This window comes from Citromicrobium sp. JLT1363, from assembly GCF_000186705.1.
In the GTDB taxonomy this organism is placed as follows: domain Bacteria; phylum Pseudomonadota; class Alphaproteobacteria; order Sphingomonadales; family Sphingomonadaceae; genus Alteriqipengyuania.
On sequence record NZ_AEUE01000006.1, the window covers coordinates 112,396 to 318,117 of the forward strand.

206 protein-coding genes, 5 tRNA genes, 1 other RNA gene and 1 pseudogene (1 of these 213 only partly in view) are annotated in these 205,722 nt (G+C 64.6%); 113 read left to right on the plus strand and 100 right to left on the minus strand.

The window, feature by feature from the left end; translation table 11 throughout:
- Nucleotides 1-1,046, plus strand: partial view of a hypothetical protein gene (locus ADAD_RS0110330; protein WP_010413452.1) — the 3' portion only. 223 nt of this gene lie to the left of the window's left edge; the window shows 1,046 of its 1,269 coding nt (coding positions 224-1,269); its start codon lies beyond the left edge, outside the window; the stop codon is at nucleotides 1,044-1,046.
- 100 nt (nucleotides 1,047-1,146) lie between these two features.
- On the opposite strand, the gene ADAD_RS0110335 is transcribed toward ADAD_RS0110330, so the two are convergent.
- Nucleotides 1,147-1,863: an NYN domain-containing protein gene (locus tag ADAD_RS0110335; RefSeq protein ID WP_029140067.1), complete on the minus strand. Its 717-nt coding sequence runs from the start codon at nucleotides 1,861-1,863 to the stop codon at nucleotides 1,147-1,149.
- An 80-nt stretch (nucleotides 1,864-1,943) separates the two neighbouring features.
- Between ADAD_RS0110335 and lipA the strand changes: the two genes are divergently transcribed.
- The gene (gene lipA, locus ADAD_RS0110340) at nucleotides 1,944-2,900 is read left to right on the plus strand and encodes a lipoyl synthase (protein WP_010413454.1); all 957 of its coding nucleotides are present in this window, start codon (nucleotides 1,944-1,946) and stop codon (nucleotides 2,898-2,900) included.
- Complete coding sequence (locus ADAD_RS0110345) at nucleotides 2,900-3,358, plus strand: type II toxin-antitoxin system RatA family toxin (protein ID WP_010413455.1); 459 nt, start codon at nucleotides 2,900-2,902, stop codon at nucleotides 3,356-3,358. Before lipA ends, ADAD_RS0110345 begins: the two co-directional genes overlap by 1 nt.
- On the opposite strand, the gene ADAD_RS0110350 is transcribed toward ADAD_RS0110345, so the two are convergent.
- Genes ADAD_RS0110350 through ADAD_RS0110360 form a run of 3 tightly spaced genes read right to left on the minus strand, consistent with a single transcriptional unit; the run spans nucleotide 3,319 to nucleotide 5,542 of the window.
- A complete protein-coding gene (locus ADAD_RS0110350; protein WP_010413456.1) occupies nucleotides 3,319-3,819 on the minus strand; it encodes a CinA family protein in 501 nt (166 codons plus the stop codon). The two genes, ADAD_RS0110345 and ADAD_RS0110350, sit on opposite strands and share 40 nt — an antisense overlap.
- Nucleotides 3,816-4,388, minus strand: coding sequence for a hypothetical protein (locus ADAD_RS0110355; RefSeq protein WP_010413457.1), 573 nt, complete (start codon nucleotides 4,386-4,388; stop codon nucleotides 3,816-3,818). Before ADAD_RS0110355 ends, ADAD_RS0110350 begins: the two co-directional genes overlap by 4 nt.
- On the minus strand, nucleotides 4,385-5,542 hold the full coding sequence (locus ADAD_RS0110360; protein ID WP_010413458.1) for a bifunctional 2-C-methyl-D-erythritol 4-phosphate cytidylyltransferase/2-C-methyl-D-erythritol 2,4-cyclodiphosphate synthase: 1,158 nt from the start codon (nucleotides 5,540-5,542) through the stop codon (nucleotides 4,385-4,387). Before ADAD_RS0110360 ends, ADAD_RS0110355 begins: the two co-directional genes overlap by 4 nt.
- Before the next feature lie 61 nt (nucleotides 5,543-5,603).
- Here ADAD_RS0110360 and dusB point away from each other — a divergent pair, with 61 nt between their 5' ends.
- The 5 genes and pseudogenes from dusB (at nucleotide 5,604) to hflX (ending at nucleotide 12,511) form a co-directional block, all read left to right on the plus strand.
- Nucleotides 5,604-6,623 carry a tRNA dihydrouridine synthase DusB gene (gene dusB / locus ADAD_RS0110365; protein ID WP_010413460.1) on the plus strand — a complete coding sequence of 340 codons (1,020 nt, stop codon included), beginning with the start codon at nucleotides 5,604-5,606 and terminating at the stop codon, nucleotides 6,621-6,623.
- Between the two features lie 118 nt (nucleotides 6,624-6,741).
- Nucleotides 6,742-8,970: a sensor histidine kinase gene (locus ADAD_RS0110370; protein WP_443101002.1), complete on the plus strand. Its 2,229-nt coding sequence runs from the start codon at nucleotides 6,742-6,744 to the stop codon at nucleotides 8,968-8,970.
- Between the two features lie 28 nt (nucleotides 8,971-8,998).
- Nucleotides 8,999-10,377, plus strand: a pseudogene (ntrX, locus tag ADAD_RS16205) (nitrogen assimilation response regulator NtrX).
- Between the two features lie 155 nt (nucleotides 10,378-10,532).
- Nucleotides 10,533-11,153 carry an RNA chaperone Hfq gene (hfq, locus tag ADAD_RS0110380; protein WP_010413462.1) on the plus strand — a complete coding sequence of 207 codons (621 nt, stop codon included), beginning with the start codon at nucleotides 10,533-10,535 and terminating at the stop codon, nucleotides 11,151-11,153.
- A gap of 41 nt (nucleotides 11,154-11,194) precedes the next feature.
- Nucleotides 11,195-12,511 (plus strand): GTPase HflX, encoded by a 1,317-nt coding sequence (gene hflX / locus ADAD_RS0110385; protein WP_010413465.1) that lies wholly within the window; start codon nucleotides 11,195-11,197, stop codon nucleotides 12,509-12,511.
- Here the strand turns inward: hflX and mazG are convergent.
- From mazG to ADAD_RS0110435, 10 genes are all read right to left on the minus strand, one after another.
- Complete coding sequence (gene mazG / locus ADAD_RS0110390) at nucleotides 12,503-13,282, minus strand: nucleoside triphosphate pyrophosphohydrolase (RefSeq protein WP_010413467.1); 780 nt, start codon at nucleotides 13,280-13,282, stop codon at nucleotides 12,503-12,505. The two genes, hflX and mazG, sit on opposite strands and share 9 nt — an antisense overlap.
- Before the next feature lie 115 nt (nucleotides 13,283-13,397).
- Entirely contained in the window at nucleotides 13,398-13,565 is a 168-nt protein-coding gene (locus ADAD_RS17130) for a hypothetical protein (protein ID WP_010413469.1), read from the minus strand.
- Complete coding sequence (locus tag ADAD_RS0110400; protein WP_010413470.1) at nucleotides 13,562-14,329, minus strand: MBL fold metallo-hydrolase; 768 nt, start codon at nucleotides 14,327-14,329, stop codon at nucleotides 13,562-13,564. Before ADAD_RS0110400 ends, ADAD_RS17130 begins: the two co-directional genes overlap by 4 nt.
- Entirely contained in the window at nucleotides 14,326-15,108 is a 783-nt protein-coding gene (locus tag ADAD_RS0110405; protein WP_010413471.1) for a TatD family hydrolase, read from the minus strand. Before ADAD_RS0110405 ends, ADAD_RS0110400 begins: the two co-directional genes overlap by 4 nt.
- Nucleotides 15,108-16,670 carry a methionine--tRNA ligase gene (gene metG, locus ADAD_RS0110410; RefSeq protein WP_010413472.1) on the minus strand — a complete coding sequence of 521 codons (1,563 nt, stop codon included), beginning with the start codon at nucleotides 16,668-16,670 and terminating at the stop codon, nucleotides 15,108-15,110. The genes ADAD_RS0110405 and metG overlap by 1 nt, the downstream gene beginning before the upstream one ends.
- Nucleotides 16,671-16,674: 4 nt before the next feature.
- A complete protein-coding gene (locus tag ADAD_RS0110415; RefSeq protein ID WP_010413475.1) occupies nucleotides 16,675-17,637 on the minus strand; it encodes a hypothetical protein in 963 nt (320 codons plus the stop codon).
- On the minus strand, nucleotides 17,634-18,281 hold the full coding sequence (tmk, locus tag ADAD_RS0110420) for a dTMP kinase (protein ID WP_010413476.1): 648 nt from the start codon (nucleotides 18,279-18,281) through the stop codon (nucleotides 17,634-17,636). Before tmk ends, ADAD_RS0110415 begins: the two co-directional genes overlap by 4 nt.
- Complete coding sequence (locus ADAD_RS0110425; protein WP_010413477.1) at nucleotides 18,278-19,444, minus strand: D-alanyl-D-alanine carboxypeptidase family protein; 1,167 nt, start codon at nucleotides 19,442-19,444, stop codon at nucleotides 18,278-18,280. Before ADAD_RS0110425 ends, tmk begins: the two co-directional genes overlap by 4 nt.
- 61 nt (nucleotides 19,445-19,505) lie before the next feature.
- Complete coding sequence (locus ADAD_RS0110430; protein WP_010413479.1) at nucleotides 19,506-20,636, minus strand: SPOR domain-containing protein; 1,131 nt, start codon at nucleotides 20,634-20,636, stop codon at nucleotides 19,506-19,508.
- Between the two features lie 28 nt (nucleotides 20,637-20,664).
- Nucleotides 20,665-21,684 (minus strand): lytic murein transglycosylase, encoded by a 1,020-nt coding sequence (locus ADAD_RS0110435; protein ID WP_010413480.1) that lies wholly within the window; start codon nucleotides 21,682-21,684, stop codon nucleotides 20,665-20,667.
- A 117-nt stretch (nucleotides 21,685-21,801) separates the two neighbouring features.
- Between ADAD_RS0110435 and ADAD_RS0110440 the strand changes: the two genes are divergently transcribed.
- Together ADAD_RS0110440 and ADAD_RS16675 are read left to right on the plus strand one after the other, a co-directional pair.
- Nucleotides 21,802-21,891: transfer RNA gene (locus ADAD_RS0110440), tRNA-Ser, on the plus strand.
- An 87-nt stretch (nucleotides 21,892-21,978) separates the two neighbouring features.
- Nucleotides 21,979-22,134: a DUF1328 domain-containing protein gene (locus ADAD_RS16675; protein WP_010413486.1), complete on the plus strand. Its 156-nt coding sequence runs from the start codon at nucleotides 21,979-21,981 to the stop codon at nucleotides 22,132-22,134.
- Between the two features lie 32 nt (nucleotides 22,135-22,166).
- Here ADAD_RS16675 and ADAD_RS0110450 read toward each other — a convergent pair whose 3' ends face one another.
- From ADAD_RS0110450 to ADAD_RS0110475, 6 genes are all read right to left on the minus strand, one after another.
- Nucleotides 22,167-22,352 carry a hypothetical protein gene (locus tag ADAD_RS0110450; RefSeq protein ID WP_010413487.1) on the minus strand — a complete coding sequence of 62 codons (186 nt, stop codon included), beginning with the start codon at nucleotides 22,350-22,352 and terminating at the stop codon, nucleotides 22,167-22,169.
- A gap of 31 nt (nucleotides 22,353-22,383) precedes the next feature.
- Complete coding sequence (gene lpdA, locus ADAD_RS0110455) at nucleotides 22,384-23,796, minus strand: dihydrolipoyl dehydrogenase (RefSeq protein ID WP_010413488.1); 1,413 nt, start codon at nucleotides 23,794-23,796, stop codon at nucleotides 22,384-22,386.
- A gap of 158 nt (nucleotides 23,797-23,954) precedes the next feature.
- On the minus strand, nucleotides 23,955-24,362 hold the full coding sequence (locus ADAD_RS0110460; RefSeq protein ID WP_010413489.1) for an acyl-CoA thioesterase: 408 nt from the start codon (nucleotides 24,360-24,362) through the stop codon (nucleotides 23,955-23,957).
- Nucleotides 24,359-24,799, minus strand: coding sequence for a hypothetical protein (locus ADAD_RS0110465; RefSeq protein WP_010413490.1), 441 nt, complete (start codon nucleotides 24,797-24,799; stop codon nucleotides 24,359-24,361). Before ADAD_RS0110465 ends, ADAD_RS0110460 begins: the two co-directional genes overlap by 4 nt.
- On the minus strand, nucleotides 24,799-25,338 hold the full coding sequence (locus tag ADAD_RS0110470) for a hypothetical protein (RefSeq protein ID WP_010413492.1): 540 nt from the start codon (nucleotides 25,336-25,338) through the stop codon (nucleotides 24,799-24,801). Before ADAD_RS0110470 ends, ADAD_RS0110465 begins: the two co-directional genes overlap by 1 nt.
- Complete coding sequence (locus tag ADAD_RS0110475; protein ID WP_029140071.1) at nucleotides 25,335-26,639, minus strand: pyruvate dehydrogenase complex dihydrolipoamide acetyltransferase; 1,305 nt, start codon at nucleotides 26,637-26,639, stop codon at nucleotides 25,335-25,337. Before ADAD_RS0110475 ends, ADAD_RS0110470 begins: the two co-directional genes overlap by 4 nt.
- A gap of 154 nt (nucleotides 26,640-26,793) precedes the next feature.
- Here ADAD_RS0110475 and ADAD_RS0110480 point away from each other — a divergent pair, with 154 nt between their 5' ends.
- Nucleotides 26,794-27,252: a universal stress protein gene (locus ADAD_RS0110480; RefSeq protein WP_010413495.1), complete on the plus strand. Its 459-nt coding sequence runs from the start codon at nucleotides 26,794-26,796 to the stop codon at nucleotides 27,250-27,252.
- A gap of 24 nt (nucleotides 27,253-27,276) precedes the next feature.
- Here the strand turns inward: ADAD_RS0110480 and ADAD_RS0110485 are convergent, their stop codons facing one another.
- The 10 genes from ADAD_RS0110485 to radA form a co-directional block, all read right to left on the minus strand.
- A complete protein-coding gene (locus ADAD_RS0110485) occupies nucleotides 27,277-27,795 on the minus strand; it encodes a peroxiredoxin-like family protein (RefSeq protein WP_010413496.1) in 519 nt (172 codons plus the stop codon).
- A 66-nt stretch (nucleotides 27,796-27,861) separates the two neighbouring features.
- Nucleotides 27,862-30,243 carry a ribonuclease R gene (gene rnr / locus ADAD_RS0110490; RefSeq protein ID WP_010413500.1) on the minus strand — a complete coding sequence of 794 codons (2,382 nt, stop codon included), beginning with the start codon at nucleotides 30,241-30,243 and terminating at the stop codon, nucleotides 27,862-27,864.
- Nucleotides 30,244-30,334: 91 nt separating this feature from the next.
- Nucleotides 30,335-30,880, minus strand: coding sequence for a DUF805 domain-containing protein (locus tag ADAD_RS0110495; protein WP_010413501.1), 546 nt, complete (start codon nucleotides 30,878-30,880; stop codon nucleotides 30,335-30,337).
- A gap of 19 nt (nucleotides 30,881-30,899) precedes the next feature.
- Nucleotides 30,900-32,450: a proline--tRNA ligase gene (gene proS, locus ADAD_RS0110500; RefSeq protein ID WP_033193326.1), complete on the minus strand. Its 1,551-nt coding sequence runs from the start codon at nucleotides 32,448-32,450 to the stop codon at nucleotides 30,900-30,902.
- A 111-nt stretch (nucleotides 32,451-32,561) separates the two neighbouring features.
- Nucleotides 32,562-33,143, minus strand: coding sequence for a polyhydroxyalkanoate synthesis repressor PhaR (phaR, locus tag ADAD_RS0110505; protein ID WP_010413509.1), 582 nt, complete (start codon nucleotides 33,141-33,143; stop codon nucleotides 32,562-32,564).
- A 19-nt stretch (nucleotides 33,144-33,162) separates the two neighbouring features.
- Nucleotides 33,163-34,269, minus strand: coding sequence for an alanine racemase (locus ADAD_RS0110510; protein ID WP_010413510.1), 1,107 nt, complete (start codon nucleotides 34,267-34,269; stop codon nucleotides 33,163-33,165).
- On the minus strand, nucleotides 34,266-35,909 hold the full coding sequence (locus tag ADAD_RS0110515) for an MFS transporter (RefSeq protein WP_010413511.1): 1,644 nt from the start codon (nucleotides 35,907-35,909) through the stop codon (nucleotides 34,266-34,268). The genes ADAD_RS0110510 and ADAD_RS0110515 overlap by 4 nt, the downstream gene beginning before the upstream one ends.
- A 30-nt stretch (nucleotides 35,910-35,939) precedes the next feature.
- On the minus strand, nucleotides 35,940-36,371 hold the full coding sequence (locus ADAD_RS0110520; protein ID WP_010413512.1) for an iron-sulfur cluster assembly scaffold protein: 432 nt from the start codon (nucleotides 36,369-36,371) through the stop codon (nucleotides 35,940-35,942).
- Nucleotides 36,372-36,379: 8 nt separating this feature from the next.
- On the minus strand, nucleotides 36,380-36,949 hold the full coding sequence (locus ADAD_RS0110525) for a CvpA family protein (RefSeq protein WP_010413513.1): 570 nt from the start codon (nucleotides 36,947-36,949) through the stop codon (nucleotides 36,380-36,382).
- A gap of 24 nt (nucleotides 36,950-36,973) precedes the next feature.
- Nucleotides 36,974-38,335: a DNA repair protein RadA gene (radA, locus tag ADAD_RS0110530; protein WP_010413514.1), complete on the minus strand. Its 1,362-nt coding sequence runs from the start codon at nucleotides 38,333-38,335 to the stop codon at nucleotides 36,974-36,976.
- A gap of 73 nt (nucleotides 38,336-38,408) precedes the next feature.
- Between radA and ADAD_RS0110535 the strand changes: the two genes are divergently transcribed.
- Nucleotides 38,409-40,724 carry a patatin-like protein gene (locus ADAD_RS0110535; protein WP_010413515.1) on the plus strand — a complete coding sequence of 772 codons (2,316 nt, stop codon included), beginning with the start codon at nucleotides 38,409-38,411 and terminating at the stop codon, nucleotides 40,722-40,724.
- A gap of 87 nt (nucleotides 40,725-40,811) precedes the next feature.
- Nucleotides 40,812-42,119 carry a tetratricopeptide repeat protein gene (locus ADAD_RS0110540; protein ID WP_010413516.1) on the plus strand — a complete coding sequence of 436 codons (1,308 nt, stop codon included), beginning with the start codon at nucleotides 40,812-40,814 and terminating at the stop codon, nucleotides 42,117-42,119.
- 13 nt (nucleotides 42,120-42,132) lie between these two features.
- Here ADAD_RS0110540 and dnaJ read toward each other — a convergent pair whose 3' ends face one another.
- Complete coding sequence (dnaJ, locus tag ADAD_RS0110545) at nucleotides 42,133-43,245, minus strand: molecular chaperone DnaJ (protein ID WP_010413517.1); 1,113 nt, start codon at nucleotides 43,243-43,245, stop codon at nucleotides 42,133-42,135.
- A gap of 84 nt (nucleotides 43,246-43,329) precedes the next feature.
- Nucleotides 43,330-45,288, minus strand: coding sequence for a molecular chaperone DnaK (gene dnaK / locus ADAD_RS15850; protein WP_033193317.1), 1,959 nt, complete (start codon nucleotides 45,286-45,288; stop codon nucleotides 43,330-43,332).
- Nucleotides 45,289-45,460: 172 nt separating this feature from the next.
- On the opposite strand from dnaK, the gene ADAD_RS0110555 reads away from it, so the two are divergent.
- From ADAD_RS0110555 to ADAD_RS0110565, 3 genes are read left to right on the plus strand one after another with little or no spacing between them, the layout of a single operon-like run.
- Nucleotides 45,461-45,925 carry a copper chaperone PCu(A)C gene (locus ADAD_RS0110555; RefSeq protein WP_029140073.1) on the plus strand — a complete coding sequence of 155 codons (465 nt, stop codon included), beginning with the start codon at nucleotides 45,461-45,463 and terminating at the stop codon, nucleotides 45,923-45,925.
- A gap of 37 nt (nucleotides 45,926-45,962) precedes the next feature.
- Entirely contained in the window at nucleotides 45,963-46,490 is a 528-nt protein-coding gene (locus ADAD_RS0110560) for a hypothetical protein (protein WP_010413520.1), read from the plus strand.
- Complete coding sequence (locus ADAD_RS0110565; protein ID WP_010413521.1) at nucleotides 46,487-47,068, plus strand: hypothetical protein; 582 nt, start codon at nucleotides 46,487-46,489, stop codon at nucleotides 47,066-47,068. Before ADAD_RS0110560 ends, ADAD_RS0110565 begins: the two co-directional genes overlap by 4 nt.
- A 99-nt stretch (nucleotides 47,069-47,167) precedes the next feature.
- On the opposite strand, the gene ADAD_RS0110570 is transcribed toward ADAD_RS0110565, so the two are convergent.
- The 4 genes from ADAD_RS0110570 to ADAD_RS15855 form a co-directional block, all read right to left on the minus strand.
- Complete coding sequence (locus ADAD_RS0110570; protein ID WP_029140074.1) at nucleotides 47,168-47,458, minus strand: glycine zipper domain-containing protein; 291 nt, start codon at nucleotides 47,456-47,458, stop codon at nucleotides 47,168-47,170.
- Nucleotides 47,459-47,526: 68 nt separating this feature from the next.
- A complete protein-coding gene (gene grpE, locus ADAD_RS0110575) occupies nucleotides 47,527-48,156 on the minus strand; it encodes a nucleotide exchange factor GrpE (RefSeq protein WP_010413523.1) in 630 nt (209 codons plus the stop codon).
- Nucleotides 48,157-48,178: 22 nt separating this feature from the next.
- Nucleotides 48,179-49,219, minus strand: coding sequence for a heat-inducible transcriptional repressor HrcA (hrcA, locus tag ADAD_RS0110580; RefSeq protein ID WP_010413525.1), 1,041 nt, complete (start codon nucleotides 49,217-49,219; stop codon nucleotides 48,179-48,181).
- Nucleotides 49,220-49,244: 25 nt separating this feature from the next.
- Complete coding sequence (locus ADAD_RS15855; protein ID WP_139020416.1) at nucleotides 49,245-49,763, minus strand: DUF6438 domain-containing protein; 519 nt, start codon at nucleotides 49,761-49,763, stop codon at nucleotides 49,245-49,247.
- Nucleotides 49,764-49,873: 110 nt separating this feature from the next.
- Here ADAD_RS15855 and rph point away from each other — a divergent pair, with 110 nt between their 5' ends.
- From rph to ADAD_RS0110605, 4 genes are read left to right on the plus strand one after another with little or no spacing between them, the layout of a single operon-like run.
- Nucleotides 49,874-50,587: a ribonuclease PH gene (gene rph / locus ADAD_RS0110590; RefSeq protein ID WP_010413529.1), complete on the plus strand. Its 714-nt coding sequence runs from the start codon at nucleotides 49,874-49,876 to the stop codon at nucleotides 50,585-50,587.
- The gene (gene rdgB / locus ADAD_RS0110595) at nucleotides 50,584-51,219 is read left to right on the plus strand and encodes an RdgB/HAM1 family non-canonical purine NTP pyrophosphatase (protein WP_010413531.1); all 636 of its coding nucleotides are present in this window, start codon (nucleotides 50,584-50,586) and stop codon (nucleotides 51,217-51,219) included. Before rph ends, rdgB begins: the two co-directional genes overlap by 4 nt.
- 43 nt (nucleotides 51,220-51,262) lie before the next feature.
- Nucleotides 51,263-52,426 carry a radical SAM family heme chaperone HemW gene (hemW, locus tag ADAD_RS0110600; protein ID WP_010413536.1) on the plus strand — a complete coding sequence of 388 codons (1,164 nt, stop codon included), beginning with the start codon at nucleotides 51,263-51,265 and terminating at the stop codon, nucleotides 52,424-52,426.
- Nucleotides 52,423-53,319, plus strand: a complete 897-nt coding sequence (locus ADAD_RS0110605) for a tyrosine recombinase XerC (RefSeq protein ID WP_010413538.1) — start codon at nucleotides 52,423-52,425, stop codon at nucleotides 53,317-53,319. Before hemW ends, ADAD_RS0110605 begins: the two co-directional genes overlap by 4 nt.
- On the opposite strand, the gene ADAD_RS0110610 is transcribed toward ADAD_RS0110605, so the two are convergent.
- The 4 genes from ADAD_RS0110610 to rsmI all read right to left on the minus strand — a co-directional run bounded on the left by ADAD_RS0110610 (nucleotide 53,316) and on the right by rsmI (nucleotide 56,351).
- Nucleotides 53,316-53,921 (minus strand): DedA family protein, encoded by a 606-nt coding sequence (locus tag ADAD_RS0110610; protein ID WP_010413540.1) that lies wholly within the window; start codon nucleotides 53,919-53,921, stop codon nucleotides 53,316-53,318. The two genes, ADAD_RS0110605 and ADAD_RS0110610, sit on opposite strands and share 4 nt — an antisense overlap.
- 115 nt (nucleotides 53,922-54,036) lie before the next feature.
- Nucleotides 54,037-55,020 (minus strand): glutathione synthase, encoded by a 984-nt coding sequence (gene gshB / locus ADAD_RS0110615; RefSeq protein WP_010413542.1) that lies wholly within the window; start codon nucleotides 55,018-55,020, stop codon nucleotides 54,037-54,039.
- 108 nt (nucleotides 55,021-55,128) lie between these two features.
- Nucleotides 55,129-55,488: a YraN family protein gene (locus ADAD_RS0110620; RefSeq protein WP_010413544.1), complete on the minus strand. Its 360-nt coding sequence runs from the start codon at nucleotides 55,486-55,488 to the stop codon at nucleotides 55,129-55,131.
- A complete protein-coding gene (rsmI, locus tag ADAD_RS0110625; protein WP_010413546.1) occupies nucleotides 55,485-56,351 on the minus strand; it encodes a 16S rRNA (cytidine(1402)-2'-O)-methyltransferase in 867 nt (288 codons plus the stop codon). Before rsmI ends, ADAD_RS0110620 begins: the two co-directional genes overlap by 4 nt.
- A 27-nt stretch (nucleotides 56,352-56,378) precedes the next feature.
- On the opposite strand from rsmI, the gene ADAD_RS0110630 reads away from it, so the two are divergent.
- The 5 genes from ADAD_RS0110630 to ADAD_RS0110650 all read left to right on the plus strand — a co-directional run bounded on the left by ADAD_RS0110630 (nucleotide 56,379) and on the right by ADAD_RS0110650 (nucleotide 62,159).
- Nucleotides 56,379-57,614, plus strand: coding sequence for a penicillin-binding protein activator (locus ADAD_RS0110630; protein ID WP_010413549.1), 1,236 nt, complete (start codon nucleotides 56,379-56,381; stop codon nucleotides 57,612-57,614).
- 71 nt (nucleotides 57,615-57,685) lie between these two features.
- On the plus strand, nucleotides 57,686-59,674 hold the full coding sequence (gene parE / locus ADAD_RS0110635; protein WP_010413557.1) for a DNA topoisomerase IV subunit B: 1,989 nt from the start codon (nucleotides 57,686-57,688) through the stop codon (nucleotides 59,672-59,674).
- A 236-nt stretch (nucleotides 59,675-59,910) separates the two neighbouring features.
- A complete protein-coding gene (locus ADAD_RS0110640) occupies nucleotides 59,911-60,987 on the plus strand; it encodes an alpha/beta hydrolase (protein WP_083825607.1) in 1,077 nt (358 codons plus the stop codon).
- Between the two features lie 88 nt (nucleotides 60,988-61,075).
- Entirely contained in the window at nucleotides 61,076-61,597 is a 522-nt protein-coding gene (locus ADAD_RS0110645; RefSeq protein ID WP_029140076.1) for an RNA polymerase sigma factor, read from the plus strand.
- On the plus strand, nucleotides 61,587-62,159 hold the full coding sequence (locus tag ADAD_RS0110650) for a hypothetical protein (RefSeq protein WP_010413560.1): 573 nt from the start codon (nucleotides 61,587-61,589) through the stop codon (nucleotides 62,157-62,159). Before ADAD_RS0110645 ends, ADAD_RS0110650 begins: the two co-directional genes overlap by 11 nt.
- Nucleotides 62,160-62,173: 14 nt before the next feature.
- On the opposite strand, the gene ADAD_RS0110655 is transcribed toward ADAD_RS0110650, so the two are convergent.
- Complete coding sequence (locus ADAD_RS0110655) at nucleotides 62,174-63,388, minus strand: bifunctional alpha/beta hydrolase/OsmC family protein (RefSeq protein ID WP_033193329.1); 1,215 nt, start codon at nucleotides 63,386-63,388, stop codon at nucleotides 62,174-62,176.
- Between the two features lie 116 nt (nucleotides 63,389-63,504).
- Here ADAD_RS0110655 and ADAD_RS0110660 point away from each other — a divergent pair, with 116 nt between their 5' ends.
- From ADAD_RS0110660 to ADAD_RS0110670, 3 genes are all read left to right on the plus strand, one after another.
- Entirely contained in the window at nucleotides 63,505-64,794 is a 1,290-nt protein-coding gene (locus ADAD_RS0110660) for a serine hydrolase (RefSeq protein ID WP_010413562.1), read from the plus strand.
- Between the two features lie 77 nt (nucleotides 64,795-64,871).
- On the plus strand, nucleotides 64,872-65,720 hold the full coding sequence (locus ADAD_RS0110665) for an AAA family ATPase (protein ID WP_010413563.1): 849 nt from the start codon (nucleotides 64,872-64,874) through the stop codon (nucleotides 65,718-65,720).
- Between the two features lie 76 nt (nucleotides 65,721-65,796).
- A complete protein-coding gene (locus ADAD_RS0110670) occupies nucleotides 65,797-66,852 on the plus strand; it encodes a hypothetical protein (protein ID WP_010413567.1) in 1,056 nt (351 codons plus the stop codon).
- Between the two features lie 58 nt (nucleotides 66,853-66,910).
- On the opposite strand, the gene ADAD_RS0110675 is transcribed toward ADAD_RS0110670, so the two are convergent.
- Nucleotides 66,911-67,990, minus strand: a complete 1,080-nt coding sequence (locus ADAD_RS0110675; protein ID WP_083825608.1) for a L,D-transpeptidase family protein — start codon at nucleotides 67,988-67,990, stop codon at nucleotides 66,911-66,913.
- Between the two features lie 132 nt (nucleotides 67,991-68,122).
- On the opposite strand from ADAD_RS0110675, the gene ADAD_RS0110680 reads away from it, so the two are divergent.
- Genes ADAD_RS0110680 through ADAD_RS0110695 form a run of 4 tightly spaced genes read left to right on the plus strand, consistent with a single transcriptional unit; the run spans nucleotide 68,123 to nucleotide 71,171 of the window.
- On the plus strand, nucleotides 68,123-69,304 hold the full coding sequence (locus ADAD_RS0110680) for a vWA domain-containing protein (protein ID WP_010413576.1): 1,182 nt from the start codon (nucleotides 68,123-68,125) through the stop codon (nucleotides 69,302-69,304).
- 29 nt (nucleotides 69,305-69,333) lie between these two features.
- Nucleotides 69,334-69,714 carry a hypothetical protein gene (locus ADAD_RS0110685; RefSeq protein WP_033193318.1) on the plus strand — a complete coding sequence of 127 codons (381 nt, stop codon included), beginning with the start codon at nucleotides 69,334-69,336 and terminating at the stop codon, nucleotides 69,712-69,714.
- A 34-nt stretch (nucleotides 69,715-69,748) separates the two neighbouring features.
- Nucleotides 69,749-70,330 carry a hypothetical protein gene (locus ADAD_RS0110690; protein ID WP_010413580.1) on the plus strand — a complete coding sequence of 194 codons (582 nt, stop codon included), beginning with the start codon at nucleotides 69,749-69,751 and terminating at the stop codon, nucleotides 70,328-70,330.
- Entirely contained in the window at nucleotides 70,323-71,171 is an 849-nt protein-coding gene (locus ADAD_RS0110695) for a DUF817 domain-containing protein (protein WP_010413582.1), read from the plus strand. The genes ADAD_RS0110690 and ADAD_RS0110695 overlap by 8 nt, the downstream gene beginning before the upstream one ends.
- Here ADAD_RS0110695 and ADAD_RS0110700 read toward each other — a convergent pair.
- Together ADAD_RS0110700 and ADAD_RS0110705 are read right to left on the minus strand one after the other, a co-directional pair.
- Nucleotides 71,165-72,361 carry an exo-beta-N-acetylmuramidase NamZ family protein gene (locus ADAD_RS0110700; protein ID WP_010413584.1) on the minus strand — a complete coding sequence of 399 codons (1,197 nt, stop codon included), beginning with the start codon at nucleotides 72,359-72,361 and terminating at the stop codon, nucleotides 71,165-71,167. The genes ADAD_RS0110695 and ADAD_RS0110700 overlap by 7 nt on opposite strands.
- Nucleotides 72,358-72,906: a DOMON-like domain-containing protein gene (locus ADAD_RS0110705; RefSeq protein WP_010413586.1), complete on the minus strand. Its 549-nt coding sequence runs from the start codon at nucleotides 72,904-72,906 to the stop codon at nucleotides 72,358-72,360. Before ADAD_RS0110705 ends, ADAD_RS0110700 begins: the two co-directional genes overlap by 4 nt.
- Before the next feature lie 64 nt (nucleotides 72,907-72,970).
- On the opposite strand from ADAD_RS0110705, the gene tyrS reads away from it, so the two are divergent.
- From tyrS to cysK, 4 genes are all read left to right on the plus strand, one after another.
- A complete protein-coding gene (gene tyrS, locus ADAD_RS0110710) occupies nucleotides 72,971-74,194 on the plus strand; it encodes a tyrosine--tRNA ligase (protein WP_010413588.1) in 1,224 nt (407 codons plus the stop codon).
- Between the two features lie 121 nt (nucleotides 74,195-74,315).
- A complete protein-coding gene (locus ADAD_RS0110715) occupies nucleotides 74,316-74,648 on the plus strand; it encodes a PilZ domain-containing protein (RefSeq protein WP_010413589.1) in 333 nt (110 codons plus the stop codon).
- A gap of 72 nt (nucleotides 74,649-74,720) precedes the next feature.
- On the plus strand, nucleotides 74,721-76,040 hold the full coding sequence (locus tag ADAD_RS0110720) for an MFS transporter (protein ID WP_029140077.1): 1,320 nt from the start codon (nucleotides 74,721-74,723) through the stop codon (nucleotides 76,038-76,040).
- The gene (gene cysK, locus ADAD_RS0110725) at nucleotides 76,037-76,957 is read left to right on the plus strand and encodes a cysteine synthase A (protein ID WP_010413591.1); all 921 of its coding nucleotides are present in this window, start codon (nucleotides 76,037-76,039) and stop codon (nucleotides 76,955-76,957) included. The genes ADAD_RS0110720 and cysK overlap by 4 nt, the downstream gene beginning before the upstream one ends.
- 87 nt (nucleotides 76,958-77,044) lie before the next feature.
- Here the strand turns inward: cysK and ADAD_RS0110730 are convergent, their stop codons facing one another.
- The 4 genes from ADAD_RS0110730 to ADAD_RS0110745 form a co-directional block, all read right to left on the minus strand.
- Nucleotides 77,045-78,850 carry an acyl-CoA dehydrogenase C-terminal domain-containing protein gene (locus ADAD_RS0110730; RefSeq protein WP_010413592.1) on the minus strand — a complete coding sequence of 602 codons (1,806 nt, stop codon included), beginning with the start codon at nucleotides 78,848-78,850 and terminating at the stop codon, nucleotides 77,045-77,047.
- A gap of 39 nt (nucleotides 78,851-78,889) precedes the next feature.
- Nucleotides 78,890-79,330 carry a MerR family transcriptional regulator gene (locus ADAD_RS0110735; protein WP_010413593.1) on the minus strand — a complete coding sequence of 147 codons (441 nt, stop codon included), beginning with the start codon at nucleotides 79,328-79,330 and terminating at the stop codon, nucleotides 78,890-78,892.
- Nucleotides 79,331-79,361: 31 nt separating this feature from the next.
- Nucleotides 79,362-79,733: a phosphoribosyl-AMP cyclohydrolase gene (gene hisI / locus ADAD_RS0110740; RefSeq protein ID WP_010413596.1), complete on the minus strand. Its 372-nt coding sequence runs from the start codon at nucleotides 79,731-79,733 to the stop codon at nucleotides 79,362-79,364.
- A gap of 296 nt (nucleotides 79,734-80,029) precedes the next feature.
- On the minus strand, nucleotides 80,030-80,824 hold the full coding sequence (locus ADAD_RS0110745) for a ComF family protein (RefSeq protein WP_010413597.1): 795 nt from the start codon (nucleotides 80,822-80,824) through the stop codon (nucleotides 80,030-80,032).
- Between the two features lie 123 nt (nucleotides 80,825-80,947).
- Here ADAD_RS0110745 and ADAD_RS15860 point away from each other — a divergent pair, with 123 nt between their 5' ends.
- Nucleotides 80,948-81,676: a hypothetical protein gene (locus ADAD_RS15860; RefSeq protein WP_010413599.1), complete on the plus strand. Its 729-nt coding sequence runs from the start codon at nucleotides 80,948-80,950 to the stop codon at nucleotides 81,674-81,676.
- Here ADAD_RS15860 and ppdK read toward each other — a convergent pair whose 3' ends face one another.
- Genes ppdK through ADAD_RS0110765 form a run of 3 tightly spaced genes read right to left on the minus strand, consistent with a single transcriptional unit; the run spans nucleotide 81,677 to nucleotide 87,735 of the window.
- Nucleotides 81,677-84,343 (minus strand): pyruvate, phosphate dikinase, encoded by a 2,667-nt coding sequence (gene ppdK, locus ADAD_RS0110755; RefSeq protein WP_010413601.1) that lies wholly within the window; start codon nucleotides 84,341-84,343, stop codon nucleotides 81,677-81,679. It lies immediately after the preceding gene.
- 57 nt (nucleotides 84,344-84,400) lie between these two features.
- Complete coding sequence (gene glyS / locus ADAD_RS0110760; RefSeq protein WP_050803741.1) at nucleotides 84,401-86,869, minus strand: glycine--tRNA ligase subunit beta; 2,469 nt, start codon at nucleotides 86,867-86,869, stop codon at nucleotides 84,401-84,403.
- On the minus strand, nucleotides 86,836-87,735 hold the full coding sequence (locus ADAD_RS0110765) for a glycine--tRNA ligase subunit alpha (protein WP_029140078.1): 900 nt from the start codon (nucleotides 87,733-87,735) through the stop codon (nucleotides 86,836-86,838). Before ADAD_RS0110765 ends, glyS begins: the two co-directional genes overlap by 34 nt.
- Nucleotides 87,736-88,041: 306 nt before the next feature.
- On the opposite strand from ADAD_RS0110765, the gene ADAD_RS17310 reads away from it, so the two are divergent.
- From ADAD_RS17310 to ADAD_RS0110855, 15 genes are all read left to right on the plus strand, one after another.
- Nucleotides 88,042-88,164, plus strand: a complete 123-nt coding sequence (locus tag ADAD_RS17310; protein WP_010413610.1) for a hypothetical protein — start codon at nucleotides 88,042-88,044, stop codon at nucleotides 88,162-88,164.
- 220 nt (nucleotides 88,165-88,384) lie between these two features.
- On the plus strand, nucleotides 88,385-88,579 hold the full coding sequence (locus ADAD_RS0110790) for a helix-turn-helix transcriptional regulator (RefSeq protein WP_010413616.1): 195 nt from the start codon (nucleotides 88,385-88,387) through the stop codon (nucleotides 88,577-88,579).
- On the plus strand, nucleotides 88,566-88,991 hold the full coding sequence (locus tag ADAD_RS0110795) for a hypothetical protein (RefSeq protein ID WP_010413618.1): 426 nt from the start codon (nucleotides 88,566-88,568) through the stop codon (nucleotides 88,989-88,991). Before ADAD_RS0110790 ends, ADAD_RS0110795 begins: the two co-directional genes overlap by 14 nt.
- A 72-nt stretch (nucleotides 88,992-89,063) precedes the next feature.
- On the plus strand, nucleotides 89,064-90,011 hold the full coding sequence (locus ADAD_RS0110800) for a TraB/GumN family protein (RefSeq protein WP_010413620.1): 948 nt from the start codon (nucleotides 89,064-89,066) through the stop codon (nucleotides 90,009-90,011).
- A 5-nt stretch (nucleotides 90,012-90,016) separates the two neighbouring features.
- Nucleotides 90,017-90,910 carry a TraB/GumN family protein gene (locus ADAD_RS0110805; protein WP_033193319.1) on the plus strand — a complete coding sequence of 298 codons (894 nt, stop codon included), beginning with the start codon at nucleotides 90,017-90,019 and terminating at the stop codon, nucleotides 90,908-90,910.
- A 130-nt stretch (nucleotides 90,911-91,040) separates the two neighbouring features.
- Nucleotides 91,041-91,721 carry a 50S ribosomal protein L25/general stress protein Ctc gene (locus ADAD_RS0110810; RefSeq protein WP_010413624.1) on the plus strand — a complete coding sequence of 227 codons (681 nt, stop codon included), beginning with the start codon at nucleotides 91,041-91,043 and terminating at the stop codon, nucleotides 91,719-91,721.
- Between the two features lie 90 nt (nucleotides 91,722-91,811).
- Nucleotides 91,812-92,381, plus strand: a complete 570-nt coding sequence (pth, locus tag ADAD_RS0110815; RefSeq protein ID WP_010413626.1) for an aminoacyl-tRNA hydrolase — start codon at nucleotides 91,812-91,814, stop codon at nucleotides 92,379-92,381.
- A gap of 8 nt (nucleotides 92,382-92,389) precedes the next feature.
- Nucleotides 92,390-93,004 carry a CPBP family intramembrane glutamic endopeptidase gene (locus tag ADAD_RS16395; protein WP_010413628.1) on the plus strand — a complete coding sequence of 205 codons (615 nt, stop codon included), beginning with the start codon at nucleotides 92,390-92,392 and terminating at the stop codon, nucleotides 93,002-93,004.
- 3 nt (nucleotides 93,005-93,007) lie between these two features.
- Entirely contained in the window at nucleotides 93,008-94,006 is a 999-nt protein-coding gene (locus tag ADAD_RS0110825) for an SDR family oxidoreductase (protein WP_010413630.1), read from the plus strand.
- Nucleotides 93,996-94,370 (plus strand): DUF4087 domain-containing protein, encoded by a 375-nt coding sequence (locus ADAD_RS0110830; RefSeq protein ID WP_029140079.1) that lies wholly within the window; start codon nucleotides 93,996-93,998, stop codon nucleotides 94,368-94,370. The genes ADAD_RS0110825 and ADAD_RS0110830 overlap by 11 nt, the downstream gene beginning before the upstream one ends.
- Nucleotides 94,371-94,397: 27 nt before the next feature.
- Nucleotides 94,398-95,498 carry a redox-regulated ATPase YchF gene (gene ychF / locus ADAD_RS0110835; RefSeq protein ID WP_010413634.1) on the plus strand — a complete coding sequence of 367 codons (1,101 nt, stop codon included), beginning with the start codon at nucleotides 94,398-94,400 and terminating at the stop codon, nucleotides 95,496-95,498.
- A 69-nt stretch (nucleotides 95,499-95,567) separates the two neighbouring features.
- Entirely contained in the window at nucleotides 95,568-96,371 is an 804-nt protein-coding gene (locus ADAD_RS0110840) for a DUF1206 domain-containing protein (protein ID WP_010413635.1), read from the plus strand.
- A 31-nt stretch (nucleotides 96,372-96,402) separates the two neighbouring features.
- The gene (locus ADAD_RS0110845; protein WP_010413637.1) at nucleotides 96,403-97,140 is read left to right on the plus strand and encodes a MauE/DoxX family redox-associated membrane protein; all 738 of its coding nucleotides are present in this window, start codon (nucleotides 96,403-96,405) and stop codon (nucleotides 97,138-97,140) included.
- A gap of 19 nt (nucleotides 97,141-97,159) precedes the next feature.
- Entirely contained in the window at nucleotides 97,160-97,624 is a 465-nt protein-coding gene (locus ADAD_RS0110850; RefSeq protein WP_010413640.1) for a MaoC family dehydratase, read from the plus strand.
- Nucleotides 97,625-97,641: 17 nt separating this feature from the next.
- Nucleotides 97,642-98,391, plus strand: a complete 750-nt coding sequence (locus tag ADAD_RS0110855) for a GDSL-type esterase/lipase family protein (protein WP_010413642.1) — start codon at nucleotides 97,642-97,644, stop codon at nucleotides 98,389-98,391.
- 8 nt (nucleotides 98,392-98,399) lie between these two features.
- Here the strand turns inward: ADAD_RS0110855 and mutL are convergent, their stop codons facing one another.
- Nucleotides 98,400-100,259, minus strand: a complete 1,860-nt coding sequence (gene mutL, locus ADAD_RS0110860; RefSeq protein WP_010413644.1) for a DNA mismatch repair endonuclease MutL — start codon at nucleotides 100,257-100,259, stop codon at nucleotides 98,400-98,402.
- Between the two features lie 192 nt (nucleotides 100,260-100,451).
- On the opposite strand from mutL, the gene ADAD_RS0110865 reads away from it, so the two are divergent.
- The 6 genes from ADAD_RS0110865 (at nucleotide 100,452) to ADAD_RS0110890 (ending at nucleotide 106,448) form a co-directional block, all read left to right on the plus strand.
- Nucleotides 100,452-101,495, plus strand: a complete 1,044-nt coding sequence (locus ADAD_RS0110865; protein WP_010413645.1) for a rod shape-determining protein — start codon at nucleotides 100,452-100,454, stop codon at nucleotides 101,493-101,495.
- Between the two features lie 31 nt (nucleotides 101,496-101,526).
- Nucleotides 101,527-102,495 carry a rod shape-determining protein MreC gene (gene mreC, locus ADAD_RS15870; RefSeq protein ID WP_050803743.1) on the plus strand — a complete coding sequence of 323 codons (969 nt, stop codon included), beginning with the start codon at nucleotides 101,527-101,529 and terminating at the stop codon, nucleotides 102,493-102,495.
- Nucleotides 102,492-103,049, plus strand: coding sequence for a rod shape-determining protein MreD (gene mreD / locus ADAD_RS0110875; RefSeq protein ID WP_010413650.1), 558 nt, complete (start codon nucleotides 102,492-102,494; stop codon nucleotides 103,047-103,049). The genes mreC and mreD overlap by 4 nt, the downstream gene beginning before the upstream one ends.
- Nucleotides 103,049-105,136, plus strand: a complete 2,088-nt coding sequence (gene mrdA / locus ADAD_RS0110880; RefSeq protein WP_010413652.1) for a penicillin-binding protein 2 — start codon at nucleotides 103,049-103,051, stop codon at nucleotides 105,134-105,136. The genes mreD and mrdA overlap by 1 nt, the downstream gene beginning before the upstream one ends.
- Nucleotides 105,133-106,254, plus strand: coding sequence for a rod shape-determining protein RodA (gene rodA / locus ADAD_RS0110885; RefSeq protein ID WP_029140080.1), 1,122 nt, complete (start codon nucleotides 105,133-105,135; stop codon nucleotides 106,252-106,254). The genes mrdA and rodA overlap by 4 nt, the downstream gene beginning before the upstream one ends.
- 118 nt (nucleotides 106,255-106,372) lie before the next feature.
- Nucleotides 106,373-106,448: transfer RNA gene (locus tag ADAD_RS0110890), tRNA-Lys, on the plus strand.
- Here the strand turns inward: ADAD_RS0110890 and ADAD_RS0110895 are convergent.
- Nucleotides 106,449-107,207, minus strand: coding sequence for a hypothetical protein (locus tag ADAD_RS0110895; RefSeq protein ID WP_010413656.1), 759 nt, complete (start codon nucleotides 107,205-107,207; stop codon nucleotides 106,449-106,451).
- A 111-nt stretch (nucleotides 107,208-107,318) separates the two neighbouring features.
- On the opposite strand from ADAD_RS0110895, the gene ribB reads away from it, so the two are divergent.
- The 3 genes from ribB to ADAD_RS0110910 are packed head-to-tail and all read left to right on the plus strand — an operon-like array spanning nucleotide 107,319 to nucleotide 109,343.
- Entirely contained in the window at nucleotides 107,319-108,584 is a 1,266-nt protein-coding gene (gene ribB, locus ADAD_RS0110900) for a 3,4-dihydroxy-2-butanone-4-phosphate synthase (protein ID WP_010413658.1), read from the plus strand.
- A gap of 4 nt (nucleotides 108,585-108,588) precedes the next feature.
- Entirely contained in the window at nucleotides 108,589-109,011 is a 423-nt protein-coding gene (gene ribH, locus ADAD_RS0110905) for a 6,7-dimethyl-8-ribityllumazine synthase (protein WP_010413660.1), read from the plus strand.
- Between the two features lie 56 nt (nucleotides 109,012-109,067).
- On the plus strand, nucleotides 109,068-109,343 hold the full coding sequence (locus ADAD_RS0110910) for a hypothetical protein (protein WP_010413661.1): 276 nt from the start codon (nucleotides 109,068-109,070) through the stop codon (nucleotides 109,341-109,343).
- On the opposite strand, the gene eno is transcribed toward ADAD_RS0110910, so the two are convergent.
- Nucleotides 109,340-110,626, minus strand: a complete 1,287-nt coding sequence (gene eno, locus ADAD_RS0110915) for a phosphopyruvate hydratase (RefSeq protein WP_010413663.1) — start codon at nucleotides 110,624-110,626, stop codon at nucleotides 109,340-109,342. The genes ADAD_RS0110910 and eno overlap by 4 nt on opposite strands.
- A 167-nt stretch (nucleotides 110,627-110,793) precedes the next feature.
- On the opposite strand from eno, the gene ADAD_RS0110920 reads away from it, so the two are divergent.
- The 6 genes from ADAD_RS0110920 (at nucleotide 110,794) to ADAD_RS0110945 (ending at nucleotide 113,537) form a co-directional block, all read left to right on the plus strand.
- Entirely contained in the window at nucleotides 110,794-111,339 is a 546-nt protein-coding gene (locus tag ADAD_RS0110920) for a hypothetical protein (RefSeq protein WP_010413666.1), read from the plus strand.
- A 23-nt stretch (nucleotides 111,340-111,362) separates the two neighbouring features.
- Complete coding sequence (locus ADAD_RS0110925) at nucleotides 111,363-111,803, plus strand: phage holin family protein (protein WP_010413668.1); 441 nt, start codon at nucleotides 111,363-111,365, stop codon at nucleotides 111,801-111,803.
- Nucleotides 111,800-112,108, plus strand: coding sequence for a hypothetical protein (locus ADAD_RS0110930; RefSeq protein WP_010413669.1), 309 nt, complete (start codon nucleotides 111,800-111,802; stop codon nucleotides 112,106-112,108). Before ADAD_RS0110925 ends, ADAD_RS0110930 begins: the two co-directional genes overlap by 4 nt.
- Nucleotides 112,109-112,181: 73 nt before the next feature.
- Complete coding sequence (locus ADAD_RS0110935) at nucleotides 112,182-112,661, plus strand: hypothetical protein (RefSeq protein WP_010413671.1); 480 nt, start codon at nucleotides 112,182-112,184, stop codon at nucleotides 112,659-112,661.
- A gap of 134 nt (nucleotides 112,662-112,795) precedes the next feature.
- A complete protein-coding gene (locus tag ADAD_RS0110940; protein ID WP_010413673.1) occupies nucleotides 112,796-113,053 on the plus strand; it encodes a DUF4170 domain-containing protein in 258 nt (85 codons plus the stop codon).
- 7 nt (nucleotides 113,054-113,060) lie between these two features.
- Nucleotides 113,061-113,537 carry a GNAT family N-acetyltransferase gene (locus ADAD_RS0110945; RefSeq protein ID WP_010413675.1) on the plus strand — a complete coding sequence of 159 codons (477 nt, stop codon included), beginning with the start codon at nucleotides 113,061-113,063 and terminating at the stop codon, nucleotides 113,535-113,537.
- A gap of 29 nt (nucleotides 113,538-113,566) precedes the next feature.
- Here the strand turns inward: ADAD_RS0110945 and greA are convergent, their stop codons facing one another.
- Together greA and carB are read right to left on the minus strand one after the other, a co-directional pair.
- Nucleotides 113,567-114,034 carry a transcription elongation factor GreA gene (gene greA / locus ADAD_RS0110950; RefSeq protein WP_010413677.1) on the minus strand — a complete coding sequence of 156 codons (468 nt, stop codon included), beginning with the start codon at nucleotides 114,032-114,034 and terminating at the stop codon, nucleotides 113,567-113,569.
- 117 nt (nucleotides 114,035-114,151) lie between these two features.
- Nucleotides 114,152-117,607: a carbamoyl-phosphate synthase large subunit gene (carB, locus tag ADAD_RS0110955; RefSeq protein ID WP_010413678.1), complete on the minus strand. Its 3,456-nt coding sequence runs from the start codon at nucleotides 117,605-117,607 to the stop codon at nucleotides 114,152-114,154.
- A 62-nt stretch (nucleotides 117,608-117,669) separates the two neighbouring features.
- Between carB and ADAD_RS0110960 the strand changes: the two genes are divergently transcribed.
- Nucleotides 117,670-118,014, plus strand: a complete 345-nt coding sequence (locus ADAD_RS0110960; RefSeq protein WP_237700812.1) for an endonuclease domain-containing protein — start codon at nucleotides 117,670-117,672, stop codon at nucleotides 118,012-118,014.
- Between the two features lie 130 nt (nucleotides 118,015-118,144).
- Here the strand turns inward: ADAD_RS0110960 and ADAD_RS16855 are convergent, their stop codons facing one another.
- Together ADAD_RS16855 and carA are read right to left on the minus strand one after the other, a co-directional pair.
- The gene (locus ADAD_RS16855; protein WP_139020417.1) at nucleotides 118,145-118,423 is read right to left on the minus strand and encodes a hypothetical protein; all 279 of its coding nucleotides are present in this window, start codon (nucleotides 118,421-118,423) and stop codon (nucleotides 118,145-118,147) included.
- Nucleotides 118,420-119,598 (minus strand): glutamine-hydrolyzing carbamoyl-phosphate synthase small subunit, encoded by a 1,179-nt coding sequence (gene carA, locus ADAD_RS0110965; protein WP_010413682.1) that lies wholly within the window; start codon nucleotides 119,596-119,598, stop codon nucleotides 118,420-118,422. The genes ADAD_RS16855 and carA overlap by 4 nt, the downstream gene beginning before the upstream one ends.
- 174 nt (nucleotides 119,599-119,772) lie before the next feature.
- On the opposite strand from carA, the gene ADAD_RS0110970 reads away from it, so the two are divergent.
- From ADAD_RS0110970 to ADAD_RS0111020, 10 genes are all read left to right on the plus strand, one after another.
- Nucleotides 119,773-120,225 (plus strand): GatB/YqeY domain-containing protein, encoded by a 453-nt coding sequence (locus tag ADAD_RS0110970; RefSeq protein ID WP_010413684.1) that lies wholly within the window; start codon nucleotides 119,773-119,775, stop codon nucleotides 120,223-120,225.
- Nucleotides 120,222-120,935, plus strand: coding sequence for a hypothetical protein (locus ADAD_RS0110975; RefSeq protein ID WP_237700813.1), 714 nt, complete (start codon nucleotides 120,222-120,224; stop codon nucleotides 120,933-120,935). The genes ADAD_RS0110970 and ADAD_RS0110975 overlap by 4 nt, the downstream gene beginning before the upstream one ends.
- A 35-nt stretch (nucleotides 120,936-120,970) precedes the next feature.
- Nucleotides 120,971-122,899: a DNA primase gene (gene dnaG, locus ADAD_RS0110980; protein WP_010413687.1), complete on the plus strand. Its 1,929-nt coding sequence runs from the start codon at nucleotides 120,971-120,973 to the stop codon at nucleotides 122,897-122,899.
- A 3-nt stretch (nucleotides 122,900-122,902) separates the two neighbouring features.
- Complete coding sequence (gene rpoD / locus ADAD_RS0110985) at nucleotides 122,903-124,909, plus strand: RNA polymerase sigma factor RpoD (protein ID WP_010413690.1); 2,007 nt, start codon at nucleotides 122,903-122,905, stop codon at nucleotides 124,907-124,909.
- A gap of 6 nt (nucleotides 124,910-124,915) precedes the next feature.
- Nucleotides 124,916-124,986: transfer RNA gene (locus tag ADAD_RS0110990), tRNA-Gln, on the plus strand.
- Between the two features lie 152 nt (nucleotides 124,987-125,138).
- Nucleotides 125,139-125,714, plus strand: coding sequence for an NAD(P)H-dependent oxidoreductase (locus ADAD_RS0111000; protein WP_010413693.1), 576 nt, complete (start codon nucleotides 125,139-125,141; stop codon nucleotides 125,712-125,714).
- Nucleotides 125,715-125,804: 90 nt separating this feature from the next.
- Nucleotides 125,805-126,254, plus strand: a complete 450-nt coding sequence (gene rpiB / locus ADAD_RS0111005; protein WP_010413695.1) for a ribose 5-phosphate isomerase B — start codon at nucleotides 125,805-125,807, stop codon at nucleotides 126,252-126,254.
- 4 nt (nucleotides 126,255-126,258) lie between these two features.
- Nucleotides 126,259-127,590 carry a serine hydroxymethyltransferase gene (glyA, locus tag ADAD_RS0111010; protein WP_010413699.1) on the plus strand — a complete coding sequence of 444 codons (1,332 nt, stop codon included), beginning with the start codon at nucleotides 126,259-126,261 and terminating at the stop codon, nucleotides 127,588-127,590.
- Nucleotides 127,591-127,594: 4 nt separating this feature from the next.
- Nucleotides 127,595-127,816: a hypothetical protein gene (locus ADAD_RS0111015; RefSeq protein ID WP_010413701.1), complete on the plus strand. Its 222-nt coding sequence runs from the start codon at nucleotides 127,595-127,597 to the stop codon at nucleotides 127,814-127,816.
- Between the two features lie 14 nt (nucleotides 127,817-127,830).
- Nucleotides 127,831-128,529, plus strand: a complete 699-nt coding sequence (locus ADAD_RS0111020) for an RNA methyltransferase (protein ID WP_192807585.1) — start codon at nucleotides 127,831-127,833, stop codon at nucleotides 128,527-128,529.
- On the opposite strand, the gene ADAD_RS0111025 is transcribed toward ADAD_RS0111020, so the two are convergent.
- Nucleotides 128,526-128,837 (minus strand): chorismate mutase, encoded by a 312-nt coding sequence (locus ADAD_RS0111025; RefSeq protein WP_010413705.1) that lies wholly within the window; start codon nucleotides 128,835-128,837, stop codon nucleotides 128,526-128,528. The genes ADAD_RS0111020 and ADAD_RS0111025 overlap by 4 nt on opposite strands.
- A 232-nt stretch (nucleotides 128,838-129,069) precedes the next feature.
- On the opposite strand from ADAD_RS0111025, the gene rpsD reads away from it, so the two are divergent.
- On the plus strand, nucleotides 129,070-129,684 hold the full coding sequence (gene rpsD, locus ADAD_RS0111030) for a 30S ribosomal protein S4 (protein WP_010413707.1): 615 nt from the start codon (nucleotides 129,070-129,072) through the stop codon (nucleotides 129,682-129,684).
- A 79-nt stretch (nucleotides 129,685-129,763) separates the two neighbouring features.
- Here rpsD and ADAD_RS0111035 read toward each other — a convergent pair whose 3' ends face one another.
- Nucleotides 129,764-131,740, minus strand: a complete 1,977-nt coding sequence (locus tag ADAD_RS0111035; protein ID WP_010413709.1) for an alpha/beta hydrolase family protein — start codon at nucleotides 131,738-131,740, stop codon at nucleotides 129,764-129,766.
- A 195-nt stretch (nucleotides 131,741-131,935) separates the two neighbouring features.
- Here ADAD_RS0111035 and ADAD_RS15875 point away from each other — a divergent pair, with 195 nt between their 5' ends.
- Nucleotides 131,936-134,506, plus strand: coding sequence for a sensor domain-containing phosphodiesterase (locus ADAD_RS15875; protein WP_010413711.1), 2,571 nt, complete (start codon nucleotides 131,936-131,938; stop codon nucleotides 134,504-134,506).
- Here the strand turns inward: ADAD_RS15875 and ADAD_RS0111045 are convergent.
- Nucleotides 134,503-135,219, minus strand: coding sequence for a M50 family metallopeptidase (locus ADAD_RS0111045; protein WP_010413713.1), 717 nt, complete (start codon nucleotides 135,217-135,219; stop codon nucleotides 134,503-134,505). The genes ADAD_RS15875 and ADAD_RS0111045 overlap by 4 nt on opposite strands.
- On the minus strand, nucleotides 135,216-136,346 hold the full coding sequence (gene tgt, locus ADAD_RS0111050; RefSeq protein ID WP_010413715.1) for a tRNA guanosine(34) transglycosylase Tgt: 1,131 nt from the start codon (nucleotides 136,344-136,346) through the stop codon (nucleotides 135,216-135,218). The genes ADAD_RS0111045 and tgt overlap by 4 nt, the downstream gene beginning before the upstream one ends.
- A gap of 119 nt (nucleotides 136,347-136,465) precedes the next feature.
- On the opposite strand from tgt, the gene ADAD_RS0111055 reads away from it, so the two are divergent.
- The gene (locus ADAD_RS0111055; protein WP_237700814.1) at nucleotides 136,466-136,984 is read left to right on the plus strand and encodes a hypothetical protein; all 519 of its coding nucleotides are present in this window, start codon (nucleotides 136,466-136,468) and stop codon (nucleotides 136,982-136,984) included.
- 4 nt (nucleotides 136,985-136,988) lie between these two features.
- Here ADAD_RS0111055 and ADAD_RS0111060 read toward each other — a convergent pair whose 3' ends face one another.
- From ADAD_RS0111060 to ADAD_RS0111095, 8 genes are all read right to left on the minus strand, one after another.
- Complete coding sequence (locus ADAD_RS0111060; protein ID WP_010413720.1) at nucleotides 136,989-137,936, minus strand: DUF481 domain-containing protein; 948 nt, start codon at nucleotides 137,934-137,936, stop codon at nucleotides 136,989-136,991.
- Between the two features lie 19 nt (nucleotides 137,937-137,955).
- On the minus strand, nucleotides 137,956-138,723 hold the full coding sequence (locus ADAD_RS0111065) for an ABC transporter permease (protein ID WP_010413722.1): 768 nt from the start codon (nucleotides 138,721-138,723) through the stop codon (nucleotides 137,956-137,958).
- Nucleotides 138,720-139,667, minus strand: coding sequence for an ABC transporter ATP-binding protein (locus ADAD_RS0111070; RefSeq protein ID WP_010413723.1), 948 nt, complete (start codon nucleotides 139,665-139,667; stop codon nucleotides 138,720-138,722). The genes ADAD_RS0111065 and ADAD_RS0111070 overlap by 4 nt, the downstream gene beginning before the upstream one ends.
- 9 nt (nucleotides 139,668-139,676) lie before the next feature.
- Complete coding sequence (queA, locus tag ADAD_RS0111075) at nucleotides 139,677-140,720, minus strand: tRNA preQ1(34) S-adenosylmethionine ribosyltransferase-isomerase QueA (RefSeq protein ID WP_010413725.1); 1,044 nt, start codon at nucleotides 140,718-140,720, stop codon at nucleotides 139,677-139,679.
- 77 nt (nucleotides 140,721-140,797) lie between these two features.
- A complete protein-coding gene (locus ADAD_RS0111080; RefSeq protein ID WP_010413727.1) occupies nucleotides 140,798-141,481 on the minus strand; it encodes a peptidylprolyl isomerase in 684 nt (227 codons plus the stop codon).
- Between the two features lie 91 nt (nucleotides 141,482-141,572).
- Entirely contained in the window at nucleotides 141,573-142,085 is a 513-nt protein-coding gene (gene coaD, locus ADAD_RS0111085; RefSeq protein WP_010413729.1) for a pantetheine-phosphate adenylyltransferase, read from the minus strand.
- Nucleotides 142,082-142,990: a polyprenyl synthetase family protein gene (locus tag ADAD_RS0111090; RefSeq protein ID WP_010413731.1), complete on the minus strand. Its 909-nt coding sequence runs from the start codon at nucleotides 142,988-142,990 to the stop codon at nucleotides 142,082-142,084. Before ADAD_RS0111090 ends, coaD begins: the two co-directional genes overlap by 4 nt.
- Nucleotides 142,991-143,004: 14 nt before the next feature.
- On the minus strand, nucleotides 143,005-143,256 hold the full coding sequence (locus ADAD_RS0111095; RefSeq protein WP_010413733.1) for an exodeoxyribonuclease VII small subunit: 252 nt from the start codon (nucleotides 143,254-143,256) through the stop codon (nucleotides 143,005-143,007).
- 81 nt (nucleotides 143,257-143,337) lie between these two features.
- Here ADAD_RS0111095 and ADAD_RS0111100 point away from each other — a divergent pair, with 81 nt between their 5' ends.
- The 4 genes from ADAD_RS0111100 to ADAD_RS0111115 are packed head-to-tail and all read left to right on the plus strand — an operon-like array spanning nucleotide 143,338 to nucleotide 147,370.
- Entirely contained in the window at nucleotides 143,338-144,021 is a 684-nt protein-coding gene (locus tag ADAD_RS0111100) for a membrane protein (RefSeq protein WP_010413735.1), read from the plus strand.
- A 10-nt stretch (nucleotides 144,022-144,031) separates the two neighbouring features.
- Nucleotides 144,032-146,284, plus strand: a complete 2,253-nt coding sequence (purL, locus tag ADAD_RS0111105; RefSeq protein ID WP_010413736.1) for a phosphoribosylformylglycinamidine synthase subunit PurL — start codon at nucleotides 144,032-144,034, stop codon at nucleotides 146,282-146,284.
- A 1-nt stretch (nucleotide 146,285) separates the two neighbouring features.
- A complete protein-coding gene (locus ADAD_RS0111110) occupies nucleotides 146,286-146,693 on the plus strand; it encodes a DUF3052 family protein (RefSeq protein ID WP_010413738.1) in 408 nt (135 codons plus the stop codon).
- Nucleotides 146,690-147,370: a nitroreductase family protein gene (locus ADAD_RS0111115; protein WP_010413740.1), complete on the plus strand. Its 681-nt coding sequence runs from the start codon at nucleotides 146,690-146,692 to the stop codon at nucleotides 147,368-147,370. Before ADAD_RS0111110 ends, ADAD_RS0111115 begins: the two co-directional genes overlap by 4 nt.
- 3 nt (nucleotides 147,371-147,373) lie before the next feature.
- Here the strand turns inward: ADAD_RS0111115 and ADAD_RS0111120 are convergent, their stop codons facing one another.
- On the minus strand, nucleotides 147,374-148,225 hold the full coding sequence (locus ADAD_RS0111120) for a Coq4 family protein (protein ID WP_010413742.1): 852 nt from the start codon (nucleotides 148,223-148,225) through the stop codon (nucleotides 147,374-147,376).
- 58 nt (nucleotides 148,226-148,283) lie between these two features.
- The gene (serB, locus tag ADAD_RS0111125; RefSeq protein WP_083825611.1) at nucleotides 148,284-149,063 is read right to left on the minus strand and encodes a phosphoserine phosphatase SerB; all 780 of its coding nucleotides are present in this window, start codon (nucleotides 149,061-149,063) and stop codon (nucleotides 148,284-148,286) included.
- Between the two features lie 97 nt (nucleotides 149,064-149,160).
- Here serB and miaA point away from each other — a divergent pair, with 97 nt between their 5' ends.
- The 3 genes from miaA to ADAD_RS0111140 all read left to right on the plus strand — a co-directional run bounded on the left by miaA (nucleotide 149,161) and on the right by ADAD_RS0111140 (nucleotide 152,234).
- A complete protein-coding gene (miaA, locus tag ADAD_RS15880; RefSeq protein ID WP_010413746.1) occupies nucleotides 149,161-150,132 on the plus strand; it encodes a tRNA (adenosine(37)-N6)-dimethylallyltransferase MiaA in 972 nt (323 codons plus the stop codon).
- A 2-nt stretch (nucleotides 150,133-150,134) separates the two neighbouring features.
- Nucleotides 150,135-151,190 carry an amidohydrolase family protein gene (locus tag ADAD_RS0111135; protein ID WP_033193338.1) on the plus strand — a complete coding sequence of 352 codons (1,056 nt, stop codon included), beginning with the start codon at nucleotides 150,135-150,137 and terminating at the stop codon, nucleotides 151,188-151,190.
- 69 nt (nucleotides 151,191-151,259) lie between these two features.
- Nucleotides 151,260-152,234: an NAD(P)H-dependent flavin oxidoreductase gene (locus tag ADAD_RS0111140; RefSeq protein ID WP_010413749.1), complete on the plus strand. Its 975-nt coding sequence runs from the start codon at nucleotides 151,260-151,262 to the stop codon at nucleotides 152,232-152,234.
- A gap of 3 nt (nucleotides 152,235-152,237) precedes the next feature.
- Here ADAD_RS0111140 and ADAD_RS0111145 read toward each other — a convergent pair whose 3' ends face one another.
- Both ADAD_RS0111145 and ADAD_RS0111150 read right to left on the minus strand, forming a co-directional pair.
- Nucleotides 152,238-153,014, minus strand: a complete 777-nt coding sequence (locus tag ADAD_RS0111145; protein WP_139020418.1) for a hypothetical protein — start codon at nucleotides 153,012-153,014, stop codon at nucleotides 152,238-152,240.
- A 122-nt stretch (nucleotides 153,015-153,136) separates the two neighbouring features.
- Entirely contained in the window at nucleotides 153,137-153,622 is a 486-nt protein-coding gene (locus ADAD_RS0111150; RefSeq protein WP_010413753.1) for a flavodoxin family protein, read from the minus strand.
- An 80-nt stretch (nucleotides 153,623-153,702) separates the two neighbouring features.
- On the opposite strand from ADAD_RS0111150, the gene recJ reads away from it, so the two are divergent.
- The 9 genes from recJ (at nucleotide 153,703) to ADAD_RS0111195 (ending at nucleotide 162,510) form a co-directional block, all read left to right on the plus strand.
- A complete protein-coding gene (gene recJ, locus ADAD_RS0111155; RefSeq protein WP_010413755.1) occupies nucleotides 153,703-155,505 on the plus strand; it encodes a single-stranded-DNA-specific exonuclease RecJ in 1,803 nt (600 codons plus the stop codon).
- A 107-nt stretch (nucleotides 155,506-155,612) separates the two neighbouring features.
- A tRNA-Glu gene (locus ADAD_RS0111160) sits at nucleotides 155,613-155,687 on the plus strand.
- A 130-nt stretch (nucleotides 155,688-155,817) separates the two neighbouring features.
- Nucleotides 155,818-157,089, plus strand: coding sequence for an ATP-binding protein (locus tag ADAD_RS0111165; protein WP_010413757.1), 1,272 nt, complete (start codon nucleotides 155,818-155,820; stop codon nucleotides 157,087-157,089).
- A gap of 145 nt (nucleotides 157,090-157,234) precedes the next feature.
- Nucleotides 157,235-158,620 (plus strand): phosphate ABC transporter permease subunit PstC, encoded by a 1,386-nt coding sequence (pstC, locus tag ADAD_RS0111170; RefSeq protein WP_010413759.1) that lies wholly within the window; start codon nucleotides 157,235-157,237, stop codon nucleotides 158,618-158,620.
- Nucleotides 158,613-159,878, plus strand: a complete 1,266-nt coding sequence (gene pstA, locus ADAD_RS0111175) for a phosphate ABC transporter permease PstA (RefSeq protein WP_010413761.1) — start codon at nucleotides 158,613-158,615, stop codon at nucleotides 159,876-159,878. Before pstC ends, pstA begins: the two co-directional genes overlap by 8 nt.
- A gap of 14 nt (nucleotides 159,879-159,892) precedes the next feature.
- The gene (gene pstB / locus ADAD_RS0111180; RefSeq protein WP_010413763.1) at nucleotides 159,893-160,663 is read left to right on the plus strand and encodes a phosphate ABC transporter ATP-binding protein PstB; all 771 of its coding nucleotides are present in this window, start codon (nucleotides 159,893-159,895) and stop codon (nucleotides 160,661-160,663) included.
- Complete coding sequence (gene phoU, locus ADAD_RS0111185; protein ID WP_010413764.1) at nucleotides 160,660-161,331, plus strand: phosphate signaling complex protein PhoU; 672 nt, start codon at nucleotides 160,660-160,662, stop codon at nucleotides 161,329-161,331. The genes pstB and phoU overlap by 4 nt, the downstream gene beginning before the upstream one ends.
- 55 nt (nucleotides 161,332-161,386) lie before the next feature.
- Nucleotides 161,387-162,076, plus strand: coding sequence for a phosphate regulon transcriptional regulator PhoB (gene phoB / locus ADAD_RS0111190; RefSeq protein WP_010413766.1), 690 nt, complete (start codon nucleotides 161,387-161,389; stop codon nucleotides 162,074-162,076).
- Nucleotides 162,077-162,078: 2 nt separating this feature from the next.
- Nucleotides 162,079-162,510, plus strand: a complete 432-nt coding sequence (locus tag ADAD_RS0111195) for a hypothetical protein (protein WP_010413769.1) — start codon at nucleotides 162,079-162,081, stop codon at nucleotides 162,508-162,510.
- Here ADAD_RS0111195 and ADAD_RS0111200 read toward each other — a convergent pair.
- The 4 genes from ADAD_RS0111200 to ADAD_RS0111215 form a co-directional block, all read right to left on the minus strand.
- Entirely contained in the window at nucleotides 162,507-163,223 is a 717-nt protein-coding gene (locus ADAD_RS0111200) for an extensin-like domain-containing protein (protein ID WP_029140083.1), read from the minus strand. The genes ADAD_RS0111195 and ADAD_RS0111200 overlap by 4 nt on opposite strands.
- A gap of 50 nt (nucleotides 163,224-163,273) precedes the next feature.
- Nucleotides 163,274-167,005, minus strand: a complete 3,732-nt coding sequence (locus ADAD_RS0111205) for an error-prone DNA polymerase (protein ID WP_010413773.1) — start codon at nucleotides 167,003-167,005, stop codon at nucleotides 163,274-163,276.
- A gap of 134 nt (nucleotides 167,006-167,139) precedes the next feature.
- On the minus strand, nucleotides 167,140-168,585 hold the full coding sequence (locus ADAD_RS0111210) for a UdgX family uracil-DNA binding protein (protein WP_010413775.1): 1,446 nt from the start codon (nucleotides 168,583-168,585) through the stop codon (nucleotides 167,140-167,142).
- A gap of 115 nt (nucleotides 168,586-168,700) precedes the next feature.
- Nucleotides 168,701-169,942, minus strand: coding sequence for a putative DNA modification/repair radical SAM protein (locus tag ADAD_RS0111215; RefSeq protein WP_010413777.1), 1,242 nt, complete (start codon nucleotides 169,940-169,942; stop codon nucleotides 168,701-168,703).
- A gap of 158 nt (nucleotides 169,943-170,100) precedes the next feature.
- Between ADAD_RS0111215 and ADAD_RS0111220 the strand changes: the two genes are divergently transcribed.
- The gene (locus tag ADAD_RS0111220; RefSeq protein WP_010413779.1) at nucleotides 170,101-170,415 is read left to right on the plus strand and encodes a hypothetical protein; all 315 of its coding nucleotides are present in this window, start codon (nucleotides 170,101-170,103) and stop codon (nucleotides 170,413-170,415) included.
- 22 nt (nucleotides 170,416-170,437) lie between these two features.
- On the opposite strand, the gene ADAD_RS0111225 is transcribed toward ADAD_RS0111220, so the two are convergent.
- Together ADAD_RS0111225 and ADAD_RS15885 are read right to left on the minus strand one after the other, a co-directional pair.
- Entirely contained in the window at nucleotides 170,438-171,994 is a 1,557-nt protein-coding gene (locus ADAD_RS0111225) for a DUF6504 family protein (protein WP_010413781.1), read from the minus strand.
- Between the two features lie 2 nt (nucleotides 171,995-171,996).
- Nucleotides 171,997-172,863 carry an ImuA family protein gene (locus ADAD_RS15885; protein ID WP_010413783.1) on the minus strand — a complete coding sequence of 289 codons (867 nt, stop codon included), beginning with the start codon at nucleotides 172,861-172,863 and terminating at the stop codon, nucleotides 171,997-171,999.
- Nucleotides 172,864-172,980: 117 nt separating this feature from the next.
- On the opposite strand from ADAD_RS15885, the gene ADAD_RS0111235 reads away from it, so the two are divergent.
- Entirely contained in the window at nucleotides 172,981-173,466 is a 486-nt protein-coding gene (locus ADAD_RS0111235) for a pyridoxamine 5'-phosphate oxidase family protein (RefSeq protein ID WP_010413785.1), read from the plus strand.
- Between the two features lie 61 nt (nucleotides 173,467-173,527).
- Here ADAD_RS0111235 and ADAD_RS0111240 read toward each other — a convergent pair whose 3' ends face one another.
- The gene (locus tag ADAD_RS0111240) at nucleotides 173,528-174,997 is read right to left on the minus strand and encodes a sodium-dependent transporter (protein WP_010413787.1); all 1,470 of its coding nucleotides are present in this window, start codon (nucleotides 174,995-174,997) and stop codon (nucleotides 173,528-173,530) included.
- 134 nt (nucleotides 174,998-175,131) lie between these two features.
- Between ADAD_RS0111240 and panB the strand changes: the two genes are divergently transcribed.
- Nucleotides 175,132-176,001 carry a 3-methyl-2-oxobutanoate hydroxymethyltransferase gene (gene panB, locus ADAD_RS0111245; protein WP_010413789.1) on the plus strand — a complete coding sequence of 290 codons (870 nt, stop codon included), beginning with the start codon at nucleotides 175,132-175,134 and terminating at the stop codon, nucleotides 175,999-176,001.
- A 39-nt stretch (nucleotides 176,002-176,040) separates the two neighbouring features.
- Nucleotides 176,041-177,099, plus strand: a complete 1,059-nt coding sequence (locus ADAD_RS0111250; protein WP_010413791.1) for a DUF475 domain-containing protein — start codon at nucleotides 176,041-176,043, stop codon at nucleotides 177,097-177,099.
- Here the strand turns inward: ADAD_RS0111250 and prsR are convergent.
- From prsR to ADAD_RS0111275, 5 genes are all read right to left on the minus strand, one after another.
- Nucleotides 177,096-178,472: a PEP-CTERM-box response regulator transcription factor gene (prsR, locus tag ADAD_RS0111255; protein WP_010413793.1), complete on the minus strand. Its 1,377-nt coding sequence runs from the start codon at nucleotides 178,470-178,472 to the stop codon at nucleotides 177,096-177,098. The genes ADAD_RS0111250 and prsR overlap by 4 nt on opposite strands.
- Nucleotides 178,472-180,583, minus strand: a complete 2,112-nt coding sequence (prsK, locus tag ADAD_RS0111260) for an XrtA/PEP-CTERM system histidine kinase PrsK (protein ID WP_010413795.1) — start codon at nucleotides 180,581-180,583, stop codon at nucleotides 178,472-178,474. Before prsK ends, prsR begins: the two co-directional genes overlap by 1 nt.
- Nucleotides 180,580-181,965, minus strand: a complete 1,386-nt coding sequence (locus tag ADAD_RS0111265; RefSeq protein WP_010413797.1) for a TIGR03013 family XrtA/PEP-CTERM system glycosyltransferase — start codon at nucleotides 181,963-181,965, stop codon at nucleotides 180,580-180,582. Before ADAD_RS0111265 ends, prsK begins: the two co-directional genes overlap by 4 nt.
- Nucleotides 181,966-182,073: 108 nt before the next feature.
- Nucleotides 182,074-182,364 (minus strand): hypothetical protein, encoded by a 291-nt coding sequence (locus tag ADAD_RS0111270; protein WP_010413799.1) that lies wholly within the window; start codon nucleotides 182,362-182,364, stop codon nucleotides 182,074-182,076.
- A gap of 72 nt (nucleotides 182,365-182,436) precedes the next feature.
- A complete protein-coding gene (locus tag ADAD_RS0111275; protein WP_010413801.1) occupies nucleotides 182,437-183,759 on the minus strand; it encodes a helix-turn-helix domain-containing protein in 1,323 nt (440 codons plus the stop codon).
- A gap of 162 nt (nucleotides 183,760-183,921) precedes the next feature.
- On the opposite strand from ADAD_RS0111275, the gene ADAD_RS0111280 reads away from it, so the two are divergent.
- The 3 genes from ADAD_RS0111280 to ADAD_RS0111290 all read left to right on the plus strand — a co-directional run bounded on the left by ADAD_RS0111280 (nucleotide 183,922) and on the right by ADAD_RS0111290 (nucleotide 186,565).
- Nucleotides 183,922-185,517, plus strand: a complete 1,596-nt coding sequence (locus tag ADAD_RS0111280) for an isocitrate lyase (RefSeq protein ID WP_010413803.1) — start codon at nucleotides 183,922-183,924, stop codon at nucleotides 185,515-185,517.
- A 115-nt stretch (nucleotides 185,518-185,632) separates the two neighbouring features.
- Nucleotides 185,633-185,812 carry a hypothetical protein gene (locus ADAD_RS0111285; RefSeq protein ID WP_010237780.1) on the plus strand — a complete coding sequence of 60 codons (180 nt, stop codon included), beginning with the start codon at nucleotides 185,633-185,635 and terminating at the stop codon, nucleotides 185,810-185,812.
- Between the two features lie 111 nt (nucleotides 185,813-185,923).
- Nucleotides 185,924-186,565: a carbonic anhydrase gene (locus tag ADAD_RS0111290; protein WP_010413805.1), complete on the plus strand. Its 642-nt coding sequence runs from the start codon at nucleotides 185,924-185,926 to the stop codon at nucleotides 186,563-186,565.
- Between the two features lie 3 nt (nucleotides 186,566-186,568).
- Here the strand turns inward: ADAD_RS0111290 and ADAD_RS0111295 are convergent, their stop codons facing one another.
- The 6 genes from ADAD_RS0111295 to efp form a co-directional block, all read right to left on the minus strand.
- Nucleotides 186,569-187,918 carry an amidohydrolase gene (locus tag ADAD_RS0111295; RefSeq protein WP_010413807.1) on the minus strand — a complete coding sequence of 450 codons (1,350 nt, stop codon included), beginning with the start codon at nucleotides 187,916-187,918 and terminating at the stop codon, nucleotides 186,569-186,571.
- Between the two features lie 168 nt (nucleotides 187,919-188,086).
- The gene (locus ADAD_RS0111300) at nucleotides 188,087-189,892 is read right to left on the minus strand and encodes an SLC13 family permease (protein WP_010413809.1); all 1,806 of its coding nucleotides are present in this window, start codon (nucleotides 189,890-189,892) and stop codon (nucleotides 188,087-188,089) included.
- Nucleotides 189,893-189,974: 82 nt separating this feature from the next.
- Nucleotides 189,975-190,059 (minus strand) — tRNA-Leu (locus tag ADAD_RS0111305).
- 169 nt (nucleotides 190,060-190,228) lie between these two features.
- The gene (locus ADAD_RS15890) at nucleotides 190,229-191,806 is read right to left on the minus strand and encodes a putative bifunctional diguanylate cyclase/phosphodiesterase (protein WP_010413810.1); all 1,578 of its coding nucleotides are present in this window, start codon (nucleotides 191,804-191,806) and stop codon (nucleotides 190,229-190,231) included.
- Between the two features lie 85 nt (nucleotides 191,807-191,891).
- Nucleotides 191,892-192,710, minus strand: coding sequence for an inositol monophosphatase family protein (locus ADAD_RS0111315; RefSeq protein WP_029140084.1), 819 nt, complete (start codon nucleotides 192,708-192,710; stop codon nucleotides 191,892-191,894).
- A 6-nt stretch (nucleotides 192,711-192,716) separates the two neighbouring features.
- The gene (gene efp, locus ADAD_RS0111320; protein ID WP_010413814.1) at nucleotides 192,717-193,280 is read right to left on the minus strand and encodes an elongation factor P; all 564 of its coding nucleotides are present in this window, start codon (nucleotides 193,278-193,280) and stop codon (nucleotides 192,717-192,719) included.
- Between the two features lie 183 nt (nucleotides 193,281-193,463).
- Here efp and ADAD_RS0111325 point away from each other — a divergent pair, with 183 nt between their 5' ends.
- Nucleotides 193,464-193,826 (plus strand): hypothetical protein, encoded by a 363-nt coding sequence (locus tag ADAD_RS0111325; protein ID WP_010413816.1) that lies wholly within the window; start codon nucleotides 193,464-193,466, stop codon nucleotides 193,824-193,826.
- A gap of 24 nt (nucleotides 193,827-193,850) precedes the next feature.
- Here ADAD_RS0111325 and ADAD_RS0111330 read toward each other — a convergent pair whose 3' ends face one another.
- Entirely contained in the window at nucleotides 193,851-194,582 is a 732-nt protein-coding gene (locus ADAD_RS0111330) for a M23 family metallopeptidase (RefSeq protein ID WP_010413818.1), read from the minus strand.
- A 37-nt stretch (nucleotides 194,583-194,619) separates the two neighbouring features.
- Complete coding sequence (thiE, locus tag ADAD_RS0111335) at nucleotides 194,620-195,276, minus strand: thiamine phosphate synthase (protein WP_010413819.1); 657 nt, start codon at nucleotides 195,274-195,276, stop codon at nucleotides 194,620-194,622.
- 80 nt (nucleotides 195,277-195,356) lie between these two features.
- On the opposite strand from thiE, the gene ADAD_RS0111340 reads away from it, so the two are divergent.
- The gene (locus tag ADAD_RS0111340; protein ID WP_033193344.1) at nucleotides 195,357-195,752 is read left to right on the plus strand and encodes a hypothetical protein; all 396 of its coding nucleotides are present in this window, start codon (nucleotides 195,357-195,359) and stop codon (nucleotides 195,750-195,752) included.
- A gap of 2 nt (nucleotides 195,753-195,754) precedes the next feature.
- Here ADAD_RS0111340 and ADAD_RS0111345 read toward each other — a convergent pair whose 3' ends face one another.
- Complete coding sequence (locus ADAD_RS0111345; protein WP_010413821.1) at nucleotides 195,755-196,648, minus strand: fructose bisphosphate aldolase; 894 nt, start codon at nucleotides 196,646-196,648, stop codon at nucleotides 195,755-195,757.
- 86 nt (nucleotides 196,649-196,734) lie between these two features.
- Here ADAD_RS0111345 and ADAD_RS0111350 point away from each other — a divergent pair, with 86 nt between their 5' ends.
- Nucleotides 196,735-197,493, plus strand: coding sequence for a flavodoxin family protein (locus tag ADAD_RS0111350; RefSeq protein ID WP_010413822.1), 759 nt, complete (start codon nucleotides 196,735-196,737; stop codon nucleotides 197,491-197,493).
- Nucleotides 197,494-197,502: 9 nt separating this feature from the next.
- Here the strand turns inward: ADAD_RS0111350 and ADAD_RS0111355 are convergent, their stop codons facing one another.
- The 4 genes from ADAD_RS0111355 to tkt form a co-directional block, all read right to left on the minus strand.
- Nucleotides 197,503-197,967, minus strand: coding sequence for a PaaI family thioesterase (locus tag ADAD_RS0111355; RefSeq protein ID WP_010413823.1), 465 nt, complete (start codon nucleotides 197,965-197,967; stop codon nucleotides 197,503-197,505).
- 4 nt (nucleotides 197,968-197,971) lie between these two features.
- The gene (locus ADAD_RS0111360) at nucleotides 197,972-199,186 is read right to left on the minus strand and encodes a phosphoglycerate kinase (protein ID WP_010413824.1); all 1,215 of its coding nucleotides are present in this window, start codon (nucleotides 199,184-199,186) and stop codon (nucleotides 197,972-197,974) included.
- 117 nt (nucleotides 199,187-199,303) lie between these two features.
- Nucleotides 199,304-200,311: a type I glyceraldehyde-3-phosphate dehydrogenase gene (gene gap / locus ADAD_RS0111365; protein WP_010413825.1), complete on the minus strand. Its 1,008-nt coding sequence runs from the start codon at nucleotides 200,309-200,311 to the stop codon at nucleotides 199,304-199,306.
- A 17-nt stretch (nucleotides 200,312-200,328) separates the two neighbouring features.
- Nucleotides 200,329-202,320, minus strand: coding sequence for a transketolase (tkt, locus tag ADAD_RS0111370; RefSeq protein ID WP_029140085.1), 1,992 nt, complete (start codon nucleotides 202,318-202,320; stop codon nucleotides 200,329-200,331).
- A gap of 191 nt (nucleotides 202,321-202,511) precedes the next feature.
- Between tkt and ADAD_RS0111375 the strand changes: the two genes are divergently transcribed.
- From ADAD_RS0111375 to ADAD_RS0111395, 6 genes are all read left to right on the plus strand, one after another.
- Nucleotides 202,512-202,706 (plus strand): hypothetical protein, encoded by a 195-nt coding sequence (locus ADAD_RS0111375; RefSeq protein WP_010413827.1) that lies wholly within the window; start codon nucleotides 202,512-202,514, stop codon nucleotides 202,704-202,706.
- A complete protein-coding gene (zapA, locus tag ADAD_RS0111380) occupies nucleotides 202,703-203,275 on the plus strand; it encodes a cell division protein ZapA (RefSeq protein WP_010413828.1) in 573 nt (190 codons plus the stop codon). Before ADAD_RS0111375 ends, zapA begins: the two co-directional genes overlap by 4 nt.
- 10 nt (nucleotides 203,276-203,285) lie before the next feature.
- Nucleotides 203,286-203,454: non-coding RNA, 6S RNA (ssrS, locus tag ADAD_RS17360), on the plus strand.
- A gap of 31 nt (nucleotides 203,455-203,485) precedes the next feature.
- Nucleotides 203,486-204,082, plus strand: coding sequence for a 5-formyltetrahydrofolate cyclo-ligase (locus tag ADAD_RS0111385; protein WP_010413829.1), 597 nt, complete (start codon nucleotides 203,486-203,488; stop codon nucleotides 204,080-204,082).
- On the plus strand, nucleotides 204,079-204,294 hold the full coding sequence (locus tag ADAD_RS0111390; RefSeq protein ID WP_010413830.1) for a DUF2842 domain-containing protein: 216 nt from the start codon (nucleotides 204,079-204,081) through the stop codon (nucleotides 204,292-204,294). The genes ADAD_RS0111385 and ADAD_RS0111390 overlap by 4 nt, the downstream gene beginning before the upstream one ends.
- Nucleotides 204,295-204,331: 37 nt before the next feature.
- Nucleotides 204,332-205,114, plus strand: coding sequence for a DNA-formamidopyrimidine glycosylase family protein (locus ADAD_RS0111395; protein WP_010413831.1), 783 nt, complete (start codon nucleotides 204,332-204,334; stop codon nucleotides 205,112-205,114).
- Between the two features lie 37 nt (nucleotides 205,115-205,151).
- Here ADAD_RS0111395 and ADAD_RS0111400 read toward each other — a convergent pair.
- A partial coding sequence (locus ADAD_RS0111400; RefSeq protein ID WP_010413832.1) for a glutathione S-transferase family protein occupies nucleotides 205,152-205,722 on the minus strand: 571 nt, incomplete at its 5' end.

Sequence of the window (205,722 nt, forward strand, 5' to 3'; positions counted from 1 at the left end):
CCGAGGTGCGCGAATCGGTCAAGAGCGACGATGATCGGCTGGCCTACGGCGGGGCGCTGTATAACCTTGGTCGTCAGCTGGAAGATCTGAACCTGCAGCGTACCGGCATCGAACTGATGCTGAACAGCGGCAAGGTGACAGAGGCGGACCTGCCGCAATATACCTTCGTGGCGGGAACGATCGCCTACGATCTGAACGATTACGCGGCCGCCCGCACCTACCTGGAGAAGGCTGCATCGCTGGGCTACAAGGCCGACACGGCACAGTCGCTCATCGCGCAGGCTGCCGCGCTGGAGAACAACGAAGCCGGTTCGATCGGATACTTCGATACCCTGATCCAGCAGAACATCGATGCGGGCACCAAGCCTGCGAAGGAACTGCTGCAGCAGGCTGTCAGGACAGCATACCAGAGCGAGCAGTACGAACCCTCCACGAAGTACAGCATCCTCCTCGCGCGGTATTACCCGGACGCGGTGACCTGGGGCGATGCGGTCAACATCCAGCGTAATTTCAAAAAGTATGGCGACGAGGAAACGCTGGATCTCATGCGACTTCTGCGTGCGGCCGATGCCCTCGATTCCGGCGCCGAGTATGAGAAATACATCGAAGTCGCGGGCGTCCGGCAGCTGCCGGGCGAAGTGCTGGCCGTGACGCAGGAAGGGCTTGCCGCCGGTCTGATCTCGCGCGACGTCTCCTTCGTGGCCAATGCGCTGTCCGAAGCGACCAACCGTTCGGAGATCGTGCGCGAAGACCTGTCCGCGCTTGCCAGCGAAGCACGCGCTTCCGGCGCGACTGCGAAGCGCGCGACGCTGGCTGGCGACGCCCATTTCAGTCTGGACCGGTTCGCGGAAGCGGCTGAATTGTATCAGTTGGCGCTAACGCGCTCCGATGTGGATCGCGAGACCGTGCTGACCCGACTCGGGATCGCCCAGGTGATGGCCGGCGATTATGCGAACGCCCAGGAAACCTTCGCCAAGGTGCAGGGCGAGCGGCAGGGCATCACTCGCCTCTGGTCGGCCTACGCCGAACAGCGGGCGCAGGGCTGAACGACGACCGCCAGCCGACACCAGTCTGGCACTATAAGGCAAGAGGCGGCGCGGGAAGGGAGGCCTTTCCGCGCCGTTTCTTATCCGCGCCGGGAGCAGCTTACCTGAGGCGACGCACGTAGAGCTGATCGTCCTGGCCACGCTTCATCTCGAACCGGTCGAGCGAAGCGATCAGTTCGGACAGGCGCTTGAATCCGTAGTTGCGCACATCGAAGCTCGACCGGTTGCCCGCGATCTGGCCGACCTCGTGCAGGCGGGCGAAGCCATTGTCGTCGCGGCTGGACGCTTTCCACGCATCGCCCAGAAGCTGGATCAGCTCTTCGTCGATATCGACCTTCTCGGACTTGCTATCGGTCCCGGCATCGCGTGATTGGCCGCGAACCAGCTTGGCGGTGTCGATGAAGCGCGTGCAGGCGCGCTGCAGCGCCTGCGGCGTCTTCGCGTCGCCGAAGCAATAGACCGGCAGACCATCCTGCCTCAGCCGGGTGACCAGCGGGGTAAAGTCGCTGTCCGAACTCATGATGCCGAAGCCATCGACCTTGCCCTGGTACAACAGATCGACCGCGTCGATCGTCATCGCCATGTCGGTGGCGTTCTTTCCGCGTGTCAGGTCGAACTGCTGGTGCGGGCGAATGCCGTAGCGATTGGTGATGTCGCCCCAGCGCTTGAGCGCGTCCTTCGCCCAGTTGCCGTAGGCACGGCGGATGTTCACCTGACCCAGCTCGGCGAGCACGGTCAGTACCGAGTCGATCCCGTTGGGGTCGACATTGTCGGCATCGATGAGGAGGGCGATGTTGTGAGCCTGCATTTCTGACATGCGCTGCCACATGGGCGAGCAGAGCGGCGCTGGCAAGGCGCGGCATTGCCTCGAACGGGTGAGGCTCCTAGATGGCGGGCATGAACGACCTCTCCTCCGCCCCGAACCCCGAAGAACAACGCACCCCGCGGGCCCGCAAGCCGGACTGGATCCGGGTGAAGGCCCCGGTGAGCAAGGGGTACCAGGAAACGCGCCGCCTGATGCGCGACCTCGGCCTCAATACGGTGTGCGAAGAGGCGGCATGCCCCAATATCGGCGAGTGTTGGGAGAAGAAGCACGCCACCGTGATGATCCTGGGCGATGTCTGCACGCGCGCCTGCGCGTTCTGCAACGTCAAGACCGGGATGCCGCGTCTGGTCGATCCGATGGAGCCCGAAAACGTCGCCATCGCGGCGGGCAAGATGGGGCTGGAACACATCGTCATCACCTCGGTCGATCGCGACGATCTGCCCGATGGCGGGGCGGGGCAGTTCGTGAAGGTGATCGAGGCGCTGCGGCGCGAGACGCCGGACACCACGATCGAGATTCTGACGCCCGATTTCCGTGGCAAGATGCGCCCTGCGATCGAGGCGATCTGCGAAGCGGGCCCGGACGTGTTCAATCACAATCTTGAAACCGTGCCGCGGCTCTACCCCACTATTCGCCCCGGAGCGCGCTACTACGCCTCGCTCCGCCTGCTGGAGGAGGTGAAGAGCCACGATCCGACCATCTTCACCAAGTCGGGCATGATGCTGGGCTTGGGCGAACAGCGGCTGGAAGTGCACCAGGTCATGGATGACATGCGCAGCGCGGATGTCGATTTCGTCACGCTGGGGCAGTATCTCCAGCCCACGCCCAAGCACGCGAAGGTCGAGGATTTCGTTACGCCCAAGGCCTTCGATGCCTATGGCGCAATCGCGCGGGCCAAGGGCTTCCTGCAGGTCGCATCGAGCCCGCTGACCCGTTCCAGCTACCACGCGGGGGACGACTTCGCCCAGATGAAGGCCGCCCGCGAAGAGCGCCTGGCCCGCGAGGCTGCGCGCACCGGAAACGCCTGATGCCCGGCATCCACCAGAAGCGCGTCCTGCCCTACTCGCCCGAGCAGATGTTCGATCTGGTCGCGGACGTGAAGAGCTATCCGAAATTCCTGCCCTGGGTGATCGCGACGCGGATCCAGTCCGACAGCGAGACCGAGATGGTTGCGGACATGGTCGTGGGCTTCAAGGCGATCCGCGAGAAGTTTACCTCACGCGTCGAGAAGAAGCGGCCCAGGAGCATTCGGGTTCACTACGTCGACGGCCCGCTGAGCGATCTGCAGAACGACTGGCAGTTCGAACCGGCGGAGGGCGGGTGCGAGATCGATTTCTGTGTCGATTTCACTTTCAAGAGCAAGATCTTCGAAACGCTGGCCGGGGCCTATTTCGACCGTGCCTTCCGGCGCATGATGACCGCGTTCGAGGAACGCGCCCACGAGCTTTACGGCAACAGCAGTTCCAGCGCGCAGAGCGTGGCCTGACGGCGGATTTCCGCGCGGCCTAGATCGCCAAAGCTCTTCAGTTCGCCTTCGGGCTCGCTCCCGTAGCCGCGGATGGCGCGTGCGAACACCACCGTGCCCACCGGCTTGGTTGCCGTGCCGCCGCCGGGCCCGGCAACGCCACTGATCGCAACCGCCACATCGGCATCGCTATTGGCGAGCGCGCCCTGAGCCATCGCCCAGACGCAGGCGATGGAGACCGCGCCGAAGGTCTCGATAATATCCTGCGAAACGCCCAGCAGCTCCATCTTCGCTTCGTTGGAATAGGTCACGAAACCACGGTCGAGCACGGTCGAAGATCCCGCGATCTCGGTTATCGCGGCCGAGACGAGCCCTCCGGTGCAACTTTCGGCCAGAGCGACCTTGCGCGATGCGGAGCGGTTTTCCTCGACCACGCGCCGGGCGAGGTCGAGAACATCGGACGGGAGCAGCGCGCTGGTCATTCCGATGCGGCTGCGCAGACGAAGCCGTCGCTCTCACCCTCGGACACGAGGCCGAAGATGGCCGCCACCAGCCCGCCATAGTTCTGCGGGGGGAGGGGGGCGAGCAGCGGGAGAACCTTCTCTATGTCTCCGCAGGTCGCAGGCTTGATCTCCTCGGCGATCAGCTGGACGCCGATCCCGTCGACGAAGGGACGCATTTCGTCGCCATCAAGCGATGAGAGCATCTGCACGAAGCCCGCAGTGGCCGCGTCCGCGCCTTCGCTATCCTCCGCCGCCGCAGCTTCGCTCTCGATGAAGCGCATCAGGGTGCGACGCGCGCCGGGCCATGCTTCGTCCCGCAGCGGCTCGAACGACTGCGCGAAGGATTCGCCCTGCGAGAGGATGAAGCTGTCGGCAGGAAGCGCGGTCGCGCACTTGGACTGCAGGCCCTGGAGGAACAAAGGCATCGCATACGTCACGGTGTCGGCCAGGTCCTCGGGCTGGACGCAGGCTGAGCTCTGGGCCGCGAGAGGTTGGCCCAGCGAGGCAAGCGCTGCTGCCACCGCGATGGTCCGGAAACGAAAGGTCACTGGAAGTCCTCCCTGATGAGTGTGGCGGCAGCCTGCGCGGCGATCCCTTCGCCGCGGCCGGTAAAGCCGAGCTTCTCCGTCGTGGTCGCTTTTACGCTGACAGCATCTATCTGAATACCCGCCAATTCGGCGATCTTTTCGCGCATGGTATCCTTGTGCGGGCCGATTTTGGGCGCCTCGCAAATGATTGTCAGGTCCAGATTGCCGACACGGTATCCGGCCTCGCTCGCCAGGGATACCGCGTGTTGCAGGAACTGGCCCGAGGATGCACCCTTCCACCGCGCATCGCTGGGTGGGAAGTGCGTGCCGATATCGCCGTTGCCGATCGCACCGAGAATGGCATCGACCAGCGCGTGCAGCGCGACGTCGGCGTCGCTGTGCCCGGCAAGTCCCTTGTCGTGATCGATCTTGCACCCGCCCAGCCACAGGTCCTCACCTTCGGCCAGGGCGTGGACGTCGAAACCTGTGCCGGTGCGAACGGGTGGTGCCTGCATTGCAAAATCCTGTGCGAACGTAAGTTTGGCGAGGCGCTCGTCACCCGCGACGACGGCGACCTCCTTGCCTTCCGCACGCAGCACCTGCGCATCGTCGGTCGGCTCTTCGTCCCCATCCCATGCGCGATGGGCGCTCAGGATATCGGCGTAGCGAAACCCTTGCGGGGTCTGCACGCGGGCGAGGGCGGTGCGATCCTCCTGCCCTGTCATGATGCCATCTTTCGTGCGCGCGATGGTGTCGACCACAGGCAGGGCGGGGATCGCGCCCGGATGATCGTCAAGCGCGGCCAGGACGCGGGCGATAACTGGCTGGGGCAGGGTGGGGCGCGCGGCGTCGTGGATGAGCACATGTTCCGGTCGCTCGCCTGCCAATGCCTCCAGCCCCGCGGCAACCGACGCGCGCCGCGTCGCGCCGCCATCGACAAGGATGATGCTGTCGAGCCCGGCCAGCGCCTCGCGCGCCAGGTCCGCCGCATCGGGCGCGATGGCGACCGCCAGCGGCTGCGCTCCTGCAGCCAGCAGCGTTTCGGCGCTGTGGCGCAACACCGGCTTGCCGCGCCAGCGGACATATTGCTTGGGAAGCGATTGGCCGGCGCGCGAGCCCGTACCCGCCGCGACGATGATCGCGGCAAAACGGGGCGTGTCGGCGAACTGTGGCATCGGTCGGAGGGGCTACGCGCTTGCGATAGCGGCGGCAATCCACTATTTGCCGCGCTTCCCCATGATTGAAGTGCCAACCCCTCCCTCGGCCCCGAAGCCGATCGCCATCGGCGACGTGCGCGTCGAAACGCCGGTGATTCTCGCGCCCATGACGGGCGTGACGGACATGCCGTTCCGCACGCTGGTGCGCCGCTATGGCTCGGGCCTCAACGTGACCGAGATGATCGCGAGCGAAGCGGCGATCCGCGAGACGCGCCAGAGCGTGCAGAAAGCCGCGTGGGACCGGATCGAGGAGCCGGTCAGCATGCAGCTGGTCGGCTGCGATCCGGTGAGCATGGCCGAGGCTGCCAAATTGCAGGAAGGCAATGGCGCGGCGATCATCGACATCAATTTCGGCTGCCCGGTGCGCAAGGTCGTCGGCCAGCTGGCGGGCAGCGCGCTGATGCGCGAGGTGCCGCTGGCGACCAAGCTGATGGAAGCGACGGTCAAGGCGGTCGATGTGCCGGTGACCGTAAAGATGCGGATGGGGTGGGACCACGCCAGCCTCAACGCGCCCGAACTCGCGCGGATTGCCGAGGATCTGGGGGTGAAGATGATCACCGTTCACGGTCGCACCCGCAACCAGATGTACAAGGGCAGCGCCGACTGGTCGTTTATCCGCAAGGTGAAGGACGCGGTGAACATTCCCGTGATCGTCAACGGCGATATCTGCTCGATCGACGATGCGGCCAAGGCGCTGGAGCAATCGGGTGCGGATGGGCTGATGATCGGGCGCGGGGCCTACGGCCGCCCCTGGCTGCTCGGCCAGGTGATGCACTGGTGGCAGACCGGCGAGAAGCGCGCCGATCCTCCTTTGAACGAGCAATATGCCGTGGTGGTGGAGCATTTCCGCCGCATGCTCGACCACTACACCCCCGAAGTCGGCGTGAAGATCGCGCGCAAGCATCTCGGCTGGTATGTGAAGGGGCTCTATGGTTCATCCGAGTTCCGCAAGGCGGTGAACTTCATCGACGATCCGGCGCAGGTGCTGGGGGAGATCGAACGCTTCTACGAGCCATTCCTCGTCCGCAGCGCGGCCTGACCGACGCGGCGGTTCTGGCACGCGAATCCACCAGCCGTGGCCATATTGCGGTGCAAGGTGGGACGAACGGCTATTGTAACTTGTAATGCCGCAACAGTGATGTTGTAAGTTGGCAACGATGATGGCGACTTCCAGCAGACCAAGAAGCGGTTCACGCCTCGCGCGGCGGCTGGTCGTGGTGTCGCGGCGGGCGAACCTTTTCGGTTGGCTCGAGATCGGCGCGGCCACCGCGCTGGCCATCATGATCCTCGCCACCTGGACGGCCTTTTCGAACCAGCCGAACGATACCCAGTTGCTGCCGACGCGGCAGATATCGATCCTGCTGGTTGGCACGCTGGTTCCGGCCATGGCCCTGCTGGTCCTGCTGGGCAGACGGCTTGCGCTGCGCCGCGCGGCAGGGAGCACCGCGCGGCTGCACGTGCGCCTGGTCTTCCTGTTTTCCCTGATCGCGGCGGTTCCCACGCTGCTGGTGGCGGTGTTTGCCGCCGTGCTGTTCCAGTCGGGTGTCGATTTCTGGTTTTCGAGCGATTCGCGCGGCCTGTTCGAAAGCACCAACGAGTTTGCGGAAAGCTATTTCGAACAGAACCAGTTCGACCTCGCGCAGGAAACCACGACAATGGCGGGCGACGTGTTCTACCTGCTGCAGAGGCGCGATGCGAACGATCTGACCAGCCGCGAATTTCAGGAAGACTATCTCTATCAGATGCAGGCGCGCGACATCAGCGAAAGCGCGATCCTGCAGGCATTCCCCAATGGCACGGTCACGACCGCGGTGGCGGCGGGGATCGTCGAGGGGAACAAGCCGGCGGAAACCGGTGCCCGCGCCCTGAAGCGGATCGAAGCCGGCGAAACGGAGGTGGTCTACGCCGACCAGGAGAGGATCGAGGCGGTCACCCCGATCGACCGGACGGCGGGCATCTACCTCTACAATGCGCGCAACACGACCGCGCTTTCCTTCACCGACTTCCAGCGCGCGACCGATATCATGGTCCAGTATCGAGAGCTGACGCAGAGAGCGCGTGCGATCCAGCTGCGGTTCAATCTGGCGCTGTTCTTCGTGTCGCTGGCGCTGGTGGGTTTTGCCGTCTGGTTCGCGTTGAGGTTCGCCGACCGCCAGGTGGAGCCGCTGACGGACCTTGTCGCTGCCGCGCGAAAGGTGGGGGCGGGCAACTTCGCGATGCGGATCGAAGGGCGCACCGGGGCCGACGAGATCGGCCTGCTCAACCGTGCGTTCAACCGCATGACCGCGCAGCTCGAGATGCAGACCGACGATCTGATGCGGGCCAACCGCGAACTCGATGAACGGCGCGCCTTCATCGAAGCGGTGCTCGAATCGATGAGCGCGGGGATCGTCTCGATCGACGAAGGCGGTGACATTCAGCTGATGAACACATCGGCCCGCGCGCTCCTGTTCGAAGAGCCGGAGATGGACGGGCGGGGCATGTCCTTCGCGCAGGTTACCCCGCAGATCGCGGACCTGCTGGCACAGGGGGTCAGCAGCGGGATCGTAACCATCAACAAGGGCGGCGAGCTGCTGACTCTCGCGGTCCGCATGGCGCCCGCCACCGGCGGCCATGTGATTACCTTCGAGGATATCACCCGCCAGCTTATCGACCAGCGCCGGGCCGCCTGGTCCGACGTGGCGCGGCGGATCGCGCACGAAATCAAGAACCCTCTCACGCCTATCCAGCTGGCGACCGAGCGCCTGAACCGGCGCTACGCCCGGCAGGTGGGCGAGGACGACCCGCTGTTCGACGAGCTGACCAGTACGATCGTGCGGCAGGTCGGGGCTCTGCGCACGATGGTCGACGAATTCTCGTCCTTTGCGCGGCTGCCAAAACCGGTATTCCGCGACGAGGACGCGCTCGACCTGGTGCGCCAGGCGGTGTTCCTGCAGGAAGTCGCGCATCAGGACATCGGGTTCGAACTGAACGCGCCGGAGGGCACGGTTTCGCTGATGTGCGATCGCCACCAGTTCGGCCAGGCGATGACCAACGTGCTCAAGAACGCGGTCGAGGCCGTGCAGGCGCGCGCTGCCGAGGACGAGCCGGACTATGCCGGCCACATCGCGGTAGCCATCGAACCGTCGGAAGAGATGATCGACGTGATCGTGTCGGACAATGGCGTGGGCCTCCCCGCAGATCGCGACCGGATCGCAGAGCCTTATGTCACGACGCGCGAGAAGGGCACCGGCCTGGGTCTCGCGATCGTGAGCAAGATCGTGGAAGAGCATGGCGGGAAGATGAGCTTCGCGCCGGGGCCATCCCGGGGCACCCAGGTTATCCTGAGCTTCGCACGCACGCCCGAATCCACGCCCCCAACCGCTTCGGAGGAGCAAGCCGCATGAGCGCGCAATCAACCGGGAGTACGAGCTGATGGCCGTCGACATTCTGGTGGTCGATGACGAACGCGATATTCGTGAACTCGTTTCGGGCGTCCTGAGCGATGAGGGATACGAATGCCGGGTGGCAGGCGACAGTGGCAGCGCGTTGCGCATGGTCGACGAACGGCGGCCCAGCCTCGTCCTGCTCGATGTGTGGCTGCACGGGAGCCCGATGGACGGGCTCGAAGTGCTCGATGCGATCAAGGCGCGTGAGCCGGAACTGCCGGTCATCATCTTTTCCGGGCACGGCAACATCGACACAGCCGTCTCCGCCGTCAGCCGTGGTGCGATGGACTTCATCGAGAAGCCTTTCGAGACGGAGCGGCTTCTGCTGCTGGTGGAACGGGCAACCGAAACCGAGCGCCTGCGGCGCGAGAATACCCGTCTGAAGCAGGATAACGGGGGCGGGGGGAAGAGTTCACCGGCAACTCCGCCGCCGTGAACCAGGTCCGCGCGACGCTGAAGCGGGTCGCCAATACCGGCAGCCGCGTGCTCATCAGCGGCCCTGCCGGAAGCGGCAAGGAAGTGGCCGCCCGCCTGCTCCACAGCTGGAGCCCGAGGGCCTCCAATGCGTTCGTGATCGTCAATTCCGCGCGCATCACCTCGGAACGGTTCGAACAGGAGCTGTTCGGCGAGGAACAGGACGGCAAGCTGATCCGTCCCGGCCTGCTCGAAACCGCCGATGGTGGCACGCTCTACCTGGACGAGGTGGCGGACATGCCGCTGTCCACACAGGCGCGCATCCTGCGCGTGCTGACCGAACAGAGCTTCGTGCGGGTGGGGGGCAATCGCCAGATCGGCGTCGACATGCGCGTGGTTTCCTCCACCTCGCGCGATCTGCAGAAGGAAATCGAGGAGAAGCGCTTCCGCGAGGACCTGTTCTATCGTCTGAACGTCGTGCCGGTCGAAATCCCGTCGCTGGCCGACCGGCGCGACGATATCCCCGCGCTCGCCACGCACTTCTTCGCCCGTTACGCGGCCGAGCAGGGCCTGCCGCCACCCGAGGTCAGCGAGGACGCGCTGGCCACGCTGCAGGCCTACGACTGGCCGGGCAACGTGCGCGAACTGCGCAATGTGGTGGAACGAACGGTGATCCTGTCTCCGCGCGACAAGATGCAGGTGATCGAGCCCGACATGCTGCCCGCCGAGATTACCGAGGGCGGGGTGAAGGGCGGTATCGGCCTCTCCAGCCTGATGGGGGTGCCCCTGCGCGAGGCTCGCGAGGAATTCGAACGCGAGTATCTGACGATCCAGATCCGCCGGTTTTCGGGCAATATCTCGAAAACGGCGAGCTTCATCGGAATGGAACGCTCTGCCCTGCATCGAAAACTGAAGATTCTCGGCATGACCGAAAGGAAGGATGAGGACTGACCCCGGTCTGGCTCTGCCCGCGCGGATAGGGCGGAACGCAACCGCGAGGCGCGCATTTTTTCCCTAAAGGGTCTGCCCTCGGGTGCGAAGGGCGGGCATAAGGAGCGACGCGGGGGCCGCGCGATTGAGCCTCCGCCAAGAACAGGAACAGGGTCATGCCCGAAGGAAAAACCCTCTCGATACGGACGAAATCGGCGGCAGAAACCGACGTGGTCGCCAATGAACCCCCGATCGAAGGCGCCCCCGCGAAAACACGTGCGGAAAAGCCACGGCCCGAGCGTCAATCGAACGAGAGGCAGTCTAACGACAAGCAGCCCGATCTGCAGGACGCGCTGCTCAACAGCCTTCGGCGCGACAAGGCGCCGGTTACGGTGTTTCTCGTCAAGGGCGTGAAGCTGCAGGGCATCATCACCTGGTTCGACAATTTCTCGCTGCTCTTGCGGCGCGACGGACAGTCGCAGCTGGTCTACAAGCATGCGATCAGCACGATCATGCCCGCACAGGCGATGGACGCGGAACAGTTTTCCAGCCGGGAGGGCAACCGCAAGCAGCGTCAGTTGCAGGACGTCTTTCTCGGCCGTGTCAGCGAGTCTGAAGTCCAGGTGACGATGTTCCTGGTCAATGGTGTGATGCTGCAGGGCCGGATCGCAGCCTACGACCTGTTCTGCACGCTGCTCGAACGTGACGGTTACGTCCAGCTCGCATACAAGCACGCCGTTTCGACCATTCAGCCTGCCGAGCCGGTCGACCTGAGCGACTGGGAAGACGACGATTGACGGGATTATTCTAGATTTTCGAAGATGAACTTGAAGGCGAGGTGACGCGCGGCGCGCGCGCCCTCGTGGTTTGCCCCGACATTCGCGGACAATCGAACGAGCTGCCCGCCGAAGAGCGTCTGGCCGAGGCCATCGGCCTGGCCAATGCCATCGGCATCGTGGTGGCCGAAAGCTATGTCCAGCCCGTACGCGACGTACGTCCGGCGACCTTGTTCGGGGCGGGGCAGGTCGAAAAGATCGGCACCGATGCCGAACTCGCTGAAGCCGAGCTGATTATCGTCGACGGGGCGCTGTCGGCCATTCAGCAGCGCACGCTGGAAGAACAGCTCAAGCGCAAGGTGATCGACCGGACGGGCCTGATCCTGGAGATTTTCGGCGAGCGTGCAGCGACCGCCGAAGGCCGCCTGCAGGTAGAACTCGCGCACCTCGACTACCAGGCCAGCCGTCTCGTGCGCAGCTGGACCCACCTTGAACGTCAGCGCGGCGGCTACGGCTTCCTTGGCGGGCCGGGTGAAACGCAGATCGAAGCCGACAGGCGGATGATCCGCACCCGCATGAGCCGCCTTCGCAAGGAACTGGAACAGGTCCGCAAGACCCGCGCGTTGCACCGCGAACGCCGGACGCGCGCCCCGTGGCCGGTGATCGCGCTGGTCGGCTACACCAACGCCGGAAAGTCCACCATTTTCAATCGCTTGACCGGTGCCGACGTAATGGCCGAGGATTTGCTCTTCGCCACACTCGACCCGACGATGCGCGCGATCGGCCTGCCGGGCGTGGAAAAGGCGATCCTCTCCGACACGGTCGGGTTCATTTCCGACCTGCCGACCCAGCTGGTCGCCGCTTTCCGCGCGACTCTGGAGGAAGTGACGAACGCCGACCTGATCCTGCACGTGCGCGACATTGCCAATCCTTCCAGCGCGGCGCAGAAAACGCAGGTTCTCGATGTGTTGCGCGGCCTGGGTGTCGTGGGCGCGCCGGAGGAAGGTGCCGAGGAAGCCAGCGTCATCCCGATTCTGGAAGTCTGGAACAAGTGGGACTTGCTGCCCGACGATATGCGCACCGATCTGGCTGCGCGCGCGGAAGACGACGAAGGCGTCGTTCCGCTTTCGGCGGAAACAGGCTTCAATCTCGAAGCGCTCGAGGCGCGGATAGCGCAAGTGCTGACGCGCGGTGCCAGCCTGCGCGAGTTCGTGCTTCCGACCTCTGCGGGACGCGAGATCGCGTGGCTCCACGCGCATGGCGACGTGCTGGAGGAAGAGGAGCTTCCTGCCGGGGAGGGCGGTGCACCTCGCCATCGGGTGCTGGTGCGCCTCGGCCCCAAGGAGCTTGGCCAGTTCGAAAGCTTCGAGTTAGGCTGACGCGTTCTTTTCGCCGCGCTTCACGGCCTGCCACAGCGCTTCCTGATTATCGAGATCAAGGCTGGCGAAGTCGCCTTCGGCCAGTCTTTCCATACCGCGATAGCGGCGTTCGAACTTGTCGTTTGCGGCGCGTAGCGCGGCTTCCGGCGCTATGCCGTGAGCGCGGACGAGATTGACCGCGGCGAAGAGCAAATCACCAGCTTCCTCTTCGCGCGTTGCATCGTCCGCCTCTGCCAGTTCGCGTGCTTCTTCGGCGACCTTCGCGGCCGCGCCTGAAGGATCGGGCCAGTCGAATCCATCGCGTGCGGCACGCTTCTGCAGTTTTTCGGCGCGGAGCAGGGCGGGCAGGGCACGCGCCACGCCGTCCATTGCGCTCTGCTGCCCCTTCGCCTCACGTTCCTTTGCCTTGAGCGATTCCCACCGGGTCTCGTCCATCGTGCCGGTTGAGTCGCCGAAGATATGCGGGTGACGGGCTTCCATCTTGTCGGAGATCGATCGCGCGACGTCCTCGAAACCGAACAGGCCGCGTTCCTCGGCCATGCGCGCGTGGAACACGACCTGGAACAGCAGGTCACCCAGTTCCTCGCGCAGCTCCGTCATGGCGTCGCGCTCGATGGCGTCCGCGACCTCGTAGGCTTCCTCGATCGTGTACGGTGCGATGCTGGCAAAATCCTGCGCCAGGTCCCATTCGCAGCCATGCCGCGGGTCACGCAGTCGCGCCATGATGGCGATGAGTCGGTCGATCTGGTTTTCCGATGCAGGTTCGCTCATGGCGGCAGGGCATAGGGCCTCCGTGTGCCGCCGTCAGCATCAGCATAAGACGGATAATATATATTATGTAAAATAATAGGTGGGCTGACGGGGCACCCAATGGCCGATTGCGGCCCTACCGGATCATCGTGACCAGAAGCATCAGGCCGGTAATGATGACCGCCCAGATCAAAGCGTGACGCAGCGAAGTCTTCCAGTTGAGGCCATGCGCCGCAAAAGCGCTGACGGCGAGTACGAGCCAGCCGACCACTGCCACCACTTGCACGATCTCGAATTGCGTCATGCCGCCACCTGCAACCCGTCATACCCAACGATGACATCTGCTGGAACTTCGCCGCATAAAGTCCTGTAATCCATGCTCTTATCAAGATGGGTCAGAACAAGTTTGCGCACGCCGCAGCGTTTGCCCAGCTCAAGCGCCATTGCCAGGTTCGCATGGGTCGGATGTTCCTCGCGCCGCAAGCAGTCGCACACCAGCACGTCGACGCCGTCGAAAAGGTCCAGCATACCGTCGGTTATTTCACTAAAATCAGTGGCATAGCCGATAGAGCTCTTGTCGCTTCCGAAGCGGAAACCGGTGCTCCTGGCAGGTCCATGCGGCATCACGCACCATTCGACCGTCAAACCTGCGAAGAGCCGCAGCCGGTCGAGCGCTTCCAGCTTCACGATCGTCGGGTAGCCGTGCTCTCCGGCGAAAACGTAGCTGAAGCGTGCGCGCAGGCGGCGGACGGTTTCCTCCACGCCATAGCCCGGGATCGGCCCGCTGCGGCCGTAGCGCAGCGCTCGCAGATCATCGATCCCGTGGCAGTGATCTGCATGGTCGTGGGTCCAGAAAACCCCGTCTATGCTGTCGATACCGCAGCGCAGAAACTGCTCGCGCAGGTCCGGCGGGGTGTCGACCAGCAGGCGCGCCCCCTCCTCGCTTTCGACCAGGATTGCTACGCGCGTGCGCCGGTTGCGCGGCTCCTGAGGGTCACACGCGCCCCAGTCACCATTGATGCGCGGAACGCCTGTCGACGTGCCCGAGCCTAGAAGCGTGACCTTCACGCTGCCTCTTTCGTCTTTGAAAACAGTGCGTGGAAATTCTCGGTCGTCTGCGCGGCCAGCGAGTCGATGCTCGTGCCGCGAAGATCCGCGACGAACTGCGCGGTATTGGCCACGTAGGCGGGCTCGCAGGTCTTCCCGCGATGCGGAACGGGCGCGAGGAATGGGCTGTCGGTTTCGACCAGCAGCCGGTCGGCCGGAACGACCTTGGCGACCTCCTGTAGATCTTTCGCGTTCTTGAAGGTGACAATGCCAGAGAGCGAGATCGACAGGCCGAGATCCAGCACCTTGCGTCCGAACTCGGCGGAGGCAGTGAAGCAGTGGATCAGGGCGGGGTAGCCCCCCTTCCCCATCTCCTCCTCCAGGATCGCGGCGGTATCCTCTTCGGCGTCGCGCGTATGGATAATCAGCGGCAGCCCGGTCTCGCGCGCGACATCGATGTGCATGCGAAACAGCTTCTGCTGCGTCTCGCGATCGGACTTGTCGTAATAGTAATCGAGGCCCGTTTCGCCGATCCCGACCACCTTGGGATGCCGCGTCGCTTCCAGCAGGCTTTCGCGCGCAAGATCGGCATGCGCGTCCGCATTGTGCGGGTGAATGCCCACGCTGGCCCAGACATCGGGTTCGCGCGCCGCAGTGCCGACGACCTGATCCCACTCGGCCTGCTTGGTCGAGATGTTGAGGAAGCCCTTCACGCCAGCTTCGCGCGCCCGGGCGAGGACGGCGTCCTGATCTTCGACCAGGCCTTCGTATTCGAGATGGCAGTGGCTATCGATCAGCATCAGCTGGCGTCCTCTGCTTCGGGTAGCTCAAGCCGGGGGAACAGCGGATCGGGTTTGGGGACGCGATAGCCGGTCTTGATCAGCGCGCCATACCAGCCCTCGTCGGCCAGATTCTCATAGGTGCGTGCATCTTCGGCAATTCCCAGCATGGTCAGCAGCTGGCCCGCTTTTTCGGGAATCACAGGCTGGATCGCGATGGCGAGGTCTCGCAACGAGATGAACAGCGTTTGCAGCACGGTGCGCATCCGCTCCGGGTCGGTTTTCTTGAGCGCCCAGGGCGCCTGTTCGTCGACATACTGGTTGCAGGCGTAAACCGCCTTCATCCACGCGTCGATCCCGACGGAAAATGCCAGTTTTTCGAATTCTTTCGGCAAGGAATGGCGAACCGCGTCCTGCACCGTGGTGAGCAGGGCCTTGTCGTCGCCGTTCGGATCGTATGCGCCCAGGTGCCCATCGAGGTTCTTGGCGATCATCGACAAGGTGCGCTGCGCCAGATTGCCGAAGCTGTTGGCCAGTTCCGCATTGGCGCGCGTCACGATGGCCTCGGGCGAATAGCTGCCGTCCTGCCCGAAGGCGATTTCGCGCATGAGGAAATAGCGCAAGGCATCGACGCCGAACTGGTCCGCCAGCACGGTCGGATCGGTCACATTGCCGAGAGACTTGCTCTCCTTCTGCCCGCGGTTGAGCAGGAAGCCGTGGCCGAACACCTGCTTGGGCAGCTCCACCCCCGCGCTCATCAGGAAGGCGGGCCAGTAGACCGTGTGGAACCGGATAATGTCCTTGCCGATCAGGTGGAGGTCGGCGGGCCAGTATTTCCAGTTCGCCCCCTCTTCCGGATAGCCGAGCCCGCTGATGTAGTTGGTCAGCGCGTCGACCCACACGTACATCACGTGGTCTTCGGCACCGGGCACCTGCACGCCCCAGTCGAAGCTGGTGCGGCTGACCGAAAGATCGCGCAGTCCCCCCTCGACGAAGCGCATCACTTCGTTCCGGCGGCTGTCGGGCTGGATGAAGTCTGGCTGGCGGTTGTAGAGGTCCAGCAGCTTGTCCTGGTATTTTGAAAGGCGGAAGAACCAGCTCTCCTCGACCGTCCATTCGACCGGGGTACCCTGAGGGGAGAGCTTCTCGCCCCCTTCCCCTTCGACCAGCTCCTTCTCGTCGTAGAAGGCCTCGTCGCGCACCGAATACCAGCCCTCGTACCGGTCCAGATAGAGGTCGCCATTGGCCTCCATCTTGCGCCACAGCGCCTGGCTCGCGGCATGGTGATCGGCCTCGGTGGTGCGAATGAAGCGATCGTAGGAAATGTTCAGCAGGTCGAAAAGATCGCGGAAATGGCCGCTCATCTCGTCGGCGAGTTCACGCGGGGTCTTGCCCTGCTCCTCCGCCTTGCGCGCCATCTTCAGCCCGTGTTCGTCGGTGCCGGTCTGGAAGCGCACGTCGCGCCCCTTCAGGCGCTGGAAGCGGGCGATAACGTCTGCAGCCACCGTCTCATAGGCGTGGCCGATATGCGGCTTGCCATTGGGATAGTGGATCGCGGTGGTGATATAGTAAGGGTCAGCCATTGGCCTAGGCTCTAAGCGGGGCAGCCGAGGCGAGCAAGGTGCCGATTTCCATTGCGAGGAAGCCGGGATCGAAGTTGTAGCTTTTCGCCTGGCCGGAAATGGTCACCAGGCGCGAGTGGGCATCGACCAGCGCAGGAATGTCCAGCGTGTCCGGGTTCTCCAGCTTCTGGGCCAGCACCGTGCGCGCGAGGTCCAGCGTGGCGGAAAGCCGCGCGCGATCCGGCCTTGCCCCGATTTCCTCGCCCAGCTTGCCCCGCAACACGAAATCGGGGTCGCCCTCGGCGGCGATGCGCCGCATCAGTGCCTCGGCCGGGCCCAGCTCTTGCGCCAGAAACGCGAGCCCTGCGCCCGGCGCCCCGCCCGAAGCCCTTGCCGCCAGTGCAATGTCGGCCGGATCGGCCATGTCGTTCGCGGCCCGCAGCGCCTTTTCGACATCGCCCGAGGGCAGCGGGTTGAAGCGCAGGATGCGCGCGCGCGAGCGGATCGTTGGCAGCAGCAGCCCCGGCCGGTGCGTCACCAGCAGGAAGAAGGTGCCCGCAGGCGGCTCTTCCAGGCTCTTGAGCAATGCGTTGGCGGCATTACGCTCCAGATCGTCTGCGGGATTGATGATGATCGCGCGGCGCGGGCCGAGCGTGGGCCGGGTATTGAGGCGCGCCTGCATGCCGCGGATCTGCTCGATCGCAATATTGCGCTTGGTCTCGAAGGGCTCGCCCTTGTCCGCCTTCTTCGCTTCCTTGTCGTCCTTGGGCAGATGGGTCAGCAGGTGAATATCGGGGTCGTTCTCCGCCACCGGCGTCTCGCGGCCGATGGCCACGATCTCCCGCGCGGCGGCCAGCGCGAAGTCATGCTTGCCCAGGCCCCTGCGGCCGGCGAGAATCCACGCATGGTGCATTCGCGGGCTGCCGATTGCCGCGCGCCATTCGCGCCACTGGGCGGCATGAAGGTTGGCTGCGTCCGCCTCGCTCACGATGCCTCTTCGAGGAGAGGCTCGACTTCGCGCATCACGGCGGCGTGAACATCTTCGGCGCTGCCCGAGGCGTCTATCTGGACGATGGTGTCGTCCCCCTGCGCCAGCCCGGCGAACCCGCGCGCCACGTCGGCATGGTAGCGTTCGTTGCGCCCGCCGATCGCATCCGCCTCGTCCCCGTCGCGCATTCGCAGCCGCTTGGCGACATCGTCGACCGGCGCTTCCAGCAGCAAGGTACGGCACGGCATCAGTCCGCCGCTGCCGATCCGGTGGAGCGCGAGCACCTCTTCATCGCCCAGCCCCCCGGCCAGGCCCTGGTAGGCGCGGCTCGACAGGACGAAGCGGTCGCACACCACCCAGCTTCCAGAGATCAGCGCCGGCTTGATGGCCTTTGCCACATGGTCGGACCGTGCGGCGGCGAACAGCAAGGCTTCAGCTTGCACCCCCCACCCCGTGCCGGGCGGCGCGAGGAGCAATTTGCGGATCATCTCCGCGCCAGTGGTGCCGCCAGGTTCCCGGGTGAGCAAGGCGTCTATTCCCCGCTCGGCCAGCGCCTCGACCAGCAGCTTGGCCTGCGTGGACTTGCCGACGCCCTCGCCGCCTTCGAAGGCGATGAAGCGGGCTCTTTTCGGATGGGTGCTCATCGGAACAATCCCGCAAAACCATTGGCTATGCGGCGCAAGACGCCCGCTTCTTCGACTTCGTCCGCCGCATAAAGCGGCAAGGTGGAGGGTTCCATGCCCGGCACGGCTATCTCCAGCGTCGCCACCGCCTCGCCCTTGGCAATCGGCGCGCGCAATGGTCCGTCGTAGCGAACCGTGAGTTCCGGCTTCGCACGGTTTCCGCGCGGCATGGCCACGCGCACATCCTGCGCGGCGACAAGCGACACCTCGCCCTGCGCGCCGTTCTGCACAATGGCGGTTGCGGCGGGCTTGCCCTTCTTCGCGAGCAGGCGGCTGTCGAATGCTTCGAAGCCCCACTCCATGAAGTTGCGCGAAGCCTGGTTGCGCACGCTTCCCCTGTCTGCTCCGGCGACCACCATCACGAGCCGTCGCCCGTCGCGTTCCGCAGTGCCGAGAAAACCATAGCCTGCCTGGTCGGTGTAGCCGGTCTTCATCCCGTCGGCCCCTTCCACCCTGCCGGTGATGGGGTCGTGATTGTCCTGCGCGATGCCATAGGCCTTCAGGCCGCTGCGCCCGTAGTAGAATTCGAACTTGTCCGGATGCCGCCGCACGATGCGTTCCGCCAGCAGCGCCAGATCGCGTGCACTGGTGAAGGTGCGGCCCTCGTCCGGCCAGCCATTGGGCGTCGAGAAATGGCTGTCATGCATGCCGATGGCCCGCGCGGTCGCGTTCATGCGCTCTGTCCATTTCTCCACGCTCCCCGTCGCACCTTCGGCCAGAACGACAGAGGCATCGTTTGCCGAAACGGTCGTGATGCCGATCAGCAGTTCGCGCAAGGTCGGCCGCGCGCGCGCAGGAAGGAACAGGGTGGAACCCTTCTGGTGCCACTCATCGAAGGTCTCGTCGCGGTAGGGCATGCGCTGGTCGGGGCGCAGCTTGCCCGCGGCCAGCATGTCGAACGCGACCAGCGTGGTCATCACCTTCGTGATCGAGGCTGGCACGAAGCGCCGGTCGATATCGCGGGCATAGAGGGTCTGCCCGCTCGACAGATCGACGAGGTAGGCGATCGGCGCCTGCTCCGGCGTAGGTGGAGCGACCGGGGATACGGTCTGCGCGCCAAGCGTGGCCGGCAGCGCGAGTGCCAGTGCGGCAAGCACGCCTGCCGCGCGGAACCGCTTTACCAATCGTACCGGCAATGTTGCTGCTCCTGCCCGGGCGCCGCCCGTGCATAGCGGACGCGTCGCCCTAGTCGCTCGTGTCTACAAAGGCGTCCGTATAACCGGCCTTGCGTGCCTTGGCGAGGGCAGCATTGGCTTCTCCACGGTCGGCGTATGGCCCGGTGCGGACGCGATAATAGCCGTTGGAAACCACCACGAATCCGGCCAGATCGTCGGCCGCGCGGATTGCGTTGTTCTTGCTGGAGAAGGTGGCGACCTGAACGACGTAGCGGCCCTGACGCACTGCCGTTTGCCGTGCGGGCTGATCGACGGTGGCTGGCGCAGTTGCAGGGGACGGCGGAGCGGTGCGCGAGGGCGTTGGTGTGGGCGCGGCTCGATATCTGTCGGGCAGGCGCGCCACCTCCACCGGTCCCGGGCGCGGTGCCGAACCCGTCGGCGCTTCACCGATCGGCGCGAGGGCGTAGGTTGTCGACCGGCTCGTCGTTTCGTCCTGCGGTGTCGCACGGTAGTCATCGAAGGTGTCCGCCACTGCGGTCGAGGGACCCGGTTCGATCTCGGCAAATGCCTGGTCGAAATCATCTTTCTGGCCGCCCACCGCTCGCCCGCCAGCAGCTGCGCGAACGCTGGTGCCGGTCGGAGCCAGGCTGTTCGAACCGGACGCGGGCAACTGCTTGCGCAGAACCGCCAGCAGCGTGTCCGGGGTATCGAGCCGATTGCCCGCAGGCTGCCCCGCCCGCAGCTTCGCGCGTTCGTATTCCGGGGCATTGACCCGGCGCATGCGCACGGGCGCGCCCTCCCCCACGCCAAGCTCGCGCGCGGCGCCTTGCGACAGGCCCACCAGGCGGCTCACGGTCATGGGGCCGCGCCGTTCGACCCGGGCGAGGATCGTCTTGCCGGTATCAAGCGCGGTCAGTTCGACGTAGCTCGGCAGAGGCAGCGTCTTGTGAGAGACGGTGACACCGGTGCTATCCACCATGTCGAGCGTGGCATAGCCGACCGCATCGTAGCTGAGCACGTCCGCCGGGGTGTAGGTTTGCCCGTCGACCACGAAAGGCTCGCCCAGCACTTGCGGGTAATCCGCCTGCGGTCCGGTCAGCCCCGCCCCTTGCGTTGGTGAGGCGCGGTCGACTGCGTAGTAATCGGCATTGGGCGCAAGTTCGTCGCCTCCGCCGCCGCAGGCGGAAAGCGTCGCGATCAATCCAATCGCAATTCCCAATTTCCGGACATTACCGGGCAATCTCATCGGCTAGCAGCCCCACACTCATCGCATAGTAGTTGGAGCAGTTATATTCGAGGATGACGCGATAATTTGAGGTTAACAGCCAGGCAGGGCTTCCCGGCCCATCGGGCTGGAACAGGCTGACCAGCGTATCGGGCGGCAGGCTGGTATAGGGCGTGACGCCCAGCTCACGCCATTCGGCCACGGTCATCCACTGGCTGTGCCGCTCGTGCACGCGCGGGCATACCGGCGCGACCAGCTTCGTGCGGTAGGCATCGACGTCGAAGCCGGATGGAATGCTCGCCCGCACGCCCCAGGGGATACCGGGCCGCCAACCCGCATCCTGGAAGTAGCGCGCGATAGACGCCATCGTGTCGGCCTGGTTGGTGAAGATGTTCGCCATCCCGTCGCCGTCGCCGTCGGTGGCGAGGCGCAGGTAAACGCTCGGCAGGAATTGCGGATTGCCGAAGGCGCCAGCCCAGCTGCCGACCAGGCGATCGCGCGAATAGCCTTTCTCGGCCACCTTCAGCAGGGCGAGGAACTCTTTCTCGAACAGCGCGCGTCGCCGCCCTTCCCATGCCAGCGTGGCCAGTGACTGGGCGAGATCGAAATTGCCACGGTAACCGCCGTAATTCGTCTCGTGCCCCCAGATCGCGATGATGATCTCTGCGGGTACGCCGTATTCGGAACGAATCGGACCGTGCAGCCGCGCGGTTTCGTTATAGACAGCCCGCCCGCCGCTGATCCGGGCCGCGTCGACATGCCGGTCGAGATAGGGCTGCAGCGGTGGATAGCCGGGTGAGGAAGAGGATCCGGGCTGCGACTGGTCGAGCTCGATCACACGCATGTTGGGCGTAAGATCGTAGGTCATGCGCCGGATCGTATCCTCGCTGATGCCTTCGGCCCGCGCCTTGGCGATGACCAGCTGCATATAGGCATCGAAGGGCATGTCCTGCGCTGCGGCAGGGCTGGCGAAGCCAGCGGCGAGAGTGGCGGCGAGCGCGAGAAGCGGGCGGGGAAGATTCATGTCATGCTGTTTGTCACACGGGACATGACTCGCCAATGACTTAGATGCGCTGCCATTCGAACACGTGTCGGAGAGTGACAAATCCCGGCCAAAGCGTTAGCGGGCGCATCGCGAGTAGGACAGGTGGCCGAGTGGTTTAAGGCAGCGGTCTTGAAAACCGCCGTGGGTTCACGCTCACCGTGGGTTCGAATCCCACCCTGTCCGCCAACTCGCCTGCCCAACATAACAAAGGTTTGTAACGAACCCGCTTTGGTTCGCGCGGGATATCCCGGTGGCAACTAGGGGAGAAAACCAGTGCTTAAATGGGCTATCATATTCCTGATCATCGCGCTCGTGGCTGCGGTGCTCGGCTTCGGCGGGATTGCCGGGGGCGCGACCAACATTGCCTATATCCTGTTCGCGGTGTTCCTGGTGCTGGCGATCATCGCCTTCCTGCGCCGCAACGTCTGAACCCAGACGCAGAACGCAAGCTGGCGGCGCGATCAGTCCGACTGATCGCGCCGTTTGCTTTTGTCGACCAGCGACTGCGCGGCACGCTCTTCCTCGGGATATTCCTGAGGATCGGTCGAGCTCTGGTTCATCAGCGCGCGGTGTTCGCGCGTGACTTCGCTGTCGTTGGCATCGTCGGGCTTGTCGCCGCGGGGCGGCGTCTTCTTCTCTTCGCTCATGCAACCCTAACGTGCGGAACGCCCGCTTGTTTCAGATGTGGATCACCCGCCCGTAGCTCGCCAGCACGCTCTCGTGCATGGACTCGCTGATGGTGGGGTGCGGGAACACGCTCTGCATCAGTTCGGCTTCGGTGGTCTCCAGCGTCTTGCCGATCACGAAACCCTGGATCATCTCGGTGACTTCGGCGCCGACCATATGGGCGCCCAGCAGCTCACCCGTCTTGGCGTCGAACACGGTCTTGGTGAAGCCCTCGGCCTCGCCCAGCGCGATCGCCTTGCCGTTGCCGATGAAGGGGAAGGTGCCGGCCTTCACATCGTAGCCCGCTTCCTTGGCCTGCGCCTCGGTCATGCCGACGGATGCGATCTGCGGGTGGCAGTAGGTGCAACCCGGGATGTTGTTGCGATCGAGCGGGTGCGGATGGACATCCTTGTTGCCCAGTTCCTGCGCGATGGCTTCGGCAGCGGTAACGCCCTCGTGGCTCGCCTTGTGCGCCAGCCACGGGCCCGGAGTGCAGTCGCCGATCGCCCACAGCCCCTTGCTCTTGGTGCGGCCATAGGGGTCGATCTGGATGAAGCCCTTCTCCATCTCGGCCAGCTTTTCCAGGCCGATATCCTCGGTATTGGGGACGATGCCGATGGCGACGATGCAGTGCGAGAATTCGCTTTCGTCCACATTGCCCTTGGCGTCCTTGATCTTGGCCCGCACGCCCTTGGCGTCCGCCTTCAGCTCCTCGACCCCGGCGCCGGTCATCACCTTGATGCCCTGCTTGGTGAGCGACTTCTGCAGGAAGGCGGAGACGTCCTTGTCTTCCACCGGCACGATCCGGTCGAGCATTTCGACCACGGTCACTTCGCAGCCCATATCGTTGTAGAAGCTGGCGAATTCGATCCCGATGGCGCCGCTGCCGATCACGAGCAGCTTCTTGGGCATCTCCTTCGGCGTCATTGCGTGGCGATAGGTCCAGATACGCTTGCCGTCCGCTTTGGCGAAGGGCAGATCGCGCGCACGGGCACCGGTGGCGACGATGATGTGCTTTGCCTCCAGCTTCTCCTCGCCCTTCTCGCCCTTCACGGTGAGGCTGGTGGGGCCGGTCAGCTTCCCCTCCCCCATATGCACGGCGATCTTGTTCTTCTTCATCAGGCCGGTGACGCCCTTGTTGAGCTGCGCCGCGACCCCGCGGCTGCGCTTCACCACCGCTTCCAGATCGGCCTCGATCTCACCCGCGATCTTGAGCCCGTAATCCTTCGCGTGCTGCGCATAGTGCAGGATTTCCGCCGAGCGCAGCAGTGCCTTGGTCGGGATGCAGCCCCAGTTGAGGCAGATCCCGCCGAGCAGTTCGCGCTCCACGATGGCGACCTTCAGCCCCAGCTGCGCCCCGCGAATCGCAGCGACGTAGCCACCCGGTCCGCTACCCAGAACGATAAGGTCGTATTTCTCAGCCATTGAAGCCTCTTGCTGGTTTGTCTGACACACCTGACACAGTGTTCAGGGGCTAAAAACTTGCCGCCCGACTGGCGGCGGAAAACGGGCGGCAGTGCAGGACGGAGCGAGCGATCGGCATCGCGCCATCATGGCCGGTCCGGTGGATGTGGGAAAGCGGCTCAGCCATCATTGTCCGACTGGTGCTTCGCTGCGGCGGCCTGGATGCGCACGGGGCGCGGATTGCCATCATCGTCGGCCAGCACGAACACGAAGGTGCCCTTGCACACCAGTTTGGTCTCCTCGCCATGGCGCGCTCGGGCGATCCCTTCGGCGGCGATGGTGATCGAGGTGTTTCCCTCTTTCACGATCTCGCAGTAGATGTTCAGCTCGTCGCCCAGCGCCATCGCGGCGGGGAAGCCGAAATCGCTCGCCGCGACCACGTTCGCGCGGCCCTGCCCTTCCCGGCTTGCCAGCGATCCCGCGCCGAGCGCCATCTGGCTCATCAGCCACCCGCCGAACACGCCCCCGTAGGGATTCATGTCGGTCGGCATCGCGGTCACGCGGATCTGGGGCTGTCTGTCCGTCATCTTTTCCACATTCCCCTTCGGCTAGGCCGAAGAACATTCAAAAATATATGGCGTATTGCGAGAATAGTCGGCGCCGCGGCGACGATAATGAGATTTTCGTCGTAGTCGAAACCAAGCGCCTCGTTTTCGGAATACAGCACGAGATAGACCGCGGCGACCGTGAGGAGCGAGAAAAAAACCTTCGCCACATCATTTTGCATTATGAAAGCCAGCAGGATCGGAATGGCAACTGCGGTTATTCTTCCGGCTATATAGAAAAGCATGATCGGGATCGCCACAACCGCGAAGAAACTCTCCATCTCCGATCTTGGGCGTTCTGTGGGATACAGAATGATAACAAGGGTGGCGATTGCACTCAGGCAGGCGACCCACGTGATGGAGCCCAATACTTCGGTGACGACGACCGAATTATCCTGTCTCTTGGGTGCGTCGGCCATCACCCCGCCGTAACTGTCACGAACTTCTTGCTCACCCAGCCCTGCGCGCAGGGCCCCGTGTAGTTGCGCGGCTTGTCGACCGGGCTGTCGACTTCGCAATCGATCCCGCTGTCGCCTTCGATATCGTAGACGATGCCATACCAGCCATTGCTCTCGGCACAGATATGGACCTTGTGGCCCGTGCCGATCCGGTCGCGTTCCTTCACATTGCTGCTCGGAGCATCGCGGACGGACAGGTAGTTGTCGCCATCGGGGTTCAGGCCGGAAACCTCGCCGTAGCTGGCGCAGGAATCCATGTCCGGGCCGTTGGTGCCCACGCGGATCGGCTTGGGGATCGGGCCTGCGTAGCCCAGGTCGGGCGATCCTGCCGCTTCGGGCACTTCTGGCCGTGTCTCGGCCGGGGCGACGATATCGCTCGGCGCCTCGGCGGCGGTCTGCGCGGGTTCGGGCGTCTCGGACGTGCCATCCGCCGGGGCGCGCTCACACGACGACAGCGCAAGCGCGCTTGCGAGGGTTACAACAACGATCCCTGTTCTCATAACATCATCCCCATCGGTTGTTCGCACATCTGCTTGAAGGCTTCCATCAGCTGCGCCCCTTCCGCACCGTCGATGGCGCGGTGGTCGAACGAACCGGACGCCGTCATCACGGTGGCAGGCGCGATCTGGCCGTCGATCACCCACGGGCGCTGCTCGCCCGCGCCGACCGCCATGATCATGCCCTGCGGCGGGTTGATGACCGCATCGAACTGCTTGATCCCGAACATGCCGAGGTTGGAGATGCTGGCGGTGCCGCCCTGGTATTCGTGCGGTTGCAGCTTGCCCTCGCGCGCCTTGCCCGCGAGTTCCTTCATCTCGGTCGCGATTTCGGCCAGGCTCTTGCGATCGGCACCGCGAATGATCGGAGTGATCAGCCCCTTGGGCGAGGCGACCGCAACGCTGATGTCGGCGCGCTGGTAGCGGTGGAGCGTGTCGCCCTGGAAGCTGACATGCGCCTGCGGGGTGCGCATCAGCGCCTTGGCCAGCGCCTTGATCAGCAGATCGTTGACCGACAGCTTCACGCCCTCGGCCTCCAGCATCGCGTTCAGATCCTTGCGCGCGGCGAGCAGCGCGTCGAGCCGGATATCCACGCTGAGGTAGTAGTGCGGGACTTCCTGCTTGGCGGAGGTGAGCCGCTTGGCGACGACCTTGCGCACGCCGGAGACCTTCTCCTCCTCGAACGGCGCATCGCCGTCGAGCCCGGCATCGACCGGACCTGCAACCGCGCCGCGCTTGGCTTCGTTCGCCGGGCGGCCGGCTTTCGCGTCTTCCACGTCCGCCTTGACGATTCTCCCCTTCGGCCCGCTGCCCTCCATTTCGGAGAGGTCCAGGCCCTTCTGCTCCGCTATCCGGCGTGCAAGCGGCGATGCGAAGATGCGATCCCCATCCTTCCGGGGCGCGGGCTTCGCCTTGGCGGGGGCCTTCTGCGGCTCTGCGCTCTCGCGCGGCTTGGCCTTGGCAGGTTCTGCCTTGGCTTCGCCGTCGTCCTTCTTCGGCTCGGGCTTTTCCGCCTTGGCCGTATCGTCCGGCGCGGCCTTGGCGGCGTCTTCCACGCTCTCGCCCTCGCCCGCCAGCATCGCGATCACGGTGCCGACCGCGACGCCTTCGGTACCCTCGTCGATCTCGATCGAGGCGATGGTGCCTTCGTCGACCGCTTCGAATTCCATCGTCGCCTTGTCAGTCTCGATCTCGGCGAGGAGATCGCCTGCCGAAACCTTGTCACCCGCCTTCACCAGCCATTTGGCGAGGGTGCCCTCCTCCATTGTCGGGGATAGAGCGGGCATCTTGATCGGCGTTGGCATAGGGCAGTTCCTGCGTTGGCATCAGCTTCGACGGCGGCCCCGCCGTAGCGGCACCGCCCGAGTCCCGCGCCGCTTTGGCCAATTTGCCTTCGCGGGGCAAGCGCCTTGCCAGCGAGGGGTGTTTGCGTCGATAGCGCGCGAAGGAGATAGAACCTTGGGCAAATATCTGGTCATCATCGACGAAACCGACGAAGCGCGCAAAGCCTTGCGCTTCGCGATGCGCTGGGCGCAGGCGAGCAGCGGGTCCGTGCAGATCCTCGCCATCGTCCAGCCGCAGAACTTCAACGCCTTCGGCGGTGTGCAGGCCACGATCGAGCAGGAAGCGCGCGACCGTGCGGAGGCCATCGCCACCAGCGCGGCGGGCAATGTCTATTCCGAAAGCGGCAAGATGCCGAACATCGCGGTGAAGGTGGGCGAGGCGAGCCGGATCGTGCGCCACTATCTGACAGAGCACCCCGATGTGCTCGCGCTGGTGCTTGGCGCCGCATCGGAAGGCCCACCGGGCCCGCTCGTATCGCATTTCTCCGCCCACACCGGCAGCCTGCCCTGCCCGCTGGTCATCCTGCCCGGCAGCATGGCGGTAGAGGACGTCGATCGCATTGCGGGCGCCTGATTGTCGGGTGTTTGATGGAGGGTCCTAGCCCTCCACCGTGCCGCGCACCGGGTAATCGTTTTCCAGCACGAATTCGATTGCGCTGAGCAGTTCGTCCAGCGGCGGGCGCGTGAAGGGTGCGCTCTGCACTTCCTCGAAATACAGCGTGCCGTCCGGCTTGATCAGGAACAGGCCGGGTTCGGAAAACCGGTCCGGCTCTTCGCTGTCGGGGCGCTTTTCGGAGATGAAGAGGCCCCATTCGCGGGCCTGATCTTCGGGCAGATCGTAGACCAGCGGCAGGTCGTGCGTGTCCCACCCCTCATGCGTCACCATCGCGCGATCCTCGCTATCCATGGAGATGGCGAAGGGAGAGACGCCCAGCTTGGTGAACTTCTCCAGCTTGCTGCCCAGTTCCTCCAGATAGCGCTTGCAGATCGGGCAATGCTTGCCGCGATAGAACACCAGCATGGTGAAATTGTCGGGCTGCTGTTTGGCGAGTTCGAAACGCGCCTTGATGGTGAGCGGAAGGTCGATATCGGGGACCTTCTGGCCGGGGGTAAGCATGGGGGAATCTCCTTTCCCCACAGAACGATGCTTGGCTGGCCCGCGTTCCCTTCCCTTTGGCCGGTACTACTTCTTCTTGCGGCCCTGGTGCCGGATATTACCCGGCCGGCCGCGCTTGCCGACCTGATGCTTGCCCGCCTTGTCCTTCCTGGCGCCGTCCTTGCGCGGTCCGTCTTTCCGGGGGCCGCCCTTCTTCTGACCGCCACCCTTGGGGCCATCATTGCGCGGCCTGCCCTGGCCGCCCCGCGGACGACCTTCCTTCGCCTTCGATGCATCGCCGCCGGGCACTTCGAACCGGAGCGCGCCGGTGAGCGGGTTCGCTTCGACCAGCTTCATTTCCAGCTTCTGTCCGGTTTCGTAGCGGGTGCCCGTATCCGAACCGATCAGCGCCTTGGCCGCTTCGTCGAAATGGAAATATTCGTCGCCGATCGTGGAAATCGGCACGAGGCCATCGCCGCCAAGCCCGACAATGGTGGCGAAGAAGCCGAAGTTCTGGACTCCGGTGATGCGCGTGTCGAAGGTTTCCCCCACACGGCCTGCCAGCCATGCGGCGACGTAGCGGTCGATCGTATCGCGTTCCGCCTCCATCGCCCGGCGTTCGGTACGGCTGATCGCTTCGCTGATCTTGCCGAGGTCATCGCGGTCGACATCGCTCAGCCCGCTATGCTCGGGCAACTTCGACTTGGGCTTCGCCTGTTCGAGCTTGAAGGTATCCACCAGCGCGCGGTGGACCAGCAGATCGGCATAGCGGCGGATGGGCGAGGTGAAGTGCGCGTAGCTGCCGAGCGCGAGGCCGAAATGGCCCTGGTTATCCGGCCCGTAATAGGCCTGGGTCTGCGTGCGAAGCACCGCCTCCATCAGCAGCGCCTTTTCCTGTTCGTCCGAAACATCCTTCAGGAAGCGGTTGAACAGCGTCGGCGTGATGACCTGACCCATCGCCAGTTTCTTGTCCTGCGTGCCGAGATATTCCTTGAGCGCGAGCAGCTTTTCCCGGCTCGGCTGCTCATGGACCCGGTAGACGACCGGTGAGTTCTTGGATTCGAGCGCCTTTGCCGCCGCGACATTGGCCGCGATCATGAAATCCTCGACCACGCGGTGCGCATTGAGCCTTTCGTGAACGCGGATTTCGGCGATGCCGCCTTCCTCGTCCAGGATCACGCGGCGTTCGGGCAGGTCGAGGTCCAGCGGGTCGCGCGCCTCGCGTGCTTTCCACAAGAGTCCCCAGGCTTTCCACAGGTTGCCAAGCGCTTCATCCGCCTCGCCAGTATCGATCCGCCTCTGCGCTTCCTCGTAGGCGACATTCTCCGCCAACCGCACCACGGCGCGGGTGAAACGCCACTTGAGCAATTCACCCTCGGGGGAGATTTTCAGGTGGCAGACCATCGCCGCGCGATCCTCGCCCGCCTTGAGCGAGCAGACGTCGGCGGAGAGGATCTCGGGCAGCATGGGGATGACACGGTCGGGGAAATAGACCGAATTGCCTCGCTTCCTCGCCTCCCGGTCGAGCGCGCCGCCGGGCCGCACGTAATGCGAAACGTCGGCGATGGCGACGATGGCGCGAAAGCCGCCCTTGTTGTCCTCGCTATCGTCGGGCGCAGCCCAGATCGCATCGTCATGGTCGCGTGCGTCTGCCGGGTCGATGGCGATGATCGGCACATCGCGCAGGTCCTCGCGCTTGTCCGTCGTGACCGGCAGCTTGGCCGCGAGCTCGGCCTCGTTCAGCACCGCCTCCGGGAAGACGTGCGGGATGCCATGCTTTTCGATGGCGATCAGGCTGAAGCTCTTGGGGGCGAGCGGGTCGCCCAGCACTTCGGTAACGCGTACGCCCGCGCGCGGGCCACGCCCGGTCGGCTCGGCGGACACCAGCTGGCCTTCTTCGGCGGTGCCGACATCGGAAATGGGCGAGGAATTGCGGACCTTCTTGTCCACGGGAGCGAGCCAGAACTTTCCGCGCCCGTCCTTCTCGACAACGCCGATCAGCCCTTCGGTGCGCTGGGGAAGCTTCTTCATGGGGTGCGCGCGCCAGCCCTTGGGCGTCTCTTCGGTCCGCGAGAGAATGCGGTCGCCCACCTTGAGCGCGGGCATGCCCTTTGAACCACGCCCGCGCGATTTCTCGATCACGGTCAGGCGTGGCGGCGCGGCGCCATCGTCCGGCTCCCAGTTCTCCGGGACGGCGATGGGCTCGCCATCGTCGATTTCGGTCACGCGTAGAACGGTGACCTTGGGCAAGCCGCCCATGCGGTGGAAAGCGCTCTTCTTGCCGTCGATCAGGCCGTCCTCGGCCATGTCCTTCAGCAGCTTCTTGAGCGCGATCTTCTCCTGCCCCTTCAGCCCGAAGGCCTTGGCAATCTCGCGCTTGCCTACCCTCGTGTCCGAAGTCTGGATCAAGTCGAGGACCTGCTTTTGCGTGGGCAGGCCTTTGGGGTGATTGTTTGCGCGCTTTGCCATGTCAGAGCTGTAAACGCACGGGATGCCCTCGGCTATCCCGATAGCTTGCGCAGCCCCCCGATAGATGGGGTGTTTCGCGCCCCGATACGCGTCAGCCCGCCTTCTTGCTCGGGATCAGGCCGCACACGATCACCACGAGGTATCCCGCATAGGCGATCAGGCCGAGGCCGGCATTGGCCGCAGCCGCTTCGTTGACCGCCTGCGCGCTGCCATTGGCCATGACCTCGCGAAGCTCGTCGATCGCGCTGATGTTCACATAGGCGGATACCAGTGTCGTGATGACCGGAACGAGGGCGATCAGCGTGGGCAGCCCGGCATCGCGCAGCCGCCGGACAAAGGACGCGATCACCAGCAGAAGGCCGATCACGGAGATAGCCACGCCGACCCAGGCTTGCGTGCCAAGGTTTTCGGCCATGCTGCGCATCATCTGCGCCTGGATCTGTTCCTGATCGACCCCCGCCGCACCGGCCTGAAACGCGCTGCTCATCGAACCTGCGGCGAAGACGATGCCCGAGACGAAGCTGAGGGCGAAGGTGACGAGCACGACCAGCAGCACCCACCACCAGAACAGCGGGCGGCTGTCCCGGCCCGAAAAGTTTATCAGGTTCGCAAACCCGTGCCTTACTGCTTTGCCCATGCAAGCCCTTCCCGAAAGTTCAGTATGCGCGCGCGACGTAGACCCGCTCTACCGCCGGTTCGCCCGTAAAGATGCAGGTGCCGTCCGCAGGCACGGCATCGCGCGGCACGTTGCGCACCGTCAGCTTTTCGGCCTTCAGTTTCTCGACCACCTGTTCAAGCGCGTCGCCGGTCGGCTTGGCCCACTGGACCTCGACCCAGCCGGGGTACTTGCCGTTGCTGGCGAAGAAGTCGACCACGCCATCCCAGCTGTCGATCCCGGTCGCGATATTCGCATCGCGGCGTTCGGCGGCCTGCGCAAACAGGGCCTGCTGGATGTCGCCAAGGACACCGCCGATGGTCTGGCCTGCGACTTCGCGCGTCGGGGCCTGCGACTTGAGCTTGCCAGTTTCCAGATCCCACAGATCGTCGCGGCGGATCATGGTGACGACGCCATTGTCCATGTCGCGTCCGCCCACCTCGATGATGATCGGGGCACCCTTGCGCACCCAGTCCCACCGCTTGGCCGCCGGCTTGCCCGGCTTGGTGTCGAGCAGCACGCGGATCGGTTCGCCCAAAGCGTGTTGCCCGACGAGCGTGGCGCGAAGGCCGTCGCAGTATTCGATCAGTGCAGCATCGTCGTCGTTACCGCGCAGCATGGGCAGGATCACCACCTGCCACGGAGCGATCCGGGGCGGCACGCGCAGGCCATCGTCGTCGCCATGGGCCATGATGACACCGCCGATCAGCCGGGTCGAAACACCCCAGCTCGTCGTGTGCGCGAACTGCTCGCCGCCTTCCTGCGCCTGATACTTGATGCCCGAGGCCTTGGCGAAATTGGTGCCGAGATAGTGGCTGGTGCCCGCCTGCAGCGCCTTGCCATCCTGCATCATCGCCTCGATCGACCAGGTCTCGACCGCGCCGGGGAAGCGCTCATGCTCGGGCTTTTCGCCCGCGATCACCGGCAGCGCGAGGTCTTCCTCGGCCATCGCACGGTAAACCTCGAGCATGGTGAGGGTGTGATCTTTCGCCTCTTCGGCGGTGGCATGCGCGGTGTGCCCTTCCTGCCAGAGGAATTCGCTGGTGCGCAGGAACATGCGGGTGCGCATTTCCCAGCGCACGACGTTGGCCCACTGGTTGAGCTTCAGCGGCAGGTCGCGCCAGCTCTGCACCCAGCGCGCCATCGCATCGCCGATGATCGTTTCGGAGGTCGGCCGCACCACCAGCGGCTCTTCCAGCTTCGCGTCGGGATCGGGGATCAGCCCGCCCTTCCCGTCCGCGATCAGGCGGTGGTGCGTGACGACCGCCATTTCCTTGGCAAAACCTTCGACGTGATCGGCCTCACGCTCGAAATTGGAGAGCGGGATGAACAGCGGGAAATAGGCGTTGTCGTGGCCCGTCGCCTTGATCCGGTCGTCCAGCAGGCGCTGGATGCGTTCCCAGATGCCGTAGCCCCACGGCTTGATGACCATGCACCCGCGCACGCCGGACTCTTCGGCCATCTGCCCTTCGGCAATGGCGGCCTGATACCAGGCTGCGAAATCGTCTTCGCGTTTGACGGAGAGGGCGTGGCGGATGTTGGACACGGGCATGATCTTTCGAGGATGGGATTTGCGCGCCATTAGCCTTGCGTCCCGAGCGAAGTCGAGAGACGTTGGCGCTGCGGTACAGACCTGGTTTGCCAGAACCGAAGCTGGCGGCGGCTACTTGCCCAGCTCGTCGAGCTTTTTCTGCATCGCGGCCATCTGTTCGCGCATGGAGGCAAGCTCCTGCGCGGTCTCGTCCGCCGTGCTTTCCGCACGTGCTGCGGACTTGCCGGCTTCGCGATCGGCGGCGCCCTGCCCGGTGAACGCATTGGTCGCCGCGCGCATCATGGCGAGGTTGGTCTCCGCCATCTTGGCGAGGGGATTGCCTGCCATGCCGCTCTGCCATGCCTCGGCGATCTTGGCCTGGTTGGCGCGGAAGTTCGCCATGCTCGCTTCGAGGTAGCTGGGCATCATCGCCTGCATCGAATTGCCGTACATCGAGATCAGATCGCGCAGGAAGCTGACGGGCAGCATCTGTTCGCCGTTGGTTTCTTCCTCGACGATGATCTGAGTCAGGATCGCATGGGTGATGTCGTCCCCGCTCTTGGCGTCGACCACGGTGAAATCCACACCCTCGCGCGTCATCTGCGCCAGATCGTCGAGCGTGATGTAGCTGGAGGAATGCGTGTTGTAGAGGCGCCGGTTGGCGTATTTCTTGATGACGATCGGGTCGCCTTCGACATGCTTCTTGTTGGCCATGGGGGTGTGCGGCTCCGGATTAATGCTGCGCAGCATTGGGCTTAGCATCCGCAGCATTGGCAAGGCAATCCGCCTTGACGCTACGTCCGAACCGATGGCCGAGGAGGGTCAGCAATTCGTACTGCGAAAGGCCGGTGTGCCGTGCGGCATCGGGCAGGTGGTAGGGCACGTCGAGCCAGTCTCCGATGCCGATCTCCGGTGCATCCGTCAGGTCGACCACCACCATGTCCATCGAAACCTTGCCGAGCAGGCGCAGCCTCCTGCCGTCATGCAGCAGGAAGCCCCCTCCCCAGCTGCGCAGGAACCCGTCGGCATAGCCGAGCGAGACGGTGCCCACGCGCATCGGGCCCGACGCGGTAAATTCGCGATTATAGCCGACCGTATCTCCCGCCCCGATTTCGGCGATGTGGATGATCGATGCCTGCAGGTATGCGACCTGCCGGATATGCTGCGCAAGAGCGGGCGAGGGAACGCCGCCGTAAAGCGCGATGCCGGGCCGCGTCAGATCGCAGTGGTAGGCGGAGCCCAGCGCGATGCCCGCGCTGTTGGAAAGGCTTGTCTCGCGGTGTGCGATGCGTCTCTTGGCCTCTCCGAATATCGCCAGCTGCTGCGCGTTCGCAGGCGCATCCTCGTCGGCCGAAGAAAGGTGCGAGAGCAGCACGTGCACGTCCAGCGCGCGGATATCGTCCTCACCCAGCTGCGATGGCGCGACCCCGAGCCGGTTGATTCCTGTGTCGACCATCAGGTCGCATGGCCCGCCGCCGCCTTCGGTCCAGACGCGCGCCTGGTGCAGCGAATTGATGACCGGGCGCACGCCAAGCGCCCTAGCATAATCGGCTTCGGCCGCATTCACCGGACCATGCAGGACAGAAAGCCGGCCCGGCGCGACGTGCCTGAGCGCGGGCGCAACCTCGCTCCAGTGCGCTACGAAGAAATCGCGGCATCCAGCATCGCGCAGCACGGGCACGCAGATATCCGCGCCCAGGCCGTAGCAATCGGCCTTCACCGCAGCGCCCGCGCGGGCCGGTGAGGAAAGGTCGTTCAGCGCCCGCCAGTTCGCGGCAAGCGCGTCTGTATCAATGGCAAGGCGCAGAGTCGGCGGGGGAGGATCGGGGAGCGTGTTCACCGATCCTCGAAATCACGCGGCGGCCCTCCGGGCAAGCCCCACCATGCGACGACGACGCCAAAAGCGACCACGATCCACGTATACCACAGCCCGGCGTAGATATCGCCGCTGCGCGCCACGATGATCCCTGCGATCAGCGGCAGGAACCCCCCGAGGTAGCCTGCGCCGATATGATAGGGAATGGACATGGAGGAATAGCGGATCTGCGGCGGAAACATCTCCGCCAGCAGCGCCGCGACCGATCCGTAGGTCAGCGCGGAAAGCACGCCCATCACGAGCAGCAGGCCCACGATGCCGAGGATGTTCGCCAGCGGCGGAACCTGCGTGCCGAAGTCGAAGCCGCGCTGCGTCAACGCGCCGCGCATGCCCTCGCGCAGCCCTGCATCGTCACCGAACCAGCCATCGGCCAGCGCAATTCGCTCGCCGCCAACGCTCACCGCAAGGGTATCGCCTTCCTGCAGGTCGTAGCGCACGCCACTGGAGGTCAGCACGTCGAGCACCTTGCCACAGTCGCTCTGCTCGCGCCCGAACAGTTCGGCAAAGGGATCGGGCGTGCAGTCCTGCCCCGTAACTAGAACGGGGGTCCGTTCCGCCGCCGCCGCCAGGCCCGGGTTGGCAAGTGCGCCCATGCCCCAGAATATCGGGAACAGCAGGATCAGCGAAAGCCCGGCACCAAGGATGATCGGCAGCTTGCGTCCGATCCTGTCGGACCAGCGACCGATCAGGATGTAGAAGCTCATCGAGATCACGCCCGCGGCCAGCAGCATCCATTCGACCAGGCTTTCTTCGACACGCATGGGACCGCGCAGGAAAGACAGGCCGCTGAAGAAGGCGGTGTACCAGATGGTGGTGAGGACGCCCGTTATGCCGAACAGCGCGACGAATATGCGCTTCCTGTTTCCCGGATAGGTAAAGCTCTCGATGAAGGGATTGCCGCTTGTCTTCCCCTCTGCCTTCATCGCCTTGAAGACCGGGCTTTCGGACAGGCGCAGGCGCATCCACAGCGAAATCCCCAGCAGGATGATCGACAGCAAGAACGGGATGCGCCAGCCCCATGCCGCGAATTCATCCGCCGGGATCAGCGCGCGACAGGTGATCACCACCGCGATCGACAGCGCGAAGCCGCCGACCACGCTCGCCTGGATGAAGCTGGTGTAGAAGCCGCGCTTTTCCGGCGGCGCATGTTCGGCCACGTAGATTGCCGCGCCGCCGTATTCTCCGCCCAGCGCCAGCCCCTGCAGGATGCGCAGGGAGATGACGATGATCGGCGCGGCGATGCCGATGCTCGCCGCGCTGGGGATCAGGCCGACGCCAGCGGTGGCGATGCCCATCAGTGTTACGGTGACCAGGAAGGTATACTTGCGCCCCAGCCTGTCGCCCAGAAAGCCGAACAGGATCGCACCCAGCGGGCGGAAACCGAAGCCGACCGCGAAGCCGGCCCAGACCAGAAGGATTTGCAGGGTCTCGTTGCCCGCAGGAAAGAACGCCGCGCCGATCAACCCGGCAAGCGTGCCGTAGATGAAGAAATCGTACCATTCGAAGATGGTGCCGGCGGAACTCGCCGCGATGACGAGACGGATTTCCCTATCGGTCGGCTCACGCGTAGTGGCAGCCGCCGCGGCAGCGCTGGTTTCGGACATGTCCCCCCCTTCCGTTTTTTGCGGAGGGTTTTAGCGCGCGTGCGGCGCCTTGCAAAGCGCGTCCACCGCCGCCTTCCAGGGCATGAGGATCGCGCCGTGGCGCGCGGGATAGGCCCGTGCGGGCGCCAGCACCGCGATACCCGGCCAGCGTGGCTGCGCGCCCTCGCCTTCCTCACCCAGCCAGGTCTCTATTTCTCCGAGAGCGGCGAGCATTTCTTCCGCGCCGCGTCCCCGCGCCTCGCGCGCGAACACCGCTGCGGATGCCTGGCCGATGGCACAGGCGGACAGCGCAAGACCCAGCGCGTCCACCCTGTCCGCCGGATCCAGCGACAGGTCGAGCGTGAGCGTGCTGCCACAGGTGGCCGAGCGCGCCTCTGCGCTGATCTGCGGCGACGGCAGGCGCGGGTAATCTGCCAGCTCGACCGCAAGCGCGAGAATTTCAGGGGTATAGAGCTTGCTCACGCGGGCGCTTACTCGGATGCCGATTCGCCGGTGACGGCCCCGTCCTCGGCCCCGTCTTCAACCCCGGCATCATCCCCGGCTCTCAGCGCTCTCCGGCTGTCGCGGATATAGCCGACCAGTTGTTCGCTTCCGGCATTGATGGACGGGTAGGTGCGCGCGTTCTGAATCCAGCTTGGCCGGCCTTCGTACCCCCACACCGTATCGTAGCCGAGTACCAGCAGGGAGAAGCCGATCACCACGATGATCGCGCCCTTGATCGCGCCGAAGCCGAAGCCCAGCACCCGGTCGAGCGGGCCGAGCAGCGAATCGCGTGCCTTGGTTCCGATCAGCGATGCGATCAGCCGCATTGCACCGTACGGGATCAGCAGCAGCAGCGCGAAGGCGAGGATGGCCGATGTGGTGGGCGTGCCGAAGCGCGGCTCGATGAATTGCTGCAGCGGCGTATGCAGCTGCTGGATGGCAAGGATCGCCAGCACCCATGCCGCAAGCGAGAGGATTTCCTGCACGAAGCCACGCATGAAGCCGCCGACGGCGGCGATTGCCACGATCAGCAACACGATGATGTCGAACCCGGTCATTGCCTTCCGTTTACCACGCTTTTGTTATCGCATCACGCGATCGACAAGTTGGCCGAGCTGCCTAAATCCACCGAATTGAATGTCCAGTGAAGCCTTTTCTTCGCGCAAGGGCCCGTACGCGCTTTCGAACCCCAGCTTGGCGGCCTCGCGCAACCGCAGGCCTGAGTGGGCGACGGGACGGATCTCTCCCGCCAGGGACACCTCGCCGAACCATACCGACCGGTCGGGCAGCGGCCTGTCCGCCAGCGCGGAAACCAGCGCTGCGGCCACCGCAAGGTCTGCCGCAGGGTCTGCCAGTCGATAGCCGCCGGCCACGTTGAGATAGACCTCCGCCGAGCTGAAATTCAGCCCGCAGCGCGACTCGAGCACCGCGAGCAGCATGGCCAGGCGGCCATTGTCCCACCCCACCACCGCACGGCGCGGGGTGGCGCCCGATTGCAGCTTCACGATCAGGGCCTGAATCTCGACCAGCACGGGCCGCGTGCCCTCCATCGCCGGGAACACCGCGCTGCCCGCCAGCGGCGCGTCGCGTCCGGACAGGAACAGCATCGACGGGTTCTCCACCTCCTCCAGCCCCTCGGTCGCCATGGCGAAGACGCCGATCTCGTCCACGGCGCCGAACCGGTTCTTGAGAGCGCGCAGGATGCGGTACTGGTGGCTGCGCTCCCCCTCGAAGCTCATCACCACGTCGACCATGTGTTCCAGGACGCGCGGCCCGGCGATATTGCCGTCCTTGGTGACGTGGCCGACCAGCACCAGCGCGGTGCCCCGCTCCTTGGCATATCTGATCAGCTCGAACGCGCAGCCGCGCACCTGGCTTACCGTGCCCGGCGCACCCTCGATCGTGTCGGAATACATCGTCTGGATCGAATCGACGACCAGCAGGTCCGGTGGCTCACCCGCGCCCAGAGTGGTCAGGATATCGCGGACATTGGTGCTGGAAGCGAGGCGTACCGGCTCGTTCGCCAGGCCGAGCCGTTCCGCGCGCAGCCGGACCTGAGCCGAAGCCTCTTCCCCGCTGACATAGACCACATCGCCGCCCTTGCGCGCGATCGATCCGGCCGTCTGCAACAGCAGCGTGGACTTGCCGATGCCCGGATCGCCGCCGATCAGGATCGCGGCGCCCGGCACCAGCCCGCCGCCCAGCGCGCGATCGAATTCCTTGAGGCCGGTGGTGGCGCGCTTGGGCGGCTCCACCGGATCGCTCAGCGAGACGAATTCGAGCCGTCGCCCGCCGCCCGAAAGATCGTGCTTCTGGCTGAAGACAGTCGCGGGCGCATCCTCGACCAGAGTGTTCCATTCCGCGCAGTCGGCGCACTGCCCCTGCCAGCGCGGGGAGACCGCGCCGCAAGCCTGGCAGACATAGCGTTTCTTCGGTTTGGCCATAAGCGTGGACCTAAGCAGAACATTTACGGAACGCAAGTTGCCTTCGAGCCTCCTGCCCCGCTAGAATACAAGCATGCGCCAGAAGGAACTGAGGATCGGACTCGTCTGCTACGGCGGCGTGAGCCTTGCGGTGTACATGCACGGCGTCACCAAGGAGGTCTGGAACCTCGCCCGCGCCAGTCGCAGCTTTCATTCCGGCGCGCCCACAGGCAGCGGCGTGGCCGCGATCTATCGCGAGTTGCTGGAAACGCTGGTCGACAAGCACGAGTTGCGGCTGCGGGTTCTGCCCGACATCCTGAGCGGGGCGAGCGCAGGCGGCATAAACGCGGTGTTCCTGGCGCAGGCGATTCACTCGGGCCGCTCGCTCGAACCGCTGACCGATCTGTGGCTCGACAATGCGGATATCGACCGGCTGACGGCCGAAGACGCGCGAATGGGCTGGCGCTTCGCCAAGGTCTGGGCGCAGCCGATCGCCAATTTCGTGCTCAAGCGGCCGGGCAATCTGGTGTCCGAAAGCGTGGCGCCCGAAACGCGGGCCGAGGTGCGCGAAAAGGTGTCGAAGCTGGTTCGCGGGCGCTGGTTCGCCCCGCCCTTTTCGGGTGAGAGCATGTCCGGCATGCTGATCGAGGCATTGGAAGCGATGGATGGCGCTCTGGCCGACGGGCCGCTGCTGCCGCCCGATCACCCTATCGACCTCTACGTGCCGACCACGGATTTCCACGGCTATCTCGCGCGACTGCGCCTGAACAGCCCGCCGGTGGTGCAGGAAAGCGAGCATCGCATGCCGATTTCCTTCACCGCGAGGACGCCGAATGTTGCAGGCGCGTGGCTTGCCGACCCGCTGGAACTCGTGTTCGCCGCGCGCGCCACCGCGAGCTTCCCGGGGGCCTTCCCGCCCTTGCAGGTGAGCGAGATCGACACGCTGGCCGAGGATTTCGACCGCTCGTGGTCCAACCGCGACGCCTTCCTGCGGCGGATCATGCCGGCCCATTTCGAAGATGACTCGGTCAACGGCGTGTCGCTGATCGACGGGTCGGTGCTGGTCAACCGCCCCTTCGAAGGCGCGATCGAGGCATTGCGCGGTCGCCCCGCCGTACGCGAGGTGGAGCGCCGCTTCGTCTACATCGATCCCCGGCCAGACAGGTATCAGCGCGACGAGGATCGCAAGCACGCCGCCGTCGGCTTTTTCGAGAACATCTTCGGCTCGCTCTCCACGCTCCCGCGTGAACAGCCGATCCGCGATAACCTGGAACTGATTGCCGAACAGTCCCGCCATGCGGCGCGCCTCCAGTCGATGATCGTCGAGCTGCGTCCGCAAGTGGAAGCGGCGGTCGAGAAGCTGTTCGACCGCACGGTGTTCTTCGACCGGCCCACGCCCAAACGCCTCGCCAACTGGCGCCAGAAAGCGCAGCAGGCGGCGGCCGAGCAGGCGGGCTACACCTTCGCGGGCTATGCCGAACTGAAGTTCGTGGGTATTCTGGAACGGCTCGCGGAGCTGGTGCGCAAGGCTGCGCCGAAGGATGCCGAGGCCGATACGCAGGTGATAGCCTCGCGCCTGCGCGATGCCCTGCGCGAACGCGGGCTCGAAAGCCTGGTCGGGCCTAGTGGTGGCGCCAGCGAGGAAGCCATAAGCTTCTTCCGCAGCTTCGACCTAGCGTTCCGCATCCGGCGCCTGCGCCTGCTCGCCCGGCGTACCGCGCGCGACTGGGAAGCCGACCCCGAAATTCCCAACGACGCGCTCGATCTGGCGCGCGAGGGCATCTACGCGGTTCTCGCCGACTATTTCGAGCGCGATGGGATCGAACCGCTGGGCGCAGAATTCGTCCGCCTCTCGCGCGATGCGATGGAAAACCCCGGCGCCGTCCTCGATCACGTGGCCCAGGTCCGTAACCTGCAGGAGCTGGATCTCAAGGCAGAGGCCGCCCTTTCGAATGCGCTGAGCGACATGCCGCGCAACCTGCGCCGCCGCATGATGTATGCCTATCTCGGCTTCCCGTTCTACGACGTCGCCACGCTGCCGATTTTGGGCACGCAGGGGATGAACGAGTTCGAACCTGTCAAGGTCGACCGGATCAGCCCCGAGGATGCGCAGGCGATCCGCGAAGGCGGAGCGAGCGCAACCTTGCGCGGTATCGAGTTCTACGATTTCGGCGCATTCTTCAGCCGCGCCTACCGCGAGAACGACTATCTGTGGGGTCGGCTCCATGGGGCCGAACGGATGATCGACCTGATCTGGTCCACCGTCGATGCGCCGACCGATGGCGGCCTTTCGAAGCAGTTCAAGCGTCAGGCGTTCCTCGCCATTCTGGACGAGGAGGAGGATCGGCTCACCGCTGACAAGGGGCTGCTGAAACGGATCAGGGGCGAGATAGCCGAACGGCTCGGCTAACGGCAATTGTCATCCCTGCGCGCGATGACGGCGCTATATTTGCGGGAAATCCATGCGCATTGCGCACTAACCAGAGGGTTTCCTGCTGTGCGAAAATTCCTGTTTGCCGCCGCCGCGTGTCTGGCCCTTTCCGCCCCGGACGCGGTCTTTGCGCAGGAACCGCTCAACCTGACCGAACAGGCGATCGCGGATTTCTTCGCCCAGCGCGATGTGAAGCGAAAGCAGGTGAGTGCCGAGAACGGCGATCCCTACTCGATGGTCTGGCTGGCCGACGAGATCCAGAAGCAGACGGGCGGTGACTGGATCACGGCAAAGGAAATCGTGCCCTTCCGGGTGAAGATGTACATGGGCGCAATCCAAGCGGGGTATGCTCCGGCCTATGATCGCATGGCGAAGATGGTGCTGGAAGGGCACCTGCCGGAAGGCACCAAGATGGATGCGCTGGATTTCTACCGCCAGGGTGCGGAGCTTGGCGATGTCGACAGCATCATCGGTTACGCCAGGATGGCGCAGGACGCGTCCATCTGCTCGATCTGCAGCAAGGACGACGAGGGCGAATTGCTGCTCGCCTACGACGACCAGGCCGATGGCGAGAAGCGGACCCTGATGGAACTCGCCGCCGCTTCGAGGGACAAGCGCGAAGCAGCGGCAAGGGCCTACGAAAGGGAGCGTTTCGAGTTCGCGAACACGGCAATCGCGCTGCTTTCCTCCGATGCCGCCGCTGACGAATCCGCCGCTCAGGACCGGCTGGCGCGCATCTACCTCAACGGGATCAAGCGCCCGGCGCTGACCCGCTATGCTTCGTACGAGAGCGGGGATCGGGAATACTACATCCTCCGTCCGGAACCGGCCAAGGCGAAGCCGATACTGGAGCGAATGGCGGCGAAGAACGACCGACCCGCGCTTCAGCTGCTAGCCGACCTGTACCTCGTCGGAAGCTATGACGGATTTCCGCAGGACCGTGCCCGGTTCATCAAATACGCCAGCCAGGCCGCCGACGGGGGCGACATGGCATTCGCTTACAAGCTTGGGCATACGATGGTCGCCGGGCAGCCTTTCGGGACCGATTTCGATGTTGGCGCCAAGTATCTGTACATGGCGCATCAGGCCGGGCGCGCCGATGCGACGCTGGATCTGGCCTTCATGTTTTCCGAAGGGCGCGGCGTGCCCCAGAACATGACGACGAGCCTGGCCCTGTTCGAAGAGGCGGCCAATCGCGGTTCTGCAAAAGCGGCCCAGTTCCTCGCCGATTACTGGCGCGAGGGAATGGGGGGGACGATCAATCCCCTGAGAGCCAGCGTATGGCAGAAGAAAGCGGACGAGCTGAAGGCCAACGAAGCGCGCGGTGCGGAGACGATGGAGCTGATGAAGCAGATCACGAACAGCGGGTCCTAACGCAGACCCCGACCTAGCCGCCGAAAGCATCCTTGATCCGGTCGAAGAAACCGCGACTCTCCGGGCACTCCTCGCCCGTTTCGGTTTCGCGGAATTCCTCGAGGATCTCGCGCTGCTTCTTGGAAAGCTTGGTCGGCGTTTCCACGGTGATCTCCGCCACCAGGTCGCCCCGCCCGCGCCCTTGCAGCACGGGCATGCCCGCACCGCGGCGGCGCAGCTGCTTGCCCGACTGGATGCCCGCAGGAATGTCCACCGTGTTGCTCGACCCGTCGAGATCGGGAATCTCGATCCTGCCGCCAAGCGCGGCGGTGGTGAAGCTGATCGGCACCCGCGCGATCAGGTTCGATCCCTCCCGCGCGAAGACGGCGTGCTGGCGAACGTGGATGAAAATGTAGAGGTCGCCCGAAGGCGCGCCGCGCGGGCCCGCCTCGCCCTTGCCGGACAGGCGGATGCGCGTGCCCGTATCGACGCCGGGCGGAATATCGACCGAAAGCGATTGCGGCGCATCGACCCGCCCGTCGCCGCGGCAATTGTGGCACGGCGTCTCGATCACCTCGCCGCGTCCGTGGCAGTTGGGGCATGGCCGCTCGACCACGAACAGGCCCTGCTGCGCGCGCACCTTGCCGTAACCCGCGCAGACATTGCAGGCGCGCGTGCCCGTGCCAGGCTCTGCGCCGGTGCCGGTGCACACTTCGCACTGCTGCGAAACCTCGATCTCGATCGTGGTGGACTTGCCGTGAAACGCTTCTTCCAGCGTGATTTCCAGATCGTAGCGCAGATCCGCCCCGCGCCGCGCATTCTGGCGCATGCCGCCGAAGGCGCTGCCGAAGATGGTTTCGAAGATATCGCCGATATCGCCGAAATCGGCATGATGGCCGCTGCCACCTCCACCGCCCTGCTGAAAGGCGGCATGGCCGTACTGATCGTAAGCCGCGCGCTTCTGCGGGTCCTTCAGCACCTCGTAGGCCGCGCCCACCGCCTTGAAGCGGGCTTCCGCCTCGGCATCGCCGGGATTGCGATCAGGGTGATACTGCATCGCCATCTTGCGATAGGCGGATTTGATTTCGGCCGCGTCCGCACCGCGGGACACGCCGAGCAATTCGTAAAGATCGGTTTCGGAAGCCATTACCTAGAAAATCGCCGCAACCCATAAAGGAGGTGCCGCGCAAACCCTGAAAGTCTGCGCGGCACCATTATTCAACACGCCCGATCAGGCCCGGCCAGCGTCGCCGCTGTCGCCTTCGCTACCCGCGCTGTCGTCGACTTCGGAGAATTCGGCGTCGACCACGTCGTCATCCTGCGAGGCGGCTGCTGCGCCCTCGCCGCTGGCTGCATCGCCCGCGCCGGTCGCCTGTTCCTTCTCGTAGATCTGCTGGCCCATCTTCATGGCGACTTCGGTGAGCGCCTGAGCCTTCGCGTTGATGGCGTCGACATCGTCGCTTTCCAGCGCGGTCTTCGTCTCGGCGATAGCCGCTTCGACATCGGACTTGAGGCCGGCGTCGATCTTGTCGCCGTTCTCTTCCAGCTGCTTCTGCGTCGCGTGGACGAGGTTGTCCGCCTGGTTGCGCGCTTCGGCAGCTTCGCGCCGCTTCTTGTCCTCTTCGGCGAACTTTTCGGCATCCTTGACCATCGATTCGATGTCATTGTCCGAAAGGCCGCCAGAGGCCTGGATGCGGATCTGCTGTTCCTTGCCCGTGCCCTTGTCCTTTGCGGACACGTTCACGATGCCGTTCGCATCGATGTCGAACGTGACTTCCACCTGCGGCACGCCGCGCGGAGCGGGCGGAATGCCGACGAGGTCGAACTGGCCGAGCAGCTTGTTGTCGGCCGCCATCTCGCGTTCGCCCTGGAACACGCGGATCGTAACCGCCTGCTGGTTGTCCTCGGCGGTCGAGTAGGTCTGCGTCTTCTTGGTCGGGATCGTGGTGTTGCGGTCGATCATCTTGGTCATGATCCCGCCCAGCGTTTCGATACCCAGCGAAAGCGGGGTGACGTCGAGCAGCAGCACGTCCTTGACGTCGCCCTGCAGGACGCCCGCCTGAATGGCGGCACCCATCGCCACGACTTCGTCCGGGTTCACGCCGGTATGCGGCTTCTTGCCGAAGAACTGCTCAACCGTCTCGCGGACCTTGGGCATGCGGGTCATCCCGCCGACCAGGATCACCTCGTCGATGCCATCGGCCTTGAGCCCGGCATCTTCGAGCGCCTTCTTGCACGGCTCCAGCGTGCGCTTCACCAGATCGCCCACCAGCTGCTCCAGCTTGGAGCGGGTCAGCGTTTCGACGAGATGCAGCGGGGTGGAACTGCCGCCTTCCATGCGCGCGGTGATGAAGGGCAGGTTCACTTCGGTCTGCTGCGCGCTCGAAAGCTCGATCTTCGCCTTTTCGGCGGATTCCTTGAGACGCTGCAGGGCCAGCTTGTCCTGCCGAAGGTCCATGTTTTCCTTCTGCTGGAACTGGTCGGCCAGATATTCGACGATCGCGGAGTCGAAGTCTTCACCGCCCAGGAAGGTGTCGCCGTTGGTCGACTTCACTTCGAACACGCCGTCGCCGACTTCGAGGATCGAAATATCGAACGTACCGCCGCCAAGGTCGTAGACCGCGATGGTCTTGTTCTCATCCTTGTCGAGCCCGTAGGCGAGCGCGGCCGCAGTCGGCTCGTTGATGATGCGCAGGACTTCCAGCCCCGCGATCTGGCCGGCGTCCTTGGTCGCCTGACGCTGCGCGTCGTTGAAGTACGCAGGCACGGTGATGACGGCCTGCTTCACGTCTTCGCCAAGATAGCTCTCGGCGGTTTCCTTCATCTTCTGCAGGATGAAGGCGGAAATCTGGCTCGGCGAATATTCGTTGCCGCCCGCTTCGACCCATGCATCGCCGTTGTTGCCCTTGACGATGTCGTAGGGGACGAGCTCCATGTCCTTCTTGGTCATGGGATCTTCGAACCGGCGCCCGATCAGGCGCTTGACGGCGAAGACGGTGTTGTCCGGGTTGGTGACGGCCTGGCGCTTGGCAGGCTGACCGATCAGCCGCTCGTTATCCTTGGTGAAGGCCACGATCGACGGCGTGGTGCGCGCACCTTCCGCATTCTCGATGACCTTGGGCTTGCCGCCATCCATGACCGCGACACACGAATTGGTCGTACCGAGGTCGATACCGATTACTTTTGCCATGATACCCCGCATCCTATTGGCTTCGTTGGACACTGCCCCTCGCACCGCCCCGTCCAAGGGCGCGGTGCTCGGCAGCTCAGTTCAGGTCGCGGATATAGGTGCGCTTGTTCTTGGCACAAGAGAGCGTTGCGCCTAGTCGTGAAGCGGGACGACACGACAGGGAGAGCGTGAAATGAAATCCGTTATCGCAGCAGCCGCACTGGGCATGGCCACCATCGCACTGGCCGCATGCTCCGAAGAGCCCGCCGAAACCGAGGAAGCGGCCGCGCCGCTCGTCGCGACCGAGGGCCGCCTGTTCCTGCCCGCGGTCGAGGGCAATCCGGGCGTGGTCTATTTCGAGCTTGAGAACACCAGCGACCGGGCCATCTCGGTCCGCCGCGCGGACGTGGAAGGCGCGGCCAGCGCCGAATTGCACGATTACATGGAATACGACGATTCCGAGATGGGATCGATCGGCATCGTGACCGTACAGCCGGGCGAAACCACCAGCTTCACGCCGGGCGATCTGCACGTGATGGCGTTCGAGCTCGATCCCTCGCTGGAGGCGGGCAACACCACCAAGGTCACGCTGACCATGGCGGGCGGATCGACGATGGACTTCGACGCGGAGATCATGCCCGCCGACGCGGAACGCTGAGCGGTCCGATCGAAAGCACGGCGATTCGACGAGCGACATGAAGCACCCGATCGACGCCGATACGCAGCAAAAGCCGGTCGCTCCCTGCCCCGCTGGCGGGGAGCGTCCGCTGACCGAAGGCGAGGTCGCTCTGGCGCAGAGCGTGTTCGGCAACGCCATCGATTATCGCAAGGTCACGATCCGGCGGCGCAAATGGGCGTTCTTTCAGCCCAGGAACACCACCATGGCTCCGCGCGGCCACCTGCATTTTCACCCGGACGCGGCAGGCTATTGCGACGATTTTGCGAAGGGCAACCACCAGCGGCAGGGGCACTTCATTCACGAGATGACGCATGTGTGGCAGACGCAGACCAGGGGCGAATGGTATCTGCCACTGCATCGCCACCCATGGTGCCGCTACGATTACAGCCTGAAGCCGGGCTGGAGCCTCGAAAAATATGGCATCGAACAGCAGGCCGAAATCGTGAAACACGCCTTCTGGCTGCGCAACGGCGTGCGCGTTGCGGGCATCGCCAACCGCGAGGCATATGATCTGCTGGTGCGGTTTCCGGGTGCCAACCCGTGACCGAGTTCGAATTCATCTTCGCGCTCTATGCGCTGCTTCTGGGCCTTTCGCTGGTCGAGGTTCTGTCCGGGCTGGGCCGCACGCTGGAACTGCGCTTCGCCAGGGATGCGGGCGATACCGGCGGAGAGAGTTTCTCGATCGGCTGGCTTACTCCGCTGCTCGCCGTGTTCGTCATCCTCGACCTGCTGTCGTTCTGGATGTTCTCCTGGAGCGTACAGCCTCTGGTGAAGGTCGATGCCCGGACGCTTCTTGGCGTGGTGTGTTTCGCAAGCGCCTATTATCTTGCGGCGCGGCTCGTCTTCCCGACCGATCCGGAGCGATTCCGCAATCTGGACACGCACTACTTCCGCGTGTGCCGCACGGTTCTGGGGATGCTCATCGCGCTCGTGTTCGTGCAATGGGCCTACCTGCTCAGCATCGAGCAGGTCCGCGATCAGATCATGACGGCCACATCGATCGTCCTGACGTTGGTGCTGCTGGGCCTGATGGGAATCCTGATGGTCGTGAGGAACCAGCGCGTTCATGCCATCGTGCTGGTCGCGCTCTGCGTGCGCTACGTGGTGGTGTACCTGCAATAGAACGCCAGATCGGCAGCTTGGACGAAACCCGCTGCCCGCACGAAAAAGGGCCGCCCCACACTTGGGACGGCCCTTTTCTCGAATTGCTGAACCGCGTGGTTAGCGCGGGTCGGCGGGATAGCCGCGCGTACCGAAGCAATCCTCGTCCAGATAACCGTCGCGGTCATAGCCATCGCAGCCATCGTTCTTGTCGACGAAATAGCCGGCCAGCGCGCCCGCTGCCGCACCCGCGAGTGCGTAGCGCGTGATATCACCACCGGTGACGGCCGCCACACCGGCGCCAAGAGCCGCACCGCCAAGGCCGCCCTCGGCCGAATAATTCTCGGCACAGGCACCAAGCGCAAGCGCGGAAATCATGGCGACGGGGATTAGGGCGAGACGATTCTTCATCGGTGGTACTCCTTTGAACCTGATGAAGTCTCAAAGGATAAGCGGCTGCCCGGTTCCTGATTTGTGAGTCAGTCCGGCTTTTTTGCCACACCGACCAGCGCAGGGCGCAGAAGGCGATCCTTGATGAGATAGCCTGCCTGCATCTCCTGAATCACGGTGCCCGGGTCCGCATCCTCGCTGGGAATCTCCATCATCGCCTGATGCACATTGGGATCCAGCGGCAGGCCCATGGCCGCCACACGCGTGACCCCGTGCTGGCTGAAGACACGCTCCAGTTCGCGCTGGGTCGCCTCGATCCCGGCCACCAGGCTCTTGAATTTGTCGTCCTCGCGCAGCTCCTGCGGGATGGATTCGATCGCCCGGACCAGATTGTCCGACACCGACAGGATATCGCGGGCAAAGCCGGTCGCGGCGTAGGAGCGCGTATCGGCGATGTCCTTTTCCATGCGCCGCCGCACGTTCTGCGTCTCGGCGCGCGCGTACAGGACTTCCTGCCGCGCGGTATCCAGATCGCCCTTCAGCTTGCCGATCGTCTCGGCCAGCTTCGCCGTATCGTCCGAGCCAGCCTCGTCCTCGGCGTCGTCGTCGCTCTGGTCGCGCAGATGCTCGGGGACCCCGGCCAATTGCTTTTCGGCTTCCTCGTCCAGCATTTCGCGGCCCTCTGCGGGCTCTTCTTTCGGGTTCTTCTCGTCTTGCATAGGTCTCGTGAAAACTGCCCTGTTAGCCGGTCAATCTCCCCAGGGATTGCGCGGTGAAATCGACCATGGGAACGATGCGTGCGTAGTTCAAGCGCGTGGGGCCGATAACCCCTAGAACGCCCACTATGTTCCCGTCGCGGTCGTGGAAGGGCGAGGCGATAACAGAGGAACCGCTGAGCGCGAAGAGGCGATTTTCGCTGCCTATGTATATCCGCGTAGCCCGCGCCTTGCGCGCCCGTTCCAGCACATCGGCGACCGCCCGCTTGTTCTCCAGTTCGTCCAGCAATTGCCGCACGCGTTCCACATCGCCGACGGCTTCGTCGTCGAGCAGCTTGGCCTGGCCTCGCACGATCAGCACGGAACTGCGATCGGGCGTCTCGCTCCACATCGCGATGCCGCGGCGGACCAGATCCTTGCTCGCTTCGTCCAGCTCGCTGCGCCCACCGGCGATCTCCGCCTCGATATCCTTCAGCGCCTCGCCGAGGCTGCGATTGGCCATGCGGGCGGAAAGATAGTTGGAGGCCTGCGAGAGTGCGCTCGCATCCATGCCCTCCATCTCGATCAGGCGATTTTCGATCTGGCCGTTCTGGTCGACCAGCACAGCCAGCGCGCGGTTCGCGTCGAGCGGCAGGAAATTCATCTGCGCCAGCCGTCGTTCGGACGTCGGGACGAAGACCATGCCCGCCGCACCGGACAGGTCGGACAGCATGGCGCTCGCCGCCTCGAGCCGGGCTTCCAGCGGACCGGGATCGCCCAGCTTCGCCTCGATCGCGTGGCGCTCCTGCTCGCTGGGCTGGGTAATCTGCATCATCCCGTCGACGAACAGGCGCAGGCCGCTCTCTGTGGGCTTGCGCCCGGCGGACACATGCGGCGCGGCCAGCAGGCCCAGCTTTTCGAGGTCCGCCAGCACGCTGCGGATCGAGGCGGGCGAGAGGTCCACCGCCCCGCCCTCGGCCAGTGTCTTAGAGCCGACCGGCTGCCCCGTCGCCAGATACTGTTCCACCACCACGCGGAAGATGTCGCGCGTGCGGGCGGTCAGTTCGGTCAGCGGCGGGGTGCTCATCCTTGGTGATCCATGATTGCTCGGCTCACTTGAGCCGGTCGTAAATCTGGCGGTTCTCGGCCGTGCCGACAAGATCGTCCACCGGCAGTTCCTGCCACGCCTGGTAGAGCGCATCGCGGTTTTCGACGAGACCGGGCTGGCGGCAGCCGAGATACCAGTCGAGTGTGACCGGCTCCCGGCCAGCTTCGTGCCAGGTGATCTTTACCGAGGGGGAATCTGTCGCCACGGGCCCGTCGCAATTCTCATACCCGTATGCGACCGAGCTTTCCGGACGGAAGGGCGCGAGCCGTTCGGCAAAGGCCTCGAATTCTCTCTGGCTTGCGGTGAATGCGGCGGTTCCCTTTTGCTGCACGAAACGCTCGCCGTGGTATGTCCCGGCCCCATTCCGGGCCACGGAGAGCCTGAAGGACGGGCAGAATCCGAAGCACGGTGTCAAGCTGTACTCGATCGCCTCGGCAGACGCCGCGCTGTCCGGCGCCTGGCCGGGTGTGACGCAGCCTGCAACGGCAAAAGGCAGTGCGCAAATCGTGAGAATTCGGATCATGACCGAGGCCTTTCGTAACGGGGGGCGTTCGTGATGGAGCATGTCCACTGGCCACGTGATGAATAGGCGGCTAGGGCGCGTGCGACCAGTCAGACCAAAGGATTTCCCCCATGCGACCTTCAGGCCGCGCGCCCGACCAGATGCGCGCCATTTCCATCGAAACCGGTTTCACCAAGCATGCCGAGGGCAGCTGTCTGATCAGTTTCGGCGATACGCGCGTGCTGTGCACCGCCAGCGTGGAAAACTCCGTCCCGCCGTGGATGCGCGGCAAGGGTGCCGGGTGGGTCACCGGCGAATATTCGATGCTGCCCCGTGCCACCCACACCCGCGGCAGCCGTGAGGCGGCGCGCGGCAAGCAGTCGGGCAGGACGCAGGAAATTCAGCGGCTTATCGGGCGCAGCTTGCGCGCGGTCGTAGACATGAAGAAGCTCGGCGAACGCCAGATCACGCTCGATTGCGACGTGATCCAGGCCGATGGCGGCACGCGCACCGCAGCGATTTCGGGCGCGTGGGTCGCGCTCAAGCTGGCGATCGACGGGCTCAAGAAGTCTGGAGCGATCGTGGAAGACCCGATCACGGGCAAGATCGCGGCGATTTCCTGCGGCGTCTACAAGGGCACACCGGTGCTGGACCTCGATTACGACGAGGATTCGAGCGCGGATGCCGACGCCAACTTCGTGCTGATCGAAGGCGGCAAGATCGCCGAGGTTCAGGCCACCGCCGAAGGCGCAGCCTACGACGAAGAAGCGCTGCTGCGCCTGCTGCGCCTCGCGCAGATGGGCTGCGGCGAGATCTTCAAGGCTCAGGACGCGGCGGTGAAATGACCCGCCGTATCGGCTCGGGCAAGCTCGTCATTGCGACGCACAATGCGGGCAAGCTGAAAGAGATTTCGGCCCTGCTCGCCCCCTATGGGGTCGAGTGCCTGTCCGCAGGATCGCTCGGCCTGCCCGAGCCGGAGGAAACCGGCACCACCTTCGTCGACAATGCGCTGCTCAAGGCGCGCGCGGCGGCGGAGGGGTCGGGCATCGTCAGCCTTGCCGACGACAGCGGGCTTTCGGTCGCTGCACTGAATGGTCGCCCCGGCGTCTACACCGCCGACTGGGCCGAGCGGCAGTGGTTCGAGGGCGAACCGGGCCGCGACTGGTACATGGCGATGGGCAAGGTCGAAGGCCTGCTCGCGCAGCAGGGCGCGGACGTGGATCGCAGCGCAGCGTTCCACTGCACGCTGGCGCTGGCATGGCCCGATGGCGAATATGCGGTCTACGAAGGTATTGCGCCCGGATCGCTCACCTGGCCGCCGCGTGGACAACTGGGCTTCGGCTACGATCCGGTGTTCGTGCCCGAAGGCCGCGAGCAGACCTTTGCCGAGATCGACCCTGCGGAAAAGCACAAGATCAGCCATCGCGCGGATGCCTTCGCCAAGCTGGTCGCAAAGCAGTTCGGTCAACAGGGATAGGCGCGCGCTGGCCTTTGCGGCCTGCGCCCCCTAGATTCCGCCCATGCCCGCAGCGGACGATCTTGCGCTTTATATCCACTGGCCCTTCTGCCTGAAGAAGTGCCCCTATTGCGACTTCAACAGCCATGTGCGCGATTCTGTCGATGCCGCAGCCTGGCAGTCCGGGCTTCTGGCGGATCTGGCGCATGAGCACGCCCTGACGCAGGGCCGCCGCGTCGGCTCGATCTTCTTCGGCGGCGGCACGCCTTCGCTGATGCCCCCTGCCCTCGCCGGTGCGCTGATTGACGAGGCGACCCGGTTGTGGGGGCTTGCCCCCGATTGCGAGATTACGCTGGAGGCCAACCCGACCTCCTACGAAGCGCGCAAGTTTGCAGACTTCCGCGCCGCCGGGGTCAACCGCGTCTCTCTGGGCGTGCAATCGCTGCATGACGATGCGCTGGCCTTCCTGGGGCGCGAGCATAGCGCCGCGGAAGCCGTGCAAGCGCTCGAGAATGCGCAAGGCCTCTTCCGCCGTGTCACTTTCGACCTGATCTATGCCCGGCCCCGCCAGACGGCGAAGGAGTGGGAGGCGGAACTGGGGCGCGCTCTCGCCTTCGGGACCGAGCATCTCTCGCTCTACCAGCTGACCATCGAACCGGGCACCGGGTTTGCCGGGGCCGTGGCGCGCGGTCGGCTGACCCCGATGGATGCGGATGAAGCCGGCGACCTGTTCGTACAGACGCAGGATCAGACAGCGGCGGCAGGCCTGCCCGCCTACGAGATCAGCAACCACGCAAAGCCCGGCGCGCAGAGCCATCACAACCTGACCTACTGGCGCTATCGCGATTACGCGGGGATCGGCCCGGGAGCGCACGGTCGGCGCTGCGGCACGGCGACGGTCCGGCACAAGAAGCCAGAGGCATTCCTGCGCCGCGTCGCAGAGAACGGGCACGGCATTGCGGAGGAACGCGCGCTGGGACGCGAGGAAGCTTTGGGCGAGGCGCTGCTGATGGGCCTGCGGCTCGCCGAAGGTGTCGATCTTGCGGCGCTGGCGCAGCGGTTCGGCACCATGCCCGATGCGCTGATCGATGCAGGACGCTCGGATTTCTATGCCGATCTCGGCTTCGTCACGCGCGCGGGCGATCATCTCACGATCACGCCGCAGGGCATGCCGCTGCTCGACGCCTTGCTGGCAGAGCTGGTTGCCGCCGATTTGTGCACAGCATGAGCGGCAGCGTGCTGTCGCGGTGGGAGAGCCACCTTGCGACGGAGCGTCGCCTCTCGCCGCACACCGTGCGCGCCTATGTCCGCGCGGCGGAACGCTTGCTTGAGGCGACCGGACTTCAGGACTGGACGGCGATAGCCGCGCTCGATGCGCCTGCCCTGCGCGCCCAGCTTGCCCGCCGCCGCGCCGATGGGCTGAGCAACCGTTCGGCTGCGCGCGAGCTTTCTTCGCTGCGCGCCTTCCTCGCTTTCGCGCGGGCCGAGACCGGGGCCTCGGATGCCCAGGCTCCGCGCCTGCGCGGACCGCGGATAAAGCGCACCCTGCCCCGCCCGGTCACGCCCGACGAGGCGGTTCACATGGCGCAGACCATCGGCGAGAGACGGCGCGAAGAATGGACGGGTCTGCGCGACCGCGCCGTGCTGCTGCTGCTCTACGGCGCCGGAATGCGGCTGGGAGAGGCGCTTTCGCTGACCGGGGCGGATGCGGAGATGGGCGAAACGCTCCGCGTCACCGGCAAGGGCGGCAAGACGCGCGTGGTGCCGATCCTCCCCGCAATCCGCACGGCCGTCCGGGAATATGTCTCCGCCTGCCCGCACGATCTCACGCCGGAGCAGCCGCTGTTTCGGGGATCGCGCGGCGGACCGCTCTCTGCAGGCCTCGTCCAGCGCGCGGTGGCGGAGGCGCGGGCCGAGATCGGCCTGCCCGCCAATGCTACGCCTCATGCGCTGCGCCACTCCTTCGCTTCGCACCTGCTTGGCGCGGGCGCGGACCTGCGCAGCCTGCAGGAACTGCTGGGCCATGCGAGCCTTGGCTCGACCCAGATCTACACGGAGGTCGATGCAGCACGCCTGCTCGAAACCTATCGCAGCGCGCATCCTCGCGAGAGGAACGACTAGCGCTCTGCGCGCGGCTTCCAGCTGTAAAGACGCCAGCAGTACCCCGCGACCGCCAGCACCAGCGATGCGATGACGATCCACCCGACCAGATCCTGAACATCGGAGAAGGTCCCGACCAGCCATTGGGCGCCCAGAATCAGGATCACGTTCCAGATCGCCGCGCCCGCCGTGGTGAAGATCAGGAACCGCCACAGATTCATGTGCGCGAGGCCCGCCGGTAGCGAGATCATGGTCCGCATCACGGGGAAGAACCGGAGAAAGAAGACCGCCCAGCCCCCGTGTTTCTTGAAGAATTCGGACGCCCGCTCGATATCTTCCCATTCGAGGGTGAGCCATCGGCCCCACCTGTCAATGAACGGACCGAGCTTTTCGTATCCCACCCGGTCGCCGAACCAGTACCAGGCGTAATTGCCTGCGACCGTGCCGATCGTTCCGAAGATCAGCAGGGGCCAGAAGCTCATCCGGTCTTGCGTCACGGCGAGCGCGCCCGCCCCCATAATCGCCTCCGAGGGTAGCGGGGGGAAGATGTTCTCCAGCGCCATGAGCAGCGCGATACCGAGATAGCCGAGCCGCCCGATAATGCTGACAATCATTTCGTCCATGGCGCACCAATGCGCAGGACAGCTGATCGGGGCCGAAAAACGTGGCGAGAACCAAGATCGGAGAAGGGGTGAACCGAAGCCGCAGGGGATCAGACCGCCTTCGCACGCCAGCGCGTCAGCCGGCGGCTTCCATCTCCCTATGCCGGCGCTCGGTCGCGTCCCACAGCGCGCCGGCCGTATCGGTGCCATTGAAGCGGTCGATCGCGACGATGCCGGTGGGCGAGGTCACGTTGATCTCGGTCAGCCACTCGCCGCCGATCACGTCGATCCCCACGAACACGAGGCCGCGCCGCTTCAGCTCGGGGCCCATGGCAGCGCAGATTTCCGCCTCGCGGTCGGTCAGCTGCGCGGCTTCGGCAGATCCGCCCTGCGCCAGATTGCTGCGGAACTCGCCCTCGCCCGGCTTGCGGTTGATCGCGCCCGCAACCTCGCCATCGACCAGCACGATGCGTTTGTCTCCCTCGCTCACCGTGGGCAGGAAGGCCTGCACCATGTGCGCCTCGGGCCATTGCCTGTCAAAGACTTCGGACAACGCAGAGAGGTTCGTACCGTCACGATCGATCTTGAAGATCGCCTTGCCGCCATTTCCATGCAGCGGCTTCACCACCACCGCGCCGTGCTTTTTCTGGAAGGCCTGAATGTCCTCCAGCCGCCGCGCGATCAGCGTGGGCGGCATGAAGCGCGCGAAATCGAGCACGAACATCTTTTCGGGCGCGTTCACCACTTCGCGCGGGTCGTTGACCACCAGCGTGGTGCCCTTCAATCGGTCGAGCAGGAACGCGGCGGTGATATAGCCCAGGTCGAAGGGCGGATCCTGCCGCAGCCACACGACGTCGATATCCTGTGCCAGGTCGATCACGCGGCGCTCGCCCGTCCATTCGAAATGGTCGCCTTCCTTGCGGCGGACCCTGACCGGCCGCGCATGGGCGGTGATTTTCCCCGCCGGGGTGCCATCGCTTTCCCAGGCGAGGCTCTTCACATCATAGTGCCAGACTTCATGGCCACGCTCCTGCGCCGAGAGCATCAGCGCGAAGCTGCTATCGCCCGCGATCTTGACGCTTTCGATGGGGTCCATCTGGAAGGCGGTGCGTAGGGTCATAATTGCTCCATTCGTCACCCCCGCGAAGGCAGGGGTCCAGACAAGCTGCCCGGTTGCGCATCCGGCAAGGTCGGCTGGGCTCCTGCCTCCGCAGGGGTGACAGGCCGGTTACGGCATCCAGGCATTGGCGATGTGGCGAGGCTGTGCGCCGGGCGCAAGCAGGATCACGTCGATCCGGATATCCTCTCCACCGGTGGCATATTCATGCGCGACCGCGCCGACTGCCGCTGCAACCCGCGAGAGCCTTTTCTCGTCTATAGCCAGATCGAGGTCGGGTACGCTGCGTCGCCATTTGACCTCGACGAAAGCGATCAGACCGTCCTTTCGCGCAACAAGGTCGATTTCGCCCAGCTTCGTCTTGCGGCGCCGGTCGACTATCTCCCACCCCGCGCTCTCGAGCCAGCGGGCGGCTTCTTCCTCACCGCCTCTACCCGCCTTCTCTGCCCGTTCGCGTTTCTGGCTGCTCACTCACGCAGCTCCAGTGCGCGCGCATAGAGTGCCTTGCGATCCGCGCCGGTCGCCCTGGCGACCTTCGCCGCTGCCTGTGACGGCTTTTCGGTCTTCAGGGCATCGCGCAAAAGCGCATCGACATCCTCGGCACTGGCATCGGTCTCCTGCGGCGGTTCGACCAGCAGCACGATCTCGCCCTTGGGCGGTTTCGCCTCGTAATGGGCGATCAGCTCCACCGCGCTGCCAAGCCGGCATTCCTCGTGCAGCTTGGTAATCTCCCGCGCCACCGCGACCCGGCGCCCAAGCAATCTATCCTCTATCGCGCCCAGCGTCTTGGTCAGCCGGGGCCCGCTTTCGTAGAAGACCAGCGTTGCATCCACCATTGCGAACTCGGCCAGCATGTCGGCCCGCGCCTTCTCCTTCACCGGCAGGAAACCTGCGAACAGGAACCGGTCGCTCGGCAGGCCGGCCAGCGTGATCGCGGCGATGGCGGCGCAGGGCCCGGGAATGGTCTGCACCTCCACCCCTGCATCGCGCGCAGCGTTGACCAGGCGGTACCCGGGATCGGAGATCAGCGGCGTGCCCGCATCGCTCACCAGAGCGACTGCACGTGTGGCCATGCTGTCCACCAACCGCGCGCGGTCACGCTCGTCCGCATGGTCGTTGTAGCGCCACAGGGGTTTGCTCAGCCCCAGGTGCTTCATCAGCTTGCCGGTCACCCGCGTGTCCTCGCAGGCGACACCGTCACACCGCGAAAGCACGTCGACTGCCCGCAAGGTAATGTCGTTCAGATTGCCAATCGGCGTCGCCACGATATACAGGCCGGGCGCAAGGGCGGCGTTCGAAGGGGCGTCGCTGGAACTGGTCACGAGACGGGCCATGAACCAATGCAAGGGATATCCGCAAGCATGATGGGCCCCACCAGGATCAACCTCGCCCATTGCCGACGCCTGATCGTCGCTCTGGGGGCTGGCTTGCTGCTCGCAGGCTGCCAGATCATTCCGGATGTGGGTGGAGATGCGCGCACGCCTCCGCCGCCGACCTCGCAGCCAGGTTCGCAGCCCGGCCCCGTCACCGGCGATTCGCGGACTCCGCCGCCGATCCCGCGCGACCGGCCGGTGCCGCTGCCGCAGGATGAATCGCGCCACCGCGTGGCGCTGCTGGTGCCGACCAGCGGCGGCAACGCGCGCGTGGGCGAATCCATCGCCAATGCGACCACGATGGCGCTGCTCGATACCAACGCCCAGAACCTGCGGATCACGACCTACGATACGTCGGAGGACCCGCGCGGCGCCGCGCGGCGCGCCGTGGCGGAAGGCAACCAGCTGATCCTGGGCCCGCTGCTCGGCCGCAACGTGGCAGATGTGCTGGCAGAGGCGCGCCCGGCGGGCGTTCCCCTGATCGCCTTTTCCAACGATGTCAGCGTGGCATCACCCTCGGTCTTCCTGATGGGTCTTTCTCCCTCGCAATCCGTCGCCCGCACGGTCGAATTCGCGCGGGGGCAAGGCGCGCGCAATTACGGCGCGCTGGTGCCGGACGGCGAATATGGCCGTCAGGCGGAGCTTGCCCTGATCGAGGCGCTGCGCAGTGTCGGCGGCAGTCTGGTCGCCACGGAACGCTATTCGCGCAACGAGGGGTCTGCCGAAAGCGCCGCCCGGCGGCTGCGTGCACGCGGCGGGTTCGATACGGTGATGATCGCGGACAGCCCGCGGCTCGCCATCGCAGCCGCTGCCGCCTTGCGCGAGGGTAGCGATACAACGCCGCGCCTGATCGGGACCGAGCTGTGGAGCGGCGAAAGCGCCATCCCCGCAGCCGGCGCGATGAGCGGCGCGATGTTCTCCGCCTTGTCGGACAGTCGCTATCGCCGGTTCTCCGAAAGCTATCGCAACCGCTTCGGCGGCTCGCCCTACCGGATTGCGACGCTGGGATACGACAGCGTGCTGCTGGCCCTGCGGGTGGCGGGCGATGGCTGGCGGCCGGGAACGCCCTTCCCCACCAGCGAGCTGACCAGTGCGGGCGGTTTCCTCGGCCTGGACGGGGCCTTCCGCTTCCGCAGCGACGGCACGGCCCAGCGTACGCTGGAGGTGCGCGAGGTGCGCGATGGCCAGGTGGTGGTCGTCTCGCCCGCGCCGGACAGCTTCTGATCCGCCAAAACCTGCGGACAGGGCGTGCGCGCGGCTTGTGAAGGCGCGCGCTCGCGCCCACACTCGGGCCCATGTCCGATGATCTGTTCGATGGTACGCCGACCTCCAGCGGCGATTACGATTCCTCTTCTATCGAGGTGCTCGAAGGGCTCGAGCCCGTCCGCCGCCGCCCCGGCATGTATATCGGCGGGACGGACGACCGCGCGCTGCATCACCTCGCCGCCGAAGTCCTCGACAATGCGATGGACGAGGCGGTGGCGGGCCATGCCAGCCGGATCGAGGTCAAACTGGAAGAAGGGAACCGGCTGAGCATCGCGGACAATGGACGCGGCATGCCGGTGGACGAGCACCCCAAATATCCGGGCATGTCGACGCTCGAAGTCATCATGTCGAAGCTCCACTCGGGCGGGAAGTTCTCGGGCAAGGCCTATGCGACCAGCGGCGGCCTGCACGGCGTCGGCGTCAGCGTGGTCAACGCACTGTCGGAGCACACGCGGGTCGAGGTTGCGCGCGACAAGACGCTTTACGCGCAGGAATTCTCCAAGGGCCAGACGCTCGGCCCGATCGAAGAGATCGGCGCGACGCCCAACCGGCGCGGCACGACGGTCAGTTTCACGCCCGACCCGGAGATCTTCGGCTCGCGCCAGTTCAGCGCCAAACGGCTGTTCCAGCTCGCCCGGTCGAAGGCTTATCTCTTCGCCGGGGTCGAAATCCGCTGGAAATGCGCCGACAGCCTTGCGGGCGAAGACATCCCTGCCGAGGAGACCTTCAAGTTCCCCGGCGGGCTGGCCGATCACCTCGCGCAGCGGATCAACGGCCGCGAGTGCGTCACCGCAGAACCCTTCGCCGGAAGCCAGGATTTCCCCGAGCAGAACGGCACCTCGCAGGGCCGGGTCGAATGGGCGATCGCCTGGCCGCTGTTCTCCGAAGGGGCGACCAGCTGGTACTGCAACACCGTGCCGACCCCCGATGGCGGCACGCACGAACAGGGCCTGCGGTCCGCGCTGACCAAGGCTTTGCGCGCCTTCGGCGATCTCGTCGGCCAGAAGAAGGCCAAGGATATCTCCGCCGACGACGTGATGACCGGCGCCGAAGTGCTGCTGTCGGTCTTCATCCGCGATCCGCAGTTCCAGAGCCAGACCAAGGACCGGCTGACCTCGCCCGAAGCCGCCAAGCTGGTCGAGAACGCGGTGCGCGACCATTTCGACCACTTCCTCACCGACAATATGGAGCGCGGCAAGGCGCTGCTCGGCGAGGTGATGGAGCGCATGGACGAACGCCTGCGCCGCCGCGCAGAGCGCGAGGTGAAGCGCAAGACCGCGACCAACGCCAAGAAGCTGCGCCTGCCCGGCAAGCTGACCGACTGTTCGGGGGAAACGGGCGCAGAGACCGAACTGTTCATCGTCGAAGGCGATTCCGCCGGCGGCAGCGCCAAGCAGGCGCGCGACCGCAAGACGCAGGCGATCCTGCCGATCCGCGGCAAGATTCTCAACGTCGCCAGCGCCAGCGCGGACAAGATCCGCGCCAACAGCGAAATCGCGGACCTGATCCTCGCGCTGGGCTGCGGTGTCCGCAAGGACTGCGACGCCGATCAGCTGCGCTACGACCGCGTGGTCATCATGACCGATGCCGACGTCGACGGCGCGCATATCGCGACGCTGCTGATGACGTTCTTCTTCCAGGAAATGCCGGACCTCGTGCGCAAGGGGCACCTGTTCCTCGCCCAACCGCCGCTCTACCGGCTGACCTCCGGCAAGGAGAGCCGGTATGCGCGCGACGAGGAACACCGGCGCGAACTGGAAGAGACCGTCTTCAAGGGCAAGAAAATCGAGATTTCGCGCTTCAAGGGCCTGGGCGAAATGAACCCCGCGCAGCTGCGCGAGACCACGATGCACCCCGACAGCCGCAGCCTTATCCGCATCACCCTGCCCCCCGAGTTCGAGGACCGCGCGGCGGTGAAGGAACTCGTCGGCCAGCTGATGGGCCGCAATCCCGAACACCGCTACCAGTTCATCCAGAACAAGGCGGGCGAACTGGATCGCGAGCTGATCGATGCCTGAGACTTTGCGTATGGCAGGCTGGCCTTACATGGTTTAAACCTCGCCACTGGGCGCATCTACTTTCGGGAGAGAGTGCTTTGCAGCGTTTCGGGGGCCGTTTGCTGCTTGCGGTTTTCGTACTCGCATTGGGCGCTTGCGGCATTCCCGCGCCTGACCCTGCCTTGTGGCAAACCCCGACGAGCGATTGTCCATCGCTTCCGTTTGCGGAGGGGCCTGATCCCGCCGACATATTCGTGATGTCGACCAGTTTGCCCGATTGCCGCGCGCAAGGCATGAGTTTTTCCACTTATCGCAGCCATCGGGGCGCTGTTTTTGCCAAGGCGAAACTGACCGGGCCGGATGATTCTCCGGCCATGACCAGCATCACTCGCCGTGTCGAAGAAAAGGACAGATGGCTTGCCGCCATCCGCAGCGCCGTTTCGGCCGAAGGCGGCAGTGCCGGGAAGCTCGTGATCTATATTCACGGCTACAACAACAGCTACGACGAGGCTCTGGAAACAGCGGAAAAGGTGCGGCGCTCCTACCGCTATACGGTCCCCACCGTGCTTTTGTCCTGGCCCTCGCGAGCGAACGGCCAGGGTTATGTGTTCGATGAGGCAAGCATCGGCTGGGCTCAGCAATACAACAGCCGGATCATTACCGACCTTGCGGAGGTCGCGACCGACATCACGATCGTCTCTCACAGCATGGGCGCACGCGCGCTGGTCCAGGGCGTCCTGGATCTCGATGCGCGTCGGCCCGATCTGGCGCGGCACGTGAAGCGACTGGTCATGGCTTCGCCCGATATGGACCGGCACCGCGTGCTACGCGACGGCGGCGAGATCGACAGCCTGCTCGCCTTCGGCAGACCGGAAGGCGGCGCGGGCGAACGGCGGGATATCGTTGTCTATACTTCGGGGCAGGATCGCCCGATCCAGCTGTCCCGCATGGCTCACGGCTACGCGCGCCTGGGCAGTACCGAATGCAAGTATTCGGTAGACTACCAGGATCGCGACGTCCCGAAGCCACAGAGCGACGACTGTCATGCCACGCGGCAGAGGGACAACTTCTGGATCATCGACACATCCAGAAGCCCGGGGCCGGATTCGGACGTCTGGCGCCATAGCGATGTGTTCGATTCATGTACGGGACGGGCGGACCTGCGCGCGTTCCTGATGGGCTATCATGACCGCCCCTGGCGCCAGCGGCTGGATTGGGAAAAGCGACCCGACTGGCACGAAACCCCAGCGTGGAAAGACCGGGTCGGCTGGCGTCTGGTCGACGACCCCACATTGGAACGCGATGGCGTTTGCGTGGAATGGGTGCCCGACTAAACCGCTTCCTGCGGACACGCGAACCGGAAGATCCGGAAAATCTCGCGATTCCCTGTAAGGAACCTCCTCGCTCGGCGACTAAAGGGGCATGACCGGGCAACAGGCCACTCTTTACACCCAGGCCGGCGAGCAGTTTGCTCCCGCAATCGCCCGGCTTGCCCGCGCGATGGAACGCGATGCCGACAAGGCGCGCGATCTGGAACAGGACATCCACCTCGAACTGTGGCGCAGCTTTGCGCGGTTCGACGGCAACTGCGCGCTCAAGACGTGGGTATTCCGCGTCGCGCATAATGTCGCCGCGGATCATGTCGGGCGCGACAGCCGCAAGCCGGCGACCGTGGATATCGAGGAGATCGAGACGCTGCCTGAACCCGGCAGCGCGGAGAAGGCGGCGGCGGATGCTCATGCCCTCGCCCGGCTCCACGCGATAATCCGCACACTCCCCCTGCTCGACGCGCAGGTCATCCTGCTGTGGCTCGAAGGCCATTCGGGGGCGGAGATCGCGGACGTTACGGGGCTTACCAGCGGCGCCGTCGCCACCCGCCTTTCGCGGCTGAGGAACAAACTCGCCGCCCATTTCGAACTTCCGGAGGTCGACCATGACCGATGATCTCAAGCACATCTGGCAGGCCGAGGACGCTGCCGGGACCTTCACCAGGCCGGAGGAACTGGTGCACCGGACCAGCAGGTTCGAGCGCCAGGTGCGCCGGCGCAACCTCATCGAATATGCAGCAGGCGCCCTGCTGCTCTGCCTCGAGGTTCCCGCCTTCGTCATGTTCGTTGCGATCGGCGAGCCGATGATGGCGGGCGCCATGGTGCTGATGGCTCTCGGCACGCTGTGGGTCCTGTGGAACCAGTACCGGCGCGCATCGCTGCAGCGCCGCCGTCCGGAAGAGGATTGTCGCAGCCACCTGGTGGCGCAATATCGTCGCCAGGCGGAGGCACTGCGCACGGTGCCCTTGTGGTATATCGGGCCTCTTCTGCCCGGCGTGCTGGGTGTCTACGGAACGGTCGCATTCAAGGCGATCGGCAAGGTCGACGCGTGGGACATCCTGGTCGAGATGGGCCCGCCCTTCGGCGCGACGCTGGCCTTCTTCGGCTTCGTCATGTGGCTCAACCAGCGCGCCGCGCGCAGCCTCCGGCGTCAGGCCGACGAACTGGAGGCAGCGTGACGCCTCGCCCCGCCCTAGTCTTCGTGCACGGTATGGATATGCAGATGCCCTTCGAGCGTCCTGTGCACCGGGCACTTGTCCGCAATCTCGATCAGCCTGTCGCGCTGTTCGGCGGAAAGGTCATCGCCCAGAAGCGTGATCGTGCGGTGCAGCGCCTGGACCTGGCTACCCTCGTCCTCGCAATGGTCGCAGTCCTTCCCGTGATCGCGTTCGTGCGTCACCGCCACCCGCGCGCCCTCGAAGGGCAGACCCTTTCGGTCCGCGTACATCTTCATCGTCATCGCGGTGCAGGTGCCCAGCGCGGCGAGCAGCAGGTCGTAGGGCGTGGGCCCGGTATCGTCCCCCCCGTAGCTTCTCGGCTCATCCGCGACGAAGCGGTGCGAGGGCGTGTGGACCTCCGTGCCGAACTTCCCGTTGCCGCTGCACACGACCACGCCTTTTTCGGGCATCGGCCAGTCCTGCCGCATCGGGATGTAGCGTGCGCCCCAGGCGGCGATCATGTCGGCGATGAAATGCGCGTCTTCTGCCTTGGTGAGGAGATGATCCGCCCCGGCGAGGCTGATGAAGCTCTTTGGGTGGCGGGCCGCTTCGAACAGCTGGGACGCGTTCTCGATACCCACGGTGCCGTCGGTCGGCGAATGGGCGATCAGGATCGGCAGCTTCAGGCGCGCGACTTCCGCAGGCAGGTCGATCGCCCGCGTCTTGTCGAGGAATTCGCGGCTCAGATGAAACGCGCGCCCGCCGATTGTCACCTCGCCCGATCCATCGCGCTCGATCGCATCGAGATCGCCCTTGATGTTGCCGAGCACGTGCGGAACGTCCGCCGGGGCGCCGATGGTGGCGATGGCCGCTACCCGGTCACGCCCGATCATGTCGGCCGCTGCCAGCACCGCCGCGCCACCGAGACTGTGGCCGATCAGCAGGATTTGCCCCCCGAACCGTTCGCAAAGATGATTGGCCGAGACGACCAGATCCTCGACATCGCTGGCGAAGCCCGCGCGGCCGAAATCGCCGCCGCTTCCGCCCAGCCCGGTAAAGTCGAACCGCAGGCACGCAATCCCCTGCCGCGCCAGCGCGCGCGTCACCTCAACCGCCGCCTTGCTCTGCTTCGTGCAGGTGAAGCAGTGTGCGAACAGCGCGGCACCGCGCACCAGCCCGGTCGGCAGTTCGAGCGATCCCGCCAGTTCGTAGCCGCGCGCTGTTTCGATGGTGATCTGTTCGGTCGGCATCATTCGTCTCCTGTTGCGCCCGCTATACTTCGCATGGCGCGGCAGGGAAGTTCCGACAAAGCTTGGCCCAGGGCGTATCACGCACCTAACACATCTGGAATCCGAGGGAGAAATCCATGATTCGCCAAGCCCTTTTTGCCATCGCCTTGGCCACTTCGGCCGCGCCTCCTGCGCTGGCGCAGGCGCCCGATGCCCAGGTAACCGGGACCGAGAGCAGGTTCGAAGCCCGCGGCGATCACATCGTCGCGCTCATCAATGGCGAGCTTGAGGCACAAGACGTGCTTTCCGAGAGGTTCCTGGCACAGGTTCCAGCAGAGCAGTTCGCGCAGATCAGCCAGCAGCTCACGTCGCAGTTCGGAGCGGCCGTCGGGGTGGAATCGATCGAGCCTGTCAATGCGACCAGCGTGACAGTCACCCTGCGGTTCGAAAGGGCGCTCGCCAGCGGGCCGCTGACGCTGGAGGCTGAAGCCCCCTACAAGGTCGACGGTTTGCTGCTGCGCGATATCGTGCCGATCAATGACGATGCGCAGAGCATTACCGCCGACATCGAAGCGCTGTCGGGCGTCAAGGCGGCCTGGTTCGGCCCGCTCGATGGCGATCCGGTTTTCACATATGGCGATGCCACCCGGCAATTCCCGCTGGGCTCCACCTTCAAGCTCTACGTTCTCGCGGCGGCATCACGCGCGGTCGGCGACGGGCGCCTGGCGTGGGACGATGTGCTCATCCTGGATGCCAAGAGCTTCCCCAGCGGCATCATGCAGAGCTGGCCCGACGGCGCACCGGTGACGCTGCACACCGCAGCCACGCTGATGATCTCGATCAGCGACAACACCGCGACGGACCTTGTGATGCGCGCTGTTGGGCACGAGGCGGTTGAAGCGGAAATGCGCATGAGCGGGCACGCCAACCCGGAGAAATCCTTCCCCTTCCTCACCACGCGGCAAATGTTCGTCCTCAAGGCAAGCGAACAGGGAGAGGCCTACGCCAGCGCGGACCAGGCCCGGCGCCGCGCAATTCTCGCATCGCTGGATAGCGAAGAGGTGAACGAGAAGCGCGTGCTGGAAGTATTCAGCTCCGGCAGGCCGGTCCTGATCGAGGATATCGAATGGTATGCCAGCATGCAGGACGAGCGACGGCTGATGCGCGTACTTGCAGAGCTGCCCGGCGAAACCGCGCGCGAGATCATGGCCGTAACCACATCGCTTACCGATGCCGAGGAAGCCGAATGGAGCTATGTCGGCTACAAGGGTGGATCGGAGCCGGGCGTCCTCAATCTGTCGTGGTTGCTGCGTGACGATGCCGGGCAATGGCACATGCTCGCGGTCAGCCACATGGACCCGACGAGCGAGGTCGATACCTCTACGCTGATGATGATCGCCAAGCGCATCCTCGCGCTGGCGGAATAGGCCGCACCCCTTGCAGCGCCGCCTGCGGGCCTTTAGCAGGTTTCGAAACAGGACTGGAAACTTGCAAGGGCCCGCGCATGATCGAGCGTTTCGAAGGTACGAAAGACTACATCGCCACCGAAGACCTGAAGGTGGCGGTCAACGCGGCGGTGACGCTGCGCCGCCCGCTGCTGGTCAAGGGTGAGCCTGGCACCGGCAAGACCGTGCTGGCGCACGAGATCGCCAAGGCGGTGGACGCTCCGCTGATCGAGTGGAATGTAAAGTCCACCACCAAGGCGCATCAGGGCCTGTACGAATACGACGCGGTCGCCCGTCTGCGCGATGGCCAGCTGGGTGACGAGCGGGTTCACGACATTTCGAACTACATCAAGAAGGGCAAGCTGTGGGAGGCGTTCGAAAGCCCCGAGCTGCCCGTGCTGCTGATCGACGAGATCGACAAGGCGGATATCGAGTTCCCCAACGACCTGCTGCAGGAGCTCGACCGGATGAGCTTCGACGTCTACGAAACGCAGCAGCGGATCGAGGCGAAGGAACGCCCGATCGTGGTCATCACCTCGAACAACGAGAAGGAACTGCCCGACGCCTTCCTCCGCCGCTGCTTCTTCCACTACATCGCCTTCCCCGACCGCGAGACGATGCGCGAGATCATCGACGTTCACTTCCCGGATATCCAGAAGCAGCTCGTCACCAAGGCGATGGAAATCTTCTACGATATCCGCGAGGTCCCGGGCCTGAAGAAGAAGCCCAGCACCAGCGAACTGCTCGACTGGCTGAAGCTGCTGCTGAACGAGGACATGCCGGTCGAGGTGCTGCAGGATGCCAACCCCAACAAGGCCATCCCGCCGATGCACGGCGCCCTGCTGAAGAACGAGCAGGACGTGATGCTGTTCGAACGGCTCGCCTTCATGAGCCGCCGTCAGCAGTAGGGCCAACCGAACGGGGCGAACTGCCCCTAGGCAGCCTTGCTGGCGTTGCGTAAGCTCCCTTCGATAAGGGGGGCTTATGTATCGTTCGCTCATAATCGTTGCCGCAGTACTGGCCAGCACTTCTCCGGCCCGTGCAGAGCCGGAGGTACTGGACGTCGATCCGGCGCAAGACTGGGTGCATGCGCCCACCGGGGTGCGTCTTCCTGCGCGGCTCAACGATCTTGCACGTGACCGGATCACCAGCTTTCTGGCAGGCGAGAACAATATAGGGACGAGCTATTTCTCCCCCGACGATAGTGAGATCCTCTCGATCTACGTCTATCGGTCGGGCAGCTACGACGTTTCGATGATGGCGGATGCAGCGATCGCCGCCATGTCCACGAACGATCAGCTGGGCTCGATCGCGGCGGACAGCGCCATTTTTTCCACTTTCGGCGATGCGGCGATCGGGCAGGCGAGCGGTGTCGCAGCGACCTTTTCGGTGGTGGGAGATTACCGGTCGACAGGGCTCGCGCTTTTCCGGACCGGAAACTGGCTGGTCAAAATACGCCTGTCATCGAAGAGGACCGACGCCGAAACACTGGACCGGCGCCTCAGGATGCTCGCCGCGGGGCTTCCGGTGGACCCACCCGGAAGAACGGCTCCGCCCGCCTATCGGATCACCGAATGCGAACGCATCTCCCCACGTGGCGAGGTCGCCCGGCGCAAGCTCGCAATGGCCGACTGGATCATCGCAACCGCCGTCGTATCGCTTTCCTATGACGAGACGGCGGAGGATGAGGTGGAGGGCGCCATCGCCCCGCAGGATACCCCACGCCTGTGCCGCGATCGTCAGTCCAGACCAGGGCGCATGTTCTACCGCGACGCCGAGAGCGGCGATCCGCGCACGATCGTTTTCGGCGATTCAGGAACGGTTTCCCAGGTAGGCGAAACCGCGATCTCGCTGGAGGAAGCCACTTCGCCGCCCGTCGTTCTCTCAATAGGGAATGGCATGCGCACCGAGTTCTACGCCGGGTTCGAGAGCACGCCCGGCTTCGCACAGATGATCCGGACACTTGAAGACGGGGTCGTCCAGGCGTCCGTGGCGCGAACCGATGACGGGTCGGAGATCACGCTGAACACCACCGAGTAAGCAATCGGCCCGTGCTTTTCGCCGTCGGTATCGCAGCCGCGCCCCAGGCTTCGGCTAGCTAGCTCACCGGGAAGCAGTCAGCGCCCGATTGCTTCATCGTGCTGCAGACGGCGCGCGCATCCGGCCCGGTGGCGCGCAGCCGGTAATACTGCTTCGATCGCACCACGGCCGGGGTAATCGTTTTCTGATAGCCCTCCAGCTCGGGAAAGCGCGTCGTGATCCGCGACCAATAGGCTTCTGCCTCGTCGAAGCTGCCCTTTGCCGCCAGCTGGATGGTCTGCCCGCGCACGGGCTTGTTGGTCTGCTCAAGCAGGTCGACCGGAGCGGCGGAGGGCTCTGCGCTTTCGGCAGTCACAGGGCGCGCGGTCTCGCGCGGTGCGGGCTCGGCCTGCGCCACTTGCGGCTGCGGTTCGGTGAACGATGGTTCGTCCGCGGCGGGCATGCCCAAATCCGCCAGCCTGGGCTCGGCGCGCTGGACCAGGTGCCCGCGCTCGCCCGGGCGCGGCGTCGGCATGGCAAGCGCCATCCGTCTGGCCTGTCCCGCCACTGCGAGCGGCTGGTCGACCACGACCACCGTCGTGGTGTCCTTACCGGTGAGCTGGTAGAGCGAGCGCGCGAAGTCTTTCGGAAGCCTGATGCAGCCGTGCGATGCGGCATAGCCGGGCAAACGGCCCGCGTGGATCGCAATACCGTCCCAGGTCAGCCGCTGCATGTGCGGCATGGGCGCATTGGAATAGATGTTGGACCGGTGATGAACCCGCTTCTGCAGAATCGGGAAAACACCCGAAGGGGTCTCCTTGCCAGGCTTGCCGGTGGATACCGGCGAACTGTCCCACAAGTCGCCGTCCTTGAAGACGTACATCTGCTGGGAGCCCTTGCTGATGACGATCAGCACGCCCGATCTGAGCACGGCGTCCACGGAAGGGGGCAGAGTGGCGCCGCCAACCCTGGTCGCGGTGGCTGCGGGAACCGGCGACGGGGGCACTTCCTGCACCACGGGCTGCGATACGAAGACGATATTCTCGTCCGCGATCACCCTTGCCGCGCGGTCCGATGCGCTCCCCTCCGGCATGAAGAGAAGGAAGGCCGCGCCAAGCACGAGCCCCAGGCACAATATGGTAAAAAACCCCTTAACCATGTGCGTTAACCTGTACCTGCGGGCGATTCGGTTCAACGGCTATTTGGTACAAGGCCATCAATGGAGGCAGGCACTGTTGCCCCTTTGCCGCCTTCGCCCTAGGCATTCGGTCCGTTTAAGGAGCTGTTCGAAGTGTTTTTCAATTTCGTCGACGAGCTGCGCGCGGCCGGGATTTCCGCCAGCTTCAAGGAGCACCTGACACTTCTGGAGGCGCTCGACAGGGATGTGATCGAGCAGACCCCCGAAGCGTTCTACTACCTTGCCCGCGCCACCTTCGTGAAGGACGAGGGGCTTCTCGACCGGTTCGATCAGGTGTTCTCCAAGGTCTTCAAGGGCGTGATGACCGATTACGGTCAGAACCCGGTCGACATTCCGGAAGACTGGCTGAAGGCCGTGGCGGAGAAGTTCCTCTCCGAAGAAGAGATGGCCGAGATCGAGAAGATGGGTTCGTGGGACGAACTCATGGACACGCTCAAGAAGCGGCTCGAGGAGCAGAAGGAGCGGCACGAGGGCGGCAACAAATGGATCGGCACGGGCGGCACCTCGCCCTTCGGCCACTCCGGCTACCATCCCGAAGGCGTGCGTATCGGCGGCGAGAGCAAGAACAAGCGCGCGGTGAAGGTGTGGGAAAAGCGCGAGTTCAAGAACCTCGACAACACCAAGGAACTGGGCACCCGCAACATCAAGATGGCCCTGCGCCGCCTGCGCCGTTTCGCGCGCGAAGGCGCGGCGGACGAGCTGGATATCGACCGCACGATCCGCGGCACCGCCAAGCAGGGCTGGCTCGACATCCACATGCGGCCCGAGCGGCGCAATGCGGTGAAGCTGCTGCTGTTCCTCGACGTGGGCGGATCGATGGACCCGTTCATCAAGGTGACCGAGGAGCTGTTCAGCGCGGCAACATCCGAGTTCAAGAACCTCGAATTCTTCTACTTCCACAACTGCCTCTACGAAGGCGTGTGGAAGGACAACCGCCGCCGCTGGCAGGAGCGTACCAAGACCTGGGACATCCTCCACAAGTACGGCCACGACTACAAGGTCGTGTTCGTCGGCGATGCCGCGATGAGCCCCTACGAGATCACGCATCAGGGCGGCAGCGTGGAGCACATGAACGAGGAAGCGGGCGCCACCTGGATGCAGCGGATGACCAACACCTACCCCGCGACCGTATGGCTCAACCCCATTCCCGAACGGCAGTGGAATTACTCGCAGTCGACCAGCATCATGAAGCAGCTGGTCGATGATCGCATGTACCCGCTGACGCTCGACGGGCTGGACGATGCCATGCGCGAATTGAGCCGCAAGCACGGGTAGGTTATGTTGCGCGTCAGAGGAGACACTTTGTGCGGATAGCGATCGTTCTCGTCGTACCTTTCGTCATGGGCTTCGGGCCCGTACAAGCTGCGCCGGACACGCCGGATAGTGCTCAGGCGCTGCCCCTCGATATGCCGGGCTATAGCCGCCCCGCCCGTCTCCCTTCGGGCGATCTCGACGATTTCGTTCGCCGTGCGACCTGCAGCGATACGATCGAACATGCGCGCGAGGCCAGTGGCCGCCCACCTCTCGAGAAGCACGAGAGCGATACGCCCGAGCCGATGCTGTACAAGGCGGTCGACCGCAACGTGGACGGCTGCGACGTACTAGTGATGGCCGACGATACGGACGATCTGCGCCCGGTGCCCGAAGGCGGGCCGGTGGTGCTCAAGCGCGCCGACGGCAACTGAGCCGCGCGCGCCGCTGAGTTTGGTGAGAGGCTGAATGGACCCCAGTAGCGAGGCCTTTCCCTACCTTGCCGTTCTCACCTCGATCATACTGGGCCTCGCGGTCCAGCAGGTTCTGCTGGGTTATCGGGACCTCATCCTGACCCGCGCGAAAGCGCGGCTGTTCGCGCCAGTCCTCACCTGGTCGGTTCTCGTCCTTCTGATCGTTGCGCAGAACTGGTGGGAGAGCTTCGGTCTCGTCGACCGGCAAGACTGGCACTTCCTCGGCTTCGGCATGATCCTGCTGCAGGCGGTCATCATCTACATGCTGGCAGCCGTCGTCTTTCCGCGTACGGAATACGAACAGCAGATCGACCTGCGTGACCACTATTTCAGGGAACGTGGCGCGATCTACGGCATCGCAATCGTGTACGTGCTCTCAAGTCCCCTGCGCGCCTATATCGTCGACGGCGCGATTCTGCCTGCGATGGACCTTCTCTTCCATGCTGTCTTCCTGGCGCTGTTCATGCTGCTTGCCTTCATCGGGCGCCCGGCGTTTCATCAAACCTTGGTCCCTGCGATCCTGATCGCATTCCTTGCCTACATCGCCCTGTTCACACCGGTACTGGTGGGTGGGTAGGCAGCGCGGCGCGAGCCGCTTCCAGCAAATCCGCCAGCGCCTCGAGGCGTTTGACCCCGGCAGCGGCTGGCGACTCTGGATCTATGAATTCCTGCTGTTCGGCTTCAAGCAGGGATGGGCCTGCCTGTTCGGCGGCCTTCTTCTCGCGCTGCTGCTGGCGACGCATTTTCTCTATCCGGATGACGCCCCCCTCGCGCGTTACGATTTCCTGACGCTGGCCGCGCTTTCGATCCAGCTCGGCATGCTCGCCTTCCGGCTGGAGACGTGGGACGAGGCGAAGGTGATCCTGATCTTTCACGTGGTCGGCACGGTGATGGAGATCTTCAAGACCTATGCCGGGTCGTGGGTCTATCCTGAGCCTTCGCTGCTCAGGATCGCGGGCGTGCCGCTGTTCTCCGGCTTCATGTATGCCGCGGTCGGTAGCTATATCGCGCGTGTCTGGCGGATCTTCGACTTCCGTTTCGCGCACTACCCGCCGCGCTGGGCCACGTGGCTGCTGGCGGTCGGGGTCTACGCCAACTTCTTCCTCCACCACTACTGGCTGGACCTGCGCTGGCTGCTGTTCGGCGCGACCGCGCTGATCTTCTGGCGCACCAGCGTCCACTTCCGCAATTTTCGCGTCCACCGCTGGATGCCGGTGCTGCTGGGCTTCGGCCTCGTCGCGCTGTTCATCTGGTTTGCCGAGAACATCGGCACGTTCGCCCGCGCGTGGTCCTACCCCGGGCAGGAGCAGGTGTGGCGGCCGGTCCATCTCGCCAAGTTCGGCAGCTGGTACCTGCTGATGATCATCAGCTTCGTGCTTGTCGCGCTGGTGCAGCCGATCAGGCGGCCCGATCAGTAGAGCAGGTGCGGCTCCACCGCGTCGCGCCACTCGGTCTCGTCATTGGTGGCCATGCGATCGAGATCGATCGGTGACGCTGCGGGATCGTCGACCCATTCGCGCAGCCCCGGTCCGCCGTTGATCACGTCTATCGCCAGGCGGTCCAGCTCGTACTCGTAGGGGAAATCCCGCCAGATTTCGTAGTCCGGATAGAGCGAGCGGATCGCCTTGAAGGCCAGCGCCTGAAGCCGCCAGGGGCGGAACTGTGCGTGATCGTAGAAGGGGCCTTCGGCATGGATCATCAGGCCGTGGCAAAGCTGCCCGGCATGCTTGTGGAAGGTCGGTTCGAACCAGCATTCGCGCAAGGCGCAGCCCTGCAGCCAGCTCGGCGCGATACGCTCCATCTCGGCCAGCACGGCCTTTGCATCAATGTCGGGTGCGCCGAACAGCACCTCCAGCGGGCGCGTGGTGCCGCGCCCTTCCGAAAGGGTCGTGCCTTCCAGCATCACGGTGCCGGCATAGGCGCGCGCCATGTTCACGTTGGCGGCATTGGGGCTGGGGTTGATCCAGATGCGATCCTGCGGCCAGCCCTTCCCGGGCCCGTCCGGCTGCCAGCCTTCCATAGCGATGACCCGGTAATCGACAACGAGCCCGAAGTGGTCGATGAACCAGTGGCCCATCTCACCCATGGTCAGGCCATGGCGCATCGGCATCGGGCCGGCGCCAACGAAGCTTTCCTGTCCGGGGATCAGTAGCGTTCCTTCGAACGGGCGCCCGGCAGGATTGGGCCGGTCCAGCACCCACACGCTCTTGCCCGCCTTCGCGGCCTCTTCCAGCAGATAAAGCAGCGTGGTGACGAAGGTGTAGATGCGGCAGCCCAGATCCTGCAGATCGAACAGGAACACGTCAGCGCTCGACATCATCTGGCCGGTTGGGCGGCGGACCTCGCCGTAAAGGCTGAAGACAGGGATGTTGTAGGTGGGATCGGTCTCGTCCGCCGTCTCCACCATGTTATCCTGCTTGTCGCCCTTCAGCCCGTGCTGGGGGCCGAATGCGCTGGACACGTTCAAGCCCGCAGCGATCAGCGCGTCGAGGCTGTGCTCCAGATTGCGCGTGACCGACGCCGGGTGAGCAACCAGCGCGACCCGTTTGCCTTCGAGGGGAGTACGCAGTCCCGGTTCCGAAAGAAGCCGGTCGATTCCGAAATTCATGCGTGTTGAAGTGCCTGCTTTGGTTTGGGGGGAGCAGTGCTCCCGAAGCGGATGGCGAAGCTCATGGGGTCGTGGAAATCTGGCTCGTCCCGGCGGTGGGCGATCGACCATAGCGAATGGTGGTCCCCCTCTTCCTCGATCACCGCGCAGATCGAGGCGGAACGCGCGCCGTCGAGCAGGCGAGCGGGCAGCCGCACGGTTGCCGTAATGACGCTCGGCCCGCGCTGGAAATCGATCTGCGGCGGGGTTTCCGGGACATAGTCGCCGGTTTTCTTCCGATAGGAGGCGAATTCGTACGCCGCCCAGTCTCCCGCCGGAGCGAAGTTGAATTCGCGGTAGCGCCCGTTCTGGTCATAGAGGAAGAATTCAAGGCAGGTGTGCCGCCACAGGTCTTCCTGGCTGCGGTGCGCGAACCCGCGCGGGACCACCACCTTGGCAGCCTGGCTGATGCGATAGCGCAGCAGCAGTTCCCCACCCATCAGACGCATCATCGTGACCGAGATGCCATCGACCTCCAGCGCCGGTGTGGTTGGATGCGGCTTCAACCTGTACGTTTGCATTTGCGACCCCCCATGCTAGCGGGCCCGATCTTTCCCCCCGGAGGAATCAGTGCCCACATATCGATCCGAACTTCTGAACGTGCTCGATGCCCGGCACTATACGCACCAAATCACGGATGCGGAAAGACTTGATTTTCTTGCTTCCGAGCAGATTGTCCCAGGATATGTCGGTTTCGATCCGACGGCGCCGTCGCTGCATGTCGGCAGCCTGGTGCAGATCATGCTGCTGCGCCGCCTCCAGCAGACGGGGCACAAGCCGATCGTCGTGATGGGCGGCGGGACCGGCAAGGTCGGCGATCCCTCGGGCCGCGACGAATCGCGCCAGCTGATGACGGACGAGGTCATTGCGAACAATATCGCCAGCATCCGCACGGTGTTCGAACGCCTGCTGACTTTCGGTGACGGGCCCACCGATGCGGTGATGGTCAACAATGACGAATGGCTTTCCGGCCTGAACTACGTCGATTTTCTGCGCGATATTGGCCCGCATTTCACGATCAACCGGATGCTGACCTTCGATTCGGTCAAGCTGCGGCTGGAGCGCGAGCAGCCGCTGACCTTCCTCGAATTCAACTACATGATCCTGCAGGCCTATGATTTCCGCGAGCTGGCGGAACGGTACGGCTGCCGCCTGCAGATGGGCGGAAGCGACCAGTGGGGCAACATCGTCAACGGGATCGAGCTGACCCGGCGCACCGGCGGGCCGGAGCTGTTCGGCTTCACCACACCGCTGCTGACCACCGCCGATGGCGGCAAGATGGGCAAGACCGCGAGCGGCGCGGTCTGGCTCAACGAGGATATGCTGCCGGCGTATGATTTCTGGCAGTACTGGCGCAATACGGACGACCGCGACGTGGGGCGCTTCCTGCGCCTGTTCACCGATATGCCGCTGGACGAGATCGAGCGGCTCGAACGCTTGCAGGGCGCCGAGATCAACGATGCCAAGGTCGCGCTCGCCAATGCAGTGACCGCGCTGGTGCGCGGGGAAGAGGCAGCAAGGAAGGCGGAGGCGACGGCACGCGAAACCTTTGCCGGTGGCGCCGGCGGCGACCTGCCCACGCTCTCGGTCGGCGATGGAATGGCCCTTCCCGCCGCCCTCACCGCCCTCGGTTTCACCGCGAGCAACAAGGAAGCGAAGCGGAAGATAGCAGAGGGTGCCGTGCGCCTGGATGACGAAGTGCAGAGCGATCCCGGCCTGGTGTTAACCGTGGGGAGCGGGGAGCAACGGCGCCTTTCGCTCGGCCGCAAGAAGCACGCCATCCTTACGGAGTAAGTATCTATAAAGCGGCCTTTTCGTCCCATTTCAGGACAGGGCGGCTTAACGCAAAATTAGCGATTGGGAGCGATAAGCGAAATCAGGAAGGGGCCGCGGTGGCCTCCGGAGGATTTCGATCGTGGCTTCGCATCTCAGCGTAACCGACCAACGGGCGGCCATCCGCCATCCGGTCGATTACAATGTGATCGCCGATTATCTCGGCCGGGGGGATGTGGACTTCCACATCAGCAATATCTCTGCGACCGGATTCATGATCGATAATGCTCAGGATGGTGAGCGCGGCGATCGCGTGATCGTCAGCTTCCCGGTCATCGGCCGGATCGAAGCCTATCTGATCTGGTCGAAGGATAACCGCGCGGGCTTCCAGTTCGAACGGATCATCCGCGTGGACGACTTCCTCGAGATGATCGACCAGCTGCAGCCCAATCCGCGCCTTCGCCGCCGCCGCTAACCAAGTTCGGCCCAAAGCTGCGCTTCGCGGCAGCCCCGCAAAATTTGCTTTTGTCCCTTGCAGGCGCCTGCCATGGGCTGGCGCGTGACGAAAACCGCCCCATCTCCAGACTCGTCCCCGCTGCGGATCCATAATTTCCGCGCCTACCTCGTCGCACGTTTCTCCATGATCGTCGGCCAGTACGCGATGATGCTGATCATCGGCTGGCAGACCTATACCATCGCGCGCGGCAACGGGCTGAACGCGTTCGAGGCTTCGGGGCAGCTGGCCCTGATCGGCCTGCTGCAGTTCCTGCCGCTGTTCGTGCTCTCGCCCTTCTCGGGCCTCGCGGCGGACCGCTTCAACCGCAAGACCGTCTCGCGGCTGACCATCGGGCTGCAATTCCTCGGCGCGGGCTATCTCGCATGGACGACCTATACCGGCCATATCGACCTGACCGCGCTGTTCTCGGTCGCGGTGCTGCTGGGCGTGGTCCGTGCGTTCAACGGCCCTGCCCTGTCCGCACTGGCGCCCAACCTGGTGCCCAAGGCGATCCTGCCCAACGCCATCGCGCTGTCCTCTATCGCATGGCAGACGGGGATGATCGTCGGGCCGGCGGTGGGCGGCTATGCCTACGATGCCGCGCCTGCCCTCCCCTATGCCATCGCCTCCGGCCTCTTTCTGGTGTCGATCATCGCCATCAGCACGATCGGGAAGGTACCGCGTTCGCCCATCACCGGAGCACAGCGCCCGATCGGCCAGGTGATCGATGGATGGCGTTATGTCATCCATAACAAGATGGTCCTGGGCGCGATCACGCTGGACCTGATGGCGGTGTTCCTCGCCGGTGCCACCGCTCTGTTCCCGCCCTTCGCCTACGACATCCTGCAGGTGGGCGAGACCGGTCTTGCGCAGCTAGCCGCGGCCCCCGCCATCGGCGCCGCCGTAACCGCGCTGTGGTTCAGCTTTCGTCCGCTGAAAACCAATGTCGGCCCCAAGATGCTCTGGGCTGTCGCGGCGTTCGGCCTCGCCACGATCATCTTCGGCTTCTCGCGCTTCATGCCGCTGAGCCTTGCAATGCTGGTGATCGTGGGCGCGGCGGACATGTTCAGCGTGTATATCCGCCAGTCGCTGATCCAGCTGCACACGCCGGACGACAAGCGCGGGCGCGTCTCTTCCGCCAGCCTGCTGACGATCAGCGCATCGAACGAAGGCGGCGATGCGTTCTCCGGCTTCCTCGCCAGCGTCATCGGCCCGGCGGGCGCGGTGATCTTCGGCGGGGTCGGCGCGATCGTGACCGTGGCGATGTGGAGCCGGATATTCCCCGTTCTGCGACACACGCGGACCTTCGACCCGCCTGCGTCGTTGGAAGAGGAAACCCCTGAACAGACCTTGCAGGAGAAGATCCCATGAAAGCCGACTCGATCCTCGAAACCATCGGCAATACGCCGCATATCCGCCTCTCGCGCCTGTTCCCCGACCATGAGGTCTGGGTGAAGAGCGAACGCGCCAACCCCGGCGGCTCGATCAAGGACCGCATCGCGCTCGCCATGGTCGAGGATGCGGAGAAATCCGGCAAGCTCAAGCCCGGCGGCACGATCATCGAGCCGACCAGCGGCAACACGGGCATCGGCCTCGCGATGGTCGCGGCGGTCAAGGGCTACAAGCTGGTGCTCGTCATGCCCGAGAGCATGAGCCTCGAGCGGCGCCGCCTGATGCTCGCCTATGGCGCAACCTTCGACCTGACGCCCAAGGAAGGCGGCATGAAGGGCGCCATCAGCCGCGCGCAGGAACTGGTCGAGCAGGACGACGGCGCATGGATGCCGAGCCAGTTCGATAACGAGAGCAACTGGCAGGTCCACGTGCGCACCACCGCGAAGGAAATCCTCGGTGATTTCGTCGATCGTCCGGTCGATGCGATGATTACCGGCGTGGGCACCGGCGGCCACCTGACCGGCTGCGCTGAGGAGCTCAAGCGCCACTGGCCCGAGATGAAGGCCTGGGCGGTCGAGCCCGCAGGCTCCCCCGTCATCAGCGGCGGCGAGCCCGGCCCGCACCCGATCCAGGGCATCGGCGCGGGCTTCGTGCCCGAAAACCTGCACACCCAGTCGATCGACGGCGCGATCCAGGTCGATCCCGAAGATGCCAAGGAAATGGCCCGCCGCGCCGCGAGCGAGGAAGGCATGCTGGTCGGCATTTCGAGCGGCGCGACACTCGCCGCGATTGCCAAGAAGCTGCCCGACCTTGCCGAAGGATCCCGCGTGCTCGGGTTCAACTACGATACCGGCGAGCGGTATCTCTCGGTCCCGGACTTCCTGCCTGAGGCGTAATCGGCGCGGCAGGAATGCCCGATAAAAGAAGGGCGGGTCGGTGAATGCACCGGCCCGCCCTTTTCGTATCCTTGATGCGTTGCGCGATCAGGCTGCGGTGGCGAAGGCGTCCTCGCCCAGCGCCATCAGCGAATCGCTGCCCGCTTCGATCTTGCGACGCAGCGCGCCGGCATCGGGCACGAAGCGATCTGCGAAGTAGTGAGCGGTGGCGACCTTGGCCTCGTAATAGGCCTTGTCGGTATCGCCCTGCGTCAGAGCAGCCTTGGCGACGCGCGCCATCTTCACCCACATCAGCATCAGGCAGGTGATACCCATGATGTGCATGTAGTGATGGGCGCCCGAACCGAGGTGGTTGGGGTTCTGCATCGCATTCTGCATGAACCACATGGTGGCGGCCTTCTGCTCGCCGACGGATTTCTCCAGCGCAGCGGCGAGTTCGGCCATGCCGTCCTCGTCCTTCGCGGCTGCAACCTCGTCATCGACAAGCTTGAAGAACGCCTGCACCGCGCGGCCGCCGTGCTGGGCGAGCTTGCGACCCGCGAGGTCCATAGCCTGCACGCCGTTGGTGCCTTCGTAGATCATCGCGATGCGCGAATCGCGCACGAACTGTTCCATGCCCCACTCGGCGATGTAGCCGTGCCCGCCGTAGACCTGCTGCATGTTGTTCGCGACGTCATAGCCCTTGTCGGTGCCGTAACCCTTGATGACCGGGGTCATCAGGCCCACGAGGTCGTCCGCCAGTTGCTTTTCGTCCTCGTCCTGCAAGGCGTGGCTGAGGTCCTGCTGAAGCGCGGTCCACAGCGCGAAGGCGCGCATGCCCTCGTTGAAGGCCTTGGCGTCCATCAGCATGCGGCGCACGTCGGGGTGGACGAAGATCGGATCGGCCTTCTCGTCCGGCTCCGCCGGGCCGGTCAGCGCGCGGCCCTGACGGCGGTCGAGCGCGTAGGTGACGGCGTTCTGGTAGGAGACTTCGGCCTGGCTGAGGCCCTGGATGCCGACGCCAAGGCGCGCGGCATTCATCATGATGAACATCGCGGCGAGGCCCTTGTTCTCCTCGCCGACCATCCAGCCTTTCGCCTCGTCATAGTTCATGACGCAGGTCGAGTTGCCGTGGATGCCCATCTTGTGCTCGATCGAGCCGCACATCACGCCGTTGCGCTCACCAACGGAGCCGTCGTCGTTCACCAGGAACTTGGGCACAACGAACAGCGAGATCCCCTTGGAGGAATCGGGCGCGCCCGGGGTCTTGGCCAGCACCAGGTGGATGATGTTTTCCGCCATGTCGTGCTCGCCGGCGGAGATGAAGATCTTCGTTCCAGTGATCGAATAGCTGCCATCGTCCTGCGGTTCGGCCTTGGTGCGAATAAGGCCCAGGTCCGTGCCGCAATGCGGCTCGGTCAGGTTCATCGTCCCGGTCCATTCGCAGCTGACCATCTTGGGCAGGTACTTTTCCTTCTGCTCCTGGCTGCCCTTGGCGATCAGCGCGGAGATCGCCCCGTTGGTGAGGCCCGGATACATGCCGAAGGACTGGTTAGCGGAGGAAATCATCTCTTCCATCGCGAAGGCGACGACATGCGGCAGGCCCTGCCCGCCGAATTCCTCGGGCATCGACAGCGTGCCCCAGCCCGCCTCGCGGAACTGGTTGAATGCATCCTTGAAGCCGGTCGGCGTGGTGACCGAACCGTCTTCGTGACGGGTGCAGCCTTCCTGGTCGCCGATCTGGTTGAGCGGCTGCAGCACCTCGGCGGTGAACTTGCCCGCTTCGTCGAGGATGGAATTCACCATGTCGGTGCTGGCATTCTCGAAGCCGGGCAGGTTGCCGTAGCTTTCAAGCTCGAGCATCTCGTTGATAATGAAACGGAAATCGCGGGTCGGGGCGGTATAGCTTGGCATCGGGGGTCCTTTGCGAATGTACCGGGGGATGGCCGGGGTTCAGGTCTGGTCGATCTGATCGATGTGATCGATGAATTCGGAGAGCTCGTTGATCGATGAATCGATATCGTCACGCTGCTGTTTCAGCTTGGCGACGTGGGCGCGGCAGCGTTCGATGGTAACCCTTCGCTGCTCCACGCGTCCATCGCCCAGATCGTAGAGATCGATCATCTCCTTGATCTCGGCGAGGCTGAAGCCGACGTTCTTGGCCCGCATGATCCAGGCAAGACGCGCACGATCGCGCTTGGAATAGATGCGCGTCAGCCCGTGGCGGGTGGGCGCGATCAGCCCTTCGTCCTCGTAGAAGCGCAGCGCCCGTGCCGTGCAATCGAACTCCGCGGTCAGATCGGAAATGGTGAAGGTTTCGCGCTGCTGTGCGTCGGGACGCTCCAGATGCGCACCGGCACCTTTGTAGGGGCTCTTCGCTGTGGCTTGGCTCATGACCTTCCTCTAAATGCCCTTTACGTAAAGGTCAACTGGCAATCCGCTCAAGCCGGCCATCGTCGGCCAGCCTGCGGTAGAAACAGGTGCGAGCTCCGGTGTGGCACGCGGGGCCGGCCGGCTGGGCCTTGATAACCAGCGCATCCTGATCGCAATCGACCAGAATTTCCTTCACGCGCAGCGTGTTGCCGCTGGTTTCGCCCTTGCACCACAGCGTCCCGCGCGAACGCGAATGGAAATGCGCCAGGCCGGTCTCGCGGGTAGCGGCCAGCGCTTCCTCATCGAGATGCGCGACCATCAGGACTTCGCCGGTAGAGGCATCCACGACTACGCCGGTCATGAGACCTTGCGCGTCGAATTTCGGCTGGAAGCGATCGCCGGTTTCGCGGGCCACATCACTCATCGGAACAATTCCTATCCATTTTCAGACCCGTGGCGGCCATATTGTTGCTTACACACAACACTGTTGTACGAATCCTTTCGCTAACACAACGGGACCGTTGCAAGCAGGCGGCGCTTCACGAAGACTGTGTTTCGTGACCGGAGACGGTCGCCCTTCAGACCGAGGCGCCGCACAGACGCGCCAGGGTTCAGGGGGCACATTGCCGGTTGGGGGTTTTGCCGGCGATGTGAAGACGAGGGATTTGGGTTGCCGTTCGGCTTTTCGGGGGAACGGCCGGGTAACCCATAGAGATTTCGTCACGCGGCGCCCGGGATCGTATCGGTCCCGGGCGTTTCGTTTTGCGGGCCGGTGTGTGGGGCAGCCGGGTCCGGTACCCGAGCGAAACACGCGATCCTCACGCTTTTTGCGCCAGCCTTGCGCAGCACGCGCACGCATTCTTCACTGGTCGCGCCACTGGTCAGCACATCGTCCACCAAGATCACATCGCGTCCCGCCAGAACCGGGGCGCACCCGCGTTTCACGGCAATCGCGCCGCGCATCGTCTTCGCCCGCTGCGCTCGCCCCAGCCCGCCAAGCTTTGGGGTGAACCGAACGCGCTGCAGCCCGCCGACCATCACGGCATGGCCGGTGTGTCCGGAGATGGCGTGCGCCAGCAAGGCCGCCTGGTTGTAACCGCGCATCCACAGGCGGACGCGGTGCAGCGGCACGGGCACAAGCACCGCATCGCGGGGCGCATCCGCCAGTCTGGATGCGATCAGCCGCCCCATCAGCTTGGCCAGGCCGATCCGGCCACCATGCTTGAACCGCAGGACCAGCTGGCGCGCAGTTTCGGTGTAGAGCGCGGCCGCAGTCACCCCGTCATGCCCGGGTGGATGGGCGATGCAGGTCCCGCAGACGCTCCCTTGCGAGGCGGCGGGAAGAGGCAGCTGGCATCGCATGCAGGCGGGCTCGCCCGGCAGGTCGAGCGTGTCCCAGCACGCTGCGCACAGTCCGGGCCCCTCTGCGATCCCACCTCCGCACAAGGGGCAGCGCGGCGGGTATACGAAGTCCACCAGCGGCGTCAGCGCGCGCGAAAGTGCGGTGGCAGGCATCGCGGGCTATGCTGCCCCCCTGCCCCGATGTAGGCAAGCGCCATGACAGAGCGTAGCATTCCCCGCATCTTCAGCCAGCGTCGCCGTGTGGCGCGCGCTCTCCGGCATCACAGGGCTTGCGGCGTGGGTTCGAAAGCGAATCCGAAAGAGCAGTTCCTCCGGGCGCAGGCGGCGGAGGACATTCTCGAACGGATCGACTTCATGCGCTTCCCGCCATGCCCGGCGTACCTGCTGGGTGACTGGCCATCATTGCTCGGCAAAGGCCTTGTCGACCGGGGCTTCGGCATCTGGGATGGCGGGCCAGATTCGCTGGACGAAGAGAAGCCGTGGGAAAGCCCTTTCTTCGGTCTCATCGTCAGCCTGTTCACGCTCGACACCCTCAACGATCTGCCCGGCGCGCTGCTTCACTATCGCAACGCCCTGCCCCCGGGCGGGGTGTTCATCGCCCAGTTCACCGGAGCAGGCAGCCTGCCCGCCCTGCGCGGGATCATGCAGGCGGCGGATGGCGACACGACGCATGCGCGCATCCACCCCCAGATCGACCGCCCCGCCGCCAGCGGCCTGATGAGCCGCGCCGGTTTCGCCAAGCACGTGGTCGACAGCCACACGCTGACCGTCCGCTATTCCAGCCTCGAAACACTGGTCGGCGACCTGCGGGCGCAAGGCATAAACAGCGTGCTGGCCGACGCGCCGCCGCCGATTACCCGTCCCGGCCTCGCCCGCGCCCGCGCCGCCTTCGACGACCTGCGCGAAGATGACGGGAAAGTGAGCGAAACCTTCGAAATTCTCACCCTCACGGGATGGCAAGAAGGCGAGCTCGACATCGAGTGGAACCCGAAGGCCGGCGAATAGCTACGCCTTCAGCGCCGCCTGCGCCGCCGCCAGTCGCGCGATCGGCACGCGGAAGGGCGAGGCGCTGACGTAGTCCAGCCCCACCTTCTCGCAGAACGCGATGCTGGCCGGGTCGCCGCCGTGTTCGCCGCAGATGCCCAGCTTGATGTCGCCGCGCGTCTCGCGCCCGCGTTCGGCAGCAATCTCGACCAGCTGGCCCACGCCATCAATATCGAGACTGACGAACGGATCGCGCGCGAAGATGCCGCGGTCGACATAGGTGTTGAGGAACCGGCCCGCATCGTCGCGGCTCAGGCCCAGCGTCGTCTGCGTCAGATCGTTGGTGCCGAAGCTGAAGAAGCGCGCTTCCTCCGCGATCTCGCCCGCCATCAGCGCGGCGCGCGGCAGTTCGATCATCGTGCCGACGAGATACTCGACGCGTGTGCCCTGCTCCTCAAACACCTTTTCCGCCACGCGGTTTACCAGCGCGCGCAGGATTTCCAGCTCGCGCTTCGTGGCAACCAGCGGGATCATCACTTCGGGCAGCGGCGCCTCACCGGTCTTTTTCTGCACCGCGCAGACCGCCTCGAAAATGGCGCGCGCCTGCATCTCGTAGATCTCGGGATAGGTGATCCCGAGGCGGCAGCCGCGATGGCCAAGCATCGGGTTGAACTCGTGCAGTTCGGCAACCCGCCGCTTGAGTCGTTTCGTATCCATGCCGGTCGCCTCGGCCAGCTCGGCAAAGTCACCATCGCCCGAGGGCAGGAACTCGTGCAGCGGCGGATCGAGCAGGCGGATCGTGCACGGCAGGCCCGCCATTTCTTCGAAGATCGCCTCGAAATCGCTGCGCTGTTCGGGCAGCAGCTTGGCGAGCGCGGCGCGGCGGCCATCCTCACGTTCTGCCAAAATCATCTCGCGCACCGCCATGATGCGGTCGGCATCGAAGAACATGTGCTCGGTCCGGCACAGGCCGATGCCTTCGGCGCCGAAGCTGCGCGCGGCCTTGCAATCCTCCGGCGTCTCCGCGTTGGTGCGCACGCCCATCCGGCGGGCCTTGTCCGCCCATTCCATCACCCGGGCGAAGTCGCCTGCGAGTTCGGGCTCGATCGTCGGCACCTGGCCGCGCATCACCTGCCCGTTACCGCCGTCGAGCGTGATGACATCGCCCTCCGCCAGTTCGGCCGAACCGATACGCAGCGTGCGTTCCTGCCGGTCGATCGAGACGCCGCTGGCGCCCGAGACGCAGGGGCGCCCCATGCCGCGCGCAACCACGGCGGCGTGGCTGGTCATTCCGCCGCGCGCGGTGAGGATGCCCTTGGCTGCATGCATGCCGTGGATGTCTTCGGGTGAGGTTTCCACGCGCACCAGGATCACCGCATCGCCGCGATTGGCCCATTGCTCGGCAGTGTCCGCATCCAGCGCGATCTTGCCGCTGGCCGCGCCGGGCGAGGCAGGCAGGCCGCTGGTAAGCACGTCGCGCGGCGCATCGGGGTCGAGCGTGGGGTGCAGCAGCTGGTCGAGCGCCATCGGATCGATCCGCAGGATGGCGGTTTTCTCGTCGATCAGCCCCTCTTCCACCATGTCGACCGCCATCTTCAGCGCCGCCTTGGCGGTGCGCTTGCCGGTGCGCGTCTGGAGGAGGAACAGCTGGCCCTGCTGCACGGTGAACTCGATGTCCTGCATGTCCTTGTAGTGCTTTTCGAGCAGGTCGAACACGCGGGCGAGCTCACCATAGGCATCGGGCATGGCCTCTTCCATGCTCGGCTTGTCGGCCCCGGCTTCCTCGCGCCGCGCCCTGGTGAGGTATTGCGGCGTGCGGATGCCTGCCACCACATCCTCGCCCTGCGCGTTCACCAGCCATTCGCCGTAGAACACATTCTCGCCGGTCGAGGGATCGCGGGTGAAGGCGACGCCGGTCGCGCTGCTATCGCCCATATTGCCGAACACCATCGCCTGCACGTTCACAGCCGTGCCCAGGTCGTGCGGAATATCGTTCAGCCGGCGATAGATCTTCGCCCGCTCGCTATCCCAGCTGTCGAACACCGCGCGGATCGCACCCCATAGCTGCGCGTCCACATCCTGCGGGAAAGGCTTGTCCTGCTCGTTCTCGACGATCTTGAGATATTCGCGGGTCAGCGCTTCCCAGTGCTGCGCTTCCATCTCGGTATCCGAGTAGAAGCCGTTATCCTCGCGCATGATCTCCAGCGCTTCCTCGAACAGCCCGTGGTCGATACCCAGCACCACATCCGAATACATCTGGATGAAGCGGCGGTAGCTGTCCCACGCGAAGCGCGCGTCGCCGCTGGTCTTGGCGAGGCCCTGCACCGTCTCGTCGTTGAGACCGAGGTTGAGCACGGTGTCCATCATGCCGGGCATGGAAACGGCCGCGCCCGAGCGGACCGAGACCAGCAGCGGGTCCGCCGCATCGCCCAGCGTCTTGCCCACGGTCTGTTCGACATGGGCGACGCCCTTGGCCACCGCATTGCGCACATCTTCGGGGAAGTCCCCGCCAAGGTCCAGATAGCGCAGGCATTCCTCGGTCGTGATGGTGAAACCGGGAGGCACGGGCAGGCCGATGCTCGCCATTTCGGCAAGGTTCGCGCCCTTGCCGCCGGTGATGGTCTTGTCCTTCTGGCGAGGGTCCGAATGGTCCGCGTTGCCGCCGAAGTGGTAGACTGTCTGGCTCATATCGATCTTTTCCTGGTAGTCCCTGACACACCTGACACAGTGTTCAGGCGCTAAATTCTATCCCTCGATTTTTCCGAAGTCCGCCACCTGGTGGACCGCGTCTCGAAAACGCGCGAGCAGCCCAAGGCGTGCCGAACGTTTTGTTTTATCGTCGTCATTTACCGTCACATTCTCAAAGAAATCGTCAATCGGCGCGCGCAAGCTGGCAAGCGCGGACATCGCATCCGCAAACCGCTCCTCGCGCACTGCCGTTGCCGCCTGCGGGCCTGCCGTATCAAGCGCATCCATCAGCGCCTTCTCGGCCGGTTCGGGCGTGTAGGACAGCGATTTCGCGCTATTGCGCCGCTCTTCGACCTGCGCGGCGACGATATCCTTCATGTCCGGATCGTCGACCAGCACCAGCGGGTCTTCCTCGCCGGTATGGGGCGCATCGTCTTCGCCCTGCCAGTCTTCCTTCTTCAGGATGTTCGCCGCGCGCTTGTACCCGGCGAGCAGGTTCTTGCCGTCCTCGGTCTCCATGAAGCTCTGGAGCGCGTGGACGCGGGCGAGCAGGCGAACGAGATCGTCCTCGCCGCCAAGTGCGAACACCGCGTCGATCAGGTCGTGACGGACGCCTGCCTCGCGCTGCTGGACCTTGAGGCGGTCGGCGAAGAAGTCGAACAAATCGCCGACAAACGAGGACGGACGTAAGAGACTACGGAACGGTTTCGGTTCGCCGTCAGCTTCAAAGGCTGGGCGGAAGGCCACGCCGCTATCCCCTGCCCCTATGAGTCGATCATCCAACCAGCGATAGCGTTCATCAGAAGAACCCGCCTTATCGATAAGGTTGTAGGCAGGTTGATTTCCGTCGACTGCAAGCAAGACGGTGAGCGGAATCAACAAAGCCGACGATAGACCGAAGCGCAGGTTATTCCTCGAAATCAGGGCTACGGTGCCCAAGGTGGCCCGACGGAGGGCGAACGGATCCTTGGAGCCGGTGGGCTGCATGTCAGCGGCGAAGAAAGTGACCAGCGTATCCAGCTTGTCCGCCAGACTCACCGCCACCGTCACCGGAGCAGTCGGCACCTCGTCGCCCTGCCCGACCGGCTTGTAGTGATCGCGGATTGCGTCGGCGACGGCCTCGGGCAGACCCTCGGCGCGGGCGTAGTAGCCGCCCATGAGGCCCTGCAGCTCGGGAAATTCGCCGACCATCTCGGTTACGAGGTCGGCCTTGCACAGCCGCGCGGCCTGTTCGGCCATGTCGGCCAATTCTTCCTTCGTCACCCCCGCGGAGGCGGGGGTCCCGCTCCCTTCCGTGTCCGCACCCGAAGAAGCGGGACCCCGGATCAAGTCCGGGGTGACGATATCGGATTCCACCAGCCAGCGGGCCAGTTTGGCGACCCTCTCGACCTTGTCGGCGACAGTGCCCAGCCTCTCGTGGAAGGTGATCCGCTTGAGCCCCTCGGCATGCTGCGCGAGGGTTTTCTTCTGGTCGACCTCCCAGAAGAAGCGCGCGTCGGACAGCCGCGCGGCGAGCACCTTGCGGTTGCCGTCGACGGTTGCCGCGCCGCCGTCCGCCGCCTCGATATTGGCGGTGCAGATGAAGGCGTTGGCGAGCGTGCCTTGCGCATCCTCGCAAACGAAATACTTCTGGTTGACCCGCGCGGTGAGCTGGATCGTTTCGGGCGGAACGGTAAGGAAATCCTCCTCGAACCGGCCCAGCAGCGGGATCGGCCATTCGGTCAGGCCCGCATTCTCGACCACCAGCCCCTCGTCCTCGACCAGGCTCAGCCCAGCTTCGGACGCGACCTGCGCCGCGCCCTTGCGGATCAGTGCGGCGCGTTCCTCGTGATTGACGATCACATGCGCGGCACGCAGCTTGATGGCATAGTCGTCCGCGTCGCCGATCGTGATGTCGCCCGAATGATGGAAGCGGTGGCCCAGCGTGACCGCGCCCGACGTAACGCCATGCACCTCGCACGCGACCACCTCGTCGCCCAGCAGCGCGACGATGCCGGACAGAGGCCGCACCCAGCGCATGCTTTCGGTCGAGATCGACGCCGCACCCCAGCGCATCGACTTGGGCCAGGCGAAATCGCGGATGATCGCGGGGATCGACTCTGCCAGCACATCGCGCACCGCCCTGCCCGGCGTGTCGATCACCGCGAAGTACGTCTCGCGGCCCTTCACTTCGCGCACCTCGAGCTGGTCACGCGTCACGTTGTTCTTGCGGCAGAAGCCGTCGACCGCCTGATCGGGCGCGCCCACGGGCGGGCCCTTGGCTTCCTCGCTGACCGCCTGCGTCTCGGTCGGCAGCCCCCGCGCGATCAGCGCGAGGCGGCGCGGGGTGGACCACACGGTGACCTCGCCCATCGCGACGCCCGCTGCGTCCATCTCGCGCCGGAACAGCTTTTCCAGTTCGGCGCGCGCACCCGCCTGCATCCGCGCGGGGATTTCTTCGGAGCGCAGTTCGAGGAGGAAATCGCTCGCGTTCTTGTCGGGTGAACGTTCGTTCACAGGGACCACTCCGGATAATTCTCGGCCCATTTCGGCGCCATCAGTTCGGCGTATTTCTCGCAGGAGCCACGCGCGAGATCGCGCACGCGGCCCATGTAGCTCGCGCGTTCCTGCACGGAGATCACGCCGCGCGCCTGCAGCAGGTTGAAGATGTGGCTCGCCTCCACAGCCTGTTCGTATGCGGCGATGGGGACATCATGAGCGAGCGCATTTTCGCACTCCTTCTCCGCCTTGGCGAAGAGGTCGAACAGCGCATCGGTCTCCGCGACCTCGAAGTTCCACTTCGACATCTGCTTCTCGTTTTCGAGGAAGACCTCACCATACGAAACGCCGCGCCCATTGAAGTTCAGGTCGTACACGTTGTCGACGCCCTGAATGTACATCGCGAGGCGTTCGAGCCCGTAGGTCAGCTCGCCTGCGACCGGCTTGCAGTCGAAGCCGCCCATCTGCTGGAAATAGGTGAATTGGGTGACTTCCATCCCGTCGCACCAGACCTCCCAGCCCAGGCCCCATGCGCCGAGCGTGGGCGATTCCCAGTCATCCTCCACGAAGCGGATATCGTGCTTGAGCGGATCGATCCCGATCACCCGCAGCGATTCCAGGTAGAGGTTCTGGATGTCGGGCGGGCTCGGCTTCAGGATCACCTGATACTGGTAGTAGTGCTGCAGACGGTTCGGGTTCTCGCCGTAGCGGCCATCGGTTGGGCGGCGGCACGGCTGCACGAAGGCGGCATTCCATGGCTCGGGCCCCAGCGTGCGCAGCGTGGTCGCGGTATGGAACGTCCCCGCCCCCATCCGCATGTCGTAAGGCTGCAGGATCACGCAGCCCTGCCCTGCCCAGAAATCGTGCAGGGCGAGGATCATGTCCTGGAAACTGTTTTTCGGATCGCGGCTCATCAGGCGAAGGGCCATGGCGAAGCGCTGCGAAAGCGTCAACGCCATGCGTCGGATTGGCGGACAATGTCATCCCTTCCCGACCTTATGTCAGGTACTATTGACATAGACAGCGAATCGCGACATATAGTCATGCATACCTGACATGGTGTCAGGATGTAGCGACGGAGGTAGCAGTGAAGAAGAGCTTCTGGTGCACCGGTGAGATGAGCCGCGACGAAAAGGTCGCGTTCTGGATTTCCATCGCGACGGTCCTGATCGCGTCGCTCACCGTAATCGTGAACTAAGCAAGAGAGGGAAGGACAAGCCATGACCATCGAACTCAACAAGCAGACCATCGGCCGAACCGTCCTTGCGACCGGGCTGCTGTTTTTCGCCGGATACGGCGTCGGCAATATCGCCGCGAAAATCGTGATGCTGATCGGCGGATGAGTACCGCGCCCGGCAGCCGCTCCCTTGCCTGGACGATGATCGCGCTGGCGTTCCTCATGTCGATCCTGGCCATCATCATCAGCACGAGGTGAACCAATGACCGCAACCGAAAGAAAAGACGACCAGCCCCGCGAGGCAGATCGCAGCAGCGACGACATGATGGTGTTCTGGCTGCTCATGTTCGCCATGGTCGTGCTGGCGTGGGCCTAGGCGGCATCACATGAAGAACCGCCTCAAAGTCCTGCGCGCCGAACGCGACTGGAGCCAGGCCGAACTGGCCGGGCGACTCGACGTCTCGCGCCAGGCGGTCAACGCCATCGAGACCGGCAAGCACGACCCCTCGCTGGGCCTCGCATTCAAGATCGCTCGCCTGTTCGACACGCCGATAGAGGAGATTTTCGATGACGCAGAATGACGGGAATCTTTCGGGCGAACAGCGGCTGAAGGCGCGTCGCCGCCGTTTCTTCCGCTACCTTGCCATCGCATTTGTGGTCAGCATGGTTGTCGGCATCCTGAGCGGTGGGGTGGCCGCATTCTACGAGGACGGCACCGTCCCGCTCTGGATACCCTTGGTGGTGTGCGTTGCAGCTGCCCTGGCATTCGCCTGGTTCACCTACGACTATTTCAGGCGGGTCGACGAACTGGACCTGATGGACAACCTATGGGCTCATCTGATCGGTTTCTACGGCGGCCTCACCGTGTTCGGCGTGTGGTACTTCCTCGCCGAGCTTGACCTTGCGGCAAAGCCGAGCGCCGTTGCCACCGTCGCCATCATGGTTGCCCTGACCTTCGTCGCCTACGGCCTGCGCAAACTCGGCCTGCGATGACATCACAACGCGCTGACAACACAGCGTAATTCGACTAGTTCATCACTCAATAATCGAAAGAAGGATACCCCCATGCATTTCCACCGCAAATCGAAGTTTCTCGCCAGCGCCTGCGCTGCATTCGCCATCGCCGCGACCACGGTGGGCTGCGCCCCGGCGCAGACGATGTCGACGCCCGTCGCTTCGACGCAGGCTCCGGCAAGTTCTGTCGGCATCGAGGGCCCGGCACTGTGGCGCGTCGCCGACGAAGACACCACGATCTACGTCTTCGGCACGGTTCATGCCCTGCCCGACGATGTGAACTGGTATTCCGGCACCGTGAAGAACGCGCTCGATTCCAGCGACACGCTGGTGACCGAGATCGACATGACCCCGGCTGCCGAGGCGGAAACGGCCGCGCTGTTCCAGCGCACCGCCACCCTTCCCGCAGGCACGACCCTGCGCAGCCTGCTGACGGAGGAACAGCGCACCGATTACGAGGCGCTGCTGACCGAGTTCGGCATGCCGGTCAACGCGCTCGACACCGTGGAGCCCTGGGGCGCCGCGCTGGCGCTGTCGCAGATCGCATTCGCCAGGGCGGGGATCGACGGCGAGAACGGCACGGAGAAGGTGCTGGAAGAAAAGATCGGCGACCGGCTGGGCCGCGATGCGCTGGAGACGGCGGCATTCCAGCTGGAGATCTTCGACGGCCTGCCGCAGGATGCGCAGATCGACTATCTGATGGAGACCGTGACGGAGATCGACACGGTCGTGCCCATGCTCAACCAGATCATCGCGGAATGGGCGGAAGGCGACGTCGACGATCTGGGCGCGCTGCTGAACGAAGCGCTGGAGGCCGACCCGGTTCTCGCCGATCGCATGCTCTATTCGCGGAACAAGACGTGGGCGGGCTGGATCGACGAGCGGCTCGATAGCCCGGGCACGATCTTCATGGCGGTTGGCGCAGGGCACCTGGCAGGCAACCGGTCGGTACAGGATTATCTCGCCGAGCGCGGGATCAGCATGACCCGCGTACAGTGACGACCATGAACCTGTTCCGATCCGCCCTTCTCGCACTGCTCGCCTGTCTGGTCGCCGCCTGTGCCCAGCCCGACGAGCGCGAGACGGGCGGGCCGGACGCCCCGAACCCCCTGCTGTGGGAAGTCGCGCGGTCGGACGGATCGGTCGAAGGATGGCTGATGGGCACGATCCACGCGCTTCCCGACGGGGCCCGATGGCGCAATGGAGCGATCGACCGCGCCGTCGCCGATGCCGATATTCTCGTCATGGAGATCGACGATCTGGACGATCGCAAGGCCATGGCAGCCGCTTTCCAGCCGCTCGCCTTTTCCGATGGGCAGCCGCCGCTTGCCGCGCGCGTACGCCCGGAACAGCGCGAGCAGCTGGCCGATCTTGTCGGGCAAACCTCCTACGATCTTGACGACTTCGCCCGGATCGAAAGCTGGAGCGCGGCGCTGATCCTGGCACAGGCGATCGAAACCGATGCGGACGCGCGCAATGGCGTGGACCGTGCGCTGGTCGAGGATTTCTCGGGGCGCCCGACCATGGAGATCGAGGGCGCGCGAGAGCAGTTCGCGGTGTTCGACGGATTGTCGGAGAGCGCGCAACGCGCCCTGCTCGCCGCCATCGTCGAGGATTCGCGCAAGGACGAGGCGGAACGCATGGAACCGATCACGCTGTACCTCACCGGCGATGTCGACGGGCTGGAGCGCCTGTCGCGCGAAGGCATGCTGGCGATACCCGAAGTCCGCGAGGCACTGCTCACGAAACGCAACGCGCGGTGGACACCGCGGATCGAGCGCCTGCTGGCGCGCGAGGAGCGCCCTCTGATCGCGGTGGGCGCTGCGCACATGGTGGGCGATGACGGGCTGGTCGCCCTGCTCGAAGCGGAAGGCTATCGCGTCACGCGCGTGCAATAGGCTTGGCGGCGCCGATGCAGCTTGCATTTCCGCGCCACTGCCCGTAACAGCGCGCGCTTCGGCGCCATGTGCATCCCTGGAGGCGTGGCGGACCGAAGCATAATATCCGCATTTCGAAAGGTAGTATACGATGAGCGACGCTCTGACCCTGCCGGCCGAGACGCGCGACCGGGCTGGCAAGGGAGCCTCCCGGGCACTGCGTCGCGAAGGCCGTGTCCCCGCCGTGATCTATGGCGGCAAGGAAGAACCCATCACGATCCACGTCGAAGAGCGCGAACTTATTCGCCAGCTCGACATGGGCCACTTCATGAACTCGATCATCGAAATCGAAGTTGGCGGCAAGAAAGTGCGCACCCTGCCCAAGGACGTTGCGCTGCACCCCGTCACCGACCGTCCCGAGCATGTGGACTTCCTGCGCCTTGCGAAGGGCGCCAAGGTGGACGTGAGCGTCCCCGTGGTCTTTGTCGACGAAGAGGAATCGCCCGGCCTCAAGAAGGGCGGCGTTCTCAACGTGGTCCGTCACGAGCTGGAACTGGTCTGCGAAGCGGACAAGATTCCGAACGAGATCGTCATCAGCGTCAAGGGCAAGGAAGTCGGCGACTCGATCCACATCAGCGAAGTCGACCTGCCCGAAGGCAGCACCTCGGCGATCACCGATCGCGACTTCACGATCGCCACGCTGGTCGCCCCGTCCGCGCTCAAGAAGGCCGAAGGCGCCGAGGGTGAAGACGAAGTCACCGAAACCGAGGTCATCGAGCAGCATGCCGAGACCGTGGAAGGTGAAGACGACCAGGTCGTCGACGGCGAATAAGCCGCTTCACATACTGCATTGCGAACGCCGGGCCTCTCCCCAGAGGTCCGGCGTTTTCATTTCCGGGCCAAGCGATTAGGGACTGGCGCCATGCAGATATGGACAGGCCTAGGAAACCCGGGACCGCGCTACGCGCTCCATCGGCACAATGTCGGCTTCATGGCGTGCGACGTGATCGGCGAGGCCCACGATTTCGGCCCCGTGCAGAAGAAGTTTCAGGGCTGGGTCCAGGAAGGCCGGATCGGGACCGAGAAGGTCCTGCTGCTCAAGCCCGCAACCTTCATGAACGAGAGCGGCCGTTCGGTCGCCGAAGCCATGCGGTTCTACAAGCTGGAGCCGGACGCGCTGACCGTCTTCCACGACGAGCTGGACCTCGCGCCCTTCAAGGTGAAGGTTCGCATGGGCGGCGGGCTGGCCGGGCACAACGGCCTGCGCAGCATCAACCAGCATCTCGGCCCCGATTTCAGGCGAGTGCGCATCGGCATCGGCCATCCGGGCCACAAGGACCGCGTGACAGGCCATGTCCTGGGCAACTTCGCCAAGGCCGAGATGGACGATCTGGCGGACATGCTCGGCGCAATGGCGAGCGAGGCATCGTGGCTGGCCGAAGGCGACGATGCGCGCTTCATGAACGATGTCGCGCTCAGGATGCAGGATTGACGCGGACCATGCCGGGCCGCGGTACCCTGCTTGTCCTGCTGACCGCGCAAACGCTGTTCTTCGCCATTATCGGCCTTGCCCTCTGGGTGCTATCGGGCCGCCCCGCCCGGTCCTTCGTCACCTTCGGGTCGGACGAATTCGTTGCCGGAGGGCTGCTTGCCGCGGTGCTGGTCGTGCTGGCGGCGGCGACCTTCTACGGCCTGCCGAAGCTCGCCGAATACCTCGTGCGGGCACAGGCGGATAACTTCGCCTTCCTCGAAAAGCCGCTGCCCTTCCCCGCCGTCATCTGGGTCTCGCTGGGTGCGGGGATCGGCGAGGAAGCGCTGTTTCGCGGTGGCGTGCAGACGCTCGCGGGTGACTATATCTCCGCGCCGCTGGCCATTGCCTTCGCCGCGGCGCTCTTCGCGGTGGTCCATTTCGCGAAGCCGACGGTCGCCGCGATCATCTTCGCGATCGGAGCCGTCTTCGGCTGCGTCTACTGGATCACGGGATCGCTGCTTGCGGTGATGCTGGCCCATGCCCTCTACGATGTGTTCGCCTTGTGGTACGTCCAAAAGGAGATGCACCGGCTCCGCGTGTTCGCGGCTAAGGAGGTATCGAACGACGAGACGATCACGGAGTAGACCATGCCCCAGCTATCCCGCCGTACCCTGCTTGCCGGCGCCGCCGCGACCGGCGTGCTGACCGCCACGGCCGCCCGCGCCCAGCGCGACCTTGCGGCCACCACGCCCAATCTTTTCGGCAAGAGCGTGCTCATCACCGGATCTTCCTCCGGGTTCGGGCGCCTGGGCGCGGAGCATTACGCGCGTCTCGGCGCGAAGGTCTTCGCGACCATGCGCAACCTCCCCCGCCCCGAAGCGGAAGAGCTGCGCGCCCTCGCCGCAGACGACGGACTCGACATCACCGTGATCGAGATCGACGTCCTGTCCGACGCGCAGGTCGCAGCGGGCGTCGCCGAGGCCGAGCGGCTGAACGGCGGCGGGATCGACGTGCTGGTCAATAATGCCGGGATCGGCATATCGGGCCCCATCGAAGTGCAGGACATGCAGGCGACCGAGCTGATCTTCGGCACCAACGTGCTTGGCGCACACCGGATGGCACGCGCCGTGCTGCCGGGCATGCGCAAGAAAGGCGGCGGTCTGATCGTGCCGATCTCCAGCCAGCTCGGCCGGGTGATCGTGCCCTACTCCGGCCATTACTCGCCGACCAAGTTCGCGCTGGAAGCGATGAGCGAGGCGATGGCCTACGAACTCGTGCCGCATAATATCGAGGTCTCGATCATCGAGCCCGGCGGCTATCCGACGCAAGTCTGGGTCAACCGCAATATCTACACCTCCGCGCTCAAGGAACGTGCGGCGCAGGTTCACACGGCAGGCTATCCGCAGGTGGTCGCGAACATGGGCGAGGAAGACGGTTCGGGCCGCAGCGCCGACCCGATGGACGTGCCGCGCGCCATCGCGCAGATCATCGCCATGCCCGGCGGTACGCGCCCGCTGCGCACCGAGGTCCATCCCGGTTCCAAACCGCAGATGAGGATCAACGAGGTGACGGCACAAGTGCAGGTCGGCTGGCTCGGCGGGTCGGGCTACGGCCCGCTCATCAAGGCGGTCCATAATGTGGACTAGCCGCCCCGCCCTGCTGATGGCCGCGCTGCTCGGCGCTGCTTCGTGCGTCACCTCCCCCGCCCTTGCGGAAACGCGCTGCGGCTGGCTGGTAAACCCCACGCCCGCCAACTGGTGGCTGATCGATGCCCAGGGCGAATGGACCATCGGCGAACAGGGCGGCTATCAGGCCCCCGGTTTCGACGAAGCGCCCTGGGAGGGTACGCGCGAACAGGTGCCGGTAAACGGCAATTACGGCTATGAATGCGCGTGCATGGCGGTTACGAGCGATCCCGACACGAAGACCATCACGCGCGTCATCTCGGTTCGGTCCAGGCCGCTGAAAGCCTGCAGGGCGGATCCGAAGCTTCCTTCGATGGAGGCCTGACGCGCCCTACCCGATCAGAGGATTCCCATGGGTTTCAAATGCGGTATCGTCGGCCTGCCCAATGTCGGCAAGTCGACGCTGTTCAATGCCTTGACCGAAACGCAGGCCGCCCAGGCCGCGAACTATCCCTTCTGCACGATCGAGCCCAATGTGGGACAGGTCTCCGTGCCGGACGAGCGGCTGGAAAAGCTGGCCGCCATCAGCAAGAGCGCCAAGATCATCCCCACGCAGCTCGCCTTCGTGGATATCGCGGGGCTGGTGAAAGGCGCCAGCAAGGGCGAAGGCCTGGGCAACCAGTTCCTCGCCAACATCCGCGAAGTCGATGCCATCGTCCACGTGCTGCGCTGCTTCGAGGATGACGACATCCAGCACGTGAACAACAAGGTCGATCCCATCGCCGATGCCGAAGTGGTGGAGACCGAGCTGATGCTGGCCGACCTCGAAAGCGTCGAGAAGCGCGTCGAGAACGCGAAACGCCGCGCGACCGGCGGCGACAAGGAAGCCAAGGCGCTGGCCAGCGTGCTGGGCCAGGCACTCGAATTCCTGAAGGACGGCAAGCCCGCGCGGCTGGTCGAACCCGGCGACGACGAGGAAGCGCGGCTGTTCGAACAGGCGCAGCTGCTGACCGCCAAGCCCGTGCTCTACGTATGCAACGTGGCCGAGGAAGACGCGGCCGAGGGCAATGCCCTGTCGAAGCTCGTGGCCGAGAAGGCCGAAGCCGAAGGCGCGCAGTCGGTGGTCGTCTCCGCAGCCATCGAGGCCGAGCTTGTCGAGATGGAAGAGGCGGACCGCGCCGAGTATCTCGCCGAGCTGGGCCTCACCGAAAGCGGCCTCTCGAAGATCATCCGCGCGGGCTACAAGCTGCTGGGTCTGCAGACCTTCTTCACCGTCGGCCCCAAGGAAGCGCGCGCCTGGACGTTCCCGGCGGGCGCCAAGGCCCCGCAGGCGGCGGGCGAGATCCACACCGATTTCGAACGCGGCTTCATCCGCGCGGAAACCATCGCCTACGACGATTACATCGCGCTGGGCGGCGAGGCTGGCGCCAAAGATGCAGGCAAGCTGCGCCAGGAGGGCAAGGAATACCTCGTGCAGGATGGCGACGTGCTGATGTTCAAGTTCAACGTCTGAGGATTCTCGGCACCATAGTGCTCCCCCGCCGTTGGATCGAAAACAACGGCAAAACAGGGGCTCACGCAGATGGTCGACAAATCCGAGAAGTTTAACTGGCTGGTGCGCGTGGGCTATTTCAGCCGCGCCATTCTCTACACCGTCGTCGGTTTGATCGCGCTGACCAGCGCGGGCCGCATTGCCGAAGGTACGGCAGGCATCTTCAAGGCGATCGAGGACTTCCCGGGGGGTACGGCGATCCTGTGGATCATGGTGCTGGGCCTGTTCGGCTATGCGCTGTTCCGCTTCTGCTCGCCACTGTTCGATATCGAGAACGAGGGTTCGGACGCCAAGGGCTGGGGCAAGCGGATCGGCCATGCGGGCAGCGCCATCGGCCACCTCGCCCTCGCCTGGTCGGCGTTCAAGTTCGCGACCGACAGCGGCGGCGGGTCCGGCGGCGGCGCGCAGGAAGCGGCTTCGGGCGTGCTCGGCGTGGAATTCGGCGGCATCCTGCTCGGCCTGCTGGGCCTCACCTTCTTCATCGCTGCGTTCAATCAGGGCAAGAAGGGCGTCACCGGCAGCTTCATGAACCGCGTCAGTCCGCAGGCACCCGATTTCACGCGGATGATCGGCGGTGCGGGCTATGTCGCGCGTGCGGTCGTGTTCGTCATCATCGGCTGGTCGCTGGTGGGCGCGGGCTTCATGTCGCAGGGCAGCGATCAGGTGAAGACCATCGGCGATGCGGTCGCCAGTCTGGCGGATGATGGCATCTGGTTCACGCTGGTTGCGATCGGACTGCTGCTGTTCGGCCTCTTCAGCTTCATCCTCGCCCGCTACCGGATCATTCCAGAGCTGAGCTCGGGCGGAAAGGTGCCCAAGTTCCGGGCGGGTTGAAGGATACCCCTAGGGGGTATATATTTCGGCTATGACCAAGACCGCCGAACTGCACCGCATGGTGATGGACAAGCACGTGTGCCCCTATGGCACCAAGTCCAAATGGCTGCTCGAGAACGCGGGTTACAAGGTTGAGGATCATCACCTCACCACCCGCGAGCAGACCGACGCCTTCAAGGACGAGCACGGGGTGAAGACGACCCCGCAGACCTTCATCGATGGCGAGCGGATCGGCGGTTACGAGGAACTGCGCAAGTACCTCGGCAAATCGGTGAAGGACCCGGATAAGACGAGCTATCGCCCTGTTCTGGCGGTCTTCGCGGTAGCCGCCGCGCTGGCCGTGACGCTCAGCATCGGGCTGCTGGACGGCCTGACCATTCGCACCATCGAATGGTTCGTTGCATTTTCCATGGGCATGCTCGCCATGCTCAAGCTGCAGGATGTCGAGCAATTCTCGACCATGTTCGTGGGCTACGACCAGCTTGGCCGAAGGTTCGTGCCCTACGCCTATGCCTATCCCTACCTGGAGGCGACGGCGGCGGTACTCATGGCGGGGCGCATTCTGCCATGGCTTTCCATCCCCATCGCGCTGTTCATCGGGACAGTCGGCGCGGTCAGCGTGTTCTACGCGGTCTATGTCCAGAAGCGCGACATCAAGTGCGCCTGTGTTGGCGGTGGCAGCAACGTGCCGCTGGGCTTCGTTTCGCTGACCGAAAATCTAGCCATGATTGCCATGGGAATCTGGATGCTGCTAGGCCCCGCGCTCTAACCAGCGAAGGGCGTCTTGAATGCAGTATTTCGAGGATTTGGAAGTCGGCACGAAGTCGTCTTTCGGCCACTACGAGGTCACCCGGGAAGAGGTGCTGGAATTCGCCTCCAAATACGATCCGCAGCCATTCCATCTTGACGACGAAGCTGCGGCGCAGACCTTTTTCGGGCGCCTGTCGGCCAGCGGATGGCACACCTGCGCCATGTCGATGCGGATGATCGTCGATCAGTTCCGCCATGAAAAAACAGCCTCTATCGGTTCGCCGGGAATCGACGAACTGCGCTGGCTCAAGCCGGTCTATCCCGGTGACACGCTCAGGATGGAAACCGAATTGATCGAGAAGCGACGGTCAAAGTCCAAGCCGAACATGGGCTTCACGAAAAGCCGCCAGACCGTTTTCAACCAGCATGACGAACCGGTGCTGACGATGATCGGCAACGGCATCTTCGCGGTCCGCGATCCGGAACACACCCCGGAAGGCTGAGCAGGCAGGAGCAAACCATGTCGGTGATCCGTTTCTGGCCTTGGCTGCTGGCCATGGCTGTGATGTTCGTGTGGGGCCTTGCGGCGGGCGAGTACAAGATCTTCCCGCACTCCCAGATCAACTACGTGAAGAACCTGATCGATGGTGACGACGGTTCGCGCGATCCGGACGAGTATATCGGTTCACCCAAATCCGTCATCATCGGCCAGGGTGACCCCTTGTGGGGAACCCGCGCGGACGTGGCCATGGTCGGCGATTCCATCACCGCGCAAGGTCGCTGGCACGAAATGTTCCCGGGCACGAGTATCGTCAACCGCGGCGTGGGCGGCGATACGGTGGGCGGCGTCAGGGAGCGTCTGCCATCGATCCAGGCGGTGCGGGCGAAGAAATACTTCCTGCTGATCGGCACGAACGACGCTCTGTTCGAAAACCCGGACGACGCATTCCTGGGCCACTATTCGGCGGTAATCGACGGGCTGCAGGCAGACGGCGCACAAGTGTTCGTGCACCCGATCCTCGATTGCGGCGATACGCCGCAATGCACGCCGGAGGTCCGCGACAGGATCGCACGGCTGAACACCAAAATCGTCGATCTGGCGCGGCAGAAAGATGCGCGGATCATCGACCTCAACGGCTCTCTGTCAGACGAGGATGGACTACTGCCGGAAGTGACCTGGGACGGTCTGCACCTCAATTCAGAGGGTTTCCGTCGCTGGCGAGAAGCCATCGAACCGGCCGTGACCTCGACCGGGGACGATCGGAGCTGAGCGCAGGCTCAATGCCTTCCAAACAGCTTCTCGACCTCTTCCATCGATAGTTTCACCCATGTCGGGCGGCCATGGTTGCACTGGCCCGATCGCGGGGTGCGCTCCATTTCGCGCAGCAGGGCGTTCATTTCCTCGACGCGCAGGGTGCGCCCTGCCCGGACCGATCCGTGACAGGCCATGGTGGCGAGGACATATTCGATTTTCTCCGTCAGCAGCAGCGAGCCGCCGCCCTCGCCCGACCCGTCGATGCCGTTTTTCGCCAGATCGTCCGCAATGTCGCGCAGCAGCGCGTGCGGGTCCGCCTTGGGCAGTGCATGCGGCAGGCTGCGCACAAGCATGGCGGCCGGGCCGAACCGTTCGACGGCGAGCCCGAGCCGGTCGAGATCGTCTGCAATGCTCTCCAGCCGGTCGCACTCCGCCTCGGACATCTCGACCACTTCGGGCATCAGCAGCGCCTGGCTGCGAGAGACCGCATCGCTCGCCCCGGCGGAGCGCAGGCGTTCGAGCGTGAGGCGTTCGTGCGCCGCGTGCTGATCCACCAGCACCAGTCCGTCCGCCGCTTCCGCCACGATATAGGTGTTGGCGACCTGCCCGCGCGCAATCCCCAGCGGATGGTCGGGCGCGACCTGTGCGGCCTCCTCGGCCTCGATGGCCCGCCCGGAAGGCAGCGCCCCGGGCGAAGGAGCGCCCCAGTCCAGTCGCCCCTCGTGCAGCGAGGGTGTGCCCTCGCCTCCCAGCCTGTCGAAGATGGAGCGTGTGGAGTCACCCGCCGCCGCCTCGCCCGAAGCAAAGGCGCCCGGCGCCACCGGCTCTGCCTGCCACTTCGCCATCGCGCTGGCATCCGGCGCCTGCGCGCTGCGCTTGTCCCCTGTGGAGAGAGCGGCGCGCAGCCCGCCCACGATCATGCCGCGCACGCCCTGCGGATCGCGGAAACGCACCTCGCTCTTGGCAGGATGGACATTCACGTCGACATCCTCGGGCGGCAGGTCGAGGAACAGCGCGAGCACCGCATGCCGGTCGCGCGCGAGCATCTCGGCATAGGCACCCCGCACCGCGCCCACCAGCAGGCGGTCCTTCACCGGCCGCCCGTTGACGAACAGGTACTGATGATCCGCCACGCCGCGGTTGTATGTCGGCAGGCCGGCGAGCCCGGTCAGCGTCATGTCACCGCGCGCGAGATCGATCGGCACAGAATTGTCCTTCAACTCGCGCGCGACGAGCCGCACCACCCGCTCGGGCAAGGCTTCGCCGCGCTGCAGCTGGAATATCCGGCGGCCATTGTTGGAGAATGTGAAGCCGACTTCGGGGCGAGCCATCGCCAGGCGGCGCACGATGTCCTGACAGGCGGCATATTCGCTGCGCGGCGTGCGCAGGAATTTGCGGCGCGCGGGCACCTCGCGGAAGAAGTCCTCTATCCGCGCACGGGTGCCGGGCGGGACGGCAGCCGGCCTGTCTTCCACCACCCGCCCATGATCCACCACACGGCGCCAGCCTGCATCGGCGTCGTGCGGCCGGCTTTCGAGCGTGAAGCGCGCGACGCTGGCGATGCTGGGCAATGCCTCCCCCCGGAAGCCGAGAGTCGCGACTCGCTCCAGCGCGTGGCCATCGCCCACCAGGTCTTCGGGCAGCTTGGAGGTGGCATGGCGTTCCAGCGCGAGCGCCAGCGCGCGCTCGTCCATGCCGCAGCCATCGTCGACCACCTCGATGGCACCGATTCCGCCATCCTCCAGCGTCACCGCAATTCGGGTCGCGCCCGCGTCGATCGCATTTTCCAGCAATTCCTTGAGCGCGGCGGCAGGACGTTCGATCACCTCGCCCGCGGCGATGCGGTTGATGAGCGCTTCTGGCAGTCGTCTGATCGTCGGCATCTGGCCGGACGTAGCCGAGACGGTGGAAAAATTCGACGGGCCCCGCGAACTTACGCCCGTTTTTTGCTTAAAGGCGTCGCGTTTTACGTTAGGGGGCGCTAGGGGCCTTGTTCTGGTGGACTCGCACCAACGGCCCGTCCCTTCAACCACTGAAAAGGCCGACCGCAAGATCGGCACGGAAGCATACTACCTATGGGTTTCTTCTCGAATCTTCTGAAGTTCGGCACTCAGAACATGGCGATCGATCTCGGCACCGCGAACACGCTGGTCTACGTGCCCGATCAGGGAATCATCCTGAACGAACCCTCGGTGGTCGCCATCGAGACGCTCAACGGCATCAAGCGCGTGAAGGCCGTGGGCGACGACGCGAAGATGATGATGGGCAAGACGCCCGACTCGATCGAAGCGATCCGCCCGCTGCGCGATGGCGTGATCGCCGACATCGAAATCGCGGAAGAGATGATCAAGCACTTCATCCGCAAGGTGCACGGCAAGAAGAGCCTGTTCCGCTACCCCGAAATCACGATCTGCGTACCCTCGGGCTCGACCTCGGTCGAACGGCGCGCGATCCGCGATGCGGCCAGCAATGCGGGCGCCAGCGCGGTGTACCTGATTCTCGAACCCATGGCCGCCGCGATCGGCGCGGACATGCCGGTGACCGAGCCCGTCGGCTCGATGGTGGTCGACATTGGCGGCGGCACCACGGAAGTCGCGGTGCTTTCGCTGCGCGGCCTTGCCTACACCACCAGCGTGCGCACCGGCGGCGACAAGATGGACGAAGCGATCGTGTCCTACGTACGCCGACACCACAACCTGCTGATCGGCGAGTCGACGGCGGAGCGGATCAAGAAGGACTACGGCGTGGCCGTCGCCCCGGCCGATGGCGTGGGTGAAACGATCACCATCAAGGGTAGGGATCTCGTCAATGGTGTTCCGAAAGAGATCACCATCAACCAGTCCCATATCGCCGAAGCCCTGAGCGAGCCTATCGGTGCGATCGTCGAAGGCGTTCGAATCGCGCTGGAAAATACCGCGCCCGAGCTTGCTGCCGACATCGTCGACCAGGGGATCGTGCTGACGGGGGGCGGCGCGCTCATCACCGGGCTCGACGATCACTTGCGCGAAGAAACGGGCCTGCCCGTGAGCATCGCGGAAGACCCGCTGTCCTGCGTGGCGGTTGGCACCGGGCGTGCGATGGAGGACCCCGTCTTCCGCGGCGTTCTGATGACGGCCTAAGTCAACCGGGACCGAACCGGACGGAGGAACTATGGCCCTGTCGGGGTCGAAACAGAGGATATCGGGGCACTCGAAGAAGGCCCAGTACAGCGCTTTCACCGGCTATGTGGCAATCGTCCTGGCGATGCTGCTGGGGATCGTGCTGCTGGTCGTCTCCCTCATCCAGCCTTCCTCCTTCAGCGGCCTGCGCGGCCTGTTCGGCGATGCGACCCAGCCCGTCGCCACGGCGAATGCCGGCGCGCGCAGCGGGGGCCGCGGCTTTTTCGACTCGGTCCAGGGCTACCTCGAGGCCGGGCAGCAGAATGCCGAGCTGAAGAAAGAAGTGGAGATCGCGCGCATCCGCCTCGCCGAGGCGCGGGCAACCGAAGAAGAAAACCGGCGACTGAAGGCCCTGCTGGGTCTGCGCGAAACCGAGGTGGAGCCGGTAGCTGTTGCGCGCCTCGTGGGATCGAGCGCCGTGAGCACGCGGCGTTTCGCCTATCTCGGCGCAGGCCGCTCCGACGGTGTGAAACCGGGCATGCCGGTTCGCAGCGAGCGCGGGATCGTAGGCCGGGTGCTGGAATCGGGGCGCCATTCTTCGCGCGTCCTGCTGATTACCGATAGCGAGAGCGTGCTGCCCGTGCGCCGTGCGGGCGACAACACGGTCGCCTTCGCTGAAGGACGCGGCGACGGGCTGATCAACATCCGCCTCATCAATCTTGGCATCAACCCGCTGGAACGCGGCGACGTGTTCGTTACCAGCGGCGCGGGCGGCCTGTATCGGCCGGGCATCGCGGTCGCCATCGTTACCCGCCTGACGGACGACGGGGCCGTGGCGCGCATCATCAGCAATCCGGCGGCGACCGACTATGTCGCGGTCGAACCGATCTGGCAGCCCAACGCCGTGCGCGGTGCGGAAACACCCATCGAGGAAGCGGTCGGCTCCAACCTGACCGTCAGCGGCAATGAAGAGAGCGAAGCGGAGGAAGGCACGCGCCAGTCCGAACTGGTGACGCCATGATCGAACGGCGCGCCTACAAGACGCGGCGCGACGGGCACGGACGCCAGATCAACCGCGATCAGTCCCCGTTCCTGCTGATCTTCATTCCGTGGGCGACCATCCTGCTCGCCTCCTATCTGCAAAGCGTGCCCATCGCGACATCGGGGCCCTTGCTACCGCCTATCGGGTTCCTCTTCCTGCTGGGCTGGCGCCTGCTGCGTCCAGGGGTCCTGCCGATCTGGTCGGGCCTGATCTTCGGGATCTGGGACGACCTGTTCAGTGGCCAGCCATTCGGATCGGCTATATTCCTGTTCTCGGCAGCGATGCTGGCGATCGAGCTTGTCGACATGCGGTTCCCATGGCGCGGTTTCGCGCAGGACTGGCTGATCGCTGCGATCATCGTGGTGGTCTATATCCTGGCTGCCACTCTGGTTTCGGGCAGTCGCCTGACGCTCCCGCTGTTCGCCACCATCGTCCCGCAAGTTCTGCTGTCCATCATCGCCTACCCATTCATCGCCTTCATCGTTTCCAGTCTCGACAAACTCCGCATGATGCGGTTCCGGACCATCGCCTGATGCCTTTCGGCCTTACCAAGCAAGTGCTCAACGAGAGCACGCTGACCAACAGTTTCGACCGCCGCAGCTTCGTGCTGGGCGTGGGCGGGCTTTCCGTGGGCATGCTGCTCGCCGGTCGGATGGGCTATCTCGCCATTGCCGAGAACGACAAGTACGCCGTCGAGAGCGAAAGCAACCGGGTGAACCTGACGCTGATCCCGCCGCGGCGGGGCTGGATCCTCGATCGCAACGGCGCGCCGCTCGCTTCCAATCAGGCGGACTTCCGCGTCGATATCATTCCCGAGCGGCTGCAGGACGGAGAGCGCGAGCTGGATACGCTCGCCAAGCTCCTCAAGCTCGACGACGCGAAACTGCGCGATCTGCGCAAGGAGATCGACGAATCGGCGGGCTACGCCCCCATCGAGGTCGCCAGCGGCCTCGACTACGATGCCTTCGCTGCCGTCAGCATCCGCCTGCCCGAGCTGCCCGGCGTGGTGCCGCAGCGCGGTTTCTCCCGCTATTATCCCACCGGCCCTTCGGTCGGCCATCTGCTCGGCTATGTGGGCGCGGCCAGCCGCGAGGAGTTCGAAGAAGATCGCAACCCCCTGCTGATCACGCCGGGCTACAAGATCGGCAAGGACGGCGTCGAAAAGCAGTTCGAACAGACCCTGCGCGGCAAGCCCGGCGCACGGCGGGTGGAGGTGACGGCCTCGGGCCGGATCGTGCGCGATCTCAGCACCCGGCCCGACGTTCAGGGCGATCCGGTGCAGCTGACCATCGACGGCCCGCTGCAGGATTATGCCGCCCGGCGGCTCGGCCTGGAAAGCGGCTCGGTCGTGGTGATGGACTGTCTCACGGGCGACCTGTTGTGCATGGCTTCGATGCCCAGCTTCGATCCCAACTCCTTCTCGGACGGGATCGGCAGCGTCGAATATGCGATGCTGAGCGAGAACGAGCGGGTGCCGCTGCGCAACAAGGTTCTCAAGGGACTCTATCCGCCAGGCTCCACGGTGAAGCCGATGCACTCGATGGCGTTCATGCACGAAGGCATCGATCCGAACGAGCGCATCGTCTGCGGTGGCGGCCGCCGGATCGGCAACCGCTTCTTCAACTGCTGGAGCAACCACGGCGTCGTCGACATGGCGAAGAGCGTCTACCAGTCCTGCGACAGCTACTATTATCACTTCGCCCAGCAGGTCGGGTTCGACAAGGTTGCCGCCTATGCCCGCCGATTCGGCCTGGGTCAGGAATTCGATCTGCCCGTGGCGAGCCAGTTCTACGGCACCGTGCCCGATCCGGCCTGGAAGCTGAAGAAATACGAGCAGGAATGGCAGCCGTACGACACGGTCAACGCCTCGATCGGCCAGGGCTATTATCTTACAAGCCCGCTCCAGCTGGCAGTCATGGCCACCCGGCTTGCCACCGGGCGCGAGGTTGCGCCTTCCATGATCAAGACGAATGAGCGCAAGCGCTTCAATTCGCTCGACTTCAACAAGGATCAGATCGACTACATCCACCAGGCGATGAGCGATGTGGTCAACGGGCCAGGCACCGCCGGACGCGCCAGACTGCCGATCGACGACATCCTGATGGCAGGGAAGACGGGTACCGCGCAGGTCGTCTCGCTCAGCAAGTCTGACGGCAAGAGCGGCCCGTGGAAGTACCGCGACCACGGCCTTTTCGTGTTCTATGCCCCGTTCGACAATCCGCGCTATGCCGGCGCGGTGGTGATCGAACACGGCGGCGGCTCGGGCGCGGCCTACCCCATCGCGCGCGACGTGATGACCTTCCTGTTCGATCCGCAAAAGGGCATGGACGCCCTGCGCGCCCTGGAAAAGGAATGGGGCGGCACCGCGCAGCAGCGGCTCCAGCGCCGGTACGAGGAATATGCGCGGGCTGCGGGCGAAACCATTCCGCCCAGCGCGCCGCTGGATCGCGAAATCCAGGCCCGGGTCGATGCCGAGGCGCGGATCGAGGCGCAGCGCCACGAAGCCTTCGCGCGCGACAATCCGCGCAGGGTGCGTCGTCCGGACGTGGAAGAACCGGTCGAGGGAGATCGCAATAGCGGCACCGGCGGACCATCCGGTGCCCAGGGGGCAGCACAATGAGTTCCGTGATCCCGGCCCCCATCGCCCGCCAGCCGTGGTCTATGCTGACGCCGCTGATCCTGCTGACCTGCTTTGGCGCGGCTGTTCTCTATTCGGCGGCGGGGGGCAGCTTCACGCCTTTCGCATCCTCCCACCTGATCCGCTTCGGCATATTCATGGTCGTGGCACTGGTGATCGCCGCCATGCCCCGCGATTTCGTAAAGCTGGTCGCCTATCCTGCCTACGTGGGCATTCTGCTGCTGCTGGTCGCCGTGGAGGCAGCGGGCGCAATGGGCGGCGGGAGCCAGCGCTGGCTCGAGGTCGGGCCGATCCGGCTCCAGCCTTCGGAACTGATGAAACCGGCCATCGCCCTCGCCCTCGCCCGCTTTTACGACACGCTGCCTACCGGCATGATCGGTTCTTGGCGCGCGCTGGTGCCTGCAGGCGTCATCATTGCCCTGCCCGTGGGCCTCGTGCTGATGCAGCCCGATCTGGGCACCGCGCTCGCCATCCTGTTCTCAGGCGCAGTGGTGATGTTCCTCGCCGGCCTGCCGATGAGCTGGTTCCTCAGCGCGGGTGCCGCCGGAGCGATCGCGGTGCCGCTAGCGTACAATTTCGCGCTCAAGCCCTATCAGCAGCGCCGTGTGACGACCTTCCTCGACCCCGAAAGCGATCCGCTGGGCAGCGGCTATCACATCACCCAGTCCAAGATCGCGATCGGATCGGGCGGGTTTTCCGGCAAGGGCTTCAACGAGGGTTCGCAGAGCCACCTGCAATACCTGCCCGAACCGCACACCGACTTCGTCTTCGCCACGATGGCGGAGGAATGGGGCCTGCTGGGCGGCCTGTTCGTGATCGTTTCCTTCGGCCTGATCCTCTACTGGGGCCTCAAGGTCGCGCGCGCGGCGCAAAGCCGGTTCGACCGACTACTGGCAGCAGGCATGGTGGCAACCATGTTCTTCTACATCGCGATCAATCTGCTGATGGTGATGGGGCTTGCTCCCGTGGTCGGCATTCCGCTGCCTTTCATGAGCCATGGCGGCTCTTCGATGATGACCAACATGCTGTGCGTGGGCACGCTGATGATGGTGCATCGCTGGAATACGCAGGGCCGTGGAGGCGGGCTTCTTTCGAGCTGAATCGCTCTGTTGCGAAGGAAGGGGTTGCACCTTTCGCCACAGGCCCTATGTGACCGCCTCCCGCCGACGAATCGCACGATCGATTAACGGCGCGGCCTCATCATCTGCAGGCCGGTGTGGACGCATAGCTCAGTTGGTAGAGCAGCTGACTCTTAATCAGCGGGTCCTAGGTTCGAACCCTAGTGCGTCCACCATCATTTTTCCACGTAAAGCAAAAGTTCGTCGCCACCTGCGTAAGAGACCCGAACTGAATATTCCTCTGGGACGACGAATTCAAACGGTCGATCAAGTACGAAAACCCTTTGTTGATCTTCCGAGACGATCTTGAGTATCTTCACACCTTCTGAGCTCTTATATCCTGCCGACAGGCTTCCTAACTTGGTGGGCACGGAAAAATTCGGTTCGACGGTGAAGCCATTTCGCGTATCAAGCGACACTGATGGACCAACAATCGGTTCGAAGACGAGATAGAGCGACTCGTTCGTTTGAATGACCTGCTCCCTCTGGTTCACGCGATCGTGGAAGTCTTTCAGTTGAGAGCAGGCGGACTGCGCAGCACTGGGGTCTGATCGATTTGCATCAATTGCAGCCACCAAATTTGCATGGGTTAAGCGCAGTTCAGCCGGAGGCAGAATGAAAGCCAAATCGTTGCGAGCTTGGCTTATATCAATTCCAGCCTCCGAGAGAGAGCCGATCTCTTTCGATTCATAAACTGGCTGATAGCGAGTGCACATTTGCGGCGTCCCGAAGGAGGTTACGCCACATTGAGTGGTGATCGGAACCATACCTACCTGGACCTGCTCGGTCGTTCCGACTCGACATGTTGCCGCGAGCACATCTTCGAGTACCAGGATGTATCCCTGCTCTTCCGCACTGAGCTTGCTCTTGCCAAGCGGACTTCCGCAGCTCGCAAGAAGCGTCCCAATCGCAACTATCGCTATCGACCTAAACATCAACGCCCCCCCCCGGAAGTCGTCTATATCACAATCAAGCCGCCAATGAAGATTATGTCATGGATAAAATCCATCGCTTGCTATCACATTGCAATGTGATAGATGCCCCGCATGAGCGACACTACGATAGCACGCGTGCGCACCGCCATCGCCTCCGGGGAGATGACCCGCGCCGCCCTTGCCCGCGCGGCGGGGCTTCACGCAAACACCCTGCGCGATTGCGCAGAGGATGACTGGAATCCCACCGCAGAAACCCTGCGCAAGTTGGATGCCTTTCTCGACGCACAGGACGATGCGCCGGTGCTCGTCGGGATCGAGGAGATCATCGAGGAAGCACGCAATGGCCGCATGTTCGTGCTCGTCGACGACGAGGACCGCGAGAACGAGGGCGATCTGGTGATCCCCGCTCAGATGGCGACGCCCGATGCCGTGAACTTCATGGCCACCCACGGGCGCGGGCTTATCTGTCTGACGCTGCAACGCGCTCGGGTCGAAGCGCTCGGCCTCGAATTGATGAGCCGCAGCAACGGCACACGTCACGAAACCGCCTTCACCGTCAGCATCGAGGCGCGCGAAGGTGTGACCACCGGGATCAGCGCCGCGGACCGTGCGCGCACCGTGGCGGTGGCGATCGACCCGACCAGGGGCGCGCAGGATATCGTGACACCGGGCCACGTCTTCCCACTGATTGCGCGCGATGGCGGCGTGCTGGTTCGTGCAGGCCATACCGAGGCTGCGGTCGATATCTCGCGTCTGGCAGGCCTCAACCCCTCGGGCGTGATCTGCGAGATCATGAACGATGATGGCTCGATGGCGCGGCTCGATGATCTCGTCGACTTCGCGCGGCGCCACAAGCTCAAGATCGGCACGATCCGCGATCTGATCGAATATCGCATGAAGCACGATCACCTTGTGGAACGTGCGGGCGAGAGCACCTTCACCAGCCAGCACGGCGGGGAATGGCGCGCGATCAGCTATCGCAGCACGGTGGACGGCAGCGTTTCCGTGGTGCTGCAGAAAGGCCGCGTGCTGGCCGACAGCCCTACCCTCGTGCGGATGCATCGCATCTCGCTGTTCGACGATGTGCTGGGGCGCGAAGGCGACAAGCGCGACACTCTCCAGCGCGCGATGCGCGTGATCGGCGAGGAAGGCAGCGGGCTGATCGTATGCCTGATGCCGGGCCAGCCCGAAAAGATGCGCGCCGAAGTGGCTGGCAAGCCCGAGGGCGGCGATCTGCGCGAATACGGCATCGGCGCGCAGATCCTGGCCGATCTCGGCGTGTCCGAGATGACCCTGCTGACCAATTCCCACCGCAATGTCGTCGGCCTGGAAGGCTACGGCATCTCCGTGGTGGGCGAACGCCCCATTCCGGAGTGAATTAATGGCCAAATTCCTGATCGTGGAAGCGCGCTTCTACGCCGACCTGAACGACAAGCTGATCGAGGGCGCACGCGCCGCGCTGGAAGATGCAGGTCACCAGGCCGAGGTGCTGACCGTGCCCGGCGCGCTCGAGATTCCGGGCGCCATCGCGCTGGCAGCGGAGAGCGGCCAGTACGACGGCTTCGTGGCCATCGGTGTTGTGATCCGGGGCGAGACCTATCATTTCGAGATCGTGGCGGGCGAGAGCGCGCGCGCCATCATGGCGCTGACGATGGACGGTATCGCCATCGGCAACGGGATCATCACGGTGGAGAACGAAATCCAGGCGCAGGTTCGGGCCGATCCGGCGCAGAAGAACAAGGGCGGCGAGGCAGCGAAAGCCGCCATCGCGCTGCTCGACATTGCGGGCCGCTTCGCGCGCTGAACCTAACCTTTGCGTGATTGCGAAACGGATCGCGTCGTTCGCGCATTGCCCTGCGCATGAACGGACCACTGGACTGGCTCGCCTCGATCGGCACGATCATCGCCGCATCGCTCCTCGCCTTCGATCTGGGGCGCAGGGCGAGCGCCTATGGCTTCATCCTGTTTTGCGCGGTGGCGGCGCTGTGGGTCTATATCGGGCTGACGTCCGACGCGATCCCGCTGGCCGCGATGAACGGCGTGCTGCTGCTCATCAACGCATGGGGCGTGTGGCAATACTGGTTCCACCCGAAGAACCGGAGCGAAGGCGCGTCCGGCCAGGCCGGGGCTGACTAGCCGGAGAGCCGCCCGAAGCAGGCGTGGCCCGCATAATGCGCGCTGTCGCCCAGTTCTTCCTCGATGCGGATCAGCTGGTTGTACTTCGCCAGCCTGTCCGAACGGGCGAGCGAGCCCGTCTTGATCTGACCGCAGTTCGTGGCGACCGCCAGATCGGCAATCGTCGAATCTTCGGTCTCGCCCGAACGGTGGCTCATCACGGCGGTGTAGCCCGCGCGGTGCGCGATATCGACGGCATCCAGCGTTTCGGACAGCGTGCCGATCTGGTTGACCTTCACCAGCAGCGAATTGGCGAGGCCCTTCGCAATCCCGTCGCGCAGGCGCGCCGGATTGGTCACGAAAAGATCGTCACCGACCAGCTGGACCTTGTCGCCGATGGTGTCGGTCAGCGCCTTCCAGCCTTCGAAATCGTCCTCGGCCATGCCGTCTTCGATGGAGCGGATCGGGTAATCGTTGCAAAGCGAGGCGAGATAGTCCGCCATCTCGCTCGCGCCGTAGGTCGCGCCCTCACCTGCCAGGACGTACTTGCCATCCTTGAAATACTCGGTCGCCGCGCAATCGAGCGCCAGCGCGATGTCGCTGCCCGGGGTGAAGCCCGCCTTCTCGATCGACTGCATGATGAAGTCGAGCGCGTCGCGCGTGCTGGCAATGTCCGGCGCAAAGCCGCCTTCGTCGCCCACCGCGGTCGAGAGACCCTTGGCCGAGAGCCCCTTCTTGAGCGTATGGAACACTTCCGCGCCCCAGCGAACCGCCTCGGCCAGCGTCTCTGCGCCCACCGGCATGATCATGAATTCCTGGATGTCGATCGGGTTGTCGGCATGCTCGCCGCCATTGATGATGTTCATCATCGGCACCGGCAGCACGTGGGCGGAGACCCCTCCGACATAGCTCCACAGCGGCAGGCCGCGCGCATTCGCACCCGCCTTCGCAACTGCGAGGGAAACGCCAAGCAGCGCGTTCGCGCCGAGGCGGCCCTTGTTCTCGGTCCCGTCGAGCGCGATCAGCATGGTGTCGACATCGCGCTGGTCTTCCGCATCGATCCCCAGCAGCGTATCCGCAATCTCGCCGTTCACCGCGTCGATCGCCTTGAGCACGCCCTTGCCCAGATAGCGGTCGCCGTCGCCATCGCGCAGCTCCACCGCTTCGTGCGCCCCGGTCGACGCGCCCGACGGCACAGCGGCGCGACCGAAGCTGCCGTCTTCCAGCAGGCAATCCACTTCGACGGTGGGATTCCCACGGCTGTCGAGAATTTCACGCGCGTGCAGATCGATGATGGCAGTCATTGGGCCTCCGCTGGGAATATGCTAGTCAGGCCGGAGAAAACACGTTCGGCCTTGGTGCGCCGCGCGGCTTATGCGGTGGAACGAACCCATGCAAGCTGCGTTGCAAAATCGAGGACGGCACAAGTTTTGGGCCTGTCGAATACTAACTGCAAAAAGAGGGAAATCCCATGGCTACTGACGACAAGACTAACGAAACCAGCGCCGTTCCTCTGACCACCGACGCCGCAGGCGCGGCAAGCGGTTCCGCTGCAGCGCAAGGCGCCGGCGGCAAGGAAGAGGCGAAGTCGCGCTTCAATTCCGCTCTCGACGAAGCCAAGGCCGGCGCGCAGGCGCTTCGCGGCGAAGCGTCGACCCGTGCGCACGCTTACAAGGAACAGGCCACCGCCAAGGGTTCGGAATATGCCGAGCAGGCGAAGGCCAAGGGCGGCGAACTTGCCGTCGAAGGCAAGCACAAGGCCAGCGAAGCGCTGACTTCGCTGAGCCGCGTCGTGGCCGAAAACGCCGCCAAGATCGACGACAATTTCGGCCCCAAATACGGCGACCACGCGCGCAACGCCGCGCGCAGCCTGCAGGACGCCGCCGCGCATATCGACACCAAGTCGTACGACGAACTGGGTGACGAAGCGCGCGAATTCGTGAAGAAGAACCCCGGCCTTTCGGTCGGGATGGCTGCCTTCGGCGGCTACATTCTCGCACGCATCTTTCGCCGTTGAGTTCCTCCGCCCAAGGAGGGGCTGTGCCGGGTCATAATGATCTCGACGAGCCTGTCGCACCGTCCGGTTTCACCGGAGCCGATGCGGCAGGCTCACCCTATGCCGAGCAGACGCGGGCGGATGAAGAGCCTCTCGGTTCGCTGTTCGACGATGCCTATGCGCTCTACGAGGACGGTCGCACCTATGTGGAGGCGGAAGTCGCCTTCCAGAAGTCCCGCGCCAACTACGCTTCGCGCGAAGCGGGCTCAGGCGTGGTCTTCGTGCTGGGCGCGCTGGCCTTCCTGCACCTCGCCCTGATCGGGCTGGTCGTGGGGCTGATCATCGCGCTGGCGCCGATCATCGGGCCGTTCGTTGCCACCGCGGCGGTGGTGGGCACGTTGCTGGTGCTGATGATCATCGTCGGGCTGCTCGCCCGGTCGCGCTTCAAGCGCGTGACGCGAGCCTTCAAGGAGCCCGGAGCATGAGCCCGCGCAAGCGCCAGATGGAAGAGGACCGCGCCCTGCGTGATGCCGCTCGCACGCTGGTGAAGGACGATATCGCGCACCTCAAGGGTGACGTGGAGGAGAAGGGGATCGGCGCACGGATCGCCAGTTCGGCCCTGCTCGGCGTGGGAGACATCGTTTCCGAAGGCAGGGAACTGGTCGAAAAGCACAAGCCCGCATCATACGGGATCGGCGCTATACTGGCGATGATCCTGGGCTGGTGGGCTCTGGGCGGAGACGATGACGAGCCCGAGGATGACGACTACGCCTGGGACGAAACGGACTAGCCGAAAGTCTCGGAACCGAGTGCCCCTTCCGACGCTTGATTAATGAAGAACATTTCGAGGTTGGAGATTACCGATGAGCACGCAGGAACAGCGCGACGAACTACGCCGCAAGATCGAGGAAAGCGAACGCCGCAACGAAGAGCGCAGCATTGCGGACATGGCGCGTGACGCCACCGACAATGCGACCGAATTCGTGAAGGCACACCCGCTGCTCACCGTCGGGGCGGTCGCACTGATCGGTCTTGCGATCGGTTCGCGTACCTCCAAGGGGCGCGAGCTTACCGGCCGCGCAGTCGGCTTTGCCGATCATCTGGCCGATCTTGGTCTGGCCTATGCCAGCGGGATGGCCGGCAAGGTGGGCACTGCCACCCGCCACGGTGGCGACCGCCTGGTGGACCTGAGCGACGACATTGCCTTCGGCAGCCGCTCCGCGCGCCGCAATGCCGCCTACTTCGCCGATCGCCAGAAGGACGCCGCGCGCCACGCCGGTCGTCGTGCTGCCCGCAAGACGGGCCGCGGCTATCGCGACCTGCGCTCGGCTCTCCCGTTCTGATCCGGCGACCTGAAAACCCTATCGGGCCCCTGCTCTGGCAGGTTTGCCCAATGTAAGCTTGTAACAAAGCCCGCGCGCGTTAATGCTTGCGGGCTTTTTCACATTTAGCCCCAATTCGAACGGAGATTCCCCCGATGTCCGACCCCAAATCCAGTGCCAACGTCCAGGAAACCACCAGCCCGCAGCTGCTTCACCTTGTCATGGGTGGACGGGTGAAAGACCCACGCTCGGTCGAATTCCAGGACCCGGAAAGCATCCATGTCGTCGGCGTTTTCAGCACCTACGAACAGGCCGAAGAAGCATGGCGCGCCAATGCCCAGCGCACGGTCGACGATGCAGAGATGAAGTATGTGATCGTGCACATTCACAAGCTGCTCGAACCTTCGTCCTGAGCCGCGAGTGGCATACCGCATTCGCCCGTTTCGCCGTGAGGATGCGGAAGCGCTGGCCCAGCTGGCAGTGCGGGCCATCCGGACGATCGGCCCACGCGCCTATTCGCCCGAACAGGTTGCGGCCTGGTCTGCACGCCATGGCGAGGCCGCGTCTTATGTTGAGCGTTCGGAGGAAGGCCATCTGATACTGGTGTGCGTGGACGACGCCGATCGTCCCTGCGCCTATGCCCTGCTGGAGGGCGATGGGCACCTGGACCACCTCTATTGCGATCCGGATCACACGCGGCAGGGCGTCGCCGAAAATCTGCTCGCCGAGGCGGAGACCGCGGCGCGCGCATCAGGCGCGACGCGGCTGTATACCGAAGCAAGCGAACTTCCCTGCGCCGCCTTCGAGCGCGCGGGTTATCGCGTTTCGCACAGACGCGACTTCGAAGTGGACGGCGTACCGATCCACAATTACGCGATGGAGAAGGCGCTCGCCTGACGCCGCACCGGCGGCTCAGGCGCGCAGCCTCAGATGAATTCGATCTTGTCGACGAGGTAGAACTTGTCGCCCGAGGGCACCGTCACCTCGACCTCTTCGCCCACCTTCTTGCCGATCAGCGCGCGCCCCAGCGGCGAGCTGTACGAGATGCGGCCCGATTTGGCATCCGCCTCCGTCTGACCGACGATCTGGTATTTGACGGGCTTGTCGTCCTCGTCGAGCAGGGTCACGGTCGCGCCGAACACCACCTTGTCGCCGGAAAGCGTCTGCGGATCGATGATTTGGGCACGGGTCACCCGGTCCTCGATCTCGGCGATCTGCGCCTCGACCTGGCCCTGTCGTTCCTTCGCCGCGTGATATTCAGCGTTTTCCGAAAGATCGCCATGTGCACGCGCTTCTTCGATCGCGTCGACAATCTTCGGACGTTCCGCGCGCAGGGCCTTCAGATCGGCGGTGAGCCGCTCGTAGCCTTCTGCCAGCATCGGAACTTTTTCCATGGGTACCCCCGATCTATCCAAATTGGCCCCGTTGAGGCTCTTTTCCCGAAAGTCCGCCCCTGCCGCGCCCTTGCGGGGCGGTAAGACGAGGAGGAATTTTCGGGAGAAGTACCGTCGTCAGGTCGCTGAATAATAGGACTGCAATGACCGAACTTCAAGCGGGTGCGATGCAAGCGCGGTGATCGCCTCCACAGCTGCGCGCCCGGCCGATGCCGTGGTGAAGTACGGCACCTTGTGTTCCAGTGCGCCTGCCCGGATCGACTGGCTGTCGCGCAGCGACTGCCAGCCCTCGGTCGTGTTCAGAATCAGATCGATCTCGCCGTCGATGATCCGGTCGACGATATGCGGCCGTCCCTGCGCTACCTTGTTGACCTGCGTGACCGGGAGGCCCTGATCCGCCAGGTAATCATGCGTGCCGCCGGTCGCCACGATCTCGAACCCGGTCTCGACCAGTCCGCGCACGGCCTCGACGATCCCGGCCTTGTCGCTGTCCTTCACCGAAACGAAGGCCCTCCCTTCACGCGGAAGCATCATTCCTGCGCCCAGCTGCGCCTTGGCAAAGGCCATTGCGAAGTCCTGGTCCAGCCCCATGACCTCGCCCGTCGATTTCATTTCCGGGCTCAGGACCGGGTCCACGCCGGGGAAGCGCCCCCAGGGGAACACCGCTTCCTTGACCGCGACATAGTCGAGGTCGCGGGTGATCGGCGGCAGATCCGCCAGCTTTTCGCCCGCCATGATCCGCGCAGCGAACTTGGCGATGGGCTGGCCGATGGTCTTGGCGACGAAGGGCACCGTGCGGCTTGCGCGCGGGTTGACCTCGATCAGGTAGATCTCGCCATCCTTCACCGCGAACTGGGCGTTCATCAGGCCGACCACCTTGAGCTCGCGCGCCAGCGCTTCGGACTGCCGCTCGATCTCCCCGACCACTTCGGCGGAAAGCGAATAGGGCGGCAGCGTGCAGGCGCTGTCGCCCGAGTGAACCCCCGCCTCCTCGACATGCTGCATCACGCCCGCGACCACGATATCGGTCCCGTCGCACAGGACATCGACATCGCATTCGATCGCGTCGCGCAGGTACTGATCGACCAGCACGGGGCTTTCGCCCGACACCTTCACGGCGCTGGCGATGTAGTCGTCCAGCTGGGCTTCGGAATCGACCACCTGCATCGCGCTGCCGCCCAGCACGTAGGACGGGCGCAGCAGCACCGGGTAGCCAATGGTGCGCGCAGCTGCGGCGGCTTCATCGCGGCTCTTGGCGATGCCGTTTTCCGGCTGCTTCAGCTTCAGCTTGTTGACCATCTTGGCGAAGCGTTCGCGGTCTTCGGCAAGGTCGATTGCGTCCGGCGAAGTTCCGAGGATCGGGATGCCTTCGTCCTCCAGCGCCTGTGCCAGCTTGAGCGGCGTCTGTCCGCCATACTGCACGATCACGCCGACCAGTTCTCCGTTGACCATTTCCCGGCTGAGGATTTCGAGCGCGTCTTCGGCGGTCAGCGGCTCGAAATAAAGCCGGTCGGACGTGTCGTAATCGGTGGAAACGGTTTCCGGGTTGCAGTTGACCATGATCGTCTCGAACCCTGCCTCGCTCAGCGCGAAGCAGGCGTGGACGCAGCAATAGTCGAACTCGATGCCCTGCCCGATCCGGTTCGGCCCGCCGCCCAGGATGACGATCTTCCGGCGGTCCGTCGGATCGGATTCGTCTGCAGGGGCGCCGAAAGCCGGGGCCTCGTAGGTCGAGTACATGTAGGGCGTCGTCGCCTCGAACTCGGCGGCGCAGCTGTCGATCCGCTTGAAGACCGGCAACACGCCCAGCTTGTGGCGCAGCTTGCGCACTTCGGCGGCGCTGGTCGCCCCCGCCATTGCCTGCATCGCGTCGTGCAGCAGGCCCGAGCGCGCTTCCGCCCCGCCCCGCGCCGCGCCGACGGACTGTACCGCGAGCTGCGCGAGCCGCGCGTCCGAGAAACCGAGCGCCTTGAGCCGGCGCAGATCGGCCGCCTCGCGCGGCAGACCGATATCGGCAACGCGATTTTCAGCCTCCACGATAGCCTCGATCTGGTGCAGGAACCACGGATCGTAGGTGGTCGTCTCGCGGATCGTCTCGAAGGGGATTCCAGCCCGGAAAGCCTGCCCTATGCCCAGCAGGCGCGAGGGCGTGCGGCGGCTGATGGCAGACAGGATCTCGTCGTGCGAGGCGCCTTCCAGCTCTTCCACCGGATCGAGCCCGTCGAGCCCGGTTTCCAGCCCGCGCAGCGCCTTCTGCAGGCTTTCGGCAAAGCAGCGACCGATCGCCATCACCTCGCCGACGGACTTCATCGCAGTGGAGAGGCAGGGCTCTGCGCCCTTGAACTTCTCGAACGCGAAGCGCGGGATCTTGGTGACGACATAATCGATGGTCGGCTCGAAGCTGGCGGGCGTCGCGCCGGTGATCTCGTTGGTGATCTCGTCCAGCGTGTAGCCTACCGCCAGCTTCGCCGCGACGCGCGCGATGGGGAAGCCGGTCGCCTTGGAGGCAAGCGCCGACGAGCGCGAGACGCGCGGGTTCATCTCGATCACGATCAGGCGGCCGTTTTCGGGATTCACGGCGAACTGAACGTTCGATCCGCCGGTCTCAACCCCGATCTCGCGCAGCACCTCGATCGAGGCGGTGCGCATGATCTGGTATTCCTTGTCGGTCAGCGTCAGCGCGGGCGCGACGGTAATGGAATCGCCGGTGTGGACACCCATCGGATCGACGTTCTCGATCGCGCAGATGATGATGCAATTGTCCTTGCGGTCGCGGACAACCTCCATCTCGTATTCTTTCCACCCGAGCAGCGATTCCTCGATCAGCACCTCGGTCGTGGGCGAGGCGTCGAGGCCGGAGCGCACGATCTGCTCGAACTCGGACTTGTTGTAGGCGATGCCGCCGCCCGTCCCGCCGAGCGTGAAGCTGGGGCGTATGATCGCGGGCAGGCCGGTGAAGTCGAGCGCGTCGAGGCTGCGCTGGATCGCGGCGGCGACGTACTTTTCCTTCCGGCGCTGCTCCCCGCGGCGCCATTCGGTCTCGAACTTGTCCAGCGCGTCGCCAGAGAGTTCGGCTGCCCGGCGCTTGTATTCCGCCCGGTCCTCGGCAACCAGATCGTCGGCGTTGATGGTGCGTGAGCGGGCGCTTTCCAGCCCAATCTTGTCCATCGCCTCGCGGAAGCGCTGGCGGTTCTCCGCCTTGTCGATCGCATCGGCATCGGCGCCGATCATCTGCACCCCGTGCCGCTCCAGCGCGCCGCTTTCGAACAGCTTGAGCGCGCAGTTCAGCGCGGTCTGCCCGCCCATCGTGGGCAGCAGCGCGTCGGGCTTCTCCTTGGCGATGATCTTCTCGACCACCTCGGGCGTGATCGGCTCGATATAGGTCGCGTCGGCGAACTCGGGATCGGTCATGATCGTCGCCGGGTTTGAATTGACGAGGATGACGCGATAGCCCTCCTCCTTCAGCGCCTTGATCGCCTGCGTGCCCGAGTAATCGAACTCGCACGCCTGCCCTATGATAATGGGCCCCGCGCCGATGACGAGGATGGAGGAAATGTCGGTACGTTTGGGCATGACTAGTATGCTACTCCAAGCCCCTCCCCCTTGAGGGGGAGGCTGGGTGGGGGTGTACGGCCTTGGCCGAGAAGCGATTGACCGGCGTCGCGCGCAAGCTGCGGCGCGACATGACGAATGCGGAACGTTTGCTGTGGTCGCATCTGCGCAACGGGCAGATGGGTATGAAGTTCACGCGGCAGTTTCCCGTTGGCGGCTACGTGGTCGACTTTGCGTGCCGCAGTCTTCGGATCGCCATCGAATGCGACGGGGGCCAGCATTCGGTTGAGGCCGACGCGGCGAGGACTGCGGCCATCGAAGCGCACGGCTACCGTGTGATCCGTTTCTGGAACCACAAAATCTTGAGCAACACCGATGGCGTTCTCGAAACCATTGCGCGCGAAATCGAAATTGCGCGCAATGTCTGACCTCCCCTTCCTTTGAGGGAAGGGGTCGGGGGATGGGTGTACCCGGTTCGCGATGAAGCGCCCGGCCGTCAACGCCGACCCCCCACCCCCACCCCCTCCCCACGGGGAGGGGAGTTGTGGATGCAACACATCATTCGCCTGATGGAGTGACATATTTAGCGTTGCCAACCTCTGCTCCTGAGTACTTTCCCAGCGCCTTGACACGGTGCATCACGCAACTCGACTTTTCGAAGTCAGCATCTTTCGAGATGATCAATGTGCCATTCTTGAAGGTGAAATCATCAGAGGCCAGCCCACAATCAGGTACGATCGCGCGGAGTTCATCATCAGTGAGATCTGCGGCCACTTCATAGTTGCTGCCATTGCAGGCTGCCAAAGGCATAGAGATCACGACCAGAAGACGCTTCACCCCAGCATCCCCACAAACTTCTCGAACAGGTAGAAACTGTCCTGCGGCCCCGGGCTCGCCTCGGGGTGATACTGCACCCCGAACGCCCGCTTGCCCTTGATCGCGATGCCGCAATTGGTGCCGTCGAACAGCGAGACGTGCGTCTGCTCGACATTCGCGGGCAGCGTGTCGCCGTCGACTGCGAAGCCGTGGTTCATGCTGGTGATCTCGACCAGGCCGGTCGCTTCGCCCCACCCTTCGCCGACACGCTGGACGGGGTGGTTCGCGCCGCGGTGGCCCTGGAACATTTTCGAGGTTTTCGCCCCCGCCGCGAGGCCGAGGAGCTGGTGGCCGAGACAGATGCCGAAGATCGGAATGTCGCGCTCCAGGAGCCCCTGGATCACCGGCACCGCATAGGCACCGGTCGCGGCCGGGTCGCCCGGGCCGTTGGAGAGGAACACGCCGTCGGGCTCGTGTGCCAGCACATCCTCCAGCGAGGTCTCCGCCGGCACCACCGTCACCCGTGCGCCCGCGCGGACCAGCTGGCGGAAAATGTTGTCCTTCGCGCCGAAGTCGATCGCGACGACGTGCGGCTTGCTCGCCCCACTCTCGCCATAGCCCTTGCCCAGTTCCCACGCGCCGCCGCGCCAGCCTTCGTGCGCCTTGCGGCTCACGCGGCGGGCAAGGTCCATGCCTTCGAGCCCCGGCCACTCGCGCGCCTTCTGCAAGAGCCCCTCGAGGTCGAACACGCCGTCCGCCGCATGGGCGATCACCGCATTGGGGGCACCGTTCAAACGAATGAGCCGGGTCAGGGCGCGGGTATCCACGCCCGCCAGCCCGATCTTGCCTTCGTCCTTCAACCATGTGTCGAGATCGACTTCGGAGCGGAAATTGCTCGGCCCGGTGGGCACTTCGCGCATCACGCAGCCCAGCGCGCTTTCCACCTTGCTCTCGATATCTTCGGGGTTGGCGCCGACATTGCCGATATGCGGGAAGGTGAAGGTGACGATCTGCCCGGCATAGCTCGGGTCGGTCATCACTTCCTGATAGCCGGTCATCGAGGTGTTGAAGCACACCTCCCCCACAGCAGAGCCTTCCGCGCCGCAGCCAATGCCCCACAGGGCGGTGCCATCGGCAAGAAGCAACAGGCCCGTCGCACCATCAGGTTGCGCAGGAGTAATCTCGGCTGAAGCCATGGGCCTGTCCGTTCCTTAAAGTCTGTCCAGCAATGTGCGCTAAGCCATCCGGCTAGGCCTGCACTTCGCGCCCGTCAAGCGCACGCCCGACGCTTTTCATCACCCCTCCACCCGCAGGAACATTTGTTATATCCGGACGTCTGTTGAGTGAAACGCAAAGGTATAACGGAAAACATGATACGCGAGACGATCCAGAAGGAAGTCATCGCCGCCATGAAAGGCGGCAACAAGGAGCGGACGGCCGCGCTCCGCCTGATTCAGGCCAAGATCAAGGACCGGGATATCGAACTGCGCACCGCCAAGGGCGACGTCGACGATGACGAGATCGTCACCGACGTGCTGCTCAAGATGGCCAAGCAGCGCAAGGAATCGATCGCGATGTACCGCGAAGGCGGGCGCGAGGAACTGGCCGAGAAGGAAGAATACGAACTTTCCGTGATCGAGGGATTCCTGCCGAAGCAGATGGACGAGGCGGAAACCCGCGCCGCGATCGACCAGGTGAAGGCCGATATTGGCGCCACCGACATCAAGTCGATGGGCAAGGTTATGGCCGAGCTGAAGACGCGTCATGGCGCCACGCTCGACATGACGCGGACCAGCGGCTGGGTGAAGGAATCGCTGTCGTGAGGCGCAGGCTCGCCTCTCGCATGCTGGCTCCGGTCGCGCTCGCGGCGGTGCTTGCAGCCTGCGCGGGCGAGCCGGAAGACACCGAACCCTCGCCGACGCCCAGCGTCACCGCCGATGCCCCATCCGATCCCAGAACGCTGGTTGCCGCCGATTTCGGCGAGCTTGAGCTGGGCGCCAGAATCGAAGGTGCCGTGGGGCCGGAGGTCGAAGCCTCGATCATCGTCGATGGCCGGTCCATCGGCGATATCGTCAGCTACGTCGCCTGCCCTGCGGGGGTGGAGGAATGCGATCCGGACGAACTGCCCGACGATACCGTCTACACCTATGTCCACACGGTCCGCCCCGGGGTGGACGACCCGAACGATCCGCCTTTCATGCGGCCCGTGGGGCTGGACGAGGTGGAAGCGGCGACCTTGTTTGCCACGGTGCGCGAGGCACGCGGCTTCAACGGCGCGATCGGCTTTGATCGCGCGCAGGTGGAAGAGGCGCTCGGGCCGGATGGCACGATCCGTGTGCAGGACGACAACGGCACACTCGCTTGGCGCGTGGTCGGCGGCGATGGCTGGCAGACCGGTGAGGCAATCACCTTTTTCTGGCAGAGCACTCTGCCACCCGCAGGGCCCGACGAGGCTTATACGCTGCGCGCCGACGAGAAGATCGCCATGGCGTCCGGCCCATTCCCTCCCCAGGCGGAGGATGACGGATCTTAGCTGTGGAGCGTTGTGCGATGGGCTAGCGCACGGCGATGCTGGCCATTAGGTTCGACCACGCGATGGCGCTTTCCCCTCAATGGCTCGATCAGCTGCGGACCCGTGTGACGCTGTCCAGCGTCATCATGCGGACGACCAAGCTGCAACGCGCAGGGCGCGAATGGAAGGCGTGCTGCCCGTTCCACGACGAGAAGACACCCAGCTTCACCGTCAACGACCAGAAGGGCTTCTACCACTGCTTCGGCTGCGGAGCGCACGGCGATGTGATTCGCTGGATGACCGATCAGCGCGGGCTGCAGTTCATGGATGCGGTGAAGGAACTGGCGGTTGTCGCGGGGATGGAAATGCCCGCGCCAGACCCGCGCGAGGCGCAGAAGGCGAAACGCCGCGCCGGGCTGCACGATGCGATGGGCGCCGCGCAGGAATTCTTCGTGCGTGAGCTCGCCGGCTCGCGCGCCGCACAGGCACGCGAATATCTCGCCAAGCGCGGTTTCTCACCCGCCATCATGCGCGAATTCGGCTTCGGCTACGCTCCGGACGACCGGCAGGCCCTGGCCCAAGCGCTCGGCTCGCTGCCGCCGCAACTTCTGGTGGAGGGCGGCCTGCGCATCGCGATCGACGGGAAAGACCCGTACGATCGCTTCCGCGACCGGCTGATGCTGCCGATCCACGATGTGCGCGGGCGCGTGATCGCGTTCGGGGGGCGTATCCTGACGCCGAAGGAAGGCGCGCCCAAATATCTCAATTCGCCCGAGACCCCGCTCTTCGACAAGGGGCGCACGCTCTACAACCTGCACCGCGCCGGGCCCGCCTCGCGCAAATCCGACCGCATCATCGTGGTCGAAGGTTACATGGATGTGATCGCCCTCGCCAATGCGGGAATTGCGGAAGGCGTAGCCCCGCTGGGCACCGCGCTGACCGAGAATCACATCGAGGAATTGTGGCGCCATGCGCCCTGCCCCACCCTTTGCTTCGACGGGGACGCTGCAGGCCAGCGCGCGGTGCGCCGTGCGATCGAGCGCTCCTTGCCGCTGCTGCGCCCGGGGCACTCGCTCAGAATCGCGTGGCTGCCCACCGGGCTCGACCCGGATGATCTGATCAAGGCGAAAGGTGTTGCCGCTTTCGAACAGGTGCTCGAAAATGCGCAGTCGCTCCTCGACGCCGTCTGGACGCTCGAGGCCAATGCCGCCCCGCTCGACAGCCCTGAAGCAAAGGCGGGTCTCAAGGCGCGGCTGATGATGCATGTCGATGCGATCGAGGAGCCCGATGTGCGCGCGCTCTATCGCCGCGATCTGCTCGACAGGTTTTCCGCCTTCGCATTCCCGAAACGCGAAAAAGCGCCGTTTCGTCCCGCAAAGCAATGGCGACGCGATGCGCCCGAGCCCTTGTCGCAGGACTTGTTGCGCAAGCTCTCGAACCTTTCACAGGGCGGCGCGCGCGCCCGATTGCTGGCTGCTGTCATGACGCAACTCGCGGCTCATCCCGAGCTGATCGAGGGGCACCGCGAGGCACTGCGCGAGCTCGGCGAAAGCGATCCGGCAACGCAATCCTTGCTCGATCCGTTGCTCGCGCATGCACAAACGCTTGAAGCCGACGAGAAAAGCGCCATATTCGCCGGGCGCTGGGGCTCCCGGTCCGCTGAACACTCCGCACCCGGCCTTCTCGACAAGGCCCACGATGCAGCGACCGCGCGCGAGGACCTGGCCGAAGCCATCGAACTGCTGGTCGAAGGGCCGGCACTCGACAAGGCACTGGCCGCGGCGACGGAGCGTTTCGAACACGATCCCGAAGGCGCGTTCGCCGAACAGCAGCGACTGCTAAAGCGGAAGCTGGCGTTCGACGCACGCTTGGGCCAGATGGCAACGAGGCGGATCGCGCGAGCGACACCGGATACAGATTCAAAAGCCGCTGCGGCTCCTGCGGAAAATGGGGAACGCATCGGACAGGAAACGGATTTTCAATAGCCCATGGCATCCGAAGCGAAAACCAAAGAGACCGAAGATGCTCCCCTGATCGACCTCAACGAGGCGTCGATCAAGAAGCTGATCACCAAGGCAAAGAAACGTGGTTACGTCACGTATGACGAACTGAACGAGGCGCTTCCGCAAGGCGAGATGAGCTCCGACCAGATTGAGGATATCCAGGCCGCGATCTCGGAAATGGGCGTCCAGATCGTCGAATCGGACGACGAGGTTGAAGCCGAAAAGGACGAGGTCGAGGAGATCGCGCCCGATTCGTCCGCGAAGAAAGAAGACAAGCCTGCTGCTGCGGCAGCGAAAAAGACGGTCGATGCGCGCACGGACGATCCGGTGCGGATGTACCTGCGCGAAATGGGCGCGGTCGAACTGCTCAGCCGCGAGGGCGAAATCGCGATCGCCAAGCGGATCGAGGCGGGCCGCGACACCATGATTATCGGGCTGTGCGAAAGCCCCATCACCTTCCACGCCATCATCCAGTGGTCCGAAGCGCTCAACGAAGGCGAGATGCAGCTGCGCGAGATCCTCGATCTCGACGCGATGCTTTCGAAGGAACCTCCCGTCGACAAGATGGAGGAGGAGAACGAAGACGACAGCGGCGAGATTTCCGAGGAGACCGCCGGACCGACCATCCGCGAGGACGACGAGGACGAGGATTCGGATTCCGACGACGAGGATGAAGACGGCGACGGCGAAACCAAGTCGCGCCGTGACGACGACGACGAAGAAGACAACACGATGTCGCTGGCCCAGATGGAGGCCGCGCTCAAGCCCGACGCGCTGGAGCGGTTCGCGCGCATCACCGACCTGTTCAAGAAGTTCGAGAAGCTTCAGGGCGAACGCGTCGATACGCTGGGCCGTGGCGATGCCTTCCCCGCCGCCAAGGAAAAGAAGTACGAGGACCTGCGCGAACAGCTGACGGCGGAAGTCGAAAGCGTCCAGTTCCACGCGACCAAGATCGAATTCCTGGTCGACAACCTCTACGCCTTCAACCGCCGCCTGACCGCGCTGGGCGGCCAGATGCTGCGCCTTGCCGAACGTCACAAGATCAAGCGGATCGACTTCCTCGATGCCTATATCGGCAACGAGCTGGACGACGACTGGCTGACCAGCCGCACCAAGGAAAAGAAGTGGGCCGCCTTCGCCGAGAAGGAAGGCGAATCGATCGAGCGTATCCGCCAGGAAATCAGCGATATCGCCAGCCAGACCGGTATGGCGCTGCCCGAATTCCGCCGGATCGTGAACATGGTCCAGAAGGGCGAGCGCGAAGCGCGGATCGCCAAGAAGGAAATGGTCGAGGCGAACCTGCGCCTCGTGATTTCCATCGCCAAGAAATACACCAACCGCGGGCTGCAGTTCCTCGACCTGATCCAGGAAGGGAATATCGGCCTGATGAAGGCGGTCGACAAGTTCGAGTACCGCCGCGGCTACAAGTTCAGCACCTATGCGACGTGGTGGATCCGGCAGGCGATCACCCGTTCGATTGCCGACCAGGCACGCACGATCCGCATCCCGGTCCACATGATCGAGACGATCAACAAGCTGGTGCGCACGAGCCGCCAGTTCCTGCACGAGCAGGGCCGCGAGCCCACGCCCGAGGAAATGGCCGAGCGTCTCTCCATGCCGCTCGAAAAGGTGCGCAAGGTGATGAAGATCGCCAAGGAGCCGATCAGCCTCGAAACGCCGATCGGCGACGAGGAGGATTCGCACCTGGGCGATTTCATCGAGGACAAGAACGCGATCATCCCCGTCGATGCCGCGATCCAGAGCAACCTCAAGGAAACCGTCACCCGCGTGCTCGCATCGCTCACGCCGCGCGAAGAACGCGTGCTGCGCATGCGCTTCGGCATCGGAATGAACACCGATCACACGCTGGAAGAAGTCGGCCAGCAGTTCTCGGTCACCCGCGAACGTATCCGCCAGATCGAAGCAAAGGCGCTGCGCAAGCTCAAGCACCCGAGCCGTTCGCGCAAGATGCGCAGCTTCCTGGATCAATAAGCCTGCTGCCCCGTCGTCTAACGGTAGGACAGCGGTTTTTGGTACCGTCAATGCAGGTTCGATTCCTGCCGGGGCATCACCCCAATAGCAAAGAGAAGAGCCCCGCTTCGGCGGGGTTTTTCATGTCCGGAGGCGCGGGATCAGCCGCCCTTCCCTCGTATTTGATCCAGATCATTCTTTGCGTCCACCCGGCAGGCTATCCGAATGCCAGTCTGCAGGAGGATCCCCGATGCGAGTCCTGATAATCGACGGCCATCCCGACCCCGAGCCGGCGCGGTTCGTCCATGCCCTCGCCGATGCCTATGCCGACGGGTGCGAGGCGGGCGGTCACAGCCTGCGCCGCTTGAGGCTGGCGGATATGGACTTTCCGCTCCTGCGCAGCGTGCAGGACTGGATGGAGGGCGAGCCTTGCCCGGTCATAGCGGCGGCACAGAAGGACATATCCTGGGCCGAACATGTCGTGCTGTTCTACCCGCTGTGGCTCGGCGACGTGCCGGCGCTGGTGAAGGCGTTCCTCGAACAGGTGGCGCGACCGGGCTTTGCGCATCGCTACCGCGGCAGCGGGCTGCCCGAGAAGCTGCTCACCGGACGCAGCGCAAGGGTCGTCGTGACCATGGGCATGCCGTCCGCCTTCTATCGCCTGTTCTATTTCGCCCACAGCCTCAAAAGCCTGAAGCGCAACATCTTCGGCTTTGTCGGCTTCGCGCCGGTCCGGCACACGATCATCGGCGCGGTCGAGAGCAGCGCGAAGGACCGCCAGAAGCATTTGTCCGCCATGCGCGAGCTCGGTCAGAGCGCGCGCTGAGCGCCAGCATCGCACAGCGCCTGCCGCGCGCACCGGGGACAAGCCGTATTAGCGGTGGAACGGTCGGGGCCAAACCTCTATGTGCCCCCCATGCGCATCGCGATTGCATCAGACCACGCCGCCATCGAAATGAAGGCCGCGCTGCACGAATGGCTCGTCGAGAAAGGCCATGAGGTCGCCGACCTTGGCCCGGCCGATGGCGAGCGGGTCGATTACCCCGATTACGGTTACAAGCTCGCCTCGGTCGTCGCTGACGGCACCGCCATGCGCGGCATTGCCTTGTGCGGATCGGGCCTGGGTATTTCGATGAGCGTCAATCGCAATCCGAAGTGCCGCTGCGCGATGGTTTCCGAACAGCTCTCTGCCCGGCTCGCGCGCGAGCATAATGACGCGAACGTCATCGCCATGGGCGCGCGGCTGATCGGCATCGAGCAGGCCAAGGCCTGCGTTCAGACATTCCTGGAAACCGCGTTCGAGGGCGGCCGGCACCAGGGCCGGGTCGACAAGCTCTCCGCACCCCCCGCAACCGAAAGCGACTAGACCAATGGCCAGCACCACCGCCGATCTTACCGCTCCTTCCGCCAGGACGGCGGACCCCATGGACCGCTTCTGGCATGACAGCCTTGCCGATGCGGACCCGGAAATCGCCGCGGCGGTCGAGAACGAGCTGAACCGTCAGCGGGAGAAGATCGAACTGATCGCGTCCGAGAACATCGCCAGCAAGGCGGTGCTGGAAGCTGCTGGCAGCGTCTTCACCAACAAGTATGCCGAAGGCTATCCGGGCAAGCGCTATTACGGCGGGTGCGAATATGCCGACGTGATCGAAACGCTCGCGATCGAGCGCGCGAAGGAGCTGTTCGGCTGCGAATTCGCCAATGTGCAGCCCAACTCGGGCAGCCAGATGAACCAGGCGGTGTTCCTCGCCATGCTGCAGCCGGGCGACACTTTCATGGGGCTCGACCTCAATTCGGGCGGCCACCTGACGCACGGATCGCCGGTCAACATGAGCGGCAAGTGGTTCAACCCGGTTGCCTATGGCGTGCGCGAAGGCGACGAGCTGATCGACATGGATGCGGTCGCCGCGACCGCGCGCGAGCACAAGCCCAAGCTGATCATCTGCGGCGGCACGGCCTATTCGCGCACGTGGGATTTCGCGGCTTTCCGCAAGATCGCGGACGAAGTCGGCGCGATCCTGCTGTGCGACATGAGCCATATCTCCGGCCTCGTCGCGGGCGGCGCGCACCCCTCCCCCTTCCCGCATTGCGACATCGTGACCACCACGACGCACAAGAGCCTGCGCGGACCTCGCTCGGGCGTGATCCTGTGGAACGACGAGAAATATTCCAAGCCGCTCAACATGGCTGTCTTCCCCGGCATGCAGGGCGGCCCGCTGATGCATATCGTCGCGGCCAAGGCGGTTGCCTTCCGCGAAGCGCTGCGGCCCGATTTCAAGGATTATGCGCAGCGTGTGGTCGATAACGCGCGTGCCCTCGCCCAGAGCCTCGAAGCGCACGGCCTGCGGATCGTTTCGGGTGGGACGGACAACCACTCGATGCTGGTCGACCTCTCCGCCAGGGACGTGACCGGCAAGGACGCGGAAAAGGGCCTCGATCGCGCGTTTCTCACCTGCAACAAGAACGGCATTCCGTTCGACAAGCGCAGCCCCTTCGTCACCAGCGGGCTCCGGCTCGGCAGCCCGGCGGGCACGACCCGCGGCTTCGGCACCGACGAGTTCACCAAGATCGGCGAACTGATCGCGCGCGTCGTGGATGGGCTTGCCAAGAACGGGCCCGAAGGCGATGCACAGATCGAACAGGCGGTGCGCGCCGAAGTCGGCGAATTGTGCGCTGCCTTTCCAGTGTACCCGGGGAGATGATCTGATGGACAATCGCGATCCCGACAATGGGCAGGACTGGGTGGAAGATGCCCGAACAGAGGTCTCCGGCATGCTGAAGGAGGGGATGCAACATCCCTCCACGAAACCCGTGCTGGCCGGCGCGGCGGTAGGTACGGTGGGAGCGATGATCCTGCCGGTCATCACCTGGCCGGTCGGCCTGGCTGCCGGTGCCGGTTACATGCTCTATCGCCGGATCAAGCGCTGACACCACCTCCCGCAATCGTCCTCGTCCGTCCGCAACTGGGCGAGAATATCGGCAAGGCGGCCCGCGCGATGGCCAATTTCGGCCTGCGCGAGATGCGCCTCGTCAGCCCGCGCGATGGCTGGCCGAACCCTTCGGCCGGGCCTGCCGCTGCTGGCGCGGACTTCATTCTCGACAAGGCACAGGTGTTCGAGACCACGGCGGAGGCTGTGGCCGACTGCGCGCATGTCTTTGCCACCACGGTTCGCAAGCGCGGCGTGACCAAGCCCGTGCTGACGCCAGAGGAAGCCGCCGATGCGATACACGCAGAGTCGGGCAGGAGCGCGATCCTGTTCGGGCCGGAACGCTCCGGGCTGGAGACAGAAGATGTGGCGCTCGCCCGCACGATCCTGACTGTCCCGATCGACCCGGACTTCGGCTCGCTCAACCTCGCGCAGGCGGTTATCCTGTGCGCCTATGAATGGTCCAAGCGTCAGGGCCTCGCGCAGCCGCCCAAGGAAGACCTGCTGCCACCGGGCCCGCAGGAGGAGCTAGACGGATTGATCGCTCACCTGGAGCGCATGCTGGAGCCCAAAGGCTATTTCCTGCCACAGACACGTGCCGAAGCGACCCGCCGCACCCTGCGCGGCGTTCTGACCAAGCCGGGCTGGAATCATCTGGAATTGCGAACCCTGCGCGGCGTGCTGTCCAGCCTCGAGCGCAAACCGCGCGACTAGCTGCGCAGCCGTTCCCATTCGACCATTTCGTAGGCAATCGACGCCTCGACCAGGGCGTCCCATATCTCGCCCAGCTCGCGCTCGGGAATTCCCGCGGCCCGCGCATCGTCGCGCACATTGGCGATCACCTGGGCCTTGCGTGCCTCGTCACGCACGTGGCCGCGCTCGGGCTTGATACGTGCCGCAGCGCGCATGTATCCGAAGCGGACAGCGATCAGCCGCATCAGTTCGCGGTCCAGCGTATCGACGCCCACCCGCACATCGGCCATGGTTTCGCAGTCTTCGGGAGGCTTGACGGTATCGTTCATTGCCGCGCGCTGTGCCCTGCCCGCCCGCCCCTGTCGAGACCTTGACCGGACGGGGATTGTTGCTATGTGGCGCGCTTCGCTTCGCGAGCTTTCATACAAAGCCTCACGAGATTGGCCCCGCACCCCGGTGAAGCGGTGGCCGCGACATGGATTTACCAAGGTGAGTCCTGTCGGTGCGATGCCGGGTTGAATGCCTGCCACTGGGGTGGGCCAGCAAATTGAAGGATGAATTATGTCGAAGCGCAAGAGCGCCAAGTACAAACTTGACCGTCGCATGGGCGAAAACATCTGGGGTCGCCCGAATTCCCCGGTCAACAAGCGTTCCTATGGCCCCGGCCAGCACGGCCAGCGCCGCAAGGGCAAGATGTCCGACTTCGGCCTGCAGCTGCGCGCCAAGCAGAAGCTGAAGGGCTATTACGGCGACGTCACCGAAAAGCAGTTCAAGCGCACCTACCAGGAAGCGTCGCGGATGAAGGGCGACACCGGCCAGAATCTGATCGGTCTGCTGGAACAGCGGCTCGACATGGTGGTCTACCGCGCCAAGTTCGCACCGACGATCTTCGCCGCGCGCCAGCTGGTCAACCACGGCCACATCACCGTGAACGGCGGCAAGTGCAACATTCCGAGCCGCCGCGTGATGGTTGGCGACGTGATCGGCCTTGGCGGCAAGGCGAAGGACATGGCGCTGGTCATCGAAGCGCAGAGCCTGCCCGAGCGCGAGATTCCCGACTATGTGGCCCCCGAAGGCGACGACAAGGTGACGCTGACCCGCGTTCCCAAGCTGGACGAGGTGCCCTACCCCGTCACCATGGAACCCAACCTGATCGTCGAGTTCTACTCGCGCTGATCGGTTCTTCCGGTACGAACAAAAAAAAGGGCGGTCCGCTTGGGCCGCCCTTTTTGCATTCGGGGACTGTGCAGACCCGCTATTTGCGCAAATGCTCGCCGAGAAACTGGTCGATTTCCAGCAGCATGTTCCCACGAACGCGCCCGTCGTTCAGATAGTGGTCCAATCCCTTGTACTGGACGTAGCGGACGTTCGCACCCGCGGCCTTCAGCCGGTCTTCCATGCGTTCGGACTGGCTATCGCGCACATTGATGTCCTCGGTCCCGTGAAACAGGATAACGGGGGCGGAGAACCGATCGGCAAAATTGGCGGGGCTGCCCTCGCGCACGTGCGGCCCTTCGCCGATGAAGCGTTTCACCACCTGGAAGTTGGTGTAATCGCGCGCTTCGTCCACCAGCATGCCGAGGTCCGTGACCGGTGCGATAGCGACAACGGCCTGGTAGAGCTCGGGATCGAGCACTTGCGACTGAAGGGCCGCATAGCCGCCGTAGGACCATCCGGCGATGCCCAACTGTTCGGGGTCGGCGATTCCTTCGGATACCAGCCACCGGCCTGCATCGTTCACGTCGCCCACCGCGGTACGCCACTCCTGGAAGCCGTTGCGACCGAACCATGCGTCCCCGTACCCGGTGGAGCCGCGAAAGTTGGGTTGCAGTACGGCATAACCGCGCGCGGCAAAGAACTGGACAAGCCAATCGAAGCCCCATTCGTCGCGCGAACCGGGGCCGCCATGCGGCAGCACGATGGCGGGCCCCGCCTCGCTACGCCCCGCCGGGATGGTAAGATAACCCGGGATCTGCGTGCCGTCCGCTGCTGGAAATGTCACCGGCTTCATCTGGGCCATCTGCATGTCGACGAGCGGATCGCGCAGCGGCAGCAAGGGCGACAGCTGCTTGCTCTCACGCTCGAGCAGATAGGACATACCGGGATCGACATCGCTGGATGCGATGATCAGCAGAGTCTGCTCGTCGGCCGAGGCGTCCACGATATTGATCAGCGGTTTCCCGGGCAGCGCGGCCTGCAGCTGCGCTGCCAACTCGGCCATTTCGGGATCCAGATACTCGACCTGGCGCTTCTCGGTCGCAAAGCTCGCGCCAACCACGCGCCGCTGACGGCCGATGCGGATCAGCCGGTCGATATCGACATCGTCTCGCGCGATAACCTGCTCGCGGCGATTCGAACCGTCCAGCGCCACGCGAAACAGCGCATCGAAGCCATCGACGGTCTGGAAGCCGTAAGCCACATTGCTGGCGGCATCGACGGCCACCGGAACGAACCCTTCGAGATCGCCGCTGAAGCGTGTCCATCTGCTGGTATCCGGCGCGCGATAGAAGTATTCGACCTCGCCGGTCAGTTGACCGGAACTGTCGCGCGGCCGGCGCACCTTGAGGCGAAGGGCACCATTATCGTCCGCGACGTAGCGGACAGCCTCTTCGTCGGGCCGTTCGACCAGCCTGCGCCGGTTGCTGTCGATATCGACCTCTTCGACGCCCAGCCCTTCGTCTTCCTTTGCCAGCCGCGTGCCGGTCGTCACTTCCGGAAGGAATTGGCGCGTCATGAGAATGCGGTTTTCCTCACCCTCGACATCGAGCGCGAGGATCGTGCCGCCATCCTGCTGATAGCCATAGGCGCGCGACGAGCGGTCAGCCGTCAGGACGCGCGGTTTCGATCCATCCGCACCGACCGAAAAGGCTCGGGAGAAAGTTGCCGGAATACCGCCATCGACCTTGACGATACCGTGGGCCACGCAGATCAGCGAAGCCTCGTTCGCCCAGTCGCAATAGCTCAAATCCGCATTATTGTCGGTGAGTGAAGTGACCGCCTTGGGCACCCCGTCGCCTTTGAGATCTACGACATAGAGAATTTCGGTCGTGGCGTTGTCGGAACTGATGTAGGCAACCTTGTCGCCGCTCGGCGACAGGCTCATGTCGAGAACGGTTGCACGGGCGCCGAAACGCCCCGCGATCTGCTCTGCACTGAGTTCCTGGGCAGACGCGTGGTGCGGCACCGCAAGCGCCAGCAACACGCCAGTGCTGGCAAAAAGCGCATTCTTCATTCGATTCTTCCCCCCTATAGCCATGTGAAAACAGCATAATTCCCTGTGACACGCCAGCCCTCATTATGCCCCTGGTTTACGCTTTGAGGTCATCGGGGTCGATTTGGCACAATGCGAAAGTGGGGGCGCCTCGATCCGGGAAACTGCCATCGCCCAGGCAAGTCTTTCCTAACCAAAGCCATCTATGATGGTGTGATGGAGACTGCCGCCGATATCGGAAAAACGCTGGGCGATGAAGAACGGCGCCTTGCCGCACTCGCCGATCTGGCGATCCTCGATACAGCACCCGAAGCCGATTTCGACGAGCTGGCCGCGCTGGCCGCCGATATCCTCGGCATGCCGCAGGCTGCACTCAGCCTGGTCGACAAGGACCGCCAATGGTTCAAGGCCAAGGTTGCCCTGCCCTTCGAGCAGACCCACCGCGACATCGCATTTTGCAGCCATACGGTCGCTCTTCGCGAGCCCTTGATCGTGAGGGATGCGAGTGCGGATGCCCGGTTCTCGGATAATCCGCTGGTAACCGCTGACGGCGGCATCCGCTTCTATGCGGGTGCGCCGCTGTTCCATTCGAATGGGCAATGCGTGGGAAGTCTCTGCGTGCTCGATTCCCGGCCTCGGGACGATTTCGACGAAGACAAGCTCAGGATACTAGAAGGCCTCGCGCGGCTCGCGTCGCGCCTGATGGCAACGCGCGGCGAACGCCGGAAGGGTGAAATCGCAGCCAAGGTCGTGGAGGCCACCTCCGAAGCCGTGGTCGCGGCTGACCGGGAAGGCCAGATCGTCCTCGTCAATCGCGCCGCAGAAGACCTGTTCGGCCATTCCTCGCAGCAGGCCCTGGGGAAGAGCATCGAACTTCTCATGCCGGACCGCTTCCGGAACGGGCATCAGAAGAAGATCGACAACGCTGCCGCAGGCGGCCCCACGCGGTTGCTGAACACCTTGGTCGAACTGCCGATCAAGACCGCCGACGGGCGCGAGCTCCCGACCGAATTGTCCCTCGCCCCGTGGGGTGACAACGGCAGCGAGGGCGGATTTGCAGCCATCTTCCGCGATATCACCAGTCGAAAACTGCTCGAAACCGATCGCCAGGAAACACGCAACTTCCTCGACGCGATCCTCGAAAACCTCCCCGCGATGCTGTTCGTCAAGGAGGCGAGGACCGGAAGATACGTAGTGGTCAACAAGAGAGCGGCCGAGATCATGGGCTACGCCGAGAAGGACATCCTCGGGCGCACCGACAGCGAACTGTTCGGCCCTGTGGGCAGGGACTACGAAAAACGCGATGCCGAGGCCATCCTGAGTGAGCGGCCCTTTGCTTACGAGAGCGAGCATACCCGCGCGGACGGCGAGACGTTCAACATCCGCACCACCCGTGTCCCGATGGACGGCCCGGATCACCCTCGGCAATTCGTTATCGGTATTGCCGAAGACATGACGGATTTTCGGCGCAGCGAGGCCAAAAATTACTGGCTGGCCCGCTACGACGGCCTCACCGGACTTCTGAATCGCGGCAGCCTGTCGAGCCTCCTGAGCGACTATGTTTCTGAAGGCGATCCCTTCGCTATCCTGAGCATCGACCTCGATCGCTTCAAGGCGGTGAACGAGCAGTTCGGTCACCCCGCCGGCGACGCAGCACTGAAGGTGGTGGGCGATCGACTGCAAGAGCTTGTCGGCCGGGAATGCGTTGTCTCCCGAGCGGGAAGCGACGAATTCGTGATCCTGCTCCGTGGGCCGCGGCTAAACGATCGCGCGACGACTCTTGCATACAACGTCGTCGAGCGGATGGCGGAACCGATAAAGACACGCGGCAAGGTCGCACATATCGGGGCGTCGGTTGGCATCGCCCTCTATCCGCAGGACGGGGAGACCACCGAGAAATTGCGCGAGAATGTAGATCTTGCACTTTATCGCGCCAAGAAGGACGGGCGTGGCAAGGTGTGCCTGTTCGATAGCCAGATGGACGCGGCAGTGCGCGATCGGCGGATGCTGGAAGGCGATCTGAGAGCGGCGGTCGCCAACGGCGACATAAAGCTGGCCTATCAGCCAGTGGTGGCCAGCTCCACTACCGATGTGACCAGCTTCGAAGCCCTCGCCCGGTGGAAGCACCCCACCCGCGGGCATATCAGCCCCGAGCTTTTCATCTCACTTGCCGAAGATTGCGGTCTCATCGAGGAACTGGGCGCCCTCCTGCTCGACCAAGCCTGCAACGATGCGGTGAAGTGGCCGGAACATCTGTGCGTCGCGGTCAATCTGTCGCCGCTTCAGTTCAGGTCGGGAAAGCTGATACAGACTATCCAGTCCGCCCTGAACAGGTCCGGCCTGGCGCCGGAACGGCTCCAGCTGGAAGTGACCGAACGGCTGGTGATCGAAGATACCGACGAGACGGTCACACAGCTCAAGGAATTGCGCGCGCAGGGCATCCATATCCTGATCGACGATTTCGGAGTGGGCCATTCCTCGCTCAGCTATTTCCAGGTCCTGCCCTTCGACAAGGTCAAGATCGACAAGTCCTTCATTCACGAGATCGAGACGTCCCGGTCGGCCAACGCCATCGTGGAAGCGGTGATCGGCATCGGGCGGCAGCTCTCGATGGGTATCGTGGCCGAAGGTGTGGAAACCGAAAAGCAGCGCAACTTGCTCACGAGACTCGGCTGCTCGCACCTGCAAGGGTACTATTTCAGCGCTGCGATGCCGCCGGAAGAGGTCCCGGCATTTATCGCGGATATGCAGGCGCCCCCCGTCCGGCTGGCAAGCACCGTGGCCTAGCGCCGGAAGGCGTAGCGAAAGCTCCACCACAGAAGCGCGATGTTGGCGATGCTCAGCACGATTCCCCAGAACCAGTAGGGCAGGAACAGGGCCTGCGCGATTGCTCCTGTGTCCGAGATTTGCGGCAACCCGCCGATCGTTCCCCCCTCGGTGAACAGGTAGCCGGTCTGCGACCACACGCTGATGCAGGCTTGCACGCCTAGCAGCTGAATGGCAAACCGCTGTTGGTCGGCGTTCGCTCTGCGCGCGATGGCCAGGATCGCAATGCCCACAAGCGGCAGGACCACCATGCCGGTAAGGCTGCGCACCCAGATTGCCGCGCTGACCAGCAGCGCTGCGCCCAGCACGGCGAGCGCAATGCGGGTCCCCCGCAAGCTGCGCGAGGATGCGATCAGCGCCGCGCCCGCCAGCGCAGGGCCGATCGGCCCGCCAGCGGCGATGATGGCGTCCTGCACCACGTTGCGATCCGGGGAGACTTCCGAAACCGCGACGCCCGAACCATCGGGATAGATCAGCAGGTGATCGAACCGTTCCCCCATCGCGATTACCGCCAGTCCGTGGCCCATCTCGTGAAACCACGTGGTCAGGATGGTAAAGGGATAAAGCAGCAGCGCGCCGAAGGGCGTGTGCCAGAGCATGAGCGAACCGAGCCCCAGTATGACGAGCAGCGCGATCCGCTTCTGCCGTTCCTGTTCTGCGAAATACGTGCTCATCCTGTGCCGAGATAGGTATCGCGGAACCGCTGCGCAAAGGCGGCGAAGCGGTCTTCGGCAATGGCTTCTCGCATCGCGGCCATCAGCTGCTGGTAGAAGCCGATATTGTGCTCCGTCAGCAGGATTGCGCCCAGCATCTCGCCCGACTTGATCAGGTGATGCAGATAGGCGCGGCTGTAGGTCGCGCAGGTGGGACAGGTGCAGCGATCGTCCAGCGGCCCGGTGTCTTCAGCGAAGCGCGCATTGCGAAGGTTGAGCGCGCCGTTCCAGGTGAACGCCTGCCCGTTCCGGCCCGAGCGGGTGGGCAGCACGCAGTCGAACATGTCCACCCCGCGTTCCACCGCGCCAACCAGATCGTCAGGCTTGCCCACGCCCATCAGGTAGCGCGGGGCATCCTGCGGCAATTGCGCGGGCGCGAAATCGAGCGTGGCGAACATGGCCTCCTGCCCTTCCCCCACCGCGAGCCCGCCGATGGCGTAGCCGTCGAAACCGATCTCGGTAAGGGCCTCGGCGGAGCGCCGCCTGAGGTTCTCGTCGAGAGCGCCCTGCTGAATGCCAAACAGCGCCGCACGGTCAGCATGCTCGCCGCCTGCGTCGAAGCCATCCCGGCTGCGCTTCGCCCAGCGCATGGACATTTCCATGCTCGCCTCGATCTCGGCCAGCGGGCGGTCGGCGCGCGGGCACTCGTCGAAGGCCATCACGATGTCGCTGCCAAGCAGACGCTGGATCTCCATGCTGCGTTCTGGGGTGAGCATGTGCTTGCTGCCATCGAGGTGACTGCGAAACTCCACCCCCTCCTCGGTCAGCTTGTTGAGATCGGACAGGCTCATCACCTGGTAGCCGCCGCTATCGGTCAGGATCGGGCGGTCCCAGTTCATGAAACGGTGGAGCCCGCCCAGCTTCGCCACCCGCTCCGCCCCCGGACGCAGCATCAGGTGATAGGTATTGCCGAGAATGATGTCGGCACCCGCCGCGCGCACGGCTTCGGGCTTCATGCCCTTCACCGTGGCCGCCGTGCCGACGGGCATGAACGCGGGCGTGCGGATTTCTCCGCGCAGCATGGCAATCGTGCCGGTGCGCGCGGCACCGCTGGTGGCAGAGATGGTGAAGTCGAAGCGCTTGGTCATCGCAAGGGGCGCTAGGATAGCTTGGCGCGCCTGTCGATGCGTGGCGCATCGTCTCATTCACGATTTGCTCAGTGATTTGGCGCCAGACGGAGCCTCCATCGATCGAGGATGCCGTTACCATGATCCGCTCTCTCGCCGCCGCCGTCTGCATGTTCGCCGCCAGCACCACCGCCATGGCGCAGACGCCGCAGCCCCGCCCCTGCATCACCCCGGCCGAGAACGAGGCGCTCGTCGCCTATGTCATGCCCGATCTGATCGACGCGCTGGAGAGCAGGTGTGCTTCCAGCCTGCCGTCCAGAGCTTTCCTCGGCACACGCTCGGCCGCGCTGCAGAAGAAGCTCGAACCGCAGGCGGATCGCGCCTGGCCGCGGGCGCGCAACGCGGCGCAGCGTTTCGCCGGCACGCGCCTGCCGGTGGATACCCGGTTCGAAAGCGTCGCCAAGGCCGCGCTCGCACCGGCAGCCGCCACGCTGATCGCGCGAGGCTTCGATGGCGATCAATGCCGCATGGCCGACCGGCTGCTGGCCGAACTCGCCCCGCTTCCGCCGGAAAACCTTGCCGGGGTGATGGCGCTGTTCCTGGAAATCGGCATTGCCGAGAACGAGGACGTACCGTTCCGCGTATGCCCGGCAGACTGACGAATCAGAAACCGTAGACCAGCGTGAAGCGGGTCAGCGTATCGGTCTTTTCCCGGTTCTGACGGGCGTTGCTGTTATACTCCAGCTGGTAGCTGAGCCGCGAGCGGAGCCGGTTGCTGACCTTGAAATCGATCCCGCTCAGCAGGTTGAGCGTGGTGTTGGCGCTGTCCACGATCAGCAGCGCCTCACCCCCGGTCTCAGTCACGGCGTTGGCATCCTGTGTGAAGGTAACGCGGTCAGCCAATTTCCAGTCGAAATCCGCCCCGAACAGCGCGGCGAGCCGGTCTATGCGGGTCCCGTCGGTCAGCTCGGTCACGCGGTAGGCCGGGCCCGCCTTGATCGAGAGGGTGGCGGAATCGCTTTCCAGCAGCGTGTAGCCGACCCCGCCCGACACCGCGTAGCGATGGTCGAAACCCTGGAACCGGTCATGCTCGTATTGCGCAAGGCCATAGGCAAACAGGTTCTCGCCCATTTCGAAGCGGGGTTCGTACGCGACCAGATAGCGCTCGCGGCTGGTGACGCCGTTCGACCGCTGGTAATCCGCGCTCACGCGCAGCGCGTGGGTCCAGTCGATGCCCTCGCGCTTCAGTTTGAGCGCGAGCGCCAGGCCCGTATCCTCGCTGTTGCCGGTCGAGAAGAAGGCACCGACCTGCCCTTCCCCGCTCCACAGGTCGAGCACGCCCGCTTCGCGGATCTGCTCGCGCTGCTCGATTTCCGCCAGGCGTTTGGCTTCCGCCTGATCCGCGCGCCAGGCGAGCGCGATCTGCTCGATCTCGGCAGCGCTGTCGGGCTGGGTCTGCTTCGCCAGCGCGACAACGGTTTCCACTTTTGCAGCATCGCCAGTGGCGATGGCAGCGTCGATCATCGCCTGCACGTCGGGCGGAATCTCGGCGAGCGCGGGGGTGGAAACAAGGGCGGCTGCGGCGGCGGTAATGAGCGTGCGTCTGATCATGGTCGCCGCTCGTAGCGCCTCAATCTCGCAGTCGCCAGCCGGTTCGGAAGATGTATGCGATCACCGCAGTACAGGTGAAAAGAAAGGCCAGCGTAAGCCCCAGCGACACCCAGATGCTGACATCGGCAGAACCGTAGAACGTCCAGCGCAGGCCGCTGACCAGATAGACGATGGGGTTGACCAGCGCGACCGTGTCCCACGGCGCGGGAAGGTCCGCGATCGAATAGAACGTGCCGCCCAGAAAGGTCAGTGGGGTCAGGATCAGCATGGGGATGATGCCCAGCTTCTCGAAGCTGTCCGCCCAGATGCCCAGGATGAAGCCGAACAGGCTGAAGCTCGCTGCAACAAGCAGGATGAAGACAAAGGCGAAGAACGGATGCGCGATATCGTAGGGCACGAAAATGCGTGCCGTCAGCAGGATGATCGCCGCCAGGATAAGGCTCTTCGTAGCCGCTGCGCCGACGAAGCCGACCAGCGTTTCTGCCACGCCCACGGGGGCGGAGAGCAGTTCGTAGATCGTGCCGGTGAAGCGCGGCATGTAGATGCCGAAGCTGGAATTGCTGGTCGTCTCCCCCAGCAAGGTCAGCATCAGCAGGCCGGGAATGATGAAGGCGCCGTAATCGACCGAGCCGACATCCGGCATGCGGTCGCCAATCGCGGAGCCGAAGACGAGGATGTAGAGCGCGGTGGTAAGGACCGGGGCGAGTACGGACTGGAATGCAGTGCGCAGGAAGCGCCAAAGCTCGCGTCGATAGATCGACCAGGCGGAACGTGCGTTGAAGATCATGCCGCTTCGCCCTCTTCATCGCCCAGCAGCGAGACGAAAATGTCTTCCAGGCTGCTCTCGCGCACGTCGATTCCGACATAGTCGATCCCGCTCGCGATAAGGGCCTTGGTCAGATCTGCCACTTCCTCGCGGCCCTTGCCCGTGCCGTCGCCGCCGCGATAGCAGATCGAGCGGCCGCCCTCCTCCAGTTCCACGGGGAACTGCGCAATCGCAGGCGGCAACGCGCCCAGCGGCTCGGCCAGCATGATATGCGCCTCCGTGCGGCCGAGCCGCGCCATCATCGCGTCCTTCTCGTCCACCATCAGGATGCGGCCCTTGCGGATGATGCCGACGCGGTCGGCCATCTCCTCGGCTTCCTCGATGTAATGCGTGGTCAGGATCACCGTGACGCCGCGCGCGCGCATGGCGTCGATCTGGTGCCACATGTCCTTGCGCAGCTCTACATCGACACCCGCGGTCGGCTCGTCGAGGAACAGCAGGTCCGGCTCGTGCGCCATCGCCTTGGCGATCAGCACGCGGCGCTTCATCCCGCCGGAAAGCTCCATGATGCGGTTGTCGCGCTTGTCCCACAGGCTGAGCGAGCGCAGGATTTCCTCGATCCGTGCCGGGTCGGGCGCCAGCCCGAAGAGCCCGCGCGAATATTCCACGGCATGTTTCACCGGTTCGAACATGTCGGTGGAGAGTTCCTGCGGTACCAGCCCGATGCGGGCGCGCGCCTGGCGCCAATCGCCCTGCAAGTCCTGCCCGAAGGCGCGCATGCTGCCCGAAGTGGGGCGCACCAGACCGCACACCGCGCCGATCAGCGTGGTCTTGCCCGCCCCGTTGGGGCCAAGCAGCGCGAAAATCTCACCCTTTCGGATCGTCAGATCGACGTCGTCGAGTGCCTTGAGCCCCCCGGGGTAAACCTTGGTGAGGCCGGACAGCTCTAGGATGGGATCGGACATGCAACGCAGTTAGGGAATCAGCAGCGAGGAGTCACCATAGGAATAGAACCGGTACCGGTTCTCTATCGCATGATTATAGGCCGCCAGCATCCGCTCGCGCCCCATCAGCGCGCTGACCAGCATGAACAGCGTGGACTTGGGCAGATGGAAATTGGTCATCAGGCCGTCGATCGCGCGGAAGCGGTAGCCCGGCGTGATGAAGATGTCCGTGTCGGCAGAGAAGGGCTGGATCGTCCCGCTTTCGTCCGCTGCGCTTTCCAGCAGGCGCAGGACCGTGGTGCCGACCGCTATCACCCGGCGACCATCCGCCCGCGCGGCATTCAGCCGTTCGGCGGTGTCGGGGGCGATCTCGCCCCATTCGGCATGCATCTTGTGTTCGGCCGTGTCGCTGGCCTTCACCGGCAGAAAGGTGCCCGCGCCGACATGCAGCGTGAGCGTTTCGGTCGCGATCCCCGCGTCGGCCAAGCGCGTCATCAGTTCGGCGGTGAAATGCAGCGCAGCGGTGGGCGCGGCGACGGCCCCGGCCTTGTCTGCAAACAGCGTCTGGTAGTCCTGCGCATCCCGCTCGTCCGCCGGTCTCTTGCCGGCGATGTAAGGGGGAAGCGGCATCGCGCCTGCGCGTTCCAGCAACAGTTCGACGGGCTCGTCGCCCTCGAACGCGAGGGTCCAGCTGCCATCGTCGGCGCGGTTTTCCGCAATGGCGGAAACGCCTTCGGGAAACGCGATCAGGTCGCCTTCGCGCAGCCGCTTCGCATTGCGCACGAAGGCCTGCCAGCGACGCGCATCGATCCGCTTGTGAAGCGTGGCGCCGATCGCTGCGCCCGAAGCGCCTTCGCGCACGCGCTCCCCCTCCAACTGGGCGGGAATGACGCGGGTATCGTTGAAGACGAGGATATCGCCGGCGCGCAGCATATCCGGCAGGTCGTGAACGTGCCGGTCAGCAAAGGCCCCGTCCCCATCGACGACGAGCATCCTGGACGCGTCCCGGGGGGAAACCGGACGCAGCGCAATCCGATCCTGCGGCAGGTCGAAATCGAACAGATCGACTTTCACGTGCGCCGGATCCGGTCACTCTTGGCAGGGCGGTACGCGGGCATCGATCCTGTCCATGGCGCCGCGAACGCGCGCCGTTACTGGCCGATCGGCGCGTTGAGATCGTCTGCCGAAATCTCTTCGGAGGGCGGCGAAGCCAGCTGCGCCGGGCTTGGCGCGGGGCGGTTGTCCACCGCCAGCGAAGCCTGCACGATCCGGGTCGGATTGGTGGGAGGCTCGCCCCTGTTGATCGCATCGACCGCATCCATCCCTGCGATCACCCGGCCGAAATTGGTGTAGTTCTGGTCCAGGCTGAAGCGCGGGTAGAAGACGATGAAGAACTGGCTGTTGGCGCTGTCTTCGCTCTGCGCGCGCGCCATCGACACCGTGCCGCGCACGTGCGGCATCGGGTTGAACTCTTCTTCCAGGTCGGGAAGGTCCGATCCGCCCTGCCCGGTTCCCGTGGGGTCGCCGGTCTGCGCCATGAAGCCTTCTATCACGCGGTGGAAGATCACCCCGTCGTAGAAACCCTGGCGGGTCAGCCGCTTGATCCGCTCGACATGATTGGGCGCCCAGTCGGGCATCAGGCGGATCGCCACACGCTCGCCGTTCGAAAGATCGAGGAACAGGATGTTCTCCCGGTCGCTCTGCAGGCTGTAGTCTATCGTGGCGTAGGACGACATCAGGCGCGGCGCCGGTGTCTCCGCCTCGATATCCTGTGCCATCGAAGGCGAGGCTGCCAGCGCGATCAGCGCGGCGGCGGAGCAAAGTGTCTTGAGCATAAGTCTCACGAACGAAATTTCCTAGAATGCGGGGGCGATACAAACCGCGCGCTGTCCGCGCAATGAACGATTTGTGCTGGGTGCGAACCGCTTAGTAATCGCCCTTCATGCCGATCTTCTCCACCCGCGAGACCACGTCGTCGCGAACCGAGGGGCTGACGAAGGCTGCAATATCGCCACCATACACCGCGATTTCCTTGACCAGCTTGGAAGCGATCGGCTGCAGCGACACGTCGGCCATCAGGAACACGGTTTCGATCTCGTCGTCCAGCTGCTGGTTCATGCCCGCCATCTGGTATTCGTATTCGAAATCCGCGACGGCACGCAGCCCTCGCACGATCACGCTGGCCCCTTGCGCCTTGGCGAACTTCATCAGCAGCGCGTTGAAGCCGATCACCTCGACATTGCCGAGGTCCATATCCGCCACTTCGCGCTTCACCATAGCGAGGCGCTCGTCGGTTTCGAACATGGGGTTCTTGGACGGGTTGGTGGTGACCCCGATGATGAGCCGGTCGACCAGCCGCGCGGCGCGGCGGATGATATCCGCATGGCCGAGCGTGATCGGATCGAAGGTGCCGGGGTAGATGCCTATGCGCTCACTCAACAATCCCGCTCCACAATATAACGCGCAAGGTCGCACAACACGCCCGCGTCTTCACCATAATGCGCCAGATGACCACAGGCCTGTTCCACCAGCGCCTCGGCCTGCTGACGCGCGGCGTCCGCCCCCATCAACGAAACGAAAGTCTGCTTGCCCTGCTCATCGTCCTTGCGCAGCGCCTTGCCCGCCTTGTCCTCGTCGCCCTCATGGTCAAGCAGGTCGTCGGCAATCTGGAAGGCGAGGCCGATGTCGCGGGCGTAATTGATCAAGGGACTGCGCGCATCGTGCGGCAGCCTGCCCAGAATAGCGCCCATCTCCACGCTCGCGGTCAGCAACGCACCGGTCTTGAGCTGCTGCAGGCGGGTGATCGTGTGCAAGTCGTAGGTCGCGCTGTCGGCCGCCATGTCCATTGCCTGGCCGCCTGCCATGCCGCCCATCCCGCTCGCCAGAGACAGGCACCGGGTCAGCTCCGCCTGTACGAAGGGGTCCGAACTGACACCCTCGAAAGTCAGGATTTCGAAGGCCAGCGCGTGCAGCGCATCGCCAGCGAGTACGGCGGTCGCCTCGTCGTAGGCCTTGTGGACCGTGGGCTTGCCGCGCCGCATGTCGTCATCGTCCATGCACGGCAGATCGTCATGGATCAGCGAATAGACATGGATCGATTCAACCGCCGCACCGGCGAGTATCGCTGCCTCGCGCGAGACATTGAACATCGTCGCGGTGGCAACCAGCAGCAGCGGGCGTATCCGTTTGCCTCCCCCGATCGCCGCATACCGCATGGCCTCCACCAGCGGCGCACGGGTATCGTCGGGCAGAGGCAGGAGGCGATCGAACGCCTCGTCGATATCGGTACGGATCGTGGCCAGCGCCATGCGCAAACGCGCGCCCCCGGCCTCCTCGAAATCCATTTCAGAGCCGTCCGTCACTCTGGACCATCGAAGCTCTTGGTGCCGCCCGGCTTGCCGCCCGCGTCGAGCACGATCGCCTCGATCCGCGCCTGCGCGGCGTCGAGCCGGGCCTGGCAGGCCGCGCGCAGCTTCTCGCCGCGTTCGTAGAGCGTGATCGACTGGTCGAGCGGAACCTCGCCGTCCTCCAGCTGGCGCACCACCTGCTGGAGCGCCTTGAGAGCTTCCTCGAAGCTCATGTCGGAAATATCGGGTGCGTCCTGTGCCATTGCAGGCGAGCATTGGCTTGGTGCATGGTACGGGTCAAGCGGGGGCACCACGGATCGGGGTGCGCTTGGGGAGAAAAACGCATGTTCATCGGGCATTTTGCCCCGGCCTTCGTGGCTGCGGCGGTCACGCCGGACCGGCCTCGGCTGGGGATCTACTTCCTTGCGGCGCAGCTGGTGGACTGGGCGTTCTTCGCCTTCGTGCTGATCGGCGTCGAAGATTTGCGGATCGTGCCGGGCATCACCGCGATGAACCCGATGGACCTCTATCACATGCCCTACACCCACAGCCTGCTGGGCAGCGCGGGCTTTGCCGCAGGCTTCGCGGTCATCGTCTGGCTTGTAACGCGCGATCGTGCGGTGGGCCTGCTTGCCGGGGCGGTGGTGCTGTCGCACTGGCTGCTCGATCTGCTGGTTCATCGCCCGGACCTTACGCTGGCGGGCGATCCCCCGAAATTCGGCTTAGGACTGTGGAATTACCCTGCCATCGAAATGCCGCTGGAACTGGCGCTGACCTTCGGCGCGATGGCTTTCTTTATCTCGCGCACCCGGGGCTACGTCCTGCCTGCTCTGGTCCTTGCCCTGCTGCTGCTCGCCCTGCAGGCGGTGAACTGGTTCGGGCCGGAACCCGATGAAGTGACGGGGGCGCTGTCCTACACCGGGTTTTTCGCCTTCGGCCTGCTCACGTTCGCCGCATCGTGGCTGGGGCAAAAGAGGCGTGTGAAAGCGCAGGATGGGGGACTGGCGCGAAAAGGCGGAGCGGTTTAAGCGGCCTGCCATGTCTGACACCGCACCTGCCATCACCCCCGAAGTCGTCGAACAGCACGGGCTTAGCCCCGAGGAATACGAGCGTGTGCTGAACGCGCTGGGCCGCGAGCCCAACCTGCTCGAACTCGGCATATTCTCGGTCATGTGGAGCGAGCATTGCTCGTACAAGAGCTCGCGCCTGCACCTCAAGAAGCTGCCGACCGAAGCCGAGTGGGTTATCTGCGGCCCGGGCGAGAATGCCGGCGTGATCGACATTGGCGACGGTCAGGCGGCGATCTTCAAAATGGAGTCGCACAACCACCCTTCGTATATCGAACCCTATCAGGGCGCGGCGACGGGCGTTGGCGGCATCCTGCGCGATGTCTTCACCATGGGCGCGCGGCCGGTAGCGAACGCCAACGCGCTGCGCTTTGGGCGGCCCGATCATCCCAAGATGAAGCATCTGGTGCAGGGCGTGGTCGCGGGGATCGGCGGCTACGGCAATTGCGTCGGCGTGCCGACTGTCGCGGGCGAGACCAATTTCGACCCGGCCTATGACGGCAATATCCTCGTCAACGCGATGACCGTGGGCGTCGCGGACGCGGACAAGATCTTCTATTCCGCCGCAACGGGCGTCGGAAACCCGATCGTCTATGTCGGCTCCAAGACCGGGCGCGACGGAATTCACGGTGCCACGATGGCGAGCGCGGATTTCGAGGAAGACGCCGAAGCGAAGCGCCCGACCGTGCAGGTCGGCGACCCCTTCACCGAGAAGCTGCTGATCGAGGCGTGCCTTGAGCTGATGGCGACCGATGCGATCGTCGCTATTCAGGACATGGGCGCGGCGGGGCTGACCAGCTCCAGCGTCGAAATGGCGAGCAACGGTGGCGTCGGCATTCGCCTGAAGATGGACGACGTGCCCCAGCGCGAAGAGGGGATGACGCCCTACGAAATGATGCTGAGCGAGAGCCAGGAGCGGATGCTCATGGTCCTCAAGCCCGGCAAGGAAGAGATGGCGCGCGCCATCTTCGAGAAGTGGGAGCTGGACTTCGCGGTGATCGGCGAAGTGACCGATACGGGCCGCATGGTGCTGGAATTCGAGGGCGAGGATGTATGCGACATCCCGCTCGCCCCCCTCGCCGACGATGCACCGCTGTATGATCGGCCCTACCTGCCGCTCGACGAATATAAGGCATGGGCGGGCATCGCGCCGATGAAGGACGTGCCGGACACGTCCGATCCGGGCGCTGACCTGCTCAAGCTGATGGGCAGCCCCGCCCTCGCCTCGCGCCGGTGGATCTACGAACAATACGACCGTCAGGTGGGCGCGGACACGCTGCAGACCGGTGGCGATGCGGGCGTGGTGCGCGTGCACGGCACGAAGAAGGCGCTCGCGATCAGCACCGATTGCACGCCGCGCTATGTCTTCGCGAACCCCTACGAGGGCGGCAAGCAGGCGGTGGCCGAAGCCTACCGCAACCTGTGCTCGGTGGGCGCGAAGCCGCTCGCGATCACCAATTGCCTCAACTTCGCCAACCCGCAGCGGCCCGAGATCATGGCGCAGATCGTCCACGCCTTGGGCGGCATGGGCGAGGCGTGCCGCACGCTCGACTTCCCCGTGGTGAGCGGCAACGTGTCGCTGTATAACGAGAGCAAGGCGACCGGCGGCGGCTCTGCGATCCTGCCCACGCCTGCGATCGGCGGGGTCGGGCTGGTCGCGGATTACGACAAGCTCACCAGCATCGGCTTCAAGAACGAAGGCGATGCGATCTACCTGATTGCGCCCGAGTTCTGGGCCAAGCCCGATCCGGTCCGCTCGCACTTGGGCAAGTCGCTGTGGCTCAAGGAAGTGCATGGCCGCGACGAGGGGCGTGCTCCGCCGGTCGACCTGCTCGCAGAGCGCGGCGCGGGCGAGATCGTACTCAAGCTGATCGACGAAGGCCTGCTGAGCGCGGTGCACGATTGCTCCGACGGCGGGCTCGCCGTGACGCTGGCCGAAATGGCGCTGGCAGGTGACATCGGCGCGGAGGTTACCGCGAACGACGCCTATACCGCCGCACAGTGGTGGTTCGGCGAGGACCAGAGCCGCTATGTCGTCACCGTCAGCCCGGACAAGGTCGAGGCGTTCAACGCCATCGTCGCAGAAGGCCCCGAAAGCGAAGCCGCCGCGCTGGTCGGCTTCCGCAGGCTCGGCACCGTCGGCGGCGACAGCCTGCTGGGCGTGAAGATCGACGATCTGCGCGCCGCCAACGAGGCTTTCTTCCAGGAGTGGATGGAGGGGTGAGATGAGCGCGGGCTATTCCGGCACCCCGCTCGCCAAGAAGCTCAACCTGCGTGACGATCAGCGGGTGTGGTTTCATGCCATGCCCGAGAGCGTGCAGGATGAGATCGGCGAATATGCGCTCGACCTGATCTTCGTCGCAGACCCGGCAGAGGGGATCGACGCCGCGCATATCTTCGTGACCACGCGCGAGGAACTGGAGAGCCTGCTCCCCACGTTGCGTAACCAGATCGCGGTCGATGGGCATATCTGGGTGAGCTGGCCGAAGAAGGCATCCAAGGTGCCAACCGATGTCACCGAAGACACGATCCGCGAGGTCGCGCTACCGATCGGGCTGGTCGATACGAAAGTGTGCGCGGTGGACGAGACATGGTCGGGCCTCAAACTGGTGATCCGCAAGGATTTGCGATGACCGAAAGGCACCAGCCTTTCCCCGCTTTGCCCGAATACACCGACGCGCAACGCATCAAGCGCGCCCGCACCGCGTACGAGCGTCTGAAGATCCGCCACTCCTGCCGCAGCTTTGCCGATACGCCCGTTCCGCGCGAAGTGATCGAGGCCGCGATCCTGGCGGCAGGCACCGCGCCCAATGGCGCGAATCACCAGCCGTGGCATTTCACGGCGGTTTCCTCGCCCGACAAAAAGCGCGCTATCCGCGAGGCGGCAGAGGCGGCAGAGGCGGAAGAGCGGTCGTTTTACGCCGGTAAAGCGAGCGATGAATGGCTCGATGCGCTCGCCCCGCTGGGTACGGATGCGGACAAGCCCTTCCTCGAAACCGCGCCGTGGCTGATCGTGTGCTTCGCGCAGCGCAAGGGCGGGATCGAGGAGGACGGGCAGACGCAGAACTACTACGTCACCGAAAGCGTCGGCATCGCTTGCGGACTGCTGCTGGCGACATTGCACGACGCCGGCCTTGCCACGCTCACCCACACCCCCTCGCCCATGGGTTTCCTGCGCGAGATTTGCGGGCGGCCCGAGCATGAGAAACCGCTGATGATCGTGGTTGCCGGGCATCCATCGCCCGACGCGAGCGTGCCCGACCACGCGCTTCGCAAGAAGCCGCTCAGCCAGATCGCCAGCTGGCTCTAGCCCTCAGGCGGTGGCGGGAGCGCCGACTTCGCCCGGCTCGGTGCCGAGCAGATCATAGGGGTCGATCCCTTCCTCGCGCCAGATGCGGTGGCATTCGCGGTACCAGTGGGGCTCCGGAATATTCAGCTTCTTGCGCGCTTCCTGCAGGTCCATCGCCAGCAATTCGCGGATCGACATGGCGACCAGCGCCGGGCACGCGGTACCTGTCTTCTGCGCCTGGCGCACGGCTTTGAACACCGGTGCCTTGCTGCCCTTCGCGCCGCGCTTGATGTTGAGCGCCCCGGCATAGCCGATCAGCAGGTGGCCATGGCTCGGCTGCTGGCCGTGAGTAAACAGCAGCACGCATTGTTCGCCCAGCGCATCGCGGCCATAGCCGGTGAGCACATGCATCAGGTCATGCGTGTCGCGGCTGCGGAAGCCGAACCACTCCACCAGATCGCCATACCTGCGGCGACCAAGCTTGTCGGCTTCTGCCACAAGTCCGGCAGCAGACAGGCCTTCGCTTTCCATGAAGTCGCAATAGGCATGCGCGACGCTGCCCTGCGGTAGCTTGCGCAGGGTCTCGTGATCGTCGAGGATCGGCGGAAGGTAAGGTTCTTCCCTGCGCAGACGCTCCCCGTGCTCGCTCAGCACCAGGTTGCGGACGCGCGGCATGAAGCTCTTGTGCGGCAGCGCCTCGAAGATGCGGAAGACATGGCTGGTGTCTTCCTTGTCCTTCAGGAGCTCGCGGAAATGATGGTACGCGAGCAGGGGACGGTACTTCGGCATCTCCCGGTCGGGATGGCGCAGCGGCGTACCATCGGCCGCGGTTTCCATGTCGGCAGTGGCCTCGGTGATCGGACTGGCATCGGTCATGGCAAAATTCCTTACTGACATAGATGTCAATAAAGCATGAACCAGAAAGTTCCAAGGCCTATTTCATGACCCATTTTTCGCGGTCGATCCCGAGCAGCAACAGGACTGCGGTGAGATCCTCGCTATCCACCCAGCCATTGGCGGCCGCCCGGGTCCTGGGCTTCGCACGAAAGGCTATGCCGTAATCCGCCGCGAGCAGCATCGGCGTGTCGTTTGCACCGTCTCCCAGCGCAAGCGTTCTTGCGCCCTCCCCCAGCTTCGCAGCCTCTTCGCGCAGGGTCGCTTCCTTGGTGGTGCTGTCGCAAATCGGCTCCTGCACCGCACCGGTCAGCTTGCCGTCCTTCACCAGCAGCCGGTTGCCGATCACACGATCGAAGCCGAGCCTTTCCGCGACCGGATCGGCGAAGCGGTGGAACCCGCCCGTCACCAGCACGCTGCGCGCACCATGCGCCGAAAGCGTCGCAATCAGTGTCGCGGCCCCCGGCGTCGGGCTGATCCGCTCGTCGAGGCACCGTTTGATCGCGCTTTCGTCCAGACCTTCGAGCAGGCCGACACGCTCCTTCAACGCCCCGGCGAAATCCAGTTCGCCCCGCATCGCGCGCTCGGTGATTTCGGCCACCTGCGGCTTCAGCCCGGCGAAATCCGCCAGTTCGTCGATGCATTCCTGCCCGATCATGGTCGAATCCATGTCGCTGACGACAAGGCGCGGAATTTCGATCACATCGTCCGCGAAGAGCGCGGCCGAGGGGGCGAGATGTTCTTCCACCAACGGCGCGACCACCTCCCGCGTCCCTTCGGGGATCGCGATCTCCAGCACCTCGCCGCAGAAATCGAGCATGGAGGCGCCCGCGAAAGGCTGGCCAGCGTCGGCCAGCGCGGTTTCCAATGTGCGAAGGCTTGCCTCCGAGGGGACCGGCTCTGATAGGACGCGGACGATGAGCACGAACGAATTCTCCGATACGGCAGGTGGACCGCTGGCGCTCATCGCAGGGCCCACTGCCAGCGGCAAGAGCGCGCTGGCGCTAGATCTGGCAGACTCGCTTGCGAAGGCCGGGCGCAGGGGCGTGATCGTGAATGCGGACAGTGCGCAGGTCTATGCCGACCTGCGCGTGCTAAGCGCACGCCCCTCCCCCGAAGAGACCGCACGCGCCGAACACCGCCTGTTCGGATCGTGGGATGGCGCGCAGACCTGTTCCGCAGCGGACTGGGCCGCCGGGGCCAAGCAGGAAATCGCCCAGATCCATGCCGCCGGTGCGGTGCCCATCCTTGTCGGGGGGACCGGCCTGTACATCCGCACGCTGCTGGATGGGATCGCACCCGTCCCGGCGATAACGCCGCATGTGCGCGACGCGGTGCGCGCCTTGCCGACCGAAGAGGCCTACACCGCGCTTTCACACGAAGACCCGGCGAGCCACGCACGGCTCGATCCGGGCGACCGGCAACGCATCGCGCGCGCGCTGGAGGTGGTCCGCGCAACCGGGCTGACCCTGGGCGAGTGGCAGGAACGGCGCGAGGGCGGGATTGCAGACAAGGTGAATCTTGCGCCCGTCATCCTCCTGCCCGAGCGCGAGTTGCTTTACGCACGTTGCGATGCCCGGTTCGAGGCGATGATGGAGCGAGGTGCCGTCGAAGAAGTCGAGGCTCTGCTCGCGCATGAACTCGATCCCGACCTGCCGGTGATGCGCGCCATCGGCGTGCGCGAGATTGCCGCATGGCTGGGCGGCGAAATCTCGCGCGATGAAGCCGTGGCGAAAGGGCAGCAAGCGACCCGCAACTACGCGAAACGACAATATACCTGGCTCCGGCACCAGCCTCCGGAGGACTGGCCGCGGGTCGCGACAGCCGAGGAGGCGCTGGCTTTGCTGGTCGCCGACGCTAGGCTGGCTCGCGGAGAGGAATCGCAATGAACATGACGACCGAAGAGACCATTCTGGAGCCCGATCTCCCGATCATCGATCCGCACCACCACCTGTGGGACCTGCGACCGGTGATCCCTGCATTCCCCGAACCCCTCCACCCGTTTCTCGAGACAGTGGCGGGCGCAGCGCATTACACCTTCGATCAGCTGCAGGCGGATACGCAGTCCGGCCACAGAATCATCGGCACCGTCTTCATGGAGTGCGGCGCCTTCTACGATCCCTCTCGCGGCGAGGACATGAAGGTGGTGGGCGAGGTCGAGTTCGTGCGCGGTGTCGCGGCGCAGGGCTCAAGCGGCCTGTACGGCCCCTACCGCCCCTGTGCCGGGATCGTGGGCCACGCGGACCTGCGGCTCGGCGCTTCGGCTGGCGCTGTGCTCGACGCGCTGGCGGAAGCGGGCGGCCCCCGTTTCAAGGGTATCCGACACGCGGGAGCCTGGGATGCGGACCCCGATGTGCTGGGCCCGGCCTTTCACCATCCCGAAGGGCTCTACCGCGACGCCGCCTTTCGTGAGGGGTTTGCAGAACTGGGCAAACGGGGGCTGAGCTTCGATGCGTGGGTTCTCGAACCGCAGCTGGGCGATGTGAGCGACCTGGCGAAGGCCTTCCCCAACCAGCCCATCGTCCTCGACCACTGTGGAACCCCGCTGGGCAGTGCCTGCTACGCGGGCAAGCTGGACGAGCATTTCGAGCGCTGGCGCGGCTCCATCCGCGAACTGGCGGGTTGCGAGAACGTGGTGGTCAAGCTGGGCGGACTCGCAATGTCCTTCTGCGGCATGCCAGCGGATGGTCCGACTGATGGCGTTCCATCCCAAGCGCTCGCCGAGATGTGGCGGCCCTACATCGAAACCTGCATTGAGGCCTTCGGGCCGGATCGGTCGATGTTCGAAAGCAATTATCCCGTCGACAGGTGGGGCGGCAGCTACGCAACCCTCTGGAATGCATTCAAACATCTGGCATCGGGTGCATCGGAAGAGGAAAAGCACGCGCTGTTCGCCGGCACCGCAGCGCGCACCTACGGCATCGAGCACCTGCTCGAGTTGACGTAACGGCAATCTCGACACCGCCGGAAGCCGCGCATAGACCCCATCCAGACACGATATCCGGAGAGACGATCAATGCCCCTGCCCGCCCCGTTCGACCGACTGCGCCTGCCGATCATCGGATCGCCCATGTTCATCGTTTCCGGCCCCGAACTGGTCATCGCGCAGTGCAAGGCTGGGATCGTCGGCAGCTTCCCCGCACTGAACGCGCGGCCTTCGGGCGTGCTCGACGAATGGCTGCACCGGATCACGGAAGAGCTGGCGGCGCACAATCGCGACAACCCGGATCGCCCCGCCGCGCCCTTCGCGGTCAACCAGATCGTCCATCGCTCCAATGCGCGGCTCGAAGAGGACATGCAGGTGTGCGAGAAGTGGCAGGTGCCGCTCGTCATCACCTCGCTCGGCGCGCGTGAAGAGGTCTTTCAGGCGGTCGACAACTGGGGCGGCATCACGCTGCACGACGTCATCAACAACCGCTTCGCGCACAAGGCGATCGAAAAGGGCGCGACCGGTCTCATTCCTGTGGCCGCCGGTGCGGGCGGCCATGCGGGCACGCAGTCGCCCTTCGCCCTGATGCACGAGATTCGCGAATGGTTCGACGGGCTGGTTGCGCTGTCGGGCTCCATCGCGACCGGCCGTTCGGTCCTCGCCGCGCAGGCGATGGGCGCCGATTTCGGCTATATCGGCAGCGCCTTCATCGCGACCGAGGAAGCGAACGCGGATCAGGGCTACAAGCAGGGCATCGTGGATAGCAGCGCCGAAGGCATCGTCTACACCAACCTGTTCACCGGTGTGCACGGTAACTACCTGCGCAGCTCGATCGAGGCCGCCGGGCTCGATCCCGACAACCTGCCCGAAAGCGACCCTTCGAAGATGAACTTCGGCAGCGGCGGCAATTCCAAGGCCAAGGCGTGGAAGGACATCTGGGGTTCGGGCCAGGGCGTGGGCGCGGTAAAGAACGTTGCGACCGTGGCCGAGATGGTCGATCGGCTGGAGCGTGAGTACAAGGAAGCGAAGGCGGCGCTGGACGAGGCGTCTGCCCCGTACTGACGGCTAACCGGGCCAGACCCTCACGAAACGCCTGTTGGCCGAGGGTTCCAGCCGGATGGCGTGCCCCTCCGGCGTGGCGAGCTGCCCGGTCTGATCCTGTTCGCCGGCGTAGAACAGGTGTGTGAACAGCAGCCGCGCCAGCGAATCCCCGTCCCCGCGCAAGAGATTCGGCTCGATCCGGAATTCCTGCCCGGTGAAGTACCGCAACCCGTGGCTCTGAAGCGCACCGTCGAGCGTCCGGCGGAAGCTGGCGAACAGGCCGACCGGCAATTCCCCGCGCCGCTGCCAGGCATCGAAATGACGCCCCAGCCGGTCCGGTTCGATGGCCACCCCGCCGGGCGTCCAGCAGATCGCGGCGCCGCCGAAGGTGTCGGCAAGCCCATGGGCCAGCACGAACCATTCGCGCAAGATCGACACGCTGTTCCGCCCTGCCGCAACATGCGGGCCGAGCCGCAAGGAGGCGGCCTCGATCCTTGCGGGTAGCACCACCTCTTGCAGCGACTGGGAGAGATCGATTCGCGGGATGGCAACCGCCGGGCCGGGCGCCAGACCGACGACGTCGAAAGTAAACCCCGCCCGGCCGAGCGAGAGGCCGCAGGGCGGCGCGATGTCGCGCGGGCGGTCGGTTGCCGCAAGATCCGGCCCTATCGAATCGATATATCCGGCATCCGCGCATTGCTGCCGCACGCGCCGCGCGGTGGGCCGCTCGTCCCGCGCGAACAGGATCAGCAGATCGTCGCCGATTTCCGAAGCATCGGACCGCATCAACTCACCGGACATGCGCTCATCCCTTCCTGCGCTCCTGCCGCGAGCATGCTTTGCGCGTGTCGCGCGGGCCCGTCGAGGGGGCAGCCGCATGGATTGCTCCGAAATGGATCACGGGCCACGCCGGGCGGAAACGATCAGAAGACGCCCATCGCCAAGCCCTCGGCCATCGCCTCGCCCAGCGCTTCGCATTCGTCGAGCCGCCCCTGCGGCACGGTTTTCTCGGCGAGGATTTCCTCCGGAGTCTGCGCCTCCATGCAGATGATGATGCGATCGGCGACCCGCTTCAGCCGCCATCCCTGTGCGATGCGGTCGATCTGCGCCTGCGCGCCCTCCCCGTCCGATCCGGCGGCGATGATGGTGGCGAAGGCACGCCCCTCGATCTTGCCGAGGACGGGGTAGTAACAACGGTCGTACATCTCCTTCATCATGCCGGACATGGTGGCGAGGTTTTCGGGGCAGACGAACAGGTAACCTTGCGCAGCCAGCAGGTCGTCGGGCGTCACGTCTTCGGCGGCGAGTATCCGCGCGGCATCGCCCGCCCCTTTGGCGGCGGCGCGCGCCATCGCCTCGCTCGCGCCGGTGCGGCTATGCCATGCGATCAGAAGTGGCTGCTGCGTCATGCGCCCAAACTCGGGCCCGGCTGTCGAAAGTCAACGGGGGCGTGCTTTGTTCTTGCTCCGCAACGCGCTAGGCTGATGCGATGGCGACGACGGCCCCCTCTTCCACTTTCAGCTATGTCTGCGGTGTCGAACGCTCGCTCGGCGGGCGCAGCTGGCGCTGGCGCGGTGGCCACAACCAGTATGCCGACGCCGCCGGAGGCCTGGGCGACGATATTCTTACCCAGCTGCTGCTCGCGCGAGGGGTGACACGGGACGATCTGGACCGGCAGCGCGAGCCCAAGCTGTCCGCCTTCCTGCCCGACCCTTCCATCTTCCAGGACATGGACGTGGCGGCGGAGCGCATGGCGCAGGCCATCCTGACGCGCGAAAAGGTGACGATCTACGGCGATTACGATGTGGACGGCGCGACCTCGGCCGCGCTTCTGATTCGCCTGTTCCGCATGCTGGGCCACGAAGCGGACTACTATATCCCGGACCGGCTGCTGGAGGGGTATGGCCCCAGTGGCGAAGCGCTGGTGAAGCTGGGCGAACAGGGATCGAGCCTGGTCGTCACGGTCGATTGCGGAGCGATGGCGCACGAAGCGCTGGCGGCGGCGCGCGATGCGGGCGTGGATGTAATCGTGATCGACCACCACAAGTGCTCGCCCGAACGCCCTGCGGCCGTGGCGCTGGTCAATCCCAACCGCCTGGATGAGGAAGACGAGGCGGCCGCGCATGGCCATCTGGCGGCCGTCGGGGTGGCGTTCCTCGCCGCCATCGCACTGGTGCGCAAGCTGCGCGAGGGCGGCTATTTCAAGGATCGGAAGGAGCCGGACCTGCGCGGTCTGCTCGATCTGGTGGCATTGGGCACGGTTGCCGACGTCGCTGCCCTGCACGGGCTCAACCGCGCATTCGTGGCGCAAGGCCTCAAGGTGATGGCCAAGCGCGCGAACACCGGGATGAGCGCGCTGATCGATGCAAGCCGCCTGACCCGCGCGCCGATATCCTCCGATCTCGGCTTCGCGCTCGGCCCGCGAATCAATGCAGGCGGCCGGGTGGGCGAATCGACGCTGGGCGTCCGGCTGCTGACCACCGAGGATCCCGAGGAAGCCGCTCTGATTGCTGCCCAGCTCTCTCAGCTCAACGATGATCGCCGCGCGATCGAGGCGGAGGTGCAGGAAGCGGGCGAGGCGCAGCTTGCAAGGCAGGCCAATCGCAACCTGCGAATCGTCCACGGCGATGGCTGGCACCCCGGGGTGATCGGCATTGTCGCCGGTCGCATCAAGGAAAAGACCGGGCGGCCCAGCATCGTCATCGCGCGCGACCGGAAGACAGGGCTCGGCAAGGGCTCGGGGCGTTCGATCCCGGGCGTCGACCTGGGTGCTGCGATCATGGCCGCGCGCGAGGAAGGCCTGCTGGAAGCGGGCGGCGGGCACGCGATGGCCGCCGGGCTCACCGTGCGCGAGGACAGGATAGAGGCGCTGGCCGACTGGCTGGAGGCCCGGCTGGAAAAGCAGGTTTCGGCTGCCAGTGCCGAGGCCTCGCTCGGTTTCGATCTGTCGCTGGGCCCCCGGGGGCTGAGCGTGGATCTGGTCGAAACGCTGGAAAAAGGCGGCCCCTACGGCATGGGCTGGCCCGGCCCGCGCCTCGCCATCGGGCCGGTGCACATCGTGAAGGTGGACCGGGTCGGCAGCGACCATGTCCGGCTGGTGGCCGGATCGCGCGAGGGCGGCTCGATCAAGGCGATTGCCTTCAGGATTGCCGATACCGATTTCGGCCAGGCGCTGCTCGCGCTCCATCCGGGCACGCAGGTATGGCTGGCGGGCCGGGCAAAGGTGGATACCTGGGCCAATACGCCGCGTGCCGAATTGCACCTGGAAGACGCTGCCTTGGCATTGCATTAGAAATTGCACGAACTTGGGCTTGACCCATTCCAGTCACCTGCCTAAACGCGCGGCTCGCTTCGGCGCTAACGGCTTTTGCCCGACCGCCAGAAGCTTCTTTCGGATGTGGCCCCTTCGTCTAGCGGTTAGGACGCGGCCCTTTCACGGCTGAAACACGGGTTCGATTCCCGTAGGGGTCACCATCCGGAAGCCTTCGGCTCATGCCGATGCAACAAACCCTCCCAGAACCAGTATTGCGCATGCCCTGACGGGAAGGCGGGGAAATTTCCCCGCACTGGCTTAACGCGGCGAATCACCCTAGGGCCCCTGCCCATGCACAAGCCGCTCGTCTTGCCGTGGGCCGGCCTCATGATCGCCGCCGCCAGCGCCATCCTGATTGCTCTGTCTGGCATACCGGTGGCCTATTCGCTGGCTATCTGGCTGGTGTGGTCGCTCACGCTGCTGATCAGCCAGCCCCACGAACCGATCGTCGAATCCGATCCGCGCCCGGAAGGCCTATCGCGCGAGAGTCTGATCGGGATGATCGAGAATGCCCATTCGCCGCTGCTGCTGGTCGATCGCAAACGCGTGCTGATCGCCAATGCGTCCGCGCGGGCGCTGCTGGGCGAGCATGTGGTGGGCCAGGACGTGCGCGTTGCGATTCGCCATCCGCGCGCCATCGCGCTGATGGACAGCGATACTCATGGCGAAGCGATCGTGACCGGTCTTGTCCGGCGCAAGGATGTGTACCGCGTCAGCCGCTATGCGATCGACGATCACACCGCGGTGATCGAGCTGATCTCCAAAACCGCCGAATCCGATGTCAGCCGCGCGCACACGGATTTCGTGGCCAATGCCAGCCACGAGCTACGCACGCCGCTATCCTCCATCATCGGCTACGTCGAAACGCTCAGCGAACATCCGGAGGACATCGACGAAGCGACGGCGCGCAAGTTTCTCGATACGATTCACCGTGAAGCGCAAAGGCTCCAGAACCTTGTCAGCGACCTGATGTCGCTCTCGCGGGTCGAGGCGGAGAAACATGACCGGCCGGACGCGCCGGTCGATCTCAACCACCTTGTCGAGCGCGCAGCGCGCGAGGGCGCGGGGGCCAATCGGAGCGAACGGGTCACTTTCGAGGCGGAAGGCCAGTTCGAAGTGCTCGGCGATACGCAGCAGCTGGAACAGCTTGTGCGCAACCTTGTGGACAACGCGTTGAAATACGGCCGTCCGGACAGCCCCGTTGTCCTGCGCCTGACAGAATCCGCACTTGGCGAGGCAAAACTCGAAGTCGTGGACCAGGGTGAGGGAATCGAACCCGAGCACCTGCCCCATCTGACACGCCGATTCTACCGGACCGATCCGGGGCGCAGCCGCATGTCCGGGGGCACGGGCCTTGGCCTGGCGATCGTGAAGCACATTGTCGAACGCCACCACGGACGGCTCGACATAGAAAGCGAGGTCGGGCAGGGAACGACCGTAACCGTTCGCATCCCGCAGTATCACGCGCCCGGCGCCACCGAAGACACGCAAGCTGCGGAGGAAACCTCCTCCGATAGCGTCACCCAAGTCCCACAGTCGGGGGATGCACCACCCGCAACGTGAGCAAATGTCATCACATTGTCACGTAGTATCAACAACGCGTGGGCGCTGCCGCTTTCCAATCGGCACCACACACCATTATGCCTGGATCAGAGCCGTTCACTGAAAAGTTGCGGCTGAATGGGGATTGAGAGGATCCGACCGCAGCATGTCACCTGCGTTTCTTTTTCTGCTTGCGATCGGCCTCGGGCTGGCGGGCTGGCTCGCGGGCCGCGCCAAGGCTCGCGCCTTCACGCGCGATAGCGAACCGCGCCGGGTGGTGGCCCGGCCAGGCTATCATGCGTGGTTCGTTGCGATCTGGGTCGCGCTGCCGCTGGCGCTGTTCGCGGTGGTCTGGAGCATCCTGTCGCCGATCCTGGTCGAACAGTGGGTTCTCGCCTCGCCCGCCGCGCAGGATCTGCCCGCCTTCGGTTTCCAGCGCCAGTCGATGCTCGCGGAGGCACGCGCGGTCGCCAATGGCCACGCAGCCGGCGTGTTCAATCCCGACGCGCAGGCGCTGGTAGAGCCCTTCCGCCAGGCGGACCGATTCTACAGCCTCGTCGGCTTCGGCTTTGCCCTGGCGATGGCCGCCATCCTGGGACTGTGGGCCTATAGTCGGCTCAAGCCCGCCTTCACTGCGCGGGTGAAGGTGGAACGCGCGGTGATGGGCCTGCTGCTGCTCGCATCGCTGGTGGCGATCCTGACCACCTTCGGCATTCTCGCCAGCCTGGTGTTCGAGACGATCCGGTTCTTCGGCATGGTCTCGCCGATCGATTTCCTGTTCGGGCTGAGCTGGAACCCCGATCCCATGGCAAATCCGGATGCGCCACAGGGCGACCGATACGGGGCCATTCCGCTTTTCTGGGGCACGATCTTCATCGGTGCGATCATCGCCATGATCGTGGCCATCCCGCTTGGCATGATGAGCGCGATTTACCTCACGCAATATGCCAGCTCGCGCTGGCGCAAGATCATCAAGCCCGCGCTGGAGATTCTCGCGGGCGTCCCGACCGTGGTCTACGGCTATTTCGCGGCGCTGACCGTGGCACCCATGATCCGCGATGCGGCGCAGGCGGTGGGCATCACCAATGCCTCTTCCGAAAGCGCGCTTGCCGCAGGCCTGGTGATGGGCGTGATGATCATTCCCTTCGTATCCTCGATGGCCGACGACAGTATCGCAGCCGTTCCCGCCTCCATGCGCGATGGCAGCCTGGCGATGGGCGCGACCCAGTCCGAAACGATCAAGAGGGTGCTGATTCCGGCCGCCCTGCCCGGCATCGTCGGCGGCGTGATGCTGGCCGTCAGCCGTGCAATCGGCGAAACCATGATCGTGGCGATGGCCGCATCGACCGCCGCCAACCTTTCCGCCAACCCGCTGGAGGCAATGACCACCGTGACGGTGCAGATCGTCGCCCTGCTAACGGGCGAAGGCAGCTTCGATCACCCGGCAACGCTCAGCGCCTTCGCGCTCGGCTTCGTGCTGTTCATGGTCACGCTGCTCCTCAATTTCATAGCCCTGCGCGTCGTCAAGCGCTTCCGGGAGGCATATGAGTAACCCCGCACAACTCGAAGGTGCCCAACCCACCCGCACCGAGGCGTTCGAAAAGCGCCTCAAGCAGCGCTATGCCTCCGAACGGCGGTTCAAGCGCTTCGGGCTGCTGGCGATCCTCGTCTCGATTGCGATCCTGTTCATCCTGCTCGGCAACATGACGATCAACGGCATCGGCGGTTTCCAGCGCGCGGAGCTGCAGGTGCCGATCGACTTCGCCGAAAGCGGCCTGGCGGGCGATCAGGCAACCCTCAGCCAGCCAAGCGCGATCCAGACGCTGGAAATCCAGGGCCTGCCTGAGATCGTCGCGTTCTCTGCCGAACAGGCCATGGGCGAAGCGGGCGCCGCTCAGCTGAGCGAAGACGCGTGGCGCGAAGTGGCCGAGACGCTGATCGCCGATCCCGGCATGCTGAACCGGCAGGAAACCTTCTGGCTCCCCGCCAGCGGCGACCTTGCCAAGGGCCTGGACGAAGAAGGTTCGCCCGAGATGCAGGCCCTCGCCCAGGAATTGCAGAGCGCCGGGCATCTCGCAAAGCGGTTCGACGGAGGGTTCCTGACCCGGTCTGACGCAACCGACCCGCAGCAGGTCGGCGTGTGGGGCGCGCTCAAGGGATCGATCCTGACCATGATCGTCACGCTGGCGCTGGCCTTCCCCATCGGTGTGCTGTCCGCGCTCTACCTCGAGGAATATGCCCCCAAGAACCGCTGGACCGACCTGATCGAGGTTTCGATCAACAATCTGGCGGCGGTCCCTTCGATCATCTTCGGCCTTCTGGGCCTGGCGGTGTTTCTGACGATCTTCCCCAATATGCGATCCGCCCCGCTGATCGGCGGGATGACGCTGGCGCTGATGACCATGCCGGTAATCGTGATTTCGGGCCGCAACGCGATCAAGGCGGTGCCTCCTTCGATCCGCGACGGGGCGCTGGCCGTGGGCGCGAGCCCGGTACAGGTGGTGTTCCACCATGTCCTGCCGCTTGCCCTGCCCGGCATCCTGACCGGCACGATCATCGGCATGGCGCGCGCGCTGGGCGAAACCGCGCCGCTGCTGCTGATCGGCATGCGCGCCTTCGTGGCAACCCCGCCCGACGGCTTCACCTCGCCGGCCACCGTGCTGCCGGTGCAAATCTTCCTGTGGTCGGATGAAATCGACCGTGGCTTCATCGAACGGACCAGCGCCGCGATTATCGTGCTACTGCTGTTCCTGCTCGTCATGAACGCCCTCGCCATTTACCTGCGCAACAAGTTCGAGAAAAGCTGGTGACCGTACTCCACGAAATGGATGAAAAGGCCGAAGCCAAGATGCGCGCGCGCGACGTCTCGGTCTATTATGGGGACAAGAAGGCGATCGACGATGTCTCGATCGATATCCCGACCAAGTTCGTCACCGCCTTCATCGGCCCATCGGGCTGCGGGAAATCGACCTTCCTGCGCACGCTCAACCGCATGAACGACACGATTGCGTCGGCGCGGGTGGAAGGCGATATCGAGCTCGACGGAGAGAATATCTATTCGAGCGGGATGGACGTGGTGCAGCTGCGTGCACGCGTGGGCATGGTGTTCCAGAAGCCCAATCCCTTCCCCAAGTCGATCTACGACAACATTGCCTATGGCCCCAAGATTCACGGGCTGGCGAACAGCAAGGGCGATCTGGACGAGATCGTCGAGAAATCGCTGCAGCGCGCAGGCCTGTGGAACGAGGTGAAGGACCGGCTCGGCGAATCGGGCACCGCGCTTTCCGGCGGCCAGCAGCAGCGCCTGTGCATCGCGCGGGCCATCGCGGTGGACCCCGAAGTGATCCTGATGGACGAGCCCGCTTCGGCGCTGGACCCCATCGCCACCGCCAAGATCGAGGAGCTGATCGACGAGCTGGCGGGTCGGTACGCCATCGTGATCGTCACCCACTCCATGCAACAGGCCGCCCGGGTCAGCCAGCGCACCGCCTTCTTCCATCTCGGCAAGATGGTGGAGTATGGACCGACGGACGAGATCTTCACCAATCCGTTGGAAGAGCGTACCAAGGACTACATCACCGGACGATACGGATGATTGCCGAACACACCGTCAAGGCCTTCGACGAGGATATCACGCGGCTGCGCGGCCTCATCACCGAGATGGGCGGCCTGGCGGAAACCGCGCTGGAAGGCGCGCTCGATGCGCTGATCCGCGGCGACGAGGTGCTCGCCGAACGCATCGTTGCAGACGACCGCAAGCTCGATACCCTGGAAATCGAGGTCGACCGGCTGGCGGTGAAAATCATCGCCCTGCGCGCGCCCATGGCGGACGACCTGCGCGAGGTGATCGCCGCGCTCAAGATCGCGGGCGTGGTGGAACGGATCGGCGACTACGCCAAGAACATCGCCAAGCGCGTGGGCCAGATCGAGGGGCGCACCCGGTTCGAACCGCTCACCCTGCTGCCCGCCATGGCCGATCTTGCGGCGGAGATGGTGCACGACGTGCTGACCGCCTACGCCGCGCGCGACCCGGCGCTGGCGCGGGAGGTGATCGCATCGGACAAGAAGGTCGACGCCTTTTACAACTCGATTTTCCGCAATCTTGTCAGTCATATGGTCGAAAATCCTGCGACCATTTCCAGTGCGGCGCAGCTGCTGTTCGTGGCGCGCAACATAGAGCGGATCGGCGACCATGCCACGAACGTGGCGGAGATGGTCTACTTCGCCGCGACCGGTTCCTACCCTCTGGACGACGATAGTTGACACCGTGTCGTCCCGTCGTAACAGACATGACAGCGAGCGATTTGCGAGACTTCCTGTGCCCTCAGCCAAGCTGATCCTAGTCGAAGACGATCCGGCGCTTGCCGAATTGCTCGAATTTCGTTTTGCGAACGAGGGCTACCAGGTCCGCGTCACCGCCGATGGCGACGAGGCGCTCCTGATGGCGAGCGAAGATGTGCCCGATCTCATCATCCTCGACTGGATGATCGAAGGCACCAGCGGGATAGAGGTCTGCCGGCGCCTGCGCCGCGACAAGGAAACCGCGCATGTCCCGATCATCATGCTCACCGCCCGCGAGGCGGAGGACGACCGCGTGCGCGGCCTGGAAACGGGTGCGGACGATTACCTGACCAAGCCTTTCAGCCCGCGCGAGCTCCTTGCCCGTGTGGCCGCCGTGATGCGCCGCATCCGCCCCGCCCTTGCCGGCGAAGCGATCGAGGTGGGCGATATCCGGCTCGATCCCGTGGCGCACAAGGTCGAACGGCGCGGGCGAAGCCTGCAACTCGGCCCGACCGAGTACCGGCTGCTCAAGTTCTTCATGGAAAGCCCGGGGCGCGTCTTCAGCCGGGGCCAGCTTCTGGACGGCGTCTGGGGCACGGGCAGCGATATCGAACTGCGCACGGTCGACGTCCATATTCGCCGCCTGCGCAAGGCGCTGGAGCTGGATGGCGCGAAGGATCCGATCCGTACGGTCCGGTCTGCCGGATACGCATTGGAAGCGGTCTGAAAATGAAAGGCGGGGCGCGCTACGCCGTCCCCGGCCTGCTGATCGCCCTTTGGGCCGTGACACTGTTCCTCCCGGTGGTGACTGTCGATCACGTCAATGAAGATCAGACGTTCCCGGGATTGTGGGTCATGCTCCTCGGCACGTTCCTGGGGTGGATGATCTTGCAGTTCGCTGCGTTTGCCAACCCGGTGTTCCTTTTCGCGCTCGGCTACAGCGCCTGGCGCGGTGATGCAGCGGAGCGCAGGACAATGCGGGTCAGCGCCGCACTTCTGGCACTGGCGATCGTGAGCGCGATATTCTGGCGCATCCTGCCCGACGATTCGGGTGCCAATCGCATCATTGCCCGGCATTCGGGATATTATCTCTGGATGGCAGTCATGGCGTGCGCTGCCCTGTGGTTGTGGTTCACGGCGCCGCGCCCGCAAGAGACCTAGCGGCATACTCCGCCGAAGCCGCGGCTTTCCTGATCGAGATGAAAATGGTCGCGGTGGGCCTCGTTGTAATCGGGCGATAACACGGTGCCGAAGGCCACGCAGGCGCCGTCGCGTACCTCGTGCAGGAATTGCGACCGCTCATCTTCGGTGTCCCAGTCGTTGACGATGGCGATCCGCGTGCCGTCTTCCAGCACGAAACCTGCGATATCGATTGCGTTGCCGGTGGCGTGCTCGCTCCACGGGCCCTCGTCGCGCCCGTAAAGGCGACGGCAGGAAAAGCTGCCGAAATGCTCGATCCGCGCGACATCCTGCCCGAAAATCTCCTGCGCGGCGGGCTGCACGCTATCTCGGCGCCAGATTTCCAAAGCCGCCGCCACCGCGCAGGTGGTGTCGGGGCGGGGATCGGCATAGGGAAATTCGCTCAGAAGCGTGCGGTCTTCGCGCCGACAGGCCCCCTCGCCCACCGGTTCGAGCGGGGTGAAGTCGACCTCGCTGCGTTCCAGCACCGCACGGCATTGTGCGGGATCGTCGCGCAGGGCGGCAATCTTGGACTTCGTCGCCCACCCCGGTTCGTCGTTGAGATCGAGCGGTGCCCACGGATTGCTGCCGGGGTTCTCGGCCAGCCACGCCCTGCCACCGACGAACAGCGCAATCAGCACGAGAATCGTCAGAACGAGCCGATCGGCAGAGAGCCGGGCGAGCGGGCGCAACATGCGTGCGGCATTCCTCAGCCTTTCGAAACGGGGATTTGCATCTGCCATCCTCAATGAAAGTCGCGCGATTTCGGAATGATCCGCAGATTGCGCGGATGGCCACCCGTGTTGGGCAGTTCGTCAATCAGGTCGCGCGGGCGGATCGCGCTTTCGTGGGCGGGGTCTTCTGCTCCCGATCGCAGGTCGTCGCGCGGGTTGATCTTGTTGGAAGGCAGCGGCGAATTGACGTGGTCGGCGCGCGCCAGCTGGTATTGCAGCGTCTCGTCGGACAGGCGCGAGAGCATATGGCTCGCATCGGTCATGTGGTGCGCGATGACATGGATCACCTCGTCGTCGTACTCCACCCGCCCGCGCACCTCCATCAGCCGCGCCCCCATCACCACCTTGCGCTGCTTTTCCTTGAGGTCCGGCCACACGACCAGGTTCACCACCCCCGTCTCGTCCTCCAGCGTGATGAAGCAAACGCCCTTGGCGCTGCCCGGCCGCTGGCGGATCAGCACCACGCCTGCGACCTGCACCATGGAGCGGAACTTGCGTGTCCGCAGGTCGCAGGCGCGCACGAAGCCGCGCTGCGCCAGATCGGCGCGCAGAAAGGTCATCGGATGCGCCTTCAGGCTGAGCCGGGTGGTCTGGTAGTCGGCGACCACTTCTTCGCTGAGCGGCATGACGGGCAGCGCGGTGCGCGCCTTTTCCGCCCCCTCGTCGCGCTCGTCCGCCGCGCGGAACAGCGGCAGGTCGGGCGAGGCGATCAGGCTGCGTGCGTCCCACAGTGCCTGGCGCCGCGGCAGGCCGAGCGACTGGAAGGCGTCGGCACTGGCGAGCCGCTCGATATGCGAGGGAGCAAGCCTCGCACGGTCGCGTAGTTCCGCGACATCGCGATAGGGCCCGTTTTCGACCCGCTCCGCCACCAGCTTGGCCGCGACATGCTCAGGGAAACCGTCGATCTGGCGCAGACCAAGGCGCAGGGCCATGGGCTGGTCGAGGCGGGCCTTGTCCTCGCCCACCCACCCCGTTGCAGCTAGGCTCGCCTCCGGCTCGCCAAGCTTCACTCCCCTCCCGCAAGCGGGAGGGCTAACGAGACTTGCGTCGACATCGTCGGCGCTAGTCGCAGTGGGGTGGGCCTGTGACAGTTGGAATTCCTCCAACGTACAATCCCAGTCGGACCCATTAACATCCGCCGGCAGCACCGCGACCCCGTGCTCGGCCGCGTCGCGCACGATCTGAGCGGGTGCATAGAAGCCCATCGGCTGCGAGTTGAGCAGCGCGCAGGCGAAGGCCGCCGGGTAGTGGCACTTGAGCCAGCTGGAAACGTAGACGAGGTGTGCAAAACTGGCCGCGTGGCTCTCGGGAAAACCGTACTCCCCGAAGCCCTTGATCTGGTCGAAGCAGCGCTGGGAGAAATCGGGGTCGTAGCCACGCTCTATCATGCGCCCGACCATCATTTCCTCGTGCGCGTGCACCATTCCCCGGCTGCGGAACGTGGCCATCGCCCGGCGCAGGCGATTGGCCTCCGCCGGAGAGAACTTGGCTGCATCGATGGCGATCTTCATCGCCTGTTCCTGAAAGATCGGCACACCGAAAGTGCGCCCGAGGATCGAGGAAAGCTCGTCGGACGGGCCATGCTCGGGCGCGGGCGCAGGGAGCTGAAAATCGGTCTTTCCAGCGCGCGCCAACCGCCTCTGCTTGAGATAGGGGTGAACCATATCGCCCTGGATCGGACCGGGCCGAACGATCGCAACCTGCACCACCAGATCGTAGAATTGGCGCGGTTGCAGACGCGGCAGCATGTTCATTTGCGCCCTGCTCTCGACCTGGAACACGCCGAGCGAGTCACCCTTGCACAGCATGTCGTAAACCGCCGGATCTTCCTGGGGGACGGTGGCAAGCGTCAGCGGCCGGTCGTAGTGGTCTTCAAGCAGGTCGAGGCCCTTGCGAATGCAGGTCAGCATCCCGAGCGCGAGCACATCGACCTTGAAGATGCCAAGATCGTCGATGTCGTCCTTGTCCCATTCGATGAAACTGCGGTCGGGCATTGCGCCATTGCCGATCGGCACGGTCTCGGTCAGCAATCCGTCGGTGAGGATGAAACCACCGACATGCTGGCTAAGATGCCGTGGCATTCCAATCATTTGCTGCGTGAGTTTGAGAACTCGCTTCAGGTGCGGATCGGCAATATCCATGCCCGTTTCCGCCACGTGATCCTCGCCGATCTCCCGGCCCCAGCCACCCCATACGGTACGCGCGAGCGACGCGGTGACGTCTTCCGACAGGCCCATTGCCTTGCCCACCTCGCGGATTGCCATGCGGGGGCGATAGTGGATGACGGTGGCGCACAAGCCGGCGCGATCCCGTCCATACTCCCTGTAAATGTGCTGGATGACTTCCTCACGCCGTTCATGCTCGAAATCGACATCGATATCGGGCGGCTCGCTGCGCTCTTCGGAAAGAAACCGGTCGAACAACAACTGGTGCTCGGCAGGATCGACGCTGGTTATGCCGAGACAGAAACATACGGCGGAATTGGCTGCGCTGCCCCGGCCCTGGCACAGGATCGGAGGCGTCTGGCTACGCGCGAAATCGACGATTTCCTTGATGGTGAGGAAATAGGGGGCCAGATCGAGCTTGCCGATCAGCTCCAGCTCATACTCAAGCGTGGCCTTAACTTTATCCGGTATAATATTGGAATAACGCCATTTTGCGCCATCCCACGTCTGACGCTCCAGATATTGCTGCGGGGTCATGCCATCGGGATAGGCGCGCCTTGGATACTCGTATTGCAGCTCGTCGAGGCTGAAGCGGCAGGCATCCGCGATGGCGCGTGACGCCATGATGGCATGGGGCCAGCGCGCGAACAGGCGGACCATCTCTTCGGGCGATTTCAGGTGCCGTTCGGCATTGGCGTGGAGCAGGTGCCCCGCGGCCTCCACGGTCGTCTTGTGGAGGATTGCCGTCATGACGTCATTGAGCGGACGGCGTTCTGGGGCGTGGTAATGCACGTCGTTGGTGGCGAGCAGCGTGAGGTTGTGCGCCCGCGCCATGGCGTCGAGCCGGTCGAGCCGGGCAATATCGTCGCCGCGATAGAGATAGGCGGCGGCAAGGTGGCGCAGCGTCGGCAATTGCGCAGTCAGATGCGGGAGGAGCTTGGGAAAGGGAGCCCTCAGTTCAACTCTTTCGTCACCCCGGCCTCCGGGCCGGGGTCCCGCTTCTTCTGCGTCGATGCCGAAAGAAAGGCGGGATCCCGGATCAAGTCCGGGATGACGGAAGGGGATCACGTTGCTCGGCACCGCAATCGTGAACCGCGCATCCAGATCGTCGGGCGGCAGCAGCACCAGTTGCACATCCTCGGCATGCTCGGCGAGCATCGCGAGGTCGATCTCGCATACACCCTTCTCCTGCCATCCGCCCGAAAGCGTCTGCATCCGGCCCGCGCTGATCAGGCGGCACAGGCGCCCGTAGGCGGCCCGGTCCTTCGGGTAGGCGAGGAAGGCGAGGCCCTCGACAGTCTCGATCCGGCAGCCGATGACGGGCCGCAGCTTGAGCTTCTTTGCCTCGGTGTGAATGCGAACCACGCCCGCCATGCTGTTGGCATCGGCAATGCCGAGCGAGTCGTAGCCGAGAGCGCGCGCGGTCAGCACCAGATCGACCGCGTCCGAACTGCCGCGCAGGAAGCTGAAGCACGAGACAAGCCCCAATTCGACGAAGGGAGCCCGGGGCGGCGGATCGACGTCATCGGGGTCGATTTCGATCCGGCGCTTGTCGGGAGTAAGCGGACCCTCAGGCACGGTCGCACCCTCGCGTCATCCCTGCGCAGGCAGGGATCCATCCACCCTCACCGATCGGCGAAAGGTTAGCTGGACCCCCGCCTTCGCAGGGGCGACGAGTTGGCTTGCGGGGGCGACGAAAGAAATGGAATGGCTCATTGCCCGGCCAGCTCCGCCAACCGTGCACGCACTGCCGCGAGGTCGGCATCGAACAGCATGGCCTGCTTCTCGCGCGCATCGCCATCGAGCCGCAGCAGGTAGGACGGGTGCGCGGTGACCCACAGCTCGCTGCCATCATCCAGCGCAATGGCCTGCCCGCGGACCTTGGAAATGCTCACCGTCTTGCCCAGCATCCCGCGCGCCGCGCTGGCGCCCATCGCCAGCACCAGCTTGGGCTTCACCAGCGCGCGCTCGCTCTCGATCCACCAGCGGCAGGTGTCGATCTCCTTCGCGGTGGGCGACTGGTGCAGCCGCCTTTTGCCCCTCATTGTGAACTTGAAGTGCTTTACCGCATTGGTGACGTAAGCCCGGCCACGGTCGATCCCCGCGCGTTCCAGATGCACGTCGAGCAATTGCCCGGCAGGCCCAACGAAGGGCCGCCCCTCCTGGTCCTCCTGATCGCCCGGCTGCTCGCCCACGATCATCAGGGCCGCATGCGTTTGCCCGTTCTGGGGCCCCTCGCCCATCACCGCGCGGTTGTCCAAACACCCGATCGGGCACTTGCGGCACGCTTGAATTGCCTCGCCGATCGCCTCCAGGCTTTCGGGTCGTACGCCGTCGTCGCGTTCGCCAGCTGCCACCATGGCGCTTTCGCGCTGCTGAGCACTCGCGATCAGCTCCGGGATGAGCGCGGCCTCGGGCAGGTTCTTCCAGTACTTGCGCGGCATTTCGGAGAGCATCGCGCCCACCTTCAGGCGCGCGGGATTGAAGATCGACGTGTAGTAGGTGCGCCACAGGTCCTCGACCGGATCGCCGTGCGGCGCGTCGGTCTTCTGCGCGGGCGGGCCTTCGCGCATAGTCTCGCCATCCCAGTGGAGCGTGCCCTGTGGCGTCAGGATCGACCAGCGCATGCTCGCGAACCGGCGCCGGAAGAAGCCCGCATTGGCGCGCAGGATGTGATGCTCGGGCTCGAACCAGGCAACGTAATGCTCGCCATCCTCTGCTTCGACCTGTCGGAAGCGGACGAAGGCGTGCATCTTGTGGCTGTCGCGCCGGACGTTCTTGTCGAGTTCCTCGACGCGGCCGACATCCGGATCGGCCTTGTCCTCCATGATCCGCGGATTGCGCTGGAGCCGCCAGAGCAGGCGATAGAGCAGCGTGAAACGCGCCGGATCGCGGTGCAGCGCGGCATTGCTCGCGAGGCTCAGGTAGCGCTTGCTCGCGCGGACCGGAGGGGCATCGGCGGGCGGCTCTGGCAGGCGCATGCCGCCGCTCGAAAAGAGATCGTCGGTCCCGCCCGGCTCGACCCACGCGATCTTGTCGGGCGGAATATCGCATTGAATCAGCGCCCGCGCGCGTTCGCGCCAGAAAGCGAAGTCGTCGCTGCGCGGCAGCTGGACGGTGTAATGCGCGTGGGGTTTGACTTGCTGGAGCGCGGTCATGACGCATGCTCCAAGCCCTCACCCCCGCGCAGGCGGGGGTCCAGATAAGAGTGGTAGCACGAACCGGCGGTGTTAGCTGGGCCCCTGCTTTCGCAGGGGTGACGGGAAATGATGGTCATGCCGCAAACAGCTCCAGCTGTTCCTGCTTGGGCGCGAGCAGGCTGCGCAGGTCCGCGCGGTCGGTCAGCAGCGTCGGGCGCCAGTCGACCGTGCAGATGAAAGGCCGCACCTTGGTGAGCGACACGGTCAGCCGCGCCACATCGTCCAATCGCAGCGTGCGGTGGCGGCGCGAGGCGAGGATGCGTTGCACCGCCTTTACCCCCAGCCCCGGCACGCGCAGCAGATCCTCGCGGCTCGCGCGGTTGACGTCGACCGGGAAGCGCTCGCGGAATTTCAGCGCCCAGGCCAGCTTAGGATCGATGTCAAGCGGCAGGTTCCCGTCGACCCCGGTCGCCTGCATGATTTCCTGCGGGCGGTAATCGTAGAACCGCATCAGCCAGTCCGACTGGTAGAGCCGGTGTTCGCGGATCAGCGGCGGGCGCTTCAGCGGCAGCACGGCGCTGGCATCGGGGATCGGCGAGAAGGCGCTGTAATAGACGCGGCGCAGGCCGAAACTGTCGTACAGCCGGCTCGCCCGGCCCACGATATCCGCATCGCTCGCCGCGTCCGCGCCGACGATCATCTGGGTCGACTGGCCCGCCGGCGCGAAGCGCGGCGCGTGGCGAAAGCGCTTCTTCGCATCCTTCGCCTCGATAATATCGTCCTTGGTCTTGCCCAGCGCGCCCTCGATCTGGCGCGCGTCCTTGTCGGGCGCGAGGCGGGTCAGCCCGGCATCGGTCGGCAGTTCGACATTGATCGAGACCCGATCGGCATAGAATCCCGCGCGGTGGATGATCTCCGGGTCCGCCTCGGGAATGGTCTTGAGGTGGATATAGCCGCGAAAATCGTGCTCCTCGCGCAGGATCCGCGCGGCTTCCACGATCATCTCCATCGTGTGGTCCGAACTCTTGATGATGCCCGAGGAGAGGAACAGCCCCTCGATATAATTGCGGCGATAGAAGCTGAGCGTGAGGTCGGCGACTTCCTGCGGGGTGAAACGCGCGCGCCGCACGTTCGAGCTCTTGCGGTTGATGCAGTAGTGGCAATCGAAGATGCAGTGATTGGTCAGCAGGACCTTGAGCAGCGAGATGCACCGCCCGTCGGGCGCATAGGCGTGGCAGATGCCCATCCCCTCGGTCGAGCCGATCCCGCCCTTCATGCTGTTGCGCCTGGTGGTGCCGGACGACGCGCAGGAAGCATCGTATTTCGCCGCATCGGCGAGGATCTTCAGCTTTTCGAGAATCGGCGGCCGGCTCATATGTTCTTTATATGTTCTTGCGCAGCTGCTGCCTAGCCCCTCGCCATCATGCGCAGAAAAAATCTGCTTTTCAGAAGCTTGCAGACTTGTGCACAGGGGGAGGCCCAGCCTTGCCACGGGCAGGCGATGCGCGCATGATTGACGGGAGGAGAGGCATTATGGACGATCTTTCGATCACTTCCGGCCTGACCAACCGACTGTGGCGCGTGGCGCTGTGGGGGACGGTTATCGCCATTCTCATCGCCCCGCTGATCGCCATGCAATTTACTGGCGAGGTCCATTGGACCCCCTTCGATTTCGCAGTGGCGACAGTTCTGTTGAGTGCCACCGCGCTGGCGATCGAGCTGGCGATCCGCGTGGTCGGTCGCCCGACCTGGTGCGTCGCGGCGGTGCTGGCGATCCTGTTTGCGCTGGTGCTGGTGTGGGCGGAGCTGGCGGTGGGCGTTTTCGGCACGCCTTTCGCGGGCCACTAGGCACCTCGCCCCGGAAAGGGGATCAGGCGCAAAGCCCCTGCAGGAACCATTCGGGCGCGCCGCCGCGCCCGTCGCCTGCGATCCCATAGCGATAGATCCAGTACCGGCGCCCGGCATCGTCCTCGATCCGGTAATAGTCGCGCAGGCGCGCGGTGCCGCGCTCGCGCCACCATTCGGGTGCGATCCGCTCCGGCCCTTCCACCCGCGCGATCTCGTGCACGTCGCCGCGCCAGCGGAACCTCTGCGGCAGGCCATCGGGCGTCGCATAAAGCACCGCGATTCTCTCCGCCCGGTCGAGCAGCTTGAGCGGGCGCGCGTGGAACCGCAGTTCGTCTTGCGAAGGCGGCTCCGGGTCGAGTGGCGGCCGCCAGGCCTGAGAGCGTTCGGGCACGTGGCTCCCGCGCAGTACCGGACGGCGGACCGCCTTGGGGCCGAGCCGCGTGGTCAGCCGGTCGACGAAAGCGGAAAGCGCGGTGCCGTGGCGCTCCGCGGCGACTTCGATGTCGGCCTGGTTGGTGGGCAGCGGCTCCGCCCAGCTGGCGCGCAGGCGGACCAGTTCGATTCCGAAACCCGCGTCGATATCGCCCAGCTTCTCGCCGAACAGCCGCACGATATGGGCCGGGTCGCGGGTGGCGCCCGCCAGTTCGAGCGTGCGCATGACCACCTCTCCATCGACGCGCCATAGCGCGAGGTCGAGGCGGCGCGCGCCCTGCCCCACGCCTTCCAGCTCGCGCACCATGTCCGCCGCCAGATCGCCCAGCACGGTATCGAGCAGCGTGCGATGGCGGATCGGCTCCATCAGCCGCCGCTGCACCAGCGGAACCTGCTGCGGCACCACCGGCAGCAGCGGTTCGGGCACGCGGCCCAGCAGCTGGTCCATCCGCACCAGCGGATTGGCGGCGGGAGACTTGCGGTTGCGGAACCGGCGGTGGAGCGCATCGCGGCCCACCGTTCCCAGCTCGCCCAGCCGCTTGAGCCCGAGCCGCCGCAGCACGGTGAGCACATCCTCGTCGAGCCGCAGAGCGGCCACCGGCAAGCCTGACAGGCGCGCTTCCATGTCGTCTTGCGGGGCAAGAATACTTCTGTCCGGCCCATAATGCGTCAGCGCCCAAGCTGCACCCGCAGTCGGCGCGATTGCAGCACGGATCGCGAAGCCGCGCGTATCGAAGGCGCGGTGCACATCCGCCAGCAGCTTCGCCTCGCCGCCGAACAGGTGCGCCACGGCAGTAACGTCGATCAGCAGCCCGTCAGGCGGATCGAGCGCGGACCACGGGCCCCACCGCCGCGCCCACACCGCAAGCTTTTCCAGCATGTCGAGATCGCCCGCCGGATCGCCCGGCACCGCCTGGACCGACGGGCACAGCGTGCGCGCGTCGGCCAGCATGGTGCCGATCCGTGCGCCACTTGCCCGGGCCGCGTTGTTGGTTGCGGCGATGCGTGGCCCATGTGCGGTCTCGGTAATCAGGACCAGCGGCTGCGCATCCGCACCCTGCCCCCGCGCACAGCTTTCCGTCAGGCGCCAGCGGTCAATCGCGAAAGCGGCGAGCCATATCGAGAGGATGCGGCGGGGCGGTGCCATGCTCAACCAAGAACCCTCTCCCCGTCGGGGGAGAGGATGGCGACGCTTGCTCCGAAGGAGCTGGCAGAGCCTGGAGAGGGGGATGCGGCGTTCGAAGCCTCAGTCCGCCCCTCTCCAACTTCGGCTAGCCCGCTACGCGACCAAACCTTCGTATCCTCTCCCCGCACGGGGAGAGGGACGTATCGCTCCGACACCAATTTCCCCGCATCCTCGCTCAGCCGCCACACCCCCGGCGGATGGCTGCGCGCGCGAAACAGTTCGGCCTGCCACGCCGGAACGCCCGGTGCCTGCCAGTTCCATTGCGGCTTTGCCGAGGGTGCAGACCGCACCGCCCAGCGCTGGCGGGCGGAAGAAAGGTCGCGCGTCCCGTCGAGCCGCACCAGCGTCAGCGGCACGCCGTGCTTTTCGGCGGCAAGCGTCAACCGACGCGAGGCGGTGAAATCGAGCGCGCGCGGGCTGCCCACGACTTCACCGATCACGAAGGCGACATCGCGGCAGCGCACCGCCTCTTCCAGTGCGAACAACGCATCCTCGTCCCTTTCCGCCAGCACATGGATCAGGCGGTTGCGAATCTCGGGCGGCAGCCCGGCCCGGAACGGGCGACCACCGGCCTTCACCGCCGCACGGGTCTGCACCCACACCACCGCACGGCGATCCTCTGCCTCCTCACCTTCTTCACGCGGGCGGCAGCGCCACGCATCGAGCGCGAGCGCCAACGCCGCACCCACCCCGCTGCCCTCGCGCGAGGACGCGAAGATTTCGCTTTGCGCCACCGCGCCCAGCCCCGGCGTCCAGCGCTGGGAGTGGGTTGCGGTGGCCAGATCGGCAGCGGTTTCGAAAGCATCGTGGATCATGGTGGAACGACTCATCTGTTCCTCTTATGTTCCATTTCACCTCCAGCCGCAAGCACCCGGCGACTACCGTCCTTGGACCCATGTCGAAACCATCCCCCCACCTTGTCCGTTGGGCAAACAAAGGAGATTGCAATGAGATACAACGAAGGCAAAGCCGACGAACTGCGGGAAAAATTCTGGAAGGCGCTGGCGGACAGCCCCTACCTGTTCCTGCAGCTGGACAGCGATCCGACAAGCGCCGTCCCGATGGCACCGCAGCTCGACAAGGATGCCAACAGCTCGATCTGGTTCTTCACCCACACCAAGAGCGCTTTCGCCAAGCTGGGCGCGGCCACCGCGACCTTCGAGGGTGAGGACCACAAGATGTTCGCGCGCTTCCACGGCACGCTGACGAAGGAGACGAGCCAGGAGCGATTCGACCACTTCTGGAGCAATTTCGTCGAAGCCTGGTACGATGGCGGCAAGGAGGATCCCGACATCCTGTTCCTGCGCATGGACCTTGGCGATGCGGAAATCTGGAACGGCGACATGGGCCTGCTCAACGTCGCCAAGATGGCGCTGGGCATGAATGTGCACGACGATGCGCAAGAGAAGCACGTCAAGGAAACATCGCTGTAAAGCCCTTCCTGCGAGACAACGAAAAGGGGCGCGACCTGCGAAGGCCGCGCCCCTTCTTTTATCACTCCACCACTTCGGCCGACTGGACCTCGCCCCCGCCGAGCGCAGCGAAAAGCTGCGCTGCGCGGTCGGGGAAAATCCCGCCCAGCAGGATCAGCAGCAGCGCCAGCGGGCAGAACCAGCGCACGAGGAAGCGCCACAGGTAGTGCAAACCGCCGCTCAGGCCGTTCTCCGAGTCGACGAGCCGCTTGTCCGCGATCCAGCCGATGAACACCGCCGTGAACAGGGCGCCGATCGGCATGGTCAGCTTGCTGGTCAGCGTGTCGAGCGTGTCGAGGAAGCCGAGCCCTTCGAACATCGGCAGGAAACCCAGCGGGTGGAAGCCCGAGAGCATCCCGGTCGACAGGGCGGACAGGGTGCCGAACACCGCCGCCAGCGCCGTGACCAGCAGAACCGCTGCCGGACGCGGCAGGCGGAACTGGTCGATCACCCATGCCGAGGGCACCTCCATCAGCGCGACCGAACTCGTCAGCGCGGCAAAGCCCACCATGATGAAGAAGGCGAGACCGATCAGCGAGCCGAAGGGAATTTCCTGGAAAGCGTGCGGCAGGGTCTGGAACATCAGGCCCAGCCCGCCATTGGGCGTCAGCCCGGCGGCGATCACGATCGGGAAGATGCACAGGCCCGCGACCAGCGCGACCGAGGTATCGGCCGCCCCGATGATGGCAGACGTGCCCGCCAGGTTCACCTCGCGCGACACATAGGCACCATAGGTGACCATCCCCGCCACACCCAGCGAAAGCGAGAAGAATGCCTGGCCCACCGCCGCCAGCATGACCTCGCCGGTCAGCTTCTCGGGCTCGAAGGTGAAGAGGTAGTCGAACGTCTCCTGGCTTGCCCCGCCGATCAGGCTGTAGATCGTGATGCCCACCAGCAGCACGAAGAACAGCGGCATCAGATAGACGGCGACCTTCTCGATCCCGCCGGATACGCCGCGGGCAACGAAGAACAGCGTTATCGCCAGGAATATCAGGTTGAGCACGACGGTGACTGGCCCATTGGCGATCATCGCCGGGAACAGCGCATCGACCGCTTCGAAGCTCATCCCGTCGAATGCGGGGCCGCTGACCCCGGTTGCGATCAGATCCGCGACGAAGAGATACATGTAGTACAAAACCCAGCCGCCCAGCACGCAGTAGAAGCTGAGGACCAGGAACGCGGACAGCACCCCCAGCGTGGCGACCAGTTCCCAGCTCTTCGAGGCGCCCGATTCTTCTGCGACCTTGCGATAGCTTTCCGGCGCGGCGGCCTGCCCGTGCCTGCCGATCAGCGTTTCCGACAGCAGAACGGGCAGGCCGATCAGCACGATGCACAGGATGTAGAACAGGACGAACGCCCCGCCCCCGTTGGCCCCTGCCTCCGCCGGGAAGCGAACGAGGTTACCCAGCCCCACCGCCGAACCGATCGCGGCAAGAATAAAGGCTGAGCGCGAGGACCAGCCATCGCGGCCGGTGGACGTCGTTGCGACCATATAATCAAATCTCCCTGCCGCGCCCGGAAAGCACGGTTTACCCTTTGTGTTGGCGATACTTCTGCAATGTTTCCGCGGCCGCGTCGAGACCTGACGCTTTGCGTTTGTCCCATTGTCGGTCTAGCACGCGCTCCATGTCGACAACCTTTCAGATCGATACGGCCACGAGCCGCGCCACACCCACCCCCCAGCCGATGAAGCGCCTGACGGTGCCCAAGCTGCGCGCACGCAAGAAGGACGGGAAGACGGACGAGCCCATCGTCATGCTGACCGCCTATACCGCGCGCCAGGCGCAGTTGCTGGACGAACACTGCGATGCGCTGCTGGTGGGCGATTCGCTGGGCCAGGTGATCTACGGCCTGCCCTCCACCATTCCCGTCACGCTGGACATGATGGCCAACCACGCCGCCGCCGTGGTGCGCGGTAGCTATCACTCCGTCGTGGTGGTCGATATGCCTTTCGGTTCCTACGAGCCTTCGCCGGAGAAGGCCTTCGAAAGCGCGGCCATGCTGCTGAAAGCCAGCAACGCGGCTGCCGTGAAGCTGGAAGGCGGGGAAGCGATGGCCGAAACGGTCGAGTTCCTCGTCCATCGCGGCATTCCCGTGATGGGCCATGTCGGCCTGACGCCGCAGGCGGTGAACGTGCTCGGCGGATACGGCGCGCGCGGCCGCAGCGATGCGGAAGCCGAAAAGATCGTCGCCGACGCCAAGGCGCTGGAGCGCGCCGGGGCCTTCGCCATCGTGGTGGAAGGCGTGGTGGAGCCGATTGCGATCCAGGTGACGCAGGCGGTCGATGTACCGATCATCGGGATCGGCGCTTCGGCGCAGTGCGACGGCCAGGTGCTGGTGGTGGACGACATGCTCGGCATGTTCGAGCGTGTTCCGCGCTTCGTGAAGAAGTACGGCGACCTCGCCAGCCAGATCACCGGCCATGTCGAAGACTATGCGCGGGATGTGCGGGCCCGCACCTTCCCCACCGAAGACCAGACCTATCAGCCCAAATAGACCGGCCCCGAGCCGGCATCGCCACGGACAGAGAATGTCGTGAACACACTTTTCAAGCATTACTGGGGCTCACTGCTTTTTACGGCGGTGTGCTTCATTGCGGCGGCTATCTACGCGTGGAGCGGGAGCGGCAGCGTATCGGGCGTGGCGCAGGTGCTGTGGATCGTGCTGGTCCTCTCGATCCTCGAAATATCGCTCAGCTTCGACAATGCCGTGGTCAACGCCACCGTGTTGCGCGAAATGGACGAGAAGTGGCAGCGGCGCTTCCTCACCTGGGGTATCCTGATCGCGGTATTCGGAATGCGGATCATCTTCCCGCTCGCCATCGTGGCCATCGCCGCGAAGCTCGATCCGCTGTCCGCCATCAACCTCTCGCTCAACGATCCGCAGCGTTACGAGGAGATCGTCAGCGGCGCGCATGTGGGCATCGCGGGCTTCGGGGGCGCCTTCCTTACTATGGTCGGCCTCAGCTTCTTCTTCGATGGCGACAAGGACGTGGACTGGATTCGCGGGCTGGAGCTGTGGCTGCGCCGCTTTTCGGAAATCCAGGCGGCGGAAATCGGCATCCTGCTGGTGATCCTCTACACCGTCTCGACCATGCTTTCGGATGGCGACGCGCTGGTCTTCATGACCGCAGGCGTGCTGGGCCTTGTCACCTACATCGCGGTCGACGCGATCGGTACCGTGCTCGACAAGGTGGAGCGCAGGAAAATGGCCGAGGGCGCGGTGCGCAGCGGCCTGGGCGGTTTCCTCTATCTCGAGGTGCTGGATGCAAGCTTCAGCTTCGACGGGGTAATCGGCGCCTTCGCACTGTCCAACAACATGATCATCATCGCCATCGGGCTTAGCATCGGGGCGCTGTTCGTGCGCTCGATGACGGTCCACCTCGTCCGGGCGGGCACGCTGACCAAGTATCGATTCCTCGAACACGGCGCCTTCTGGGCGATCATCGCGCTTGGCCTCATCATGCTGCTGTCGGCGCAATTCCACATCCCGGAGACCATTACCGGCCTGATCGGCGCGGTGCTGATCGGTATCTCGCTGTTGTGGTCCATGCGCTACAACCGCAGGCACGGTGCTGAGGAAGAGAGCGCCTAGTTCTGCAGGTCGTACTGCTTGAGCAGATCGTATAGCGTCGGGCGCGACACGCCGAGCAGCTTGGCGCTGCCCGAGATATTGCCTTCCGTGCGCGCCAGAGCCTTGCGGATGACATGACGATCCGCTGCCTCGCGCGCGCATTTGAGATTGAGGGCAACCCCCTCGTCCTCATTCGGCGCTGACAGGTCGAGGTCTTCGGCGCTCACCAGCTTGCCATCCGCCATGATGACGGCGCGCTTCACCCGGTTCTCCAGCTCGCGCACGTTGCCCGGCCAGTCATGCGCGTCGAGCACGGTCAGCGCATCGGGCGCGAAGCCCTTTACCTGCGGGTTCATCTCGCGCGCGAAGCGGTTGAGGAAAGCCTTGGCGAGCAGCGCCGCATCGCCCGCGCGTTCCGCCAGCGAGGGGATACGCACGACGATTTCCGCCATGCGGTAGTAGAGATCTTCCCGGAAGGTTTCCTGCCCGATCATCGCATCAAGATCGCGGTGCGTGGCGCACACGATGCGTGTATCGACTGCGATCTGCTTGCGCCCGCCGATCCGCTCGATCGTGCGTTCCTGCAGGAAGCGCAGCAGCTTGACCTGCAAGGGCAGCGGAATGTCGCCCACTTCGTCGAGAAACAGTGTGCCACCATGCGCACTCTCTATCTTGCCCTGTGTGGTCTTCACCGCACCGGTGAACGCGCCTTTCTCATGCCCGAACAGCTCGCTTTCGAGCAGGTTTTCAGGGATCGCCGCGCAGTTGATGGCGATGAACTGGCCGTCGCGCCGCGGGCTCGCATCGTGCAGCCCCCGGGCCAGCAGCTCCTTGCCCGTACCGCTCGCGCCCAGCAGCATCACCGATGCATCCGTATTGGCTACGCGTTCGATCGTGCGGGCAACCTTCACCATCTCGGGCGAGGCGGTGATGAGCGTGCCCAGCACCGTCTTGTTCTCGCCGACCTTGTCCGCAAGGCGGCGATTCTCCGCCTCGATCCTGTGCAAGGCCAGCGCGCGCGATACGATGAGCTCCAGCTCCGCGATATCGAGCGGCTTCTGGTAGAAATCGTAGGCGCCCGCCGCGATCGCATCGAGCGCACTTTCGCGTGCGCCGTGCCCGCTGGCGACGATGACCTTGGTTGCGGGCGCCATCTCCATGATTGCATCGAGCACCGCGAACCCCTCGCTCGTGCCATCGGGATCGGGCGGCAGGCCGAGATCCAGCGTGACGACGGGCGGCATTTCGACGCGCAGCACGGTCAAGGCTTCGTCGCGCGTACCCGCAATGAACACTTCGAACCCGTCGAAGGCCCATTTGAGCTGCGCCTGAAGCCCCTCGTCATCCTCGACGATCAACAGCTTGGGCAGCGCCCCGTTCTTGGAATCGCTCATCAGGCGGCCTCGTTGGTAAGTGTGTTCTGGGATGTCCTGTCGGGCTCGGCCAGCGGCAGCCGGATCGTGAAGCGCGTGCCCAGGCCCACGCGCGACTGCACCTCCAGCCGGCCGCCCATCGCGCGCACCAGATCGCGGGCTTCCATGGCGCCGATCCCGAAGCCGTCGGGCTTCGAGCTGACGAAAGCGGCAAACAGCTTGTCGCGCACGAAGGCGGCATCCATCCCCTCGCCAACGTCGATAATCTCCAGGATGGCTTCGGATGCGCCCTCCCGAACCGCAACACAGACCGGCGCTTCGAGAGGGCTCGCATCGACCGCATTCTGGACCAGGTGGACCAGCGCCTGCTCCAGACCCTCAGGATCGCCCGTCACCAAGCAGGGGCCGGTGCAGGCGACATCGATCCGGTGCAGCGGGCCGAAGCGACCGGGAATGTCGCGCACCATCCTTGCGAGGTCGAAACTCTCCAGCTGCGTCTCGCGCCCGCTGCCATAGCGCCCCAGCCGCCGGATCAGGGCGTTGAGCTTGCCCGAACTGGTCTGGAGGGTCTTGAGCATGTCGGCGTGAAACGCCGGGTTATCCCCATGGCGCTGCGCATTATGCGACAGCAGCGAAAGCTGACTGGCGAGGTTCTTGATGTCGTGCAGCACGAAGGCCATCCGCCGGTTGAACTCGTCGAACCGCGCGGCTTCCATCAGCGCCCGCTGGCTCGCCTGTTCGGCCAGATAGCTGGCGAGCTGCCGACCCACCACGGTCAGCAGATCGAAATCCTCCCAGTCCAGCTGGCGGTCGATCAGCGGACGGGCCAGCAGCACGGCGCCCTGCAGCCGGTCGAAGTGTCGCAGGGGTACGATTGCCCAAGCCGTGCTCGACTGGTCGAGCCATGCAGGCAGCGGCTCTGCCGCACCGGCGGCGGACTTGCCTTTGCGCCACTGCTCAAGGTCGATCACGTAGTCGCGCGAGGAAAGGAACGCGGCGATCTGCGAAGGCAGTACCGGCGTTTCGTCCGCCAGCGTGGGCCAGCGCCATGCCTCTGCAAGAACCAGCGCACCATCGCTGTCCGCCAGGAACAGGGCGGCAGAGGGGCTTTCGGTGATGTCGGCCATCGCCTTGGGAATACGCAACTGCAAGGCATCGCCCTCGTCCACCCCGCGCGCGATCGTATCGGCCAGCCGCAGCCATTCGGCACGATAGTCGTAGCGATGGCTGAACAGGTGCTTTTGCGCGGTCACCTTCGCCCATGCACGAAAGCGGTTGGAAGGCAGCCACAGCGCCATCACGGTCAGCAAGGCGACCAGGAAGCCGACCTGCGCAAGCCGTGCGCCATCCGCCTCTATCAATGGCAACAGCCGTGCGAGCGCCGCCATCGCAACCAGGTATGCGCCGATCAGAAGCAGCGAGAGAGAGCGAAATGCGACCTTGCGCGAAGCGCGGAACTGCAACCGGCGCACGTCCGCGCCCAGCGCCATCGCCAGAGGTACGAAGGCAAAGCCGACGACCAGGCCCCGGATTGCCGCAATCTGGCTCGGGATTTCGCCCGAAAACCATGTGACGGCATAGTGGTTGAGTTCGAACACCCAAAGCGCCGACAGGGATAGCGCCACCCAGCGGGTTCCGGCGCGATCCTGATGCGACGCGCCGGTGTAGAGGTTGTGCAGCAGGACCAGCGCCCCGATGGCAACCAGCATGCGCAGCAGCGCGGACACATGCAGCGCCGAGTCCGAAAATGCGGGCGGCGCGTCGAGCATGAAGACCGCCGCCAGCACCACCCCCTGCAGCAGTTCCACGAAGATCAGGCTGGCAATGACGAAACCGACGCGCTGCGCGGTCTCGCGGTCCACTCCGCCGGCGAACAGAGCATGCAGCAGGGCAAGCCATGAAAGGTTGCGGACCGCTTCGGCGGCGGCCGTGGCCAGGCTTTGCGGCCCGAGTGCGGCGAGCACGCCCGCCCACAGGGCCGTAAGGCACAGTGCGGCCAGGCCGGTGATACGCTCCCTGCGCCAGGCCAGCGGCCTTTGCGCAAGCCAGATCGCGCCCACCGAACAGACGGCGGCGCAGCCGATAGCGCTGACGAGCCCGATCGCTTCCCAGGTCTGCGCGGCTCCGATCATCGCGCTCCCTCGGGCCACAGAATCACCCGCAGCGTCTGCAGAAGGATCAGCAGGTCGAGGAAAGGGGTGTAGTTCTTGGCGTAGTAGAGATCATATTCCAGCTTGTTGCGCGCATCCTCGATGCTGGCACCATAGGGGTAGTTGATCTGCGCCCAGCCGGTGATGCCGGGCTTCACCATGTGCCGTTCGGCGTAGAAGGGCAGCGCCTGTTCGAGCTCGCCGACGAACCTGGGCACCTCCGGCCGCGGGCCGACGAAGCTCATCTCGCCCTTCAGCACGCTCCACGTCTGCGGCAGTTCGTCGATGCGCAGCTTGCGGATGAACCGGCCGAGCCGGGTGATGCGCGGATCGTCCTTGCAGGCCCATTTCGCGCCGTCCTTTTCCGCATCCGTGCGCATGGAGCGCAGCTTGATGACCGAGAACGGGCGCCCGTACAGGCCCACGCGCTGCTGGTGGAAGAAGGCCGGGCCCTTGCTGTCCAGCTTCACCAGCACCGCGAACAGCGCGATGACCGGCAGCGAGATCAGCAGCAGCAGGCCGCTGACGACAATATCGAACGTACGCTTGAGGATACTGGAATAGCGCCGCCCGGCGGAAAACCCGTCCGAGAAGATCAGCCAGCTCGGGTTGAGCGTATCGAGGTCCAGGCGTCCGGTCTCGCGTTCGAGGAAGCTGGAGACCTCGTGCACCGCGTAGCCGCGCGTGCGCACCCGCAGCAGATCGTTCAGCGGCAAGGCATTGCGCCGTTCCTCCAGCGCCAGCACCACCTCGTTCGCGCGCACCCGCGCGATATACTCGTTCAGATCGCCCAACCCGTCCCGAGCCACGGCTTCGGGCAGCACGCGGTGCGCTTCGCTCATGGCGACATAGCCTACGATCGCAAAGCCGCTGTCCTCCTGCGCGGAGAGCGCCTTGAGCCGCGCGGCGCGCGTGCCCGCGCCCAGCACCACGACCCGGCGCTTGAACCGGTCCCGGTCGACTGCGTAGCTGAGCGCAAGCCGCGCGATACCGGTGAACACCAGCGCGAGCCCCAGCGCATAGAGCAGGGTCGAGCGCCAGAAACCCACCGTCGGAAGCAGAAAGTCGACCACTGCCAGCAGCGTCCCGCCCAGCGAGAGTGCGACCAGCGCGCGGGCAAAGGCATAGCGCGGGCTGCGCAGCGCTTCGGGACTGTAAAGGCCGATCGAAATGAAGGAGAGCGCGTTGACGAGGGCGAAGCCCAAAATGGGCATCAGCCGCTCAGACCACGAACCAGCATCGATCCCGATCTGTATCGCGCGCAGGTGCCAGGCGAGGTCGCCCGCCAGCAGCAGCAGGGCAAGATCGCACAGCCCGAACAGCAGGACCGTGTGCGGGATATAGTGCTTGAACAGGCGAAACATCGCGCTTTGCCGGGCCCTTTCCTCGCGTTCCTTCGCGAGGGCCCGGCTTACGCGCGAGTGGTGAAATGTCGGTAAATTTTACAATCCGGCAATTCGGCCCGGTTCGGATTACTCCGAAGGTGCAACGCGGTCCGCCGCCCCTTCGATCGCTTCGCCCGCCTGATTGGCGGCGTCGCCCACTTCGCTCGCCGCATCGCCGATCGCGTTGTCCTTCGCCACCTCGGCCTCGCTCATGTTGCCGAAGAAATAGACCGCGACGATGATCGCGACGACGGCCAGGATTACCAGAAGGATGGTCGTTCCGCCGCCGCGCTTGCGTTCCCCGTCGGTAACGATCGTGTGGGTGGTGTGAGTGTGGCCATCTTCATCGGTATGTTCGGTGATACGTTCTTCGGTCATCGGGGCTTCGCCTCGCAGTGGAATGTCTGAATTGCACAAAGCGCAAGCCGACTTGCAGTTCCCCGCATAGAGTTACTCGACCGTGTTCTGGGCCGGCCCGCGCAGCGTCCTTGCCGGACATCCCTTGCGGCGGCAGCTGCGGCATCCCATGCCGATCGGCGTCGCGTCTTGCGCGCGAAGCGAAACCCCGCGCGCCAGAGCGAAGCTTTCGGCAAAGCGCGCCTCGATCCCCAGAATGACGACGTCGTGCCGGTCCTCGTCCGCCAGGACGGGTGCGGACACGTGGGCGATCAGCCAATGGCTCGGCCCAAGCCCGCCATCTTCCATCACGACGGGCTGCACCCGCCACTGCGCCGATCCATCGAGCCGCAGCAGAGGGCATGCCGGGCGCCGGTCCAGCAGGCCCGCATCGCTTGCGCCAAGCAGCCTTTCGGCAAGCTGGTACGACCGGTCTATCCGCCCGAAGAAGAACGGCAGGCCGCGCTGGTTGGTGCGCTGCAGCGTGGTCAGCCGCCGAGCAACCTCGCCCATGTCGGTGCCGAAACGCCGTGCGAGAACGGGCATGTCGTACCCGGTCGATTCGCACGCGCGCAGGAAGCGGCTGTAGGGCATGATCAGGGCGCGGGCGAAATAGCTGCGCAGATAGGCGACAAAGGCATCGCGCGCGCCGGGCTGCTCGAAGGTTGCGCCATCGGCGATGCTGGCGATCGTCTCACGCGCCTCAAGCACGGCAATCTGCCTGGCGATCTCCAGATTTCGTGCCTGGGGCGACAGCATCTCGGACAGCTGCACCTGCCGTGCATGAAGATCGAGCCGACGGTCCGTTTCCGGCAGCACCGCGCGCGGGAGGTAGCGGATGGCCAGATCGTGGCCTTCGCGCAACCGGTCGGTCAGCGCGGCGCCGATATCGGCCCGTGTCAGGCGCATTTCCTCGGCGATCTTTTCCGCCGCCTCGTCGAGATCGGCGAAGTGATTGCGCCAGCGCTCTGTCGCGCGCCAGACTTCCTCTTCGAAGCTGGTCTCCTGCAGGCTTGCCCCGCCCCGTTCGTCGAAAAGCCGGGCGAAGGCCGCAGCGGCCTGCGGGGCCGCGGCGAGGAATTCCGTCACCTCCGCGCGATCGATGCCCAGATCTTCGAACCGCGCATCGCCAAGCCGACGCGCCAGCCCGTCGATACCGCCGATCGCGCTGTTTTCCTGCAGGCTGCGTGGATCGAAATCGAACTGGTCCACCAGTTCCAGCACGACGCGAGCAGTCACGGGGCGCTGGTTGCGCTCGAGCAGGTTGAGATAGCTGGACGAGATCGAAAGCCGCTGTGCCATGCCCGCCTGGGTCAGGCCCTCGCGGCGGCGCAAGCGGCGCAGCGCTGCGCCCGCATAGACTGATGGTTCGCTCATAGCCGCATCCTCGCACACGGATGTAAATATCTTTACATCCTTACATAGATGCTCTGCATATACAGCCGGAAAAGACAAGATATCTTGTAAGAATATCTATTTCTCCGCCCTCTGCGCCCCTATCAGAAGCCCCAGCACGCAATTTCAATCGGAGTTTCCCCAATGAGCTATCAGCAGAATATCAAGGACCTGCAGGGTCAGATCGAAAAGGGCGGCAAGACCTGGACCGCCATCGATGCCGAATCCGCCGCCCGCATGCAGATGCAGAACCGCTTCCGCACCGGGCTCGACATTGCGAAGTATACCGCGAAGATCATGCGCGAGGATATGGCCGCCTATGATGCCGATCCCGCAAACTACACGCAGTCGCTGGGCGCGTGGCACGGTTTCATCGGCCAGCAGCAGATGATCGCGATCAAGAAGCATTTCGGCAGCACCAAGCGTCGCTACCTCTACCTGTCCGGCTGGATGGTCGCCGCACTGCGCAGCGACTTCGGCCCCCTGCCCGACCAGTCCATGCACGAGAAGACGGCCGTCCCCGGGCTGATCGAGGAGATATACACCTTCCTCAAGCAGGCCGACGCCCGCGAACTGGGCGGCATGTTCCGCGATCTCGATGCGGCGCGCGAGGCGGGCAACGACACCGAAGCCAAGCGGCTGGAAAACGCGATCGATAACTACGAAACCCACGTGGTTCCGATCATCGCGGATATCGACGCGGGCTTCGGCAATGCCGAGGCGACCTACCTGCTCGCCAAGCAGATGATCGAGGCGGGCGCCTGCGCGCTGCAGATCGAGAACCAGGTGTCGGACGAAAAGCAGTGCGGCCACCAGGACGGCAAGGTCACCGTTCCGCACGAAGACTTCCTCCAGAAGATCCGCGCGATCCGCTACGCCTTTCTCGAACTGGGCGTGGAAGACGGCATCATCGTCGCCCGCACCGACAGCCTGGGCGCAGGCCTGACCAAGCAGATCGCCTACTCGACCGAGCCGGGCGACCTTGGCGACCAGTATAACGCGTTCCTGGATGCAGAGCCGGTCGATCCGGCTCAGGTGAAGAACGGCCAGGTCTTCATCAGCCGCGACGGGCAGCTGATGGCGCCCAAGCGCCTGCCGTCCAACCTGTACCAGTTCCGGCCCGGGACCGGCGTCGACCGCGTCGTGCTCGACTGCATCACCTCGCTCCAGAACGGCGCGGACCTGCTGTGGATCGAGACCGAGAAGCCGCATGTCGAGCAGATCGCGGGCATGGTCGACAAGATCCGGGAGACGGTGCCCGATGCCAAGCTGGTCTATAACAACTCGCCCAGCTTCAACTGGACGCTCAACTTCCGCCAGCAAGTGTTTGATGCGTGGGAAGAAAGTGGCAAGGATGTGAGCGCGTACGATCGCGCGAAGCTGATGAGTGTCGACTATGACGACACCGAACTCGCGCAGGAAGCGGACGCGAAGATCCAGAGCTTCCAGGCCGACGCGGCGAAGCGTGCGGGTATCTTCCACCACCTCATCACGCTGCCGACCTACCACACCGCGGCGCTGAGCACGGACAACCTCTCCAAGCGCTACTTCGGCGAGGAAGCGATGCTGGGCTACGTGAAGAACGTCCAGCGCGAGGAAATCCGCCAGCAGATCGCCTGCGTGAAGCACCAGAACATGGCCGGCTCCGACATCGGGGACGATCACAAGGAGTATTTCGCCGGGGAAGCTGCGCTGAAGGCAGGCGGCAAGGACAACACGATGAACCAGTTCGCCGCGTAGTCCTCACCAAATCGCTTGAGAGCTCGAGAGGCGGGCTTGTCACCGGGGCGTCGGGTCGGCATTGCTGTCCGACGACCCCGGGACACCTGATTTTTCCGATGGAGCGGATGCACTTATGACCGACGAAACCCCCAAAGAACCGGGCCGCGCCCGCGCGCTGCTTTCGACTGCCGACTTCCGCCTGCTGCGCGCAGCGCTGGCAAGCCACGCGCGCACCACCGAAGACCGCGAGGAGCTGGCCAAGATCAACGCGCTGCACCACCGCCTGGGCACCTACGTTCCCGACGCGGAGTGACATCCTGACGCCAGGCTTGCGGGCGCACGAGGGCAAAAACCCCCGTGCGCCCGCTTGCGTTTGTCGCGCCCTGATCTAGAGCGCGTATCCCATCAATTCAGGAGACTGCCCTTGCCCCGTTTCGCCCGCGGCGTGTTGAAGTTCCAGAACGAAGTTTTCCCTGGCAAGAAGGCCCTCTTCGAAAAATTGAGCGAGGGCCAGTCGCCCGAAGCACTGTTCATCACCTGCTCCGACTCACGGGTCGAGACCGGAATGATGACCCAGACCGATCCCGGCGAGCTGTTCATCTGCCGCAATGCCGGCAACATCGTCCCTCCGCATACCAACCAGACCGGCGGCATGACCGCCAGCATCGAGTTCGCCAGCGCCGCGCTGCGCGTGCCGAACATCGTCGTATGCGGGCATACCGAATGCGGTGCGATGAAGGGCGCGATGGATCTGCACCGGGATCGCAGTTCGCTCGACACCCTGCCCCACGTGCGCGAATGGCTGGGCTTCAGCCGCGCCGCGGTCGACATCGTCGACGCGCTGGGCGAAGGCAAGAGCGATACCGAGAAGATGCGCATGCTGCTGGAGCAGAACGTGATCCTGCAGCTGCAGCACCTGCGGACTCACCCCACGGTCGCGCTGCGGCTGGCACAGGGCGAAGTATCCCTGCACGGCTGGGTCTACGACATCGCAACGGGCAAGGTGGACGCCTACGATCCCGAGAAGGACCGCTTCGTCTCGATCGAGGAACGCTACGGGCTCTAGCCGTCAGCCGCCGCTGGCGGGCATCAGGCGGAGCGCCGCCCCGGCGAGCGCCTCGGCACCCGTAGCGATCACCGCTTCGGCGTCGGGCGCCCAGAACGGGCTGTGGAGCGATGGCAGGGAACCTTCCCCGGCCTGCACCGCCTGCCACTGCTCCTCAGGCACGCCACCGATCCAGAAGATCAGCGATTCGACACCGTCCGGGTCCGCGCGGCGGAACTGGCCGAAATCCTCGCCCCCCATCACGCTGGGCACCTGCATCACGCGATCATCGCCGAACCGCTGGCGGAAGCCCGCCATGACGCCTTCGGTAAATTCGGGATCGTTGAAGGTCGACGGCGTATAGGGCTCGGCAACCGTGACGACCGGCAGCTTGTCTTCCGGCATACCCGCCGCGATCGCTTCGCCGCGGGCTATGCGGGCGATCCCGTCGAGCAGCAGCTTGCGCGCTTCGTCGGTGTAGCTGCGGACGGTCAGTTGCAGCTTCGCCTCGTCCGAGATGATGTTGTGCTTGGACCCTGCGCGAAAACTGCCCACCGTCACCACTCCGGGCTCCAGGGGAGAGAGTTCGCGGCTGACCAGCGTCTGCAGCTTCATCACGATGGCGCTGGCGAGCACCACCGGGTCCTTGGTCGTCTGCGGATAGGCGCCATGTCCGCCGATCCCGCGCACGGTGACGTCCACACTGTCCACATTCGCCAGCGCGTAGCCGGGCGAATAGCCGATCATGCCCGCAGGAAACTGCGCGGCATCGTGGAATGCTAGCGCGTAGTCGGGCTTGGGGAAGCGTTCGAACAGACCGTCTTCCAACATGGCCAGTGCACCCTCGCCCAGCTCTTCCGCCGGTTGCAGGATCATCACCAGCGTCCCGCTCCAGTCGTCTTTTCGATCGACCAGCTGCTGCGCCGCGCCGATCCAGGCGGTCATGTGCGTATCATGGCCGCAGGCATGCATGACGCCGGTTTCCACGCCCGTCGCGGGCGTGGCCGTGACGGTGGAGGCGAAGGGCAGACCGGTCTGTTCGACCACCGGCAGCGCGTCCATGTCCGCACGGATCAGCACGGTCGGCCCTGCGCCGTTTTCCATTACCGCGACCACGCCGGTACGGCCGACGCCTTCGGTCACATCGAAGCCAAGCGCGCGCATGCGTGCAGCCAGCCTGGCGGCGGTTTCATGCTCTTCGAAGCTGAGTTCGGGATTGGCGTGGAGATCGCGATAGAGCTCCATGAGCTCCGGCATATCTTCGGAGACAGCCGCCCGCAGACCATCGTCCTGCGCAAGAGCCGCCGTCGAACACAGCAGCGCCCCCGTTACCGCTGCAAATGCTGCCTTCGTTACCCGAACCTGCTTACCCATTCCCGATTCCCCCCAAGTCTTTCGCCCGGCCTGACACACCTGACACAGTGTCCAGGCACCAAATTCCATCCGATCTTTCGCCGCCGTTCAATCGATCCAGTCGATGACCCAGAGGCTACACGGCATGTCATATCCCATGCATTGCAGATTTGCAGCGGGTAGGAAATGCTACAGCCGGTAGGTCAGCGCCAGCAGGATGGAGAGGGTCGTCACCATGATGACGACGAGCGGAACGCCTGTGCGGATATAGTCCGAAAACTCGTAGCTGCCCTCGCCCATGATCAGCATGTTGGTCTGATAGGCGATGGGCGTCGCGTAACACAGGTTGCAGCCGAACAGCACGGCCAGCACCAGCGGCTCCGGCGGCAGGCCCAGTTCGGTCGCGATGCTGAAGGCGATGGGCGTACCCACGGTCGCTGCGGTGGCGTTGGACGCGAAGTTCGTCAGCACCGTCACGAACAGCATGATCGCGGCGAGCACGAGTGCAGGCGACAGGTTGGACAGGCCGATGGAAAGCGTCACCCCCAGCCAGGCGGCTGCCCCGCTTGCCTCGATGATGGAGCCCACCGCGATGCTCGCCGCCACCAGCACGATGACCTTGGCGGACAGCGCGCGCCCCACCCGGTCGAACTTCACGCAGCCGGTCAGGAACATGAGGATCGCACCGGCCAGCGCCGAAATCGCGATGGGAAACAGGCCGATCGAGGCGGTGAAGATCGCGCCGCCCATGATGACCGCGCTGAGCAATGCCTTGGACCGGCGCGGCAGTTCGCGCATGCCTTCCAGCATCAGCAGGCTGTCGCCGCGCGCGAATTCTTCCAGTTCGGCCCGCAGGCCGGTCACCATCAGCACATCGCCTTCGGCAAAGCGCAGGTCACCTTCGGCATAGTCGGTCAGTTCGTTCTGGCCACCGGCCCAGCGATCCGGGCGATGCACGCCCAGCACCGCCACCCCGTAGAGATCGGCGATGCCCGAGCTGGGCAGCGTTCGCCCGATCAGACGCGAATCCGCGGTGACCGCCATTTCCACCACGATGACGTCCTCGTTGCGGGCACCCGCCTGCCGTCTGATGCGCGACAGCACCCAGTCGGGCGCGGCCTCTCCGCGCAGAGTGCGCATCGCATCCTCGATCCCTTCCTGCGTGCCCGAAATCAGCAGGCGCTGCTGGGGCTGGAGTTCCGCGGTCGGCGGATCGTGGACGACGACATCGCCGGATAGGCGCGGCAGAATGTCCGACAGCAGTTCGCCCGTCAGCGGCCCGTCCTCGCTCACCCGCAGGCGCGCCTGGAAACGGCGGCGCGGGCGCGTGTCTTCCTGCCGGTTGTCCTTCAGCAGGCGCGGCATCACCAGCCACAGGTACGGCAGGGCGATGGCGGCCGCGAACAGGACGATCGGCGTATAATGGAACACGCCCATTTCGGGCAGGCCCAGATCGCTGGCGATGGATACGACCAGAATATTGGTCGAAGTACCGATCGTCGTCGCCATGCCGCCGATCAGCACTGCGGCGTTCAGCGGGATCAGCGTCTTGGAGGCTGGCAGCGCACCGCGCGCGGCCAGGCTGACGAAGATCGGCAACAGCAGCACCAGCACCGGCGTGTCGTTCACCGCCATGGACAGGAACATCGCGGCCACCAGCGACACCAGCAGGCCGATCTGGAGGTTCCATTTGAACAGCTGCTCCAGCGCCCGCGCGGCAGGCTCCAGCGCGCCGCTCACCACAAGGCCCCGCCCCATGATCATCAGCGCGCAGATCGTGATGAGCGCGTAGTGTCCGAAGCCCGAGAAGGCGAGCGCCAGGCCGTCGGTCGGCTGCGTGTCGGGCAGCGGGAAGAAATAGAGAAACACCGCGATCACCGCGATGGTCATCAGCGACACGATCTCGGTCGACAGCTTGCTGCGCGCAAAGCCGAGAAACATCGCGACGGTCACGATCATGGCGGCGACCGCGTGAAAGGAGGGGGCTTCGAGCATCGCTTTCGCCCGCGATAGCCGCGAGACCCGCTGCTAGGCAATCATCCTTGACTGCCAAGGCTTCGATTTCACGCGAAAAATGTGGTGCCCCTGGCCCGACTCGAACGGGCACTCCGTAAGGAACTCGATTTTGAGTCGAGCGCGTCTACCAATTCCACCACAGGGGCAAAGCCTAGGCGAAGGCCGTGGCCATTAGCCGAGCGGGCGGATCGCATCAACGCCAAAGCGCCATCGCGCCCTTTGTTTCGGACCTCCGGGCCCAGCTCAGGGCGGGCCTGGATGCCGCGGCGCTTGGGTCCAGTATTGCTACAGGAAGACACGCCAGGAGGCTGGCGATCACGCGGCCTCGCCCACGTCGGACTTCGCCTGCGATTCCTCGCAATCGACCGATCGCGCAGGCTCGGGCCTGCCGTACAGGAAGCCCTGCGCGAAATCGCAGCCATAGTCGCGCACGCTTTGCGCGTTCGCCTCGGTCTCGACCCCCTCGACCGTCACCTTCAATCCCAGATGATGCGCCATGGAGGTGACCGCGCGAACAATGGTCTGGCTGTTCTCGTTGGTGTCGATGTTGGTGATGAACGACCGGTCGATCTTCAGCTTGTCGAACGCGAACTCGCTGAGATGGCGCAGGGAGGAATATCCGGTCCCGAAGTCGTCCAGCGAAACAAGGATCCCCTGGTTCTTGAAGCTGGAGATGATCGCTCTCGCGGTTTCGACCTCGGAGACGAGCGCGCTCTCGGTGATCTCGATTTCGAGCCGTGCGGGCGGCAAGCCTGCCTGCTGGAGCGTCTGCAGGGTACGCTCGACCAGCCACGGATCGGAGAATTGCAACGGGGAGAGGTTGATCGACAGGACGCAATCCCCCTCCCACGTGGTCGCCTCTTTTGCCGCCTTGGCGAGCAGGCGGAAATAGAGTTCGCCGATCATGCCGGACTCCTCGGCAATGGCGATGAATTCGTCCGGCTGCTTTACCCGGCCGTCGCGACCTTCCCACCGGGCGAGTGCCTCGTAACCCAGCACCCTGCCCGTCGACAGTTCGATCAGCGGCTGGAAATAGGGTTCGATCTCGTCCGCGTCGATCGCCTCGCGCAGCTTGCGTTCGGTGCGCGCCCGCCGGGCGACGGCCTCGTCCATCCCCTTTTCGAAGAAGCAGAACGTCTGGTTGGGAGAGGACTTGGCGCGATACATCGCCGCATCCGCCTGCGTGATGATGCGGTCGGTCGCCAGGCCCGGCCGGTCCACCAGCGTGATGCCGACGCTTGCGCCCACCGTGGCACTCGCTTTCGCGGAGGGCAGATCGACGGGCTTGCCGAAGGCTTCGACAAGCTCTTCAACTCTCACCACGAGAGATTCGCTGGAGGAAAAGCCGGCCAGCAGAACCACGAATTCGTCTCCGCCCAGCCGCGCCACGAGATCGCCCTTGCGCACGTGCGAACACAGGTTCTCGGCCGCTGCCAGCAGCACTTCGTCACCGGCCACGTGGCCGTACAGGTCGTTGATGGCCTTGAACCGGTCGAGGTCGATCATCGCCAGCGCGAAGGGCTCGGCATCGGCCTTCGCGATGGCTGTCTTGATCGCTTCGTAGGCCTTCCGGCGGTTGGGAAGGCCCGTTAGCGGGTCGTGAAAGGCAAGCGCGCTCGCCTCCTTCTCGGCCGCGACCCGGCGCCGGAACTCGCGCCGCAATTCGATCAGCCGCCGGACCGCGTAGATCGCGAAAGCGAACGGCATGATCATCATCACCGTGAGGATTTCGTCGAGTTCCCAGGACTCGTGCGTCGCGGAGAAGTGGACGATGTATTCGAAGCCCTCGACCGCGATGGATACCGCCAAAAGAAGGCTAAAAAAGCCGAAAATGCTCAGCGCCTCGACCCGGGCGGACCGGCTCAGGAAGGTCTTCTTATCGAGATCTTTCATAGCAAGTCTCTCTCCGACCGTCTGTTAGACCAGACGGGCGTTAAGATTATCTTGCTATGTTAGAGACTTATTTTACCCCACCCACTCAGCGAAGCGAGGCGGCGACCACCTTGTGCATCTTGGAATGCAACGCGTCGTTGCCCGCCAGGACCTGCTCGTGAAGGACCGGCTGGCTGCGACCGCGATAATCGGTCACGAAACCACCCGCCTCGCGCACCAGCAGGCACCCGGCCGCCGTATCCCACGGCTGCAGGTCGCTTTCCCAGAAGCCATCGAAGCGACCGGCGGCGAGCCACGCAAGGTCCAGCGAAGCCGCGCCGAACCGGCGGATGCCCGCGACTTCGGGGCCGAGCGCACCATAGATCCGGCTCCACTCGGCAAAGTCGCCGTGCCCCTGAAAGGGCATGCCCGTCGCAATCAGCGCATCGCTCAGGCGAGAGCGCGAGGATACGCGCAGGCGCGCATCCTGCAGCCAGGCGCCGCGCGTCTTCTCGGCCCAGAACGTCTCGTCGGTGACCGGCTGGTAGACCACGCCCGCGATGACATCGCCCCAGCCCGAACCGTCCAGCTTGCGCTCCTGCGCGGCGATGGAAATGGCGAAATGCGGGATGCCGTGCAGGAAGTTGCTCGTCCCGTCGAGCGGATCGACCACCCAGCGGTGGCTTTCATCCTCGCCTTTGATCTCGCCCGCTTCTTCCAGCAGGAAGCCCCAGCCCGGGCGGGCCTGAAGCAGATCGTCGTAGATCGATCGCTCCGCGCGCATGTCCGCCTTGCTGACGAAATCCGCCGGGCCCTTGCGGCTGACCTGCAAGTGCTCGATCTCGCCGAAATCGCGCCGCAGCTTGCCACCAGCGCGGCGTGCGGCGCGTTCCATCACGCGAATGAGGCCTGAAATCGCTGCCATGACGGGTCAGCCAGCCTTCCCGACATAGGATTGTTCGTACACATCGACGATGATGCGCGTGCCGCTTTCGATGTGCGGGGGAACCATGATCCGCACGCCATTGTCGAGCACGGCGGGCTTGTAGCTGGAAGAGGCGGTCTGCCCCTTCACCACCGCGTCGGCTTCGACGATTTCCGCCTCGATCTGTTCGGGCAGCTGCACGGAAATCGGCTTTTCTTCCCACAGTTCCAGCGTCACCGTCATCCCGTCCTGCAGGAAGGGGCGCGCATCGCCGAGCAGGTCGCTGGGCAGGAAGATCTGTTCGAAGGTGTCGGAATCCATGAACACCAGATGTTCGCCATCCTCGTACAGGAACTGGTAGTCCTTCGTGTCCAGCCGGACTTTCTCGACCGTGTCGGCGCTGCGGAAACGCACGTTGGTCTTGCGGCCATCCTGCAGGTTCTTCATCTCAACCTGCATGTAGGCCCCGCCCTTGCCCGGCTGGGTGTGCTGGATCTTGGCGACCTTCCAGATGCCGCCTTCATATTCGATGATATTGCCGGGGCGGATATCGACGCCGCTGATCTTCATGGGGGTATAACCTTGGCTCTGAGCGAAATAATGGCTGCACGGGCGACACAAGCCAGCCGACGCAGCAAGGCGCGGGCCTTAGCCGAGCGCTCATGCTCAAGCAAGGTAAGGTGCGCTATAAGGACCATCATGAACAGCAGATTCGAAATGAACCCTTCCCGCCTCGCAAAACCGTTCAGGGCAATGGCCCTCACGGCCGCGATCGCGCTGCCTGCCGCCGCGCTGAGCGCCCAGGCGAACATGCCGCAGTCGGGCCGCATCGATACGCTGCCCATCGGGCAGTACGAATGCGCCCTGCCCGGCGATGCGAGCGGCCCCGCCTGGGAGCCCGTTCCCCAGCGCGATTTCACGATTCTCAACGGGTCGAGCTACGAAGCCAAGGGCGAACGCGGCATCTATCTGCTGCGCGGCAGCGAAGTGATCTTCACCGCCGGCCCGCTGAAGGGCAGGATGATGGAGCGCACGGGCCAGCGAATGCTGCGTGAAAAGGCCGCCGACGGCACGCTTGGCCGGATGCGGTGTGTTCTGGCAGGGCCCGTCAACTAGGCTGAAAGGCGCGCCGGAGGCCCGTCACTCCGCCTCTTTGGCGAGGTAGGGATAGGGATTGATCGCGTTGGTCGGCTCCCACCACTGCGCGTCCTTGGTCGTGCGCATGATGGAAAAATGGAGATGCGGCGCATCGGGCGCGGCATTGCCGGTCGTGCCCACCGCACCCAGACGCTGGCCGCGGCGAACCTTCTGGCCTTCCTTCAGGCCCGGCGCATACTTGTCCAGGTGGGCGTAATAGAAGATCGTCTGCTTGTCGGTCGAGCGGATGTAGAGCGAATTGCCGCCTGTTTCGGACTGGTAGATGCGCTCTATCGTGCCCGGAGCCGCCGCGATGACGCTGGTTCCCTTGGGGGCCATGATGTCGATCGCCTCGTGCAGACGCGCGCCGCCGTCACGCTCGGCAAGGAAACTGTCGGACAGGTCGTCGGGCCGCACGTTCAGCACCGGGATCACCAGCTGCCCCAGATCGCTTGAGCGGGGCCGCGTCGCGCTGGCACGGTCGGGAGAGATCACGTTGCGCTCCCGCTCCGCGAGCGAGGCCTGCGGACGGGTTTCCTCACCCTCGTCCTCGGCGGCAACCGTTTCCCGGGTCAGCGGCGGGTTTGCGGAGGAAGCCGCCTCGCCCGGGCGAGTCTTCTCGATCTGGCTGTCGGAGTCGGACATTTCGATCAGGCTTCCGCCCGCAACGATCCACACCATCGAGGTGATGGTGGCGGTCACGATGATCGTCAGGATGCGGTCTACGGCGCCCATGGCCTTGCGTTTAGCAGATTTCAGCGCCTCAAACATCCTATTGCCCCTCAAGCACCTTTACGAAGGCCTGAACGGCTGCCGTCTCGTCCCCGTTCCACACCGCTCCGGAAACCGCGAGAAAGTCTGCCCCGGCCTCGATCAGGGGCCCGCAGTTTTCAGGGCTGATCCCGCCGATGGCGACGCAGGGAAGCTCGAATATCTGCGTCCACCATTCGATGATCTCGGGCGCCGGACGCTCGGCATCGCTCTTGTCCTTCGTGGTGCTGGGGAAGAACGCGCCGAAGGCGACGTAATCTGCCCCCGCCTCGCCCGCTTCCATCGCGAAGTGGCGCGATGCGTGGCAGGTCACGCCGATCTGCGCCTGCATGCCCAGCGCGTCGCGCGCTTCCGCCACGGTGCCGTCGTCCTGCCCCAGATGCACGCCATCCGCCTTCAGCCGCTTGGCCAGCGCAATATCGTCGTTGACGATGAAGGCGACGTCACGCTCGGCACAGATATCGCGCAAAGGCTCTGCCAGGGCAGCCGCCTCGTGCTGGTCGAAGCCCTTCACCCGAAACTGGAACGCGGTGACATGCCCCTCCCCCGCATCGATCGCGCGGGCGAGCCGGGCCGGGAAATCGCCGCCTACGTCGAGCGGGGAGATGAGGTAAAGCTGGGTGGGAACGCGCGGGATCGCGCCATTGGTATCGGACATGGTGGTGTGGCCTAGCGATGGTTGGGCAGTTCGTCGATATTCAGGCGCAAGCAAGCCGGAAAGGCGCTACTGCAAACGCCATGAAACACGCCCTGCTCCTCGCCGCCATCCTGCCGCTATCGGCCTGCGCCATCGTGCCCAATTCGCCGATCGTCGATTCCCAGCACGAGGTTGCGCAGCAGGGATCGCTGGTTGGCCTGCTTCGGCCCGTGCAACTGGGCCGCGTGGTGGTGACGCCGATGCGCGTGACCGAGGACAGCCGCTGCCCGCAGAACGTGCAGTGCGTCCACGCCGGGCGCGTGGTGGTGGAAACGCGGATCGACGGGCCGGGCTGGCGGCAGACGCAGCCGCTTGTGCTGGGCGAGCCGCATTCGGTGCGTGATGTGCGCGTGACGCTGGTCGAGGTGCAGCCGGCGATGCGGGTCGATCCCCGCATCACCTCTGCGCAATACCGCTTCCGCTTCAGCCCGGACTGATCTCAGCCCGCAACGCTGGCGGCGTGGATTTCGTCGATCGCGCTTTCCAGCGCATTGTTGAACTTCTCGTCGTCCATGTGCGCGCGCAGCTCTTCCAGCAGCGCGCGGCTGAAGCTGGCAATCATGCCGGTGTTCTTCGCCAGTTCGCGGCACGCCTCGTCCCGGCCATAGCCGCCCGACAGCGCGACGACGCGCAGCACCTTGGGATGCTCGACCAGCGGCAGGTAGAGGTTCGGCTCGCTCGGGATGGTCAGCTTCAGCATCACCTGCTGGCCTTCGGGCACCCGCTCCAGCTGTTCCTGGAACGCGGCCAGCAGATGCGCCTCCGCCTCGCCGCGTGTTTCTGACTTGAGGCTCACTTCGGGTTCGAGGATCGGCACCAGCCCGTGGCTGAGGATCTGCAGGCCGAAATCCATCTGCTGGCGGACGGCGTCGGCGATGCCCTGCTGGTTCGCCTCATGGACCACCGAGCGCATCTTGGTGCCGAACACGCCCAGTTCCTTGGCGCGGGCGCACTGCTCGGCAAGCTGCGGCATGTCCTTCATCAGCTGCACGCCATTGGCTTCGTCGTGCATGCCCTTGTCCACCTTCAGGAAGGGAACGATGCCCTTGCCTGCCAGCCGCTCGGGGATCGGCATGCCTTCGGGGTTGCAGCCTTCCATGGTCTTTTCGAACAGGATCGCGCCAACCACCTTGTCGCCGGTAAAGGCGGGGCTTTCCACGATGCGGCAGCGCATCTCGTGGATCTTGGCGAACATCTCGTCCTCGCCGGAATATTCGTCTTCGCCGACGCCGTAGCCTGCCAGAGCCTTGGGCGTGGAGCCGCCCGACTGGTCCAGCGCCGCGATAAAACCGTTACCTTCGGCGATCTTCGCCTTCATCTGTTCGAAGTTCATGGGACCTTTCGCCTCTCTGGGTTCGTTCGATTCCCGGCGGCTTAGCCAGCGCCGCCCGCACTCGCAAGACACGCAAGGGAGTAAGCATGCTGGACGAAACGCAGGATCGGCTTTGCGCCGGGAACACGACCGACTTCAGCGACCTGAAGGCGATGATCGTCAATTGTACGCTGAAGCGCGGCGACGAGCCGAGCCATACCGACACGCTGCTGGACCAGGTGGCAACGATCTTCGAGAAGGTCGGCGTGACGGTGGACCGGATGCGCGCGGTGAACCACGATATTGCGCCGGGCGTCTATCCCGACATGACCGAACACGGCGCGGACCACGACGAATGGCCGCAGATCTGGCCGCGCGTGAAAGCTGCCGACATCCTCGTCATCGGAACGCCGATCTGGCTGGGCGAGAAAAGCTCGATCGCGCAGGGCCTGATTGAGAAGCTCTATGCCCATTCGGGTCAGACCAACGACAAGGGCCAGTACGTCTTCTACGGCAAGGTCGGCGGCTGTATCGTCACCGGCAACGAGGACGGGATCAAGCATGTCGCTGCAGGCGTGCTCTACGCCATGAGCCATGTCGGCTACACCATCCCGCCGCAGGCCGATGCGGGCTGGATCGGCGAGGCAGGCCCCGGCCCCAGCTACGGCGACGAGCGCGAGGATGGCAGCCGCGCCGGCTTCGACAACAGCTTCACCCGCCAGAACACCACCTTCGCCACCTGGAACATGCTGCACATGGCGCGCATGCTGAAGGATGCAGGCGGCCTGCCCGCCTATGGCAATTCGCAGGAGCTGTGGAGCGACGGGATGCGTTTCGGCAGCCCCGATCCGCAGCACCGCAGCTGAGGCTGAGGCTCAGCGCTCCCCGCGCACCTTGCGGATGATACCGTCGAAGCGCAGCACCGGCTGTCCGTCGGCCTTGACGATCCCGGCGACGAAGATCGTCTTGCCCCCGGCGCGCACGACCTCGCCCGTCGCCTCGACCAGCTGGCCGACGCGCACCGGATCGAGGAAATCGCCGGTCAGCGTCAGCGTCACGCCATGGCTGTCGCCCAGCGCATCGCGCGCGATGGTGAAGATGGCCGAATCGGCGAAGGTCATCAGGCAGCCGCCATGCATGAAGCCAGCGCCGTTCATGTGGCGCTGTTCGGCGCGAAAGGCGGCGATCATCGAGCCGTCATCGGCCCGCTTTTCGTAGAACGGCCCCGCGCGCTGCTCGAAAGCATCGGACTGCCACACCTGCCAGCCCGCGAATTCGCCCTCGGTCACATCGACGAGGCCCGTGCCGCTCGTCTCGCCTACGCCCTGGTTCTCGCTCATGGGATCAGGCCTGCGACTTTGTCTTGAGGGCATCGACGCCGGGCAGAGGCTTGCCCTCCATCCATTCGAGGAACGCGCCCCCCGCGGTCGAAACATAGGTAAAGTCGTCCGCGACACCCGCCAGATTGAGCGCGGCGACCGTATCGCCGCCGCCCGCGATGGAGACGAGCGAGCCTTCCTTGGTCAGCGCCGCCGCCGTGCGCGCGAGGGTGACGGTCGCCTGATCGAAGGGCGGCGTTTCGAACGCACCCAGCGGCCCGTTCCAGATCAGCGTGCGGCATGTCTTGAGAACGTCGGCCAGCGCCTCGGTCGCCTGCGCGCCGATATCGAGGATCATCTCGTCCTCGGCCACCTCGTGAACATTGCTAGTCCGCAGGCTCGCGGGGTTAGCGGCGAATTCCCTGGCCACAACCACGTCGTAAGGCAGATGCACGGTGCAGCCGGCATGGTCCGCCGCGTCCATGATAGCGTTCGCCTTGTCGACCAGATCGTGCTCAGCCAGGCTCTTGCCCACCGAAGCCCCTCGCGCGGCGAGGAAGGTATTGGCCATCCCGCCGCCGATGATGAGGTGCTGCACCTTGCCGACGAGGTTTTCCAGCACGTCCAGCTTGGTCGAAACCTTCGCCCCGCCCACGACAGCCGCCACAGGCGTTTCCGGGTTGCCGAGCGCCGCGTCGAGCGCCTTCAGCTCTGCCTCCATCGAGCGTCCGGCGTAGGAGGGCAGCAGGTGCGCCAGCCCCTCGGTGCTGGCATGCGCGCGGTGTGCGGCGGAGAACGCGTCGTTCACGTAGATATCGCCATGCGCGGCGATGGCCCTGGCAAAATCGGGGTCGTTGCCTTCCTCGCCCGGCCAGAAACGCGTATTCTCCAGCAGGCCGATATCGCCATCACGCAGGATGCCGAGCGATTGTTCGACGATCGGGCCGCTGATCTCGGGCACGAACATCACTTCCTTGTCCAGCACCCGCTCGACATCGCCCTGCACGTAGGATGTGCTCATGGTCGAATTGCGCTGCCCCTTGGGCCGCCCGAAATGGGCCAGCAGCAGCACTTTCGCGCCCTTCCCACTCAGTTCGAGGATGGTCGGCTTCGCCGCTTCCACACGCGTTACGTCGGTGGCGGAGCCATCCTTCATCGGCAGGTTGAGATCGACGCGCACCAGCGCGACCTTGCCGGAAAGATCGGCAGGCAGATCGTCGAGGGTCTTGAAATTCGCCACAGCGCTGTTCCGTTCGTGGTGAGCCTGTCGAACCGCGAATTGCGGCGGTGTTTAAGGGTTGGGACCGTCCGCCCTTCGACAGGCTCAGGACGAACGGTCATCAACGTAGTGAGCGCCTCAGATCAGCTTCGCCATCACACCGGCGGTGTCGATCATCCGGTTGGAGAAGCCCCATTCGTTGTCGTACCAGCTGACCACGCGCGCCAGCTTGCCTTCGAGAACCGCAGTTTCCAGGCTGTCGACCGTGGAGCTGGCGGGCTGGTGGTTGAAATCGCTGCTGACCAGCGGCTGGTCGGTAAAGTCGAGAACGCCCTTCATGGCGCCGTTTGCCGCCGCCTTGAGCGCCTCGTTCAGCTCTTCCGCGCTCGTGTCGCGGCCCGGCGTGAACACCAGGTCGATCAGCGACACGTTCGGCGTCGGCACGCGCACCGACGAGCCATCCAGCTTGCCGTTGAGTTCGGGCAGCACCAGGCCGACCGCGCGCGCTGCACCCGTGGTGGTCGGGATCATGTTCTGCGCACCGCCGCGCGCACGGCGCATGTCTCCGTGCATCTGGTCGAGCATGCGCTGGTCGTTGGTGTAGGAGTGGATCGTGGTCATGAAGCCACGCTCGATGCCCACGGTGTCCTGCAGCACCTTGGCCACCGGTGCCAGGCAGTTGGTGGTGCAGCTGGCGTTGGAGACGATCAGGTCCTCGCCCGTCAGCACTTCGTGGTTCACGCCGTAGACGACGGTCTTGAGATCGCCCTTGGCCGGGGCCGAGATCAGCACGCGTTTTGCGCCCGCATCGAGATGCGGCTTCGCGGCGTCGACCGACTGGAAGAAGCCGGTGCATTCCAGCACGATGTCCACGCCCATGTCGCCATGCGGCAGCTTGCCCGGCTCACGCTCGCTGGTGACGGCGATCTTCTTGCCATCGACCACCAGTGCATTGCCATCGACGCTGACCGAACCGGGGAAGCGGCCGTGGGTCGAATCGAACTGGAACAGCAGCGCGTTGGCGTCCGCATTGGCAAGATCGTTGATCGCCACCAGTTCGAGATCGTGATCGTTCCGTTCCAGCAACGCGCGCGCGACGAGCCGCCCGATCCGGCCGAAACCATTGATTGCAACCTTGGTCGCCATGACGATTTTCTCCTGACTTATGCTTCGAGCTTGGCGAGAATCTTCGGGACGATCGCCTCGCTGGTGAATCCGAAATGCTCGAACGCGTCCGGCGCGGGCGCGGACGTGCCGAAGCCGTCGATGCCGATGCGCAGGCCGTTGAGCATGGTGTAACGTTCCCACCCGAAGCTGGTGCCGGCTTCGATGCTGACGCGCAGAATCTCTTCCGGGCCGACATTGGGCAGGATGCGGTCGCGATAGGCGGGGCTCTGTTCGTCGAACAGTTCGGCGCAGGGCATGGAAACCACGTCCGCCCCGATATCGCGCCCTTCCAGCGCTTCGGCGCAGGCGAGTGCCAGCTGCACTTCGGAACCGGTCGCGATCAGGATCACGCGGCGTTCCGCCTGCGCTTCCTTCACCCGGTAGGCCCCGTGTGCACACTGGTTTTCCTCCGCCTCTTCGGTGCGGAACTGTTCCAGCCCCTGGCGCGAGAGCGCGAGGACGCTGGGGCGCTTTTTCTGCTGCAGCGCGATTTCCCAGCACTCGGCAGTCTCGACCGCGTCGGCGGGCCGCATCACGAGCAGATTGGGAATTGCCCGAAGCGATTGGAGATGTTCGATCGGCTGGTGCGTCGGGCCGTCTTCCCCCAGCCCGATCGAATCATGCGTCATCACATAGACGACGCGCGCCTGCTGGAGAGCAGAGAGGCGGATCGCGGGGCGGCAGTAATCGCTGAACACCAGGAAAGTGCCGCCATAGGGGATCACGCCGCCGTGCAGCGCCATGCCGTTCATGGCCGAGGCCATGCCGAATTCGCGGATGCCGTAATAGACGTAGCGCCCGCTCGCATCGTCCGCCGTGAAGGTTTCGAGGCCTTCGGTCTTGGTATTGTTCGATCCGGTCAGGTCGGCCGATCCGCCCACCGTTTCGGGCAGGCGCGAATTGATGACGGCAAGCGCATTCTCGCTCGCCTTGCGGCTCGCCACCTTTTGCGGTTCGCGCACCAGATCGCCGACGAATTCCTTCAGATCGAAGCCTTCGGGAAGATCGCCCGCCATGCGCCGTTCGAATTCGGCCTTGTGCTCGCTGTCGCCCAGCCGCGTGGACCAGTCGGTGCGCGCTTCGTAGCCGCGCGACCCGGCGGAGCGCCATTCCTCTCGCACCTGATCGGGAATTTCGAAGGGGGCGGCCTGCCAGTTCAGTTCCTTGCGCGCCGCTTCGACCTCGGCTGCGCCCAGCGGCGAACCATGCGTGGCAGCGGTGCCCTGCTTGTTCGGCGCGCCGCGGCCGATCATCGTGCGGCAGGCGATCAGCGTGGGGCGATCCTGCGCCTGCGCTTCGTCGATGGCGCGCGCGATGTCGGCATAGTCGTGCCCGTCGCACGAATTGACGAACCAGCCGGTCGCCTCGAACCGGGCGCGCACGTTCTCGCTGGTCGAAAGATCGGTGCTGCCGTCGATGGTGATGCGGTTATCGTCCCAGAACACAACCAGGCGGCTGAGCTTGAGGTGCCCGGCAAGGCCGATCGCTTCGTGATTGACGCCTTCCATCAGGCAGCCGTCGCCCGCGATCACCCAGGTCCGGTGGTCCACCAGATCGTCACCGAACTGGCTGTTGAGGTGCCGTTCCGCCATCGCCATGCCCACGGCCATCGCAAGGCCCTGGCCCAGCGGGCCGGTGGTGCATTCGACACCGGGGAGCAGGAAGTTTTCCGGGTGCCCGGCAGTCGGGCTGCCGATCTGGCGGAAATTCTCGATCTCCTCCATCGTCGGATGGGCGAAGCCGGAAAGGTGCAGCAGCGAATAGATCAGCATCGATCCGTGGCCCGCGCTCAGCACGAAGCGGTCGCGGTCGGGCCACGAGGGCGCGCTGGCATCGTATTTGAGGTAATTGGACCACAGCACCGTGGCGACGTCGGCCATGCCCATCGGCATGCCCGGATGGCCGCTCTGTGCTTTTTGCACCGCATCCATCGACAGGGCCCGGATGGCGTTGGCCATCGGGATCAGGCGGGCGGGGTCTAGACTCATGCGCTGGGGTACTCCTGTGCGGCATCCGGGCCGCCTGGCCCTGCCGCGATTCGATCATCGCGCTGCCATCGACAAGGCAGGCGTTCAGGTCAAGGCGGCGGGGCATCTCTCGTCGGTCCGATTGCGCAAACTGTCCAAAAAATCGCGCCCGCTCTTGGGGATGGCGTTTTTGCCGATTACAGGTTTGCAGGATGAGGGACCAAAGGCTCGAACAGACGATCCAGCGGATCGAACAGGCGCTGGCGCGCATCGCCGCCGCCGCGGATGCCGCCGCTTCGAAGGATAGCGGGGCCGGCGAACTCGAACAGCGCCACGAGGTGCTTCGCACCAAGGTACGCGCCCAGCTCGACCGGCTGGACGACGTGATCGGCAGCCTCGAATCATGAGCACGCTGGATATCAGGATCGGCGGGCGCGAATTCGCGATCTCCTGCGGACCGGGTGACGAAGAGCGCGTTCGGGCGCTGGCAACGACGATCGACGAGTATTTCCAGCCGCTCGCCCCGCGCTTCTCCCAGAACCTGCTGTTCGCCTGCCTGCGCGCGGCGGACGATGTTTTCGAAAAATCGGGCGTGTCCCCGGGGGAAGACCCGGAAACCCGGCAGCTGCGCGAACGGCTTGCCGATGTCGAGCAGGAGCGCGACCGGCTGGAAGCCGCGCTGTCCTCCGCCACGGATGCACGCGGCCGGCTGGAGCGCGATCTGCGGCAGGCGCGCGAGGAAGCCGCTGCGCGCAACGATGCCGAAAACAAGGCCCAGGCGGAACGGATCGCCACGCTGGAAGAGCGCTGCGAGGAACTTCAGCACCAGCTGGAGGACGCGCGCACGCAGTCCCTGCCCTTCGGCGATGGCGATGGTGCGGAAATGGACGACGATCTGCTGCCCGCACTCGAAAGGTTCGCCGGTCTGCTCGAATCCTGTGCCGACAAGCTTGAGGGGCGCCCGCAGAGCGCCTAGATAGGAAACGGCGGGACTGCCCGGCACGAGCCGTAGAACATCCCTGAGGCTATAAGCTTATCCTAGGGAGCTGTCCCTGCCCTGGTCCACCAGTTCGGCTGTGGGACTGGGGTATACGGCGCCCACCTGACCTTTTGCGTCAGAGGATTTCCCAGGCACCGACCCATGGTGGTTCCGCCACTTTCTGATCATCAAGGGGCGACAGACTGTATGACCGCGAGCGACAAGGCCCGCCTGCGGCGCGAAATGCGCGCCCTACGCAAGCAGACGGCAGCGCAGCTGCCCGATCCGGTGCGCGCGCTGGTCTTCTCGCGCCCCCCCGCGCCTGTGCTGGAGAATATTGCCGATGGCGCGGTTATCGGCCTCTATCACGCGAGCGCGAATGAGGCTCCGACCCAGCGCTACGCCCAGTATTTCCTCGAAAACGGGCACCGCATCGCCCTGCCCCGCCTGCTTGCGGAAGACGGCGCGATGCGTTTTGCCGAGCATACGGACCCGCTGGGTGGCAGCGACCTCGAAGCAGGACCACACGGCCTGATGCAGCCCGGCGCGGATGCGGCGGACCTTGTTCCCGATGTGCTGTTCGTCCCGCTGCTCGCCTTCGACACCGCTGGCGGGCGTCTGGGCCAGGGCGGCGGCTATTACGATCGCTGGATGGCGGACCACGGGCAGGTATTGCGGATCGGGCTGGCGTGGGACACGCAGGCGGTCGACCGGGTGCCGATGGAGGCGCACGATATGCCGCTTCACCGCGTGGTCACACCGACCCGCGTGTTCGGCCCGTTTGATGAAGAGGACGCGGAATGAGGCACGAACCCAACTGGCGCATTCCTGTCGGCATCCTCGGCCTGCTGCTGGGCCTGGCGATCTACGCCATCGTGATCGCGCGCTACGTCCCCTCGCTCGTGATGGGATGGCCCGTGCTGCTCCAGACCGTCGTCTATCTCGTCCTCGGCGTGATCTGGCTGCTGCCTCTGAAGCGCTTTCTGATCTGGATGGAAACGGGCCGCTGGGGCTGACGCGGAACCGGGTTCGCAGTGTCGCCGTTTTGCGCGCATGCCCGAACTGCCCGAAGCCGAAGCCAACCGCCTGAGGGTCGCACGCGATTGCCTCAACCGCACGATCGAGGCGGCCGAGCCGGGCGACGACACCGATCACATCGAACTGCCCGGCGACAACGAGCGGGGGCGACTGGTGGGCCACCAGTTCACCCAAACCCACCGCCACGGAAAACTGATCTTCGCCGGGTCCGGGACAGGCCCGTGGATCGCGGTGCATCTGGGCATGACCGGCTCTCTGCGTCCCTTCGACGCGGATGACGGCCCACCCGACTACGCAAAATTCGTGATCCGCTTCGAAGGAGAGCGGCGACTGGCCTTCCGCTGCCCGCGCAAGCTTGGCTGGGTGCGCGTGGTCGACAGCCCGCAAGCCGAGATCGACCGCATAGAATTCGGCCCGGACGCGTTCGAGATTTCACGCGATGTCTTTGTCGAGGTGATCGGCACATCGCGCGGCGCCATCAAATCGGCGCTGATGCAGCAAAAGAAGCTCGCCGGGATCGGCAACCTGTGGTCCGACGAAATCCTGTTTCGCCTCGGCATCGACCCGCAGCGCAAGGGCACGCAGCTGGACGAGGAGCAGCTGGGGGAAATGTACGACGCGATGCGCAACATCCTTCGCGCGGTGGTCGATACGCAGGCGGACTACAGCAAGCTGCCGGAGGATTGGCTGATCCATACCCGGGACGAAGGTGCCGAGTGCCCGCAATGCGGCGGCAGGATCACCCGCACCAAGGTCGGCGGGCGCAGCGCGTTTCACTGCACCCGCCACCAGGACTAGGACCTGAAAGCCGAAGACGCCCGGAAGCTGAACCCGCCTAGAAGCTGAAGACGAACGTCTCGCGTCCATCCTTCTCCATCGCCCGCTGGAACGAGGGGGTCTCGCGCATCTGTTCCATCCACCGCTGGCAGTTGGGACGATCCTTCAGCCGCCCCTGCGCATCGGCGGACGCGATGGAATAGCACATGGAGATATCCGCTGCCGTCAGGTGATCGCCCGCGATCCACCTGTTGCGCGCCAGATCGATCTCCAGCTTGTCGAACAGGGTTTTCAGCCGCGGCGCGACCAGCATTTCGCGGACCGTATCGGTCGCCTTTCCGATCACCGGGCGGACCAGCGCAGGCGAACGGTCCTTCATCATGGTCAGCAGGCCGTTGAAGAACTGCATCGGCATCAGGCTGCCCACCCCGGCGTGGAACCAGAACAGGTAGTCGGTCCGGCTGGAATCGCCAGGCGCAGGGCGCAGCGGGCTGTCCGGGTGCGAATCGAGGATGTAGTCGATCACGGCGTTGCTCTCTGCGAGGACGAGGCCGTTATCGTCGGTGATGACCGGCGCAGTGCCCAGCGGAGAGAGCGCCTTGTAGGTCGCCGGAGCGAGGCGGGTCTGC

What these genes read in the sequence shown, in the direction of transcription:
- ADAD_RS0110335 (WP_029140067.1), bottom strand. Translation starts at nt 1,863, where the DNA reads ATGTCAGAAATGCAGGCTCACAACATCGCCCTCCTCATCGATGCCGAC.
- lipA (WP_010413454.1), top strand. Translation starts at nt 1,944, where the DNA reads ATGAACGACCTCTCCTCCGCCCCGAACCCCGAAGAACAACGCACCCCG.
- ADAD_RS0110345 (WP_010413455.1), top strand. Translation starts at nt 2,900, where the DNA reads ATGCCCGGCATCCACCAGAAGCGCGTCCTGCCCTACTCGCCCGAGCAG.
- ADAD_RS0110350 (WP_010413456.1), bottom strand. Translation starts at nt 3,819, where the DNA reads ATGACCAGCGCGCTGCTCCCGTCCGATGTTCTCGACCTCGCCCGGCGC.
- ADAD_RS0110360 (WP_010413458.1), bottom strand. Translation starts at nt 5,542, where the DNA reads ATGCCACAGTTCGCCGACACGCCCCGTTTTGCCGCGATCATCGTCGCG.
- dusB (WP_010413460.1), top strand. Translation starts at nt 5,604, where the DNA reads ATGATTGAAGTGCCAACCCCTCCCTCGGCCCCGAAGCCGATCGCCATC.
- ADAD_RS0110370 (WP_443101002.1), top strand. Translation starts at nt 6,742, where the DNA reads ATGATGGCGACTTCCAGCAGACCAAGAAGCGGTTCACGCCTCGCGCGG.
- hfq (WP_010413462.1), top strand. Translation starts at nt 10,533, where the DNA reads ATGCCCGAAGGAAAAACCCTCTCGATACGGACGAAATCGGCGGCAGAA.
- mazG (WP_010413467.1), bottom strand. Translation starts at nt 13,282, where the DNA reads ATGAGCGAACCTGCATCGGAAAACCAGATCGACCGACTCATCGCCATC.
- ADAD_RS17130 (WP_010413469.1), bottom strand. Translation starts at nt 13,565, where the DNA reads ATGACGCAATTCGAGATCGTGCAAGTGGTGGCAGTGGTCGGCTGGCTC.
- ADAD_RS0110405 (WP_010413471.1), bottom strand. Translation starts at nt 15,108, where the DNA reads ATGCTGATCGATAGCCACTGCCATCTCGAATACGAAGGCCTGGTCGAA.
- metG (WP_010413472.1), bottom strand. Translation starts at nt 16,670, where the DNA reads ATGGCTGACCCTTACTATATCACCACCGCGATCCACTATCCCAATGGC.
- tmk (WP_010413476.1), bottom strand. Translation starts at nt 18,281, where the DNA reads ATGAGCACCCATCCGAAAAGAGCCCGCTTCATCGCCTTCGAAGGCGGC.
- ADAD_RS0110435 (WP_010413480.1), bottom strand. Translation starts at nt 21,684, where the DNA reads ATGAATCTTCCCCGCCCGCTTCTCGCGCTCGCCGCCACTCTCGCCGCT.
- ADAD_RS0110450 (WP_010413487.1), bottom strand. Translation starts at nt 22,352, where the DNA reads ATGAGCGAAGAGAAGAAGACGCCGCCCCGCGGCGACAAGCCCGACGAT.
- lpdA (WP_010413488.1), bottom strand. Translation starts at nt 23,796, where the DNA reads ATGGCTGAGAAATACGACCTTATCGTTCTGGGTAGCGGACCGGGTGGC.
- ADAD_RS0110460 (WP_010413489.1), bottom strand. Translation starts at nt 24,362, where the DNA reads ATGACGGACAGACAGCCCCAGATCCGCGTGACCGCGATGCCGACCGAC.
- ADAD_RS0110465 (WP_010413490.1), bottom strand. Translation starts at nt 24,799, where the DNA reads ATGGCCGACGCACCCAAGAGACAGGATAATTCGGTCGTCGTCACCGAA.
- ADAD_RS0110470 (WP_010413492.1), bottom strand. Translation starts at nt 25,338, where the DNA reads ATGAGAACAGGGATCGTTGTTGTAACCCTCGCAAGCGCGCTTGCGCTG.
- ADAD_RS0110475 (WP_029140071.1), bottom strand. Translation starts at nt 26,639, where the DNA reads ATGCCAACGCCGATCAAGATGCCCGCTCTATCCCCGACAATGGAGGAG.
- ADAD_RS0110485 (WP_010413496.1), bottom strand. Translation starts at nt 27,795, where the DNA reads ATGCTTACCCCCGGCCAGAAGGTCCCCGATATCGACCTTCCGCTCACC.
- rnr (WP_010413500.1), bottom strand. Translation starts at nt 30,243, where the DNA reads ATGGCAAAGCGCGCAAACAATCACCCCAAAGGCCTGCCCACGCAAAAG.
- ADAD_RS0110495 (WP_010413501.1), bottom strand. Translation starts at nt 30,880, where the DNA reads ATGGGCAAAGCAGTAAGGCACGGGTTTGCGAACCTGATAAACTTTTCG.
- proS (WP_033193326.1), bottom strand. Translation starts at nt 32,450, where the DNA reads ATGCCCGTGTCCAACATCCGCCACGCCCTCTCCGTCAAACGCGAAGAC.
- phaR (WP_010413509.1), bottom strand. Translation starts at nt 33,143, where the DNA reads ATGGCCAACAAGAAGCATGTCGAAGGCGACCCGATCGTCATCAAGAAA.
- ADAD_RS0110515 (WP_010413511.1), bottom strand. Translation starts at nt 35,909, where the DNA reads ATGTCCGAAACCAGCGCTGCCGCGGCGGCTGCCACTACGCGTGAGCCG.
- ADAD_RS0110525 (WP_010413513.1), bottom strand. Translation starts at nt 36,949, where the DNA reads ATGACCGGGTTCGACATCATCGTGTTGCTGATCGTGGCAATCGCCGCC.
- radA (WP_010413514.1), bottom strand. Translation starts at nt 38,335, where the DNA reads ATGGCCAAACCGAAGAAACGCTATGTCTGCCAGGCTTGCGGCGCGGTC.
- ADAD_RS0110535 (WP_010413515.1), top strand. Translation starts at nt 38,409, where the DNA reads ATGCGCCAGAAGGAACTGAGGATCGGACTCGTCTGCTACGGCGGCGTG.
- dnaJ (WP_010413517.1), bottom strand. Translation starts at nt 43,245, where the DNA reads ATGGCTTCCGAAACCGATCTTTACGAATTGCTCGGCGTGTCCCGCGGT.
- dnaK (WP_033193317.1), bottom strand. Translation starts at nt 45,288, where the DNA reads ATGGCAAAAGTAATCGGTATCGACCTCGGTACGACCAATTCGTGTGTC.
- ADAD_RS0110555 (WP_029140073.1), top strand. Translation starts at nt 45,461, where the DNA reads ATGAAATCCGTTATCGCAGCAGCCGCACTGGGCATGGCCACCATCGCA.
- ADAD_RS0110560 (WP_010413520.1), top strand. Translation starts at nt 45,963, where the DNA reads ATGAAGCACCCGATCGACGCCGATACGCAGCAAAAGCCGGTCGCTCCC.
- ADAD_RS0110570 (WP_029140074.1), bottom strand. Translation starts at nt 47,458, where the DNA reads ATGAAGAATCGTCTCGCCCTAATCCCCGTCGCCATGATTTCCGCGCTT.
- grpE (WP_010413523.1), bottom strand. Translation starts at nt 48,156, where the DNA reads ATGCAAGACGAGAAGAACCCGAAAGAAGAGCCCGCAGAGGGCCGCGAA.
- hrcA (WP_010413525.1), bottom strand. Translation starts at nt 49,219, where the DNA reads ATGAGCACCCCGCCGCTGACCGAACTGACCGCCCGCACGCGCGACATC.
- ADAD_RS15855 (WP_139020416.1), bottom strand. Translation starts at nt 49,763, where the DNA reads ATGATCCGAATTCTCACGATTTGCGCACTGCCTTTTGCCGTTGCAGGC.
- rph (WP_010413529.1), top strand. Translation starts at nt 49,874, where the DNA reads ATGCGACCTTCAGGCCGCGCGCCCGACCAGATGCGCGCCATTTCCATC.
- rdgB (WP_010413531.1), top strand. Translation starts at nt 50,584, where the DNA reads ATGACCCGCCGTATCGGCTCGGGCAAGCTCGTCATTGCGACGCACAAT.
- hemW (WP_010413536.1), top strand. Translation starts at nt 51,263, where the DNA reads ATGCCCGCAGCGGACGATCTTGCGCTTTATATCCACTGGCCCTTCTGC.
- ADAD_RS0110605 (WP_010413538.1), top strand. Translation starts at nt 52,423, where the DNA reads ATGAGCGGCAGCGTGCTGTCGCGGTGGGAGAGCCACCTTGCGACGGAG.
- ADAD_RS0110610 (WP_010413540.1), bottom strand. Translation starts at nt 53,921, where the DNA reads ATGGACGAAATGATTGTCAGCATTATCGGGCGGCTCGGCTATCTCGGT.
- gshB (WP_010413542.1), bottom strand. Translation starts at nt 55,020, where the DNA reads ATGACCCTACGCACCGCCTTCCAGATGGACCCCATCGAAAGCGTCAAG.
- rsmI (WP_010413546.1), bottom strand. Translation starts at nt 56,351, where the DNA reads ATGGCCCGTCTCGTGACCAGTTCCAGCGACGCCCCTTCGAACGCCGCC.
- ADAD_RS0110630 (WP_010413549.1), top strand. Translation starts at nt 56,379, where the DNA reads ATGATGGGCCCCACCAGGATCAACCTCGCCCATTGCCGACGCCTGATC.
- parE (WP_010413557.1), top strand. Translation starts at nt 57,686, where the DNA reads ATGTCCGATGATCTGTTCGATGGTACGCCGACCTCCAGCGGCGATTAC.
- ADAD_RS0110640 (WP_083825607.1), top strand. Translation starts at nt 59,911, where the DNA reads ATGTCGACCAGTTTGCCCGATTGCCGCGCGCAAGGCATGAGTTTTTCC.
- ADAD_RS0110645 (WP_029140076.1), top strand. Translation starts at nt 61,076, where the DNA reads ATGACCGGGCAACAGGCCACTCTTTACACCCAGGCCGGCGAGCAGTTT.
- ADAD_RS0110650 (WP_010413560.1), top strand. Translation starts at nt 61,587, where the DNA reads ATGACCGATGATCTCAAGCACATCTGGCAGGCCGAGGACGCTGCCGGG.
- ADAD_RS0110655 (WP_033193329.1), bottom strand. Translation starts at nt 63,388, where the DNA reads ATGCCGACCGAACAGATCACCATCGAAACAGCGCGCGGCTACGAACTG.
- ADAD_RS0110660 (WP_010413562.1), top strand. Translation starts at nt 63,505, where the DNA reads ATGATTCGCCAAGCCCTTTTTGCCATCGCCTTGGCCACTTCGGCCGCG.
- ADAD_RS0110665 (WP_010413563.1), top strand. Translation starts at nt 64,872, where the DNA reads ATGATCGAGCGTTTCGAAGGTACGAAAGACTACATCGCCACCGAAGAC.
- ADAD_RS0110670 (WP_010413567.1), top strand. Translation starts at nt 65,797, where the DNA reads ATGTATCGTTCGCTCATAATCGTTGCCGCAGTACTGGCCAGCACTTCT.
- ADAD_RS0110675 (WP_083825608.1), bottom strand. Translation starts at nt 67,990, where the DNA reads ATGGTTAAGGGGTTTTTTACCATATTGTGCCTGGGGCTCGTGCTTGGC.
- ADAD_RS0110690 (WP_010413580.1), top strand. Translation starts at nt 69,749, where the DNA reads ATGGACCCCAGTAGCGAGGCCTTTCCCTACCTTGCCGTTCTCACCTCG.
- ADAD_RS0110700 (WP_010413584.1), bottom strand. Translation starts at nt 72,361, where the DNA reads ATGAATTTCGGAATCGACCGGCTTCTTTCGGAACCGGGACTGCGTACT.
- ADAD_RS0110720 (WP_029140077.1), top strand. Translation starts at nt 74,721, where the DNA reads ATGGGCTGGCGCGTGACGAAAACCGCCCCATCTCCAGACTCGTCCCCG.
- cysK (WP_010413591.1), top strand. Translation starts at nt 76,037, where the DNA reads ATGAAAGCCGACTCGATCCTCGAAACCATCGGCAATACGCCGCATATC.
- ADAD_RS0110730 (WP_010413592.1), bottom strand. Translation starts at nt 78,850, where the DNA reads ATGCCAAGCTATACCGCCCCGACCCGCGATTTCCGTTTCATTATCAAC.
- ADAD_RS0110735 (WP_010413593.1), bottom strand. Translation starts at nt 79,330, where the DNA reads ATGAGCCAAGCCACAGCGAAGAGCCCCTACAAAGGTGCCGGTGCGCAT.
- hisI (WP_010413596.1), bottom strand. Translation starts at nt 79,733, where the DNA reads ATGAGTGATGTGGCCCGCGAAACCGGCGATCGCTTCCAGCCGAAATTC.
- ADAD_RS0110745 (WP_010413597.1), bottom strand. Translation starts at nt 80,824, where the DNA reads ATGCCTGCCACCGCACTTTCGCGCGCGCTGACGCCGCTGGTGGACTTC.
- ppdK (WP_010413601.1), bottom strand. Translation starts at nt 84,343, where the DNA reads ATGAGCCAGACAGTCTACCACTTCGGCGGCAACGCGGACCATTCGGAC.
- glyS (WP_050803741.1), bottom strand. Translation starts at nt 86,869, where the DNA reads ATGGGCCGAGAATTATCCGGAGTGGTCCCTGTGAACGAACGTTCACCC.
- ADAD_RS0110765 (WP_029140078.1), bottom strand. Translation starts at nt 87,735, where the DNA reads ATGAGCCGCGATCCGAAAAACAGTTTCCAGGACATGATCCTCGCCCTG.
- ADAD_RS17310 (WP_010413610.1), top strand. Translation starts at nt 88,042, where the DNA reads ATGACCATCGAACTCAACAAGCAGACCATCGGCCGAACCGTCCTTGCG.
- ADAD_RS0110790 (WP_010413616.1), top strand. Translation starts at nt 88,385, where the DNA reads ATGAAGAACCGCCTCAAAGTCCTGCGCGCCGAACGCGACTGGAGCCAG.
- ADAD_RS0110795 (WP_010413618.1), top strand. Translation starts at nt 88,566, where the DNA reads ATGACGCAGAATGACGGGAATCTTTCGGGCGAACAGCGGCTGAAGGCG.
- ADAD_RS0110800 (WP_010413620.1), top strand. Translation starts at nt 89,064, where the DNA reads ATGCATTTCCACCGCAAATCGAAGTTTCTCGCCAGCGCCTGCGCTGCA.
- ADAD_RS0110805 (WP_033193319.1), top strand. Translation starts at nt 90,017, where the DNA reads ATGAACCTGTTCCGATCCGCCCTTCTCGCACTGCTCGCCTGTCTGGTC.
- ADAD_RS0110810 (WP_010413624.1), top strand. Translation starts at nt 91,041, where the DNA reads ATGAGCGACGCTCTGACCCTGCCGGCCGAGACGCGCGACCGGGCTGGC.
- pth (WP_010413626.1), top strand. Translation starts at nt 91,812, where the DNA reads ATGCAGATATGGACAGGCCTAGGAAACCCGGGACCGCGCTACGCGCTC.
- ADAD_RS16395 (WP_010413628.1), top strand. Translation starts at nt 92,390, where the DNA reads ATGCCGGGCCGCGGTACCCTGCTTGTCCTGCTGACCGCGCAAACGCTG.
- ADAD_RS0110825 (WP_010413630.1), top strand. Translation starts at nt 93,008, where the DNA reads ATGCCCCAGCTATCCCGCCGTACCCTGCTTGCCGGCGCCGCCGCGACC.
- ADAD_RS0110830 (WP_029140079.1), top strand. Translation starts at nt 93,996, where the DNA reads ATGTGGACTAGCCGCCCCGCCCTGCTGATGGCCGCGCTGCTCGGCGCT.
- ychF (WP_010413634.1), top strand. Translation starts at nt 94,398, where the DNA reads ATGGGTTTCAAATGCGGTATCGTCGGCCTGCCCAATGTCGGCAAGTCG.
- ADAD_RS0110840 (WP_010413635.1), top strand. Translation starts at nt 95,568, where the DNA reads ATGGTCGACAAATCCGAGAAGTTTAACTGGCTGGTGCGCGTGGGCTAT.
- ADAD_RS0110845 (WP_010413637.1), top strand. Translation starts at nt 96,403, where the DNA reads ATGACCAAGACCGCCGAACTGCACCGCATGGTGATGGACAAGCACGTG.
- ADAD_RS0110850 (WP_010413640.1), top strand. Translation starts at nt 97,160, where the DNA reads ATGCAGTATTTCGAGGATTTGGAAGTCGGCACGAAGTCGTCTTTCGGC.
- ADAD_RS0110855 (WP_010413642.1), top strand. Translation starts at nt 97,642, where the DNA reads ATGTCGGTGATCCGTTTCTGGCCTTGGCTGCTGGCCATGGCTGTGATG.
- mutL (WP_010413644.1), bottom strand. Translation starts at nt 100,259, where the DNA reads ATGCCGACGATCAGACGACTGCCAGAAGCGCTCATCAACCGCATCGCC.
- ADAD_RS0110865 (WP_010413645.1), top strand. Translation starts at nt 100,452, where the DNA reads ATGGGTTTCTTCTCGAATCTTCTGAAGTTCGGCACTCAGAACATGGCG.
- mreC (WP_050803743.1), top strand. Translation starts at nt 101,527, where the DNA reads ATGGCCCTGTCGGGGTCGAAACAGAGGATATCGGGGCACTCGAAGAAG.
- mreD (WP_010413650.1), top strand. Translation starts at nt 102,492, where the DNA reads ATGATCGAACGGCGCGCCTACAAGACGCGGCGCGACGGGCACGGACGC.
- mrdA (WP_010413652.1), top strand. Translation starts at nt 103,049, where the DNA reads ATGCCTTTCGGCCTTACCAAGCAAGTGCTCAACGAGAGCACGCTGACC.
- rodA (WP_029140080.1), top strand. Translation starts at nt 105,133, where the DNA reads ATGAGTTCCGTGATCCCGGCCCCCATCGCCCGCCAGCCGTGGTCTATG.
- ADAD_RS0110895 (WP_010413656.1), bottom strand. Translation starts at nt 107,207, where the DNA reads ATGTTTAGGTCGATAGCGATAGTTGCGATTGGGACGCTTCTTGCGAGC.
- ribB (WP_010413658.1), top strand. Translation starts at nt 107,319, where the DNA reads ATGAGCGACACTACGATAGCACGCGTGCGCACCGCCATCGCCTCCGGG.
- ribH (WP_010413660.1), top strand. Translation starts at nt 108,589, where the DNA reads ATGGCCAAATTCCTGATCGTGGAAGCGCGCTTCTACGCCGACCTGAAC.
- ADAD_RS0110910 (WP_010413661.1), top strand. Translation starts at nt 109,068, where the DNA reads ATGAACGGACCACTGGACTGGCTCGCCTCGATCGGCACGATCATCGCC.
- eno (WP_010413663.1), bottom strand. Translation starts at nt 110,626, where the DNA reads ATGACTGCCATCATCGATCTGCACGCGCGTGAAATTCTCGACAGCCGT.
- ADAD_RS0110920 (WP_010413666.1), top strand. Translation starts at nt 110,794, where the DNA reads ATGGCTACTGACGACAAGACTAACGAAACCAGCGCCGTTCCTCTGACC.
- ADAD_RS0110930 (WP_010413669.1), top strand. Translation starts at nt 111,800, where the DNA reads ATGAGCCCGCGCAAGCGCCAGATGGAAGAGGACCGCGCCCTGCGTGAT.
- ADAD_RS0110935 (WP_010413671.1), top strand. Translation starts at nt 112,182, where the DNA reads ATGAGCACGCAGGAACAGCGCGACGAACTACGCCGCAAGATCGAGGAA.
- ADAD_RS0110940 (WP_010413673.1), top strand. Translation starts at nt 112,796, where the DNA reads ATGTCCGACCCCAAATCCAGTGCCAACGTCCAGGAAACCACCAGCCCG.
- greA (WP_010413677.1), bottom strand. Translation starts at nt 114,034, where the DNA reads ATGGAAAAAGTTCCGATGCTGGCAGAAGGCTACGAGCGGCTCACCGCC.
- carB (WP_010413678.1), bottom strand. Translation starts at nt 117,607, where the DNA reads ATGCCCAAACGTACCGACATTTCCTCCATCCTCGTCATCGGCGCGGGG.
- carA (WP_010413682.1), bottom strand. Translation starts at nt 119,598, where the DNA reads ATGGCTTCAGCCGAGATTACTCCTGCGCAACCTGATGGTGCGACGGGC.
- ADAD_RS0110970 (WP_010413684.1), top strand. Translation starts at nt 119,773, where the DNA reads ATGATACGCGAGACGATCCAGAAGGAAGTCATCGCCGCCATGAAAGGC.
- dnaG (WP_010413687.1), top strand. Translation starts at nt 120,971, where the DNA reads ATGCTGGCCATTAGGTTCGACCACGCGATGGCGCTTTCCCCTCAATGG.
- rpoD (WP_010413690.1), top strand. Translation starts at nt 122,903, where the DNA reads ATGGCATCCGAAGCGAAAACCAAAGAGACCGAAGATGCTCCCCTGATC.
- ADAD_RS0111000 (WP_010413693.1), top strand. Translation starts at nt 125,139, where the DNA reads ATGCGAGTCCTGATAATCGACGGCCATCCCGACCCCGAGCCGGCGCGG.
- rpiB (WP_010413695.1), top strand. Translation starts at nt 125,805, where the DNA reads ATGCGCATCGCGATTGCATCAGACCACGCCGCCATCGAAATGAAGGCC.
- glyA (WP_010413699.1), top strand. Translation starts at nt 126,259, where the DNA reads ATGGCCAGCACCACCGCCGATCTTACCGCTCCTTCCGCCAGGACGGCG.
- ADAD_RS0111015 (WP_010413701.1), top strand. Translation starts at nt 127,595, where the DNA reads ATGGACAATCGCGATCCCGACAATGGGCAGGACTGGGTGGAAGATGCC.
- ADAD_RS0111025 (WP_010413705.1), bottom strand. Translation starts at nt 128,837, where the DNA reads ATGAACGATACCGTCAAGCCTCCCGAAGACTGCGAAACCATGGCCGAT.
- rpsD (WP_010413707.1), top strand. Translation starts at nt 129,070, where the DNA reads ATGTCGAAGCGCAAGAGCGCCAAGTACAAACTTGACCGTCGCATGGGC.
- ADAD_RS0111035 (WP_010413709.1), bottom strand. Translation starts at nt 131,740, where the DNA reads ATGAAGAATGCGCTTTTTGCCAGCACTGGCGTGTTGCTGGCGCTTGCG.
- ADAD_RS15875 (WP_010413711.1), top strand. Translation starts at nt 131,936, where the DNA reads ATGGAGACTGCCGCCGATATCGGAAAAACGCTGGGCGATGAAGAACGG.
- ADAD_RS0111045 (WP_010413713.1), bottom strand. Translation starts at nt 135,219, where the DNA reads ATGAGCACGTATTTCGCAGAACAGGAACGGCAGAAGCGGATCGCGCTG.
- tgt (WP_010413715.1), bottom strand. Translation starts at nt 136,346, where the DNA reads ATGACCAAGCGCTTCGACTTCACCATCTCTGCCACCAGCGGTGCCGCG.
- ADAD_RS0111055 (WP_237700814.1), top strand. Translation starts at nt 136,466, where the DNA reads ATGATCCGCTCTCTCGCCGCCGCCGTCTGCATGTTCGCCGCCAGCACC.
- ADAD_RS0111060 (WP_010413720.1), bottom strand. Translation starts at nt 137,936, where the DNA reads ATGATCAGACGCACGCTCATTACCGCCGCCGCAGCCGCCCTTGTTTCC.
- ADAD_RS0111065 (WP_010413722.1), bottom strand. Translation starts at nt 138,723, where the DNA reads ATGATCTTCAACGCACGTTCCGCCTGGTCGATCTATCGACGCGAGCTT.
- ADAD_RS0111070 (WP_010413723.1), bottom strand. Translation starts at nt 139,667, where the DNA reads ATGTCCGATCCCATCCTAGAGCTGTCCGGCCTCACCAAGGTTTACCCC.
- ADAD_RS0111080 (WP_010413727.1), bottom strand. Translation starts at nt 141,481, where the DNA reads ATGCTCAAGACACTTTGCTCCGCCGCCGCGCTGATCGCGCTGGCAGCC.
- ADAD_RS0111090 (WP_010413731.1), bottom strand. Translation starts at nt 142,990, where the DNA reads ATGGATTTCGAGGAGGCCGGGGGCGCGCGTTTGCGCATGGCGCTGGCC.
- ADAD_RS0111095 (WP_010413733.1), bottom strand. Translation starts at nt 143,256, where the DNA reads ATGGCACAGGACGCACCCGATATTTCCGACATGAGCTTCGAGGAAGCT.
- ADAD_RS0111100 (WP_010413735.1), top strand. Translation starts at nt 143,338, where the DNA reads ATGTTCATCGGGCATTTTGCCCCGGCCTTCGTGGCTGCGGCGGTCACG.
- purL (WP_010413736.1), top strand. Translation starts at nt 144,032, where the DNA reads ATGTCTGACACCGCACCTGCCATCACCCCCGAAGTCGTCGAACAGCAC.
- ADAD_RS0111110 (WP_010413738.1), top strand. Translation starts at nt 146,286, where the DNA reads ATGAGCGCGGGCTATTCCGGCACCCCGCTCGCCAAGAAGCTCAACCTG.
- ADAD_RS0111115 (WP_010413740.1), top strand. Translation starts at nt 146,690, where the DNA reads ATGACCGAAAGGCACCAGCCTTTCCCCGCTTTGCCCGAATACACCGAC.
- ADAD_RS0111120 (WP_010413742.1), bottom strand. Translation starts at nt 148,225, where the DNA reads ATGACCGATGCCAGTCCGATCACCGAGGCCACTGCCGACATGGAAACC.
- serB (WP_083825611.1), bottom strand. Translation starts at nt 149,063, where the DNA reads ATGCTCGATTTCTGCGGCGAGGTGCTGGAGATCGCGATCCCCGAAGGG.
- miaA (WP_010413746.1), top strand. Translation starts at nt 149,161, where the DNA reads ATGAGCACGAACGAATTCTCCGATACGGCAGGTGGACCGCTGGCGCTC.
- ADAD_RS0111135 (WP_033193338.1), top strand. Translation starts at nt 150,135, where the DNA reads ATGACGACCGAAGAGACCATTCTGGAGCCCGATCTCCCGATCATCGAT.
- ADAD_RS0111140 (WP_010413749.1), top strand. Translation starts at nt 151,260, where the DNA reads ATGCCCCTGCCCGCCCCGTTCGACCGACTGCGCCTGCCGATCATCGGA.
- ADAD_RS0111145 (WP_139020418.1), bottom strand. Translation starts at nt 153,014, where the DNA reads ATGTCCGGTGAGTTGATGCGGTCCGATGCTTCGGAAATCGGCGACGAT.
- ADAD_RS0111150 (WP_010413753.1), bottom strand. Translation starts at nt 153,622, where the DNA reads ATGACGCAGCAGCCACTTCTGATCGCATGGCATAGCCGCACCGGCGCG.
- recJ (WP_010413755.1), top strand. Translation starts at nt 153,703, where the DNA reads ATGGCGACGACGGCCCCCTCTTCCACTTTCAGCTATGTCTGCGGTGTC.
- ADAD_RS0111165 (WP_010413757.1), top strand. Translation starts at nt 155,818, where the DNA reads ATGCACAAGCCGCTCGTCTTGCCGTGGGCCGGCCTCATGATCGCCGCC.
- pstC (WP_010413759.1), top strand. Translation starts at nt 157,235, where the DNA reads ATGTCACCTGCGTTTCTTTTTCTGCTTGCGATCGGCCTCGGGCTGGCG.
- pstA (WP_010413761.1), top strand. Translation starts at nt 158,613, where the DNA reads ATGAGTAACCCCGCACAACTCGAAGGTGCCCAACCCACCCGCACCGAG.
- pstB (WP_010413763.1), top strand. Translation starts at nt 159,893, where the DNA reads ATGGATGAAAAGGCCGAAGCCAAGATGCGCGCGCGCGACGTCTCGGTC.
- phoU (WP_010413764.1), top strand. Translation starts at nt 160,660, where the DNA reads ATGATTGCCGAACACACCGTCAAGGCCTTCGACGAGGATATCACGCGG.
- ADAD_RS0111195 (WP_010413769.1), top strand. Translation starts at nt 162,079, where the DNA reads ATGAAAGGCGGGGCGCGCTACGCCGTCCCCGGCCTGCTGATCGCCCTT.
- ADAD_RS0111200 (WP_029140083.1), bottom strand. Translation starts at nt 163,223, where the DNA reads ATGTTGCGCCCGCTCGCCCGGCTCTCTGCCGATCGGCTCGTTCTGACG.
- ADAD_RS0111210 (WP_010413775.1), bottom strand. Translation starts at nt 168,585, where the DNA reads ATGACCGCGCTCCAGCAAGTCAAACCCCACGCGCATTACACCGTCCAG.
- ADAD_RS0111215 (WP_010413777.1), bottom strand. Translation starts at nt 169,942, where the DNA reads ATGAGCCGGCCGCCGATTCTCGAAAAGCTGAAGATCCTCGCCGATGCG.
- ADAD_RS0111220 (WP_010413779.1), top strand. Translation starts at nt 170,101, where the DNA reads ATGGACGATCTTTCGATCACTTCCGGCCTGACCAACCGACTGTGGCGC.
- ADAD_RS0111225 (WP_010413781.1), bottom strand. Translation starts at nt 171,994, where the DNA reads ATGGCACCGCCCCGCCGCATCCTCTCGATATGGCTCGCCGCTTTCGCG.
- ADAD_RS15885 (WP_010413783.1), bottom strand. Translation starts at nt 172,863, where the DNA reads ATGAGTCGTTCCACCATGATCCACGATGCTTTCGAAACCGCTGCCGAT.
- ADAD_RS0111235 (WP_010413785.1), top strand. Translation starts at nt 172,981, where the DNA reads ATGAGATACAACGAAGGCAAAGCCGACGAACTGCGGGAAAAATTCTGG.
- ADAD_RS0111240 (WP_010413787.1), bottom strand. Translation starts at nt 174,997, where the DNA reads ATGGTCGCAACGACGTCCACCGGCCGCGATGGCTGGTCCTCGCGCTCA.
- panB (WP_010413789.1), top strand. Translation starts at nt 175,132, where the DNA reads ATGTCGACAACCTTTCAGATCGATACGGCCACGAGCCGCGCCACACCC.
- prsR (WP_010413793.1), bottom strand. Translation starts at nt 178,472, where the DNA reads ATGAGCGATTCCAAGAACGGGGCGCTGCCCAAGCTGTTGATCGTCGAG.
- prsK (WP_010413795.1), bottom strand. Translation starts at nt 180,583, where the DNA reads ATGATCGGAGCCGCGCAGACCTGGGAAGCGATCGGGCTCGTCAGCGCT.
- ADAD_RS0111265 (WP_010413797.1), bottom strand. Translation starts at nt 181,965, where the DNA reads ATGTTTCGCCTGTTCAAGCACTATATCCCGCACACGGTCCTGCTGTTC.
- ADAD_RS0111270 (WP_010413799.1), bottom strand. Translation starts at nt 182,364, where the DNA reads ATGACCGAAGAACGTATCACCGAACATACCGATGAAGATGGCCACACT.
- ADAD_RS0111275 (WP_010413801.1), bottom strand. Translation starts at nt 183,759, where the DNA reads ATGAGCGAACCATCAGTCTATGCGGGCGCAGCGCTGCGCCGCTTGCGC.
- ADAD_RS0111280 (WP_010413803.1), top strand. Translation starts at nt 183,922, where the DNA reads ATGAGCTATCAGCAGAATATCAAGGACCTGCAGGGTCAGATCGAAAAG.
- ADAD_RS0111285 (WP_010237780.1), top strand. Translation starts at nt 185,633, where the DNA reads ATGACCGACGAAACCCCCAAAGAACCGGGCCGCGCCCGCGCGCTGCTT.
- ADAD_RS0111295 (WP_010413807.1), bottom strand. Translation starts at nt 187,918, where the DNA reads ATGGGTAAGCAGGTTCGGGTAACGAAGGCAGCATTTGCAGCGGTAACG.
- ADAD_RS0111300 (WP_010413809.1), bottom strand. Translation starts at nt 189,892, where the DNA reads ATGCTCGAAGCCCCCTCCTTTCACGCGGTCGCCGCCATGATCGTGACC.
- ADAD_RS15890 (WP_010413810.1), bottom strand. Translation starts at nt 191,806, where the DNA reads ATGAAAGATCTCGATAAGAAGACCTTCCTGAGCCGGTCCGCCCGGGTC.
- ADAD_RS0111315 (WP_029140084.1), bottom strand. Translation starts at nt 192,710, where the DNA reads ATGGCAGCGATTTCAGGCCTCATTCGCGTGATGGAACGCGCCGCACGC.
- efp (WP_010413814.1), bottom strand. Translation starts at nt 193,280, where the DNA reads ATGAAGATCAGCGGCGTCGATATCCGCCCCGGCAATATCATCGAATAT.
- ADAD_RS0111325 (WP_010413816.1), top strand. Translation starts at nt 193,464, where the DNA reads ATGGCCCTCACGGCCGCGATCGCGCTGCCTGCCGCCGCGCTGAGCGCC.
- ADAD_RS0111330 (WP_010413818.1), bottom strand. Translation starts at nt 194,582, where the DNA reads ATGGGCGCCGTAGACCGCATCCTGACGATCATCGTGACCGCCACCATC.
- thiE (WP_010413819.1), bottom strand. Translation starts at nt 195,276, where the DNA reads ATGTCCGATACCAATGGCGCGATCCCGCGCGTTCCCACCCAGCTTTAC.
- ADAD_RS0111340 (WP_033193344.1), top strand. Translation starts at nt 195,357, where the DNA reads ATGAAACACGCCCTGCTCCTCGCCGCCATCCTGCCGCTATCGGCCTGC.
- ADAD_RS0111345 (WP_010413821.1), bottom strand. Translation starts at nt 196,648, where the DNA reads ATGAACTTCGAACAGATGAAGGCGAAGATCGCCGAAGGTAACGGTTTT.
- ADAD_RS0111350 (WP_010413822.1), top strand. Translation starts at nt 196,735, where the DNA reads ATGCTGGACGAAACGCAGGATCGGCTTTGCGCCGGGAACACGACCGAC.
- ADAD_RS0111355 (WP_010413823.1), bottom strand. Translation starts at nt 197,967, where the DNA reads ATGAGCGAGAACCAGGGCGTAGGCGAGACGAGCGGCACGGGCCTCGTC.
- gap (WP_010413825.1), bottom strand. Translation starts at nt 200,311, where the DNA reads ATGGCGACCAAGGTTGCAATCAATGGTTTCGGCCGGATCGGGCGGCTC.
- tkt (WP_029140085.1), bottom strand. Translation starts at nt 202,320, where the DNA reads ATGAGTCTAGACCCCGCCCGCCTGATCCCGATGGCCAACGCCATCCGG.
- ADAD_RS0111375 (WP_010413827.1), top strand. Translation starts at nt 202,512, where the DNA reads ATGAGGGACCAAAGGCTCGAACAGACGATCCAGCGGATCGAACAGGCG.
- zapA (WP_010413828.1), top strand. Translation starts at nt 202,703, where the DNA reads ATGAGCACGCTGGATATCAGGATCGGCGGGCGCGAATTCGCGATCTCC.
- ADAD_RS0111385 (WP_010413829.1), top strand. Translation starts at nt 203,486, where the DNA reads ATGACCGCGAGCGACAAGGCCCGCCTGCGGCGCGAAATGCGCGCCCTA.
- ADAD_RS0111390 (WP_010413830.1), top strand. Translation starts at nt 204,079, where the DNA reads ATGAGGCACGAACCCAACTGGCGCATTCCTGTCGGCATCCTCGGCCTG.
- ADAD_RS0111395 (WP_010413831.1), top strand. Translation starts at nt 204,332, where the DNA reads ATGCCCGAACTGCCCGAAGCCGAAGCCAACCGCCTGAGGGTCGCACGC.